The sequence below is a fragment of the Stenotrophomonas sp. YJH_SMC_106-19 genome (genome assembly GCF_059368375.1).
The window spans coordinates 1205421-1432300 of record NZ_JCAFRQ010000001.1; the positions used below are offsets into that span (position 1 = coordinate 1205421).

Here is a 226880-nt window from a genome sequence, read left to right on the forward strand (position 1 = left end):
GCGCGTTCCAGCAGGCGCGAGTGCAGGTAGAACACGTCGCCCGGGTAGGCTTCACGGCCCGGCGGGCGCTTCAGCAGCAGCGAGATCTGGCGGTAGGCAACGGCCTGCTTGGACAGATCGTCGTACACGATCAGCGCGTCTTCGCCGCGGTCCATGAAGTACTCGCCCATGGTGCAGCCCGAGTAGGCGCTGATGTACTGCATCGCAGCCGATTCGGACGCGGTGGCGGCCACGACGATGGTGTGGGCCAGGGCGCCGTTCTCTTCCAGCTTGCGCACGATGTTGGCGATGGTCGATGCCTTCTGGCCGATCGCAACGTACACGCACTTGATGCCGGTGCCCTTCTGGTTGATCACCGCGTCGATCGCCATGGCGGTCTTGCCGGTCTGGCGGTCACCGATGATCAGCTCGCGCTGGCCACGGCCGATCGGGATCATCGAGTCGACCGACTTGTAACCGGTCTGCACCGGCTGGTCGACCGACTTGCGCCAGATCACGCCCGGAGCAACACGCTCCACCGGAGCGGTCACGTCGGTGCCCAGCGGGCCCTTGCCGTCGATCGGCTCGCCGAGCGCGTTGACGACGCGGCCCAGCAGTTCCGGACCGACCGGCACTTCCAGGATGCGGCCGGTGGTCTTGGCGACGTCGCCTTCGCGCAGGTGCTCGTAGTCACCCAGGACCACGGCGCCGACCGAGTCGCGCTCCAGGTTCAGGGCCAGGGCGAAGGTGTTGTTCGGCAGTTCGATCATTTCGCCCTGCATCACGTCGGCCAGACCGAAGATGCGCACGATGCCGTCGGACACGCTGGTCACGGTGCCTTCGTTGCGCGATTCCGCGGCCAGCTTGACCTTCTCGATGCGGTTCTTGATCAGTTCGCTGATTTCGGAGGGGTTGAGCGTGGTTGCCATCGTCAAGTCCTAGTGCCGGCAGCGGGGCCGGACGTTAAATGAATTCAGTTAGCGAGCGCGGTCTGCAGGCGGGCCAGCTTGCCCTTCAGCGAACCATCGATGACCACGTCGCCGGCGTCGATCACGGCGCCGCCGATCAGCGAGGCATCGACCGCGGTGGTCACATCGACCTCGCGGTTGAAGCGCTTGCGCAGCGCGACCTTGATCGCGTCCAGCTCGCCGGCCGACAGTTCGGCGGCCGAGGTCACGGTGGCCTTGACCACGTGCTCGGCTTCGGCGCGCAGGGCGTCGAACATGCCGGAGATCTCCGGCAGCAGCGGCAGACGATGCGATTCGGCCAGGATGGCCAGGAAGCGCGAGAAGCTTTCGCCGTGGGTCGCCGGCGCCAGCAGGGCGACAGCGTCGTCACGACCGAGCTCCGGGTTGGCGAGCAGGGCCGCCACGCGCGGGTCGGCGGCGACGTGGGCGGAGAACGCCAGGGCGTCCGACCACGGCGCGAACGCGCCTTCGTCGCGCGCGGTCGCGAACGCGGCGCGGGCGTACGGGCGGGCAAGCGTGAGGGCCTGGCTCATCCTTAGATCTCCGAGGCCAGCTCGTCGAGCAGCGCCTTGTGGGCGTTGGCGTCGATTTCGCGCTTGAGCAGCTTTTCGGCACCGGTCACGGCCAGCGCGGACACCTGCTTGCGCAGATCTTCACGGGCACGGTTGGCGGCGGCGTCGATCTCAGCCTGGGCCAGTTCCTTCTGACGGGTGGCTTCGGTGATCGCTTCGGTACGGGCTGCGTCGACGATCTGGTTGGCGCGCGCGTGGGCCTGGTCGATGATCTCGTTGGCCTTGGTGCGGGCTTCCTTCAGCGCTTCGTTGACCTTCTCCTGCGCCTGGGCCAGATCTTTCTGGCTGCGGTCGGCAGCAGCGAGGCCTTCAGCAATCTTCTGCTGGCGCTCTTCGATCGCGTTCATCAGCGGCGGCCAGATCTTGGTCGCGATGATCCAGATCAGACCAGCGAAGGCGAGCGCCTGCGCAAGAAGGGTGAAATTGATATTCATGGTTAGCTCGATCGCTGGTTTCGGGGTGGACGCGCCGCCGGGGCGGCGCATCCGGCCTTCATCCGAAACCGGGTGCATCAGCACCCGGTCGTCTCAAACCGCTGTATCAGCCGGCCAGAGCCTTGGTGACGGCACCGGCGAAGGCGGCCGACAGCGGGTTGGCGAAGGCCAGCAGCAGGCCGACGGCGACCGAGATGATGAACGCGGCGTCGATCAGGCCGGCGGTGATGAACATGCGGACCTGCAGGACCGGGATCAGTTCCGGCTGGCGGGCGGCCGACTCCAGGAACTTACCAGCCATGATGGCCAGACCCAGACCGGCGCCCAGCGCGGCCAGGCCGATCATGATGCCGACGGCGAGGGCGGTGGAGCTCTGAATCTGCGCGAAGTTGGTCAGGACGGCGAAGTACATGGTTATCTCCAGGAACTTAAGTTGCTAAGGGTGATGAAACGGATGAAGGTTGAAACGCGTTGAAGCTTGAAACTCAGTGAGCGTCTTCCGACAGGCTCAGGTACACGATCGACAGCATCATGAAGATGAAGGCCTGCAGCGGGATCACCAGCAGGTGGAACAGCATCCAGCCGAGGCCGAACGCACCACCGGCAATGGCGCCGAAGAAACCGGCACCACCCAGCACCCAGATCAGCAGGAACACGATTTCGCCGCCGAACATGTTGCCGAACAGTCGCATCGCCAGGGAGATCGGCTTGCTCAGCCACTCGACGATGTTGAGGATCAGGTTGAACGGCATCATCCACTTGCCGAACGGAGCCGTCAGGAACTCCTTGATGAAGCCGCCCAGTCCCTTGGACTTCAGCGCGAAGAACAGCATCAGGAAGAACACGCTGATGGCCATGCCCAGGGTGGCATTGACGTCGGCGGTCGGCACCGGCTTCCAGTAATGGATGCCCGCCAGCTCCAGCGGCTTGGCGATGAAGTCGGCCGGGATCATCTTGATGAGGTTCATCATCAGGATCCAGAAGAAGATCGTGATGGCGATCGGCGTGACCAGCTTGCTCTTGCCGTGGTAGGTGTCCTTGGCCTGGCGGTCGACGAACTCCAGGCAGATCTCCACGAAGGCCTGCCACTTGCCCGGCACGCCAGCCGTGGCCTTGCGGGTGCCCAGCCAGAAGGCGACCACGATCACCAGGCCCATCAGGACCGCGGTGAGGAAGGTATCGACGTGGATATGCCAGAACATCCCGTCGCCGTTGCCGACCGGTGCGGTCAGGTTCTGCAGGTGATGCTGGATGTAGCTGGTAGGGGTTAGAGCCTCGCCCGCCATGTGTCCGGAACCTTAGTTAATTGAATTCTGTCAACGCCTGGCCATCGCCAGGACCTGGAACATCAAGCCGACGGCGATACCGGCCAACAGCGCCAATGCAGGCAGCTTGAAGACCAGGAACCCCACCAGCAGGACGCCGAAAACGACTACCCACTTCGCCACGATCGCAATGATCAGCCGTGCCATTGCCGACCCCGCAGCCAGGGCACCCCCGCCCAGCGCCATCCGTGCCGCGACCCAGCCACCGGCCGAGATCGCCACGCCGGATGCCAGGGCACCGAGCGCGTACTTCGGCCCTACCAGCAGGAAGGCCAGGGCCAGGACAGCCACTGCGGCCAGCGGGTAGACCGCGGCGCGCAGCATCAGTCGCCGACCCGCTTCAACGGAGTTCAGCACAGGACGTCCCGCGTGGTTGCAAGTGGAGGGCTGAGGCGGCTACAGCAGGGGGGCCTCATCGAGCCGCCAAATTATAGCAATGGGACAATTTGCGAGACAACCGCTGCCTGTTCATCCCGGAAGGGCGCAAGTTGCGGTAACGGTTACATTTTTGCGCGCCACCCAAGGGACAATGACGTCCACATGATGCTGCGGTGCAGCGTATTGAACTTTGGTCGCACGCCTGGGAACTTTCCGCGACCTTGCCGGTCCGACCTTCCGACCTGCCTGCAGCAACCTCGTCGACGCTTCGCCCCGCAGGTCCACGATGGCCCCGAAGCCCGGCTCCGGGGCCATCCTTTTTCATGGTCGTGACAGCGCTGAACCGTGCACACGCCATCGACCATACGTTCACGCATGGTGGACGAGCGCGTCCTGCACAGTGGGCTTCATTCTGATGAACCACTGCAAGGACTCTTCGATGCGCTCCGTCCCCACCCTGCTCGCCCTCTCCCTGCTTGCCGCCGGCGCATCGTTCGCCAGCGCCGCCCATGCCGCCGAAGGCGATGACCGTTTCGCCCTGCGCCTGGGTGCGATGAACATCGATTCGGACAACACGCTGCGCGGCAACACCACTGTCGCCGGCCAGGACGTCGGTTTCTCGGAAGATTTCAAGCTCGGCGGCAAGGAATGGGAACCGCGGGTAGACGGCATGTTCCGCCTCAGCGACCGCCAGCGCTTCCTGTTCAACTACTTCAAGTACGACAAGGACCGGCGCGAGACGCTGGGCCAGGACATCTCCTTCGGCGGCGTCAACGTGCCGGCTGACAGCTTCGTCAAGGCCGAGCTGAAGTACCAGGTGGCCAGCCTGGTCTACGACTACTCCGTTGTCGACACCGACACCTTCGATCTGGGCCTGCAGCTGGGTGCGGAGTACGCCAAGGTCAGCACCAAGGGCTATGCGGACCTGGGCACCGTGTATGAAGGCCAGTTCCTGGACGAGAAGACCGACGGTGTGGCACCGGTGGTCGGTGCACGCCTGAGCTTCACCCCGTCCGAGAAGTGGATGATCACCCTGCAGGGTCAGTACCTCAACACCCGCTGGGGCAGCTTCGACGACTACAAGGGTGACCTGAGCCGCGCCAATGCCATCGTCGATTACCGCCTGACCAAGAACTTCGGCCTGTTCGCCGGCTACGACTGGTTCAAGCTGGATGCGGACAAGAAGGGCAGCGACGGCACCATCGGTCTGAAGCAGGAATTCAAGGGCCCGGTGGCCGGCGTCAGCTTCGTGTTCTGATTCCTGCCCCTTCCATCGCACTCTCTCCTGGCGCGGCCTCCGGAACATCGGGGGCCGCGTTTTTTTGTGCTGCTTTGTCCTGCCGGGGTAAAAGCGGCATGGTCGAAGCGCTGGAGGGAGAGGGGGCTGCATGCGAATGTCCCCCGGCGCCGACCTGCGGCCGTCACCTCCTCCTTTACTTCGCACGCAGCCCCCTCTCCCTCCGCGTGTCAGGCCTCCACGCGTCTGATGAAGTGGCGCTGTGGCTGGACCGTCCGCAAGTCGAGCCGCTGCGTGAGTGGCAGGCGTTTGGACAAAGTAAAGGAGGAGGCGACCGCCGCAGGCGGACGGCGGGGGACATTTATCCAAGCGCCTGCCGCTCACGCAGAGGCCCGGACGCTCGCGATCGCACATGCCGCAATCGCAGGATCGCGGGCGCGCAGGAGGAAAAGGAGGCTGCGTGCGAATGTCCCCGGCGCCGGCCTGTGGCCGTCACCTCCTCCTTTACTTCGCACGCAGCCCCCTCTCCCTCCGCGTGCCAGGCCTCCACGCGTCTGTTGAACTGGCTCTGCTGGAGCGTCCGCACGCCGAGCCGCTGCGTGGGTGGCAGGCGTTTGGACACAGTAAAGGAGGAGGCGACCGCCGCAGGCTGGCGACGGGGGACATGTGTCCAAATGCCTGCCACCCGCGCAGCGGCCCGGAAGCTCGCGACCACAGTCACCGAAGCCACAGAAGCCACCAACAAAAAACCCGGCTTTCGCCGGGCTTTCCGTTTCACCGGGCATGGCCCGGCGCAAGCGCCTTACTTCTTCTTCGGCATGTACAGATCGGTGATCGTGCCGTCGTAGATTTCCGAAGCCATCGCCACCGATTCACTCAGCGTCGGATGGGCATGGATGGTGTGGCCGATGTCTTCAGCTTCCGCGCCCATCTCGATCGCCAGACCGATCTCGGCCAGCAGGTCACCGGCATGCACACCGACGATCGCGCCACCGATGATGCGGTGGGTCTCTTCGTCGAAGATCAGCTTGGTGAAGCCCTCGGTGCGACCGATGCCGATCGCGCGGCCACTGGCCGCCCACGGGAACTTGGCCACGCCGACCTTCAGGCCCTTGGCCTTGGCCTCGGTCTCGGTCACGCCCACCCAGGCGATCTCCGGATTGGTGTAGGCCACCGACGGAATCACGCGGGCCACCCACTCCTTCTTGTGGCCGGCCGCCACCTCAGCCGCCAGCTTGCCCTCGTGCGTGGCCTTGTGGGCCAGCATCGGGTTGCCGACGATGTCACCAATGGCGAAGATGTGCGGCACGTTGGTACGCATCTGCCGGTCAACCGGGATGAAGCCACGCTCGGTGACCTGCACGCCAGCCTTCTCGGCATCGATCTTCTTGCCATTCGGCGAACGACCCACGGCGACCAGCACGCGGTCGAAGGTCCCCTGCGCCAGCGCCGGCGACTGCCCTTCCTCGGCCGCCTCGAAGGTCACGGTGATGCCCTTGACATCGGCGGTGACGCCCGACGCCTTGGTCTTCAGGTGAACGTCGATGCCCTGCTTCTTCAGGCGGTCAGCCAGCGGCTTGACCAGGTCCTTGTCGGCGCCCGGCATCAGCTGGTCCATGAATTCGACCACGGTAACCTTGCTGCCCAGCGCACCGTACACGGTCGCCATTTCCAGGCCGATGATGCCGCCACCGACAACCAGCAGCGAACCCGGCACTTCGGCCAGCTCCAGCGCGTCGGTGGAATCCATCACACGCTTGTCGCCCCACGGGAAGTTAGGCAGCTTCACCGCCTGCGAACCGGCGGCGATGATGCACTTCTGGAAGCGCAGCAGCTGCGTGCTGCCGTCAGCGGCGGTGATCTCCAGCTCGTTGGCCGACAGGAACCGACCGACACCCTGCACGTTGCGCACCTTGCGCTGCTTGGCCATGCCAGCCAGACCCTTGGTCAGCTGGTTGACGACCTTTTCCTTGTACTGGCGCAGCTTGTCCAGCGTGATCGTCGGCTTGCCGAACTCCACGCCGAAATCGCCGGCATGGGCGACTTCATCGATGACCGCCGCCGCATGCAGCAGTGCCTTGGACGGAATGCAGCCGACGTTGAGGCAGACGCCGCCGAGGCTGGCGTAGCGCTCGACCAGTACCGTATCCAGGCCGACATCGGCTGCGCGGAACGCGGCGGTGTAGCCGCCCGGGCCGGAGCCCAGCACGACCATCTCGCATTCGATGTCGGCCGGCTTGCCGCTGGCCAGTGCCGGCTTCGGTGCGGCCGGTTCGGCCGGGGCACGATGCGACGGGGTCACCGGCGGCTTGCTGGCCGGGGCGGCGGCCGCAGGCGCAGGTGCGGCTGCCTTGGCCGGGGCCTCGGCGGCTCCTTCGGTGTCCAGCAGGACCACCACGGCCCCCTCGGACAGCGTATCGCCGAGCTTGACCTTCAGTTCCTTGACCACACCGGCGGCCGAGGACGGCACTTCCAGCGTGGCCTTGTCCGATTCCAGGGTCACCAGGCCCTGGTCCTTCTTCACCGTATCGCCGACGGCGACCAACACTTCGATCACCGGCACATCGCTGTAATCGCCGATGTCGGGAACCTTGACTTCAATCGTGGCCATGGTGGTTTTCCTCATGCCCGGCCGGGGTGGCCGGCGGGCTGTCACTGCGTTTCGTCAGGCGGCCGCGCCAAGGGCGACGGCCACACGGTGGGGGCGAAGCGGGTGCCTTACAGCAGCACGCGACGCATGTCGGCCAGTACCTGCGACAGGTACGTGGTGAAGCGTGCGGCCAGGGCGCCATCGATGACGCGGTGGTCGTAGCTCAGCGACAGCGGCAGCAGCAGCTTCGGTGCGAATTCCTTGCCATTCCAGACCGGCTGGATGGAGGACTTGGACACGCCCAGGATGGCCACTTCCGGCGCATTGACGATCGGGGTGAACGCGGTGCCACCGATCCCGCCCAGCGAGCTGATCGAGAAGCAGCCGCCACTCATGTCGGCCGGGCCCAGCTTGCCGTCGCGCGCCTTCTTGGCCAGCTCGCCGGTTTCCTGCGCGATCTGCACCACGCCCTTCTTGTCGACGTCGCGGATCACCGGCACGACCAGGCCGTTCGGCGTATCGGCGGCGAACCCGATGTTGAAGTACTTCTTCAGGGTCAGGTTCTCGCCGCTGGCGTCCAGCGAGGCGTTGAACTCCGGGAACTTCTTCAGCGCTGCGGCGCTGGCCTTGATCAGGAAGGCGAGCATGGTCAGCTTGATGCCGGCCTTCTCGTTCTCCTTGTTCAGTGCCACGCGCAGTGCTTCCAGATCGGTGATGTCGGCCTGGTCGAACTGGGTGACGTGCGGAATCATCGCCCAGTTGCGGGCCAGGTTCGCGCCGGAGATCTTCTTGATGCGCGACAGCGGCTGCACTTCGGTCTCGCCGAACTTGCTGAAATCGACCTTCGGCCACGGCAGCAGGTTCAGCCCACCGCCTGCGGCGGCAGCGGTGCCGCCCGCGGCCGGAACGCCACCACTGAGCGCGGCCTTGACGAATTTCTGCACGTCACCCTTGGTGATGCGCCCGCCCTTCTCGGTACCGCTGATCTGCAGCAGGTCCACGCCCAGCTCGCGGGCGAACACGCGCACCGCCGGGGTGGCATACGGCACCTTGGCCGGCAGCACGCCATCGGCGTTGAACTGTACGGGCGGGCTGGACGGAGCGCCGGCCGACGCGATCTCACGAGCCGCCAGCTTGTCCGGCTGGGCGGGCACAGCGACCGGCTCGACCTTGGTGGCGGTCTCGGCAGCGGCCGGGGCCGCCGCAGCCGCTTCGCGGGTCGGCGCCGGCGCAGCAGCACCCTCGGCTTCGATGATGGCCACCACATTGCCCTGCGACAGGGTGTCCCCCACCTTGACCTTCAGTTCCTTGACCACACCGGCCACCGAGGACGGCACTTCCATGGTCGCCTTGTCGCTTTCCAGCGTGACCAGGCCCTGATCCTTCTTGACGGTGTCGCCCACGGCGACCAGCACTTCGATGACCGGGATGTCGGTGTAATCGCCGATGTCCGGCACCCGGGCTTCAACCGCACCGCCACCGGCAGCCGGGGCGGCCGGCGCGGCAGCCGCCGGGGCCGGGGCGCTCTGGGTGGCAGCCGCCGGGGCAGCGGCCTTGGCCGGGGCCGGGGCCGGGGCCGGAGCGGCCGGAGCGGCCGGCGCTGCGGCCTCGTCTGCCGCCACTTCGATCAGCGCCACGACCTTGCCCTCGGACAGGGTGTCACCCACCTTGACCTTGATCTCCTTGACCACACCGGCCACCGAAGACGGCACTTCCATGGTCGCCTTGTCGCTTTCCAGCGTCACCAGGCCCTGGTCCTTCCTGACCGTATCGCCAACGGCGACAAGCACCTCGATTACCGGGATATCGCTGTAGTCACCGATATCGGGGACAAGTGCTTCCTTGATTTCGGCCATGGGGATAACTCCGGCAATCTGGTGTAGGGAAACGTCTATTGTGCGGCCAGCGGGGGCCAGCGCCAACCGTTACAGGTGTTTTCAGTACGCACGCAGCCGGGACACGCTGTTGCCCATGGGGCGCAGGCACCTCCAGTGGGTAGCGTATTGTCCGCACGATGTCCGCTTCATGTCGCCAGTGCATCGGCCACCGGCTGCCAGGCCTGACGCAGGCGCTGCAGCGACCAGGCCGCATTGGCCGGGCTGGTCGAGGGCAGCGCCAGCACACGCGGTGGCGCCCCCAGGACAGGCAGCACCCAGCGCTGGAATGCCTGCATCGACGCAGCACCATTGCAGCCGATCAGCTGCAGCTCAGGCAGCAGGGCGATCAGTTCCGGCAGCGCGTTGGCCACTTCCGTGCCACGCACGATGTCCGCATCCAGGCTGCCCCGGCGCTCGCATCGGCCGATCACATCCCACACCCCGACACCGGCGGCGTTCAGCGCGCGCATGCGTTGCGGATAGGGCAAACCAGCGTCAAAGCCGCAGATATCGGACATGAGCGGCCAGAAACGATTGCGTGGATGCGCGTAGTACTGGCCAGCGTGCAGCGACGCAGCACCCGGCATCGAACCAAGCAGCAACACGCGCGATCGCGTGTTCACCTGCGCGAGCAGGCCGGTGCAGAGCGTTGGCGCGCTCACGGTTTGTGCAACTGCATGAACATTCCTCCAGAGCAAAAACCCCATGAAAACAGGCTTTTCGAACTCATCGCTGAACAGAGCGAACTATTTTTTAACGCGCGTCGGATTCGATTCATGTTGAGGCGACTACGGTGTGCTCGCCCCGCAACCGGGGGCCCAAAAACAAGAAACATTAGGAGATACCCCCATGCGCTCCATCCGTATCCTGAGTCTCGCCCTGCTGACCTCCGCCGCCTTCGCGCCGGCCGCTTTCGCCCAGGACAGCAGCACCACCGACACCGCCTCGGGCAAGCATTTTGCCGTGGTTGGCGGCGTCACGCTGCTGCAGCCGAAGAATGATCCGATCACCGGCGTCAAGAAGCTCGATGGCGGCCCGGCGCCGACCGTCAGCTTCAGCTACTACGTCAACGACAACTGGGCCGTTGAGCTGTGGGGCGCTGCCGACAAGTTCGATCACCGCGTCAAGGGTCCGGGCAACACCCGCCTGGGCAGCGTCGAGCAGCAGCCGGTCGCGCTGAGCGGCCAGTACCACTTCGGCCAGGCCGACAACGTGTTCCGCCCGTTCGTGGGCGTGGGCTACTTCCAGTCGGCCTTCAGCAACGAATCGCTGGCTGACGGCAGCAGCTCCGACATCCGCCTGAAGGATGCCAAGGGCGTGATCGGCACCGTCGGCGTCGACATGAACATCAACTCCACCTGGTTCGCCCGTGCTGATGCCCGCTACATGCGCGCCCGCCCGGACGTGAAGGTTGGTGGCGAGAAGATCGGCGAAGCCAAGCTGGATCCGTGGACTGTCGGCGTGGGTATCGGCGCCCGCTTCTAAGCACCGTCTGCTTCACTGTCTGTACGCGACGGGCCCTTCGGGGCCCGTCGTCGTTTTCGTCACCCGCGTTCTGTGTAGAGTCGGGCCGTGCTCGACTGCTTTTCTCCGGACGTCGAGCAGGGCTTGACTCTGCAAAGGACGGAAGGCCGGTGATCGTGATGGACAACATCGACCTGCTGGTGATCGGAGGTGGCATCAACGGCGCCGGCATCGCGCGCGATGCCGCAGGCCGCGGCCTGCGCGTGCTGCTCTGCGAGCAGCACGATCTTGCGTCACATACCTCCAGCGCCAGCAGCAAGCTGGTCCATGGTGGGCTGCGCTACCTGGAACAGGGCGAGTTCGGCCTGGTGCGCAAGGCGCTCGGCGAACGCGATGTGCTCCGCAGGCAGGCGCCCTGCCTGGTCCGGCCGCTGCGCTTCGTGCTGCCCTGGGAACCCCACCTGCGGCCACGCTGGATGCTGCGGCTCGGCCTGTGGCTGTATGACCACCTCGGCCATCGCGGCGCAGCGTTTCCGGCTTCGCGCGCACTGCACCTGCCACACGACCCGTTGGGCACGTGGCTGTCGCCATCGTTGCACCAGGCCTTCAGCTATGCCGACGCGCAGGTGGACGATGCACGCTTGGTCCTGCTCAACGCGCTGGATGCCGCGCAACGCGGTGCCCGTGTGCAGGTCCGCACCCGCTGCGTCGAACTGCACGGCGAGCAGGGCCACTGGCGGGCGGTACTGGTCGATGCAGCGGGACAGCATCAGACGGTGCATGCACATGCCGTGGCCAACGCGGCCGGTCCCTGGGCCGGAGGCCTGCTGCAACGCATGCAGGCGCGCAGCGGCACACCGGCCCTGCGCCTGGTGCAGGGCAGCCACATCGTGCTGCGCCGGCCCTGGCCCGATGACAGCGCCTGCCTGCTGCAGCAGCCCGACGGACGGGTCGTATTCCTGCTGCCCTTCACCCACGACCACCTGCTGGTGGGTACCACCGACACCGACTATCAGGGCGATCCGGCGCGCTGCCACGTGCTGCCTTCGGAAGTGACATACCTGTGCGAGGCGGCCAACCGCTATCTGCGCCAGCCGATCACGGCGACGGAGGTGGTCTGGCAGTTTGCCGGCGTGCGCCCGCTGCTGGCCGACCCGGATCCGCGCGCGGCACGACTCAGCCGCGACTATCGCCTGCAGTTGCAGGTGCAGGGCGCGCCCGCCGTGCACGTGCTGGGGGGGAAGCTGACCACCTACCGCGTTCTGGCCGAAGAAGCGCTGGATCTGCTGCGGCCCCACCTGCCGCAGATGGGGCCGGCATGGACGGCAGCCGGGACGCCGCTGCCGGGCAGCGACTGGGGCGATGCCGTGCAGGCACGCTCTCACCTGCGGAGACTCGCACCGTGGTTGCCTGAGGACACCACGCGGCGCTGGGCCGAGGCCTATGGCAGCCGCAGCACCGAGCTGCTGCACGGGGTGCAGGGCATGGACGATCTCGGCGAACACTTCGGCGGCGGGCTGCACGCCCATGAGGTCGTGTTCCTGCGCGATCACGAATGGGCGCATACCGCCGAGGACATACTGTGGCGGCGGAGCAAGCTGGGACTGCGGCTGGACACCGCACAGGTGGCACGCCTGCAGGACTGGTTGGAGGAACAGCAGCACCAGGCCATGCCCGGCCGATCGCGGTGACACCCGGCATGGCCCGTCGCTGCCGATGCAGTAGGATTTCCCCATCGCTACCGGAGACGCCGCATGACGCCCCGCTACGTGCTGGCCATCGATCAGGGCACCACCAGTTCGCGCGCGATCCTGTTCGATCACGCCGGCGACATCGTCGGCAGCGCGCAACGTGAGTTCGCCCAGATTTTCCCGCAGCCCGGTTGGGTGGAACATGACCCGCGCGAGATCCTCACCAGCGTCTACGCCACGCTGACCGAGCTGCTCAGCCGCGAACAGATCGACCCGCGCCACATCGCCGCACTGGGCATCACCAACCAGCGCGAGACCACCGTGGTCTGGGAACGCGCCACGGGCCAGCCGATCCACAACGCCATCGTCTGGCAGTCCCGGCAAAGCCAGGCCATCTGCGAGCGGTTGCGCTCGCAGGGGCACGAAGCGCTGATCCGTGAACGCACCGGCCTGCTGATCGATGCCTACTTCTCGGCCACCAAGGTGCGCTGGATCCTCGATCACGTGGAAGGCGCACAACAGCGCGCCGAGCGTGGCGAACTGCTGTTCGGCACCATCGACAGCTGGCTGGTCTGGAATCTCAGTGGCGGCCAGGCACACGTGACGGACTACAGCAACGCCGCACGCACGCTGCTGTTCAACATCCACACCCTGGACTGGGACGACGAGCTGCTCGCGCTGCTGGACATTCCGCGCGCCATGCTGCCGCAGGTGCGTGACTCCAGCGCGGTGTACGCGCACACCCGGCCGCAGTTCTTCTTCGACCACCCGATTCCGATCGCCGGTATCGCTGGCGACCAGCAGGCCGCGCTGTTCGGCCAGGCCTGCTTCCAGCCGGGCATGGTGAAGAACACCTACGGCACCGGCTGCTTCATGCTGATGCACACCGGAACGCAGGCCGTGCGTTCGCACAATGGCCTGCTGACCACCATCGCCTGGGGCCTGGACGGGCGCGTGGAGTATGCACTGGAGGGGTCGATCTTCATCGCCGGCTCGGTGGTGCAGTGGCTGCGCGACGGCCTGCGCATGATCGATCGGGCCAGCGACAGCCAGGCGCTGGCCGCGAAGGTCGGCGACAGCGCTGGCGTCTATCTGGTGCCGGCGTTCGTGGGCCTGGGTGCGCCTTACTGGCGCAGCGACGTGCGTGGAGCGATGTTCGGCCTGACCCGGGGCACCAGCAGGTCGCACTTCGTGCGTGCAGCATTGGAAGCAATGGCTTACCAGACCCGCGATGTACTCGATGCCATGCAGTCCGATGCTGGCATCGGCCTGAGCGAGCTGCGCGCCGACGGCGGCGCGATCGGCAACGACTTCCTTGCCAGCTTCCAGGCCGACATTCTCGGCGTTCCGCTGCTGCGGCCACGGCTGACCGAGACCACGGCGCTGGGCGCGGCCTACCTGGCCGGGCTGGCGGTGGGATTCTGGGAAAGCCGTGAACAGATCGCCGCGCAATGGGGACTGGACCGCCGTTTCGAGCCGCAGATGCCGGCATCACGGCGCGAGACGCTGTATGCCGGGTGGCAGCAGGCGGTCGCCGCCACCCTGGCCTTCCACGTCGATTGAGGGCGGCAGCGCCGGGCCATGCCCGGCGAATCAATCCCCAATCCGCCGGGCATGGCCCGGCGCTACCCCAACATCAGAACGCCGGCAGCACGGCACCCTTGTACTTGGTCTCGATGAACGTCTTCACCTGTGCGCTGGTGAGCGCCTTGGCCAGCTTCTGCACGCGCGCATCATCCTTGTTGTCGGGCCGGGCCACCAGGAAGTTCACGTACGGCGAGTCCTTGCTTTCGATCGCCAGCGCATCCCGGGTCGGGTTCAGACCCGCATCCAATGCATAGTTGGTGTTGATCAGGGCCAGGTCCACCTGATCCAGTACGCGGGGCAGCATCGCCGAATCCAGCTCGCGGAACTTCAGCTGCTTCGGATTGGAGACGATGTCGCGCTGGGTTGCCAGCGCATTGGTCGGATCCTTCAGCTCGATCACACCGGCCTTGTGCAGCAGGATCAGCGCCCGGCTGTTGTTGCTCGGATCATTCGGGATGACCACATCCGCGCCTTCGCGCAGTTCGGCCAGCGACTTGATCTTGCGCGAGTATGCGCCGAACGGCTCGATGTGCACGCCGATCACCGTCACCAGATCGGTCTTGCGGTCGCGGTTGTAGGCGTCCAGGTACGGCTCGGTCTGGAAGTAGTTCACGTCCACCTGCTTCTGCACCAGCTGGTCGTTGGGCTGCACGTAGTCGTTGAACACGCGCACGTCCAGTTCCACGCCTTCCTGTTTGAGGATCGGCTTGACCACCTCGAGGATTTCGGCGTGCGGCACGGCCGTGGCGGCCACCACCAGCTTCTGCGAAGGCTCGCCGGACTTGCCGCAGGCGGTCAGGGCCAGCGCAGCGGCGAGCAGGGGCAGCAACAGGGTCTTCTTCATGGGCGGAATGATTCTCGGGGGGAGGTCAGGATCTATCGTAGTTGCTCAGGGCCAGCTCGAGCAGTGCCTTGGCCTGCTCGCGCAGCATCGTCGGTTCGACGATCTCGGCATCCGAGCCGTAATGCAGCACATCCATCAGCAGTTCGCGTGACACGCTGTAAGGCACTTTCAGTTCATAGCGGCCGTCGGCCAGGAAACGGCCCTGCTGCTTGGAATGCCAGTGCTCATCGGCGACCCAGCGCGCAGCCTTGGCGCTGAACAGGATGGTGGCCCAGCCCTTCGGCGCACCGGAGAAAATGCCGTAGCTGGCACCCAGCTGCTCGTCCAGTTCGCTGTCGGCCACGTCACGGGCCGTGTGGTCGATCACCCGCGCCTTGTGGATCCGGTCCACCGCGAAGCTGCGGAGGGCCTCGCGGTCGTGGTCCCACGCATCGAGGTACCAGTTGTCGCGGTAGTGGGTCAGGCGCTGCGGCGAAACAGTGCGCTTGGTCGGTTCGTCGGTGGAACGGGCGCGGTACTCGAAGCCCAGCTGGCGCCGCTCGAGCACGGCCGAAGCCACGCTGCGGAAGCTGCCTTCGTCGAATTTGCGGCCGCGATGCGGAATGACCCGCACCCGGTCCACCGGCCAGCTGGAGACCCCCGCCTGCGCGGCCAGCAGGCTTTCGATGCGCTGCTGCAGCGGTGCCAGCACCGAAGACAGCACGCCCCCGCCGGTACGGGCCAGCAGGTGCTGCGATGCCAGCAGGGCATGCAGCTCCTCCGAGCTGAGCCAGAGGCCGGGCAGTTCGAAGCGGTCGCTTTCGTCGGCGTGGTAGCGGAAGCCGGCCTCACCATCGCCCTCGATCGGCGCCATCAGCGCGTCGCGCAGGAACGCCAGGTCGCGGTAGACGGTGGCACGGGAACAACCGAGCTTGTCCTGCAGGGTCGCCACCGTCACCGGATAGCGCGCGGACTTGAGCAGACGATGCAGGGCGGTGATGCGTTCGTATCGGTCCATGCCCCCGATTATGTCCGAGTCGCGGGTCTTGTGTGGGGGGTTTGGGCTATCGTGGGCGCCCCGCCCTCTGCGAAAGCCCTCCCATGCGCCGGTTGCCCGCCCTGCCCCTGCTGGCCTGCCTGCTGCTGGCTGCCTGTGGTCGCCCCCCAGCGCCGTCCGGCGGCGACGCGGTCGTTCCGCAGGCCGACCCGGCGCAGGCGGTACTGGCCGCCAGCCAACGGTTCGCCGCCCTGCGCAGCTTCCACGCGGAACTGGAAGTGCTGGGTACGCCACAGCCGGTCCGCAGTGCGATGGACTTCGTGGCCCCGGACCGATTCCGGGTACAGACGGCGGCCGGTGCACAGACCATCATCGGTGACACGATGTTCCTGCAGGCCGACGGGGCCATCCGCCAGGTGCCGACGCCGCCCGGTCTGCTCGAGCAATGGCGGACGCCGCTGCCGGCCGACGTCGCGCCCGCGGCGCTGCAGGCCGAGGATCTGGGCAGCCAGACGCTGGACGGGGTCCAGACCCGCCGCTACCGGCTGCGTGGCGCCGGCCCCGGCGAGCGCCTGGAGTACTGGGTGGATGGGCAGGGCCTGCCACGCCAGATCGTGCGCAGCGGCAGCAGCAACGGCAAGGTGTTCCAGCTGCGCCTGCGCTATTCGCGCTTCAACGACCCCTCCCTCCGCATCGAGCTGCCCTGAATGGGGAGCGGTGACAACGCCTGCTGAAGCGGCCAGCGCCATGGGGCGGACGGCCATCACGCTTCCAGTATCATCACGGGTTGTTAACCGCTTCGGAGAAGCCTCGATGTCCCTGCGCGTGTCCCTGCTGATTCCCCTGCTGCTCTGCGCCCCGCTGGCATACGCGCAGGATGCATCCGAACTGGCGGCGATGTCCTCGCCCTGGAGCGGCAGCGGCGGCGAGCTCGGCTTCGCCTCGGCACGCGGCAACAGCAGCACCGAGAGCTTCAACGGCCGCCTGCGCCTGCGCTACACCGACGGTGACTGGGTGCACAGCATGGACCTGTTCGGCCTGCGTTCCAGCTCCAAGGTGACCGAGACCAACGACGACGGCACCACCACCCGCCGCAACAACACCACCGCCAACCGCTACACCGGCAGCGCCGGCAGCGCGCTGCAGCTGGGCGAGCACCGCCAGCTGACCGCCACGGTGCGTACCGAGCGCGATGACTTCGCCACCTACGACCGCCAGAGCTCGTTCGGTCTGGGTTACGGCACCCGTCTGTGGAGTACCGAGCGCTTCTATTTCGATGCCCAGGTCGGCCCCGGTGTGCGCCGCACCCACAGCACCGAGGATGATCGCACCCGTACCGGGCTGATCGGTCGTGGCCTGTTCGACATGAAGTACTCGCTTACCGAGAACACCGATCTGGTCAACACGCTGCTGGTCGAATCGGGGTCGTACAACACCTTCGGCCAGAACGATTTCGGCCTGTCGGTGAGCATGAATGAACACCTGGCCTTGAAGGCCGGCTGGCAGGCCCGCTACAACAGCGACGTCGCGGTGGACAAGCGCAAGACCGATACGCTGACCACCATGAACGTGGTCTACAAGTTCAAATAAGCGAAACGGGCGCCTGGCGCCCGTTCTCTTTTCTGTTCCGCAGCGCCTGGCCGAGGAAATCGGCCGGGTCAGGCGTTCAGCAGCTCACCCGCCCCGCCATCGAGCAGCCTCTGCGCCACGCGCTGGCCCAGCGCGTCCGGGTCGCTGGCCGGGCCCACGCCTTCGGCGCGCACCGCACGGCCATCGCTGGCGCTGCCGACCAGCCCCTGCAGGTGCAGGTCCTGCCCCTGCCACTGCGCGATCGCCGCCACCGGCACATGGCAGCTGCCATGCAGCGCGCGGTTCATTGCCCGCTCCGCTTCCACGCAGGCGCGCGTCGCGGCGTCATCGAGCACAGCGAACAGGGCCATCAGCGGCGCATTGCTGCCATCGCACTCCACGGCCACCGCGCCCTGCGCCGGCGCCGGCAGCCAGTGCGGCGGCTGCAGGCGCAGCACGATCCGATCGCCCAGTCCCAGGCGCTCCAGCCCGGCGACGGCCAGCACGATGGCGTCGTAGCCCCCGTTGTCGAGCTTGGCCAGGCGCGTATTGACGTTGCCACGCAGGTCCAGCAGTTCCAGGTCCGGGCGCAGCGCACGCAGCTGGGCCTGGCGGCGCAGCGAGGACGTGCCGACGCGCGCGCCGATGGGCAACGCATCAAGCGAGGCATAGAGGTTGGAGACGAAGCCGTCGGCCGGGTCATGACGGGGCAGCATGGCCGGCAGCACGAACGGCGCATCCAGTTCCATCGGCACATCCTTCAGCGAATGCACGGCGCAGTCGGCGTCGCCGCGCAGGATGGCCAGCTCCAGTTCCTTCAGGAACAGGCCCTTGCCACCGATGGCGGCCAGCGAGCGGTCGAGCACTTCATCGCCGCGCGTGCTCATCGGAACCAGCTCCACGTGCAGGCCGGGATGGGCCTGGCGGAGGCGGTCGGCGACGTGTTCGCTCTGCCAGAGGGCGAGCGGGCTCTTGCGGGTGGCGATGCGGACGGTTTCCATCCGGTCATTATCGCGCCTTCGGCGCGGATACGGCCAACGGCGGAGCCCCTCGTGGCTGGCTGGGGACAAGGCTGAAGCAACAGCCGTGCTTGGCCGGGCGGGATGGGCTGCGCAGGGGCCGCTGCAAGCACGTCCATGTAAGCTCGGTCGCCGCATCCATGCGGCTCACGCCCCTGCGCAACCCACCCCGCCCGGCCTCTGACAGTTTCCGTGTGCGCCAGCCACGGAAGATCAAAAGAAAGAAGCAGAAGCAACAGCCAGCGGCTCTCGGGGTCAGATCCCTTTTCCTGCGGAAAAGGGATCTGACCCCTCTCTCCCACCCGATAACACGTTGCCGTCCGTCACCGGGAAATTCGCGAGGGTGAGTCGGACACTCACAGATGCCGCAGTTCCTGCTTCAGCGTCGCCACACAGCGGCGGCTGACCTCCAGCGGCTGCTTGCCATGCCGGAGCACCGCCTGCACCTGCCCGCCCACGCCACGACGCAGTTCCACCAGTTCGTGCCGCGCCACCAGACAGTTGCGGTGGATGCGCACGAAGCGGCTGGCGAATTCCTCCTCCAGCGACTTCAGCGACTCCTCGATCAGGTCCTCACCACGCGCGTGGTGCACCACCACGTACTTTTCCTCGGCCTGCAGGTAATGGATGTCATCCAGTGGAATCAGCCGCAGGCTGCCCCGCAGCCGGGCGCACAGCATGCTGCGTGCCTGTTGCCCCGCGTCGTGCTGTGGCTGCCCCCCGCGCCCGGCCAGAAAGGTCCGTGCGCGCGCGATGGCCGCTGCCAGCCGCTCGGCACGCACCGGCTTCATCAGGTAGTCGATGGCCGCCGCTTCGAATGCCGACAAGGCATGCGCGTCGTAGGCCGTACAGAACACCACCGCCGGGCGTGGCTCGAAGCTGGCCAGGTGACGGGCCGCTTCCAGCCCATCCAGTCCGGGCATCGCAATGTCCAGCAGCACCAGGTCCGGCTGCAGTTCCGCGCAGGCGTGCAGGGCCTGCTCGCCGTTACCGGCCTCGGCCACCACGTCCACCCCCTCCTGCGCGGCCAGCAGGCTGCGCAGGCGCTCGCGCGCCAGCGGTTCGTCATCGGCGATGACTACCCTCACGATCGTTCCCTCACTGGATCGGCACCGTCACCTGGCAGGCATAGTAGCCCTCGCTCCAGCCGGCCGTCATCCGTGCGGCACTGCCGAAGCGCCACGCCAGGCGATGGCCGATGCTGTGCTGGGCATGCCCGGCGCCGCGTGCCAGGGCCAGCCCCGGCATCTGTGGATCGGGAGCGGGATTGCGTACGCGGATGTGCAGCTCGTTGCCTTCGCGCGCCACGTGCAGCTCGACGGTGCCACCTTCCGGCAACCGCGAAATGCCATGCAGCACCGCATTTTCCACCAGGGGCTGCAACACCAGCCGCGGCAGCGGCTGCTCCCACGGCAGTGGCTCGTCACGCTGCCAATGCACCTGCAGGCGCTCTCCCAGGCGCAGCGACTCGATCGACAGGTAACGCTCGGCCAGCTCGCATTCGGCCTGCAGGGTGGAGTCTCCATCGCCCGCCCCCAGCGCCGCGCGGAACAGATCGGACAGGTCCAGCACGGCGCGTTCGGCCACCGCCGGATCACGATGCAGCAGACTGGCGATCAGATTCATGCTGTTGAACAGGAAATGCGGACGGATCCGGGCCTGCAGTGCATCGGCCTGTGCACGTGCGTTGGCCTGCACCTGCGCGGCCCAGCGGTCGCTCACGTAGAAGTAGCGCAGGGCCAGCGCGCTGATCAGTGCGCTGGTGGCCGCACTGCCAAGGGTGAAGCGCCAGAAGCTGATGCCACGGGCGAAGCTGTCGCCCAGCACGGCATACAGCGCGTGGATAATGCCCGCGCAGACCACGGCGATCAGCGCCGCCAGTGCGATCGCCGCAGCGGCGCCCAGCAGCGGTGGCAGCCTCGACAGCGCCTGCCGCAGCATGCACAGGCTGGCGGTCACCGCCAGCGCCAGCCAGAGTGCGAAACCGCTGGCCGAAAGCAGCTCGCCCACCGTCCAGTGACGGCTGCCATCGGGGGCCAGGGCCAGCAGCACCACCACCAGCTCGGCCAGGCCGAGCATCGCCGCCAGCCGCCGCAGGCGGCACAGTTCCGGCATCCAGGGAGGCGTGCTGGCCGGTGACATGGGTCAGGCGACGCCCAGGCGTTCCTGCAGCCAGTCACCCAGGGCATCGATCTCCTCGGCACAGACCTGGTGCGCCATCGGGTAGCTGTGCCACTGCACCTGCAGGCCCAGCGCGCGCAGCGCCTGCGCGCTGTGTGCGGCTACCGCCTGCGGAATGACCGGGTCGCCGCTGCCGTGGGCCATGAACACCGGCACGTCCACTGCGGTAGCCACGCGCTCGGCGCTGTCCGCGTCGGGCAGGTAGGTGGACAGCGCGATCAGCCCGGCCAGCGGCGCCGTGCGCGACAGCGCGGCGGTAAGAATGATCGCGCCCCCCTGCGAGAAGCCGGCCAGGAAGATCTGCTCCGGCGTGATGCCCCGCTCGATCTCGCGGGCGATCAGGGCCTCTACCTGGGCCACCGATTCGCGCACGCCGGCCATGTCGGCGCGGGAACGGAAATCCATGCCGACGATGTCGTACCAGCCGCGCATCGGCACGCCGTTGTTGATCGTGATCGGCCGCACCGGGGCGTGCGGGAACACGAAGCGCAGCGCCGGCCAGTGCGGACGCACCAGCTCCGGAACGATCGGGGCGAAGTCATGGCCATCGGCGCCGAGGCCGTGCAGCCAGATCACCGACCACTGCGGCGAGGCGCCGGTTTCCTGTTCCACCGTTTGCAGCATGTTGCGGCTCCTTCAGATGCGAGCCGCATTATGCCGCCGGTGTGGGGCGATCAGTACAGCGGTGGCTGTTCGGCCGCTTCCCGGCGCAGCTGCGCGGCGCGTACCAGCACCGGCGGCGGAATGTTCTCCTCGGGGATGTCGAGCAGGCCCAGCCGGTGCAGGAACGCACCGGGACCGCGCGACGAGGTCAGTGCGACCACCGGGATGGCCAGCACCATGCCGATCACCACCGGCGCCATCCATGCCGCCAGCGACGGCGAGACCAGCCAGGCCAGCACGCCCATGAAGGCGCCGAACAGGCCCAGGCCGCCGTAACCGCGCACCAGCGCCATCCAGGAAATGCCACCGTCGTCGCGCTGCTGGGCGTCCCACCCCGAGTCGCGTCCGGACAGCACTTCGGCCACGCCGCGGGACTGCACATACATGACCACCGGCGCCATCAGTGCCGCCAGCACGGTCTCCACCAGCATCGACACGAAGGCACGGAACGCACCGCCGCAGCCACGACGATCCACCGGGTCCAGCAGCATCGCCAGGTAGCCCAGCACCTTGGGCATCAGCAGTACCGCCATGGTGGCGGCGAACAGGCGCACCACCTGCTGCTCGTCCTGCGCGCGCCAGTACACGCCGGGCGCCAGGTGCAGCACGGCATTGAAGTCGATGCCTTCCTGGAACAGCGGGATGGCGATGCCGATCAGCATCAGCATCGCCCACATGGGCGCAGTGAAGTAGTGGCCGATGCCGATCAGCATGTGCATGCGGCTGATCCAGTGCAGGCCGCGGCTGCCGACCACCTTGCCGTGCTGCAGGTTGCCCTGGCACCAGCGGCGGTCGCGCACCAGCAGGTCGGTCAGGGTCGGCGGGCCTTCCTCATAGCTGCCCCCCAGGTACGGCACCATGTGCGCGGCCCAGCCGCCACGCCGCATCAGCGCGGCTTCGACGAAGTCGTGGCTGAGCACGTGGCCGCCGAACGGCTTGCGCCCAGGCAGCGATGGCAGGCCGGCATGGTCGGCGAAGGCACGGGTGCGGATGATGGCGTTGTGGCCCCAGTAGTTGCTTTCAGCGCCGTGCCACCAGGCCACGCCCCGGGCGATCACCGGCCCGTAGACGCGGCCGCCGAACTGCTGCATGCGGGCGAACAGGGTGCGTCCGCCGATCACCGACGGCAGGGTCTGGATCAGGCCGACGTCAGCGTTGTGTTCCATGCCGGCCACCAGGCGCACGATGCTGTCGCCGGTCATCAGGCTGTCGGCGTCCAGGATCAGCATCTGCGGGTAGGCCCCGCCGAAGCGGCGCACCCAGTCGGCGATGTTGCCCGCCTTGCGGCCGCTGTTGTCGCCACGACGGCGGTAGAACAGCCGCACGCGGCCGTCGGGCACCTGCTCGCGGAGCTCGGCGAAGACCTGCTCTTCGGCCCGCGCGATATCGTCACGGCGGGTGTCACTGAGCACGAAGAAGTCGAAACGCTCCAGCTGGCCGGTGGCCGCCACCGATTCGTAGATCGCACGCAGGCCGGCCAGCAGCCGGCGCGGATCCTCGTTGTAGGTCGGCATCAGCAGCGCCGTGCGGCTGTGCACGGTGGGCAGCGGCTTGTCCGGATCAATGCCCAGGCGATAGCCACGGTCGAACACGGCGGTGAGGAAGCCTGCCACCGCGCTGGCGAACGACAGCGCGATCCAGGCGAACAGGCCCACGAACAGCACCAGCAGGCAGGCTTCGAGCACGCTGATGCCGTTGACCGACAACACCCGCCACATCATCCGGGTGGCCGCTGCGGTCATCACCAGCGTGCCGCCCAGGATGTACAGCCGACGCAGGCCGATCAGGCGTGGCGAGGTGCGGTGCCGGCGCACCCTGAGCTGCCCTTCGCGCAGGGTCTGCTCGGGCATCGGCAAGGGCACTTCGGCAGGCAGCAGCGCCCAGCCGGCGTCAGGCCCGGGCGATTCCGCCTCCGCATGGATGGTCTGCACCCCCATCGGCGCCTACTCCGCGCAGTCGGCATGGCCGGCCGTCCCGGCCAGGCTGCATGCACGAAGGTTCCCGGCGCGCCTTCCCGGCGCCCGCACTTGTCCTGGCTGCGTCGGCCTGAGGCCGCGCAGTCGCTGTCTGTCACTACCGGAACCCACACGATCTCCAACGGGGCGGAATCGAAAATGCGGCCCAGTCTAGGCCGCTACATGTAAGCCGGGTGCGAAGGCCTACGCCGGGATTTCTCCCCATTCAGCAAACAGCAGGCGAGGCTGCCGACGGCCTGCCGGATCGACCACGATTGGATCGAGCAAAACGGGCGGCGGCACATCCCTCGGCGATCGCGCTGGCGACGGGGCCAACGCGATCGATCGTACTTCAGCAGCGCGCGTTACTCGTCCTGCAGGACGACGCCGGCCGCGTCCTGCAGGGCAGCGGTGCGCGCACGGTCCATCGCCACCGCCAGTTGCTGGCGGGCGAGCAGTTGTTGGGCCTGCACCACTTCGGGTGTGGGCAGAAGCACCGGTCCCGGTGCGTTTTCCGGTGTAGCGGGTGTGGTCATGCAACCTCCGTGGACATCCCCGCTGCCGCGCGGGTCCAACCGGGCGGCAGCGGAACTGCGCACCCTATCCTAAAAACAAGGCGGATGGGTGACGTGCAAGCCGGTGAGGCCTGCGCCTGCAAAGGGCATGTGTCACGTTCCAGGCACGCAGCGCTGGATCCTGAATAGGCATTTCCGGTAGCATGAAAACGTTTTCTCACAGGGAAGTTCCTCCCATGAATACCGTCGACCTCACCCACTTCAGCCCCAAGTGGCAATTCCGCTTCAACTTCTACCGCCAGCACGGCGCGCCCAAGGAGCCCGGCTTCAAGCAGGCCTGGCGGGCCCTGTCCTTCGGCGACCGCCTGAAGATCAACCTGAACATCTTTGCCCTGTTCTTCGGCCCCATCTACCTGCTGATCCTGGGCATGTGGCGCAAGGCGCTGGTGGTGATCGGCATCGCCATCGCCCTGGCGGCCATCACGATGTTCCTGCCCGACATCGTCGGCCGCGCGGTGTTCATCGCCTTCAATGTCCTGGTCGCCTCCAGCACCAACTACAGCTATTACCTGGAAAAGGTGGAAGGCCGGACCGGCTGGAACCCGTTTGAAGGAATGTTCTGAGCCACTCAGACCTGCGCACGGACGCGCGGCAAGGATGCAACCGACGCCCGGCCCCCGCCGGGCGTCTTCGTTTCCGGCATCAGGCCGCGCGCAGCGTGGCCGTCGTGCCCGTGCCCGCTTCCGACTGCAGCCGGAAGCGGGACACCGCCACCGCAAGCTGCTCGGCCTGCTCTTCCATCGCGCGCGCGGCAGCACTGGCCTCTTCCACCAGCGCCGCATTCTGCTGGGTGGTTTCATCCATCTGCACCACGGTCTGGTTGACCTGCTCGATGCCGGCCGACTGCTCGCGTGAGGCGGCCGAGATCTCGGCCATGATCTCGTTGACCCGCCCGACCTGGCCGACGATCTCCTGCATGGTGTTGCCTGCGCGGTGCACCAGCTGCGCACCGCTGCCGACCTGGGCCACCGATGCGTCGATCAGTCCCTTGATTTCCTTCGCCGCTGCGGCCGAGCGCTGGGCCAGCGCGCGCACTTCGCTGGCCACCACGGCGAAGCCGCGTCCCTGCTCGCCCGCACGCGCGGCCTCAACGGCGGCGTTAAGGGCCAGGATGTTGGTCTGGAAGGCGATGCCGTCGATCACCGAGATGATCTCGGCGATGCGCTGCGATGAGGTTTCGATCTGCTGCATGGTCTGTACCACCTGGCCGACCACCTTTCCGCCTTCGCTGGCCACGTCCGCCGCCGATGCGGCCAACGTGTTCGCCTGCAGGGCATGATCGGCATTCTGGCGCACGGTGGAGGTCAACTCCTCCATCGACGCTGCCGTTTCTTCCAGGTTGGCCGCCTGCAGTTCGGTGCGACGCGACAGATCGCTGTTGCCCGCGGCGATCTCGCCGGCCGCCAGGCGGATGCTCGCCGCTGACTGCTGGATCTGGCCGACGATATGGGTCAGCTGTTGCGCGGTGCTGTTGGCATCGTCGCGCATCACCGCGAACACACCATGGAAGTCGCCCTGCATGCGTGCACTGAGATCGCCGGCGGCGATGGCGCGCAGCAGCGTGGAAAGCGCCGCGAGGTTGTGGTCGCTGGCCTGCATCATCGCGTTCAGCGTGGTCACCATGCGGCGGAAATCGTGCTCGAACCGCTCACTGTCACCACGCACGGCAAAGTCGCCGGCGGCAGCAGCGGCGGCCAGCTGCTGGATCTGCTCGTTGATCGCCGCCAGGTTGCTCTTGGTGGTGGCCATGGCGGCGGTGAACACCGCCTTCTCGCCCGGCAGCGGCTCCATGTCCACGCTCAGATCGCCCACCGCGTAGCGCTGCATCACGTCCACCAGCCGCTGGGTGACCGCATTGCTGGACGCCACCAGCTGATTGCTGTCGGCCACCATGCGACCGTACTCCCCCGGGAAGGCCGCCGCGTCCATCCGGTAACTGAGCTCGCCCGCATCATGGCGGCGTGCCATCTCCGCCTGCGCCGCCATCACCGCCTGCAGCTGTCCCCGCATGCCCTGCATCGCCTCGAGCAGGCGCCCGACCTCATCGTTGCCGCGCGCCGGCAGCGCGGTGTCCAGCTTGCCCGCCGCCACGTCACCTGCAATGCGTACCGCCTGCGCCAGCGGCCGGATCGCCAGGTGACGCAGCAGCAGGTAGACACCGGCGCTCAATGTCAGCGCGGCCAGCACGCCGACCAGCAGCGTCAGCCACAGCAGCTGGCGAGCCTCGGCCACGATAATGGCATGCGGCACCACCACACCCAGCGCGAAGCGCTGCGGGGCATCGCCAACCCGCAGTGGCACGTACAGGCGCACATTGCCGGCGCCATCCGGCTCGAACGCTTCGACGGTCCTGTCGGCCGCGATTCCGGCCAGCATGTCGCGGGTGAAGGCATCGGTGCGCGGCTTGCCGATCTCGGCGGCGTCGGCCGAAGCCAGGACTACGCCCTTGGGCGAAAGCAGTTCAACGCGGCCTGCTCCCATCGGCGCAAGCGTCGCCAGATGCTTCTGCAGCGCCGCCAGCGAGAAATCGACGGTGAACACGCCGAGGAACGTGCCGTTCTCCACGATGGGCGTGCTCAGGGTGCTCATCAGCACCTTCTGGCCGGCGATCTCATAGGCATAGGGCTCGCTCACCTTGGGCAGCTTGTCGCGACTCGGCCCCATGTACCAGTCACCGGACCCGCTGGCGGTTTCGGTGTAGTCGGTCATCACCGACTGCTGCGGCTTGCCGTCCTGCCAGGCCCAGTAGCTCATGTAGCGACCGGTGGCGTCATGTGCCTCGCTGTTGACGAACTCCGCGTCCTTGCCATCGAAGGCATCGGCCTCCCACATGGTGCTCTTGCCCAGCCACTCCGGGTGCGCGCGCAGCTGTTCGCCGAGCACGGCCGCCAGGCTGGCACGATCAGGCTGGTCGCCCCGCGCGCGCTGGGCCAGGACGGCCTCGACCATGGCATCGTTGCTGGCGAAGGCGGTGCCCAGATCGGCCGCAACCTGGCGCGCTTCGGCATGCGCCTCGCTGGCCATGGTCTGCCGCGACGCGTTGATCAGGCTGGCACTGGCCTGGCGGTAGATCAGAAAGGCGGTCAGGCCGAAGCACAACAGCGCTATGGCAGCGGTGCCCAGCATCAGCTTGTGGGCGATGCTGCCCGGACGACGGGCAGCGGCGGAGCGGGAAGACGGCATGGGAGGGTCCGCAAGGCAGGTCAGGACATCCGGCACCGCGTTGGCGCCGCGCTGGTGCGCGATCCCTCGCGCGGCGACCTGTCTGAGCCGGGCGATGCCCGGCACCGCAAGGGCGCACCGGGTTAGCGGCCGTTCCGCGGCGGGGTTGAGCCGTTGCCCTGCGTCAAGCTGAATGCACTCAGTTTGGGATGGCTCATACGTGCGGCGAACCTACTCGACCACCCGGTCCTTCAACCACTGCGTGCGTGGCAGCACTTCGATGCTGCCTGCCGCGTACTGCTGCAGTACATCGTCCGGACCGTAGCGCGGCTGCCAGCCCAGCACCGCAACCGCACGGCTGCCGTCGTACACGCGGTCGATGCTCAGCGGCAGTGGCCAGCCGCGGCGCTCGAACTCGGCCAGCAGCTGCGGTGCGCGCCGCGCCAGCACCCGGCGTGGCTGGGTGGCCAGTTCCAGGCAGTCCTCGCGCCGGAAGGGGGTCGGCGCGCAGGCGATGTAGCGCTGGAACGGTGCGCCCCCGTTGTGCAGCAGCGCGGCATGCGCGCTGGCCACATCGCGTGCATCCAGGCCCCGGTGCAGGCGGAACATCGCCATGCGCTCGGGAGGCTCGGGGAAGCAGCGGCCCATGCGCAGCACGCGCACGGCGAACGCCTCCGATGCCGCGGCTTCGGCCAGCGCCTCGGCCTGCAGCTTGGTGCGGTGGTAGATGGTCCTGGGCAGGGGTTCAGTGTCTTCGTCGATCCAGCGACAACCGCCTGCCACCACGGCATGGCCATACAGGGCGGTGGTGCTGGTCAACACAAAGCGTCCGACGCCGGCGTCACGCGCCAGCCGCAGCAGCTGCGCGGTCGCCTCCACGTTGATCTGCTGGAACACCGTGTCCGGCACCAGCCCGACATGCGGTGCATGCAGCGCAGCGGTGTGGATCACCGCATCCACGCCGCGCACGGCACGCTCCAGTGCCTTCGTGTTGGTGACATCGGCAATGATGCGTGTGGTGGCGAACGGGCTGCGATCCAGCCCGATGACTTCATGGGTGGCCGCCAACGCGCCGAAGATCGCGCGCCCGATCCGCCCGGAACTTCCGGTCAACAGAATCTTCATTGAGTCCATTCACTCAACAGCGCCCGGGAGCTACCGGGATGAACCGATTCTAGGCGTGGCCTGTGTCCAGAGCGATAGCGGCGCTGCGCAAGTGCAGCGTCAACGACAGGCAGGCAGAACGTGAAGACCACGCGCCATCTGCGGACGTACCGTTAGCCTGCCGTCGGCAAGCATGAGGCTCCGCCACGCCGAGAGAGATCCCCTATGGCCAGCAGCAACCGCGGGTTCGCGTCGATGGACCAGCGCATGCAGCGCGCGATCGCCGCCAAGGGTGGGCGCGCCGCCCATGCCTCCGGCAACGCCCATGAATTCAGTCCCGCCGAGGCGCGCATTGCCGGCCGCAAAGGAGGCGAAGCCATCAGCCGCGATCGCCAGCATATGGCCGCGATCGGTCGCGAAGGCGGGCATGCACGCCACGCCCGCGCACAACAGCAGCGCCAGCAGTCCGATCAAGGTCCACAGGGCCGCGACGAACCGGGTCAGCAGGACTGAGCGACGCGCCTCAGCCGTGGCTGAGGAGGTTCAGCAGGCGTCCGAACGGGTCCCGTACGTAGAACCGGCGCACGCCCCATGGCTCCTCGACGGGGCCATACACGACGTCGATGCCGGCGCTGCGGATCCGTTGCAGGACGTCATCCAGATCGTCCACCTCGATCGACAGGTCCGGCACCGGCGTACCCGATCCGCCCTCGCTGGCGAAACTGAGCTGCGCAGGTGCAGTGTCCTGCCCGGCGCAGGTGACGATCCAGCCATGATCCATCACCACCGGCATGCCGAGGATGCCACCGTAGAACGCGGCGGCGCGCGCCGGATCGGGCGTGGCGATGTTGGCGACGATGCGTCTGACAGCCATGACGTTCCTGTTCAATGAGGGGCAAAAACGAAACTGCGCGACCGGCCGGCACACCGTCAATCTTCAGGGACGCGTGCACAGACTGATGCGGCAGGGTGCGAAAAGTGTGGCTTCCGTCACGAAACATTAACGCGTTAACAAAATTCCCGTCACATCGCTGGGGGTGAAACGCATTCAGGACAGTTAGCGGCTGGGTAGACCGTCAATCAAGGAAGTTTGCCTGATGAATCACCCGCTGCATGGCCGTTCGTCCCGCTCCCGTTCCCCCTTGCAACGCCCGCTGGCACTCGCGGTGGCCAGCTCCCTGCTACTGGCAGCCGCCCTGCCGGCGATGGCCTCCGATTCACTCGATGCCTGGCAGCAGCAGCGCCAGCTGCAGGCGGCGTGGGCCCAGCCGGGCCATGCACAGACGGACGCAACCGTTGGTCCTTCGGCGCAGGCCACGTCCACCCCGGTCCTGGGCAACGCGGGCGATGCCGCCAGTTGGCACAGCGACGAGTTCAATGCCGACTGGGGCCTTGCCGCGATGGGGGCCGACCATGCCTATGCCCGCGGCCTGACCGGCCAGGGCGTACGCCTGGCGCTGTTCGATTCCGGCTCGGCGCTGGCCCACCCGGAATTCGCCGGCCGCAACACCACCAGCATCACCATCGGCCCGGACTGCGCGACGGCGGGGATCGTCGCCGGCGAAGGGGCCTGCTCGCAGACCCGCGGCGAACAACCCGGCTACAACTATTACGGCCTCGGTGCCGGGGTGCCGGCGGCGCTCGCCGGTCGCCTGATCGCGGCCGGCCTGCCCTACGGCTTCAGCTACGCCGATCATGGCACCCACGTGCTGGGCACCATCGGCGCCAACCGCGACGGCACCGGCATGCATGGCGTGGCCTTCGGTGCCGACCTGACGGCAGCGCGCGTGTTCGGTGACACCTACTATGAGTGGCGCCTGGATCCGGATGGTTTCTATCGCCCCCGCGCGGTGTACCGCACCGACCCGGACGACGACGCCGTAATGGACATGTATGCGCAGGTCCAGGCGCAGGGCGTGCGCGCCATCAACCACAGCTGGGGCATCTCGACCCGCAACATGAGTGCCGCGGCGCTCGACCGCCAGTACGCCGCGATTGGCGCGGATTACGACGTCTACGGCAGCATCTACGCAGGCAGCGACGCTGCCCCCGGGTCGACCCTGATCCAGGTGTGGTCGGCCGGCAACGGCAGCGGGGCCGTCGCGGGCATCACTGCGGCCCTGCCCCGCTGGAAGCCGGAGATCGAACCCTACTGGCTGGCCGTGGCCAACGTGCGCCAGCCGGTCGCCGACGATGGCGAAACCGACTATGTGCTCGACGACAGCTCCAGCATCTGCGGTGCCGCCGCCAACTGGTGCATCTCCGCCCCGGGCACTGACATCGCCAGCACCATCGTCTCCGGTGAGATCCAGGGACGCATCGAGGAAACCAGCGAGTACCTGCGGCTGATCATCGACAGCGAGAACACCGAGTACACCTACGGCCTGAAGACGGGCACCTCGATGGCGGCGCCGCACATCACCGGCGCCCTCGGGCTGCTGTTTGAGCGCTTCCCCTACCTGGACAGCGCACAGGTCCGCGACGTGCTGCTGACGACCGCCCGCGATCTGGGCGATCCGGGCATCGATGAGATCTACGGCTGGGGCATGGTCGACCTGCGCAAGGCCATCGAAGGCTTCGGCTCGCTGCGCGTGGACACCGATGTGGTGATGAACCAGAAGGCCGGTGGCCTGAAGGTCTGGGAAGGCGAGGCCTGGGATGACTGGACCAACGACATCGGTGGCCCCGGCAAGCTGACCAAGTCCGGCATCGGCTGGCTGCGCCTGAGCGGCGACAACAGCTTCAACGGTGCGGTGGTGAACGATGGCGTCCTGGAATTGAATGGCGCCAACACGCTCACCTCGGCAGTGGAGGTGAAGGGCGGCCAGTTCCTGCTCAATGGCTCGCTGGTCTCCACCGCCCTGAACACCACCGGCGGCGTCAGCACGGTCAGCGCCGGCGGCGTGCTGGACCACAGCAACCTGGTGGTCGATGGCGGCGTGATCTCCTTCAACGGTACGCAGACCGGCGGTAATACCACCGTAGGCGCCAATGGCCTGCTGAAGGGTGTCGGCACCCTGGGCACCACCCGGGTCGACGGCATCATCGCGCCGGGCAATTCGATCGGCACGCTGACCGTCAACGGTGACTATGTGCAGGGCGCTACCGGTGTGTTCGCGTCTGAACTGGCGCCGGGAGGCCGCAGCGACCAGCTGCACGTCACCGGCACCGCCACGCTGGACGGCACACTGGTCGCGCTGCCCGAACCGGGCGTGTACTACCTGGGTGAGCAGTTCAACATCCTGCGCGCCGACGGTGGCATCAACGGTCAGTTCGCCCGTACCGACTTCAGTGCATTCTCGCCGTTCCTGCAGTTCAGCCTGGCCTACAGCGCCAATGGTGCACGCATCGACGTGGCCCGGGGTGCGCTGCTGGCCACCGCGGCCACCACGCGCAACCAGCGCGCCGTCGCTGGCGTAGCCGATGGCCTGGCGATCAACCAGGGCCTGCCCCGGCCGCTGACCCAGCTGTTCCCCGCCCAGGTCGGCGCCGCGCTGGACGGCCTGAGCGGCGAGCTGCATGCCGCCACGCCGCTGGTGCTGGTCGAGAGCAGCCGCTACGTGCGCGATGCAGCCTTGTCGCGGCGTTCGGGCAATGCGTCGCCGGGCAGCACCGGCGACGCGACCGGTGCGTGGGTACAGGCGATCGGCGGCAACGGCAAGCTCGATGGCGATGTCGAAACCGCGCGCACCGACGCCAACAGCAACGGCCTGCTGGTCGGTATCGACCGCGAGTTCGATGGCTGGCAGGCCGGCGTGCTGGCCGGCACCGGCCGTACCGACGTCAAGCAACGCGACCGCCGCGCCAAGTCGAAGATCGACAACACCCACGTCGGTGCCTACGCCAGCCACAGCTGGGGCGGCTTCGGTCTGCGCGGTGGCGTGGCCTGGAGCAAGCACGAGGCAGAGAGCACCCGCGAGCTGGCGTTCGCAGGATTCAGCGACACGCTCACCGGCCGCTATGACGCGCGTACCCGCCAGGCTTTCCTCGAAGCCGGCTACCGTTTCGGCTCTGATGAAGGCGGCCTGGAGCCCTACCTGCAGGTTGCCCGCGTCGAAGTGGACCTGAAGCGCATCAACGAGCGGGGCGGCGCCGCCGCACTGCAGGGCGAAGTGGAAGACACCCGTACTACCGTGGCGACCGCTGGGCTGCGCTTCGACAAGGGTCTGAAGGCATCCTTCCAGCAGGACAGCTGGCTGCACCTGCGTGGCGCGGTGGGTTATCGCCGGGCCTCCGGCGACCGCAGCCAGGTGGCCAACCTCGCCTTCGCCAACGGTGGCGGCGCGTTCGCCGTCAGCGGAGCGCCGATCGCCGACAGCGCTGTCGTGGCCGAGCTGGGGCTGTCCGCGTGGCTGACCCCGCGGCAGTCGCTGGAGCTGGGCTACAGCGGCCAGTTCGGCAGCGAGAGCCGTGACCATGGCGCCACGGCGCGCTGGTCCGTGCGCTTCTGATCCACGTTCAACTTACCTGCTGAAGAGCATTGGGGCGGCCTGGGGCCGCCCCTTTTTTTCTCCGGAGAATGCAGCCCGCGCGATCAGGCTGCCTTCATCGCGTGCTTCCGCGCACGCATCACGTTGTGGCATTCCTGCACTTCCGGCAGCAGCTGGGTCACTTCCTGGCGTACCGCCGGCGGCAGGCCCTCATCCTTCAGCGCGTCCTTGAAAGCTGCCAGCAGGCGGTCTTCCGATTCTTCCAGCTCGGCCACGTAGCCATAGTTGGTGTCGCCGAACGCTGCGCGCACCTTGCCGTAGAACTGCTGCATCGAGCCGACCAGGGTGCCGTGGTCTGCGGGCTTGCCACCGGTGGCCGCAACCGCGCCACTGAGTGCCGACACGATGCGGCCCTTGACGCCGGCAATGCGTGTGAACAGTGCCGCCAGCTCGGCATCCTTCACCTTCGTGGCCGCCTCTTCGTAGAACGACTTGCCGTCGCGTGCGATCTCGATCAGGTCGTTGAGACGATGTTCGATGGTGGACTGGGTGCTCATGTTCTGCTCCTGAAGTTCAGATTCGTTGGGAACCGACAACGGTGTGCGTTGCCTGCATCACTACCTTGGACAAAGGAATGTAGCCCCGGGGTGAGCGTCGTTTGATGCATGCATCACGTCGCTCAACGCGGCCTGACCGCCGCTACCAAGGCACGAAAAGGATGATCCCGGTAATCACCAGCACGGCGGCCAGCACTCCCAGCAGCACCTTCCCTTGTCGCCAGCTCGGCGTCGGTTTTCCTGGCGTGTTCATCGTGTTTTCTCCTGTCGATGCGGACGCTGGCAGCCTGATGCATACGCCAGCGTCGGCACGTGCACGCCATGTGCATCGCGCGTGCACATGTGAGGGCCCTGCATGGACCATGCCGGTGGACAGCGATATCGCGCTCACCGCATGTACGCCGGGCATCAACGCCGGGCCCGCTACGGTCAACATTCCTTCCCGACTGGAGCCGCACATGGCCATCAAGACTGCCGAAGACCTGTTCATCCACGAACTTTCGGACATCTACAGCGCCGAGAAGCAGCTGACCAAAGCCCTGCCCCGCCTTGCCCGTGCGGCCGAGAATCCGGATCTCGCCGCCGCCTTCGAAACCCATCTGGAGGAAACCCAGGGCCAGATCGAGCGGATCGACCAGGTGGTCGAGACGCTGGGCATCCGTCTCAAGCGCATCAAGTGTGCAGCGATGGAAGGGCTGGTGGAGGAAGGCAAGGAAGTCATCGACAGCATCGACAAGGGACCGGTGCGTGATGCCGCACTGATCGGTGGCGCCCAGAAAGTCGAGCACTACGAGATTGCGTCGTACGGCACCATCGCCGCGCTGGCCAAGCAGCTGGGCTACAAGGACGCGCTCCCCCTGCTGCTGGAAACACTGGCCGAAGAAAAGTCGACCGACGAGAAGTTGACCCTGCTGGCCAAGGGGGGTGGCAACGCCAAGGCAGCACAGGCCGCCTGAGTTCCACTGCGATACGCCGCCAGGGACGGCGGCGGCAACAGGAGATCCCGATGCATCCGGATATCATCGGCTGGATGGCGACCCTTGTGCTGGTCGCCACCTTGCTCAGGCAGATGGTCAAGCAGTGGCGTTCGCCACATCCCGAGACACTGTCACGATGGTTGTTCGCCGGCCAGATGGTGGCCTCGGCGCTGTTCACCCTCTACAGCCTGATGCTGGGCAGCAGCGTCTTCGTGGTGACCAATCTGCTTCTGTTGGCGACGGCTCTGCTTGGGCAGGTGTTGGCGCGGCATCGCCAGAGGCAGGCCCCCCTCCCTCCCCCCTGTTGATCACCGCTGGCGGATACCGGCCGGCCCGGGATCGCCGAACAGGACCTGATCGCGGGGACAGAAAAAGCTGCGTCGCCGGGTTCTGCCCAGATACTGCTTGCTGACGGGGCCGCCACATCGCGGACAGCTGCGTTTGGCATGCACCTGCCAGTGCCTCTTGAGCTCGTGGCGACGCTTCCATTCCAGGAACTCGTAGCTGTAGGTCCTGGCTTCGCGGATCAGTGATCCCAGCCTGCGCGGCGGCAGGTCACCCACACGCGTGGCCGGGTGTACGCCGATCCGGAACAGCACTTCGTTCTTGATGATGTTGCCAACGCCGGCAAAAACGTTCTGGTCCAGCAGTGCGTCGCACACCAGGACGTCAGCCATCGCTTTCAGGCGGCGGCGCGCGAGCCGGGGTTCCCACGCATCGCTCATCACATCGGTGCGCCAGTCGTAGGCTTCTTCCAACGGGCCGTCGATGAGTTTGACCGAACAGGCATAGAGGTTCAGTTCGCCGGCATCGAACCTCAGCGATACGCGCGGAGGCGAAGGCTTGCGCTCATCGATACGCCAGCTGCCGAACAGCATCAGATGGATCCGCAAGGTATGCGTGCCGAACTCCAGCAGGAAGTGCTTCCCCCAACTACGCACGGATCGCACGCGCTGCCCTGCAAGCATGGACAGGTCAATCCGGCTGTTGCCCCCGACATGTCGCAGTATCTGGCCGGTGAACATCTCGGCGGCCTCGCGCAGCAGCACGATGGAAGGGCCTTCAGGCATGGCCGTGTTCTCCGAGCAGTGCCTGCAGTCGCAGTGCATTGCTGACCGCATGGCCCTGCGCCGTGTTGTCCAGGATCATCCAGGCGCAATGGCCGGCACGCGCGCGGTCCCTGAGCAGCCCGGTCAGCCGTGCCAGTGTGGTCTCGTCATAAGCGCTGCGATAGATATCCGGCTGGCCGTGCCATCGCCAATAGCTCCAGCCGCGGGCCCCGCCCGGCTCGCCCGCCTGCGCGACCCGCGCCGGGTCCGCCGCCACGCGCGCGATGTCATGGACCGCCAGCAGCGCATCCACCTCGGCACTGAACCAGGACGGATGTCGAGGCTCGCACGCCACCTGCCTGCGCGTGCGCCGACGCAGATCGTGCAGAAACGGTTCGACGTGCTGCGGCTCGTACGCCAGGCTGGGAGGCAACTGCAACAGCAGCGCACCCAACCGGCTGCCGAGTTCTTCCACCGCAGCCAGGAACGGGTCGAGCAGCGGGCCGGCACCGCGCAGCCGCTGCTCGTGCGAGATGGAACGCGGCATCTTCACCGTGAAGCGGAAATCGTCCGAAACGGAAGCGGCCCAGCGCCGATAGGTCTGGGGCAGGTGCGGGCGATAGAACGAGGAGTTGATCTCGACCAGAGAAAGGCGCGTGGCGTAGCGCTGCAGCAGACTATCACCTCCACCGAAACTGGAGCGATCCGCCGCCGACAGGGACCATCCTGCGCAACCGATGCGTATCCGCGTTCCGGCAGGGTGCGGTTCCACCCCAGCGCTCATGACCCGCTCCCACCAGCAGGCGCAGCCTGCATCATCGGTCCGCCCTGATCGGCTCGCAGGAGAGGCGCCGTCAACAGCTGCAGCCTGTCCAGCGCGCTGGTCGGAATTCCGCTGGCCGTGCTGCGCACGAACCCGGTCCAGTCAGACAGGGCCACCCTGCCGAGTGCCGTGTGCTCCACCTGCAGCCAACCCATCCGCCAGTGCGAGAACTGGCGGCGACCGATACGACCGCGGTTGAGCTCGACCACACTGTGATGGCTGCTGCTGTCGAGGATGCGCCGCCACGCGGCGTCCACGCCCTGCTGTGGCCCCTCCAGATACTGAAGGAAGCGATGACCATCGAACAGAAGCACGCCGGTGATGTCCGCTGCTTCATTGAATGCCACCGCGTCGTTGACGAGACCGCGCAGCCGTTCCGCGCTCAATGAGGCAACGGCTTCGCTCGCATAGGCAATGGCACGCAGAGGCATGGGGCACCGGTGATTGCAGGGGTCTCTACCTTAGTCCTTGCTACCGAAGGTGCGGTGATTCCGGCGTGCAAGCCGCGTTCAAGTGCGGGGCCGGCTGTGCGCTCGTGGTGATGGCATGAGGAATACGGCAAGCGCGGACGACATCGTGTTGCCGCATGAAGCACCGCCGGCTAGCGGCGGATGTGGATGATGGTCGGTGCCGTCAATACGACGGCTCAACACTGGAGACATTCCATGGCCAACCAGAATCAGAACCAGGGCAACAGCAACCGAGGCTTCGCTTCGATGGACGAGGACAAGCAGCGCGACATCGCTGCTAAGGGCGGACGCGCTGCGCATGAGTCGGGCAACGCACACGAGTTCAGCCCGGAGGAAGCCCGTGAAGCCGGCCGCAAGGGCGGCGAATCCGTAAGCCAGGATCGTCAGCACATGGCCGACATCGGTCGCGAGGGCGGGCAGGCGAGCCGCGGCGGCGGAAACCGGGGCGACGGTCAGCAACAGCAACAGCAGCAACGCGGCGGCAATAACCGTGGCGGCCAGCAGCGCTGATCGGTCGTGACCGGATGCAACAGCGGATGGGCGGGCAACGTTCCCGCCCATCTTCACATCAACGGCGCGGCTCCAGTCCCGTCCGGGCCGGACCTTCCAGCAATGCGCCGGTCGCGCTGAAGCGGCTTCCGTGACAAGGGCAGTCCCAGCTGCGCTCCAGCCCATTCCACTGCACCAGGCACTTCAGATGCGGGCATACCGCTGACATCACATGCACATCGCCCGCGTCGTCGCGATGCACGGCCAGATGATCGCCGCCCACCTGGACGACCACGCCCTCGCCTGGCGCGATGTTCGCCGTGCGCATGTGTGTCGCCCGCATCCGGTCCGCGATCATATGCTTGGCGACGGTCGCGTTGCAGCGGGCCCATCCGGCAATCGAACGCAGCGGTGTGAACCGCATGGGACTGAACAATCGCGCCGCATCGGTCTGCACACCCTGGATGCCCTCGCAGATGGCATGCGCCGCCACACCTGCCCAGGTCAGGCCGTCAGCACCGTAACCGGAGGCTATCCAGACGTTGTCATGGGCACTGTTGCCGATGAAGGGCAGCCGGTCTGCCGGCCGGAACTGCTGCGCCGACCAGCTCACGGATGGGCCTGACACAGCGAAATGGTGCTGCAGATCCGCCTCGAGGGCTGCGCAGGGATCTGTGGCGGGGGTCTCTCCGACGCGGTGCGATTCACCCACCATCACCAGCCAGGGCGCGCCGTCCGGCCCGGTTGCACGCCGCAGGGAGCGGTGCCGGTCCGCAATCCAGTGAATACCGGCGGCGGGCGGCCCGGAGACGGGCGCGGCCACCGCGTATTCGCGATAGCACTCCATCTCTGCCTGTACGAGATTGAAGCCCGCAGGTGAGTGGGTAGCGAGTACGAAATGGTCGGCGCGGATCGAGCCATGCCGTGTGCTGGCGATACCCGCCTCGGGATCGAGCGCGGTCAACGCGGTGTGCTCATGGATCCGGACGCGGCCTGACAATCGCATGGCAAGTCCAGTGCAGAACGCAGCCGGGTCGAACTGCGCCTGCCCCTCGAGCGTGAAGGCGTGGCCCAGCGTGAACGGAAGTCCGTGCTGCCGATGCCGGCACGGCAGGCCGGCGCAGGTGTACGCCTGCAGCTCCCTCTCGAACTGCAGTGTCGCCTGCCGGTCCCGGCCCTGGACTCCGTACTGCATCGGGACCCGGTCGAAACCGCAACGCAGGTCGTATCGTCTGACCAGCAGTTCGATCGCACGGATCGCCTGGGCGCGCCACCGCACCACGCGGGACACGACATCGCCTCCCCAGCGCGCGACCAGATCCGCCATGTTCGAAACCGGTGCATACAGATTACCCGTCGACAGACCCGTATTACGCGAAGCAATGCGTCCCGCGTCCACCACCACGACGTCCAACCCGCAATCGGCAAGCCTGGCTGCAGTCAGCAGGCCCGTCATCCCCGCGCCCACCACCAGCACCTGCGTGCGCAGGTCGCCCTGTGCCGGCGGACAGGGATGGCTCTGCATCATCTCCAGCCACAGGCTGGTGCGTGGGCGCGGGTCGTTCATGGTCACTCGTCTCCCTCCGGAGAACCGTTTATGGCGATCAGGGGGTGAAGCGGCGGCGGCCTCGCTGTGTACGTTCTGTCGGCCATGTATCCGTTACAGGGTGCCGCGCCCATCGCTGCATCATGGCTCGCGCGCCGGAAGATCCAGCGCACCCGAGCCGGGACCGGCACCCAGCTCGGCACCGGTCGCCGGCCTCGCCTCTGGATCAGACATCGTGCGCACCGTCATCGCCTGCACGGCAGCCTGTTCACGTGTGTCCAGTTCCACCGAGGCGCTGCCGTCGCCGCCATCCAGGGCCATCTGCGCATCGCGGTCGTCGACGCGCTCCCAGAGCTCGCCGCTGTTCCAGCTCCCCTGCAATCCCTCCGATCCTTCGCCCTGCGACAGGTCCACGTACAGATCCGTGTAGGCCGGGTCACCGGGCAGCTTGCCGGGCGGGAAGTTGGGCTGGATGCTGTGCAGCGCCTTCTCGAATGACTTCATATGTGCCACCTCGCGGGTCATCAGGAAGCGCAGTGCGTCCTTGATGCCGGGATCGTCGGTGACGTTGATCAGGCGCTCATAGACCAGTTTGGCGCGGGCCTCGGCGGCAATGTTGGAGCGCAGGTCGGCACTGGGGTCACCGATCGTATCGATGTAGGCGGCAGTCCACGGCACCCCGCTGGAGTTCACCAGCGCAGGACCGGCACCGTAGAGGATCTGCTCTGTGTGGCTGGTGCTGTTCTGCCCCAGCAGCCGCATGTCCTCGGCCTCTGCCAACGCCTCGGACTGTATCGCCTTGGGCCCGCGGTTCAACAGCGCGATGATGGTGCCGATGATTTCCAGGTGGCTGATCTCTTCCGTGGCAATGTCCATCAGCAGATCCTTGCGCCCGGGATCACACTCCGCCAGTCCCTGGGTGAAGTAGCGCATGGCCGCCGCCAGTTCGCCCTGCGGCCCGCCGAACTGCTCCAGCATCAGCGTGGCCAGCTGCGGGTTCGACGCACGCACGCGTACGGTGTACATCAATTTTTTGTGATGGAAAAACATGGCAATCTCCAGTAGCGGGCACGCCCTGTCCTAGCGCTTGGCTTCAGCACCGGGGGTTTCATCACGGTTGAGGAAGGCACCGACCAGGCCGTCCTGGTGATCTTCCAGCCAGCGCGCCATGGCAACCTCCTCCTGCAGGATCTGCCCGCACACGGCAGCGATGTCGGCAGCGCCGGCACGCTCGGCGGCGATGATCAGGGCGCGGTACGTGGCGATCTCGGTATTCTCGAAACCAAAGGACAGACCCAGACCCTTCACGACCTCATCCTCCATCAGGCTGTTTCCGGCCGCGTGGATGGCGGCCGTCAGGCTGGCGAACACGCCCTTGGCCGTGGGCACGCTGCCACCAAGTGATTCAATGCACTGGCGCAGCGATGCAGCCTGCTGCTGGGTCTCCTGCACGTGCTGGGCGATACGCGCAGCCAGCGCGGGATAGTTCTCGATACGCGAGGCCATGGCCTTCATCATGGTCTCGGCTTCCTGCTCCATTGCGTAGGCGTCCTGCAACCACTTCAGCAGGCGCTCGCTGCGAGCCGTAGTCTTCTCGGACATCACGACACTCCGGTGCGGGGCAACATGCCACCGCGGATCATGCTGAAGGCGTGTCGATCAGCTGCACGTGGTCATGCGTGAGCGGTTTCCAATGGCGCGTCAACATGACGCCGATGCCGCGCTAACACCCTTGCGTCGTGCTGCCCATTGCCGCCGATGCGCGCTCAGGCCTGCAGCACGGATGAGGGAGCCGCAGGCGGCATCGTGTACGTGCGCGCGGCACCGGCCGAGCGAACCTCCGCGGCAGACAGCACCTGCATGACCCGATGCTCCGCCCGACGCTGCGCGGCCTCCACGCCCACCACGTAGACGAAGCGGCCATCGAACTTGGCCTGTGCGCCGTCGAGGCCGTCTGCCAACAGCAGTGCCCGCTTCAGCGACTTCATCCAGGCGCGGGACGGCACCCTGTCAAGTTCGACGACGACTGCCATCCCACCGCAGGCGAGCGGCATGCTTTCCACGCGCAGCACCTGGGGCGCAGACAGGGATCCGGATGCGTTCATTGTGCGACTCCTCGTGCGGGGACGGCGGCAGTATCCACAGTGATCGCCAAGGCATCGTCAACGTTGCCGGCCCATCCGTGCACGCTGCCTGCACGGCACGCGCGGCTTCGCGTCGACACCACATCATCTCCGCATCGCCTTGATGGCCTGCGGCGGACACTGTCGTCCCCACGGCTCTATAGACCTACCTCATGCCTCGCACGACCGGCCAGCCTCCCTGCAATCTGCTACTGGTGGAGGACCAGTTCGATCTGGCGGCACTGATGGAACAGGCACTTGAGGACAGTGGCGACCACGTCACCCATGCCTACAGCGTGTTTGATGCCCTCGGCCTGCTGGACCGTCAACGGTTCGATGGCGCGGTACTGGATGTGGAACTGCGCGATGGCGTGGTGTTTCCGGTAGCCGACCGCCTGGCCGAACTGAAGATTCCCTACCTGTTCGTCTCCGCGGTGTACGACCAGCTGGTACCTGCACGCCACCGGCGTGCCCCCTTCGTCGCCAAGCCGTTCCACATCGAGGGCCTGCAACGCGCTGTCCGTCAGACGCTCTGCAGCGATACGGCGGCGGGCGGCCAGCGCTGAACCAGATCGTGCAGCAGCGAAACGCGCTCCGCCGAGGGCGGCTCAGGCCGCGCGGGCGTAGGGCTCGACCACGGCAAGCAGCCGCTCCATCGCCGTTGCATCCTCGTGACCGTCGGCAGCGCGCAGGATGAAGCTGGTCCAGTCCGCCCGGGCGATGTCCCGCAGGATGTCCGACTCTGTATGCAGGCATCGCATTGGCCAGAACGGCAACCGGCGCTGACCGACTCGACCGTGGGCCAACTCGATGATGCCACCATGGCTGCTGGCACCCGTCACCCGTGAGTAGGCCACCTCCAGTCCATCCGGTGGGCCTTCCATGTACTGCAGGAACCGCTGCCCATCAAACAGCAGCACACCGGTTACACCCGCGCCTCGATTGAAACGCGCGGCGTCGGCCATCAGGGATTCCAGCTTCCCTGCCATGAAACCCTCACTGGCTTCACTGATGTAGACGATGGCTCTGTTCGGCACGCTCCGGCTCCTGCTCCCACAAACATCGAGCCTATCGTGCTTCCCGTTCAGCGCCTGTGTACACGTACCGTGACCCGGTCACACTCCGCTGCATTCATACTCGTGTCGGCGGCCGCAACGCGGTCATCGCGAAAGAGACCGGTCTGCGCGCAGGCAGTGCAGCAGTTCCCACAGCCATGACAGCGCAACCACCATCGCCGGCAGCAGCGTGAGCACCCAGTCCTGCGCCGGCGCCAGGCGCCATTGCAGTGCCCACGCCGGTTCAGCGTGATAGGCCACCCAGAGCACGAACAGCCACGGCGCCACGTCCAGCACGCTGTGCACATGCTGCTCGGCCGGACTGATGCGTCGCCGGCCATCCGCGCTGGCGGTATCGAGATACCCCGCGATCGCATGGGCGGCCGCCAGCACGGCAAGCAACACCGCCAGCGCCCGCGTATCGGCCAGCAGCAACCAGGCCAGCACACCAGTCCCCACAAGCGCCAGCTGCACCCCATGCAGCGTGCTCTCGCGCAGGCCCGAGGTGTGGGGCAGATCGGTGCGGCGATGAAAATGGAAGTCCAGCGTGCCTGCGGCAAGCCACAGCACGTACAGGACTATCATGGCCGAGGCGCTCATGCTGCCCTCACGGCGTAAGCACGATTTTGCGGCAGTCATCGTCCTTGGCATCGAACATCGCGTAGCCCTGTGCGGCGTCGGCCAGCCGCATGCGGTGGGAGATGATGTCGCCCGGGTCGAGGCGGCCCTCCATGATGGCATCCAGCAGTTCCGGCATCAGGCCCTGCACATGCGTCTGTCCCATCTTGAAGGTCAGGCCCTTGTCAAAAGCATCGCCGAGCAGGAAGCCGTGGATGAAACCGGCATAGACGCCGGGAATGCTGATCACGCCGCCCCGTCGCGCGGCCGCGATGCACTGCCGGATCGCCACGCCACTGCTGCCTTCCAGCTTGACGGTGGTCAGCGCTGTTTCCAGTGCACTGCCTTCGGCCTCGAATCCGACGGCCTCGATGCAGGCATCCACGCCCCGGCCACTGGTCTGGCTGAGGATGTAATCGGCAGGATCCGGAATATCCCTGAAATCGATCGGAATGACGCCGTAGGCATCCCGTGCATAGTCCAGCCGGTAGGACAGATGGTCGACCATGAAGATGGTTTCCGCACCCAGCAGGCGGCAGCATGCTGCGCTCATCAGGCCGACTGGACCCGCCCCGAAGATGGCCACGGTCGAGCCCGGCCTGATGCCCGCGTTGAGTGCAGCCTGGTAGCCGGTGGGCAGGATGTCGGACAGGAACAGGACCTGCTCGTCCGCCACACCGTCCGGAATCCGCAGCGGGCCGATGTTGGCCTTGGGCACGCGGACAAATTCAGCCTGCCCCCCGGCCACGCCCCCGTACAGGTGGCTGTAGCCGAACAGCGCTGCAGGAGGCAGCAGGCCTTTCTGGTTGAGCGCCGCCCCCTTGCCGGGATTGGTGGTCTCGCAGGCGGCATACTCGGCCAGGCGGCAATGGAAGCACTCACCGCAGGCGATCACGAACGGGATCACCACGCGGTCACCGGCGCGCACCTGGGTAACGGCGCTGCCGACCTCTTCCACGATGCCCATGAATTCATGGCCGAGCACATCGCCATCATGCAGGTCCGGGATCTTTCCGCGATACAGGTGCAGGTCCGAGCCACAGATGGCTGTCGCGGTCACGCGCAGGATGAGATCGTCATCCTGCGCCAGCACCGGATCGGGAACTGTCTCGACACGCACATCCCTGCGGCCGTGATAGGTCAGTGCCTGCATCGTGCTTCTCCAAGGGAACGGACCTGCAGGATCGCAGCCCGCCCCCTGCGGGCAGAGTGACCGCACGGTGTGCGGGATGTTCATTCGACTGCGCCATTGCGTTAACCCTCACGCGTGCACGCTGAAGCCTCCATCCACCGTCCACGGGAAGACTGCCATGAGCAACAAGCTGCCGTTCAACCCCACCGTCGATGTCGATGACCAGGCCAAGGCACATACACCCGACAAGCGCCGCAACGACAACGCCAGATGGAAGGAGCACGACATGCCCGACGATGGCGATGGCCCCAAGGCGCGCCCGGATGACTATGAACGGCTCGATCCGGACCCCACCGGAAAGCGCCATCGCTGAGTCCGCCTCACGGACCGCATGCGCGGGATTCACGGATGTTTCTTGACCGGCCACGCAAGCTCACCGCATCCCCATAGGATCTGCATGGCGAGGTGCTGCATGTGGAAGCGGAACGGTCTGTCACTGGTTCTGCTGGCTCTGACCCTGCTGTTCATTGCCGGCCAGGCACTGTCAGGACTGCAGGTGCACAACGAGGAGCTGGTCCATCACGGCCGCGCGCCGCTGGATCTGTGGCATTACCTGGCCAGCGGCCACTTCATCAGTGCCACCTTCGAGAACTGGGAAAGCGAGTTCCTGCAGATGGGCATGTACGTGCTGCTCACCGTCAGCCTGCGCCAGCGCGGCTCTGCGGAATCGCGCCCACTTGACCCTGCACAGGAACACGCACGGATCGAGCCCGGCCCGACACCCTGGCCGGTGCTGCGTGGCGGTATATGGAAGACGCTCTATGGACATTCACTGGCGATCGCTTTCGGACTGCTCTTCCTGGTCAGCTTCAGTCTGCATGCCGTCGGCAGCTGGAAGGCGGAACAGGTTGAACAGCAGTTGCAGGGGCTTCCCCCACCGTCCTTCCTGCAGCATCTGACCAGCAGCACGTTCTGGTTCGAGTCCATGCAGAACTGGCAGAGCGAATTCCTGGCGGTACTGGCGCTGGTCGTGCTGACCATCTTCCTGCGGCAGAAGGATTCCCCGCAGTCCAAGCCCGTGCAGGCGCCGCATGCGCAGACCGGAGACTGAGCCATGCCACGCCGGAATGCCACGACCGCACTGCTGGTCATCGACATGTTCAGCCGCTTCGATTTTCCCGACGCTGGCGCGCTGGCGCCCCTGGCGGAGCGGGCCGCGACCCGCATCCGCAGGGTGCGTGACCATTGCGATGCCCGCCGCTGGCCGGTGATCCATGCCAACGACAACTTCTCCGACTGGCAACGGGATTTCCGTCAGCAGGTGGAGCAGTGCAGACGGGACGGTGGCAGTGCCGCGCGCATCGCGGACATGTTGGCGCCGGCCCCTCACCACTATTTCGTGCTCAAACCGAAGCACTCGGCGTTCCTCGCCACGCCCCTGCCGATCCTGCTGGCCAAACTGGGGGTCCGCCACCTGTGGCTCACCGGCATGGCGACCGATTCCTGCGTACTGGCGACCGCGCTGGATGCCAACGCGCGGGAGTTCAAAGTAACCGTGGTGGCTGATGCCACCGCGGCGCTGCCAGCACGCAGGAGAGTGGCACTGCAGACGCTGGAGCGTTCAGGCGCCGCACGGATCGAGACGGTTGCCGGGCTGCTGTCCTCGCCGCGGCGAGCGCAGCGCTGAGCAACGGTCGATTTCCGTTCCTGCCGTTCGTCGACACAGGGAAGGCAGGCCTCCCGCCGGCCGGAGCACCTCCGATGACCCCGATCCTCACTGCCTTCGCCACCTCGCCCGATCGCGGCCAGGGCCTGGCCCGCGACATGCGCGTGCGCTGGGCACTGGAAGAACTGGGCGTGGCCTATGACGTCCAGCTGCTGTCCTTTGCCGAGATGAAGCAGCCGGCCCATCTGGCGCGCCACCCCTTCGGGCAGATCCCCACCTACCAGGAAGGCGAGCGGGTGCTGTTCGAATCCGGCGCGATCCTGCTGCACCTGGCCGAGCGCCATCGCGGCCTGCTGCCGGCCGGGGACAGCGCCCGCATGCGCGCGATCATGTGGATGTTCGCTGCGCTGAACACCGTCGAGCCGCCCATCGTCGAGCGATCCATGGCATGGCTGCTGGAACGCGAGCAGCCCTGGTATGCGCAGCGGCAGGTGATGCTGGACGAGCGCGTGCACGCACGTCTGTCCCAGCTGTCGGCATGGTTGGGCGACAGGACCTGGCTGGAGGACGAATTCAGCGTTGGCGACCTGATGATGGTGGCGGTGCTGCTGCGTCTTCAAAGCAGCGGCATGATCGGCGGGTATCCGACGCTGGCCGCCTACCTGGCGCGGGCCACGGAACGCCCTGCCTACCAGCGCGCATTCGCCGCCCAGCGGGCGGTCTTCCAGAGCCGGTAGCCCTGCATCGGGCGGGACCCCGATGCGCCGACACGGTTGACGCCTCACCTGGCTGCGCCTACAGTCTGCGCCGCAGCCCCGGAACGGCGCTGCCGCAGGCGTTATCGTCATCCAACGCGCCCACAGCCGGGAGGGCCTCAGCAGAGGAAACCCGGGCGACAGGCGCCACGGTACTGCCCTGCCCTTCGCTCCTGCGGGAGTGGATGCATCACGCCGTGGCCTTTCCCAAGACCCTCTGGAAAGGCACTCCCATGAACCTCACCGGCAACACCATCCTCATCACCGGCGGCAGCCGCGGCATCGGCCGTGCATTGGCCGAGGCGCTCCACGACCGCGGCAACCAGGTCATCATCACCGGCCGCGACCGGGCACTGCTGCAGGCGATCGGCGAGCAGCGCCCGGGCCTCGTCGCCCTGCCGCTGGAGCTGGGCGATCCTGCATCACTGGCGGACCTGGCCGAGATCGTCCATGCCCGCTTCCCCAGCCTCAACGTGCTCATCGCCAACGCGGGCATCTCCCGCCCGGAAAACCTGGCCAGCGGCCACTGGGACGACTTCGATGCCGAAGCCATCATCGACACCAACATCCTGGGGCTGCTCCGCACCGTGGCCACGTTCCTGCCGTTGCTGACACAACAACGCAGCGCCACCTTGATGGCCACCGGTTCTGCGCTCGCCTTCCTGCCACTGGCCAGCTTCCCGACCTACTGCGCCAGCAAGGCGTTCCTGCATTCGTGGCTGGTATCGCTGCGTCATCAGCTTCGCCATCTGCCGGTGGAGGTGCTGGAACTGTCGCCCCCGTATGTGCAGACCGGACTGACGGGTGAGGCGCAGGCGACCGACCCGCGCGCGATGCCCGTGCAGGAGTACGTGCAGCAGGTTCTGCTGAAGCTCGAGCGCGGGGACCACCCGCGGGGAGAGCTGCTGCTGGAGCCGGACCAGGCACGACGCTGGGCCGAACGCGATGGCACCTACGACACGCTCTTCGCACTGATGAATCCAGCCTAGCGCAGGCACGGAATGCAATGTAGGCCGCCGCCGGCAGACGCCGGCGGTGGCTTCAGCGCGCGCTGCGCCGGCAGGCCGCCTGCACCAGCATCAACTGCGCGACCAGGATCAGCATCGCGCATCCCGACAGCAACCACGGGTCGATGTACCACTGCGCGTTGAAGCTGAAGCTGCCTGAGGAAATGCGCTTCCAGCCGTTGAAGTGCTGCATCGCCGCCACCACGAACGCGAAGCCTCCCGCGGAGAAGGAGAGCCAGGGCACGACGATGCCGCCGGGCCGCGCGAACAGGGTCAGCACCCCCAGCACGCCGATGACCGTGCGCTGCACACGGCAATAGGGACAGACGTAGGCCAGCCCGCTCCACTCCACCGACCACGCCAGCAGGCTCACCAGCACAGCCACGGCGCCTGCGATGTACAGGGTCTTCGCTGGAATCGTCATGCCGCCATCGTCTGCCATCCTGTGCCTCCTTCGTCGCCGGACCCGCGCAGGGTAGCGTGAAACGCGCCGTATGACCCCACCCCGCAGCCCTGTGCCCGCAATGCTCTCAACGCGGGCTTCACCGGCTCTGGAGTCCGATCGGCCCATCTCCTGTGCCCTCGCGCACGGCCACCCTGCCTGTCTCCGCCTGAGGATATCGACGTGAACCACTCATCGCCTCCCCTTGCCATCCTCGTTGCACGCGTACTGCTGATGCTGCTGTTCCTGGTCTCCGGCCTTGGCAAACTCGGCAACCTGGCCGGCACACAGAGCTACATGGAGACGATGGGCGTGCCCGGCATCCTGCTGTGGCCGACCATCGCATTCGAGATCATTACCGGCCTGTGCATCCTGCTGGGCTTCCAGACCCGTCTGGTCGCCGCGGTCCTGGCCGCCTTCAGCCTGGTGACCGCCTTCATCTTCCATCACCAGTTCAACGATCCCACCCAGCAGATCATGTTCCTGAAGAACATGGGCATCGCCGGTGGCTTCATTCTGCTGGCCTGCACCGGCGCCGGCCGCTACAGCATCGATGGTCGCCGGCGTCGCGGATGAGGGCACCCTCGTCCATCTGAGGCTGACGGGGGTGGCAGCGTGTCGTTTTTCACCGCTCCCCCGCCTTCGCGATCTGCGCCGGCGCCCGACACCGCGCCGGTTGCGGGCCCCTGCCTTGCCTGCATCGGCGGGCCTGTGATTACGTGGTGCTCCAGATCGGCAACGCGCAAGGTCCTGCATGAGCGACACGGTGGATACCTTCTGCCCCTGGATCATCGGCCGTCCCTGCCTGCCGGTCGGCGAATGGGCGGACTGGTCACAGGTGATGGTGGCAGAGGTGATCGGCTTCGCTGCCATCTATGTGCCCTGGCAGATGTCCCGCGCGCAGACCCAGCGCCGCATCACCACCTCGCTGACACTGTGCGGCATCACCCTCTTCCAGTTCCTGCAGGCGGCGAAGCTGGCCACGGATCGATCCGGCGACACACAGCTGTATCGCTACCACCGCACCTGCGGCATGGACATGCTCAACTCGCTGCGTCAGATTCCAACGCACGAGCTGATCGACTGGGATGTGATCCACACTCGTATCCATCTGGAGATGCGCTGCGTGCAGCTGATCGAGTACGCCGACAACTGGCATATCGAGCAGGAGGGCTTCGCGCGCCTGCCCGACAGTACGCTGGAGGAGCTGGCGCACCGCATCGGCCTGCTCCATGCAAGCCTGGATGAGGTGCGCGGCCTGCTGTTGCGCAGGCGGATGTTCTGGCCATGGCTCTCGCGCCGGGTCGTTGCCTTCGAGCGGCTGCCGACAGCGCCCGGGCCGGTCAGCCGGAGCGCATCAGCGATCCAGTAAGGGTGGCCGACGCCAAGCCCGTTCATCACACGGTGGGGACCGTACCCCCATCGATCCGATACTCCGTCCCTGCGATCGACGCGGAGCGCGGGGAGGCCAGGAAAGCGATCAGGTCGGCCACCTCCTGTGGCTTGGCAGGTCGACCCACCGGAATCCCGCCCAGCCAATCCATCACGATCTTCCTGCCACCTTCGTAATCCGTTCCGGCCTCTGCGGCCATCCTCGCCGCGAACGCCACGGACGCCTCGGTCTCGATCCAGCCCGGCGCAACGCTCAGTACGCGCACGCCCTTGGGCGTCACCTCTCTGGCAAGCGACTTGCTGTACGTGGTGAGAGCGCTCTTTGCCGCAGCGTACGCAGTAGTGGACTCCGGCAGCGGCAGCACGCGCTGGATGGAGCTGACATGGATCACCACGCCCGAACCCTGGTGCAGCATCGTGGGCAGCAGTGCACGGTCCAGGCGCACCGCGGACATGAGATTCAGGTTCAGCTCGGCGAACCAGTGCGCATCGCTAATGGCAGCGAAGCCACCACCGGGCGTGTTCGAGCCTCCGAGCACATTGATCACGATGTCCACACCTCCCCACTGCCGGAGGACGGCCTGCGCAAGGTGATCCGTGCCTTCTGCGGTCGACAGGTCGGCAGCGACGTAGGTGACGCCCTCGCGCGGCTGGGCGGGAACCGTACGCGCGGACGTCGTCACGCGCGCTCCGGCCTCCGTCAGGGTTTTCACAACGGCAGCCCCCAGTCCCAGCGTTCCTCCTGTGACCACTGCCCTCAGGTCCTTCAGTTGGAGGTCGAAGTTCATGCCGTGATCTCCAGCGATGCGATCCGGCCGCGCTCCAGTCGAAAGCGGTACGTCAGAACCGTCGGGCTGCCGGGAAAGTCACCGGTGACGTCGGCCTGCACCCTGTGGATGTCGCCCTGCCGCTCGATGGCAAACGGCACACTCGTCGCGTGGTACCGGGCCGTTGCCTCGGCCATGAACGCCTTGATGGCGTCGATGCCCACGTAGGTATGTCCGTCGTCCTTCATCACCGCGTGTGCCGTGAAGCACTGCGTCAAGGCGTCCGGGTTCTGCTCTGCCGCGAAGTACGCCGCAATGGGCTCGGGAAGGGTCAAGGCGCTCACGTTTCTGTCTCCTCGGGTGGATGGCCCGTAGGATGCGCACCCAGGCTAATTTATTGAATATCCTAGAATCCGGATGGGCTCTTTAGAAACGAGTACATAATGCGCGGATCCGACTTTGCTGAACTCAGGGCCTTTGTTGCCATCGTGGAGCGTCAGAGTTTTGCGCGAGCCGCAGAGCATCTTGGCCTGTCGCCTTCGGCGCTGAGCCAGACGATCCGCCAGCTCGAAGGTCGCATCGGCGCCCGCCTTCTGAATCGCACCACGCGCAGCGTCGCACCCTCGGCAACGGGCGAACTGCTCTACAGGCGCATCGCCCCGCTGTTCCGGGAGATGGCTGCTGCAGTGGCGGATGCCGGTGAGGCGACGGGGCGGATGAGCGGTACGCTGCGCATCAACACGCTGGGCATCGCGGCAAGGACGGTCATCGCCCCACGGCTTGCGCGCTTCCATCGCGCGCATCCTGATGTCGTGCTCGACATCGTGGTCGACGATGCGCTGGCCGATATCGTCCGGGGCCGCTTTGATGCAGGCATCCGCGTCGGCGGCCAGCTCGAAAAGGACATGGTTGCCGTCCGCCTCACTCCCGACATGAAGATGATGGCGGTGGCATCCCCCGACTACCTCTCACGTCGAGGCACCCCCACCTCGCCGGCCGAGCTGCACGAACACGCGTGCATCAACTGGCGACTCGAGATGGATGGCAGGCACTATCGCTGGGAGTTCGAGAAGCAGGGGCATCGGCTCGATGTAGCCGTCGATGGCCCTGTCATCACCAATCACGCTGACGTCGGCATTGCTGCTGCGCTGGGTGGGCTCGGCATTGCCTATCACTTCGAGCAGGACGGCGTAGGCGAACTGCTGGCCCAGGGGCGGCTGGTCCGGGTCCTGTCGGACTGGTCGATCTCGCGCCCCGGGCTGTTCCTCTACTACCCGAGCCGGCAGCATCGACCCGCCCTGCTGGGCGCCTTCATCGACTGTCTTCTGGATCAAGGGCCATTCGATGAAGGGAAGCAGACGGAGGTGTTCCTGAAAGCATAAGTTGACCGCCCTAGGGAAGCAAAAGGTGTCCGCCGGTGGGTACGCGCTACCTCGAAGAATAATGAATCGACCGGATACGAAGCCGGCCCTTTCAGCTCAAGGCAGAGGAAAGAATGAATGCCACTCCGGCACTGGCTAACATACAGGCGCAGAGACAGAGGACACCAAAGCTCCAGGCTTGGAGCTGCAACTATTGAGCGCGCTCCAGCACCCAGTCGACAAAGCCTCCACTGATGACCATATCAACAATCTTCCTCAGCCCGAGCACGTCGACATTCTCCTGATCGGACCTTATCTCTTCGCCGGTGTGATACACGAAGAACATTCTGTCGTACTGCCCCATTTTCTCGTTATCTTTCAAGTAGCGATTGAAAACCCCAACGCTAGTGGCGCACTTGATTTGTACCCAGGCGGTTTCGCCGGTGACAGGCATTTGGAGATCAAGATCCTTGGTCTTCTCAGTACTCCCGACTCGCCCCAAACGCCTCCACCCCGCCGCAAGAAACATCATGTCCACCAGCGTTTCGAAGTCCTTGGGATCGAGTCGCTGGACGACCTTCCCAAGTGAATCCCGCAGATCTTCCTGTGCCGTCCGAACTCGTTGGATCTGCGGATCTATCGCTCCATTTATCCTCTGGATGAGGCGAGCCGCATCATTGTCGCTCAGATCGAACGAAGTACCTCGGAATGACGCGGCGGCGGTGATCGATCCTGGCAGGCTTCTCTTCGATAACTGAACACCCAGCTGGTCGCGGTCACTCCATCCCCCGGCGATCTTGCGAGAGGTACTCGTCGACTTAGGATTGGAGGGCATGTAAATCTCGGGCACACCTTCCGCGACGAAGCCCCAATAGAGGCGGTCATGAGCAAAAGTTACCCATAAGATCTCGCCTTGGTCCTCGAAATATGTACGAGTCTCATTGGTAAACCGCGTAGCAACGCCTTTTGCTTTCGAAAGTGCCCAGTCCTTCGCCAGATCCGACCATCGCGCCTCGCGACACATCCTGTACGTTTCGGGACTTCCGGTATCGAAGTCGATGAGCAACAGTCCCTTCTCTATCGCCTCATCTTCCCAGCAACCTTTGGGTCCGAGCTTCACGTAGCGGACGCGGGTACCTAGAGCGATAGGCAGGATGACGCTCGATTTCATGGCCGAACCTCCCAAGGGGTTGCGCATTCTGCCGCCCCCGCCTTCTGTTGGCTATGGGCCCGACAGGCACCAGGCCCTCCAACAGTCCAGCCAGTGGCGCGTATATGCCCGCGGGACTCGAGCATCTAGATCCCCCCAGCCCCGTGAAACCGTGGTCCCGATCAACCCGCCCTCAACTAGTGCCGCGTGATGTACGACAGGAGCGGAGTCGGCTCCCAAGGGACGCTGACCACCTCTTGATTCGAAGAACTAGTAGACGCAGCGTGTAGCGTGACTCCTTATACAGAGCCCGCCCAAGCCTCCCATCTGAGAGTCCATGGCAATACAGCAGCCGCGCTCACGTCCGGATCGCCGATGGGAGCGCCACTCTGGGTATCGCGCTTTAACTGTGGGTAGCCCTAGTGGACGCACGCAATGATTCGGACTTTATGCATGGTCCGCTTCCTCCCTATTGATGCGCTTACTGCCTCGCGCCGAGCGACCGCACAAGCCGAGACAGATACATGTAAAGTAGGCCGTAGTAGAGCCAACAGGGGGGCTAAGGAATGCTCGTATCTCGCTATTTCAAGTTGGGGCGAAATCAGGCAACACTCGATTTTCTCGATGTCCACATCGATAAAGACATTCCCGTCTTCGTGGACCCAGCTGCCCTGCGTTCATTGCAAACAGAGTGGGGACACCACTGTATTTCTCTTCTTCAGAGCTACTTTGAGTCCGTCCTCACGGCAATCCGCAAGGAAAATCACGATCGAGCTAAGCAACTTCTTGCTTGCCTCAACGAGAGGAACGAGTTCCACATAGGATACTCAAAGGACAGGTCCCGTGGCAGCGCTCTAGGCGCGGTATCCGCGGAGAAGATCTGGGAGTCTTTAGTGAAGAGCAAGGCAGCAGTGACTGGCGTGCTCCACGACCTTGAAGACACGATCCTGTTTGTGGACGGCATAGGTCCCGATATGCTCTCAGATGCCGTTTGCAACATCATTCGTGGCCCGCTGATCCAGTACACGCAGCAAGCTTGCAATTACTACGGCATTCCGCTCACGCCGGGGGTCGATTCAGGACCGGTATGGAACACACGCGACGAAAAATGGGAAAGTGACCTGATTGAGCTGCCAATGACAAAACACGGATCACTCATCCTGATCCCGAAGATCATCGCGCGCGTAAAACAGACCTATGGCCACCAAGAGTACTACCGCCACTTCTTGATGCCTGTTCTTCAGCAGCACCACAAAGATATCAATTCGTCATTTGTGCACGTTCTGAAAGGCAAAAATAACAAGGGCACTAAGAAGGTTTACAAGACCGATCTTTATGACCTATACGGCGCCGACAAACTGGCCTCTGCCCAACTGACCGGCGAGCACCCTCAAGCTTTGACGAAGTACAGGGAGACAAAGAGCGCAGCGCCATCGCGGCCTCTTGATCATAGCGCGCTTGCGGCGATTGAGAATGCGCCTACGCCAAACTTCGACGCACTACTGGAAGATGTCACATCACTTGCCCCCGGCCACAAAGAAGCCTCGGCCTATGAGAATGCGATCGAGAAGCTCCTCTCTGCACTGCTCTACCCCGCGCTGGCGTTCCCGGTGAAGCAGGACAAAATTCATGAGGGCAGAAAGCGCATCGACATTACCTACGTAAACGATGCTAAAGATGGGTTCTTCAGTTGGGTTGCTAGAAATCATCCCGCCTCCCATGTCTTCGTCGAATGTAAGAACTATGGCAAAGAGATTGGGAACCCAGAGGTCGACCAACTGGCCGGCCGATTCTCGCCTTCCAGGGGAAAGCTCGGCATCCTTGTAGTCCGGTCTGTCGAAGACAAAGCCCTGCTGCTGAAGCGATGCAAGGACACAGCCAACGACCAGCGCGGCTTCATTCTCGTACTGGACGACATCGATCTAACCAAGTTGATTAAGCAACGGCAGGCACTCATGTACGGATATGGTGAGACGTTGTTGTATCAACAATTCAAGGCACTCATCTCATAGCCTCCCACCACGGCACACACCACTGCGAGCAGCCCACAACGCGCTGGTCGTACAGATACCGCACGATGCACAGATACAGCTTGCCCTGCTGGGGCTTGATCTCGGTGATATCGGTCAAGCTATCCGGGCGACCAGTGGCGAGGACTTCTGGCGCATCGAGACAGTGGCGTGACATGGATGCCCGATAGTGGGACGAAAGCTGCGAACCCATTTTGGCGTCGCGGCGTTTGGTCGATCACTAGATTCTCTAGCAGTCTCCTCCGTGCCCGGTGCAATCGATCACCATCAGCGGCTTCAAGCCAGAGATCTACGGCACGAACTGGCTGGCGAACAAAGCGACACACACCATTTCAGGATCGGCAGACTTCATCACGCCCCCTTGGGCTGGAACGTGGCGGTTAGTTTTCGCACCTCCGACGCATCGGTGCGAAATGCCGCCGGGACGCGCACCCACTATTTTCCTCGCATAATATCGACCTGCTCTTGAATGTACTGATCAAGGCGGGCTTCTTGGTCGGACAATGCATCCCGCAGTGCCTGCGTCTGCCGAATGAAGTTACAGTACTTATCTAGCGCAGCATGCTCGTCCTTTTCTTCCGAGAGCGAGCGAAGACGCCTCTTCCACCCTGGGATTGGATCTACCGTGGATGGCCCCCTGAAGTTACCTTCAAGCCACGTCGCCAATGCTGGCCCCTGAACCAGTCTCCCGGTGTAACCATTTTTCCTTGCGTACTCCACTCCCTCTTCGGAGAAGGCAAGCGGCCATACCTGCGCATCAATGACAACCTGACGACGCGAGTATTCCCCCCTGCGGGGAGAGTTGGTTGCAACAAATTTGATCTGTTCGTCCGCTTCGTCGATGGTCCGGGACATATCCCGCACTAAGTCCGCGATCATATTGCACTTCATATTTACCGCCACAACCCGAATTCGCTTCCAAGCTGCCTCAAAGAGCTCGGCGGCGTCGAATAGCATCCGAAGACCATCGGTGTGCCCAAGGTACTTTGCGGCCCGGTGGGATATGGTTTGTTGGGAACCGTAACTCCAGCTGGATGGCTTGTATGCCACCAGAAGATCACAGCAGGTTACCAAGTAGAAGTTGGCGAGCGAGTGCAATATTCCTTCGTGCCGCAGCCCAGCATGGTAAGAGCTATTCCGGAAGGAGTGAAGCCAGTTTATTGAACGACTCCACGGTGCAGTGATGAGTCCTGTTTGTAGCGCGAGGGTCACCTTCGCATCAAAGTCTTGACCCAAAGCTGCCTCAAGAACTCGATCATTGACTCTGCTCTCAGTGTCATCGAACCACCGGCTTCCAAAGAGCTTCTTATGCTTGGCATACTGATGGAGAGCCAGCTCCACAACGTTGTCCACAAGCATGATGGCGAAGCGGTCGAAGTTCCTGTCCTTCAATGCAAGCTGATCAAGAGCAAGATCCAGCTGGTCAATGTGATCACAGAGTTCGCGAATCATCCCCAATGTCCCCTATCGCGTCGCGCAGTCACTAACGTAGCCGACGCTTTATGATTTCGATGATGGATCCCATCTTCCGCGCACCTGCCCCCAAGGTAGGAAGGAAAGCTGCCTCCAACAGTGAGCCCCCATCCCATAGGTGTTATACCAAAGGCAATTCCCCGACTTTAGCGGTCGCCAAAATTGGATCCATGCTGCCAGTGCAAGGTTCCGTGCTAAGCCCTTCGCGCCAGGCAGATGTAGGAGGGGTGATCCGCCCCTGTTCTCACAGGACAGTTGGAGGGGCGCATCCGCAATGTATGCAAGTCAGCCCCACTACGGCCGACCTTTCGTCGACACGATGTTGTCTACCAGATGATTCGGCTGCCAAGGGATGGGCCTGCCCCGAACTAATGGGATAGCCACCTCATGGTTGTTTCACCATCATAAGTTGGCCAAAGCGGACACCTTATGCTAGGAGGAACAGGAGGTGCGGTTGCGCTGAGAATGTGGTGGGCCCACCAGGATTCGAACCTGGAACCAAAGGATTATGAGTCCTCTGCTCTAACCGTTGAGCTATAGGCCCGCGCAACGGGAAAGTGTAGTTGAGTCTGGCCTTCTCTCGCCACCGACCGGCCGCAGAAGTGTGCCTCAGCCGAAACGATTGCCCATGGCCCGGACCCGAGCCGCATTCTGTCCGGCCACTTCCAGCAGCACCTTGGAGCGCAGCAGGCCAGACGCTGCAACCCGCTCCCAGAAATCTACCGCGAGCGGAGCCGCCCATTGCAGGTGATCCAACTGGCCTGCGCGCCGTGGTGCGACCGGGGGAAGCGGCGTTGTCGCCCGCAGAACGCCCGTTCGCGAGGGGGCCAGGGACATCGGCAGCATGTCGTAGGCAGGGGCAAGCGGCAACGCCCCCCGATCCAGCAGATGGAAGCCGACGTTGCCCTGATGCATATCGGTATTGCCAATCAATTGCCCAAAGGCGTGCAGCCGCGACAGGGCGGTTGCGGTCTCCTGATGGATCCACCGCTGCGCCAGCAACTGCTCACCCGCCTGCCCCCAATCCATGGTTACGTCACCCACATACGCCGAGGACAGGGCCAACAGCGACACGAATCCACGCCGTCCCAGTGTGCCCGGCGAGCGGTCAAACCGCTTCACCTCCAGGAAGGTGTGGCTGTCGGTCTGTATGAGCGACGATTCTGCTGCAGATACACCCGCCTCGCGCAGAACCTCAAGCGCCAGATGCTCGCAGACCAACAGGTCTGCCCACCGCTCGGCAGCCTCCCCCGCGCCCGGCAGGGCGAACTTCACCAGCGCGGCATAGCGGCCGCCATCGTGCTCGACCGTCGCGGTGAACTTGGGCTGTTCGCCGCCGGGCGAGGAGCCGACATCTTCGCCTTCCAGCGCAGCAGTTGCCCATTCGGGATAGCGCTGCTGCCGATCCTCGCTGCGCACGCGGTCCGGCGGTGTGTCCATCGTCGCAAGAGCAGACGAAACCGCGTCCCCGCCCAGCAGCAGATTGCCGACATCGGTACCACCTGCGCGCACCAGCGCCTGAAGGGTGTCGCCAAGCTGCCAGCGGTTGATGTCCTCAGGGAGGCCAAGCTCACGTCCGCGTCGGTGGGCGAACGTTCTTCCCAGGAATCCCTGTGGCCTCAGGTCATCCAGATACCAGGGCAGGCCCGGGAAGTGACCCATGATGTCGCCCTCGGGCGGGCGGACAAGATTCGGACGATCCCCTTGCGTCTGAACGTAGAAGGTGTCGCCGCGCAGTGCCACGACCTGCCCCAGCTCTTCCAGACGACCATCTTCGCGCATGCGGAAGAGAGGCCATTCGCTGCCGGCGGGGGTGTCCTGGCGCTGGGCGTAGGCAGTGGCCCGGGTGCGGCCCAGCCGCACCACCGCGCCTCCCGCGTCGGCGACCAGCCGCCCCAGGGTCGGGCGAGTGATCCCAAGGCCCGCCAGAAGATCGGCCGCCGGCACCACCTGCCCGGGGGGCAGGCGCTCCAGCAGGTCGTTGACCAGGTGAGTGCGGGGACGGGCCATGCACCAATATCGTTACGAGTTAATTTACGTATTCTTGCCACATGGTGAGGCGATGCGCAAGGCTCCGGTCAACGCAATCCATTGATTACCATAGGGCCACGCCGTTTCACCACCTGAATTAAATTACGAATTAATTTACGAAAAAAGAAAACCCCGCCGAAGCGGGGTTTTCCAGTTCACGACACAACCGCTGGAATCAATCGATATCCAGGAAGCTGCGCAGCTGTTCCGAGCGGCTCGGGTGACGCAGCTTGCGCAGCGCCTTTGCTTCGATCTGGCGGATGCGCTCGCGGGTCACGTCGAACTGCTTGCCGACCTCTTCGAGCGTGTGGTCGGTGTTCATGTCGATGCCGAAGCGCATGCGCAGCACCTTGGCTTCCCTCGGGGTGAGGCCGGCCAGCACGTCACGCACGGTTTCAGACAGATTGATGTTGGTGGTGTTCTCGATCGGGGACTCCACATTGGTGTCCTCGATGAAGTCGCCCAGATGGGAATCCTCGTCGTCGCCGATCGGGGTTTCCATCGAGATCGGCTCCTTGGCGATCTTCATCACCTTGCGGATCTTGTCTTCCGGCATGTCCATTTCCTTGGCCAGCTCCTCCGGCGTGGCCTCGCGGCCGTACTGCTGGAGCATCTGGCGGGAAATGCGGTTCAACTTGTTGATCGTCTCGATCATGTGCACCGGAATACGGATGGTGCGCGCCTGGTCGGCGATCGAGCGGGTGATGGCCTGGCGGATCCACCAGGTCGCATACGTGGAGAACTTGTAGCCGCGGCGGTACTCGAACTTGTCCACGGCCTTCATCAGGCCGATGTTGCCTTCCTGGATCAGGTCGAGGAACTGCAGGCCACGGTTGGTGTACTTCTTGGCGATCGAGATCACCAGGCGCAGGTTGGCCTCGACCATCTCCTTCTTGGCCTTGCGCGCCTTGGCTTCACCGTAGGCCATGGCACGGCTGATTTCCTTCAGCTCTTCCAGGTCCAGCTGGGTCAGCTTTTCGATGTCGATCGTGGCCTGCTGTTCGGCAATGATCTGGTCCTTCACCTCACGCAGCGCCGACGACCACTTCTGCTTGCGCTTCAGTGCGTCTTCCACCCACTCCAGGTTGGTCTGGTTGCCTTCCCAGGAGCGGATGAAATCCTTGCGCGGCATGCGCGCGGTGACGGTGGCCAGGTTCAGCACGCGGCGCTCATGGCTCTTGATCTCGGCCATGGTGTCGCGCAGCTGCTTGGTCAGCACGTCGGTCAGCGGCAGCGGCAGCTTCAGGGTGACGAACACGGCCGACATCTCTTCGCGCAGGCGCGGCAGGTTCTTCTTGTCGCCCTTGCCGGCGGCCTTCTTGAAGGCATTGAAGGCATCGCTCAGCGCCTGCATGCGCGCGGCGACTTCCTCCGGGTCCGGACCGGTCGGTGCGGCTTCCTCATCGGCGCCGTCGACATCATCGTCCTCGTCCTCGTCGGCTTCGGCGTCGGCATCGTCGCTGTCATCGGCGGCGGCCGCCGGCGGAGCCGGCTCTTCGTCGGTCAGGTCGTTGAAGCCGACGATCACTTCGGCCAGGCGCTTCTTGCCTTCCTTGTGGGCTTCGTAATCGGACAGCAGCGATTCGACCGACACCGGGAACTGGCCCAGTGCGGCCTGCACCTGGCCCAGGCCTTCTTCGATGCGCTTGGCGATGGCGATTTCGCCTTCGCGGGTCAGCAGCTCGACGGTACCCATTTCGCGCATGTACATGCGCACCGGGTCGGTGGTACGGCCACCTTCGGTGTCGAGCGCGCTCAGCGCGGCAGCGGCTTCTTCGGCCGCGGTGTCGTCGACTTCGCGGTTGCCGGTGTTGCCGTCGTTGAGGAGGAGAGTCTCCACATCCGGCGCAACTTCATGGACATCAATGCCCATGCCGTTGATCATGCCGATGATGTCTTCGATCTGTTCCGGATCGACCATGTCGTCCGGCAGATGGTCATTGACTTCGGCGTAGGTCAGGTAGCCCTGTTCCAGGCCCTTGCTGATCAGTTGCTTGATTTCGGATTGGGCAGGACGTTCGTTGGCCATGTAGTGCTCGCGCCACCGGCTGGGTAGGAAATAGGGAACGTAGCATTATACCAGCCCGGGGCCCCGCCTGCCGGGCGGTGGTCCCGGCGGCTTCAGGGCCTGAGAAGGAAGGTCACGGGACCATCATTGACCAGGCTGACGATCATATGGGCACCAAAGCGGCCCGTTTCCACCCCTGGCGCGTGATTTTCACGGCAGATGTCGACAAATCGATTGAACCCGCGTTCAGCCTCGGCCGGCGGCGCCGCAGTGGTGAAGCTGGGGCGCATGCCCGACCGGGTGTCGGCCGCCAGGGTGAACTGGCTGACCAGCAGCAGGCCGCCGCCGGTATCGCGCAGCGAGCGGTTCATCTTCCCGGCTTCATCGGCAAACACCCGGTAGCCCAGCAGGCGCTCGGCCATGCGCTGCAGCTGCGGCTCGGTGTCGCCCGGCTCCATCCCCACCAAGGCCAGCAGGCCAGGGCCGATCTGGCCGACGGCCTCGCCATCGACGTGGACGGCGGCCTGGCTGACGCGTTGGATCAGGACGAGCATCTGTGGGTTTCCGGTCAGGGGGCCGGCCACGATAGCAGCGCCCTTGGCTAAACTTGCGTGGATGAACCCGCAACGCAAAGCCCGGCTGGCCTATCGCGCCACCACCCTGTTCACGCGCCTGCCCTGGCCGCTGCTGCGCGGCGTCGCGCAGGCCCTGGCCTGGGCCTGGATCCGTCTCAACGCCCGTGAGAGTCGCGTCACCCGCCGCAACCTGGAGCTGGCCTACCCGGATCTGGACCCCGTCGCGCGCGAGCGCCTGCATCGTGATCTGCTGCGCTCCACCGCCCTGCAGGCCATCGAGACCCTGCGCCTGTGGAGCCGCCCGCCGGCCGAGAACCTGCGCCTGCACCTGAAGCAGCGTCACGGTGAAGCGCTGTATGCCGCGGCGCTGGCCAGCGGCAGGGGCGTGATCGTGGCCGCGCCGCACTTCGGCAACTGGGAGCTGCTGAACCAGTGGCTGGCCTCGCGCGGACAGATCGCCATCGTCTACAAGCCGCCGGAGGATGAAGCCAGCGACGCGTTCCTGCAGCTGGTGCGGGGTGGCCAGAACGTGCAGCAGGTGCGCGCCGAGGGCCCGGCGGTGCGCCAGTTGTTCAAGGTACTCAAGGATGGTGGCGCCACCGGCATCCTGCCGGACCAGCAGCCGAAGGCCGGTGACGGCGTGTTCGTTCCGTTCTTCGGTGTGCCGGCGCTGACCATGACCCTGGTCAACCGCCTGGCCGAACGCACCGGCGCCATCGTCCTGTATGGCTGGTGCGAGCGCATTGGGCCGGACATGGAATTCGCCCTGCACGTCGAGCCGGCCGACCCCGCAGTGGCCGACCCGGACCCGCAGACTGCGGCCACCGCCCTCAACGCCGGGATCGAACGCATCGCCCGCCGCGATCCGGCGCAGTACCAGTGGACCTACAAGCGCTATACGCTGCGGCCACCGGGCAGCGGCGAGGATGATCCCTACGCGACCGAGGAACACCCGCACTGAGTCCCACCGTGCCGCCCTGCGACCGGCGGCCGCAGCACGTTGAATACGACGCCGGCGCCCCCATAGAGACTGCGATGTCCGCCTCCCCCGGTCCTGCCATGCCTGCTGCCTCCTCCCTGTTCGGCGACCCGGCCGCGATCCGCTGCGAGCGCGCGGTCGCGGAACTGCGCGCCGGTCGCCCGGTCCTGCTTCACGACGGCCAGGGCCAACGCCTGGCCGTGATCGCGCTGGACAGCGCCACCGCCAGCAGCTTTGCCGCCTTTGCCAGCGCAGCGCGCGAGCGTCATTACCTGTTCCTGACGGCGACCCGCGCCCGCGTGCTGGGGGTGGAGGCACCTGACGGTGTGCGCCTGCCGCTGGCCGGTATCGCCTTCGACGCCCTGCCGACGCTGGGCTACCTGCGCGAGCCCGGGCCGATGCCGGCTCACTGGACCGCAGGCGATGCCTTCGATGCCGGCGCGGTTGAACTGGCCCGCCTGGGCCTGCTGCTGCCGGCCATGGTCGCGGTGCGCTTGGATGTGGATGATGCGACCTTCGACGGCGCCGCCGACGTCGCCCTGTGCGACCTGGCCGAAGGTGCGGCGCACGCCGCCCACGACTATGAGCTGGTCGCCCGTTCGCCGGTACCGCTGCGCGATGTCGGCATGACCACCTTCGCGGTGTTCCGCGGCGGCGTTGCACAACGCGACCAGGTGGCGATCATCGTCGGCGACCCGGACCTGTCTGCCGTGGTGCCGGTACGCGTGCACTCCTCGTGCCTGACCGGCGACCTGTTCGGTTCGCTCAAGTGCGACTGCGGGGACCAGCTGCGACGCGGTCTGCGCAAACTGAAGGAACTGGGCGGCGGCGTGCTGCTGTATCTGGACCAGGAAGGCCGGGGAACGGGCATCGCTGCAAAGATGCGCGCCTATGGCTACCAGCACGACGGGCTGGACACGATCGACGCCGATGCACAACTGGGCTTCGGCGCCGATGAGCGACGCTATGGCAGCGCCGTGGCGATGCTGCGCGGCCTGGGCATCAGCCGCGTGGCCCTGCTCAGCAACAATCCGACCAAGGCACAGCGCCTGCGCAATGCCGGCATCGAAGTGCTGGACTGCATCCCGGTCACTGGCGAGATCACGGCCGAGAACGAACACTACCTGCGCACCAAGGCCGACCGTGCCGGCCATCTGCTCGATGTCGATGCACTGATCCAGGCGGCGCAGTAGCGCGCCCGACCTGCTACCGTCTGCGCGGTGCGGCTGCGGCCGCCCCGCCTGCCCTGCCGCCCGACGGAGCCCGTGTGACCGACCAGCCTCTTCCTGCTGTGCCCATCAACGACTGGCAGCCGCTGCCGGCCCGCGCCGCACGCCTGGCTGCGCTGGAAGGCGCATTCGGTGGACTGTTCGTGCCAGGCGCACCGCTGGCGGCCGCGTGGTGGTTCTTCGATCTGCCTGCCGGGCTGTGGGGTGCAGCGTCGGGCCTGCTGGTCGGCGCCCTGTTCGGCGCGTGGCTGGGCCATCGCCGCCTGACCCGCACACGCTGGCGCCTGGACGCACAGGGCCTGGGCCTGCGCAGGGACCTGATGTGGCAGACCGAAACGCAGGTACCGGTCTCGCGCGTGCAGCACCTGGATCTGCGCCGTGGTCCGCTGGAGCGGCGTGCCGGCCTGGCGACGCTGATCGTGCACACCGCAGGCACCCGCCTCAGTGCCGTGACTGTCAGCGGCCTGGATGATGCCGACGCCGAACGCCTGCGCGACACCCTGGCCCACCAGCTCGATCAGGACGCCGACGCCCTGTGAGCCAGCCACCGCCCCTGCCGCCCCCGCTGCCACGCGGCGGCGACGAACAGCGCCTGCACCCCTGGTCATGGCTGTTCGTGCTGCTGATGCAGCTGCGGCACTACTTCCTGCCGCTGGTCGCGCTGCTGGTGTTCGGCCAGCGCGGCGACCGCGACCCGCTGTGGGCGCAGCTGATGCCGCTGCTGGCCATCGCCGCGCTGGTGGTGGTCTCGGTGCTGCAGTACCTGAGCTACCGCTACCGCATCGGCAGTGATGCGATCACCGTGCGCAGCGGGCTGCTTGCGCGCAACCGCCGGGAAATTCCCTTCGCCCGCATCCACAACGTGGAAGTGCGGCAGAACCCGTTGCACCGGCTGTTCGGCGTGGCCGAGCTGCGCCTGGAGTCGGCCGGCGGCGTGCGCCCGGAGGCAGAGATGCGGGTGCTGCGGTTGGACCAGGCACTGGCACTGGAGCAGTTGGTGAAGCAGCGCGGAAAGGCGCCTGGCAACGCACCGGCTGCCACCGCCGACCCGACCGATGAAGTGCTGCTGCGCATGTCCACTGCCGAAGTGATCCGGCTTGGCCTGCTGTCCAACCGCGGCTGGGTGCTGTTCGCCGCCGCCATCGGTGCGCTGCTGCAGGTGATCCCGCGCCGTTCGCTGGACGGCGTGATCTCCAGCGGAGGACGCGAGGCGTTCGGCTACGCCAGCCAGCTGCACGAGGGCCTTGCCGGCCTGCTGATCCTGGCCGCGCTGGTGCTGGTCGCAGGCTGGCTGCTGATGCGCCTGCTGTCGGTGGTGCTGGCCCTGCTGCGCTATGCCGGCTTCACCCTGACCGAGCAGGAACACCGGCTGACGGTCGCGGCAGGCCTGCTCAGCCGCACGCGCAGCAGCGTGGCGCGCCGGCGCATCCAGGCCTGGACCCTGCGTGAAGGCACCCTGCAACGCTGGTTCGGGCGGCGCCAGCTGCAGATTGACAGCGCTGCCGGCGGCCCCACCCGCGAGGAAGATCGGGCGCTGCGCGAACTCGCGCCGCTGGCACCGGCCGCCGACTGCGATCATCTGGTGCAGCGCCTGCTGCCTCAGCTGCAGTGGCCGCCCGCGCACTGGCAGCCGGTGCCGCAGCGCGGCTGGTGGCGGTTATGCCTGGGCAGCGTACTGCTGGTGCCGTTGCTGGCCGCCGCGATGTACTGGCGCTGGGGAACACCCGGCCTGCTGGTGCTGGGCTGGCTGCCGGTCGCGCTGTGGGTCGCCCATCGGCAGATGGCGCGCATGGGCTGGCATCTGGATGATCGCTACGTCGCGGTGCGCGGCGGATGGTGGAGGCGCTGGTGGCGCTGGGCGGAACTGGACAAGCTGCAGGGCCTGCGCCTGCAGCGCTCACCGCTGGACAGGCTGCTGGGCACGGCCAGCCTGCAGCTGGACACCGCAGGCGCGCATGGTGATGTGGCCCTGGCGCTGCATTACCTGCCGCACGCACAGGCACGGGCACTGATGGCGCAGCTGGCCGCCGCGCTGCCGCGCCGCAAGCTGCGCTGGTGATCCGTTGCCGCCCTTCCACGCCTGGCGTGGATCTACTATAGAGCCGAGCCCATGCTCGGCTTGCCACAGCCGAGCGTGGGCTCGGCTCTACATCCCCCGATCACCGCTGTGATGGCCCCCAGTAGCCCAGATCCCTGCGGATCTGCAGGTCACGCATCCAGCTGCCGAAGGGTTTGCGGCGCAGCGGGCCCATCTCGCCGGATAGGAAATCCTCGGTTGCGGCAATCACCCGCTCACTGGAGCGGCCGTCACGGTACGGATGGATCGCGTCGGCATAGCGCACGATCTCCGCCTGCAGGGCGGCATCCGGGTGCAGCGCGCGCTGCAGCATGACGGGCAACTGCGCCGGCACGTCGAAATCGATCATGTGCGGTTTCGGGACGCGGTTGCGGAAGGTCACCACCGGCTTGTGCTGGACGATGAACTCCGAAACGATCGAAGACGTATCGGACACCAGCACATCAGCGGCGCGCTGTGCGGCCATGACCTGCTCCGGTTCGATGAAGCGGGCATTGGCGCCGGCCAGCGCACGGTAACGCTCGAACAGCTCCGGCGGGCACTTCGGGTGCAGGGTCAGCAGCCAGTAGCGTTCCCCGGCCGCGATGTCGGCGGCGATCTGCGCATGCAGGTGCGGGGCGGCGCTGAGCCGCTCGGTGAAGGTCGAGCCGAACAGGATCACCGGACGACCGCCCGCCGCTGCGCGCAGCGCGGCGCTTTCGCCACCATCGTCGCGGAACAGCGGGTCCAGCTTCGGCCAGCCGGTCTCGGCCACCGCGAAGTGACCCTGCAGGGCGGCGATGTCGCGGAACGGCGCGGTGGTGGCCGGGCCCTGGGTGCAGTACAGGTCGAACATCCCGCGTACCCGGAAATGGCCACGTGCGCTGTCGCGCTTCTCCACGTTGAAGCCATGGAACAGCTGCACCTTGGCACCGGACAGGAACGTCGGCACCCAGTTGGCCGCGCTGTACACCGCGCGCGGGCGCATCGCCAGGGCCTGCTTCAGGCCGATCACGGGCACGCCCGGCAACTGGCTGCCGGCGGCGCCACCTTCGAACCAGGCAGCCACCTCCTGCCCGGACGCGTGCAAGGCCTGCGCCAACGGGGCGAGAATAGGCAGCGCATAGCGCTCCGTCGCAAACAACAGGTACCCGGCCATCATGTCCTCCACGACCGCTCCCATCGAACGGCCTCGCATCTCGGCGTGCATTATCGCGTTCAACGAGGCCGGCCGCATCGGCGACTGCCTGGCCTCGCTGGCCTTCTGCGACGAGATCATCGTGGTGGACTCGTATTCCAGCGACGCCACCGTGGCCATCGCCGAGGCCGCCGGTGCCCGCGTGCTGCAGCGGCCGTTCGATGGCTTCCGCAGCCAGAAGGCGTTCTGCGTCGAGCAGGCAGCATATGACTGGGTGGTGTGCCTGGATGCCGACGAGCGCATCAGCCCGGAACTGCGCGCCTCCATCGAACAGGCCCGCGAGGGGGGATTCAGCGGCCACGCGGGCTACCGCTTCGCCCGCCTTTCAGAGTATTTCGGCCGCTTCCTGCGCCACGGCAACGCCTATCCGGACCGAGTGATGCGCCTGTTCGACCGCCGCCGCGGCGGCTGGCGCGGCACCCGTGAGATCCACGAGGCCGCCAGCGTCGATGGCAGCGTCGGCACCCTGCGCGGCGACCTCATCCACTACCCCTACCGCTCGCTGCAGCAGCAACTGGCCAAGACCGAGAAGTACGCGCGGATGATGGCCGAGCACGAGTTCGCACGCGGCAAGCGCGCCACCCTGGGCAAGCTGGTGCTGGCACCGGCCTGGCGCTTCTGGCGGGGATTCATTTTCCGCGGCGGTTTCCGCGATGGTTGGCACGGCCTGGTCTATGCCTACGTGCGTGCCAACTACGTGCGGCAGAAGACCATCATGCTGTGGATGCTCGGCAACGGTCAGGCGGTGGCCGACCCGCCGCAGCCCTGATCCGCCGGGCATGGCCCGGCGCTACCGCTCCCGCGCACCTGCATCCGCCGGGCATGGCCGGCGCGACCGCTCCCGTGCACCTGCGTGCGCCGGGCATGGCGGTGCAGGGGTAGCGCCGGGCCATGCCCGGCGGCGGGGTGTCAACCCGCGTTGGCCCCGCGGTGGCGGGCACCTTCCAGGATCGACAACCCGGCCAGCAGGCCGACGATGGTGACGTAGAAGCTGGCCGTCATCTGGTGCGCGAACATCGACTGGGTCAGCCCGCACAGCACGTACGTGGTCACGATCATGATCCCGGCCGCGGCAGGCCCGCGGAACGTACTGCGCCCGCTGCGCCGATGCAGGCGCACGAACACCCACAGCGGAACGCCATACACCGCCAGCAGCAGCAGCAGGCCGGGCATGCCCTGGGTGGCGGCCCATTCGGCCACGTCGTTATGGGCATGGCCAAGGTGGCAGCGCTGTTCGTCCGGGTTCTCGCGGCAGACCGGCACACGCTGCATCGCGTCATCGAAGTGGCCGATTCCGACACCGACCAGCGGGTGGTCCAGGAAGGTATCCCAGGCAACCTGCAGACGCTCCACGCGGGCACCGGCGGAAGAGTCGCTGTCGCCCTGCTCCATGCGCTGCACGTCGCTGTGCAGCTCGCTCAGCCGCACCTGGTGACGCAGCTCGGGCACCGACAGCAGCAGGGTGGCGCCAATCGCCAGCATGCCTGCCAGCACCGACAGGCGGGCGGTGCCGGTCCGCCAGCGCAGGCTCAGCGCCAGCACCACCAGCAGAGCCAGCAACGCCGCGAACACGCCACGGCTGCCGGTCAACACGATGGTTCCACAGCCGGCCGCCATGCCGACGATCACCAGCGACCAGCGTCGCGAAGGTCGGCAGAACACCAGCAGCACCATCAGCACCATCACGATGTCGGCCAGCACGATGGCGTTGGTGAACAGCTCCGCACGCGGAGCCCCCTGCAGTACCTGCCACAGCGACATCGCGAAGGTGACCAGCAGCCCGGCCAGCGCGCCACGCCAGAGCCAGCGCAGGTCCGGGCGCAACGCGCAGACCCACAGGGCGATCCAGGGGATCACCACGAAGCGCGAGCGGTTGTCGACATCGCGCAGCCCCTGCTCGAACAACAGCACCGACAGCAGGCCCAGTGCCAGCACCGCGAGCATCAGCCAGGTCAGCACCTTCACCGGCTGCCCGCCCATGTGCCGGGCGCGCCACAACAGTTCCGGCGCCAGCAGCGTGCTGGCCAGCAGCAACAGGCCATACGGAAGCAGGTTGATCGGCACGGTCAGCACCAGCGCCGGAAGGCAGAACAGACCGATCTGCGCCAGCCAGTGCGCCGTGCGCTGCCGACCGCCGACGGGGGCACCCGGCAGGTCGCCGGCCGCGGGGTTCAGGTTGTCCGGTGGAGCTGGCACGTCGGAAGTTTCGCTGCGGGTGTGCGGGAAGAACGGGGGCGGCCACAACGGCCACTCCCAGTGTGCTGTTTTACTGCCTTTGTCGCCTGTTGGGCAGTCTGGACAAGCGTGGACACAGGTCGTTATCCCCGTTCCTGCAAACGCCGTTCACGTTCGCGCTCGCGATCGCTGGCCCGGCAGGGCGCGACCACCGCCTCCGCCGGCACCAGCCACCAGCGTCGACGATTGGCCACGCCCGCCGGTTCGGCCCGGTCGCGGTCCACGCACGGCAACAGGGCGTCCTCCTGCACCAGCAGCCAGCGCCGCGCCGGCACCAGCCGCTGCCAGCGCGTCGCCGCCTGCAGTTGTTCATCCCAGGGTGTGTTGAAGCCGAACGTGGCCGCCGGTCGATCGGCCATCAGCAGGTTCTGTTCCTTCCAGGCCACCAGGCCCAACTCGGCCTGCGGGCCGATGCGCTCCCCCACATGGCGCATCAGGCCCCGCGCCGAACCCGAATCGTTCAACAGCGGGTAGCCCACCAGGCTGTACAGCACCCACACCGTGGCCAGGGTCGACACCATGGCCAGATGACGCCGGCCACGGCCAGACAGCAACAGGCTGGCCACACCGCAGGCGCCCATCGCCAGCGCCGCCCAGGCCAACGCATCCATCACGCCCGGTGCCAGACCACGTTCGTGCTCCAGCCTCGACTCAAATCCCGGCTCGCCCAGCAATGCCAGTGCGCCTGCCAGCAGCGTGCCGAGCGCCAGGGCCAGCGTGAACAGCCCCAGCAGTGCCTGCACGTCGCGACGACGCAGAAGGCCGGGCAGCAGCGGCGCCAGGGCCAGGCAGAACATCGGCAGCGCAGGGAGAATGTACACATCGCGCTTGCCCTCGGGAATCGAGAAGAACAGCACGATCAGCAACCACCACCCCAGCAGAAGCAGGTAGCGCGCGTCGCGTCGCTGCAGCCGGCGGCGCCAGGCCGGAATCGCCCACGGCAGTGCCAGGAACGCGGGAAGCCACATCGACGGCATGATCGCCAGGAAGTACCACCACGGCTGGTGATGGTCCCAGGACTGGGCATAACGCCCTGCGGTCTGCTGGAACAGGATGTCGTCCATGTAGGCGCGGTACTCGTCCAGCCCGGTCGCCAGCGCCGCCAGCACCATCGGCAGCAGCCACAGCGCCACGGCCAGCAGGAACGCCAGCGGCGCCAGCCAGAAGCGCAGGTCGCGCGCATGCAGGCGCACACCGTTCCACCGCAGCGCCGAGCCGATCACGGCCGGAACGAGCATCAGCAGGGCGATCACACCCACGCCCTTGGTGATGACGCCGATCCCGGCGAAGAACCAGCCCAGCCACCACCAGCGCCATGCCGGGCCCAGCAGCAGGTGGCGCAGCAGCCCGTAGTTGGCCAGGGTGATGAACAGCACCACCAGCGGATCGATCTGTGCCTTCTTCGCCTGGAAGGTGAACTGCAGTGCGAACAGCAGTGCCCAGCCTGCGTACAGGCCGACGCGTCGCGTCCACAGCCGACCGCCGAGATCGACCACGCACCACAACGTGCCCAGCGCGGCGATCAGCGAGGGCAGCAGGAACGCCAGCCGCCAATCGCCGATCAGGTGATAGAGCGTGGCCTGCCACCACATCAGCATCGGCGGCTTGTCCGAGTACAGCTCCAGGCCGCGATGCGGGAACAACCAGTGACCGCTGTCCACCATCTGCTTGGCGACGAGCGCGAAGCGCGGCTCATCCGACGGCCAGGGATCGCGCAGGCCGAGTCCAGCCCCCAGCACCAGCAGGGCCATCACCACGAACAACCACGTCTCTCGCGACGCGCGGGTTTTCAGCATGAGGACTTGAACGGCAGCGGATTCACACCGCTTTTAGCAGACGCGCGTAGAAGAATCCGTCAGCATCGCTGTCACCGGGCAGTCGTTGGCGTGCAATGCCTTCGCAATCCAGCCCGAACGCCTCGTCCAACGGCTGCGCCACCGCATCCGGGTGCCACTTCAGGAACGCGCGGATCTGCTCGATGTTCTCCGCACGCAGGATCGAGCACGTGGCATACAGCAGGACGCCACCGGGGCGCAGCATCGACCAGCATGCCTCCAGCAGCCGGGCCTGAACGCCGACCAGCGCATCGATGTCCTCGGCGCGGCGGTGGAACATCACATCCGGCTGGCGGCGGATCACGCCCGTGGCCGAACAGGGCGCATCGAGCAGGATCGCATCGAACGGCGTGCCGTCCCACCACGCGCCAGGATCGCTGGCGTCTGCCGCCAGGGTCTGTGCGCCCTCACCGACACCCGTGCGCGCGTACGTGTCACGGGCACGCGCCAGGCGACGGGCGTCGATGTCCAGCGCCAGCAGGCGCAGGCTGGGATCACGCTCCAGCAGGTGCGCCGACTTGCCGCCCGGTGCGGCGCAGGCATCCAGTACCCGCGCCCCGGCGGCCGGCGCCAGCGCATCGGCCGCGCACTGCGCCGACAGATCCTGCACCGAGAGCGCGCCCTCGGCGAAGCCGGGCAGCTGGTTGACAGCGACCGGCGTCGCCAGCCGCAACGCGTCCGCACTGAGCGGACTCGGCTCGGCGACGATACCGGCCTCGGCCAGCACGGCCAGGACTTTCTTGCGGCCACCGTGCTGGCGGTTGGCGCGCAGCCACAGCGGCGCAGGCTGCAGGCTGGCGCTGAAGATCGCCTCGGCCTGCGCCGGCCAGTCGCGCTCGATGGCCTCGGCCAGCCAGGCCGGAAATGCATCGCGGGCCGGCTGTTCCGGGAATCCCTCACGCTGGGCGCGGCGCAGGATGGCATTGACCAGGCCCGCCTGGCGCTCACGGCCCAGCGCACGCGCTGCGTCGACGGTGGCCGACAGGGCCGCGTGCGCCGGCAGTTCCAGTACGTCCAGCTGGGCGAAGCCGACCATCAGCAGCGTGCGCAGGTCTGCATCGCGCGCCGAGAGCGGCTTCTGCATCCACGCCTGCAATGCCGCGTCATAGGTACTGCGACGGCGCAGCACGGCAAAACACAGCGCTTCCAGCAACGCCCGATCACGGCTGTCGGCCAGCTTCGGCAGGGCCCACGCCAGTTCCGCCTTCAGCGAACGGCCACGGGTGAACACCTGGGCCAGCACGCGTGCGGCCAGCATGCGGGTGGCTGCACCCGGCGCCGCCCTGGCGATGGAGAAGTCATTCTGTTTCGTCACCGCTTACGCTCCCACGCGCAGGTCGCGACGGGCGTTGAGGTAATCGGCGGCAGTGATCGCCTTGCCACCTTCGCGCTGCAGCACGCGCAGGCGCAGCGCGCCCTGGCCGCAGGCAATGTCGATGCCTTCGCGGCCGGCAGCAAGTACCGTTCCCGGTGCCTGGCCGTGCTCCATCGCCTGCGCCACGGCGCCATGGATGCGCACGCGCTCGCCGGCCAGCGTTGCTTCGGCGACAGGCCACGGGTTGAACGCGCGTACGGTCCGCGCCAGCACCGCTGCATCCTGCGTCCAGTCCAGCTTCGCCTCGGCCTTGTCCAGCTTGTGTGCGTAGGTCACGCCCTGCTCCGGCTGCGGCCGCGCGATCGGCTTGATGCCGGCGCGCAGCAGTCCCAGGCCATCGGACAACACCTGCGCACCCAGCTCGGCCAGCTTGTCGTGCAGCTGGCCACCGGTATCGGTGGCCGCGATCGGCAGCGCCTGGTGCAGCAGCACCGGGCCGGTATCCAGTCCGGCTTCCATCTGCATCAGGCACACGCCCGTGGTCTCGTCACCGGCCTGGATCGCGCGCTGGATCGGCGCCGCACCGCGCCAGCGCGGCAGCAGCGAAGCGTGCACGTTCCAGCACCCGTAGGTCGGGATGGCCAGCACGGCCTTGGGCAGGATCAGGCCGTAGGCCACCACCACCATCAGGTCCGGCTTCAGGTCACGCAGCTGCTGCTGGGCCGCTTCGTCCTTCAGCGATTCGGGCTGGTACACCGGAATGCCGCGGGCCACCGCCTCAAGCTTCACCGGCGAGGGGGCCAGGCCGCGACCACGGCCTGACGGACGGTCAGGCTGGGTGTAGACGGCCACGACCTCGTGGTGGCGCGCCGCTGCGCGCAGCGATGACACCGCGAATTCCGGCGTACCGGCAAAGACAATCCTCATGGCTACCCCACTTGCAGGATGGATTCGTGCAGGAAAGAAAACGGCGCCGTCGGCCGGCGCCGTACAGCCCACGCGCTGCGCGCGGGCACGGGCCACCCCTGCGGGCGGCCCGGAGCGGCGATCACGCCACGTGCTTGCGCTGCTTGGCCAGCTTCTTGCGGACCATCTCGCGCTTGAGCGGCGACAGATAATCGATGAACAGCTTGCCGTCCAGGTGATCCATCTCGTGCTGGATGCAGGTGGCCAGCACTTCGCCAGCCTCCATCTGCTGTTCCTGGCCATTGCGGTCAAGGAACTTCACGGTGATGGTGTCGGCACGGGTCACGTCGGCGAAGATGCCCGGCACCGACAGGCACCCTTCCTGGTACACCCGGCCCCCATCCTTGGCGACGATCTCCGGGTTGATGAACACCAGCGGCTGGTTCTTCTCTTCGCTGACATCGATGACCATGAAGCGCTTGTGCACGTCCACCTGGGTAGCGGCCAGGCCGATGCCCGGCGCGTCGTACATGGTCTGGAACATGTTGTCGACCAGTTCCTGGAAGGCCGGCGTGGTCACTTCGGCGGCGTCGATCAACGCGGCCTTGGTACGCAGGCGCGGATCGGGGAACTCAAGAATCGGGAGGAGGGCCATGGCAGTTTCCGGATAGGGGGCCGGCACGCCGGCATACGTCGCAGATTCTAGCTGCAACGCTTGCCTTGCGCCCCGGTTTCTGGACTATAGTGCGCGGACCTGTTGGGGAATCAGGGCTTCACACCTATGTTGCTTCGTTTTCGTACGGTCGTCGCCGCGGCGATGCTGACCGTGGCTGCCTATGCTACCGCCGTGGAAGTGAATGGCGGGCACCCGGATACCTATGTGGTCCGAAAAGGGGACACGCTGTGGGATATCGCCGCGCGTTTCCTGCAGAAGCCCTGGCTGTGGCCGGAGATCTGGCAGGCCAACCCGCAGATCGCCAATCCGCACCTGATCTATCCGGGTGACGTGCTGAGCCTGGCCTACCTGGACCGTGTGACGGCCCAGCCCGGGCCCCGCCAGGAGGCCCCGATCGATGCCATTCCGCTGGCCCAGGTCGAGCCGTTCCTGAAGCAGCTGAGCGTGGTCGACCGCATCGACCACCTGCCCTACGTGGCGGGCCTGGAAGAAGACCGCCTGCGCGCCAGCAGTGGCGAAGCCGTGTACGTGCGCCTGGCCGATGCCCAGGTCGGGCAGCGCTGGGCCGTGGTCCGCCCGACCGTGCGCTATGGCGTGCCCAAGCCCACCGAGGACCTGACCGCCAATGGCGAGGTCACCCCCGGCAGCGGCAACCTGTGGCGGGCCTACAACGCGCCGACGCGACGTGCGCACCAGATGCTGGGCTACGAGCTGATGCAGGTCGGCACGGGCACCATCACCCAGGTTGCCGGCGGCAAGGTCGAGGCGTCCACCCTGGTGCTGGACAAGAACAGCGGCGGGCGTGAAGTCCGCGCCGGCGACCGGCTGGTGCCGGTCGAGGCAAGGCCCTACGACCTGCAGTTCGTCCCGCATGTGCCGGCGGCGGGCGTCGAGGGCGTGGACGTGCGCGTGCTCGCGGTGACCGACATGTTCAGCGTTGGCGGGCCACGCGATGTGATCGCCATTTCGGCGGGCCGCGCGCAGGGCGTGGACAACGGCACCGTATTCTCGCTGTGGCGGCCGGGCCGCCACGTCGCGCACCGGATGAAGTACCCGGGGTCCTCGCGCATGGATGATTCGCTCAGTACCGGCGCCGGCCGGGTCTCGCTGCCCGACGAGTACGCCGCGCATGCGATGGTGTTCCGCACCTTCGACAACGTCAGCTATGCGCTGGTGATGCAGGGCGTGAAGCCTGTACGGGTGGGCTACAGCGCGCTGCATCCGGACACGAAGTAGGGTTGCCGGGAACATCCCTGACAGCCGCACGCGAAGGCGCCCTAGGGCGCCTTTGTTGTCTGCAGTCGATAGTGGGGGGATGACCAAGCAGGCAGATGAGGCGCTGGTGCGCCTGGTGATGGCGGGAGGCGCGCTGGCGCCGCGGCGGGCACTGCTGCAGGTCGCGGGCAGCGCCGAAGCGGCCCTTGCGCTGGGCGTGGCCGGCTGGCGCGCCCATGGCTGCACCCCGGAGCAGTGCGCGGCACTGGAACGCCCCGATGCGCAGCGGTCGAAAGCCGCCCTGCACTGGCTGCAGGACGACAACCATCACCTGCTGGCCGTTACCGACCCTGCTTTCCCGCCCCTGCTGCCGGAGGTCCCCAACCCGCCGCTGGCGCTGTTCGTGGCCGGCGACCCCGGCCAGGCCTGGCGCCCGGCGGTGGCGGTGGTTGGGAGCCGCTCACCCACCCCGGCCGGTCGTGCACTGGCGGCGCGTTTTGCCGGCAGCTTCGCCGAAGCCGGACTGGCGGTCGCCAGCGGGCTGGCAGCCGGCATCGATGCGGCCGCCCATCTGGCCGTGCTGGACGCCGGCGGCAGTACCGTTGCCGTCATCGGAACGGGCCCCGACCGTGCCTATCCGGACCACCATGCGCCACTGCAGGCCCGGATCGGCGCCGAGGGCGCCGTGCTCAGCGAGTACCTGCCCGGCACGGCTGCCCGTCCCAGCCACTTCCCGGCGCGCAACCGGCTGGTGGCCGGGCTGGCCCTGGCCACCGTGGTGATCGAGGCGGCGCACCGGTCCGGCGCCCTGATCACCGCGCGCCTGGCCGCCGAGGCCGGTCGCGAGGTATGCGCCGTGCCCGGCTCGGTGCTCAATCCGCGGGCAGCCGGCTGCCACCGCCTGATCCGCGAGGGAGCCGCCCTGGTGGAACGGCCCGAGGACGTGCTGGAGCTGCTGGCCCCGGCCCTGCGCCAGCAGCTGCCGGCCTTGCAATCGCGGCTGGCCACCCCCACTGAACAGGCAGTGCCAGCCGACCTGCCGGCACGCTGGGTCGGCGACCCTGACTACCAGCGGTTGTGGCAGGCCCTGGACCTTGACCCAATCAGTATGGATTCACTGATCACGCGCTGTGGATTGACGGCGCCGCAGGTGTCCTCCATGCTGCTGGCCATGGAACTTGCGGGAATCGTGGTCTGCGTACACGGCCGCTACTGTCGAACTCCCTAGTTTCTTCACCTCCACAGCGTCGCGCGACGCAGGCCGAGGGGCAATGAAAGAGAGCATCCTGGATGTACTGCTGTACCTGTTTGAACACTATTTCAGCGAAGATGCGGACCTGATCCGTGACCGCGATTCGCTCCAGAACGGCCTGATCCAGGCCGGATTCAGCCCTACCGAGATCAACAAGGCATTCGACTGGCTCGATGCCCTGGCGGCACAGCGTCCGAGTGTGGCCCAGGCGCGGGTCGATGGCCCGGTGCGCATCTATCACGGGCCCGAGCTGGACAAGCTGGACGTGGAATGCCGCGGTTTCCTGCTCTACCTGGAGCAGCACGGCATCCTCGATGCCGACCAGCGCGAGCTGGTGCTGGACCGGGCGATGGCGTTGGACCAGGACGAACTGGACCTGGACGATCTGAAATGGGTCGTGCTGATGGTGCTGTTCAACCAGCCCGGCGCCGAGGCGGCTTACGCCTGGATGGAAACGCAGATGTTCATGGACGAGCCAGAACCCCTGCACTGACCGTACACTTGGGGCATAGCGCATTCAGGAGCGTGCCCCGTGAGCGAGTGGTTCCATGCAGAAGGCAACCGGCAGCAAGGCCCGCTGCCGGCAGAACAGCTTGTCGAGCTGTTCCGCAACAATCAGATCAGCCTGGACACCCTGGTGTGGCGCGATGGCCTGCCGCAATGGCAGCCATTGCGCAGCGTGGTGGATGAGCTCGGCCTGATCGTGCCGGCCGTCGATGCCGCCCGCGACGACCCCGGGCTGCAGCCCCCTGCCCCGCAGCCTCCGGTACTGCCGGCGGCAACCCCCTATGCCCACAGTGCGCCCGCGGCCGCGTTGCCGCCACCAAAGAAGGGCCTGTCCGGCTGCGCCCTGACCGCCATCATCGGCGGGGCACTGCTGCTGGTGGTGGTACCCATCGTGGCGATCCTGGCGGCCATCGCGCTGCCTGCCTACAACGACTACACGCTGCGCTCCAAGGTCGCCACGTCGCTGACCGCACTGCAACCGCTGAAGGACCAGGTGCAGCATTTCGCCGACGAGGAAGGACGCTGCCCGGGGGCCAACGATGCCGGTTTCCCGGCGCCGGGGGACTTCTCCGCCGCAGGCCTGTCAGCGGTCCACATCGGCCGCTTCAACAACGGTCGTTGCGGTATCGAAGCCACGCTGGCCGCGCCCGGCAAGACCATCGATGGCGATCTGCTGTGGCTGGAATACGACCGCGACAGCGGCCGCTGGGAATGCAGCGGCGAAAGCAACGACAAGTATCTGCCGCAGCAGTGCCGCGGCTGAGCCATCGGCACTACACCCCAAGCAAGGACGACCCAGGAGGGACACACAATGACTGAGTGGTATTTCGCCGAAGGACAGCAACGCCAGGGACCGCTGCCGGTCGAGGACATCCGCCAGCGCTTCCAGCGCGGCCAGCTGACACTGGACACGCTGGTCTGGCGAGAGGGCATGGCGCAATGGGCCGCGCTGCGGCAGGTGGTCGACGAGCTCGGCCTGCAGACCCTGGCCAGCGCCACCACGGCCGCTGACAGTGGCGGCTTCGACCTGCGCAGCGACTACCAGGCCATCGACAACGGCACGGCGCCGCTGCCCGGCACCGGCGCGCTCAGCAGTTCGCCCTACAGCGCGCCGGGCACCGCAGCCATGGCCGGCCACGCACAGCCGGTGATGGGCGGCGAAGTGGTGTACGCAGGCTTCTGGAAGCGCGTGGCTGCCTATGTGATCGACTACTTCGTGCTGCTCATCCCAGGCACGATCATCGGCGTCATTTCCGCCCTGGCACTGGGTGCGGGCATGGGGGCCGCCGGCAGCGGCGAGTCGGCCATCGAGATCATGGGCCAGCTGGTCAGCGGCCTGCTCAACCTGGTGATCTCCATGGTGTACTACACCTGGTTCCACGCCTCGCGCGGCGGTGCCACCCTGGGCAAGATGGCCGTCGGCATCAAGGTCGTGCGCAGCAACGGTGACCGGCTGACCGTGGGACGTGCCTTCGGACGCTACTGGGCCGCCGTGCTGAGCGGCCTGATCCTGTGCATCGGCTACCTGATGGCCGCGTTCACCGAGCGCAAGCAGGGCCTGCACGACATGATGTGCGACACCCTGGTGGTGGACCGCTGGGCCTTCACCGACCAGCCGCAGCTGCAACGCCGCGAGCTGGGCGTGGTCACCATCGCCGTCCTGGTCATCACCGCCCTGCTGGCCCTGGCCGGCCTGGTCCTGATGGTGGCGGCCATCGGATTCATCGCCAAGATGGCCTCCTGACCGGCCATCCTCACGCCTGGGCGCTTGACATGGAGCGTCCGGGCGTGATTCCTCTAATAAGGAAACCTGAACGCCCGGCACCCAACCGGGCGTTCAGTTTATGGATTTGCCCGTGGCCGCTTCACTAATGCGGCCGTTTGCTCCACCCTAGCGGCCCCTCCCCTGCGGCTCGCCCCACAGACACTGCTGCCATGCCCAAGCACCTGCTCATCGTCGAATCGCCGGCCAAGGCCAAGACGATCAACAAATACCTCGGCAAGGACTACACCGTCCTGGCCTCGTATGGGCACGTGCGCGATCTGATCCCGAAGGAAGGCGCGGTCGATCCGGACAACGGGTTCGCCATGCACTACGACGTGATCGACAAGAACGAAAAGCACGTCGATGCGATCGCCAAGGCGGCCAAGGGCGCCGATGACATCCTGCTGGCGACCGACCCGGACCGCGAAGGCGAGGCGATCAGCTGGCACATCGCCGAGATCCTGAAGGAGCGCGGGCTGGTCAAGGACAAGCCGATGCAGCGCGTGGTGTTCACCGAGATCACCCCGCGCGCCATCAAGGAAGCAATCAACCAGCCGCGGGCCATCGCCAGCGATCTGGTGGACGCCCAGCAGGCACGCCGTGCGCTGGATTACCTGGTCGGTTTCAACCTGTCGCCGGTGCTGTGGCGCAAGGTACAGCGCGGCCTGTCCGCCGGCCGCGTGCAGAGCCCGGCACTGCGCATGATCGTCGAGCGCGAGGAAGAGATCGAAGCCTTCATCGCGCGCGAATACTGGTCCATCGCCGCCGAATGCGCGCACCCGTCGCAACACTTCAATGCCAAGCTGGTGAAGCTGGACGGACAGAAGTTCGAACAGTTCACCATCACCGACGGCGATACCGCCGAGGCCGCCCGCCTGCGCATCCAGCAGGCGGCGCAGGGCTCGCTGCACGTCACCGACGTGGCCAGCAAGGAGCGCAAGCGCCGCCCGGCGCCGCCGTTCACCACCTCCACCCTGCAGCAGGAAGCCTCGCGCAAGCTCGGCTTCACCACCCGCAAGACCATGCAGGTGGCGCAGAAGCTGTACGAAGGCGTGGCAATCGGCGATGAGGGCACGGTCGGCCTGATCTCCTACATGCGTACCGACTCGGTCAACCTGTCTCAGGATGCGCTGGCGGAAATCCGCGACGTGATCGCCCGCGATTACGGCATCGCTTCGCTGCCGGACCAGCCCAACACCTACCAGACCAAGTCCAAGAACGCCCAGGAAGCGCACGAAGCGGTGCGACCGACCTCGGCGCTGCGCACGCCGGCGCAGGTGTCGCGGTTCCTGACCGACGACGAGCGCAGGCTGTACGAACTGATCTGGAAGCGCGCGGTAGCGTGCCAGATGATTCCGGCCACGCTCAACACCGTCAGCGTCGACCTGTCGGCCGGCAGCGAACACGTCTTCCGTGCCAGTGGCACCACCGTGGTCGTGCCCGGCTTCCTGGCCGTGTACGAGGAAGGCAAGGACAGCAAGAGCGCCGAAGACGAGGACGAAGGCCGCAAGCTGCCGGCGATGAAGCCCGGCGACCGCGTGCCGCTGGAACGCATCCTGGCCGAGCAGCACTTCACCCAGCCGCCGCCCCGCTTCACCGAGGCGGCACTGGTCAAAGCGCTGGAAGAGTACGGGATCGGTCGTCCCTCGACCTACGCCTCGATCATCCAGACCCTGCTGTTCCGCAAGTACGTGGAGATGGAAGGTCGCAGCTTCCGTCCGTCCGACGTCGGTCGTGCAGTGTCCAAGTTCCTGTCCAGCCACTTCACCCAGTACGTGGACTACGACTTCACCGCCAGGCTTGAAGACGAGCTGGACGCCGTCTCGCGCGGCGAGGAAGAGTGGATCCCGCTGATGTCACGCTTCTGGGAGCCGTTCAAGGAGCTGGTCGAGGACAAGAAGGAATCGGTTGATCGTGCCGAAGCCAGTGGTGCGCGCGAGCTTGGCACCGACCCGAAGACCGGCAAGCCGGTCAGCGTGCGCCTGGGTCGCTTCGGGCCGTACGCCGCCATCGGCAGCACCGCCGAAGATGCCGAGGAGAAGCCGAAGTTCGCTTCGCTGCGCCCGGGCCAGTCGATGCACACCATCACCCTGGAAGACGCGCTGGAGCTGTTCCTGATGCCGCGCGCGCTGGGTGAGGACAAGGGCGAACCGGTCAGCGTCGGCATTGGTCGCTTCGGCCCGTTCGCCAAGCGTGGCAGCACCTATGCCTCGCTGAAGAAGGAAGACGACCCGTACACCATCGACCTGGCCCGCGCCGTCTTCCTGATCGAAGAGAAGGAAGAGATCGCGCGCAACCGGATCATCAAGGAATTCGAAGGCAGTGACATCCAGGTGCTGAATGGCCGCTTCGGCCCGTACATCAGCGACGGCAGGATGAACGGCAAGATTCCCAAGGACCGCGAGCCCGCCTCGCTGACGCTGGCCGAAGTGCAGCAGCTGATGGAAGAAACCGGCAAGCCGGTGCGCAAGGGCTTCGGCGCGAAAAAGGCCGCTGCCAAGAAGGCACCGGCGAAGAAGGCAGCGGTGAAGAAGGAAGCCGCGCCGAAGAAGGCACCGGCCAAGAAGGCGGCCGCGAAAAAGGCGCCGGCAAAGAAGGCCGCCGCCAAGAAGGCACCGGCGAAGAAAGCGGCCAAGAAGGTCGTCAAGAAAGCCTGATGCGGGACAGCGCCCGGCCATGGGTCGGGCGCAGGCAGTGCAGTACCCGGTCCGCCGCCGCCTCGATGGCGCCGGTCCACCCCATCTGCACGCGGTGGGAGGATAATGAAGGCCCATGCCGGGCCCGTCGCCACCATGAAAGAACTCACCCTGGATTCTGCCGTCACCCTGCTGCGCTCCGGCGGCGTGATCGCCTATCCCACCGAAGCGGTCTGGGGCCTGGGATGCGACCCGTCGCACGAAGCGGCGGTGCACACGGTGCTGCGGCTGAAGCAGCGGCCGATCGAGAAGGGCATGATCCTGGTGGCCGCCGAGCTGGCGCAGCTGGAAGGCTGGGTACGCCTGCAGGCGTTGCCCGACGAGCGTCAGCGTGCAGTGCTGGCCAGCTGGCCCGGTGCCAACACCTGGATTCTTCCTGCCGGATCACGCGCGCCAGGCTGGATCACCGGCGAACACAGCGGCATCGCGGTGCGCATCAGCGCCCACCCGCTGGTGGCGGCACTGTGCCACGCGTGGGGCGGGCCGCTGGTCTCCACCAGCGCCAACCTGGCCGGCGAGCCGCCGGCACGCAGCCGCGAGGAACTGGATCCGCGCCTGCTGCGCCTGCTGGACGGTATCCTGGACGGCCCGACCGGCGGCCTGGCCCAGCCGACGCCGATCCGCGATGCGCTCAGCGGCAACGTCCTGCGATCCTGAGCCGCCCTGTGGACGCGCGGATTGCGCCGCTCCGCCGGATCCCGCACGCTGCCTCCATGAGCCCGCTGCGCGCCGCCCTCTGCCTGAGCCTGCTGCTGCCATTGACCGCCACCGCCGGCGACGATGTGCGTGTCTACCGCTGTGTCGGCAGCAACGGCACCGTGGCACTGCAGGACACGCCGTGCAGCAGCGGCCGCCAGGAAGTGCGCGACCTGCAGCGGCCGCGTGATCCGGCGCCGCAGGTGGTGCGCAGCGACGCCGCGCCCGCAACCAGCACGCCGCCGGCCGTGATCGAGCGCGAGGTCCGGCACGTCTACGTACAGCCTCCGCAACCGATGTACGAATGCGTTACCGCCGACGGCGAGCGTTACACCAGCGACAGCAACGAAGGCAATCCACGCTGGGTCCCGCTGTGGACCACGGTCTGGTCGCCGCGCGGCCATTTCGGGCCAGGCCATCCCGGGCCCCGTCCGGCCACGGGCGCATCGGCCGGAGGTCCACCGATCTACCGGCCACCTGCGGTCGGCGTCGGTGTGCAGGTGCCGGCAGGCAACATCCTGGTCCGCGACGCCTGCCATGCGTTGCCGCCGCAGGAAGTCTGTTCGCGCCTGCGCGATCGCCGCTGGGAGCTGGACCGCCGCTACAACAGCGCGCTGCAGAGCGAGCGCACCGCGATCAGCAACGAACAGCGCGGTATCGATGCGCGCCTGTCGCGCGACTGCGGGCGTTGAGCCCCTGCCCGTGTAGGCTGCACGCATGAGAAGAGCACTCTGGCTGGTTCTGGCGCTGCTGCCCGCAAACGCGTTCGCCGAGGACATGGTGATCTACCGCTGCACATTCAGCAGCAGCGACGTTCCTACCCTGCAGCGCACGCCCTGCCCCGAAGGCAGCACGCAGCAGATCCAGCGGGTACCGGAGCCATCAGCGACTCCGGCACCGCGCGTGGAGCCGCCCGCCGGCCAGGAAATGGAGCTCGCCCCGTCGTCAGCGCCGCCGCCGGCAGCGGCGGACACGCCGCGCGGGCTCGACCAGGCGCGCACCATCATGGAAGCGGGCATGGTTGAACCCGCTGGCGGCGGCGACGCCATTCTGGACAGCGCAGCGCTGCCGCTGCGGACGGACCCGGCAAGCCGCAGCGACACCGCGCCACGGGCACCGCTGCCGCCGATCTTCCAGTGCAGCAGCGAGGAAGGAAGCCGCTACCTGCACGAGTACGAGGCGGCGCCACCGCACTGCGTGCTGCTCGACGTACAGGGTCTTGGCGGTGTCACCCCGGCCAATGCCGCCAGCTGCGAAGTGGTACGCGACCGCTGCGAGGAGGTTCCCGAGATCCAGCGCTGCGGCAGCTGGCAGCAGCGCCTGCGCGACGCCCGGGGGCGCGAGCGCTTCGCCGCGCCGGAGAACCTCGACGCCGCGCGCAGCGAGCGCGAGCGTCTGCAGGCCGTGCTCGAGGCCAGCGACTGCCCGGTACCGGGGTGAGGACCTGCCGGCGTGGCGCGGGCCCAACGCGGTGACGGTCAGAACCCGTAGCGCAGGAAACCGCCGTCCACGGCGATGCATTCGCCGGTGACATAACTCGCCGCCGGCAGGCACAGGAAGCCCACGGCCGCGGCGACTTCCTCCGGCTCACCGATGCGGCGCATCGGCGTGCGATCGATGACTTCCTCGTAGTAGTCAGGGTCGGACAACGGCCCGGAGGTGCGGCGCGTGCGGATGTACCACGGCGCCACCGCGTTCACGCGGATGCCGTCCTCGGCCCATTCCACGGCCAGGTTGCGGGTCATCTGATGCATCGCCGCCTTGCTCATGCCGTACACCACGCCACTGCGCACATGGGTCAGGCCGGAGACGCTGCCGACGTTGACGATGGCCGACGAGGCGTGACGTGCCAGCAGCGGATGCGCATAGCGCGACAGTTCAAACGCCGAGAACAGATTGGTCTCGAAGATGCCGCGCCACTCGTCCTCGGTATAGTCGATGGCGGCGCGGGTGATGTTGCCACCCGCATTGTTGACCAGCACGTGCAGGCCATCGGCATGGTCCTCGACCCAGTCAAGGATCTGCCGGCGATCCTCGTCGTCGGAGACGTCGGCGGCAAGCGCGCGCACCTGCTGGTCGGGATAGGCGTCGGCCAGCTCGTCGCGCGCGGTTTCCAGCGCGTCGATGTCGCGCCCGACAATCATCAGGTCGGCACCGAAGCCGGCCAGTTCACGCGCGATGGCCAGGCCGATGCCGGCGCTGGCGCCGGTGATCAGTGCGGTCTGCCCGTCCAGTCGCCACCGTTGCTGGGTCATGTGTCCTCCCGGGCTGCGCCCGCTGTGTTCCGATGCAGAAAGGATACGCGCTCACGGCACGCCCCTGCCGGCGGTGCCACACTGGCCGCACGCCCGTCGTGGAGAGCCACCATGCGCATCCTGATCCTGTCCGTACTGCTGTCGGCGACTGTATTGCTGGCCGGCTGCCAACGCCCACCGGCACCGGACCCGGAACGGCCGCCGGAACCCCAAGCCCTGGCCCGTGCAGCGCAGCAACCGATCGATCGCGCGCGCGCCGTGCAGAAGACCGTCGATGATGGCGCCGAGCGCGAGCGCAGCGCGGAAGCCGACGCAGCGCGCTGATCGCCGCGATGGCGCTGTCAGCGGAGCGCCGCCAAACGAAAACGCCCGGCCAAGGGCCGGGCGTTTTCCGTCGATCCACGCTACGCGTGGCTGGCTGTGCTCAGAACCCGCAGAAGCAGTACGCCAGGGTCTTTACCGGAGCGCCGTTACCCTTCTCGCGCGCGGCGTTCTCGACGAAGCGCAGCTGGGTATCCACTTCCGGCATCGTGCGCGCCAGCATCATCCGCGCCACGCCCGAATCGGACAGCATCCAGGCACCAGTACGGCTGCCGGCAAACCCACTGACGAACTGCGCGAACGGGGTCGCGGCCTTTTCGATGTAACGCACGCGGAACTTGTCTTCGCCGCCCAGCTTGGCGCGGCTGGCGGCGTCGGCCACGGCGTCTTTCAGGCCACCGAAGGCATCGACCAGACCACGTTCCTTTGCCTGCGCGCCACTCCAGACACGGCCACGGGCCACCTCATCAATGGCCTCGACCGGCTTCTTGCGTGCTTCGGCGACACGTCCGGTGAAGTCGGCGTAGCCCTTGTTGATGACCGTCTGGATGACCTGGCCCACCGCCGGATCCATCGGACGGGTGACGTCGAACGCACCGGCGAAGCGCGTGGTGCCGACACCATCGGTATGCACGCCGATCTTGTCCAGCGCGCGGCTGAAGTTCGGGATCATGCCGAAGATGCCGATCGAACCGGTGATGGTCGAGGGATCGGCGTAGATGCGATCGGCATTCATGCTGATCCAGTAACCACCGGACGCGGCCAGGTCACCCATTGACACCACCACCGGCTTGCCGGCGGCCTGCAGGGCCACCACTTCACGGCGGATCTGCTCGGAGGCGAACACTTCGCCACCCGGCGAATTCACGCGCAGCACCACGGCCTTGACCTGCTCGTCGTCGCGGGCAGCGCGCAGCAGCGCCGACGTGGACTCACCACCGATGCGGCCGGCCGGCAGGTCACCGCCACTGATCTCGCCGGCGGCAACCACCACGGCCACCTGCGGGCGTGCATCCACCGGACTGCGGCGGGCGTCGAGCAGGGCCATGTAGCGACCGAAATCGACATTGCGGAAGCCGCCCTCAGCGTCTTCATCGGCCACGCCGCGTTCGATCATCAGGTCTTCGAACTCCTCGCGGGTCTTCAGCGCGGTCACCAGCTTCTGCTGCAGGGCGAACTTGGCCAGATCGCCACCGGCAGCCGCCACGCCTTCGGGCAGCGTATCGATGCCGGCGGCCAGTTGCGCCGGATCCAGCCGGCGCGCCTTGGCGATGTCGCCCAGATAGCGCTGCCACACGTCGTTCATCCAGTACAGGTCGGCTTCCTTGGCCGCCGGCGAAGCAGCATCAAGCACATAGGGCTCGGCCGCGGACTTGTACTCGCCCACCTTGAACAGGTGCACGTCCACGCCCAGCTTGTCCTGCAGGCCGGAGCGGAAGTACTGGCGGTAGCGGCCCAGACCCTCGAGCACCACCGATCCCATCGGATCCAGGTAGACCTCGTCGGCCTGCGCAGCCAGCAGGTACTGCGACTGGCCCATGCTTTCGCTGTAGGCCACCAGCTGCTTGCCGGACGCGCGCAGGCTCTGCAGCGCGGCGGCGACTTCACGCAGCGAGGCGAAGCCGGAGGGCTGCAGCTTGTCCAGTTCCAGCACCACGCGCTCGATCTTCTTGTCCTCGCGCGCCGACTCGATCACCCGGACCAGGTCACGCAGCTGGACCTCTTCGGCGCTGTTGTCGCCCACGGCCTTGGCCAGCGCGCGGCTGACCGGATCGGCGCTGAACTGCTCGACCAGGCGCCCTTCCGGTGCGATCACCAGGGTCGTGCGGTCCTGCAGCGATTTGCTGGCGCCGGCGCCCATGCCGGCAGCGATGACGAACACCACCAGCAGCAGGAACAGCAGGCCGAAGAACACCAGGTTGAGGATCAACCGGCGGGTGAAATTCATGACGTCCCACAGCCCGATGAAGAAACTGGCGACGGGATTGCGACGCGCCTGGGGCAGCGGGGGCACGGGTTGATTCATGGAGCGCTCCGGATGGCTTCTTGCCGTGGTAACAGCATAGCCGGTGCCGTGTGAGGCGGCATCGGACACAAGTCAGGGGATCGCCCGTCACGGGGTGACGGGCGGAGGGTCAGGACAGCGCGGACTGGCCGATGCGCTGGCTGCTGCGACGCAGGCGCCAGCCCATCAGGATGGCAGCGGCAGTGAGGCCGACGATCAGGCCGATCCACATGCCCTGCGGGCCCATGCCCAGCCCCAGGCCGAGCCCGGCGCCGAGCGGCATGCCCAGGCCCCAGTAGGCGAACATGGCGATGAACATCGGCACGCGGGTGTCTTTCAGGCCGCGCAGAGCACCGGCCGACAGCACCTGGATGCCGTCCGGGAACTGGAAGGTGGCCGCGTACAGCAGCAGCGTGGAGGCCAGGCCGGCCACCGCCAGATCGTTGGTGTACACCCCGACGATGGCATCGTGGCCGAACAGCAGCACCAGCGCGGACAACGTCTGTGTACCCATGATGATCGCGTAGCCGGCCCAGGCTGCACGACGCACACCGAAGCCATCACCCCGCCCCACTGCATGACCCACGCGCACCGTGGTGGCCTCGGCCACGCCCATCGGGATCATGAAGCACAGCTGCGCCACGTTGATCGCGATCTGGTGGGCTGCCGCCTCGTTGGCGCCGAGGCGGCCGATCAGCAGCGCGGTGACGATGAACAACCCACCTTCCATCAGCACGGTGATGCCGATCGGCAGACCGGTGCGCAGCAGGTCCCAGATCGCCTTCCAGCGCGGCCACTCGAAGTGCGAGAACAGCTGCAGATGGGCGAATCGCCGGGTACGCCACAGATAGAGGGCAAATGCGCTTGCCTGCAACCACATCATCACCGCCGAGGCGATGCCCAGGCCCTCGGCACCCAGCTCCGGGAAGCCCAGCTTGCCGTTGGCCAGCACGTAGCCCATCGGCGCCAGCACCACCAGGCCGCCGAAGCCGATCAACATGGTCGGCAGCGTCCAGTGCATGCCCTCGCTGAGATAGCGCATGCAGAAGTACAGCGTCAGCGCCGGCCCGCCCCAGCGCACCGCATGCAGGAACGCTGTTGCGCCGGGCACGATGTCCGGCGCGATGCCGAAGGCGGGCAGCAGCGGCGGCACCACCGTGAGGAAGGTGAACATGATCAGGCCCAGGCCCAGCGCCAGCCACAACGCCTGCCGGAACAGCGGACCGATCTCGCGCTCGCGGCCGGCGCCGTGCAGCTGTGATACCGAGGCGGTCAGCGAGATCAGCGTGCCGATCGGAATCAGCATCGGCAGCCAGAGCAGGGCCGTGCCGATGGTCACGGCCGCCAGGGTTGAGGTGGCGTGATGACCGGCAATCACGTTGTCGACGAAGGAGATCAGGCCGGTGGAGACATGCCCGAGCACGAGCGGCAGGGCGAGCAGACCGGTGGCGCCGACTTCCTTGCTGAAGCGCGGCGTGGAGGTTGCGTTGGACATGGGATGCAGAACGCGAACTGCGGTTGCGCGCGAAGGGCACAGGCACCGGGTTGCGGGCCGTCATCTTACGCGCGCGGTGCGTTCATTCCCATGACATGGCGTGAACGCTGGGTTTGACCGCGCGCTTACTGGCCGGCCTGGCGCTTGAGCCAGGCGTCTCGTTCCGCAGCAGGTACGGCGAGGAACGCGCTGCGCACCGCATCGCGTTCCTGCGGCGGCGTGCGCTGGGCCACCAGCGCCAACTGCGCCAGCTGTGCCGGGCTGAGCTGGTGCAGCACGGCCAGTGCACTGTCGCGCTGCTGCGGTGGCAGGAAGCCGAACAGCCCATGCAGCTTGGGAAACTCCACACCCAATTGCGGCCCCAGCCGCCAGCCATCGCGGAACGCCTGGTCCTGTGCCTGGAATTGCGCGCGCAGGCGCTCCTGCTGTGCGGCCGGCAGTGCGGCGAACCGCGTGGCCGCCTGACGGATGCGTTCGCGCTCGCTTTCCGGCAGCGCGCGCCAAGCGGCGTAGTCGGCGCGGCGCTGCCGCTGCTGCTGCGCGTCGAGCTGGACGAACGCGGTGGGTGCCGCCGATGGCGGGACCGCGGGCGTGGCCGCCGGCGCGGGTGGCAGTGGAACATTCAGGGTCTGGGGCGTTGCGGACAGCGACAACGGGATGGCCAGCAGCAGGCTGGTGATCACGGACTTATTCATCGGCGGCGGCGGTTTCCAGCACTGCGCTGGCCGGCTCTGGCCGGCTCGGCTTGGTCTGCGACTCGTCCACCGGCAGCGGACCACCGGCGGCCGTCCAGGCATACAGATCGGCCTCGGCCAGCAACGGATAATCGCGGTCGGCCAGCATTGCTGCGTCATCGCTGGCCGGGGCGCTGTCCGCCTGCGGCGTGGCAGCGACCGTGCTCGGCGGCAGCGCCTCGACCGTGACCGGGCCGGCCTCGGCAACCACCCCCTCCGGCAGCGGCGCATCGCTCACCAGCGACCGACCGCTCCAATGGCGCCAGCCCAGAGCGGCTGCCAGCAGTACTGCCACCGTCAGCAGCAGGATCGCCGGCCCGCGCCAGCGCGGTCGGGCATCGGGGCGCCGGCGCCGGGGGCTGGCAGCGCTCCGTTCATCGCGCTGCGGTGCCCTCCAGCTGGACGTCGGCGCCTGCGGATTGCTGCTGGTGGCAGCTGCCGGCTGCTGCAGCTGCTGCAGGCGCTGCGCCGGCAGGTCGCGGATGCGCTGCTGCACCTGTTCGGCCAGGCCGCGCCAGGCAACGGCATCCGGCTGACCCTGGGCATCACGCGGGCAGGCATCGGCCAGCAGCTGCTGGTAGCCGGCCTCATCACGATCGAGTACCCGCGTGGCGATGTTCTCATCCAGGCTGCCGCCCACCCGCAGCAGCAGGGCCAGCCGTGGCAGCGGTGCCATGCCGCCCAGTGCGGCGAGTGCCGGCGGCCACTGACCCGGGGCCGGCTCGCGCAGTGCCTGCCGCTGCCCCAGCAGGGTCCAGAAGCGGGTCGGCCACTGTGCCATCGGCAGATCGCTGGCAACGGCCGAGAAGGCGCGCATCACCGCCACCAGGGTCTGCTCGGCCCGGGCCGGGTCGCCGCATTGCAGCTCCGCCACCACCAGGGCGCGGCGCTCTACGCCACGCAGAAACGCCGACAGCGCACCGGCCGCGGTCGAGGAAACAGGGGCGGGCACAGCGGTCATCGGTCACTCCAGAGGTCTGCCGGCATGATAGCGGCAGGCCATCGGCGCCCGGCAGGACTTGCGTCCGTGGGCACTTCATGCTGCAGGTTGTGCACAGCACCACGCTGGCGCCCGGCAAAACCGCGACATCTCGCTGAATTCACTCTGTTTCAGCAATGTTTCACACATAAAGTATTGATTTTAATGCATTTTAAAGTATGGCGATTTTTTGACCAACCCAAGGGCGAGGCCGTCGCCATCGGCGTCCTACGCAGCCGTTGACCGGTAACGCACAGTGTTATCCACAGAACGTGTGGATAACACTGAATCTCCAATGTACACCGATATTTAGGTGACATTTATGATTCGGCGACGTCCCCCGTGTGGGCCTTCCGGGCGGCATGCGGGTGCACACGGCCCGTTACACTGCCCCGATGCTCGACCCGATTCCGACCCTGCAGGTCGCCCTGCCCGTCCCCCTGCCCCGCCTGTTCGACTATCTGTCGCCGCAGGGCGATGCCCCGGACGTAGCGGTCGGCTGCCGGGTGAAGGTGCCGTTCGGCAACCGCGAACTCATCGGCGTGGTGGCCGGCCACGGCCAGGCCGACGACGGCCAGGGCCTGCGTCAGGCGCTCGCGTGGTGCGACCCCGCGCCCCTGCTGCAGGGCGAACTGTGGCAGAGCCTGCAATGGCTGGCCCGATACACCCACGCGCCGCTGGGCGAAGTGCTGAGCACGGCCCTGCCGGGGCCGCTGCGGCACGGCGAAGCCCTGCCCGACACCCATCATTGGGGCTGGCAGCTGACCGCCGCAGGCCACGCGCAGCGCGGCACGCTGCGCGCAGGCAGCCGCCCGCGGCAGTTGGCGGAACTGCTGGCCGACGCCGTCGTGGACGAGGACGTGCTGGGGGCGCGCATGGAGGACTGGCGCAGCGCGGCGCGCAGTCTCGGCAAGCGCGCACTGGCCGAGCGCGTTGCACTGAGCGTAGCGCCACAGCACGCGCAACCGCTGCCCGGCCCGACCCTCAATCCGGACCAGGCCGAAGCCGTTGCCGCGATCAACGCCGCGGAGGGGTTCCAGCCCTTCCTGCTCGATGGGGTGACCGGCAGCGGCAAGACCGAGGTCTACCTGCAGGCGATCATCCACTGCCTGGCCCAAGGCCGGCAGGCGCTGGTGCTGGTGCCCGAAATCGGACTGACGCCGCAGACCCTGGCGCGTTTCCGCGGCCGCCTGGGCATCGCCGTGCATGCGCTGCATTCGGGATTGAACGACAACGAGCGCGCGCGCGTCTGGGCAGCCGCCTCGCGCGGCGAAGCGCGGGTGATCGTCGGCACCCGCTCGGCGGTGTTCACGCCGCTGCCGCAGGCCGGCCTGCTGATCGTGGACGAGGAACATGACGGCAGCTACAAGCAGCAGGACGGCATCCGCTACCACGCGCGCGATTTCGCCCTGGTGCGTGCCAAGGCGCTGGGGGTTCCGGTGCTGCTGGGCAGCGCGACACCGTCGCTGGAAACCCTGCACAACGCCTATGCCGGTCGTTACCTGCACCTGCGCCTGAAGCAGCGCGCCGGCGACGCGCGGCCGCCACGCGTGCGCATCCTGGATGTGCGCAAGCGTCCCCTGCAGGACGGTCTCTCGGCCGAAGTGCTGGCCGGCATCGGCGAGCACCTGCAGCGCGGCCAGCAGGTGCTGGTGTTCAAGAACCGGCGTGGTTACGCACCGGTACTGCTGTGCCATGACTGCGGCTGGACGGCGCCGTGCCAGCGCTGTGATGCGCCGATGACCGTGCATGGCGGCGGCCGTCGCCTGCAGTGCCATCACTGCGGTGCGCGGCAACCGGCGCCACTGGCCTGCCCCGCCTGCGGCAGCCTGGCCCTGCAGCCACAGGGAATCGGCACCGAGCGGCTGGAGGAGCACCTCACCGCCGCCTTCGCCGAGTACCCGGTGGTGCGCATCGACCGCGGCACCACCGCCCGCCGCGATGCGCTGGAACAGCAGCTGGCCAAGCTGGGGGACCAGGCCGGCATCCTGGTCGGCACGCAGATCCTGGCCAAGGGCCACGATCTGCCCAGACTCACGCTGGTGGTGGTGGTCGGCATCGACGAGGGCCTGTTCTCGGCCGATTTCCGCGCCAGCGAGAAACTTGCGCAGCAGTTGATCCAGGTCGCCGGCCGCGCCGGGCGCGCCCGCGATTCGGGCGAGGTGTGGCTGCAGACCCACCATCCGGGTCATCCCCTGCTGGAGACGCTGGTCAACGGCGGCTACCACCCATTCGCGCAGGCCGAACTGAACCAGCGGCAGGCCGCCGGCTTCCCGCCATTCGCGCATCTGGCACTGATGCGTGCCGAAGCGCAGCAGGTGGAGCACGCCAACGCGTTCCTGCTGGCTGCACGGCGACTGCTGGGCGAACAGGCGCTGGTGGAGGCGTACGGACCGATGCCGGCACCGATGCCGCGCCGGGCCGGCTACCAGCGCACGCAGCTGCTGCTCTCATCGGCACAGCGCCCGCCTCTGCACGGCGTGCTGGCGCAGCTGGTACCGCAGCTGTATGCCTTGCCGGAAGCCCGCAAGGTGCGCTGGTCGCTGGATGTGGATCCGACGGATCTGTATTGAATGCAAGCGGAATCCGCCGGGCATGGCCCGGCGCTACCGTTACCGCGCGCGATTCCCGCTTACGTCAGCGGTGACATCACGCCGCGCTGGTAAGCGGGTCGCTCACGCAGCCGGGCGTACCACTCGGCCAGGTGGGGCAGGTCCGGACGCTGGATCGGCAGTTCATACCAGGCGTACACCAGTGAACCCAACGGGATGTCGCCCATCGCGAATGTCGCGCCCGACAGCCACGGCTGCGTGGCCAGCGTCGCGTCGGCCATCGCCAGGTAATCGGCGGCGCGGACGATGGCAGCATTGATCCGCGATTCATCGCGGTCTGCCGGCGCGGTGCGCATGATGCCCCAGATCAGATCGCTGTACAGCGGCGCCATCCGCGAAGTGCTCCAGTCCATCCATTTCTCGGCCTGTGCACGTTCCATCGGATCCTCGGCGTACAGTGTCCCCAGCGCGTAGCGCGCGCTCAGGTAGCGCACGATGGCGTTGGACTCCCACAGCGGCAGGCCCTGGTCCTCGATCACCGGCACCAGGCTGTTGGGGTTCATCGCCAGGTATTCCGGCGTCTGTGTGCCACCGTGGCTGCCGCCCACTTCGATGGACTCGTAGGGCAGGCCGATCTCTTCGGCACACCACAGCACCTTGCGGACGTTGCTGGAATTGCGACGGCCCCAGATCTTCAACATGCGGGTATTCCTTGCGGGCAATGCGAGCGGCAACGATACGCCTGATCGGTGTACATGTGGGCGTGCGGAATGATGCGCGGGGGCGTCGGCCGGGCATGGCCCGGCGCTACCGGTTCTTCTTCGGCAGCGCGCGCACGTAGGACGACTTGCCATCCTTCTTCAGTTCGAACAGACCGATCGCCGCCAGCAGATCACTCAGCTTTCCATAGCCATAGTTGCGCGAATCGAACGAGGCCTGGTTGGCGATCTGGCTGCCCACCGGCCCCAGGTGCGACCAGCCGTCCTCGCCTTCCGCGGCGGACACGGCGCGGCGCAGCATCTTCACCAGACGTGTATCGCTGCGCATTTCCGCGCCGCTCTTGCGCGGGCGCACTTCGTCGCCGCTGCCCGTTTCACCGGTGGCCGGCTCGATGGCACCCGGCTCTGCCGTGCCCTGTTCCACTTCCGGCACGCTGGCATGGGCCTGGCCCAGTGCTTCCAGATAGGTGAATTTGGAACAGGCATTGACGAAGGGTTCCGGCGTCTTCTTTTCGCCGAAGCCATACACCTTCACCCCGTCGGTCAACAGGCGCATCACCATTGGAGTGAAATCAGCATCGCTGGAGACGATGGCGAAGCCGTCGAGGTTGCGCGCGTACAGCAGGTCCATCGCATCGATCACCATGGCCATGTCCGAGGCGTTCTTGCCCTTGCTGTAGGCGAACTGCTGGATGGGCCGGATCGCGTACTCGTGCAGCACCGCCTCCCAGCCTTTCAGCCGTGGGCTCTTCCAGTTGCCGTAGGCACGGCGGACATTGGCCACGCCGTAGCGGGCCACCTCCGCCAGCACTTCGTCGATCTTCGATGCGGGCGCGTTGTCGGCGTCGATCAACAGGGCGATGCGCTTTTCCGGTTCGCTCATGGGCCTCTCGCTGGCGGTTGCCTGAATCCGAGTATCGCCGATCCGCGCGCACGCTGACGTGACAGGCCGCCGCCGTGCGAAGATGCCGGACGGTTCCCCATGCCCCCTGGAGTGAGTCGATGAGTCGTGAGCGCGTTCCCCACCTGGTCGTTGTCGGCGGCGGTTTTGCCGGCCTCTGGGCCACCCGTGCGCTGGCACGCGAACGCATCCGCATCACCCTGGTCGACCGCCGCAACCATCACCTGTTCCAGCCGCTGCTGTACCAGGTGGCGACCGCAGGCCTGTCAGCGCCGGACATTGCCGCACCGCTGCGCCACATCCTCGGCCACCAGCGCAACGTGGAAGTGCGGCTCGGTGAGGTCGTGGCCATCGACAGGCAGCTCCGCCAGGTGCGGCTGGCCGACGGCAGCACGCTGGACTACGACAGCCTGCTGCTGGCTACCGGCGCCACTCACGCCTACTTCGGCAACGACCAGTGGGCCGATGATGCGCCCGGCCTGAAGACCCTCGACGATGCCATTGCCCTGCGCCGCAAGCTGCTGCTGGCGTTCGAGCGCGCCGAAGCCGAACCGGACCCGGCCAGGAAGGCGGCGTGGCTCAGCTTTGCCGTCGTCGGCGGCGGCCCGACCGGCGTCGAACTGGCGGGCACCCTGGCCGAGATTGCACGCCATACGCTGCGCAATGAATTCCGCCACATCGATCCGGCCAGCGCCAAGGTGCGCCTGGTGGAAGCCGGTCCACGCGTGCTGTCCTCGTTCCCGGAAGTGCTCTCGCTGAAGGCGCGCCGGCAGCTGGAAAAGCTGGGTGTGGAAGTGCTGACCGGAACGCCGGTGAGCAACATCGACAGCCAGGGCTTCACGCTGGGTGACCAGTTCGTGCCGGCGCGCACCGTGGTGTGGGCGGCCGGCGTGGCCGCCTCGCCGCTGGCGCGCACGCTGGACGTGCCACTGGACCGTGCCGGGCGCGTGCAGGTGCAGCCGGACCTGACCCTGCCCGGGCATCCGGAACTGTTCGTGGCCGGCGATCTGGCCGCGGTGAACCAGGCCAACGGCAAGCCCGTGCCCGGCGTAGCGCCCGCCGCCAAGCAGATGGGCAAGTACGTGGCCGAGGTCATCCGTGCACGCCTGCACGGCAGGCCGGAGCCCGGGCCCTTCAAGTACGCGGACTACGGCAACCTGGCCACCATCGGCCGCATGGCCGCCATCGTGCACCTGGGGCGCCTGCAGCTGTCGGGCGTGCTGGCCTGGTGGTTCTGGCTGGCCGCGCACGTGTTCTTCCTGATCGGCTTCCGCAACCGCATCGTGGTGCTGCTGAACTGGGCGGTGGCGTATTGGAGCTACCAGCGCAGCGCACGCATCATCTTCGGCGATGACCAGGATGACCGCCGGCCGAAACGGTAGTGCAGGTCTGCAACGGGGTCAGATCCCTTTCCTGCGGAAAGGGATCTGACCCCACATGGTGTGAACCTACTGCTGCATCAGGCCCATTTCGTCAGCACTCACCTGCATATACATGAACGCAGCGGCCTCGTCGGACATTGACTGCCCCGGCGGAAAGCTGTCGAGCCACGCGGTGATACGCGCATGACGGTCTTTCAATGCATCGCCCATCGCTTGCTTCTCCGCGTCAGTGGCACGTTCCTGCATCTCGCTGCGCAGCAGGTCATCGCCGATGCCCCATTTTTCGGCGAGCGGAATCAGATCGACCAGTTCGGCCGGCACCAGATCGCGGCGTAAACGGGGCGTATTCGGAGCGGTCAGGCCACGCTGCGAGGCCAGCTCGGCGGCGGTACCGATCTGCCCGTGCTGAAGCGGCGACGGCGGTGCCGGTGTCTGCGTGCAGGCCTGCAGGGCCAAGCAGAGGGTCAACAGCAGCATCCAACGGACCTTCATCGGATCGATCCCTGTGTCGATGGTCGCAGCGATAATCGCATGGTCAGAGTTCCTGTCGTCGCATGTTGTGAATGTCCTGAACCTAGTGATGGCGGAGGGCCGGAGCCGAGCACGGCCCGTCTCTAAAGAATTCCCTCGGTCGGCGCCTGCAACCACGCCAGCTTGCGCTCGCGCGGCAGCTGTTTGAGCTGCCACTCGGCGCGCGAGGCGGCGGAGCGGTCCGGGTACTCGCGCACGGCCAGGATGCGCAGCGGCGGACGGGCCCGGGTGTAGCGCGCCCCCGTACCGGCGCGATGGGCGGCGAAACGCGCGTCCACGTCGGTGCTGATGCCAGCGTAGTAGCTGCCATCGCGGCATTCGAGCAGGTACAGGAACCACGGGCGGTGGGACGGGGCCATGCCGGGATTATGCCGTGCTGCACCGCAGCGGATATACTGCGCGCGAATGCAGGAGAGAGGCGCCGCGCTGGCGCCCGCCGAAGGCGCAGGCTCCCATGATCGCTCAGGCCGGTGGGCTGGAATCCCACCAACCATGCATTCGACTCGCCGAGCTGGAGAGAGGTCACCGGGCATGCCCGGTACGATCCGCCGAAGGGGCACGCGGCCTACGCCGCTGAACTCTCAGGCAAAAGGACAGCGGGAGCGGCACCGGTCATCGTCATCCCGTCATTGCGCAGGCAATGGCGGCGTCCGCGCATGGCCGGCCCCACCGCGTCCGGAGCCTGTTCCATGTTGCTGTCCATCATCTACCTGATCGCCATTTCCGCCGAAGCCATGACCGGCGCACTGTCCGCGGGACGCCGCCGCATGGATCTGTTCGGCGTGGTCATGATCGCCTGCGTTACCGCGCTCGGCGGTGGTTCACTGCGCGACATCCTGCTTGGCCATTATCCGCTGGGCTGGGTCAAACATCCCGAGTACCTCGGCTTCACCGTGTGCGCGGCGCTGATCGCCACCTGGGTCGCACGCTGGATGCACCACTTCCGCCGCACCTTCCTGGTGCTCGACGGCCTGGGCCTGATCGCCTTCACCCTGATCGGTTGCTCGATCGCACGCGAGGCCGGTCATGCCACACCGATCGTGCTGATCGCAGGCATGCTGACCGGTGCGTTCGGCGGCGTGCTGCGCGACATTCTGTGCAACGAAGTGCCCCTGATCTTCCAGAAGGAGCTGTACGCGATCATCGCGCTGCTGACCGGCGCCGCCTATCTGCTGCTGCTGCACTGGAACGTGCCCGATGCCACGGCCATCCTGTGCTGCCTGGCGGGCGGCTTCGCCCTGCGCCTGCTGGCGATCCACTACCGCTGGGAAATGCCGAAGTTCGTGTATCACGACGAAGTGCATTGAACGATGGCGTGTTCGCCGGGCGTGGCCCGGCGCTCCCCTTCGTGCCCTGCACCACCCCGGCGATGGACCTGGCGCTGTCGCTCATGCGCAGCGCCAGGCGCATCGCCGGTGCGGACGGGCCGGTCTCCAACTCCGACCGGCCCTGATCGCGGCCGCACCCCCGCAGGCGCTGGCCGCCATCCACACACATGCCGCGCTCAGGCGGCTTCTGACACCGTCACTTCGCGACGGGCGCGCACGGCCGCAGCCAGTCGCTCCAGCACCGTCACGGTGGTGTCCCAGTCGATGCAGCCATCGGTGATGCTCTGCCCGTAGACCAGCGGCTGGCCTTGCACCAGTTCCTGCCGGCCTCCCACCAGATGGCTCTCGATCATCACGCCCACGATGCGCTGTTCGCCGTCCTCCAGCTGAACGGCGATGTCTTCGATCACCTTCGGCTGGTTTTCCGGCTTTTTCAGGCTGTTGGCATGGCTGGCATCGATCATCAGCCGCGTCGGCAGCCTGGCCTTGGCCAGTGCCTGGCAGGCGTCGGCCACGCTGGCCGCGTCGTAGTTCGGCTGCTTGCCGCCGCGCAGGATCACATGGCAATCCGGGTTGCCGGTGGTCGAAACGATGGCGGTGCCGCCCTGCTTGGTCACCGACAGGAAGTGATGCGGGTTGGAGGCCGCGCCGACCGCATCGGCCGCGATCTTGACGTTGCCATCGGTGCCGTTCTTGAAGCCCACCGGGCACGACAGGCCGGAGGCCAGTTCGCGGTGCACCTGGCTTTCGGTGGTGCGTGCGCCGATCGCGCCCCATGCCACCAGGTCGGCGATGTACTGCGGCGAGATCACGTCGAGGAATTCAACGCCGGCCGGCAGGCCCAGCTTGTTGATGTCGCGCAGCAGGCCGCGGGCAATGCGCAGGCCCTTGTCGATCCGGAAGCTGCCGTCCAGGTCCGGGTCATTGATCAGGCCCTTCCAGCCCACCGTGGTGCGCGGCTTCTCGAAGTACACGCGCATGACGATCTCGAGCTCGCCGGCCAGCGCGTCGCGCAGCGGCTTCAAGCGCTGTGCGTACTCGATGGCCGCATTCGGATCGTGGATCGAACACGGGCCGACCACGACCGCCAGGCGATCATCGCGGCCATGCAGGATCTGGTGCAGGGCCGCGCGCGAAGCACTGACGGTGTCGGAGGCTTCATCGTCACACGGCAGCATCGCCAGCAGCTGGGCAGGCGGTGTGAGCGGTTCGATGGTGCGGATGCGCAGGTCGTCGGTATGGGGGGGCATGGGGGAGGTCTCCGGTACGTAGGGGGTCCCCAGCGAGGCGGCATGAAAAAAGCCGCCAGGTTCGCTGGCGGCTTTCGGGAATGCGTCTGAAGCTTTCTTCAGGGTGAGCGCAGTCCTTCCTCCGCCAGTGGCTTCGGAAAGTAATACCAGTAAAAGCGGGTAGCGGCTGCGTTCATGGGGTGTATTGATAGCACAGCTTCTGCGCAGCACAAAATGTTTCATCCGCAACTGGGGAAGCGGTTCAGCAGCACGACGATCTAGCGGCTGCCATGCACTTCCACGTCCAGCAGCAGGCCCTCGTGGATATCGGCCCAGCGCTCCAGCACCTGATCCAGCTCCCGCCTCGCCTCCTCCAACTGCTCGGGGTTGAGCAGGGACCGCGCCGTGTAGAGATCGGAGACCAGCCGCCGCAGTGTCGATTCCGGTATCGCCACCGAGGGCCCGTCCACATCCGGCAACTGCAACGCCGGGGTGTCGCCGGGAGGGCCGAACAGCGTGACCTGGAGCGTGCTCTGCATGATCGACTTCCCTGCGGGTGGACGTGGGCAATGCACTGTTTACCGCGTCCGGATGACCGGCGCATGTGCCGATGTGCGGATCGATCGTGTCGCGACTGGACCGATGGTGCCACCGCGTTGAGATCTTCCTTCCAAGCTTCCCACCCTTCGGCCCGGAAGGGGCGTGCAGGCGATCGATGCGCGGTTATACGGGCAATGGCATATGCGATACATGTGCTCAAGATGGTTTGCCACCGGAAAAGGGTGGCCGGGTCGGCAAAGCCCGAGGAGATGTTGTTTACGCTTGTCAGCCGGCGTCGCCTTGGGCGGCGCCGGCTGGCAATCCGTCCGCGTTCCATGGCGGGCGGTGCGTGGGGGCGCTTGCGCCCGCCGGTATCAGCATCTCCCGGTCTTTGCCGCCACGTACCGTCCGCCACCTCTTCCGGTGGCGGTGTCGTCTGTCCTGTACGGAGCACACGCCATGAACACACCACACGTTCCCTTCCCCGGTGCCCACCCCGATCCGGCCAATGCCGATCAGGCGCCGTTCGATCCCAACAGTCTGGTCGCCCACCTGCAACGCATCGGCAGCGGTGCGGCCGCCGATGGCCAACCCTGGCCCGAGCGCCATCCAGCGAACGGCCGACGCATGATGCTGGCCGATGCCGATGGCGCACTGGCCGGCCTGCGCATCGTGCAGGAGGTGCTGCTGGCCGCCGAACGCTGCCGCCAGAATGCCGCGCCCGAACATCACGTGAGCGACCGGGTGATGGAAGGGTTGATGCTGGCATCCCTGGGGCTGGCCACGCATGCGGCCGAACGCCTGCAGCCCCACTAGCCGCGTCCGCGCAATGTGACCGGGCCCGATGGCCCGGTCATGGGCCGGCACCCGCCGGATCACAGTGAACGCAGTGCGCGCCTGCGGATGTAGGCGTTGGCAGGGCTGTCGCGCTCGCGTTGCCAGCGTGTGCACAGGTCACGCAGCCACTGCGGCTGGGTCTTCCCGGCATCGTTGAGCCAGTTGCCGACGGAATCCTGCACATAGCGTTCGGGATCATCAGCCAGTGCCTCCAGCAGCGAATGCGCGTGTTCGGGATGCTGCTTGAAAAGAGCGATGTGCGCCGCCCAGACGCCACGGGGACGCAGTGCTTCACAGGCAAACCGGCGCAGATGCGCGGACGGTTCCTGCGTCCACGGCTGCAGGCATTCAAGCGCCAGCAGTGGCCCGGCAACGATGTCGGTGCGCAGCGCCAGCCACGCCCATTCGCGCACGCCGAAATGCGGATCATCGGCCAACGGGCGCATCTTCTCCAGCTTCACCGGCAGGGAGGCGGTGGCATCGCCACCGATCAGGTAGCAGGCCCAGCCGCGCACGGTGTCGGATGCATGCGACTGCCACTGTGCAGGATCACCCTGCCTGGCCTCACGCAACAGCGTTGCCGCCAGAACCATGCGCTGGGTAATGCCTTTGCTGGCGGCATCGCGCATGCATTGAATGGCAGTCTCCGGCAGCACCGCAACGGTCTGCAGCAACACCGCGAAGTCCACGGCCAGACATTCCGCCAGATGCGTGCTGGCGGCTGCCCCGGTATCCAGCTGATGCTTTCGCGCCGGGCTGATCGCTGCGCTCACTGCAGGTCCTTCCGTCTGCCGCCGGTGTGCTGCCACACCTTGGCCAGCAGCTGTGAGAGCTGCACCTGCTCGGCAGTGTCCAGGCCGTTGAACAGGCCCGCGATCCACTGCGTGTGCTGATTGAAGAGGTCTTCGGCCAGGCGCTTGCCCTGCGCGGTCAGCACGATCTGCAGGCGACGACCATCGTCCGCATCGCTGCGCCGCTGCAGCAGACCTTCGCACTGCAGGCCATCGAGCAGGCCGCTGATGGTGGCGCGGGTGACGCCGGCGCGCTCGGCCAGCGCATGCGGCGACAGTGTGCCGCCGGCACCGTGCAGCAGGAACAGCACGATGAAGCGGCCCTCACTGAGCCCGTGCGGTGCCAGCCGGCTGGCGCAGTCGCGATCGATCGCCGAGGACAGCGACAGCAGCTGGAAGCACAGATGCAGGAGGGCGACATTGGCGTGGCCACGTCGCCGGGCCTCATCCAGAAGGGCGCCATGTTTTGCCTCAAGCACGGTGATTTCCAATATGTTTAGGTGCCTAATCATATTCATGACGGGATGGAGCGCAACACCTACGGGGCCTGCCGCCGGGCCCGGCCGGGCGCACTCCTCGCGCAGGGGGCTGCAAGCAGCCGAAGCTGCGGTAGCATCGCGCCACGTCCCGCCAGGAGTTCCACGCATGCGCCGTGCCGTCCTGCTGTTGCTGACGCTGTTCCCCGCCGCCGTAATGGCCGCTCCCCCTCCCGTGCCCTCCCCGGCCCGGATCGATGCCGAAGCCAAGCGCCTGATGCAGGTCGCCCACGTCCGCGGGATGGCAGTGGCCGTCGTCGACGGTGGCAAGGTCGTGCACGTCGCCGCCTATGGCGAGCGCAACGCTGCCGGCGAACCGCTACAGACCGACACGGTGATGTATGCGGCATCGCTGACCAAGATGGCCTTCGGCCACCTGATCGCGCAGCTTGCACAGGACAAGGTGATCGATCTGGATGCCAGCATCGCCAGCGCGCTGGACAGACCGCTACCGGACTATCCGGCCGAGCCGAAGAAGTACGCCGATTACACCGTGCTGGCCGGCGACGAACGTTGGCGCCGGCTGACCCCGCGCCTGCTGCTCAACCATGCCAGCGGCTTTGCCAACTTTGCATTCCTGGAGCCGGACGGAAGACTGAAATTCCACTTCGATCCGGGCAGCCGCTATGGCTATTCCGGCGAAGGCCTGATCCTGCTGCAGTTCGTGCTGGAGCGCGGGCTGGGCCTGGACGTGGGTACGCTCATGCAGCAGCGCGTATTCGACCGCTTCGGCATGCCCCGCACCAGCATGATGTGGCGCGAGGATTTCGCCACGAATCTGGCCGACGGCTGGACCGCCGAAGGCACGACGGAACCGCACGATGAACGCAGCCGCGTGCGTGCCGCCGGTTCGATGGACACGACCATCGCCGACATGGGCAATTTCGCGGCCGGCTATGTCAGTGGCCAGGGGCTGTCGGCATCGATGCGCCGGGAGCTGGTGCGGCCGCAGCTGCCGATCACCACCGCCAGCCAGTTCCCGACGCTGCAGCCGGAACTGCCGGTGGCGCAGCGGCGCAGAAACCTGGCTGCGGGACTGGGCGTGGTGACATTCACCGGTCCACAGGGCGCAGGCTTCTACAAGGGCGGACATGACGATGCGGTGGGCAACACGCTGGTGTGCGTCGAACAAGGCCAACGCTGCGTAGTGTTCCTGGGCAACGATGTGCGCGCCGAAGCGACCTTTCCGGCACTGGTGCGCTTCGTGCTGGGCGAGACGGGGGTGCCGTGGGATTGGGAATACGGCAACAAGAGCTTTGTCAGATGACGACAAAGATCCCCACCTCGCGGCGGGGGCCACTACTCCGGAATGTGGTAATTGCGGGCTTGATCGAACGCGTCGTACCCAGCAGCGACAGCTGGATCTTCATACGCTGCAACCTGGTCTTCACCTGTGCGTACTCCATCCAATCCGCGGAGCCCATCGATACGTTGGGACCACACATGACGATCGAGTTGCGGGCCAATATAGGGCCGCAGGTATCCGTCAAGATGCCCTTGGTCCGGCGACTCGATTTCCGCAGTCAATGCGGCGAGATAAGAATCTTTCCGGGTAGCAGTCCAGTTCACTGAAAACCCGGCGCGATGACAGAGCTCTGCGTGCACCAGTAGCATCGCGCGCCCATTGCCATCGAGAAAGGGATGGGCGTATGCGAACAATCCCATGATGAGACCCGGTGCATCAGCGATCCGCCCCTTCTCCTGCGCCAGATGTAGCGCATGCACCACTGCCCGCTGGGACTCGAATGGATGACAGAAGTGAACGTGCCCCTTGGTTACGTGCTTGTCTGGCGCGACCGTTGCGCGGTCCATTCCCGCCCACGGGTACAGGCCTTCGAACAGAATCTGATGGACCCTGAGGAAGGCGGCATAGTCGATATGCGCAGCTTGCTCGAGATACTTCAAGGCCTTGGGCAGCTGAGCGCGAAACAATTGATGCTCCGCGATCTTGATCAACTCAAGGTCTTTCTCGCCTGCATGATTTCGCAGGTATCCCACCGCCTCATAGTCACCGAACGGATCAAACACCTTTGAGCCTGTGATGCGCCATCACCAGCTTTACCATTTCCTGACCGGAGAGCTTGTCCTCGCGGGTCAATGCGACCAGCAGATCATCGGTGTCATCACTCTGCACGGTGTCGCCCGCCAGTGATGTCACTGCACTGGCCCAGCTATCCATGTAACGCGCCGCGTACTGTACGCCTTCACGTTTGGCGAGCCGACGCGCCAATTTGGTAATCGCCGTAACAACGTTGCCGCGCGCCGATCCATGCTCTTTCGTTGCCAGAAGACCAGCGCGTCCGAGCCGCGCCACAGTGCCCGGATGCGCATAGATACCGCGCTCAAGACGCTCAAGCTGGTGGCTCTCAACCAAGGCCCGCAAGGCTTCAGTGACCTGCGTACGTCCACCCAGATCATTGAACTCGGAACGCAAGAAAACCCCCGGCCTAGCAGGGTCAATCTGGCGCAGGATCCGGCCCTTGATATCCATGTAACCATGCTAGCACATCCGAATTAAGGCGCCATGTATCAATAACTTAAGCATCATCCAGGCGTCCGGCCTGCCCCCAGCCGCCCACAAAAAAAACCCCGCCTTGCGGCGGGGTTTTTCACTTCATCGGGAACAGCGGACCTTAGAAGTCCATGCCGCCCATGCCACCCATGCCGCCCATGCCACCGGCGCCGCCCAGGGCCGGCTCGTCCTTCTTCGGAGCTTCGGCAACCATGGCTTCGGTGGTGATCATCAGGCCAGCGATCGAGGCCGCGTTCTGCAGCGCCGAACGGGTCACCTTGGTCGGGTCCAGGATGCCGAACTGCAGCATGTCGCCGAACTCACCGGTGGCGGCGTTGTAGCCGAAGCTGCCGCTGCCTTCCTTGACCTTGTTGACGATGACGGACGGCTCTTCGCCGGCGTTGGCGACGATCTCGCGCAGCGGGGCTTCCATCGCGCGCAGGGCGATCTGGATGCCGTGGTTCTGGTCTTCGTTGGCGCCCTTCAGGCCGGCCAACGCGGTGACCGCACGGACCAGTGCAACGCCGCCGCCCGGAACCACGCCTTCTTCAACGGCTGCACGGGTAGCGTGCAGGGCGTCGTCGACGCGATCCTTCTTTTCCTTCATTTCGATTTCGGTGGACGCACCCACCTTGATCACGGCAACGCCGCCAGCCAGCTTGGCCACGCGTTCCTGCAGCTTCTCGCGGTCGTAATCCGAGGAGGTGTCCTGGATCTGGGTCTTGATCTGCGCAACGCGCGATTCGACCGCAGCCTTGTCGCCCACGCCGTCGATGATGGTGGTGTTCTCCTTGGAGACCTGCACCTTCTTGGCGCGGCCCAGGTCCTTGATGGTGGCCTTCTCCAGCGACAGGCCCACTTCTTCGGAGATCACGGTGCCGCCGGTCAGCACGGCCATGTCTTCCAGCATCGCCTTGCGACGATCGCCGAAGCCCGGGGCCTTCACGGCCACGACCTTGACGATGCCACGGATGGTGTTGACCACCAGGGTCGCCAGCGCTTCGCCTTCGACTTCCTCGGCCACGATCAGCAGCGGCTTGCCGGCCTTGGCGACGCCTTCCAGCACCGGCAGCAGGTCACGGACGTTGGAGATCTTCTTGTCGTGCAGCAGGATGAACGGGTCATCCAGGTCAGCGGTCTGCGACTGCTGGTTGTTGATGAAGTACGGGGACAGGTAGCCGCGGTCGAACTGCATGCCCTTGACCACGTCCAGCTCGTTGTCCAGGCCCGAGCCTTCTTCAACGGTGATCACGCCTTCCTTGCCGACTTCCTTCATCGCGTCAGCGATGATCTGGCCGATCGACTCGTCCGAGTTGGCCGAGATGGTGCCGACCTGGGCGATCGCCTTGTCGTCAGCGGTCGGCTTGGAGATGTTCTTCAGCTCGGTGACGGCAGCCACGACGGCCTTGTCGATACCGCGCTTGAGGTCCATCGGGTTCATGCCGGCAGCAACGGCCTTGGCGCCTTCGCGGATCAGGGCCTGGGCCAGCACGGTGGCGGTGGTGGTGCCGTCGCCGGCGTCGTCGTTGGTGCGCGAAGCAACTTCCTTCACCATCTGCGCGCCCATGTTCTCGAACTTGTCAGCCAGTTCGATTTCCTTGGCGACGGAGACGCCGTCCTTGGTGATGGTCGGGGCGCCGAAGCTCTTCTCGAGCACGACATTGCGGCCCTTCGGGCCGAGGGTGGCCTTGACGGCATTGGCGAGAACGTTGACGCCGCGCACCATGCGCGAACGGGCGTCTTCACCGAAACGGATATCCTTGGCAGCCATTGCAATTACCTCATTGGTCGCGCCGGGCCGTGCCCGGCGGCTGGGATGTGGGGATCAGGTTGAAACAGGTCGCGGCGGGGCTCAGCCGATGACGGCGAGCACGTCGTCTTCGCGCAGGACCTTGTACTCGACGCCTTCGCTCTTGTACGAGCTGCCGGCGTACTGGCCGTAGATGACCTTGTCACCGACCTTCAGCGACGGCGCGCGCACGCTGCCGTTGTCCAGCGGCTTGCCGGGGCCGACGGCCACGACTTCACCCTTGGTGGACTTTTCCTTGGCCGAGTCGGGGATGACGATGCCACCGGCGGAGATTTCGTCGGCTTCGATCGGCTTGACCACAACGCGGTCGTGCAGCGGCTTGATGCTCATAGGAGACCTCTTAAGTGATTGATTGGTCTAAAAAAGTCCGGCGATGTTAGCACTCGCACCAGGCGAGTGCCAGAACCGCACGTGAAGAAACCCGACAAGGTCGGGAGCACGGCAGAGATGGAGCCCCCCGGGAGGCTTTCAAGGGGCGTCGCGAAAAAAGTTTCCGCGCCGGACGCTGCGGCAGTGCGGTGGGGTGGCCCCGAATTAGGTGACCAACGTCGCACTGTCAGATATCTGACGTTCATTTACGACAAAGTGTCACTGGATCGGCCTTAGGCTCGGCCGCGCATTCCCAATCACAAGGAGTCGTCGATGCGATTGCTGTCCCCGCTCGCCACCGCCTGCGTGCTGGCCCTGGCCACCGCGCCGGCCCAGGCCGAGGTCTTCATCAACGAACTGCATTACGACGACAGCACCGCAGCCGGTGACGTCGGCGAGGCGATCGAGGTCGTGGCCACCGCCGGCGAGGATCTGTCCGGCTATCGGCTGTATCTCTACAACGGCAGCACGCCGTCGGCCGCTTCGGTGTACGCCAACACGGCCGTCCCTGCCGGCAGCGCCGCCGGGTGCGGCAGCGCCACCCTGGCCGTGGTCAGCTATCCGACCAACGGCATCCAGAACGGCCCCAACGACGGCATCGCGCTGGTCGACGCCAGCGGCAAGGTGGTCCAGTTCCTCAGCTATGAGGGCACGATCACTGCCTCCGGCGGTCCTGCCGCAGGCATGACCAGCCAGAACATTCCGGTGGCCGAGACCAACAGCACGGCCCCTGGCACCTCACTGCAGCTGACGGGCAGCGGCAGCCAGTACGCCCACTTCACTTGGGCCGAATCGGCGACGCACACCTTCGGCAGCTGCAACAACGGCCAGACCTTCAGCGGTGGGGGTACGCCCGGTCCCAATACGCCGCCATCGGTGTCCACCACCACCCCCGCCCAGGGCAGCAGCACGTTCCCGGCCGCGGCCGATCTGGAAGTGGTGTTCAGCGAGACGGTGAACCTGGCCAGCGGCGCCTTCGCGCTGAGCTGCGGCGCCTCCGGCAGCGTACCGCTGACCCACCCGGCCAGCGGCAGGAGCGTGAAGCTGTCCACCAACACCGCGCTGGTGGCCGGTGAGGCCTGCCGCTTCGACATCCGCGCCGCGCGCATCACCGACCTGCAGGGCGCGCATCCGGCTGCCGACAGCCGCATCGCCTTCACCGTGGCCAGCGCCACGGGCAACCCCGATCCGGGCAATCCCGGCGTACCGGCGGGCTACTACTCCAGGGTCAACACCTCCAGCCCGAGCCAGCTGCGCTGCTCGCTGCACGCGACCATCAAGGGCCACACCGCCTATCCGTACAGCGGGTCGGGCACCAGCACCTGGACCATCCTGGAGATCGCCGACGAGGATCCGAACAATCCCAACCGCATCCTCGACGCCTATCGCAACCGCAGCTACGCCAAGGTCAGCGATCGCGCTGGCACGGGCAGCGGCCTGACCTACAACCGCGAGCACACCTGGCCGAACTCGCTGGGCTTTGCCAGCACCACCGGCGACAAGGGCCTGCCCTACGCGCCCTACACCGACACCCACATGCTGTACCTGACCGATGCGCAGTGGAATGCCGACCGCGGCAACAAGCCGTTCGGCAAGTGCGATGCCAACTGTGGCGAGCGCGCCACCGAGGCCAACAACGGCCATGGCGGCGGCAGCGGCGGCTACCCGGGCAATTCCAACTGGGTGCGCACGCCGGACGGCAACACCGGCACCTTCGAGGTGTGGGGCCATCGCAAGGGCGACATGGCGCGCGCGGTGATGTACATGGCGATCCGCTACGAGGGCGGCAAGGATGCAGCCACCGGCCAGTCCGAGCCGGACCTGGAGCTGACCGACGACCGCAGCCGGATCGTCAGGACCAGCAGTTCGCCGGCCTACATGGGCCTGCTCTCGACCCTGATCGACTGGCATCTGTCCGATCCGCCGGACGACGCCGAGCGCGCGCGCAACGACGTGATCTACAGCTTCCAGGGCAACCGCAACCCGTTCATCGACCACCCCGAGTGGGCGACGCCGGCGTTGTTCACCTCGGCCAAGCCGGCGACCTGCCAGCTGGCCAACTGACCGCGCAACGCAGCGGTCCATCGCCGCCGCCGGACCTTGATCCGGCGGCGGCCCTATACTCGACGGTCATGCCGACCGTCGATCCCGTCCTGCTGCTGTTGACCACCTGCCCGGACCGGGCCAGTGCCGAGCGCATCGCGCATGCGCTGGTCGGCGAGCGCCTGGCCGCCTGCGTGACGCGCCTGGAAGGGGCGCAGTCGACCTACCGCTGGCAGGGCGAGGTCACTACCGATGCCGAGCTGCAGCTGCTGGTGAAGACTACGGCCAGCCGCGTGGAGGCAGCGATGGCACGGATCGTCGAACTGCATCCGTATGAACTCCCCGAGTGCATCGCGGTCGAAGCCCGGGCCGGACTGCCGGCCTATCTGGATTGGATCCGGGCGCAGACCCGGGAGGACACCGCTTGATGAATCTGTTTGCCCGTGCCGCCGCGCTGTGCGCCCTGCTCTCGCTGGCCCTGCCTGCATTCGCCCTGGACGAGAAAGATCTGCTGCCGGTGGACCAGGCGTTCGCGCTCACCGCCAGTGCGCCGGAGCGGAACCAGATCCAGCTGCAGTTCAAGATCGCGCCGGGGTACTACCTCTATCGCCACCGCACCAGCGTCAAGGCCGACCCGGCCTTCAATGCCGGTGCGCTGCAGATGCCCAGCGGCACCAAGCACCACGACGATTTCTTCGGCGAGGTCGAGACCTACCGCGAACGCCTGCAGGTTTCGCTGCCGGGCGCCCCGACGGATGCGGCCGGCACCCTCAGCCTGGAAGTGCGCTACCAGGGCTGCGCCGATGCCGGTGTCTGCTACCCGCCGCAGAAGCGCGTGGTCCAGGTGACACTGCCCGGTGGTGGCGGTGGCGCCGCAGCCGCCCTGCCAACCGCGCGGGTCACCGGCGTGAACGCGTTCAACACTCCGCTTGCCGGGGCCGGCAGCGGTGGTGGCCTGCGCCTGCCCGGCAGCAGCAACAGCCAGGCGCTTCCGCTGCCCTCCGAACAAGCCTTCGGCTTCGACGCGATCGCCAGCGATGGCAACACCCTGCTGCTGCGCTTCAGTCCCGCGCCGGGCTACTACCTGTATCGCGATCGCACTTCACTGAAGCTGGAAGGCAGTGCCGGTGTGCTGGCTGATACGCCGCGCTGGCCCGCCGCGCAGTCGCATCGCGACGAGCACTTCGGCGATGTGTCGGTGTACTTCAACCAGGTCGAAGTGCCGCTGCCGCTGCGCCGCACGGTGACCGACGCGGTGGACAGCACACTGGTGGTGACCTTCCAGGGTTGCCAGACCGATGGCATCTGCTACCCGCCGATGACCCGCCGGGTGAAGCTGTCGATCCCCGCGGGAAAGATCAGCGCCCACGCCGGCCAGCCTGCGCCACGCAGCGAAATGATCCGACCGCTGCCGGCGGGCAGCGCCGCACCGCGCGAGGCGGCCAACGGCACCCCGTTGCGCCTGCTGCCGACCGTGCCGAACAGCGAACCGGCGCGTACCGATGTGGACGGCGCGCAGGCAGGGTTCGCCGCCGATGCGCGGGGCGACAACGCGCTGCGTACCCGCCCGCCGGCCACCACCCCGGATCCGGACCGTTCGTTCCTGTGGGTGCTGCTGCTGGCACTGGCCGGTGGTCTCGTACTGAACCTGATGCCCTGCGTGCTGCCGATCCTGTCGCTGAAAGTGCTGGGCCTGGCACAGAGCGGTGAGAGCGCCGAGCGCGCCCGCAGCCACGCCATGTGGTACACGCTGGGCGTACTGGTCGCCTTCGCGGTGATCGGCGCGCTGATGGTCGGCCTGCGCATGCTTGGCAATGCGGTGGGCATCGGTTTCCAGCTGCAGCACCCAGGCGTGGTCGCGGCACTGGCCTACATCATGTTTGCGGTTGGCCTGAGCCTGTCCGGCGTGTTCACCCTCGGCGGTGGCCTGGGCAACCTCGGCCAGTCACTCGCCCGTCGCAGCGGTCCGGCCGGCGATTTCTTCACCGGTGCGCTGGCCTGCGTGGTCGGCAGCGCGTGCGTCGGTCCGTTCATGGGAGGCGCGGTCGCCTATGCCTTCGTTGCCACGCCCGTACAGGCGATGGCCGTGTTCCTGTTCCTGGGCCTGGGCCTGGCCCTGCCGTTCCTGCTGATCGGCTTCGTGCCGGCGCTCGCGCGGCGCCTGCCCAAGCCCGGCCCGTGGATGGAAACGCTCAAGCACGTGCTGGCGTTCCCGATGTATGCCACCGCACTGTGGCTGCTGTGGGTGCTGGGCAAGCAGCGTGGCGTGGACGGCATGGCGCTGGCGCTGGGCGGACTGCTGCTGCTGGCCCTGGGCCTGTGGTTGTTCGAGCGCAGCCGCTGGCGCAGCCAGCGCGCCGCCGGCCTGCTGGGCGTGCTGCTGGCAATCGCCGCGCTGGTACCGCTGTGGGGCGTGACCCAGCTGAAGCCACCGGCACGTGCGGCACAGGCCACCAGCGAGAACGTCGTGGAGTATTCGCCGCAGCTGCTCGACCGCCTGCGTGCCGACAACCGCGTGGTGTTCGTCAACATGACCGCCGACTGGTGCGTGAGCTGCAAGGCGAACGAGCGCGCCGTGCTGTCGCGACCGGAGTTCAGGGAGCTGCTCAGGCGCACCAACGCGGTGTACATGCGCGGCGACTACACCAACGTGGACCCGCAGATCACCGCTTTCCTCGATGAGCACAAGGCCGTGGGCGTTCCGCTTTACGTGGTGTATGGGCCGGGCGCACCGCCGACGGTGCTGCCGACCCTGCTTACCCAGGCCGTGGTCGAAGAAGCGCTGCTGCGCACCGCACGATGAGGTGGCAACGGCCAGCGCTGCTGTGGACCGCGGTGCTGGCTGCCGGCCTGGGCCTGTGGGCCGGCCATCGGCTGACGCCGGTGCCGGCGGCGGACGCTGGCGATCCAGACGCGCAGCCACCTGCAGCACCGCTGCCCGTGCTGCAGGCAGGCGATGCCCTGCCCGCACTGGTGCTGCCGGACCTGCAGGGACAGCCGCTCGATCTGCGCCAGCGTTTTGCCGGCCGGCCGCTGCTCATCAATGTCTGGGCCAGCTGGTGCGGGCCCTGCGTCGAGGAAATGCCGGAACTGTCGCGCTTCGCGCAGGCGCAGCAACCTGACGGCGTGCAGGTGCTGGGGCTGGCGCTGGATACACCCGAAGATGTGCAGCGCTTCCTGCAGCGGGTGCCGGTGGACTACCCGATCGTGCTGGAGACGCCCGGTCCGCGCGATGCCAGCGTGCAGCTGGGCAATGCCCAGGGGCTGCTACCTTACAGCGTGCTGGTGGATGCACAGGGCCGCATCGTGAAGCAGAAGCTGGGGCCGTTTGCCGCCGGCGAAGTGCAGACGTGGGCCCGGCTGTAAGCTGGCCGCGGCCGGCATCCACGCGTCCTGATCCCGGTCAGACCAGTGAGCGCGCCCAGAGCTGGGACACCTGTGGCTGGCCGAACAGCTGCTCGTGCTGCTCGGTCATCAGTTCGAAGCCGGCCCGTTCGTACAGGCCGCGGGCGTCGATGAGCGCGGCATTGGTCCACAGCACCATGCGCTTGTAGCCCACCGCGCGCGCGAAGCTCATCGCCTCGTCCACCAGTCGCTGCCCGATGCCCCGCCTGCGCGCGCTGGCATCGACATGCAGCAGCCGCAGCTTGGCATTGTGCGCGTCGTGCCGGACCACGAACACCGACCCCACCGGGGTGCCGTCCAGTTCAGCGATCCAGCAGCGCTCGGTCTGCGGGTCGTGTTCGCGCAGGTAGCGGGTGACGATGTCGGCCACCAGCGCTTCAAACTCCGCGTTCCATCCGAATTCGCGTGCATACAGCGCGCCGTGCTTCTGGATCACCCAGCCCATGTCGCCGGGGCGGGGATCGCGCAGCACGCAATCCGACGATGCACCTCCCAGCAGTGCCTGGATGTGCGCCATCGCCTCAAGAAGGCGCTGGCATCCTGCTTCGCTGATATCTCCCAGCATGGCAGCGACGCTTTCGCTGGACGCTGCATCCAGCTGTGCGAAGGCGGCGCGGCCCGACTCGGTCAACACCAGCCGGTTCGCGCGCGCATCCATCACCGACGGTTCGCGTTGAACCAGACCGCGCGCCTGCAGCCCGCTCAGCAGCCGGCTGAGGTAGCCCGCGTTGAGGTCCAGCCGATGGCCCAGCTGCGCAGCCGTGATGCCCTGGCCCGCCGCCAGTTCGAACAGCACCCGCGCCTCGGTGAGGGTGAAGTCGCTGTGCAGCAAACGCTCCTCGAGCACCGCGATCCTGCGGGTGTAGAAGCGGTTGAAGGCGCGGACCTGTGCGACGGGATCGGAAGTGAGCGCAGACACGGGGACGTTCCTGATGGTTGCCTTGGGCACATAGTACATGCCTTGAGCAACCATATAACGCTGTTTTGCGATCCATTCCGCGTCTTGGCGCCTTAAAACGAAAGATTCGTTGCAGTACGGTTTACGTTCTGTTAATTCTGCGTTTAGCGACCAGGGCCCTGGCTGCAAGGAGAACCAACAGGATGAACGACTGACCGACAAACCACTCAAATCGACTGCAGGGTGCATGCATGAAACACGGAATTCGCAGAAGTGTTCAGGCTCCAGACGCAATCACGCCATTGGCATCCGCAGTAATGGTGGCCCTCGCCACCGCGCTGCTGTCCACCAGCCCCGTTGCACGGGCGCAGGACAGCGGCACATCGACGACGCCCGACGCGGCCACCACCCTGGATACCGTTTCGGTACTGGGCAGCCGCACCAAACCGCGCACGGTGTCCTCGTCGGCGGTGCCGATCGACATCATCAGCGGTGAAGAGTTCCGCAACCAGGGCGCGACCGACGCCCTCGACCAGCTCAAAGTGCTCGTGCCTTCCTTCAACGTCAGCACGATTCCCATCGACGATGCGGCCAGCCTGGTGCGTCCGGCCAACCTGCGTGGCCTGCCGCCGGACAACACCCTGCTGCTGGTCAACGGCAAGCGTTTCCACCGCTCGGCGGTGATCACGTTCCTCGGCCACGGACTGTCCGACGGCGCACAGGGACCGGACCTGTCCGTGTTCCCCTCGCTGGCGCTGGAACAGGTGGACGTGCTGCGCGACGGCGCAGCGGCACAATACGGCTCGGACGCCATTGCCGGCGTGCTCAACTTCAGCCTGAAGAAGCTGCGCGAAGGCGGCACCGCCGAGGTGTTCGCCGGCCAGTACTACGAGGGCGACGGCCTCACCACCCAGTACTCGGCGCAGATCGGCCTGCCGCTCACCGAGCACGGCTTCGCCACCCTTACAGCCGAATGGCGCAACGCCGACGACACCTCGCGCAGTGTGCAGCGCGACGATGCCGCCGCGGTCGCAGCGGCAGGCTACCCCGGGGTGAAAGATCCTGCGCAGATCTGGGGATCGCCGAAGGTGGACGACGACCTCAAGCTGGTCGCCAACCTCGGTTACGACACCGAGAACGTGGAGTTCTACCTGTTCGGCAATTACGCCAAGCGTGAAGTGGATGGCGGGTTCTACTACCGCGACCCCACCGCACGTTCGGGCGTCTACTCCAACGATGGCGGCCAGACATTGCTGGTGGGCAACCTGACCGGCGTGGGCGCATGCCCCACCATCGCCCTGCGCGATGGCGCCGGCAACCTCCTGCCGTACGGCACCGTGAGCGGCGCGGTGGCTGCCCTACCCGCCAACTGCTTTACCTTCCTGTCCAGCCTGCCCGGCGGCTTCACCCCACGCTTCGGCGGCAAACTGGAAGACGCCTCGGTGTTCGCCGGCGCCAAAGGCACCTGGGGTGAGTGGTACTGGGACGTGAGCGGCTCCTGGGGGCGCAACGACATCGAGTTCACCATCTACAACACCGTCAACGCCTCGCTCGGTCCCGACCAGCCGGCCGGGCTGTTCTTCCGCCCGGGTGGCAATACCCAGACCGAAAAGAACCTCAACGTGGACGTCAGCCGGGACATCCCGGTCAGCTTCAGCAGCCAGCCGCTGCGCCTGGCGATGGGTGCCGAATGGCGCGAGGAGAGCTTCAGGATCAGCCCCGGTGACGGCCCGTCCACAGCCATCGGGCCGCTGACCGAACAGGGCTTCGCGCTGGGCTCCAACGGATTCAACGGCTTCAGCACGCGCACCGCCGGCACCTTTGATCGTCGCAACTGGGCCGCCTACGCCGACCTGGAAGCACAGCTCACCGAGCGGCTGCTGCTGGCCGGTGCGCTGCGCTACGAGGACTACGATTCGTTCGGCAGCACCACCACCGGCAAGCTCACCGCGCGCTTCGACTTCAACGAGCACTTCGCTCTGCGCGGCGCCTACAACACCGGCTTCCGTGCACCAACGCCCGGCCAGGCCAACATCAGCCAGATCAGCACGGTGTTCGGCGGTACCGCACTGGAAGACATCGCCACCCTGCCGCCGACCAATCCGATTGCCCAGCTCAAGGGCGCGCAGCCGCTTACTCCGGAAGAGTCCAGGAATGTGTCATTGGGTGCGGTGTGGACCGAAGGTGACTGGCTGGTCACCCTGGACGGCTATCAGATCAAGGTGGAAGACCGCATTGCCCTGAGCACCAGCTTTGCAGTCACTCCGGAGGAGCGTGCGGCGCTGGTGGCCGGCGGCAATGCGGAAGCCGCGTCCATCTCGCAGGTGACCTACTTCGGCAACGCCTTCGATACCACCACCACCGGCGTGGACCTGGTGACCAGCTTCAAGAGCAACCACTTCGGCGGGGTCACCACCTACTCGCTGGCGGCCAACTGGAACCGCACGAAGGTGGACCGCTACGACACCGACTTCATCGACGAAGCGCGCGTGTACAAGCTGGAGAAATCGCTGCCCAGGACCAAGGGCTACTTCAGCATCAATCACCAGCGGCAGATCTTCCACGCCAATCTCCGGTTCAACTATTACAGCAGCTGGTACGAGGATCACCTGGACAGCGGCGTGATCTCCGCCGAGGACGGCGGCCTGCCGATCTACGGGGGCAGCGCGTTGATCGTGGATGCGGAGGTGGGCTGGAAGTTCGATTCGGGCCTGTACGTCAGCGTGGGCGCGCAGAACCTGTTCGACCGTGTGCCGGCCAGCAACCCCTGGGGGGGCGTGGCCGGTGCGCAGTATCCGGTGCATTCGCCCTACGGATTCAACGGCGGGTTCTATTACACGCGGGTGGGCTGGAAGTTCTGACGCAGGTGCAAGTGCGCGCAACGGTGGCCATGGAAGGCCCCGTCGCTGGCGCCACCCCACCGGCTTGACCGCAGGCAGGGCGCCCCCGAGAATTACGCGACTAATTCTCATTTGCTGTTGCGCAGGATGCGGGCGGCAGCCCTCCTGGCTTTCATCCCCCGATGTTCAAGAACGTCCTGTTCCAACTGCACTGGCTGCTGGGCATCACGGCCGGCACCGTTCTGGCCATCATGGGCCTGAGCGGCGCAGCCCTGTCTTTTGAAGATGAACTGCTGCGCGCCGCCAACCCCGGCTTCGCCGCCATCGCCGAACATCACGCCGAAGGCCAGCAGCCGCTCCCCCTGAGCGAGCTGGTGCCGATGCTGCAGGCCGACAGCAAACGGCCGTTGCAGCGGCTGCGCGTGGATGCCAGCGGCCAGCGCCCATCGGTGGCCCGTTTCGCCGGCGGCAAAGCGCACTGGGTGTACTTCGACCCATACAGCGGCGAGCGCTTCAGCGCCCTGCGCGGGCAGGCCTTCTTCGACTTCGTCGAAGACCTGCACCGCCACCTCGCCGCGGGCGAGCGCGGAAAATGGATCACCGGCAGCTGCGCGATCGCCCTGCTGTTCTTCACGCTGTCCGGGCTCTACCTGCGCTGGCCCCGCCGCTGGTGGCACTGGCGAAGCTGGCTGGCCGTGGAATGGAAGCGCAGCGGCCGCGGCTTCCTGTGGAGCCTGCATTCGGTGGCCGGCACCTGGGTGCTGCTTATCTACCTGATGAGTGCCCTGACCGGCCTGTGGTGGTCGTTCGACTGGTATCGCAGCGCGGCCAATGCCCTGCTCGGCGTGGCGCCACCGGCCAAGCAGGTGATCGATGCCGGCGCCGTGCTCGACCTGCGCCGCGTGGAAGCGACGCTGTACGCGCAGGCCGGGGTGCGCACCGGTTACATCGACCTGCGGCTGCCCGAGAAGCCCGGCCAGGCACTGAATGTGCGGACCATGGCGGGCGATCCAGCATTGCGCGGCGGCCATCATGACCGCGCGCACGATCTGCTGCAGCTCGACCCTGCCAGCGGTGCGATTCTGGACGCGCGTCCCTACGCGCGCCAGGGCGCTGGCGGTCAGCTGGCTACCAGCGTGTTCGCGCTGCACTCGGGCAGCTACTTCGGGATTCCCGGGCGCATCATCGTGATGCTCAGCAGCCTGGGCATGAGCCTGTTCTTCATCACCGGCGGGCTGCTCTATCTCGACCGTCGCCGCAGCCAGCGCGCCGCACGTGCGCTGCGCCAGCCGCTGCCGGCGGCCGCAGCCAACGGCGCCGCATGGCTGATGGTGCATGCCAGCCAGAGCGGCCTGGCCGAGCAGCTGGCATGGCGCGCGGCAGCGCAGCTGCAGGCCAGCGGACAGGCGGTGCAGGTATTGCCGCTGGCAAGGATCGACGCGCACCGCCTTCAGGCGGCGAGCCACGCGCTGTTCGTGCTCAGTACCTTTGGTGACGGCGAACCGCCGGATTCGGCACGACGTGCCTCGCGCCAGCTACTGGGCCGATCCCTGGACCTGGCCACACTGCAGTTCGGCATGCTCGCGCTGGGCGACCGCCAGTACCCGCACTACTGCGCCTTCGGCCGCCAGTTCGATGCGTGGCTGCTGGGCAACGGTGCCCGCGCGATGTTCGACCGCATCGATGTGGACGCTGCATCGGTCACGGCACTGCGCCAGTGGCAGCAGCAGCTCGGCCTGTTGACCGGCATTGCTGCCGACGACAGCGTGCTGCCGGCGGCCACCCGCATGCACGACTGGCAGCTGCTGGATCGCCAGCAGCTGAACCCGGGCAGCGTCGGTGGTCCGATCTGGCGGATCCGGCTGGCCGCACCGGATGACGTGCAGTGGCAGGCCGGCGACATCCTGCATATCGCGCCGCGGCACAGCGCCGCGCATGCCCGTGCGGTACTGCTGGCGCATGGACTGGACCCGCTGCAACCGCTGCTGATCGAAGGCGACACGCAGACCCTGCAGTGCCTGGCCAGCGAACGCGAACTGCCGGACGCGGCCAGTGCGCTGCAGGTGCAGGATGCCGGACGCTGGCTGACGGCCCTGCCCGTACTGCCGGGCCGCGAGTATTCGATCGCCTCGTGCCCGGCCGATCGCGTGGTGGAACTGGTCGTGCGCCTGGTGCACGACAACAACGGGCGCCCGGGGCTGGGTTCGGGCTGGCTGTCGCTGCATGCGCCGGCAGGCGCGCACATCGCCGCGCGCGTGCACCGCAACCCCGGCTTCCATCGCGTGCCGGGCGCACCCATGGTGCTGATCGGCAACGGCACCGGCATCGCCGGCCTGCGCGGCCTGCTGCGCGAGGCGGCACACGCAGGCGAGCACGGCCACTGGCTGCTGTTCGGCGAGCGCCAGCGCGCTCATGACTTCCTGTTCGCCGATGAGGTGAGCGCATGGCAGGCGCAGGGCCATCTGATCCGGGTCGACCTGGCGTTCTCGCGCGACGCAGCGGGCGGTTACGTCCAGGACCGCCTGCGGTCGGCCTGCGATGAACTGCGGGAATGGATGCAGCGTGGCGCCGTGATCCATGTCTGCGGCTCGCTGCAGGGCATGGCCGAGGGCGTGGATCAGGTACTGCGGGGCGCGCTCGGTGACGAGGTGGTGGAAACGCTGCTCGAGAGCGGCCGCTACCGGCGCGACGTGTATTGAGCCGCGCCGCCGGGCTGGACCCGGCGGCGGACGCGATCATGCCGCCGCGCGGGCCTGACGGTCCGGCTGCAGGCGGAACGCGGACACGGCTTCGGCCAGCGCGCGCACCTGCGCCTGCATCTGCGCGGTCGACGAGCCGGCGTCTTCCACCAGGCTGGCATTGCGCTGGGTACTGGCTTCCATCTGCACGATGGCGTGGTTCACCTGGGCGATGCCTGCGTGCTGATCCTGCGAGGCGCTGCGGATGCCGGCGAGCAGGTCCGCCAGCTGCTGCACGCTGCCGACGATCTCGTCCATGGTGGTGCCCGCCTGCGCGGCCTGCACGCTGCCCTGGCCGACGCGTGCCACGGAATCCTCGATCAGCGCCTTGATCTGCCTGGCTGCCTCGGCACTGCGCTGCGCGAGCAGACGCACTTCCGCCGCCACCACCGCGAAACTGCGGCCCTGCTCTCCGGCACGCGCAGCCTCCACGGCGGCGTTGAGCGCAAGGATGTTGGTCTGGAATGCGATGCCGTCGATCAACTGGGTGATGTCCCCGATGCGGTGAGATGCTTCACTGATGCCCTGCATGGTCTCCACCACCTGACCGACGGCCACCCCACCCCGCTGTGCAACCGCTGCAGCCCCCTGCACCAGCGCATCGGCACGTCCGGCGGCGTCGGCGTTGCGGCCGACGGTGTCGGTCAGCTCATGCATCGAGGCTGCGGTCTCTTCCAGATTGGTCGCCTGCTGCTCGGTACGCTGCGAGAGGTCGTGATGGCCGGCAACGATTTCACCGACACCGCTGTCCAGGCTGGCGGCGGCGCGCTGGATGCGGGTCACGATGCGGCCGAGCTGTGCGACGGTTGCATTGGCGTCGTCGCGCATGCGTGCGAACACGCCCTGCAGCTCACCTTCCATGCGCACGCTGAGATCCCCACGGGCCAACGCCGCCAGCAATGCCTGCAGGTCCCCCAGGTTGGTTTCAAAGGTGGACAGCAGGCGGTTGATGCTGGTGGACAGCGTATGCACGAAACCGTGCTTGCCCTGCAGCGAAATGCGCCCGTGCAGGTCACCCTGCGCGGCAGCGTCGACCAGTGCCGCCACCTCGGTCTCCAGCAGCGTTTCCAGCGCACGGCTGCGCCACTCCAGCGCCACGCCCAGGAACTGGTCGTCATCGACGATGGCATTGGCGATCAACTGATAGCGCACACCGGCATGACTGATTTCCCGCTCCTGGCGGTGGCGCGCGTCGACCAGGCTGGCCAGGGCCGGATGCAGGTCCCGCGCGTCAGTGCCGACCGGCGCGTCGGCTTGCAGGCCCAGCACGTGCCGCAACGCAGGATTGGCGTAGGCCACCTGGCCTTCGGCATCGACCACCATCAGCCCGGTCTGCGCGCAGTCCAGGGCCTGGCGTACGCGCGTGTTGCCACGGGCCATCGCACGCTCGGTCTCGATGCGCGCACGCAGCCGCTGCTGCATGTCCACCAGGCGCTGTGCCAGCTGGCCGATCTCGTCGTTGGCGTTGTGCACGCGCAACGTGGTATCGAGCCGGTCATCGGCGATGTCGCTGGCGAACCGCAGGGTGTCCTGGATCGGCCTGCGCACCGCGCGCAGCACCAGCAGCAGGCTGGTGATCAGCACGCCGGCCACCAGCAGCAGGGTGAGGGCGAACAGCACGCTCATGGTGCGTGCACCGGCCTGCTGCCGCGCCTGCGCCAGGGCCAGCGCCTTCACCTGTGCCTGCTGGAAGGCGGCGAGCGCGGGCGCCACGCCGGCGGCCGTCTCCAGCAGCGATTGCGTCTCCACGTCAAGGCCGACGCGGGCAGCGGTATAGCCGAGCAGTGCCGACTGATAGGTGTCCATGCCGGTGCGGAGGGCCTCCTGCACGTCGGGCGGCAACCCCGCCAGCGCCAGATCGAACGGCAGCTTCTCTTCGCTGGCGCGGTCGGCATGAGTCGAATCGCCATCGAGCAGCAGCAGCGCTTCCTGGCGCCGCATCTTCTGCAGGTGCAGCGCCAGTGCCGGCCGGTCCAGGCCATCCACCTGCTGCTGCAGGGCATCGGCGGCCTGCTGCAGCTGTGCAGCCAGGCCGGCATCACCACGCCCCATCTCGTCCACACGTTCGAACAGCGCAGCCACTCCCTGCGAGAATCCCTCGGCGGCCTCGGTGAGCGCCTGCAATGCCTTGCGGCGACCGGCATCCATCGGCATCGCCCTGAGCGCCTTCAGATCGACCTGCAGTGCCTGCTGGGCCGCCTGCAGCTGGCTGCGGTCAGCATCGTCGAAACTGCGTGCATACTGGGTCTGCAGGCGACGCGCCTCCGCCACCCGTGTCGCCAGGCGTGCGGCCAGATCGCTGCCACGCTGGTAACTGGCCTGGCTGCGTGCGGCCTGACTGCTGGCATGGCCGGTCCAGGCATGGACGGCGGCGATCGCCACCAGGCCCGCGCCGCAGACCAGCAGGGTGGCCTTGAGTTTGTTGGCCACGCTGAGCCGATGCGGCTGCAGCCAGACCAGCAGGCGTGGAAGCGCCGAGCGCATCGCGATGAGACGGGTGCGCAGGGACCGAAGGGGGACGACGGCCGACATCACAGACTCCAGGCGGAAGGACGCACCTGTATCGGCCTGACCGGCGACAACTTTAGGCACATTGCCGACGCTGTGGCACGCACCGTGCCGGTTGCGCTCTTTGTACCGGCCCCAGGCGACGGAGACGTGACACGGCGCCCGCGCTTGACCTCAACCCCGGTTGCGGTTGCACAGTGGGATTCTTCCCACCTGCCGCCCTCGCCATGACCCCGCTCGACATCCCCCGTTATCTTCAGCGTCTGCAACTGGATGCTCCGCCGTCGCTGGACCTTGCCGGACTGACCCTGCTGGTGCAGCGCCACAACGCCCTGCTCCCTTTTGAAACCCTCAGCAGCCTGCTGCGCGACGCGGTGCCGATCGATCTGGACAGCGTGCAGCACAAGCTTCTCGACCAGCAGCGCGGCGGTTACTGCTTTGAACTCAACGGCGGCCTGCTGGCGCTCCTGCAGGCAGTGGGCTTCGACGCACAGCCGCTGAGCGCGCGCGTGCTGCTGGCAGCACAGGACGATGCCCCGACGGCGCGTACCCACCTGCTGCTGCGCGTGCACGTGGAGGGAGAGGACTGGCTCGTCGATGCCGGCTTCGGTGGCCTGACGCCGACGGTGCCGCTGCGGCTGTACGAAACGGCGCCGCAGGCCACGCCGCACGAGTCTTTCCAGCTTCAGCAGCTGGCGGGTGAAGACGACTTCGTGCTTTCCGCCCAGGCGGGCGACGCATGGCGCGCGATGTACCGCTTCGACCTGCGGCCGCCAGCGCCGATCGACAACGTGGTGGCCAACTGGTACGTGTGCACGCACCCGGATTCGGGTTTCCCCGGCCAGCTGCGCGCGTCACTGGCCGGCCCGGACTGGCGGCGCACCATCGGCAGTGGCAACTACACCGAGTACCGCCCCGGGCAGGCGCCGCTCAAGCGTCCGCTGCGCGATGCCGCCGACGTGCGCGACGTCCTGCAGTCGGCATTCGGCCTGCGCGTGCCGGACGATGCGCGGCTCGATCCGGCGATCACCGATTGGCTGCAGCGCTCGCACGCCGCATCACGGTAGCACCGCGCGGCACGGTGCCCGGGTTACGGCGTCACCGGCGCCTGCAGCGCAATGCGGTTGCCCTCGCTGTCGCAGATCTCGGCCACCCGCCAGTGGCCGGCACCATGCAGTTGCAGGTAGAAGGCAATGGCGTGAGCAGATCGCTGGCCGGAATCTCGGCATGCGCGATGGGGTTCATCGTCGCAGGATAGCGCCGCCCTGACATTCCGTGCGCATCGTTGCGGGCATGCTGGCCTGCCCACCCTTCGCGGAGCGCTGCATGACCCTGGCCGATCACCGAAGTGCACTGGCGCCACTGGGCCATCTGCGCGTCGCCATCAATCTGGGGAATCCGGTCCTTGCGCAGGGCGACACACGATCGCCGCGCGGCCCCTCGGTGGAGCTGGCCACCGCGCTGGCGCAGCGGATGGGCGTGCAGGCGCGATTCACCTGTCACGATGCGGCCGCATCGGTGGTCGCGGCGGCAGCCGACGACGCATGGGACCTGGCCTTTCTCGCCATCGATCCGGCACGTGCCGGCCGCATCGCCTTCAGTGCACCGTATGTGGAGATCGAAGGAACCTACCTGGTGCGCGAGGACAGTCCGGCGCGGCAGGTGGCCGATCTGGATCGCGATGGGCTGCGTATCGCCGTTGGCCGCGGTGCCGCCTACGATCTGTTCCTGAGCCGGGAACTGCGGCACGCCACGATCGAGCGTGCCGACACGTCGGCGACGGCCATCGATCTGTTTGACGCACGGCGCCTGGATGCCGCCGCTGGCGTGCGCCAGCCACTGCAGGCCTGGGCACTGCAGCATCCGGGACACCGCGTGCTCGCCGACCGCTTCACTGCGATCCAGCAGGCCGTGGCCGCACCTGCGGCGCGCCCCGCTGCCGCCCTGCGGGCCCTGTTCGACGAGGTCGAGGCGATCAAGGCAGGGCCCTTGCTCGAGGACGCTTTCGCACGTTCCGGACAGGCGGTCACCCTGGTGCGATGACGCAGCAGTGGCCCGCAGCACGCGACAGGTGGCTGCGTGCGCCGGGCCGGATCAGCCCTGCGTCTCCATGTGCCGCGCATGCTCGCTGGCCTGCGCATGCAACCACTCACGGAAGGCGAGGAATCCACGGTGGCGCGCCGAGCGCTGCGGATACACCAGCCAGTGCGGCCAGGCGGTTTTCAGCCGCTGCTCCGACAGCGCGACCAGCTGGCCCGAATCCAGCAGCAGGCGCGCGCGCGTCAGCCGGCCCAAGGCCACACCGACGCCATCGAGCGCTGCACGGTGATGCGCTTCCGAATCGTCGAGCACCGCCACGAACCGCGAAGGGGGGCTCTGCCCGATCAGGGCAAACCACGCGGCCCATGCGCCATCCGGATCGCCCAGCAGCGGCCACTGCGCCAGTGGAGCACGGTCGATGCCGCCCATCCGCGCGATCAGCGCCGGGCTGGCCATCGGCACCAGCCACTCATCGAACAGCCGCTCGACCACCAGCCCGGCCCATTGCCCGCCGCCTACGCGCAAGGCTGCGTCGAACTGCAGCTGCCGATCGAAATCGACAAGGCGCTCGCTGGACTGCAGGTTGATCTCGATCTGCGGGTGTGCGGCGACGAAATGACCCAGCCGTGGCACCAGCCATGCGGAGGCCATCGACGGTACGGCGCTGATCGTCAGCACATGTTCGGCGCGCGCGGCGTAGCGCTGGAACACCTCGTTGATTGCATCCAGGTGCGGCCCGACCCGATCGAGCAGGCGCTGGCCCTCCAGGGTCAGTGCGACCCCGCGCGCCTGGCGGACCAGCAGCGGCTGGCCGAGGCGTTCTTCGAGCTGCCGCATCTGGTGGCTGAGCGCGCTGACGGTCAGGTTCATCGACGCCGCGGCGCGTGACAGGTTGCCCAGGCGCGCGGCAGCCACGAAACCCTGCAGGGCATGGAGGGGTGGGCGGGACATGAGGCTTGAATCCTGTTCAAGTCAAGCTTGCGGAAATGTCGCTTTTTGCGTCCTCATGCTGCCCGTATCGTTCAATCCACTCAAGTGGAGCGACGATCATGAACATCTTCAGCAGTCTGTTGTTCCTGCACGGTCACATCGCAAGCGCCGAGCTGGCCCGCCAGTTGGCCACGCCGGTGGCCAGCACGACCGGGGTACCGGGAAAGCCGTACCGGACCACACACCTCGACCGTCCAGCTGCGGCAAAGGTGCCTTGCCCCACCTGCCCCGCCCCGCGCTGAGCGCGACAGCGGCGGGCTCACAGGGGCCGGGCCGCTAGTGCCCGTACCAGGCCTGCACATGGGGCGGCAGCGATGGCAGCGGGTCGATGTCCAGCGCGCGATAGCCATCGAGGGTATCGCGCAGCACCGCCGGTCCGGGGCTGCCCGGCATGCGCAGGCTTTCCTCTTCCGGCAGCTGGAGGGCGGCCCAGTCATGCAGGCGATCCAGCCGCTGGACCATGGCGGCGCGCAGCCAGGGGCGCAGCGGGAAGGTCCGATATCCGCGCCCATCCAGCGCACGCACAGCATCGGACAGGGCCTGGTTCGCGCCACGCACCCATTCGGTGCGTCCGCCGGCCTTGTCCTGCACGGTCATCGGTGCCGGCGCGCGATGTGCACGAAAGGGGGAACGCAACTCCAGCTCCAGGTCACGCGCATCGCGCTCGGTTTCCGCCTCCACCAGCGCCCCGGCGCACAGATCGAAGAACTCGAACCAGCGCCGATGCAGTGCGCTGATGCGGCCGAGCGGGTCACGCGTAAAGCCGATCTTGGCGTAATCCTCCCAGGCGCAGGGAAAGACGTAGGCGAAGACACGACCATCGATGCGGATCTGCGGTTCCATCGGCGCAGGCTGCATCGCCCCGGACGCGATGGCAACCGGGCCGGACCGTGCACTGTTCTGCTCAAGGCCGCTGCAGTACGTCCTGCACTGCGGCAGCCACGTCGGTGTTGTCGATGTAGCTGCCATCATTCCACCGCACATGCTGGCGGTAACCGGCGTCGATGCCGCGCACTCGGGCGGTGAGCCGCTCGGCGCCCGCGCCCTTGGCCCACAGCGGTACCAGTGCGTTGGAGTGATTGCCGGTGGGGCGGAAGCTCATCCCCGGCATCCGCCCGCGCCCGTTGTTGCGCACCGGCTCGAACGCCACCTGCTGCGCGTCGGGGCCCATCGGCATGCTGTTGTCGTGGTCGGTGGTGACGATCAGCAGATTGCGCTGCCATCCGCCGTTGCGCTCGATCCACGCCACCACCGCCGATACCGCATCGTTGAACTCGACCGTCTCTTCGATCAGGCGGCCGTACTGCGGCTGGTCGCCGCACTGGCCGTAATGCCATTCGGTGCCGCACGCACTGGTATGCGCGGCCCAGTCGGTGGCCCCACCTTCCACCATCAGGAACAGGCCCTTGGACGAGCGCTGCTGCAGGAACTGCAGGGCGCCGCGGGTCATGGTCGCCAGGTCCGGCACGCTGTCGATCTTCCTCACGCCGGAGGGAGTGGTCTCATCCCTGCCCAGGACCTGCAGCTGACGCGCCTGCTGCAGGGTGCTGGCCACACGCGGTACGCCGATCAACGGGCGGTCGGCTGGCAACCTCCCCTGTGCAAGCGCAGCGAACGCTTCCTTGCTGCGGATCAACCGCCACGGTCCGGCAGGATTGCCAGCGATGGGGGTACCTGCTTCCAGCTGCTGCCAGTCCTGCTGCGACACCCACTCCCAGGGGTTCGCGCAACCCTCGGCCTTCACTGCGCCCGCATCGTCATCGCAGGCGCGGCCATCGACGCTGTAGCCGGGGCCGCCGGTTCCCATGACCAGGTCCATGTGGCCCTGGGCCAGCATCTGGTGGGCGATGGCATGGTAGTTGTTGCGCGACGCGTTCTGCGCGGCGAACGCGGCCGGTGTCGCGTGCGAGAACGGCACCGAGGTGACCACACCGGTTGCCATGCCCAGGCGCTTGGCGCGCAGGGTGTTGAACTCGACCGCGACGCCGTCGTTGTTGACGTTGATGGCGTTGTTGTACGTCTTGATGCCCGACGACAACGCCGTGCCCGCCGCGGCGCTGTCGGTCGCCACCGCGGCCAGGTACTGATAACCGGCGAACGGAAGATCCGCTGCCGGTACCGGGGTGGCATCCCATGCTTTCGCGGCGTCGTAGCCGAGCGTCTGCGCCGAATCGTGCGTGGGCTGGCTGCTGGCGTTGAGCGGGAACGTGGCCACCGCAAGGCGCTGCGGGAAGTGCGCGTACGGGGCGCCTTCGCGGCTGCCATACTGCCAGTACGCGGCGGCATCCCAGGTTCCCCAGCCCGCGCCGTCGTTGATCATCACGATCACGTTGTGCGGGTAGCCGCCGGTCGCCACCGGCGCCTGCGCACGCGGTGCCGGCTGGCAGCCGGCGAGGGCTGCCAGCGCGGCCAGAATCGAAGGGTAGAGCCAACGGCGCGGCGTGTGTGCGGTCATCGTGCATCCTGTGGGGTCGGGCAGGCGGCCCGGAATGCGCGACGTTATATCATTGCAATATTGCAGATTCACGCATCCTGGCAGCGGTATCCTGTGAACGTCTCCCCTGCCGCGCCACCATGCCGTCTCCACGTTCCCCGGTCTCGTCGATCACTCTGGATGCCGGCAGCTTCGCGGTCATCCACCAGGAGAACGCCGACCTGCAGCGTCCGCCTGCTTCACTGACCAAACTGATGACCGCGTACGCAGCCTACGAACAGGTCGCATCCGGCGCCGCCGCTTGGGAGATGCCGGTGACCGTTGCCGCCGAGGACGTGCACGCGGTTGCTGACGATGAAACGCGCATGGGCCTGGTGCCCGGCGAAACGGTCACACTGGGCCGGCTGCTGCAGGGCATGCTGGTGGTATCGGGCAACGACGCGGCCCTTGTGCTTGCCCGCCATCTGCACGGCTCGCAGGCGGCGTACCTGCAGCACATGAACGCGCTGGCGCGGCGTCTCGGCCTGGGCAGTACCTGGTTCGCGTCGGTGTCCGGCATCACCACGCCGCGGCACGTATCCAGCGCACGCGACATGGCGGTGCTGGCGGGCCGCCTGCTGGCAGATCATCCGCAGGTGCTGGCCATCACCGCACAGCCAGCGTTCGCACACGGGACGTTCAGCCGCAGCAACCAGAACGCACTGCTCGCCGATGAAGGTGTGGACGGCCTGAAGACCGGCTATACCCGCGCGGCCGGGTTCTGCCTGGCGGCTACGGCGCGCCGCCCCATCGCCGGACACGCGCAGCCGGTGCGATTGATCACCGTGGTGCTTGGCTCGGAAGACCGCGAAGCACGCGATGCGCGGGTGCGCAGGCATCTTGCCAGTGGATTCGCCGCGTTGGCCGGTGACACCGTCGCAGAAGCCTGACCTGCGCGGGCAGTCAGTCCCGTACAACGGTGGATACGATCACCCGCTGCAGTTCGCGTTCCGCGTCGGCTTTGCCGATAGCGCCATTGGCCACCGCTTCGGACAGCGCTTCGGCAGCGCCGAGGATCGCCCAGCGCCCCTCCACCGGTACCTGACCGTCACCGGCGAACGGGCCCAGCCAGTCCGCGCAGTTGTCGATGAACTCCTGCTGGTAGCAGTGCCGCACCTCGCGCAGCTCCGGCGCGCCGACCAGCGCTGCGAGGATGCTCTGCACGTCGCTGCCCTGGCTCAGCACGCAGTCGATGTAACCGGACGCGATGGCCGCTGCGCGCGCGGTCAGTTCTGCCGGCGCCGCGGCGATACGGTCATTGAAAATGAGCGTCTGCCGCTGGTCGTAGTCATGGTAGAGCGCCGCCAGCAGGCCGTTGCGCGTCACGAAGTGATCGTAGGCCACCGGCTTGGTCACGCCCGCCGCTTCGGCCAGGCGCCCCAGGGTCAAGGCATCGGTGCCTTCGGCGCCTACCAGCGCCCATGCGACATCCAGCAGCTGGCGGGCCCGCTGCTCGCGGGTCAGTCGGCGACGCGTGGGGGTGTCGGTGGCAGGCATCGGCGGAACACGGCTGTCAGCTCGTTGGATGTCCGATTTTACGGCCGATCTCCATCGCGGTCTGCAGATGCGCCGCGGCCGCCCCGGTGTCCGCCTCCAGCAGCAGGGTGGAGGACAGCACGCGCGCGCCGCAGTAATCGAAGATGCCCATGTCGATCTGCGTGTTCATGGCCGCGCCATAGCCACGGCGTTCAATCATCGCGGCATCGGCACCCCCGATACCGACCAGATGCACCTGCAGCCGCTGCAGCCGCTTCTCCACTTTTCCATCGGCACCCTCGGCGTAGGCCCAGCCCTGGGTGAAAACGCGATCGATCCAGCCCTTCAGCAGCGCCGGGAACGACCACCAGTAGAGCGGGTAGACCAGCACCAGCGTGTCGGTCGCATCCAGCCGTGCGTGCTCGGCCGCCACATCGGCCGGTGGCGGCGCGATGCCGCGGAACAGGGCCTGGTCCTGCCCGTTGAAGCGCGGGTCGAAGCCTTCGGCCATCAGATCGGCCATGGCGGTGGTATTGCTCTCATCGGCATCGGCGATGGCCTGCGCGATGCGAGCGGCTACCGCGTGGGTCAGCGAGGCAGGATCGGGATGGGCAACAACAATCAGGCTGTGCATGGGCAACTCCTTTGGAGATTAGTTACTAATGGTAACTAGCGCACCCAGCCCGATCAGCACTGCCAGCAGGACACTGTTTCTGGCGTCCTGTATCGCCTCAAGTCAAATGCAAATGATTCGTGATACGATTGTTAAGGAGATCTGAAACCCCACACGGACGTCCCAGCCATCGCCAGTGGACCCCTCACCCGGAGTACCGCGCGATGTTGCATGCCAGTCTGAAGTCCCGTCGTTCCGTTGCCACGCTGGCCGTGGCCATCGGCCTTGCCCTCGCCTCCCAGGCCCACGCCGAGGCGTCAGCCGATGCCGCCGCCAAGCAGATGGACACCGTGGTGGTCACCGCCACCGGCGCCCAGCAATGGATCCGGGATGCCCCCGCCAGCATCAGCGTGATCACCCGCGAGGACATCGAGCGCAAGCCGGTCAGCAGCATCGGCCAGCTGTTGAGCACCGTGCCCGGCGTGACCGGCGGTTACGCGCTGTCCGGTGCGCAGTCGAAGATCCGGCTGCGCGGCCTGCCCGAGCAGTACACACTGATCCTGATCGATGGCCGCCGCCAGGGCAGCTCGGCCGGCGTGAACTATCGTGATGACCTGGGCCCGCAGGATCTGAACTGGCTGTCGCCGGACATGATCGAACGCATCGAAGTGGTGCGCGGCCCGATGTCCTCGCTGTACGGATCGGACGCGATGGGGGGTGTGATCAACATCATCACCCGCAAGATCGCCGACCACTGGGGCGGCTCGGCCACCTTCAACTACAGCAAGCCCGATTCGGACACCCGCGGCAACACCACGCAGATGGGAGCGCTGTTCAGTGGCCCGCTGACCGACAACCTGGGCGTGCGCATCGGCGCCAACGTCACTGACCGCGAATCTGACAGCGGCGCGCGGCAGACACCGGGCAACAAGGCAGAGAACGCCAACGTGCTGTTCAACTGGCGCATCAGCGACAGCCACGTCGTGGGCGTGGAGGCCTCGCGCGGAACGCAGCGCAACAGCGGGGCCGGCCAGGTCAACAGCTGGGGACTGTCCAAGCTGGTGCAGACCGGCTACGTGATCCGCCATGACGGCACCTACAGCGACGCCACCACGTCGAAGACCACGCTGGTGCAGAACGAATACGAAGACAAGGGCAGCGACGTCGGCAACCGTTCGAAGGAAACGGTGTTCGATACCGCCTTCAACACCGGCTTCCACTGGGGCGTCGAGCACAGCCTGAATGTGGGCGGGCAGTGGAAACGCGAGGAGTTGGAGAACAGCGACACCATCGGTACCGTTCCGGTCACCTGGACGGGCAGCGGCCGCATCAGCCCGACCAGCGAGGCCGACTCCTGGGCGCTCTTCGCCGAGGACCACCTCACCCTGCACGAGCGCTTCGTGCTGACCCTGGGCCTGCGCTGGGACAACACGGAAAACTACGATGACAACCTGAGCCCGCGCATCTACGGCGTCTGGCACCCGGCCGATGCATGGACCGTGCGCGGCGGCATTTCCAAGGGCTTCCGTGCCCCCAACCTGAAGCAGGGAACGGCCGGCGCTGCGACCCAGTCCGGCGGCAACGGCTGCCGTGCCCTGACCGCCGAAGGCTGGAGCAGCCGTTCGGTGAATGCCGACGGCACGCGCGGCTGCTACATGGCCGGCAACCCGAACCTGGAACCGGAGACCAGCACCAACTACGAGCTGGGCGTGGGCTTCGACCGCGAGGGCTGGTCGGCCTCGGCCACCTACTTCCTGACCAACTTCGACGACAAGATCGAACAGGTGCCGCTGAGCCAGATCCCCGGCCAGACCACCAGCTTCGTCAACGGCTACTGGTGGACGGTGGCACAGAACATCCAGAAGGCACGCACCCGCGGTGTGGAAGCCAGCGTGACCGTGCCGCTGCACGAACGCCTGAACTGGACCACCCACGCCACGCGCATGCTGGAATCGAAGAACCGCACCACCGGCGCCACCCTGCTGGTAGTACCGGAGCTGACCGCCAACACCTCGCTGGAATGGCAGGTGACCGATGCCTGGTCGTTGAATGCCAGTGCGCAGCACATCGGCAAGCAACTGGTATCGGCCACCAGCGCCACCTTCGCCAAGGCGTACACCACCTGGGATCTGGTGACCGGCTTCGACGTGAACGAGAACCTGACCCTGCGTGCCGGCGTCCTGAACGTAGGCGACGTGTCCACCATCGACGAAGGCAACAACTACGACGGCGGCGCGCGCACCTTCTTCGTGGGCGCCACCGCACGGTTCTGATGCAGCACTGGCTCGGATCCCTTCGCGCAGCGAAGGGATCCTGCCGTGCATCCGCGGCCCTGCCTCAGCGGAACAGCGCGTTCAGCGCCGCACCCGATGCTGCCGCCTGCAGGCCATCAAAGCGGCCTTCCTGCTGGATGGGATCGGTGGCCCGCATCAATCCCCCCCACGCCGCACGGGCCAACGCCCCGCCCAGGCTGACCCGGCGTACCCCCATCGCAGCAATGTCCTGCAGCGTCAGTGACGTCGGTCCGCCCACCAGCAGGTTCACCGGCTTGCCGCCGGCCGCGGCCACCACCGCCTGGATCTGTTCGGCCGTGGTGATGCCCGGTGCGTACAACACATCGGCACCTGCGGCCGCGTAGGCACGCAGGCGCTGCAGCGTGTCTTCCAGATCCGGTACGCCCACGAAGAAGTTTTCCGCCCGGCCCACCAGCAGCACATCGGCCGCGGCGCGATCGATGGCCGCACGCGCCGCACGCAGGCGTTGCACGGCCTCCTCCAGCGGGCGCAGCGGCGCGTCGGCCAGACCGCTGGCATCTTCAATCGACAGAGCGGCGATGCCCGTATCCAGGGCCGCCGTCACGGCCTCAGCCACGTCCTGTGGCGTGGCGCCGAAGCCATCGCCGAAGTCTGCGTTCACCGGCAGGTCGGTGGCGGCCACCATCAGCCGCAGGTGGTCAAGCGTCGCCTGCAGCGATACCGCACCATCGGGGCGACCTTCGCTCCATGCACACCCCGCGCTGGTGGTGGCCAATGCCAGGAAGCCCTGCCGCTGCAGGTAGCGCGCGCTGCCGATGTCCCACGGATTGGGCAATACGAAGCAGCCCTGCGCATGCAACTGCCGGAACGTGGCACGTCTGCGGGCAGTGCTGGCATCTGCGCTGTTCATGGCGGGTATCCGTGCGGTGAGCTGACCACCCTATCCGGGCCGCGCACAGGACTCAACGCACCTGCGGCGCAGCATCAGGTGATGCCACCGGATCATTGGACGCGGCCCCCGCATCCGTCCGACGGTGACGGTCCGCCGTCCACGGAAACAACCATGCCGCGCTCCCCGCATTCTTCTGACGCCATTGCTGGCGACGACACAGATGCACACCAGGCCGCGCCGTTCTCACCCAGCCGGCGCCGCCTGATCGCATCGGCCGGCCTGGCCGCAGGTGGCCTGGCCGGCGCCACGAGTCCGGCCGCCGCAACACCGGCCCGAGAGGTGGCGAACACGACCGCACCGGGGCGTCCCGGATTCCAAGCGATCGTCCCGCCGCCGGCGCAGGGCCGCAGTCCCTGGGGACAGGACACCGCCAGCGAACCGACCCCACGACCGCGCAGCACACGCCCGGGCGAATCGCCATTGCCGACCCTCCCACGCCCCTACACCGACATCAAGAGTTACCACGCCCACATCTATTTCGACGAGGACACCTCGGCCAAGGCCGCACTGATCCGGCGCTGGGTGGCGGAACGCTTCCCGGTGGAACTGGGCAACTGGAATCCGGAGCCACGCGGCCCCCATGTCACCCCGTCCTTCTACTTCGGCTTCACCAACGATCTCCTGCCGGTCGTGGTGCCATGGCTGCAGCTCAACAGCCTGGGCCTGACGATCCTCATCCACCCCAACACCGGCGATGGGCGCGCCGACCACCTGCATTACGCGCTGTGGGTGAACCGCGCGCAGCCGGTGAACGCCTACGACTGGCCCGCGCCCCGGCCGGGCGAACAGGAGCCGCTGGAACAGGTGTTCCCCAACGTCGTGCCGACGCGGCCGCTGGAAACCTGAGCAGACCCGTCCGGCCTGGCCGGACAGGAGCGGTCGGCCGCCATCGTCGGCGTACGTGCGGGTATCAGCAGCCGTCGCCACGTTCAGCGCGCCTTGAGGCGCTGCCCGGCATACGGGCACAAGCGCTTCCAGCGATTTCAAACAATCGATTGAAACGCGGCAAACTTCGCCGAACTGGACAGCATCGGCCGCTTCCGCCAGACTGCCGCCCTTTCCAGTCGATCGGATCCCATGGCGAAGCTGCTGGTCCTGCACGGCCCCAACCTCAACCTGCTCGGTACCCGCGAGCCGGAGGTCTACGGCCACACCACCCTGGCCGACATCGACCAGGCGCTGGCCCGCCAGGCCGACGCCGCCGGGCACGTGCTGGAGAGCCTGCAGTCCAACGCCGAACACGCGCTGGTGGACCGCGTACAGGCCGCCCGCACCGACGGCACGGCGTTCATCCTGATCAACCCGGCCGCGTTCACCCACACCTCGGTCGCCCTGCGCGATGCGCTGGCGGCCGTGGCCGTGCCGTTCATCGAAATCCACCTGTCCAACCCGCACGCCCGCGAACCGTTCCGCCAGCACAGCTATTTCAGCGACAAGGCGGTCGGCGTGGTGTGCGGCTTCGGCGCCGACAGCTACCGCTACGCGATGGACGCGGCGCTGCTGCGGTTGTCCGCCACCTGATTGTCGACCCGGGCGCCCACGGCGCTCTCCTCACCTAGATAGAAACCCAAGAGGCCCTCATGGATCTGCGCAAAATCAAGAAGCTGATCGACCTGCTGGAAGAGTCGAACCTGGCCGAAATCGAAATCAAGGAAGGCGAAGAGTCCGTGCGCCTGTCGCGCGCGCCGGTCGCCGGCTATGCCGCCCCGGTCGCCGCTCCGGTGTATGCCGCCCCTGCCGCGCCGGCGCCGCAGGCAATGCCGATGCAGTCGCCGACCGAAGCCTCCACCGGCGGCACCGCCAAGCCGGGCCCGGCGCTGCCGGAAGGCCACGTGCTGCGTTCGCCGATGGTCGGCACCTTCTATGCCTCGTCCGCTCCGGACAAGCCGGCCTTCGTCACCGTGGGCCAGCAGGTCAAGGAAGGCGAAACCCTGGCCATCATCGAAGCGATGAAGATGTTCAACCCGATCGAAGCCGACGCGTCCGGCACCATCGTCGCCATCCTCGGCGAGAACGGCCAGCCGGTGGAGTTCGACCAGCCGCTGTTCGTGATCGGCTGAGGGGCACGCCATGCTCGACAAAGTCGTCATCGCCAACCGAGGGGAGATCGCGCTGCGCATCCTGCGCGCGTGCCACACCCTGGGCATCCGCACGGTGGCCGTGCACTCCACGGTCGACCGCAACCTCAAGCATGTGGCCATGGCCGACGAGTCGGTCTGCATCGGCCCGGCGCCGTCGCCGCAGAGCTACCTCAACATCCCCGCCCTGATCGCCGCGGCGGAAGTCACCGATGCCCAGGCCATCCATCCGGGCTACGGCTTCCTGTCGGAGAACGCCGATTTCGCCGAGCGCGTGGAGGAATCCGGCTTCATCTTCATCGGCCCCAAGGCCGACACCATCCGCATGATGGGTGACAAGGTCGAAGCCATCCGCGCCATGAAGGCCGCCGGTGTGCCGTGCGTGCCCGGCTCGGGCGGCCCGCTGGGCGAGGACATCGTCGCCAACACCAAGATCGCCCGTGAGATCGGCTACCCGGTCATCATCAAGGCAGCGGGCGGCGGCGGCGGTCGCGGCATGCGCGTGGTGCACGCCGAAGCCTCGTTGAAGACCTCGATCGAAACCACCAAGAGCGAAGCGAAGGCGGCGTTCGGCAATGGCGAGGTCTACATGGAGAAGTTCCTGGAGAACCCGCGCCACGTGGAGATCCAGGTGCTGGCCGACGGCCAGGGCAATGCCATCCACCTCGGCGAGCGCGACTGCTCGATGCAGCGCCGTCACCAGAAGGTGGTCGAGGAAGCACCGGCACCGGGCATCACCGCCGAGCAGCGCGAGCAGATCGGCAAGGTCTGCGTGGAGGCCTGCATCCGCATCGGCTACCGCGGCGCCGGCACGTTCGAGTTCCTGTACGAGGACGGCCGCTTCTACTTCATCGAAATGAACACCCGCATCCAGGTGGAACATCCGGTCACCGAAATGGTCACCGGCATCGACCTGGTGGCCGAGCAGCTGAAGATCGCCGCCGGCCAGAAGCTGTCGATCAAGCAGAGCGACGTGGTGCTCACCGGCCATGCCATCGAGTGCCGCATCAACGCCGAAGATGCTGAAACCTTCGTGCCGAGCCCGGGCACCATCACCGGCTTCCATCCGCCGGGCGGCCCCGGCGTGCGCGTGGACACCCACATCTACAGTGGTTACCGCGTGCCATCGAACTATGACTCGATGATCGGCAAGCTGATCGTGCACGGCCCGGACCGCGAAACCGCGATCGCCCGCATGCGGGTGGCGCTGAGCGAAATGGTGGTCGACGGTATCAAGACCAACATCGCCCTGCAGCAGCGGATCATGCGCGACAAGGGCTTCCAGGCCGGTGGCCAGAACATCCACTACCTGGAAAAGCGTCTGGCCGAGCGCAAGAACAAACCGATCGCGCTGACCTGATCGGCACAGGTGCTGGACACGAAAAGGGCGGGGATATCCCCGCCCTTTTCGTGCATTCTGCAGCGCCTTCCCCCGCGCCCGGCGTACCGGGAAAAGCAGCCGCGCGTGAGGGCCCGGCGCTGCAGGATCGGTGTCAGTGCCTGTCGGCCGCGGTTGCCGGAATCTGCGAGTTCGGCAGCGGGCGCACGCCATTGGGCGAGGTCGGATCGACAATCACCATGGTCTCGGTCGAGCCATCGGGCCAGACCACCTGGAAGGTGCTGCCCGCCGGCAGCGATGCGAACGGCACGCCGCTCTGCGCGCGATAGACCGCAGCGACCTGGCTGGCGCCGGCGCGGCGCAGGTCTTCCTGTGCCTTCACCGTGGTCAGCTCCACCTTCGACAGATGCCGGTAGCGATCCTCGTAGGTATCGATCATCAACAGGCCCACCGCGCCGGCCGAATAGGCCACGAACAGTGCCACCCAGAACCAGAACTTGGCCCCGTGAAGGAATCGACGGTAGTTCATGGCCTGCTCCCCCTTCCAATCAATCGCTTGATCCATTCGTTCATCTTCCCAGCACCTTGCCGCGAAACCGCAGCGTCATACACGAAATCCCGGAAATCCTGCGTCTCATCCTGCGAACAGATCCCTCCATTCGCACAAAAACTGTTGACCAGCACGCTGTCGGCCCCACACGGTAGACCGAGTTCGCAGGCCGCAAGCCGCCACGCCATTTCGCTGAGCTGCTCGCCGGCCACCAGCCCGTCCAGTGCACTGTCACCGGCGGCGCGCACGCCCATTCCCGGAGCGAGGGCCATGAATGCCTCCGGATCGCGCGACAGGCGCACGCGCTCGACCAGACCACGGCGGTAGTCCGCGCTGTCGTGCAGCGGCTCACCTTCAGCGAACAGCGCAGCTTCGGCCGCCAGATTGCCCTGCGCGGCCGCCTTGCGACGCTCCGCCAGCACCAGCGCCGCGCCCAGTTTGTCGCCGGGCACGAACCCGCCGCAGCGCTGGGCCACGCGCTCGCGCGCATCGACCATGGCCGGTGCGGCACTCAGGCCCAGCCCCGCCAGCACGTTGTTGTCCAAGCGATACCCCCCGGGATCGACCGCGTACTGCGCGCAGTAGTCATACACCCGGCTGAGCATCCAGCGCGCTTCGTGGTTGCCACCGTCGGCCTGCGCACGCAACCGCTGCGCATAGGCGAACAGATCGGTGGCGCCCTCGATGTCGGCCCGGATGTCCAGCGGCAGGCCGGACGGCAGTGCGCCGCCCCGCTCGAAGGCCGCCAGACGCCGCGCCAGCGCCTCGGGCATGACCGGCATCGTCGTCCCATCCTCGTTGCCCGCCACCTGGGCCGTCGGCAGCCCGGAGGCCGCGACCGGAGACGATACCAAGCCCACGTGCCCGCTGGCCCGATACCCGGCCACGCCCAGCACGGCCACCGCCGGCAGCACGAGCAACCAGGTTTTCAGGGTCGGAGCGAGTGCCATCGGCAACGGAAAGCGTCGGGGGCGCACAGGAAAGCGCGCAGTTTAGCAAGGCCCGGCAGGCCTGTCTGAACGGGGGCCGTTCATCTCAGAGCATACGGAGACGCCCCGATGGTCTAGCATGGCCCCCTTTCCCGCGATTGCCCCCGATCCCATGCCGTTCCTGGAACTGACCCTGCGTTGCACCGAAGCCACCCAGCCCCGCTATGAGAATGCGCTGGAGGACGTCGGGGCGTTGGCCGTGACCCTGCTCGATGCCGAGGCCGACACCAGCAACGAGCAGGCGATCCTGGAACCGGGCGTGGGCGAGACGCCGCTGTGGGACAGCCTGGTGCTGACGGCGCTGTTCCCGGCTGACAGCAACGCGCTGTTGCTGCTGGCGGCGCTGGAAGCGTTCGACCCGGAACTGGACTGGAGCGGTGGCAGCTTCCGCGCCGTCGAGGACGAGGACTGGGAGCGTGCCTGGCTGGACCAGTTCCAGCCGATGGACTTCGGCAGCCGCACCTGGATCGTGCCGTGGAACCATGAGCTGCCGGAGGCGGCGCAGGCCGCCGACGCGGCCGTCGTCCGGCTGGACCCGGGCCTGGCCTTCGGCTCCGGTACTCATCCCACCACCGCGCTGTGCCTGCGCTGGCTGGACCAGCTGGCCGTGGACGGCCAGCTGCAGGGCCAGCGCGTGCTCGATTTCGGGTGCGGCTCGGGCATCCTCGCCTTGGCTGCGCTGAAGCTGGGCGCCGCCGAGGCGATCGGCGTGGACAATGATCCGCAGGCCCTGGTCGCGACCGCCGACAATGCCGAGCGCAATGGCGAGCAGGGCCGCATGCGGGTCTATCTGCCACAGGACGAGCCGGTGGCAACCTATCCCATCGTGGTCGCCAACATCCTCGCCTCGGCACTGGATGCCCTGGCCGAGCTGCTGGCCGCGCGCGTGGCCGGCGGTGGCCGCATCGCACTGTCGGGCATCCTGCATGGACAGGAGCACGAACTGCTGCAGCGTTACAGTGTCTGGTTCGACGACCTGCAGGCGACCCGCGATGGCGACTGGATGCGCATCACCGGCGTGCGCCGCGCCTGATCGTGTTTGAATGAGCGCTCGACCCGAACCCGCACCGTGAGCATGTCCGAGCCGACCCCCGCACGACGTCCACTGGCCACCTTCCTGCGCCCCGCGCCGGAAGGCGGAACGGCACCTGCCGTCGAGGCGCACGTCGATACGCCTGCACAGGCCGGTCCGGCGCCCGAACCCACTGCGGCGGAGATCGAACATGCGCCGGCAGCGGCGGTGATCACTGCGCAACCCGTTCCGCAGCACACCGATGATGTGCCCCCGCATGCCGCGGCGGTGGCGTCACCATCGAACCATGACGCACCCGGTTTCCTCGCCCGTGCACCTTCACGCTCGCGCCCGGCGCCGCGCTGGCACTGGCTGCTGGTGGCGGGGCTGGCGGCGCTGCTGATCCTGCAGAGCGTGCTCGCCGACCGCGCGCGGCTGGCCGCCGATGCCGGCCACCGCACATGGCTGGTGGCGCTGTGCAGCGTGCTGCGCTGCAGCCTGCCCGCCTGGCACGAACCCACCGCCTTCACCATGACCAGTCGCGACATCCGCCCGCTGCCTGGTCAGGCCGGCGTACTGCAGGTCCAGGCCAGCATCCGCAATGACGCGCGATGGCCACAGGCCTGGCCCGACCTGCGGCTTTCGCTGTCCGATGCGGACGGACGGGTCATCGGCAGTGACGTTTTCAGCCCCACGCAGTACCTCGGCGAGAACCCGGGTACCGCCGTGCTGGAACCGGGTCAGAGCGCACACATCGCGTTCCGCGTGCAGGAGCCTGCGGCGTCCACTGTCGCATTCACCTTCGAGTTCCTGTGATCGGGACGAAGGCGACCAGCCATGGCAGGTCGGGCACGCTCGCGCTAGACTGACCGCCACCACCTCATCCGGCCGCGCGCTCCGCGTGCACGGGCCAACCAGATCGGGAACCCCCTTGAACGCTGTCCTTTCTCGTCCTGACAACAGTCGTGGCGCTCCCCGGCCACCGCTGCGCGAACACGTCGCCCAGTCCGTGCGCCGGTACCTGCGCGACCTTGATGGCTGCGATGCAGACGACGTCTACGAGATCGTGCTGCGCGAGATGGAGATTCCGCTGTTCGTGGAAGTGCTCAACCACTGCGAAGGCAACCAGAGCCGGGCCGCGGCGATGCTGGGCATCCACCGTGCCACGCTGCGCAAGAAGCTGAAGGAATACGGCATCAGCGCCTGAGCGCGGATGGCGACGTCGTGGAAGCGGGGTCACCCGCCGCCGCCCGCCTTCCAGTAATACCGCACCACGTGGAAGAACACCGGTGCGGCGAAGCACACCGAATCCAGCCGGTCGAGCATGCCGCCATGGCCCTCGATCATGTGGCCCCAGTCCTTGATGCCACGGTCGCGCTTGATCGCCGACATCACCAGGCCCCCCCAGAACCCCATCAGGTTGATCAACAGCGACAGGCCGAACGCCTGCAGCGGCGTGAACGGCGTGATCCACCACAGCGCAGCGCCCACCACGCTGGCACTCAGCACGCCACCGATGAAGCCCTCCACTGTCTTCGACGGCGACAGCCTGGGCGCGATCAGGCGCCTGCCCAGCAGCTTGCCCCAGATGTACTGCAGCACGTCCGAGGACTGCACCACGATCACCAGGAACGCCAGCAGCAGCACGTTGCGCGCGGGCTCATGCCCGGGCACACGCAGGTTCAGCAGCAGGGGCACGTGCGAAATGCAGAACACGCAGATCATCAGCCCCCACTGCACCTTGGCCGTGCGCTCCAGGTAATGCGTGGTGTCACCGCCGATGGTGGCCAGGATCGGCAGGAACAGGAACGCATAGACCGGAATCAGCAGCGTGTACATGCCATACCAGTCGATCCACACCAGGTAGTACTGCCAGGGCAGCACGATGTAGAACGCCGCCAGCAGCGCGTAGTAGTCACCTGACCGGGTGGGTGCCAGGGTGATGAACTCGCGCAGGGCAAACAGCGAGATGATCGCGAACAGCACGATCACCCCGGCCCGGCCGAACAGCAGCGCCAGGCCGACCACGATCGCCATCACCCACCAGGCGCGGATGCGCGAGACCAGGTTGGCGATGACCGCGCTGGGCCGTCCACGCTGCCGCCAGCGCAGGGTCTCGGCCACCAGCGTCGCCAGCACCAGCACCGCGCCGACCCCGGCGAACAGCAGCCCGGTCTGCTGGCCCACGCTGCGCGCGGCGAGGTCACCCGATACGGCGATCAACCCGCTCATGCGCGTCCTCCGTCCGGCGCCAGATCCAGCAGCGCCTGGCGGCTGCGCTGGAGAAACGCCGTCTTGTCCTCGTCGGCCTGCAGCCGCAGCGGAGTACCGAAGGTGGCCGTGCACAGCAACGGCAATGGCAGGAACCGTCCCTTGGGCATCACCCGCTTCAGGTTGTCGATCCACACCGGGACGAATTCCAGTTCCGGACGCTGCCGCGCGAGATGGTAGATGCCACTCTTGAACGGCAGCAACGGCTCATCGCCGACGTTGCGCGTGCCTTCCGGGAACAGGATCAGTGAGCACTCCGCATCCACCGCCTCGCGCAGCGCCTGCAGCGGATCCTGCTGGCGGCGCGCCGCTTCGCGCTCGACCAGCACGCCGTTGAACACCGCATCGATCAGGTAGCGCCGCAGGGCGTCGCGCTGCCAGTATTCGGCGGCCGCCACCGGACGCACCTGCCGCCGCAGTGCCGGCGGCATCGACGACCAGATCAGCACGAAATCCCCGTGGCTGGCGTGGTTGCCGTAGTAGACACGGCGCTCGCTGGAGGGCGCGCAGCCGACCCACAGCGCCCGCGCGCCGGTGAGCACATGGATGGCGCCACTGCAGGCGCGGGCGATCAGTTCAGCAAACATCGATGTCTCCCCTCAGGTCTGCGGCCACAGCACGGCCAGCAGCAGCGCGGCGAACTGCAGCAGCGCTGCCGCGTACTGGCGCAGCAGCAGGCCCCGCATGCCCGCCCAGCGCACATCCCATCCGCGCGTAGGCGCCTGTGCGTCGCGGCGGCGCAGGCCGGCGACATGCAGGGCGGCGTCCACCCGTTCGGCCGCCGCCTCACCGTGCAGATTCTCCTGCAGCAGCAGCTGCAGGAGGCTGGCGTCCAGCTGTACGCGCACCGCGTAGTACGCCTGCACCATCCCCGCCGCCACGCTCAGCAGCAACAGGCCGGCCGCGAACATCGCCAGTCCCGGCTCGATGCCCAGCAGCAGCAACGCCACCAGCAGCAGTCCCAGTGACAGCGCAGCGGGCAGCCGGCCCTGGCGCAGCAGCAGGCGCATCATCGGCAGGTCGACAGCGAGGCTCATGCGGGGCTCTCCGAGGTGATGGCGGCCTGGATGGCGCGCAGGTGGTCGTCATGCAGAACGATGGAGGGCCGCGCGGCACGTATCCGTGCAACCGCCTCGGCTGCGTCCCGTGCCCGGCCGCTGCACAGCAGCCAGGTCGCTACGCTGGCCGCACTGCGCGAATAGCCCAGGGCACAGCACACCAGTACTGGCCCCTGCATGCGCAGGCGTTCGATGGCGGCAGCGGCCTCGCGCAGCTGCGCCGGCGAGGGCACCACCATGTCCAGCATCGGAACGCTGGCATACGCAGCACCTGGCGCCCGGCACGACAGCTCTGCGCAGGTATCGACCACGCCGTGCAGTGGCGACGCCAAGGCCGCCCGTGGAATCCGTCCCAACCACACGCCATCGGCCACCGCCGAGGGCTGCGGTGCCCGCCATGTCCATAGCCGCGAATTGATCCAGGCGGCGCCCAGGTAAGGCGCGAGCAGCCAGCGCGCGGCCATGGTCAGGCGCCCGTCGTCGCGCTTCTGGAACATGGCCGTGCCCAGTCCGGCGTACGCCAGCGCCACCAGCAGCAGCGAGATCGCCGGCCACAGCAGCCACAGCGCAGTGCCTCGCAGCGCCAGCGCCGGCACCAGCAGCACGGCGGCACCCAGAAGGTAGAGCAGCGCCAGCCGCCACCGCGCGGGATCCTCCGCGGACTGCCAGGCACGCAACGGCGGTGTTCCCTGGTCCGGCCACAGCCACACGCACAGCCAGCCCACCAGCAGGCCGGTGGGAATGTCGATGAAGTGATGCTGGAACGTGGTCAGCACCGAAATGCCGATCAGCAATGCCCACGCATGCAGCACCAGCCGCCAGACGCCCTGCAGGTAGTGGGCGAACTTCACCCACAGCACGATCAGCAGCACGATGTGCAATGACGGCGCCTGGTTGAAAGGCTTGTCGAACCCCAGCAGCACTTCGAACAACCAGCCATAGGCACCGCCCGTCTCCGGCCGCTCGAAGCTGAAGCGCAGCGGCCACAGCAGAAAGCAGGCCACTGCGATCACCTGTGCACTGAGCAGCCGCAGCGCATGGCGGTCCAGCTCCAGGCGCTGCCGGCACAGGAAGAACGACACCGCGTAGAACAGGTCGATCGACCAGTACGGCACGATCGTCCAGGGTACGAACGGAATGCGCGTCTCCCAGTCGAACACGACAACCGGAACCATGTCGTGGCGGCCGGCCATCCAGTTGGCAAAGCCATAACTGGCGAAGAAGAACGGGCCCAGCAGCGCCAGCCACAGCAGCGCGCGGCGCCACGGACGCGGTGCCTCGGCAACGATCGGCGTTGCGGTGATGGCCATCAGGCGACCCGACGTGCCAGCGATACGGTGAAGATGCCGAACGCATCGATGCGCTGGGTCACCTTCTCGAAGCCCGACAGCCGCACCAGCTCGTCCATCTCCTGCTGGGTGCGCCGTCGCATGACCCAGGCAGCGCCTCCGCGATGGCTGGTGAGTGCACGGGCGATGAATTCCAGCTGCGGGTGCCAGGGCTGGCCGGTATAGGCCAGGTAGCCCCCCTCCGGCACCACCGCGGCAATACCCTGCAGCGAACGCAGCACGGCATCGTTGTCGGGGAACAGCTCGTACAGGCCTGAGACCACTGCCAGCGTCGGCGTGGGTTCCACCGTCGCCAGCAACACCGGATCGAACGCGTCTCCCTGCTCGAAGCGGGCGATGTCGGCGGCTCCCAGCCGTTCGATCAAGGCCTGGCCCTGGGTCACGTTGAGCGGGCTGAAATCACGCAGCACGATGCGGTCAGCGCGCTGTTCGCCCTGGCCCAGGGCTTCCAGCACATAGCGGCCATGGCCGGCGGCCACGTCCAGCACCTGCACCGGCAGATCCTGGCCGCGCAGGCGCGTGGCGGCATCTCGCAGCAGTTCCTGCAGGTGCTGGCCACGCACGCGGATACCACGCCAGCCGATCGCATCGAGGTAGTTGCGGTCGATCATCCGCCCCACCGGTCCCTTGCCGCGCGCTTCGTCGCGGTAGATGTAGTCCAGCGTGCTGCCGGAATCGAAACCGGTCTGCAGGCCCAGCGCGATGCCTTCGGACAGGGTGCCGCCCAGGCGCAGGCCCGCGCGCACCCCGCGCCAGCGCAGGTCGGCCAGGCTGTTGCGTTCCGGTGGCCAGGCCAGGATCTCCGATTCCTCGAACGTCGGCCCATGCCGGTGCGCGTCGCGCCGCGACAGCGTGCGCAGCGGTTCGGCGAAACGCGCCTGGATGAAGTCGCGGATGCGCGCCAGTGCCGGTGCACGATCGCGCTCGCCCAGCGTGTCGTGGAAGAAACCCGGCAGGTACACGCGCTCCTTGATCGGACTGGACAGGCGCTCATAGAAGCGGTCCTGCGGACCACGGTGCACCACGAAGTCGGAGCCGGACACCAGCAGTTGCACCGGCACGCTGATCGCCTGCGCGTCGGCCACGATGCGGTCGGCGGCTTCATACAGGCCCAGCAGCACGCGTACCGAGATCGGCCGGGTGATCAGTGGATCGGTGCGGTAACTCTCCACCCGTGCCGGATCATGCGTCAGCCACTGCGGCTTGACGTAGCTGTTGACGAAGAAATTGCCGCGCAGCTTCTGCATCAGGGCCAGGCCTGGACGTGCGAACGGCACATACAGCTTCACCTTGAATGCCGGTGACGCCAGCACCAGCGCGCGCAGGCGGGGGGCATAGTCGTGTACCCAGGTCGCAGCGATGACCGCGCCCACGCTCTGCGCGACCACGACGATGTCCTCGACCGCGATGCCGTGCTCGCTGCCGATGTGGGCGATGAAGCTGTCCAGGTCGCGCACCAGCGCAGGGAAGCCCGGTGCGTCGCCACGCTCGCCCGGCGAACGCCCATTGCCGCGCGCGTCCCAGGCGAAGAAGGCGATCTCCGGCAGGTCCAGCTCGTCGACCAGATGGGCGACCCGCCCTGAATGCTCGTGGCCACGATGCAGCAGCACGATGGCCCGGACCGTGCGCCCCGGTGGTGTGCCTGCGGCCGCAACCGGCCAGTGCCGGTAGAACAGCGGTACTTGGTCGAAGCTGTGGAATTCCCGTTCCTGCACCTGACGCATGCCTTCTCCTGGTGGGCTGTTGACTTATCGCTGCGCTGTGGCCGCTTCCTTCAGTCCCCGCCGGACGCGGTTGACCGCCGTTACCCCGCACAGCAGCGCCATCGCTGCGGCCACGCCGCCGACCGTCAGGGCACCGGCCCAGCCGAACGCCAGCAGCAGGCCCAGCAGGCCGATGACGAAGGCACGGTCGCTCTTGCCCATCGGGCCGTCATAGCGGCGGCTGGCACCGACCATCAGGCCCAGCACGCCGGCGTACTCGCTCAGTGCTGCGCCCCAGGCCAGCAACCACAGCGCTTCCGGGCGAACGCCCGGCACGCTGAGCAGACTCAGGTACAGCGCCGCATCGGCCACCACATCGCACAGCTCGTTCAGATAGGCGCCCAGCCGCGACTGCTGGCCGAACTCGCGGGCCAGCATGCCGTCCACGGCATTGAGGGCCATGCGCAGCAGCATCCACAGCGGCAGGGCCAGATACAGCAGCGGTTGCTGTGGCGCACAGCACCAGACCACGACGGCGACCAGCAGCGAGACCACGGCAGCGGCCACGGTCACCGCATTGGCGGTGATCCCCGCGCGATGCAGGCCGCCTACGGCCGGACGCAGCAGGTCCTGGAAACGTCCTTTCAATGCATAGATCGACACGATCCGAACCCGCAGCTCCCTGGCAGTTCCGGCACAGCCTACCCGATTGGGAGCGCACCTCCGTCGAAATGTCCGCGGCGCGGCGCCGGCCAGGGCATACCGAAGGCGGCCGCAGGGCCGTTGGGGCCGGTCAATTTTGCCGCCGCCGCCCGCCGTCGGCCCCCACCGCCTACAATATCGGCCCCGCTCCGCTGCCGATTGCCCTGTCCCATGACTGCTGATCTGTTGCCCGTCCGTCGGGCCCTCCTCTCCGTTTCCGACAAGACCGGCCTGGTCGAGCTGGCCACCGCTCTGGCCGCCCGCGGCGTCGAGCTGCTGTCCACCGGCGGCACCGCCAAGGCGATCCGTGATGCGGGCCTGGCGGTGAAGGACGTCGCCGAGGTCACCGGTTTCCCGGAAATGATGGACGGGCGGGTCAAGACCCTGCACCCGATGGTGCACGGCGGCCTGCTGGGCCGCTCGGGCCTGGATGACGCCGTGATGGCCGAACACGGCATCGGCGCCATCGACCTGCTGGTACTGAACCTGTACCCGTTCGAATCGGTCACCGCCAAGGCCGACTGCACCCTGGCCGACGCGGTGGAGAACATCGACATCGGCGGCCCGGCCATGCTGCGCTCGGCGGCCAAGAACTTCGCCCGCGTGGCCGTGGCCACCGACCCGTCACAGTACGCCGAGCTGCTGGGCGCCCTGGACACCCATGATGGCCAGCTGCCGGCGGCCACCCGCTTCGCCTTCTCGGTCGCCGCGTTCAACCGCGTCGCCCAGTACGATGCGGCGATCAGCAACTACCTGTCGGCGGTCACCGCCACCGACGCCGCCGTGCCGGTGCGTGCCGAGTACCCGGCGCAGATGAACTCCACCTTCGTCAAGGTGATGGACCTGCGCTACGGCGAGAACCCCCACCAGAGCGGCGCGTTCTACCGCGACCTGTACCCGGTGCCGGGCACCCTGGCCACCTTCCAGCAGCTGCAGGGCAAGGAACTGAGCTACAACAACCTGGCCGATGCCGATGCCGCCTGGGAATGCGTGCGCCAGTTCGATGCGCCGGCCTGTGTCATCGTCAAGCACGCCAACCCGTGCGGCGTGGCGGTGGGTGCCGGCAACGGCGATGCCTACGAGCTGGCCTACGCCACCGACCCGACCAGTGCCTTCGGCGGCATCATCGCCTTCAACAAGCCGCTGGACGCCGCCACCGCACAGGTCATCCTGGACCGTCAGTTCGTGGAAGTGCTGATCGCACCGGACTACGAGCCGGCGGCGCTGGAATACGCGCAGAAGAAGGCCAACGTGCGCGTGCTGCGCATTCCGCATGGCGACGGCCTGAACAACTTCGACAGCAAGCGTGTCGGCTCGGGCGTGCTGCTGCAGTCCTCGGACAACCGCGGCATGACCCGTGACGAACTGAAAGTGGTCAGCAGGCTGGCACCGACCGACAAGCAGTTCACCGACCTGCTGTTCGCCTGGAAGGTGGCCAAGTTCGTGAAGTCCAACGCGATTGTGTACGCCAAGGACAACCGCACCATCGGCGTGGGTGCCGGCCAGATGAGCCGCGTGTATTCGGCGCGCATCGCCGGCATCAAGGCGGCCGACGCGAACCTGGTGGTTGAAGGCTCGGTGATGGCTTCCGATGCGTTCTTCCCGTTCCGCGACGGCATCGATGCCGCCGCCGCCGCCGGCATCAAGGCGGTCATCCAGCCGGGCGGCTCGATGCGCGACGCCGAGGTGATCGCCGCCGCCGACGAGCATGGCCTGGCCATGGTGTTCACCGGCGTGCGCCACTTCCGCCACTGATCCGCATCACCAAGCCGGGCCCTGCCCGGCTTTTCTTTTCTGCTTACGAGAACCCTGTCCCATGAAGATCCTCGTCATCGGCTCCGGCGGCCGCGAACACGCCCTGGCATGGAAGCTGGCCCAGTCCTCCCGCGTCGATGAGGTACTCGTGGCACCCGGCAACGCCGGCACCGCCACCGAAGACAAGTGCCGCAACGTGGCGGTGAAGGTCACCGACATCGATGGTCTGCTGGCCCTGGCCCAGGCCGAAGGTGTTGAACTCACCGTGGTCGGCCCGGAAGTGCCGCTCGTGGCAGGCGTGGTCGATCGGTTCCGTGCCGCCGGCCTGCGCATCTTCGGGCCAACCGCCGCCGCTGCCCAGCTGGAAGGCAGCAAAGCCTACGCCAAGGACTTCCTGGCCCGGCACAACATCCCGACCGCGTTCTACGCCGTGCACACCGACGTGGAGGCGGCACTGGCCTACATCCGCGAGAAGGGTGCGCCGATCGTGGTGAAGGCCGATGGCCTGGCCGCCGGCAAGGGGGTGATCGTTGCAATGACCCTGGCCGAGGCCGAGGATGCGGTGCGCGACATGCTCTCCGGCAACGCATTCGGTGACGCCGGCGCACGCGTGGTGATCGAGGAATTCCTCGACGGCGAGGAAGCCAGCTTCATTTCGATGGTCGATGGCGTGCATGCGCTGCCGATGGCCACCTCGCAGGATCACAAGCGAGTCGGCGACAGTGATACCGGGCCGAACACCGGCGGCATGGGCGCGTACTCACCGGCCCCGGTGGTCACGCCGGAGGTGCACGCGCGGGTGATGCGCGAGGTGGTGAACCCGACCGTGCAGGGCATGATCGCCGACGGCATTCCGTTCACCGGCTTCCTTTACGCCGGCCTGATGATCGATGCCAGCGGCGCACCAAAGGTGATCGAGTTCAACGTGCGCTTCGGTGACCCGGAAACCCAGCCGGTGATGCTGCGCCTGCAGTCGGATCTGGTCGAGCTGGTGGAAGCCGCCATTGATGGCCGCCTGGACCAGGTGCAGGCACAGTGGGATGCGCGCCCATCGCTGGGTGTGGTGCTGGCCGCGAAACCCTACCCGGAATCGCCAGTCACCGGCGATGTGATTTCCGGCCTGGATGAGGTGCCGGCCAGCGCCAAGGTCTTCCATGCAGGTACTGCACTGGACGCGCAGGGTCGGGTGGTCAGTGCCGGCGGCCGCGTGCTGTGTGTGGCGGCGCTGGGTGACAGCGTGCGTGATGCGCAGGCCAATGCCTACGCCGGTGTGGCCAAGGTCAGCTGGGCCAACGAATTCCACCGCAACGACATCGGCTGGCGCGCGATCGCGCGTGAGGGCGCGTAAAGGGCAGCGGCCTGTTGCTTGGCAGACCCAACAAAAAACCCGGCAATGCCGGGTTTTCTGTTGGATACCTGTGACGTCACATCACGCGGTGAACAGCGCCTTCATCTTCTTCAGGGCATTCGCCTCGACCTGGCGGATGCGTTCGGCCGACACGCCGTACTCGTCTGCCAGTTCCTGCAGCGTCACCTTGCTGTCCGCATCCAGCCAACGGCGGCGGATGATGTCACGCGAACGCGCATCCAGTTCGGCCATGCCTTCGCGCAGCAGCTGCAGCTGGTTGTCCTCGCTGTCGGCACGCTCGTAGGCCATCGACGGATCTTCATCGTTGGCCACCAGGTATGCGGCCGGCGACGGCGGCGCATGATCATCATCCTCGTCGCTGGGCGCATCGAAACCGATATCGCGACCGGACAGGCGCGACTCCATTTCCATGACCTCGCGCTCGGACACGTTCAGATCCTTGGCCACCGCGCTGACTTCCGCGGCGTTCATCCAGCCCAGGCGCGTCTTCGACTTGCGCAGGTTGAAGAACAGCTTGCGCTGCGCCTTGGTGGTGGCGACCTTGACGATGCGCCAGTTCTTCAGGATGAACTCGTGCATCTCGGCACGGATCCAGTGCACGGCGAAGGACACCAGGCGCACGCCCATGTCCGGGTCGAAGCGCTTGACCGCCTTCATCAGGCCGATGTTGCCTTCCTGGATCAGGTCGCCCAGGGCGAGGCCATAGCCGTTGTAGCCGCGGGCCACGTGCACCACGAAGCGCAGGTGCGAATGCACCAGCTCACGGGCAGCGTCCAGATCGTTGCCGTCGCGGAAGCGACGGGCCAGGTCCTGTTCGTCATCGACCGACAGCACCGGGATCTGGTGCACGGCACCGATGTAGGCGTCCAGCGAACCGAGCGCACTGGGAATCGGGAGATTGTTTGCCACAAGGGCAGTAGAGGTGTTCTGGCTCATAGGCACCCATCTTAGCAGTCCGGGATTTGGACTGCTAAAGGAGGAAAAAGTTCCAGCATCCTATTGATGCAACACTGGTCCCAAACAGAGCCCTACCGTAGCGCGATTTGATGACAGTGGCGAGCGTGCTTTTCGGGATTCACAATCCCTTGGAATTCAACCAATTACCTGCTGAAAACCGGCCGATTCCGGTCAAGCGGAGCTGAACGGGCCGTTCCGGAGGCCCATTCAGGCCAGGAAACGTTGCCCGGTGTTCAGGCCCGGCCGCCTGTGGCGGTCAAAGCGCCGCGCGCGGCGGCAGCGACCAGTCGATCGGCGCCTGCCCGCGACGCTGCAGGTAGTCGTTGGCCATCGAGAAATGCCGGCAGCCGAGGAAGCCACGATGGGCCGACAGCGGCGAGGGATGCGGGGCTTTCAGCACACGGTGGCGCCGGGTATCGATGACCTTGCCCTTCTGCTGCGCGTAGGCCCCCCAGAGCATGAACACCAGGCCTTCGCGTTCGCGGTTGAGCACATCCACCACGTGGTCGGTGAAGCCTTCCCAGCCGCGGCCCTGGTGGGCGCCGGCCCTGCCCTCCTCCACCGTCAGCACGGCATTGAGCAGCAGCACGCCGCGCTGCGCCCACGGCACCAGGCAGCCGTGATCGGGACGGGGGATGCCGAGGTCGCCCTCGATCTCCTTGTAGATGTTCAGCAGCGATGGCGGCACCGGAACGCCGGCGGGCACCGAGAAGCTCAGTCCGTGCGCCTGGCCGCGCCCATGGTACGGGTCCTGGCCCAGGATCACCACTTTCACCTGTTCGAACGGCGTGGCGTCGAACGCCGCGAAGATCTGCGGCCCCGGCGGGAACACCGCCGCGCCGGCCGCCTTGCGCTGGCGCAGGAAGGTGGAGAGTTCGCGCATCTGCGGCTGCAACAGGTAATCGCCGACCTGCTGCTTCCAGCTCGGTTCCAGCTGGATCGTCGGGGTGTCCACTACGTCATCGGTCATCGCAACAGGGGTCCATCGTTCAAGCGGGCCAGGCGCAGCTGGAACAGCACCTTGGTCACCAGCAGGCGCTCCTCGATCGGCTTCAGCACCAGATCATTGGCACCGGCCTGCAGCAACCCGGTCTGGTTGTGTGGATTGCCGTCGCCGGTCATCACCAGCACCGGCAGTCGGCGTTTGCCGTAGCCGAAATCCACGCGCACGCGCTGCACCACGTCGCGTCCGCTCAATTCGCCCTTCAGGGTGACGTCGGTCAACACCAGGTCGATGCGGTGGCGGCTGCGGCCCAGCGATTCGGCCGTGAGCAGGGTGAAGGCCTCTTCGGCACTGACCACGTGCAGCACGTTGAGCTGTTGGCGTTCGAGCATGCGCTTGGTCGCCTCCGCCACCACCCGGCTGTCCTCGATGTAGAGGATGGTCGCCCCGGGAATGGTCTGCGGCTGCACATAGCCACGGATGAAGGTCGCCAGCGCCTCATGGCCCAGCGCCTTGTCGAAATAGTCGGTGACGTACTCGGTGAAGCGCCGCTGCTCCAGATGCTGCTGCGCATCGCCGGAGACCACGATCACCGGCACGTACGCCTGGCCGGCAGCTTCGCGGACCGTCCGCGCCAGCGCCAGGCCGTCGCCGTCACGCAGGGTCAGCGAGGTGGTGACCAGGTCTACCGGCCCCTGGGCCAGCGCCTGCTGGGCATCCTCGATGCTGTCGCAGCCGATCACCTCCACGCCCGGCAGATCACGCTGCAGCACGTCGGCGATCAGCTTGCGCACCAGTTTGGAACCGTCGACCACCATCACCCGCGTAGCGGGCCCTTCAAGGTGCTTCAGCGCTTGCGGTTGCATGCCGGTCTCAGGTGTCGGTCGGGCGGGTCTGGCGGAGGAAGTGGCCGGTGACCAGCCACGCGCCCAGCCAGCCCAGCAGCAGCGTGCCCAGCAGGACCAGGCTGCCATGCAGCAGGTCCAGGCCGTGCAGCTCGAACGGGCTGCCGTAGCTGCGTGACAGGTCAGCCAGCGGCGCGCGCAGGGCGGCGCCGGCAACACCGATCAGGGCCAGCGCCACCGCGCCGGCGCCCAGCCCATACCAGGCGCCCAGATACAGGAAGGGCCGGCGGATGAAGCCATCGCTGGCGCCGAGCAGCTGCAGCACGCCGATTTCCTCGCGCCGTGCCTGGATGTCGAGGCGCACGGTGTTGCCGACCACCAACGCAGCGCCGACGCCGAGCAGCACCGAAAGCACCTGTACCAGCCGTGCGCCGAACGCCAGCCACGCATCCAGCCGCTGCCGCCACAGCGCATCGTGCTGCACCAGATCGGCCTCGGGCAGGCTTTCCAGCGCACGCGCCAGACGCGCATCGTCCTTGCCCTGCCCCGGGGTGATGACCAGCAGCGAAGGCAGCGGATTGTCATTCAGCGCGTCGATCGCCTCGCCAAGGCCGGCATCGCGCAGCTCCTGCAGCCCTTGCTCGGGCGTGCGCACGGTCACCTCGCCGACGTCATCGCGGTCGCGCAGCTGGCCGGCCAGGCGCAACGCACCCGGGCCATCCACCGTGCCCTTGAGGAAGACATTGATGTCGCGCGACTGCTGCACGCTGCCGGCGAAATGCTTGAGGTTGTCCAGCGCGATCGACAGGCCCAGTGGCAGTGCCAGCGCCAGCGCCATGACCATCACCGTCAGCAGGGTCGCCCACGGCTTGCGGCAGGCGCGGCCCAGGCTGAACACCACGCTGTGCACGTGGTGCTGGAACCACACGCCGAGACGCGAGGGTGCGGCGGCTTCGCTGTTTTCGTTCTTCGCCATGCGTTACTCCGCCAGATCCTGCGGCGAGATGTCGTCCACCAGCCGGCCGTGGTCGAGAATCAGCACGCGCTTGCGCATGCGACGCAGCAGGGGAAGGTCGTGGCTGACCACCAGCACACTGGTGCCGCGCGCGGGCAGCTCGGCAAACAGGGCCATGATCTCCGCCGCCAGGGTCGGGTCCAGGTTGCCGGTCGGCTCGTCGGCAACCAGCAGCTTGGGTTCACCCACGATGGCGCGGGCGATGCCCACGCGCTGCTGTTCGCCGGCCGACAGCTGCGACGGCAGCGCCTTCTCGCGATGGCCCAGGCCCATCCGTTCCAGCACGGAACGCACGCGCTTGCCGATGTCGCCACGGCGCGTACCGCGCAGGATCAGCGGCAGTGCCACGTTCTCGGCGATGGTCCGGTCCATCAGCAGGCGATGGTCCTGGTACACCGCACCGACCGCGCGCCGATGGCGCGGGACGTCGCCGCCGCGCACCTTCAGCAGGTTGCGCTCGTCGAAGACCACCGCGCCGCGGCTGGGCCGCTCGTCGAGGTGGATCAACTTGAGCAGGGTGCTCTTGCCCGCCCCGGAATGGCCGGTGACGAACAGCATCTCGCCCGGCGCGACCTCGAAGCTGACGTCGATCAGTGCTTCGTGGCCACCGGCGTACTGTTTGCTGACATTGTCGAAGCGCAGGACACTCATGCCCCGATTATGCAGGACCGGCGCGAAGTATCGATAGCGCCGGGACACGCCCGGGTGGAATCGTTGATCTGCCGCTGCGCGCGCCGGGCATGGCCCGGCGCTACCGCTGACCGGGTGCGCCGATCAGCCGCCCGACAGCATCCGGCGGATCTTGCGGCCGATGCGGGTCAGGAACGAGTCGGCGGCGTCGGTGCTGCGCACCGGCTTGGCCACCACGTGAACCGGCGTCACCGGCGAGGCACCGTTGCCGGCGCTGCCGTTGGCGACCATCGCCTCGCCACCCTCGACCGGACGGCCATGGCGACGACGACGGCGCTTGCGCGGCTTGCGCTCGCCGTCCGCCGCGAGCTCCGGAGCACCTTCGGCACGCGGCGGACGCGGCGGACGCGGGGCCTGGGCCGGGGTGCCGGACGCGGCACCTTCCACCGGCGCGGTCGCGCCCTGCTCGCCTTCCACCCGCGGCTTGCGCGGACCACGCGAGCGGCGTTCGCCGCTGCGCTCGCCATCGCGACGCTCGCCACGGCCGGCACCGGAGCGACCACCGCTGCGGCCACCGCCACGACGCTCTTCCTCGGCGGCGCGGGCTTCGCGCGCCTCGCGGAAGATCTGGCCGACGCTCTCGTTCTCGTCACCGTCCTCGCCAGCGACCGTGGCCGGGCGTTCCGGACGCGGCAGTGCGGTCATCAGTTCCTTGGTGACCGGCTCGGACGGAATCTTCTGTTCGATGTAGGCCTCGATGTCCGGCAGGCTCATCGCATAACGCTCGCAGGCAAAGCTGATCGCGTCACCCTCTTCGCCCAGGCGTGCGGTACGGCCGATGCGGTGCACATAGTCTTCGGCGTCGAACGGCAGGTCGTAGTTGTAGACGTACTTGATGCCGTCGATATGCAGGCCGCGGGCAGCCACGTCGGTGGCGACCAGGATTTCCAGCTGGCCCTTCTGGAAGCGGTTGAGCAGGCTCTCGCGCTTCTTCTGCGGCACGTCGCCGGACAGGACGCCGACCCGGTACCCGGCCTTTTCCAGCGAACGCGCCACGCGCTCGACGAAGACCTTGGTGTTGACGAAGACCATGGTGCGGGCGCCTTCGCTGCGCGAGAGCAGGCCCAGCAGCAACGGGATCTTCTCGTCGTCGGCCGGGAAGTAGATCTTCTGGCGCACGCGCGCGGCGGTCACTGTTTCAGCTTCGACCACCAGCTTCTGCGGCTCGTTCATGTGCTCGTAGGCCAGCTCCAGCACGCGATGGCTGAGGGTGGCGCTGAACAGCAGGGTCTGCCGGGTGGTGCGCTCGGGCATGCGGCGCAGCAGGAAGCGGATGTCCTTGATGAAGCCCAGGTCGAACATGCGGTCGGCTTCGTCCAGCACGCAGATCTCGCAGGCGTGCAGCGAAACCACCTTGTGCTGCTTGACGTAATCGATCAGGCGGCCGGGGGTGGCGATGATCACATCCACGCCCTGCTGCAGGATCTCGCGCTGCTTGTCGTAATCCACGCCACCGTAGACGAGGGCGAAACGCAGGCCCAGGTCGGAACCGAACTTCACGGCGTCCTTGTGGATCTGGATCGCCAGCTCGCGGGTGGGCGCCAGGATCAGCGCGCGCGGGTCTTCCGCCTTGCGGTCGGCCAGCGCCGGGCGGCTCAGCAGGCGGTTGACCACGGCAACCAGGAACGCCAGCGTCTTGCCGGTGCCGGTCTGGGCCTGGCCGGCGACATCACCACCGGCCAGCGCGACCGGCAGTGTCAGCGCCTGGATCGGGGTGCAGCGGGTGAATCCGGCTCCTTCAAGGCCAGCCTGCAGGGCCGGATGCAGCTCAAAGGAGGAAAAGGTCAAATCGGTCAGCGGTTTGTCGCTCATGAGTCCGTCTTGGTATGGCCACCGGCCAGCGGGCGGGCGGCACTGCATCGTCTGGGGGCACCGTCGCAAACTGCGGCCCCTGCGGCGGGTCGGCGGACCGGGGACCACCGGGTCCGCGCGCCGCTCAATGCCCCAGTTTAACGCACTCCGGCGGCCAAACCGGAATGAACCGTCTCACACAACCGCGAGACAGGCCCGTGCGGGACGCCTCTTCACCCAGCCACACCGCGCTTGAACAGCCCTGCCGGGGGCGCTGGAGTCCGCGGCTGCCGGCCCCCACTTCAGGAAGACAGTGAAATCCGACACATACCGCGCTTCGAAGCGATCACGATACGCTGGGTTCCAGCCGGCCACTGTCCATGCCCCGCGATAGGGGTACACTGCCGGCCGTGAGCGTCCAGGCATCCCGCCGAACGCACCGCGGCAGGACGCCGCGAGGCAACGACGAGGGTCGCGCCACCGGGCAAGGCCCAGTTCACCCACCTCCGGCCTGGCCGGGTGCAATCCAAGACGAGAAACCAAGATGAGCGACAAGGTTGTACACGTCGGCGATGCCGACTTTGATAGCGCCGTGCTGAATTCCAAGGAACCGGTGCTGGTCGATTTCTGGGCCGAGTGGTGTGGCCCGTGCAAGATGATCGCCCCCGCGCTGGACGAGCTGGCCGATGCCTACCAGGGCCGCGCCAAGATCGCCAAGGTCAACGTCGACAACAATCGTGCGCTGGCCGCCAAGTACCACGTGCGTTCGATCCCGTACCTGGTCGTGTTCAAGGATGGCGAGAAGGTCGGCGAGCAGATCGGTGCGGTGGGCAAGGCCCAGCTGGCCGGCCTGCTGGACAAGGCCCTGGCCTGACCCTGTAACGACTCCGGCAGCCGCCCGGTGCGGCTGCCGGCAGGCGCGGACCGCGCCTGCATGAATGCTGTTCCCGGCGACCCTTGCACGGCGCCGCGGGCCGATGATAGTGTCGGCACATCCGGCCGCGTTCGCGTGCCGCACCTTCTGGACGCAGTTTCTTCCAGACCCATCCCCAACGTTCGCCGCCCCAGCCGGGCGCTCGCACCTTCAAGCGAGGAATAACGCTCTTGTCCGATAACACTCCCGAAACCGGCAGCGCAGAAGCGCCCGCCGAAAAGCGCGTGCGCAAGGCCCGCGTGACCAAGGCTGCCGCACCGGCCGCCGCCGAAACCAGCGCGCCCCCCGCGCAGCCGACCCTGCCGCTGGCCGCCGCGCCCGAAGCACCGGCGCCGGCCGCAGCCGCTCCCGCGCCGAGCGCGCCCGCCGCCGAGGCCCCTGCCAGCAGTGGCGGCGGTGAAGGCGGTGAGGGTCGCGAATCCGGCCAGCCGCGGCAGCAGAACCCTCAGGGTGGCGGCCAGCATCCGCACAACCAGAATGGCCAGCAGGGCCAGGGCCAGGGCAACCGCCGTGACCGTTTCCGCAACCGCCGCGACCGCGACCGCAACAACCGCTTCCGCGATGACGGCATGCCCAACGAGGGCGGCGAGCAGCAGGCCTTCGTGCCGCGCGTGCAGCCGACGGTGCCGGAAGGCTTCCCGGTCTATTCGCTGAGCGATCTCAAGCGCATGCCGGCACAGAAGCTGCTGGAAATCGCCGAACAGCTGCAGATCTCCGAGGGCGTGGCGCGTGCCCGCAAGCAGGATGTGATCTTCGCCCTGCTGAAGGTGCTGACCCGCCACGGCGACGGCGTTGCCGCCGATGGCGTGCTGGAGATCCTGCCGGACGGCTTCGGCTTCCTGCGCGCGGCCGAAGCCAGCTACCTGGCCGGCCCGGACGACACCTACATTTCGCCCAGCCAGATCCGCCGTTTCAACCTGCGTACCGGCGACCACCTGTCCGGCCGCATCCGCTTCCCGAAGGACGGCGAGCGCTACTTCGCGCTGTCGATCGTGGACACCATCAACGGTGAGCCGCTGGAAGCGTCGAAGAACAAGGTGCTGTTCGAGAACCTGACCCCGCTGTTCCCGCGTCGCCGCTTCACCCTGGAGCGCGGCAACGGTTCGTCGGAAGACATCACCGGCCGCATCCTCGACCTGATGGCCCCGCAGGGCAAGGGTCAGCGCTCGCTGATCGTCTCCCAGCCGAAAGCGGGCAAGACGATGATGATGCAGCAGGTCGCCACCGCGATCACCACCAATCATCCGGACGTGCACCTGATCGTGCTGCTGATCGACGAGCGCCCGGAAGAAGTGACCGAAATGCAGCGCACCGTGCGCGGCGAGGTCATCAGCTCGACCTTCGACGAGCCGGCCGCACGCCACGTGCAGGTCGCCGAAATGGTGATCGAACGGGCCAAGCGCCTGGTCGAGCACAAGAAGGACGTGGTGATCCTGCTGGACTCGATCACCCGCCTGGCACGCGCCTACAACAACGTCGTGCCGAGCTCGGGCAAGGTGCTGACCGGTGGTGTGGACGCCAACGCCCTGCACCGCCCGAAGCGCTTCTTCGGTGCCGCGCGCAACGTTGAAGAAGGCGGCAGCCTGACCATCATCGCCACCGCGCTGGTCGACACCGGCTCGAAGATGGACGAGGTGATCTACGAAGAGTTCAAGGGCACCGGCAACAGCGAAGTGCACCTGAGCCGCCGCATCGCCGAGAAGCGCGTGTTCCCGGCCATCGACATCAACCGCTCCGGCACCCGCCGCGAAGACCTGCTGATCGAGCCGGAACTGCTGCAGAAGATCTGGATCCTGCGCAAGCTGCTGCATCCGATGGATGAAATGGCCGCGATGGAATTCCTGCTGGACAAGATGAAGAACACCAAGTCCAACGACGAGTTCTTCGGTTCCATGAAGCGATAAGAAAAAAGCCCCGCACTGCGGGGCTTTTTTTGTCATACGATAGTTCCCCGATAGGCATTGGGCACCGCCCACGTGGGCACCGCGTTTGCCGTGGTATCCTGAAGACTAGCGGGCTGGTGCTAAGCGAATCTCAATTCGCCAGGGGTGTTCGATTCCCCCCCGTCTTTACTTCATCTTGATGTGCTTAGCATCCGCAGCAATCGAGCTAAGCTCCTCAGACAGGCCGGTTGCGCCGACAAAGTTCGCGCTGCGAAGCTTCGCCCCGTCGAACTTCGTCCTTGTGCAGTTTGCACCTCGAAAGATCGCGCTGCTCAGATCTGCGTTTGAGAAATCTGCACCAGTCAAATCTGCCCCAGAGAAATCGCAGCCTTTGAAGCGGGCCCCCACCAGTTTCGCGCGCACGAGCTTCGCGCCACGGAAAGTAGTCCGCTTTGCTCTGACGTCAAGGAAAACGGCCCCATCAAAGTCACATCCGGTGAAGGCGCAATCTCTGAGACTGGATTTTGAAATGACTACGCCCTGTGCACTGGAGTCGACAAGATCCAATCCCTCAAGGCTTACATCATTGATACGAGCGGTTGCGATCGTGACCTTTTTCACCCCCAGCGAGGACAGGCGGCGTAGTTCTCCGTAGATCCGATATCCGGCATCACTCCCCCTGTAGTGTCTGAGATCCTCAAGATCACGAAGAACTTGCTTCTTTAGATCGGACCGTTCGCTTCTCCGCTGGAACAGATAGGCGACCAAACCGATGACCAGCAGGTCCAGAATCATTCCATGTGCTTCGACCAACACATTCTCGAAGAAATCTTTCGAGTAAAGCCCCCATGTTGTGTTTGGAAAGACGTGACCCGAGACCCACGACCAGCGACCGGTCACTGCGATGATCACCGTGCCGCTCAGAACCAATGCAAGGATCGGAATCCTGAGCTCGTACAACCAGTACTTCATTCGCGCCAGAATCATGCTATCTGCACACATTTGATGTGAAGCGTGATGATACAAGCACCCACATACGCGCTCGTCGGAGATTTGTCTAAACAGCCATAGCTTGCCTTCTATCCAGCAGGCAGGGTTACGGGCAGGCCACCGCGCCTTCGGCGGTAGCCGTGTTGGCCGTCAACCTGACCCGGGTGAATGCCGCGGCGAACGGCGCGTCGGCGCTGACCACGAACGGGGCTTCCACCGCGCCCAGGTCCACGCCGCGCTTTGCAAAGCAGGCCAATGGCACGGTCACCGTCTGCTTCTGCCCGGGCGCCAGCGCGACCAGCTGCGGGGCGATGTCCACCCCGCCCTCACAGCCGCTGCCACACTGCATGGTCACCTTCACCGGCGATGCCGGGCGCTTCACCAGCTGCACGTCGAACTGCAGCGCGCCGTTGCTGCGCGCCAGTGCGCCGAGATTGCGGCGCGAGGTGCTGCGTGCGATCAGCTGCGCCGGGGCCCGCCAGGTCACCTCCTTGGCGTCCTGCTGGGTGTTCACCTGCACGGTGCGCACCTGCACCACCGGCTTGGCGGTGGGCCAGCGCAGCGTAGCGTTCAGATCATTGCCAAGCGGTTGGGTCGCTCCCGCGGCGGCAACGTGCAGGGCGAATGGCGGCGTGTCGGCGCGGTTGAAGATCGGCAGCACGGTGACTTCGCCGCAGCTGTCCGGGTCAGCTTCCTCGAGCCTGGCGACCTTGCCGCCCTTGGCGTAGCTGAGGCCATAGCCAAGCGCGAACAGCGCCGGCTTCTTCGCGTCGGGCTGGTCGATCGGTGCCGGGCACGGAACGCCCGGCCACGGGAAGCTGAGGCGTCCACGGAAGTCGTGTGCCGGCTTGCCGCCCTTGCCCGCCACCAGCACATCCGTCACGCCCTTGCCTTCGGTGCCCGGCAGCCAGGCGGCGACGAAGGCGCTGGACAGATTGAGCAGGTCGTTGACATACATCGGGCGACCGGACAGGTAGACGGTCACCACCGGCTTGCCGGTTGCAGCTGCGGCCTTCAGCGCGGCCAGGTCTTGCGGGTAGGCCCGGCTGTGGCTGACGGTATCCGAAGCGAGAATATCGCCGTTGGTCTCCGCATAGGGCGTCTCACCGATCACCGCCAGCACCACATCGAAAGCCTTCGGATCGACGCCTTGGCCATCGGCGCTGAAGCTGACCTTGTCCGCACCCAGTTCGGCGCGCAGCGCGCCCAGCACGGAATCGGCGTTGGGAAAATCGGAATTCCTGTTCTCGGTGCCCTGCCAGGTCAGCGACCAGCCACCGGACTGGTCGCCGATGCTGTCGGCGCTCTTGCCGACCACCAGCACCCGTGCATCGCGGCGCAGCGGCAGCACCTTGCCTTCATTCTTCAGCAGCACCAGCGATTCGCGCACGGCACGCCGGGCCAGGTCACGGTGCTGCACGGCACTGGCATCGCCGGCGTAGCGGCTGTCGGACGGCTTGTGGTCGAACAGGCCCGCGCGCAGCTTCACCCGCAGGATGCGGGCCACCGCATCGTCGATGCGCGCCAGCGGAATCTCACCGCTCTTGACCTGCGCGGTGGTGTTGGCGATGAACGCTTTCCAGTCGTCGGGCACCATCACCATGTCGATGCCGGCATTGATGGCCTGCGCACAGCTGTCGTTGCGGCAGCCCGGCACCTGCGCGATGCCGTTCCAGTCGGAGACGACGAAGCCATCAAAACCCATCTTGCCCTTCAACGCATCGGTCAGCAGCGCCTTGCTGCCGTGCATCTTTCCGTAGTCCACGCCTGCGGCGCGGTCGTTCCAGCTGTTGAACGAGGCCATCACCGTCTGTGCACCCTCGGCAAGCGCACCATAGTAGCCCTGCGCGTGGACGTTGATCATGGTGTTCTTGTCGACCAGCGCCTCACCCTGGTCGCGGCCGTTGTCGGTGGCACCATCGCCCAGGTAGTGCTTGGCGGTGGTGACCACGTTACCGTCGTCCTTGAAGGTGCCCTGTGCTCCCTTCACGTAGGCGTGGGCGTAGCTGCGGATCACCGCCGGGTCGGACGAATAGCTCTCATAGGTGCGGCCCCAGCGAGGGTCATGGGCCACGGCCAGGGTGGGTGCGAACACCCAGCCGATGCCGGTGGCGCGCACCGAGCGCGCGGTCGCCTCGCCGATGCGTTCGATCAGTTCGGCATCGCCGGCCGCGCCCAGGCCGATGTTGTGCGGGAACAGGGTCGCACCCAGCACGTTGTTGTGGCCGTGCACCGCATCGGTGCCCCAGATGACCGGCACCGGCGTCTTCGCATCGGTTGCCAGCGATGCAGCGTGGTAGGCATCGGCCAGCTGCAGCCAGTCCTGCACGCTGGCGTGCTTGTCCATGCCCGGCCAGGAGCCACCGCCATTGAGGACCGAGCCGATGTAGTAGCGGCGCACCTCGTCCGGCGTGATGGTCTTGATCTCGGCCTGGGTCATCTGCCCGATCTTCTGCGCCAGCGTCATCTGCGCAAGGATCTCCTGCACGCGCCTTTCGATATCCGCATCAGCAGCGATCACGCTGTGGACGCGCGGCCAGTCCTGCAGGCGTTCGCCCGTGGACGGCGCGGCACCCGCCGATGCGGCCAGGGCGGCCAGCAGACAGCCGGAAAGAAGGGTCTGGGTGGGGCGCTTCACTGGGTACTACCTCCGTGGATGACGTTCCTGGCGTGCGGGACTGCAGCGGCACGTCGGTATGGGCGATCGGACGCCCGTCCTGACAGCGCTGTCATATAAGCCTGCCTGCATCGTGTCAATGAGCGATCACACATCCTGTGGCGGCAATCGCGTAACGGCGGGCTTTGCGGCCGACGCAGCACACGGCCCGCGGCGGTGGGTGTTGCGACGCGACAAGAATTCAGGACGTGCCAGTCCCCCTCGCGTCGTGGCACCATCCGCCTGCTCCGGCAACACCGACATCGCAGGTACGCACTACCATCGGCGCGTAGCCGCCTTCCAGGAGGATCCACCGCATCATGCGCAGTCGAATCGAGGATGTCGCCGCCGTTGCCGGGGTATCGATCAAGACGGTGTCCCGCGTGCTCAACCGCGAGCCCAACGTGCGCGAGCAGACCCGCGAACGGGTGCTGGCGGCCGTGGCGCGCCTGGGCTACAAGCCCAATCTCTCCGCGCGCAGCCTGGCCGGACAGCGCTCGTACGCGCTGGCACTGGTCTACAACAATCCTTCGCGCAACTACCTGATGGAAATCCAGAACGGCATGCTCGAGGCCTGCCACGCACAGCACTACAACCTGATCCTCGGCCCGGTGGGCACTGGCCGGCGTACCCTGCCCGACATGACCGCGCTGTTCGAGAACTCGCGTCCGGATGGCGTGGTGCTGATCCCGCCGCTGACCGACGACGAAGTAGTGCTGTCGTACCTGGAAGAGCATGACATTCCCTTCGCCTGCATCGCCCCGCGACACCCGGAGGGACGCATCGGCGTGCGCATGGATGAAACCACTGCGGTGGTCGAGCTGATCGGCCACCTGGTCGCGCAGGGCCACCGCCGCATTGCCCACATCAAGGGGCCGCGCGCGCATGGTGCCTGCCAGTGGCGCTACGCCGGTTACCGCCAGGCCCTGCGGCAGGCAGGTATCGCCTACGATCCGGCGCTGGTGGTCAACGGCCAGTTCTCGTTCGAGTCCGGCGTGGACGCAGCCAACCTGCTGCTCGACATGGATGAGCCTCCCACGGCAATCTTCGCCGCCAACGACGACATGGCCGCGGCCGTGTATCGCGTCGCGGGCGAACGCGGCCTTCGCGTGCCGCGCGACCTTTCGGTGTGCGGGTTCGACGACACCCCGATCGCAGGGCACATCTACCCTGCACTCACCACCGTGCGCCAACCGACCTCGCACATGGGGCGGCTGGCCACCGAACAGCTGATCGAGCACATCCGTGCCGAAGCCGCTGGCCGCATGATCACGGTCGAGCACGCGGTACTCGAACGCGAGTCGACCGCCGCACCACGGCGACGTTGAGCCAGCGGCGAACCTGCGGCTCACGCGGCAGGCAGCCGCGAACCCTTCCATGCATAGAAGGCAATGTAGAGATAACACAGCGCCGGCAGCAGGAACGACAGCTGCAGGCCATGATTGTCGGCAAGCCAGCCCATGGCCAGCGGAATGACCGCACCGCCGACGATCGCCATCACCAACAGGCTTGAAGCCTGTCCGGTGAGAGCTCCAAGGCGGGTGATCGCCAGCGCGAAGATGGTCGGAAACATGATGGAGTTGAACAGTCCGATGCTCACCACCGCCCACTTGGCCAGGCCACCCGTGGTGGAGACGGTGATGCCGAGCAGCAGCACCACCGCGAGCGCGAAAAGACCGAGCAGCCAGCGCGCATCCAACCTCGCCAGCATCGCCGCGCCAAGCAGGCGCCCGACCAGCGCACCGCCCCAATAGAGCGAGACATAACCGGTGGCCTCCTGCTCGGTCATGCCCTGGCCGATGCCCGGCGAGGACAGGAAGTTGACCAGCACGCTGCCGATGGAAACTTCCGCGCCCACGTAGCAGAAGATGGCCAGCACACCCAGTCGCACATGGCGGTGGCGCAGGACGTCCCACGGCCGGCTTCGCGCGCCGGTGCGTTCCTCCACGCCGGGAATGGTGGGAAGACGGAACATCCAGATCGCTGCCGCCAGCAGGAACAGGACCACTGCCAGGCCGAAGTACGGCAGCTGCACCGATTGCGCTTCGGCTGCACGGTAGGCCAGTGCTTCGGCCTGCGGCAACAGCGCCAGCTGCTCCTCGCTGCGCGGCTGCGCCGACAGGATCAGCAGGCCACCGAACAACGGTGCCAGCGTGGTGCCCAGCGAGTTCATCGATTGCGCCAGGGTCAACCGGCTGGAGCTGGTGCGCTCCTCGCCCAGCAATGCCACGTAGGGGTTGGCTGCCACCTGCAGCACGGTGATGCCGGTGGCCAGCACGAACAACGCCGCCAGGAACAGCCCATAGACATGGGCGGCCGCAGCCGGCCAGAACAGCAGGGAGCCGACGCCTGCAATGGCCAGCCCGGCGACGATGCCGCGCTTGTATCCCACCGCAGCCACCAGCCGGCCCGCAGGCAGCGACATCAGGAAGTAGGCGCCGAAGAAGGTGAACTGGATGAGCATCGCCTGCACCCAGCTCAGCGCGAACGCCGCTTTCAGGTGCGGAATGAGGATGTCGTTGAGGCAGGTCAGGAAGCCCCACATGAAGAAGATGGCGGTGACCACCGCCAGTGCGCGGGTGGTGCCCTGCACGTGATGTCCTCGAACGGTCGTTACTGTGTCCATTGCTTGTCCTTCCAGTCAGTGATCGAAGCCATCCTGCGGTCATGCGTGACATTTGCAGCCATTGTGATTGTCCAGCGCTGTCAATCCGACGAATGACCTGACACCTGCGGGCTGAAAGCTGATCCGCGCAGTTTTGTTCTGCACCGCACAACACTTTCCTGCCCTCGTGTTGGCAGCGCTGTCATCCCTGAAAAACCGCTGCAGATGCCGTCGCACAAGGCGTTGTTTCCGAAGCGACGAGGTTCTGGCAACGATTTCACAGCGCGCCTTGCGACCGCCGACGCGGCGCACTTCATGGCAGTTTGTTGACAACGCTGTCAAGCGTCGCTCCAATCCGGGCCACATGCAGTAGTCCGTGATTGAACGAAGCAGGATCGCCATTACCGAATTCCCTGGGGAGGGAGCTTCCATGAAGACGTACAAGGCAGTACCTCGCAAGACGATGCTCACGTCCGCGCTGCTGGCTGCGCTGGCCGCCCCGGCATGGGCACAGGACGCACCCGCCACCAACGAACCAGTCGATCCGACCACGCTCGATGCGGTGCAGGTCACCGGTATCCGCGGCAGCCTGACCTCATCGATGAACCTCAAGCGCGACAGCCAGGGCGTGGTTGACGGCATCGTCGCCGAGGACATCGGCAAGTTCCCGGACACCAACCTGGCCGAATCATTGCAGCGCATCAGCGGTGTTTCCATCGACCGCACCTCCAGCGGCGAAGGGTCCAAGGTGACCGTGCGCGGCATTGGTCCGGACTACAACCTGGTGCTGCTGAACGGGCGGCAGATGCCGGCGTCGAATCTGGGCAACGGCGGCGGCGGCCTGTCCGGCTCGCGCTCGTTCGACTTCGCCAACCTCGCTTCCGAGTCGATCTCTGCGGTGGAGGTATACAAGACCAGCCGCGCCGACAATCCTGCCGGTGGCATCGGTGCCACCATCAACATCAAGACGCTGCGGCCGCTGGAGTCCGAACCGGTGATCAGCCTTGGTCTGAAGGCGGTCAACGATTCGTCCAACGACAACCTGCCGCGGACCCTGCGCGGCTCCAACGTCACTGGCGAGCTCTCGGGCATCTTCAGCCAGCGCTACGCCGACGATCGCTTCGGCGTGACGTTCAGCGCCAGCCACCAGGAACGTGATTCCGGCTTCAACCAGGCCACCGTGGCCGAGGGCTGGGCCACGTTCAAGGGCAACGAGAGCGCGGACTGGCGGGCACTGCCGCTGCCGGGCCAGGGGTATTCCGACCGCATCACCAACCGCCCCGGCCCCGACGATGTCTACGCACGTCCGCAGAACACCGCCTACAACGTCAATGGCGTGCAGCGGCAGCGCACCAACGCGCAGGCGACGTTCCAGTGGAAGCCGGCCGACAATGTCACCACCACGCTGGACTACACCTATGTCGAGAACAAGGTGCAGCAGCAGCGCAGCGAGCTGTCGGTCTGGTTCAACTATGGTCCGGGCGACAGCATCTGGACCAACGGCCCGGTGTCCGCGCCGATCATCTACAGCGAGGACATGACCAATTCGGACGTGTCGATGGGCGGCGCCAAACTGGCCACCAAGACCGACATGCACTCGCTGGGCTTCAACGTCGACTGGGAAGTGAACGACGCGCTGGACCTGTCCTTCGATGTGCACAACGCCGAGTCGGAATCGCGGCCGGACAGTCCCTATGGCTCGGCGGGCGTGCTCGGCGTGGCCGCCTTCGTGCGTGGCACCACCACCGTCGACTACAGCGGCGACCTGCCGATCATCAACATCGCACTGCCGCCGGGCGGCGTGCAGGCCTCCGACGCACTGGTCACCGGCTCGGTGTTCCAGAACAGCTACAACAAGTCCAAGGTGCAGCAGTACCAGGGCCGCGGCACGTTCCGCTTCGCCGACTATTCGGCGCTGGACTTCGGCGTGGGCCACACCCAGGTGGAGAACCGCTCTGCCTCAGCCATCATGCAGCGCAACAGCTGGGGCGGTCTGGGCTCTCCGGCCGACTACGCCGATGACATCTGGTACGCCGACAACATGGGCAAGTACTTCAAGGCATTCTCCGGCCACAACGATCCGCGCCTGACCGGCCAGTTCCTGGTGTTCGACTTCGACCGCCTGATCGATCGCGCGGCCCAGGTCGGCACCGATTCCGATCCGGCCTGCCCGAGCTGCTACTACGCACCGACGGAGTACTCCGAGGACATCCGCACCACCGAGAAGTCGAAGAGTGCCTACCTGCAGTACCGCACCACGTTGGATTGGTCGATGCCACTGCACGTGGCCGTCGGCGCGCGCTACGAGCAGACCGAGGTGGAGTCGAATGCGCTGGTGCGCGTACCGACCGGCATCAGCTGGAGTTCGGCCAACGAGTTCAACATCGACTACGCCGCCGATCGCGGCTTCGTCGGTGGCAAGGGCAAGTACGACTACGTGCTGCCGAACGTTGATCTGAAACTGGACCTGGCCGAGACGCTGGCGCTGCGCGGCAGCTACAGCCGCACCCTGGGCCGGCCGAGCTGGACGCAGATCCAGAGCGGTCAGTCGCTGGCCGACATCGTGCGCACCCAGGGCGGCACCGGCACCCGCGGCAATCCGGGTCTGGAGCCGCTGATCTCGGACAACTTCGATCTGTCGCTGGAGTGGTACTACGGCGAGGCCAGCTATGCCTCCGTGGGCTTCTTCCGCAAGAACATCAAGAACTTCATCAGCGACACCATCGTGCGCGAGAACGCCGGCACCCTGCATACGCCGGTCGGTGGCGCGTACTGGAACGAGGCACTGGCATCGGGCTGCGGCACCACCGACATGCCCTGCATCCGCGACTACATCTTCACCAACCATGCCGGGGATCCCGGCGTAACCTATACCGGGCGCAATTCGGCCGGGCAGATGACCGGCACCATCGTCGGCCAGCCCAACGACCCGGTGGCCGGTTTCGACATCACGGTACCGGCCAACCAGCACTCGGATCACCTCGACGGCTGGGAAGTGGCGGTGCAGCACCTGTTCGGCCAGTCCGGCTTCGGCGTGGCCGCGAACTACACCAAGGTGAAGTCGGGGCTGACGTTCAACAACCTCAGCCTGGGCGACCAGTACCCGATGATCGGCCTGAGCGATTCGGCCAACGTGGTCGCGTTCTACGACAAGAACGCCTGGCAGATCCGCGCGGCCTACAACTGGCGCGACAAGTTCCTCAACGGCATCGGTGGCCAGGGCCCGAACCCGAACTACACTGCCGCGTACGGTCAGCTCGATCTCAACATCAGCTACGCGGTCAGCGAACAGCTGACGCTGAGCCTGGAAGCAATCAACCTGACCGACGAGACCATGCGCACCTATTCGCGGCACACCAACATGCTGCGTTATGCCACCCAGACCGGTCCGCGCTACATGTTCGGCGTCCGCTACAAGTTCTGACCGGCGGCGGAGGGCTCGTGGAGCCGGGTTCATGCCCGGCCCACGCCGCACGGGTGCATGATGCGCGGACCCAAGGCCGCCGGGCACGGGCCCGGCTCTCCATCACGACCAGGATGTCCACGCATGCTGCCCCACCCCCGACCCATCGATGACGTGCGGGACCTGGACCCGGATGAGCTGCCGGCCCGGCTGCACACCTGGACCACGCCGAAGGTGATCCGCGGGCTGGTCGCGCACTGGCCCCTGGTCGCGGCCGCGCGCCGCTCGCCTGCGGAGGCGGTTGCGCACCTGGCCGCGTTCGACCACGGGCAGATGCCGGTGACCGCGACCACGGCAGCACCCGACGCCGGCGGCCGGCTGTTCTACAACGCGGACATGAGCGGCTTCAACTTCCGCCGCGAGCAGGTACCGTTGAAAGTGGTGCTGGCCACGCTGCTGAAGTACGCCACCGATCCGGCGCCGCCATCGATCTACGTGGCATCGACGACGCTGGACAGCTTTCTGCCCGGCTTCACCCGGGCCAATCCGCTGCAGCTGGGCGTGGACGAACCTCTCAGCAGCATCTGGATCGGCAACCGCTCGCGCATTGCCGCCCATCAGGACGTACCGGACAACCTGGCATGCGTGGCGGCCGGGCGCCGCCGGGTGACGCTGTTCCCACCGGACCAGATCGACAACCTGTACATCGGCCCGCTCGATTTCACTCCCGCAGGGCAGGCGATCAGCCTGGTCGATTTCCACGCACCGGACCTTGATCGCTTTCCGCGCTTCCCGCAGGCGCTGCAGCAGGCGCTGGTGGCCGAACTTGAACCGGGCGATGCGGTCTTCATCCCTTCACTGTGGTGGCACCACATGGAAGGTCTGGAAACATTCAATGTGCTGGTCAACACCTGGTGGCGGCCGGTGCCGGCCTGGATGGACTCGCCGATGAATGCCCTGATGCTGTCGATCCTGGCCCTGCGCGGATTGCCTGCGGCACAGCGCGCGCAGTGGCGCGCGATGTTCGACCACTATGTGTTCGCCGACAGCGAGGCGGCGACCGCACACATCCCGATGCAGGCGCAGGGTGTGCTGGGAACGCTCGACGCAGCGGCGGCCGCGCACGTGCGCCAGACCCTGCTGCGCCGCCTGCAGCGCTGAGGCCGCCGGTCGCGCCGGGCTTCACCCGCGCCGACGCCGTTTCTGGCGATAATGCTGCCTGCATTCCGCCTGCGCCTGCCCGCATTGCGGTCCCCCCCGCCCCATCCTGCTCCGCATGCGCCTGATTTCGCCCCGCCTCAACCTGGGCAAGCTGATCCTGGCCCTCGCCCTGCTCAGCGCCGTCATCGCCCTGGCCAATACACTGCTGGCCAGCTACCGCGTGCAACGCGACCAGCTGGTCGGCAACACGCTGGAGGCCAACCGCGTCTATGCCAGCAAGCTGGCCGAGACGACCCAGAACTTCCTGCTGTCCGCCCAGCAGCAGTTGGCCTACAGCGCGACCCGGCTGGGCGAGGCGGACATGGATCCGCGCCAGGCGCAGGGCGAAGCCAGCCGCCTGCAGCTGCAGTCGAGCAGCTTCAACTCCTCGCTGGTCGTGGATGCCGATGGCCTGGTGATCGCCACCTCGCCCCAGACGCTGCAGCTCCAGGGCGAGATCCTGCACAGCGCGGGCAACAATGCGGCACTGGCCTCCCGTCAGCCGATGATCAGCGATCCCTACCAGTCGGCCACCGGCAAGCTGCTGGTCTCACTGTCGCATCCGATTTTCGACGGCCAGGGCCGGTACCGCGGCTATATCAGCGGCACCCTGTACCTGCGCCAGCGCAGCGCGCTGCATACGCTGCTGGGTACGCATTACTATCGCGACGGCTCGTATCTGTATGTGGTCGACCGCCATGGCCGCCTGCTGTACCACGTCGAAGGCGAGCGGGTGGGCGACTATGTGGTCGGCAATCCGGCGGTGACGGCGGTGATCCACGGTGAGCGGGGAGCGCAGCAGGTACGCAACAACCGCGGTGTATCGATGCTGGCCGGCTATGCCCCGGTCGCTGTCACCGGCTGGGGCATCGTCGCCCAGCGGCCCACCGAAGCCACCCTGCAGCCACTGTCGCGGCTGATGTCGGCGGTGATCTGGAACGCGATCCCGCTGGGTGTGTTGTCACTGGTGATCACCTGGTGGTTCGCCCGGCGCATTTCGCTGCCGCTGTGGCAGCTGGCGCGCAACGTGCAGGCCGGCGAGGACACCGGCAACGCGATCAGCCATGTCAACGGCATCCGCGCTTGGTACTTCGAGGTTGCCCAGCTCAAGCATGCGGTGCTGCACAGTTTCAACGCACTGCAGGACCGGATCGGCACGCTCAACCGCGCCAGCCGCACCGATCCGATGACCGGTCTGTTGAATCGTCGCGGGCTGCAGCATGCGCTGGATGCGCTGCAGGCGCAGGGCATTCCCTTCGCGATCCTGGCGCTGGACATTGATCGCTTCAAATCGATCAACGACGGCCATGGGCATGACGTCGGTGATGCCGTCATCGTCCATATCGCCGAGCAGATGCGCCGCCACTCGCGCGAGAGCGATCTGTTGTGCCGCGCTGGCGGCGAGGAGTTCCTGCTGCTGTTGCCGGGTATCGGTACCGAGCCTGCGCGCCAGGCCGCCGAGCGCCTGCGCCAGCACATCGCCGATCACCCCTTCGCACCGGTCGGCACGATCACGGTGTCGCTGGGCGTGGCCCATTTCCCCAGCTTCCATGCCGATGCCGAGCAGGCCCTGCGCCTGGCCGACAAGGCCCTGTACCTGGCCAAGGAACAGGGGCGCAACCGGGTAATCGTCTACCCCCACGCAGACTGAAGCGCAGGCGCGCGGGGCTACGCCAGCCGGTGGCTGGCGGCATAGGGCGGCGTGTCCGGATAGTCGCCACTGGCGAAGCGGGCCTGCAGGGCCTGCCACCAGCCGGGATCGAACAGGTGCCGATAGTGCTCACGCACGGCCGCCAGTTCGCCGGCCGGCAATCCCATGAAGGGGCCGAAGCGTTCGGGGAACACATCGCGCGGGCCAACGTGGAACCAGGGCTCGTCGGCCATCGCCTCTTCCGGCGAGCTCGGCTGCGGCCAGGCACGGAACACACAGTCGCTGACCAGGCACAGTTCGTCGTAATCGTAGAACACCGCGCGGCCGTGACGTGAAACACCGAAATTCTTCGGCAGCATGTCACCCGGGAAAATGTTGTTGCGTGCCATGTCGGTGATCGCCTGCGCGTAGTCGAGCACCGCAGCGCGCACCGGCTCTGCGCCCTGCTCGCGCAGGTACAGGTTCAACGGGCGGAAACGGCGCTGCACGTAGCACAGCGCCACTTCCACTTCGTCGCCATCGACGCGGATGCTCTGCGCGCACTGGCCCAGCAGTTCGTCAAGCAGCGCCGGCGCAAAGCGGTCGCGCGGGAAGCGCAGGTGCCGATAGGGTTGCGCGTCCAGCAGGCGGCCGACACGGTCCAGGTTGAACACCAGCGCGTACTTCTCTTCCACCTGCTGCCGTGACATCGCCTTCGGCCAGGCGAAACGATCGCGGATGAGTTTGAACACCAGCGGATAGCTGGGCAGGGTGAACACGGCCATGACCATGCCGGGGGTGCCTTCGGCGTGGACCAGGCGCTCGTGTGGATGTTCATTGAAATGGCGGAAGAAGGTGCGGTAGCGCTCGGTCTTGCCCTGCTTGGCACGGCCCAGCACGGTGTAGATTTCGTCGATCGGCTTGCCCGGCAGCAGGCTGCGCAGGAACACCACGGCGTCGCCGACGGTGGCCAGGTCGGCCTGGAAATAGCTACGCGACACACCGAACAGGTGGGCGACATCGCGGCGACGGGTCAGCACTGCATCGGCACGCAGGCCCTGTTCGTCGTTGACCAGCGCGATCACGCAGGGCGAGAAGCGATGCTCGCCGAAGACGCGCCCTACCAGATAGGCGCGACGCTCGCGGTAGAACACGGTATCCAGCAGTTCGATGCTGCGTACCGGCGTATCGCCCCAGTGCGCAAGATCATCCTGCAGGCGCACGGCGATGGCGGCGGCACAGCGCAGCTGGTGCGCATAGGGAACATCGAAGCGATAGTCAGCCAACACCCGCTGCAGCGCCTCCACCGGGCGCGTCGGTGAGACCGCATAGGTGTGGCGGGCGACCGGATGGGTGATCGCATCGGACGGCTCGACATCGAAGGCGATGAACTCCACCGCCGGGTCCACGCCGCGAGTGGCGAACAACCGCCGCGACAGCGTGTTGTAGAACGTCTTGTACAGCTCGGCGTCGATCAGCCCCTGCAGCAGGGCGCTGTAGGCGCCGTGCACCTGCAGCCACAGCGAGCGCTCGCCGATCGCCTCACCGGCAAGCCGGCGCAGTGCGTCCATCTGCTCGGCGATGCACAGGTCGTACAGGGCGATGCGCTCGACGGCGTCCTGGCGGGCACCGTTCCAGTCGCGCTGCTCGAAGCGCTGCCGCGCGCGGGCGGTGATCGCCGCGAAGCGGGCATGGTACTGCTCGAATCCATCGCGGATGGCGCCTGCGATGCGCGGCGCCAGCTCGGTAGCGATGTCAGGCGTGGACATGCAGGGCTCACCGGGGAAGATGGCTCAACCATACGCCGGCGTGGGGTGGAATGGGTAGAGCCGGGTCCTGCCCGGCTCCAACAGGCATCGGCTCAGATGGCCAGCTCGGCCTCCACTTCCTGCACCTTGCGCCGGGCCAATGCCAGATTGGATTTGCTACGGTCCAGCACGATGTAGAAGAACAGGCCCTTCTTCCTGGCCACCGGGCGCATGATGTGGTACGCCCTGCCCAGCGAGATCAGGATGTCCTCGATGCTGTCGTTGAGGTTGAGCGACGCTGCGGTTTTCATCTTCGCGCGGATCACTTCAGTGTTGCCGGCTGCCGCCACTTCCATGTCCATCCCCGCACCGGCTTCGCCCAACAGCATGCCGCTTTCATAGTCGACCAGCGCCACGGCCTGCGCGCCATCGATACCCATCAGTGCATTCAACGATTCATTCAATCCAGACACGTTGCACCCCTTGTCGGTGTAGGTTCGAGCCCCTCGTTCCCCTGCGGCCGGGCTCACGGTCCGCCGAGTTCGGCCAGGATCGCCTGGCCACATTCCCTGCTCTGCCACAGCACCTGGCCGATCACGCTGCGCTGGTCGCAGGCTGCCATCAGCAGCAGCGGCACACGCCCTTCACCGTGAATGGCCAGCATCAGCACCTTGCCGCCCGCGGCTTCCAGCATCAGCGTCTGCAGGTCTCCCAGGACCAGCTCGCGCCCTACTGCTGCCGCCAACCCCAGCATTGCGCTGGTCATCGCGGCCAGGCGTTCACCACGCCCTTCGGCGCCGGCGCTGACCAGCGCGAAGCCATCGACACTGGCCAGCACCACGGTGCGCACCCCTTCCACCCGTTGCTGCAGGTCCTGCAGCAACGGCTGCAGGCGTTCGCGCTGGCGCGCATCGGGCAGCAGTGCGGCCTGTCCGTCAGCCATGCGCGGTCACCAGCGCGTACGCTTCGATCTCGCTCATCAGCACATCCATCAGCAACAGCCCCTGTTCGCGGTCGCGCGCATCCAGCGGCAGCAGCGGCAGCGGTTGGCCGTCGATCTGCGCATGTGCTGCCCAGTGTTCCATCGCGGCCGCCGGTGCCTGGTCCAGATGGGTCACCGCCACCACCAGTGCCAGCGCCGGTCCGAACGGCCGCAGCACCTGCAGGTAGCCGTCCAGTTCGGCAGCCACGCCGGCACGTCGGCCATCCAGCAGCAGCACCGCGCCGCGCGCGCCCTGCAGCAGGATCGGCCACAGGAAATCAAAACGTTGCTGACCCGGCGTACCGTACAGGCGGAGACGCTCGCCATTGGGCAGATCGATGTCGGCGTAGTCGAGCGCCACCGTGGTCGATGCCTTGTCGGCGCCAAGCCGATCGCTGTTGGCGACGTCGGTGTCCACCACCGTGCCGGCGGCGATGCTGCGCACCAGCGTCGACTTGCCGCTGCCCATGCCACCCAGCACGACCACCTTGTGCTCACGCATTGCGTTCGCTCCCGCGCAGGTGGCGCCACAGCCGGGCCAATAGCCCGCTGTCGTTGCCCGTGCCGCGCATGACCGTCACCGTCGCCGCAGGCGCCGGTTGCAGCTGCGCATAGCCACACAGATAAGCGGCGTGCACGAAATCGCGTACTGCAGCCTGCGGAAGGTCGAGCAGCACGGCACACTCGTCCACCGTACAGGCGCGCTTGAGCAGCAGCGAGCACAGGCGGAAGCCATCGTGATCGTGGCCCAGTACGCGGAAGTCAGGCCAGCGCAGCAGTTTCACCGAGGCGACGCGCAGGCGCTCGTCCAGGGCCTGCCAATGCGGGCTGCGCTGCGCCCACTGCCACAGCAACGGGCGCAATGGCTGCCGGGTGCGATCTGCCGCCTGGGCCTGCAGCTGCGCTGCTGTCAGCGCATCGAGCCAGAGCTGTTCGAACCCCCGCGCAAGGCGTTCGACCAATGCCACGACGGGCTCGTGCAGTGCGATGGCCTGGTCCTGCTCCAGGTCCAGCAGCAGCAGGGGCGCAGCGGCATCCCCCAGCAGCGCGTATCCCTGCCGCAGTGGCAAGCGCTCGCGCAGCAGGCGGGTGATCGCGTGTGCACCATCGGCCAGGCGGATCGGCGCGGGCACGTGTGGAATTACGGGTTCCGGTGGGCGCTGCATGCCACGCAGTGCGCGGCCGATGGCGCCGTCATCGAGCACACGCTGCTGGCCATCGCCGTCGCGCAGCTGGCCACCGGGATCTTCGATCCAGCACTGCAGGCGGGGCCGCTGCTGGCGCATGCGCAGGGCCGCGTTGCGCAATGCGGGCGTATCGCGGATGACCAGCAGATCACAGTCGTCCAGATCCTGGCTGCGGCGGATCTGGCCGTCAGGCAGGGCCGAAGCGATGCGCAGGCGCCTGAGCAGGGCCTGCTCTCCCTGGATATCGGTTCCCACTACCAGCACGCGTGCCATCCGTGTTCCCCGTGCGACCGCCTCCCCGGCGATCTCGCGTCGCCAAGGCTAGGTCATCGCCCGCGGCATCCGTCGTGATCGACCGCTCAGATTGACAGTGCCCGCGCCTACGCACGCATCGGTTCTGCGACGGCCATCGCGGGCAAGTTTCATGCCGTGTTGACGACATTCCGACAGCTGACGGAAGTCACGTTTTCATCGCTTGGGGTCAGATCCCTTTTGCATGGCAAAAGGGGATCTGACCCCGGAGCCAAAAAGAAACCCGCGCCGAAGCGCGGGTTCCGGGGTCACGACCGAACGGCGATGGATCAACCGCGCAGCCGCTCCAGCGCGGCGTTGAAGGTCGCGCTCGGGCGCATCGCCTTGCTGGCCTTTTCCACGTCCGGACGGTAGTAGCCGCCGATGTCCACGGCCTTGCCCTGCACTGCGATCAGCTCTTCGACGATCTTCTGCTCGTTGTCGGTCAGGGCCTTGGCCAGCGGGGCGAAGCGTGCCTTCAGTGTGGCATCCTCGTCCTGCGCGGCCAGGGCCTGCGCCCAGTACAGCGCGATGTAGAAGTGGCTGCCACGGTTGTCGATGCCACCGAGCTTGCGCGAAGGCGACTTGTCGTTGTCCAGGAACTGGCCGTTGGCTTCGTCCAGCGCCTTGGCCAGCACACGGGCTGCTGCATTGTCGTAGCGGTTGCCCAGATGCTCCAGCGACGCTGCCAGCGCCAGGAACTCACCGAGCGAATCCCAACGCAGGTAATCCTCTTCGACGAACTGCTGTACATGCTTGGGAGCCGAGCCGCCGGCACCGGTTTCGAACAGGCCACCACCGGCCATCAACGGCACGATCGACAGCATCTTGGCGCTGGTGCCCAGCTCCATGATCGGGAACAGGTCGGTCAGGTAGTCACGCAGCACGTTGCCGGTCACCGAGATGGTGTCTTCGCCCTTGCGGATGCGGGCCAGCGAGAACGCGGTGGCTTCCACCGGCGGCAGGATGCGGATGTCCAGGCCGGCGGTGTCGTGGTTCTTCAGGTACTGCTCGACCTTGGCAATGACCTGCGCGTCATGGGCGCGGGCAGCGTCCAGCCAGAACACGGCGGGGGTGCTGCTGAGGCGCGCGCGCTCGACCGCCAGCTTGACCCAGTCCTGGATCGGGGCGTCCTTGGTCTGGCACATGCGCCAGATGTCACCGGCCTCCACCGCGTGCTCGAACACCACGCTGCCCGCGTCATCGGTGACCTTGACCACGCCGTCGGCGGCGATCTGGAAGGTCTTGTCGTGCGAGCCGTACTCTTCGGCCTTCTGCGCCATCAGGCCGACGTTCGGCACCGAGCCCATGGTGGCCGGGTCGAAGGCGCCGTGCGCCTTGCAGTCGTCGATGACGGCCTGGTAGACGCCGGCATAGCAGCGGTCCGGGATGACCGCCTTGGTGTCCTGCAGCTTGCCTTCGGCATTCCACATCTTGCCGGAGTCGCGGATCATCGCCGGCATCGAGGCGTCGACGATCACGTCGCTCGGCACGTGCAGGTTGGTGATGCCCTTGTCCGAGTTGACCATCGCCAGGCCCGGGCGCTGCGCGTACTCGGCCTTCAGGTCGGCTTCGATGGCGGCGCGGGTGGCCTCCGGCAGCGACGGCAGGCGCGCGACCAGGTCTCCGATGCCGTTGTTGGCATCGAAACCGGCCTGCCGGATGGCGTCGGCGTGCTTGGCCAGCACGTCCTTGTAGAACTCTTCCACGACCACGCCGAACATGATCGGGTCGGAGACCTTCATCATGGTCGCCTTCAGGTGCAGCGAGAACAGCACGCCCTGGCTCTTGGCATCGGCGATCTGCGCGTCGATGAAGGCAGCCAGCGCCTTGCGGCTCATCACGGCGGCATCAACGATCTCACCGGCCTTGACCGCGGTCTTTTCCTTCAGCACGACGGTGCTGCCGTCATTGCCATGGAAGGTGATCTTCAGGGTGCCGGCGTTGGCGAGGGTTGCCGACTTTTCGCTGCCATAGAAGTCGCCCGCGTCCATGTGCGAGACGTGCGACTTCGAATCGGCGGACCAGGCGCCCATGCGATGCGGATGCTTGCGGGCATAGTTCTTCACCGACAGCGGCGCGCGACGGTCGGAGTTGCCTTCGCGCAGCACCGGATTCACCGCGCTGCCCTTGACCTTGTCGTAGCGCGCCTTGTAGTCGCGCTGCTGGTCGTCGGCCGGCGTTTCCGGGTAATCCGGCAACGGATAGCCCTGGTCCTGCAGCTCCTTGATGGCCGCCTTCAGCTGCGGCACCGAGGCGGAGATGTTGGGCAGCTTGATGATGTTGGCGTCCGGCGTGGTCGCCAGCTGGCCCAGCTCGGCCAGGTCGTCACTGACCTTCTGCTCCTCACCCAGCAGTTCCGGGAACTGCGAAAGAATGCGCCCGGACAGCGAGATGTCGCGGGTTTCCACCACGATGCCAGCGGTGGCGGTGTAGGCATCGACGATCGGCAGCAGCGACTGGGTGGCCAGGAACGGGGCTTCGTCGGTCAGCGTGTAGAGAATCTTGGACATGGGGGACTTGGACTCTGTAGCAGTGCTCAGGGAAAGCCCGGCGGCAGCGCCGGACCACGTGCAACCGTGTCTCGCGCGGGGCCTGGCCCCACGCTTTCCCCCGTCGCCGTCAGGGTGGGCGCGCGGCGGGGAAACCCCTGCATTGTCGCGTTTTCAGCCGCGCGGGGCAAAGCCGCGCCATACGCGCCGGTACTGCAACGCAGTGATTCACCCGGCTGGGGGTGTCACGCAAAAAAAAGACGCAGCCTCGCGGCTGCGTCCATCGTGAGCCCTGCCGGGAGAGAGTCGGCAGGACTTACTTGACCTCGAACTCCTGCGGCGTTCCGGCCGCCTTACCATCAACCATGACTTCGGCGCGGTACTTGCCGGCCGGCCAGCCATTGGCATTCTTGAAGGTGATGTTGGTGGTCTCGGCACCGCTGGTGTTCAGCGTGGCATTCTGCTCGCCGGCGACCTGACCGTCCTGGAAGGTCAGCTTGGCGCCGACGTTGACGTTGTTGGCAGCACCGTCTGTGCGGACCGACACGATCACATCGTCCTTCGGCGCGAACAGTGCTGCCGGAGCGACGGACTTGTCCGCTGCCGCCGTCTTGCCGACGGAGACGGAGGAGACGGCTACTGCCGCCTCAGACATCGGCGGCGGCGCGCCGGTCATCGGTGCCGGGGCCGTTTCGGCCGGGGCGGTGGCAGCGGGCGCTGCATTGCTGTCGGTCGACTCTTCCTTCTTCTTGCAACCCACCAGGGCGACGCTGCCCAACAGGGCGGTCAGCAGGGCGGTCTGGAGCGGCGTGGTCTTGATCATTCGGTGTTCCTCCCAGGATTGTCGGATGGCGTGCGGGCGCGGCCGGCTTACTTCGGTGGCAGTTTCAGGGTCTGGCCAGGGAAAATCTTGTCCGGGTCATCGAGCACGTCCCGGTTGGCTTCGAAGATCTTCTTCCAGGCATTGGCGTCGCCAAGATGCGCCTTGGCGATCTTCGACAGCGAGTCCCCCTTCTGCACGGTATAGGTGCCGCCGCTGACCACCTCGGCGGTACTGTCCACCGAGCCGCTGACGCCGGAGAAGTCCGCCTTCGGTGCCTGCTGGGCGGTACTGTCGACGCTGGCGCTGACGCCGGAGAAATCAGCTTTCTTCTCGGTACTCATCCACAACTCCCGTCTGCATGACTACGTGGTTCGCACGGTGCCATGGCGGTTGTTAAATGGGGATGGTGCAGATGTGAAGCCGCCCCCCGGGGTGGCTGAACAATCGGGAGATGGACACCCCCTGCCCGCTGCTCCACCGGTAGCGCCGGGCCATGCCCGGCGCTACCGTAACCGCCTGCGGCGGTTACTGGCGCAGCTCGCGGTAGGTCGCGGCCGGGGCCGCGATGCCGGGGCTGGCGCGCCATGGATTGATGTCGAGGCCGCCGCGACGCGTGTAGCGCGCTTCCACTTCCAGCCACTGCGGCCGGCAGCGCGCGGAGACCTCGCTGAAGATCCGCTCCACGCACTGCTCGTGGAATTCCGCGTGCTCGCGGTAGCTCACCAGATAGCGCAGCAGGCCGGCCCGGTCGATCTTCGGCCCCCGATAGCGCAGGCTGACCGTGGCCCAGTCCGGCTGGCCGGTAACCGGGCAGTTGGATTTCAGCAGCGCGGAGACCAACGTCTCCTCCACGGGCTGCGCAGCGTCGGCCGAGAGGAAGTCCGCCTGCGGGGGGCCGTAGCAGTCGATCTCCAGGTCCAGGCCGTCGATGGATTCGCCCAGCGGTACCGGGCGCAGTTCGGGCAGGCCGAACGCCACCTGCACGGGTGCGCCGGCACAGGCTGACAGATCGTCGACAAGACGCGCATGCAGTGCCTCGGCACTGTCGATGCGGGTGCTGTTGAGGGAATTCAGGTACAGCTTGAACGACTTCGATTCGATCAGGCACGGCGAGGTGCAGGGCACCTGCACGGTGGCAACGGCCACCTGCGGCTTGCCACGCGGGTCGAGCCAGCTCAGCTCGAACGCATGCCAGCGATCATGGCCGACGAACGGCAGCGCGGTGTCATCGAGGCCGATCTCGGCGCGGGCGGCGCGGCGGGGGATGGGAAACAGCAGGCCGGGATCGTACTGCGACGGGTAACTGACCTCGCGACCGAGGCTGGAATCCTGGGGGGTGTTCATGGTGCGCATTGTATCGCGACGGGGCCGGGCCTCCGGCCGGGCCGGCCAACGGCGGAGCCCCTCCGTGGTGGTTTTGTCGGTTGGTCGTGGAAGGCGGTCTATCGGCTTGGCCGGGTGGGTAGGCGGGTCGGGGGACGCCGTAAACCCGTCCTTGGGGGCTTGGCCGCGGCATCCATGCCGCGGACACCCCCGCCCCGCCTACCCACCCGGCCCCTGACAGTTCCCTGCACGCAGCCACCACCACGGGAAAGATCAGAAAAATCAAAATCAAAAGCCAATCCTTCAGACATTCCCGATGTCTGCCTGTGTCGACCAAGGTCGACACCTACCAACAGCCGCGTGAACCTGTCGGGGCCGGGGCGGTGTGGGCCTGCAGGACCGTTGGCGCCATGGATGGCGCCATCGAGCCCCCATGGACGGGTTTACGGCGTGTCCTGCAGGCCCACACCGCCCCGCCCAACCAACAGAAATCCAGCACCGCTTTTGCCGTTGACGTTGCCGTTGACGTTGCCGTTGACGTTGCCGTTGCTTCAGGGGTGCAGGGCTGCAAGCCCTGCCGGAAACCCTCACCCTGCCGGAGTGCCGGCACCGTGCAGGTAATCCAGGCTCACCTGCAGCAACGCACGCAGTCCCACGTCCAGCGCCTTCTCATCCAGCAGGAACTTCGGCGAATGATTGGCCGGTGCCGTCGCCGGATCGATGCCCACGCTGGTGGAGCCGACGAAGAAGAACATGCCCGGCACCTCCTTGGCATACAGCGAGAAGTCCTCCGCGCCCATCTGCAGGGGCGGTTCGTACACGTTGTCCTTGCCCACCACCGCCTGCAGGCTCGGCAGCATGCGCGCCGTCAGCGCCGGATCGTTGACCGTGGCCGGGTTGCCTTCTGATTCGTAGATGTCGGTGACCGCCTTTGCCCCGTGCGCGGCCGCAGTGTGCTCTGCGACGTTGCGCAGGTCGGCGAAGATCTGCTGGCGCATGCCCTCGTCGAACGTGCGGATGGTGCCGACCATCTCCACCTCGTCCGGAATGATGTTGTAGCGGATGCCGCCGTTGATCGCACCGAAGGTGAGCACCGCCGGCTGCTTGGACAGATTCACGCGACGGCTGACGATGGTCTGCGCGGTACCGACCAGATCGGCCGTGGCAACGATCGGGTCGACACCGTTCCACGGCGCGGAGCCATGCGTCTGGCGACCGATCACCTTGATGCCGAAGCGGTCCGAGGCGGCCATCAGCGGACCGCCACGCACGGCGATCTGACCGGCCTGCACGCTGGAGAACACATGCAGGCCGAACACGGCTTCCGGCTTAAAGTCGGCGAACAGGCCCTCCTTCAGCATCAGCGCGGCACCGCCTTCTTCCGGCGGCGGCGCGCCCTCCTCTGCCGGCTGGAAGATCAGCATGACCTGGCCCGGCAGGTCCTTCTTCATTGCCACCAGCGCCTCGGCCACACCCAGCAGGGTGGCGGTATGGGCATCATGGCCGCAGGCATGCATCACGCCCACCGTCTGCCCGCGGTACTGATCGGTCGCCTTCGAGGCGAACGGCAGGCCGGTCTGTTCGGTCACCGGCAGCGCGTCCATGTCGGCGCGCAGGGCGATCTTCGGACCCGGCCTGCCGCCTTCGATGATCGCCACCACGCCATGATGGGCAATGCCGGTCTTCGGCTTCAGGCCCATTGCGCGCAGGTGCTTGGCGACCTCGGCCGAGGTCCGTACTTCGCGGTTGGACAGCTCCGGATGCTGGTGGAAATCACGGCGCCACTCCACCACTTTGGCCTGCAGCCGCTGTGCGGCCGCGGTCACCTCGGGACGCTGCCCGTCCTGGGCATGGGCAAGGGCCGGCAGGGCCAGGATCAGGGCGGACAGCAGCAACGAACGGCGCATCTCGGTACTCCACGGCAGGGTTCTGCACCTGAATGTAGGGCAACGCTGCCTTTACGGGAACCTCCGCGGCCGGTCCCGGTCCTAGCGCCCGTCCCATCCGTCATGCAGGAAACGTGATGTGGCACAGGTATGCTTTGCGCATTGCCCACCGGGCCCCGCCCGTCCAGCCCTCTTGGAGTCCTTGAATGTCACGTGTTTGGAAGATCGTGCTGCTGGTCGTGGCGGTACTGGTGCTGGCCGTGGTGGGCCTGCGCGTGCTGGGCGGTGGCAAGGACAAGGCCGGCAGGCCCGGCGTCGCCGCCGGCCAAGGTGGCGATGACGCCGATGCCGCACCGGTACCGGTGACCGTGGTCGACGCCGTGCGCCAGGACGTGCCCGTCTACGCCAGTGCGCTCGGTACGGTCACCGCGATGAATACCGTCACGGTCAGCCCTCAGGTCGGCGGCCAGCTGATGAGCCTGAACTTCCGCGAAGGCCAGGAAGTGAAGCAGGGCGACGTGCTGGCGGTGATCGACCCACGTACCGCCCAGGCCAGCTATGACCAGGCCGCTGCCGCCAAGCGCCAGAACGAGGCGCTGCTGGCGACCGCGCGCTCCAACTACCAGCGCTCCAATGCCCCCGAGTACCGCCAGTACGTCGCCAAGACCGATCTGGATACACAACGCAACCAAGTGGCACAGTACGAAAGCGCAGTGGCCGCCAACGAGGCGAGCATGCGCTCGGCGCAGGTGCAGCTGCAGTACACCAAGGTCACTGCGCCGATCTCCGGCATCGCCGGCATCCGTGCAGTCGATGCCGGCAACGTGGTCAACGCGGGCACCGCCCTGGTCACCCTGACCCAGATCCACCCGATCCACGTGCTGTTCAACCTGCCCGAACGCCAGCTCGGCGATGTGCGCCAGGCACAGGCGGCCGGCAGCGTTCCGGTGGCTGCGCTGGACCGTGCCGATTCGCACGTGCTGTCCGGCGACGGCAAGCTCGATGTGGTCGACAACCTGATCAGCGCCGACAGCGGCACCTTCAAGGCACGCGCGGTGTTCGACAATGCGGACAACGGCCTGTGGCCGGGCCAGTTCGTCAATGTGCGCATGCAGCTGCGCACCATCGGCGGCGGCGTGGTGATTCCGACCCAGGCCGTGCTGCGTGGCCCGGACGGCGAGTATGTCTACGTCGTGCAGGGCGACAACACGGTGAAGATGCAGACCGTGCGCAGCGGCGTGGAAGTGGGCGACAGCCACGTGCAGATCGCCGAGGGCCTGAAGGGCGGCGAGCGGGTGGTCAGTGAAGGCCAGTTCCGCCTGAAGCCCGGCAGCAAGGTCACGGCCCTGAAGCCCGGTGAGACCCCGGCTGCACCCACCGAGGCCGAATTGAAGGCCGCCGAACAGAAGAGTGGCGGCGCAGGCCGCCGCGGTGGTGGCCCGCGCTGAGCGCAGGCCACCGATTCCTTTCGCGCCGGCATCGACGCCGGCGCTGCCATTGAAGCGCCAGCAAGGATCAGTCCGTGGGTTTTTCGACGATCTTCATCCGCCGCCCGATCGCCACCTCGCTGCTGATGGCGGGCCTGTTGCTGCTGGGCATTCTCGGTTATCGCAAGCTGCCGGTGTCGGCACTGCCGGAAATCGATGCGCCCAGCCTGGTGGTCACCACCCAGTACCCGGGTGCCAATGCCACCACGATGGCCTCGCTGGTCACCACCCCGCTGGAGCGGCAGTTCGGCCAGATCTCCGGCCTGGACCTGATGACGTCCGATTCGTCGGCCGGGCTGTCGACGATCATCCTGCAGTTCTCGATGGACCGCGACATCGATATCGCCGCGCAGGACGTGCAGGCGGCGATCCGCCAGGCCACCCTGCCCTCGTCGCTGCCCTACCAGCCGGTCTACAACCGGGTGAACCCCGCCGATGCGGCCATCGTCACCCTGAAGCTCACCTCGGACACGCGCCCGCTGCGGGAGGTCAACAACTACGCCGATTCGATCCTGGCCCAGCGCCTGTCGCAGGTGCAGGGCGTGGGCCTGGTGTCGATCGCCGGCAATGTCCGCCCGGCGGTGCGCATCCAGGTCAATCCGGCGCAGCTGTCGAACATGGGCCTGACCCTGGAAGAACTGCGCAGCGCGCTCACCCAGGCCAACGTCAATGCGCCGAAGGGCTCGCTGAACGGCAAGACGCAGTCCTACAGCATCGGCACCAATGACCAGCTGTCCAGTGCCGCCGAATACCGCGACACCATCATCAGCTACAAGAACGGCCGCCCGGTGCGGCTGTCGGACGTGGCCGCGGTGGTGGACGGCGTGGAGAACGACCAGCTGGCCGCATGGGCCGACGGCAAGCCGGCTGTCCTTCTCGAAGTGCGCCGCCAGCCGGGCGCCAACATCGTGCAGACCGTCGAGCGCATCCGCGCGATCCTGCCGCAGTTGCAGGGCGTGCTGCCGGCCGACGTGCATCTGGAGATCTTCAACGACCGTACCGAGACCATCCGCGCCTCCGTGCACGAAGTGCAGTTCACCCTGGTACTGACCATCGGCCTGGTCGTGGCGGTGATCTTCGTGTTCCTGCGCCGCCTGTGGGCCACGATCATTCCTTCGGTGGCGGTACCGTTGTCGCTGGCCGGCACGTTCGCGGTGATGGCGTTCACCGGCATGTCGCTGGACAACCTTTCGCTGATGGCACTGGTGGTCGCCACCGGCTTCGTTGTCGACGATGCCATCGTCATGATCGAGAACATCGTCCGTTACATCGAGCAGGGCAAGAGCGGCAAGGAAGCGGCCGAGATCGGTGCGCGCCAGATCGGCTTCACCGTGCTGTCGCTGACGGTATCGCTGGTGGCAGTGTTCCTGCCGCTGCTGCTGATGCCCGGCGTCACCGGCCGCCTGTTCCATGAGTTCGCCTGGGTGCTGAGCATCGCGGTCGTGCTGTCGATGCTGATCTCGCTGACGCTCACCCCGATGATGTGCGCCTACCTGCTCAAGCCCGACGCGCTGCCGGAAGGCGAGGACGCGCATGAACGGGCGCACGCGGCCGGCAAGCAGACCGTGTGGAGCCGCACCGTCGGCCTGTATGAGCGCAGCCTGGACTGGGTGCTGGACCACCAGCGCCTGACCCTGGCCGTGGCCGGCGGCGCCCTTGTGCTGACCGTTCTGCTGTACGTGCTGATTCCCAAGGGCCTGCTGCCCGAGCAGGACACCGGCCTGATCACCGGCGTGGTGCAGGCCGACCAGAACATCGCGTTCCCGCAGATGGAGCAGCGCACCAGGCAGGTGGCCGAAGCGCTGCGCAAGGATCCGGATGTGACTGGCGTGTCGGCTTTCATCGGCGCTGGCAGCATGAACCCCACGCTCAACCAGGGCCAGTTGTCGATCGTGCTGAAGGAGCGCAGCCAGCGTGATGGGCTGGACCGGATCCTGCCGCGCCTGCAGGAGGCCGTCGCCGGGATTCCCGGCGTAGCGTTGTATCTGAAGCCGGTGCAGGACGTCACCCTCGACACCCGCGTGGCCGCGACCGAGTACCAGTACTCCCTGTCGGACGTGGACGCGACCACCGTCGCCACCCAGGCCACACGCCTGACCGAGGCCCTGCGCCAGCGGCCGGAGCTGGCCGACGTGGACAACAACCTGTCCAACCAGGGCCGTGCCCTGCAGCTGACCATCGATCGTGACAAGGCCAGCGTGCTGGGCGTGCCGATGCAGACCATCGACGACACGCTCTACGATGCGTTCGGCCAGCGCCAGATCTCGACCATCTTCACCGAGCTCAACCAGTACCGCGTGGTGCTGGAAGTGGCACCGGAGTTCCGCACCAGCACCGCGCTGATGGAGCAGCTGGCGGTGGCCTCCAACGGCGCTGGCGCGCTGACCGGCACCAACGCCACCAGCTTCGGCCAGGTCACCTCCTCCAACTCCTCCACGGCCACCGGCATCGGCGCGCAGAACACCGGCATCACGGTCGGTGCCGGCAACATCATTCCGTTGTCGGCGCTGGCCGAAGGCCAGGTGACCAGCGCGCCGCTGGTGGTCAGCCACCAGCAGCAGCTGCCGGCCGTGACCGTCTCGTTCAACGTCGCGCCGGGCTATTCGCTGTCCGAAGCGGTACGCGCGATCCAGGAGACCAAGGACAGTCTGGACATGCCGGCGCACCTGCATGCCGAGTTCATCGGCAAGGCCGCCGAGTTCACCGGCAGCCAGACCGATGTGGTGTGGCTGCTGCTGGCCTCGCTGGTGGTCATCTACATCGTGCTGGGCGTGCTGTACGAGAGCTACATCCATCCGATCACGATCATCTCGACCCTGCCGCCGGCAGGCGTCGGCGCGCTGCTGGCGCTGATGCTGTGTGGCCTGAGCCTGTCGGTGGACGGCATTGTCGGCATCGTGCTGCTGATCGGCATCGTCAAGAAGAACGGCATCATGATGGTGGACTTCGCGATCGAAGCACGCCGCGCCGGTGCCAACGCGCATGAAGCGATCCGCCGCGCCTGCCTGCTGCGCTTCCGCCCGATCATGATGACCACGGCTGCGGCCATGCTCGGCGCGCTGCCACTCGCGCTGGGTACCGGCATCGGCTCGGAACTGCGCCGTCCGCTGGGCATCGCCATCGTCGGCGGCCTGCTGCTCTCGCAGCTGGTGACGCTGTACACCACGCCGGTGATCTACCTGTACATGGAGCGCTTCTCCGAGTGGCTGGCGCGCCGCCGCGAGCAACGCGCACTGCGCGAGGGCACGCTGCAGGAGCCGCAGGCATGACCCCTGCCCCGCTGCTGCGGGGGGCCGCGCGATGAACCTGTCCGGCCCCTTCATCCGCCGCCCGATCGGTACCGCCCTGCTGGCCATCGGCCTGTTCATGGTGGGCCTGATCTGCTACCTGAGGCTGGGTGTATCGGCACTGCCGAACATCCAGATTCCGGTGATCTTCGTGCACGCCAGCCAGGCCGGTGCCGACGCGGCGACGATGGCCTCCACGGTCACCGCACCACTGGAGCGTCATCTGGGCCAGCTGCCGGGCATCGACCGCATGCGCTCGTCGAGCTCGGAAGGCAGCTCGCTGGTGTTCATGATCTTCCAGAGCGACCGTGACATCGATTCGGCGGCGCTGGACGTGCAGACCGCGATCAATTCCGCGCAGGCCGATCTGCCCTCGGGCATGGGCTCGCCGATGTACCAGAAGGCGAATCCGAACGACGACCCGGTGATCGCCATCGCACTGACCTCGCAGACGCAGTCGGCCGATGAGCTGTACAACGTGGCCGACTCGCTGCTGGCCCAGCGCATCCGCCAGATCAGCGGCGTGGCCTCGGTGGACATCGCCGGCGCGTCGACGCCGGCAGTGCGCGTGGACGTCAACCTGCGGCTGATGAACGCGCTGGGCCTGACCGCCGACGACCTGCGCAACGCGGTGCGCGCGGCCAATGTGACCTCGCCGACCGGCTTCCTCAGCGATGGCAACTCCACCACCGCGATCATCACCAATGATTCGGTGGCCCGCGCTGCGGACTTCGCCAACCTGGTGGTGAAGACCGAAGGCGACGGCCGGGTGATCCGCCTGAAGGACGTCGCCAACGTCTACGACGGCCAGCAGGACGCCTACCAGGCGGCATGGTTCGACCACAAGCCCGCGGTGGTCATGTATGTGTTCACCCGCGCCGGCGCCAACATCGTGGAGACCGTCGACCGGGTGAAGGCGCAGATCCCGACGCTGCGTGACTACCTGCAGCCGGGAACCACGATGACGCCATACTTCGACCGCACGCCGACGATCCGCTCGTCGCTGCACGAAGTGCAGATCACCTTGCTGATCAGCCTGGCGATGGTGGTGCTGACCATGGCGCTGTTCCTGCGCCGGCTCGCCCCGACCCTGATCGCGGCCGTGACGGTGCCGCTGTCGCTGGCCGGCGCCGCACTGGTGATGTATGCGCTGGGCTTCACCCTGAACAACCTGAGCCTGCTGGCGCTGGTGATCGCGATCGGCTTCGTGGTGGACGATGCGATCGTGGTGATCGAGAACATCATGCGCCACCTCGACGAAGGCATGCCGCGCCTGCAGGCAGCGTTCACCGGCGCACGCGAGATCGGCTTCACCATCGTCTCGATCACCGCCTCGCTGGTTGCGGTGTTCATCCCGCTGCTGTTCGCCAGCGGCATGATGGGCGCGTTCTTCCGTGAGTTCACCGTCACCCTGGTGGCGGCGATCGTGGTCTCGATGATCGTCTCGCTGACGCTGACGCCGGCGCTGTGCAGCCGGTTCCTCAGTGCGCACGACCATCGCGCGGCACCCTCGCGCCTGGGCCGCTGGCTGGACGCCGGCCACGAACGCATGCTGCGCATCTACACGGTGTTCCTCGATTTCTCCCTGCGCCACGCGTTGCTGCTCTCGCTCACGCCGCTGATCCTGATCGGCGTGACCGTCTTCCTGTTCGGCGCGGTGAAGAAGGGCGCCTTCCCGCCACAGGACACCGGGCTCATCTGGGGCCGTGCCAACTCCAGCGCGACCGTGTCCTTCGAGGACATGGTCAACCGCCAACGCCGCATCACCGACATGCTGATGGCCGACCCGGCGGTGAAGACCGTCGGCGTACGCCTGGGCAGTGGCCGCCAGGGTTCCAGCGCGCAGTTCAATGTCGAACTGAAGTCACGCAAGGAAGGCCGCCGCGAGACCACCGCGCATGCACTGGCGCGACTGAGCGCCAAGGCCGACCGCTATCCCGACCTGCAGCTGCGGCTGCGCGCCATCCAGGATCTGCCCAGCAACGACGGCGGCGGCTCCAGCCAGGGCGCGCAGTACCGCATCTCGCTGCAGGGCAACGATCTGGCGGCGCTGCAGGAGTGGTTGCCGAAGCTGCAGGCGGAACTGAAGAAGAATCCCAAGCTGCGCGATGTCGGCACCGACGTGGACAACGCCGGCCTGCGCCAGAACATCGTGATCGACCGCGCCAAGGCCGCGCGACTGGGCGTCTCGGTCGGTGCCATCGACGGTGCGCTGTACGGTGCATTCGGCCAGCGCCAGATCTCGACGATCTACTCGGACATCAACCAGTACAGCGTCGTGGTCAATGCCCTGCCTTCGCAGACGGCGACCCCCACCGCACTGGACGAGGTCCATGTGCGCGCAGGCAATGGCGAGATGGTGCCGATCACTGCGGTGGCCACCCAGGTACCGGGGCTGGCGCCTTCGCAGATCACGCATGAGAACCAGTACACGACGATGGACCTGAGCTACAACCTCGCCCCCGGCGTCAGCATGGGCGAGGCAAAGGCGATCATCGATGCGACCGTGGCCGGCATGCGCATGCCGGGCGACATCCGCCTGGCCGACGATGCGGGCTTTGGCTTCAATTCCGATCCCAGCGACATGCTGATCCTGGTATTGGCGGCGATCCTGACCGTGTACCTGGTGCTGGGCATGCTGTACGAAAGCCTGATCCATCCGGTGACGATCCTGTCCACGCTGCCGGCGGCAGGCGTAGGCGCGCTGCTGGCCCTGTTCGGTACCAACACCGAGCTGTCGGTCATCTCGATGATCGCGCTGGTGCTGCTGATCGGCATCGTCAAGAAGAACGCGATCATGATGATCGACTTCGCGCTGGTGGCGCAGCGCGAGCACGGACTGACCCCGCGCGAGGCCGCACGCGAGGCCAGCATCGTCCGCTTCCGGCCGATCATGATGACCACGATGGTGGCCATCCTGGCTGCGGTTCCGCTGGCAATCGGCCTGGGCGAAGGGTCGGAGCTGCGCCGGCCGCTGGGCATCGCGATGATCGGGGGCCTGCTGTTCTCGCAGAGTCTGACCCTGCTCAGCACGCCGGCCCTTTACGTGATCTTCTCCTGCCTGGCCGAGCGTTGGCGGGCGCGGCGCGCGCGCAGGCGCGAGGCGAAACTGCTCAAGCGCGCGCAGCGCGCCTAGCCTCGGTAGCGCCGGGCCACGCCCGGCGCGCCGCTACCACCCGGGCGACGCTCACGGTTTGACGCGCTGTAACGAAAAGAGAAGAATTCGCAACCAGCCATGGTCCTGCGCCCCTGCGGCGCCCCGCTCCCAGTTCACGGACAGCCTGCGTGATCCCAGCCACTGCCTCTTCCCCCAACCATGGGTGGATGGCCTGTGGCCGTCCGCCGAGGAATCCGATCGATGCCTTCGTTCCGCACCCCGCGCCTGGCCCTGCTGGCCGCCGCCCTGTCCACCGCCTGCGCAGCCCATGCGCAAGCCCCGGCTGATGCCCGCAGCGCCACCGACCTGGACGCCATCAAGGTGGTCGGCGAACGCACCCACACCGAGGCCGGCGCGCTGGGTGACCGTGCCCTGCGCGATACCCCGTTCGCCATTACTGCGGTCGGCCGCGAACAGCTCGAGCAGCGCCAGGTCGTATCGCTGGGCGAAGCCTTCCTGTTCGATCCATCGGTCACCACCCAGGTAAGCGCCTACGCCAGCGGCTGGAGCTCGCCCATCCGCAACCGCGGCATCGATCTGAACTACGACAGCTACCGCGTGAACGGTCTGCAGGTGTCCTCGTGGGGCACCGAATGGCCGCTGGAAGTGATGGAACAGGTGGACCTGCTGAAGGGCCCCGGCGGCTTCCTGTACGGCTTCGGCGCGCCCGGCGGCATCGTCAACTACATCACCAAGAAGCCGACCGATACCCCTGCCTTCTCGGCGCAGCTGGGCTGGCGCGAACAGGCCATCATCAGTGGTGGAGTCGATGCTGGCGGCCGCTTCGGCAACGAAGATATGTTCGGCTATCGCTTCAACGCGTATCAGGAGAAGGGCGAAACCTTCAACGGCGGCCATGTCGACCGCAAGGTCGGCGCGCTGTCGCTGGACGCGCGCCTGAGCGATGCGCTCACCTGGACCTTCGACGGCGTGTTCCAGTCCCGCGACCTGAGCGAAGAGTCGCCGCAGTACTACTTCATCGGCATGACCTCGCTGCCGCGGCCGATTGCCGGCGACGTCGACAACAGCGTGCCGGGTACCTACTACGACACCCGTTCCAGCCTGTTGTCCACGGCGTTCACCTGGCAGATCAACGGCGACTGGAAGGCCAGCCTGAGCTACGGCGTCACCACTTCCTGGAACGACGTCAACAAGATCTTCGCCTACATCGACGATCCGAACGGCGACTACAACGTGAACGTGTATGAGCTGGGCGGCAAGAGCCAATGGAAGCTGGCGCAGGCGCTGGTGCAGGGCGGCTTCCGCACCGGTCCGCTGCAGCACCAGCTGGTGGCCGGCGTCAGCCACCAGACCGGGCTGGGCTGGGACCGCCCCTACGAATGGAACACCATTGGTCGCGCCAACCTGTACCAGCGTTCGGCCATCCGCCACGACGCGGTGGGTTCGCGGGTGATGACCCGCGGCGATGAAACCGTGCAGCAGGCCGTGTTCGCCAGCGATACCGTGGACTTCGGCGGGGGCTGGTCGGTGCTGGCCGGCTGGCGCTACAACGACTTCGAGACCAAGGGCCGTTACCATACCTACCCGGTCACCCCGACCTATGCGGTGATGTTCAAGCCCAGCGAAGCCGTGACCCTGTACGCCAGCTACATTGAATCGCTGGAAGCCGGCAGCCGCGTGGGCAACCCCTACATCAACGCCGGTGATGTGCTGGGTCCGACCATCAGCAAGCAGTACGAAGTCGGCGCCAAGGTGGAAGCCTCGCGCTGGAATGCGAACGTGGCCGCATTCCGCCTGGAACGCGGTGCCAACATCGACCAGCCCACCGACGCCGGCCTGCGCCTGGTGCAGGATGGCATCACCCTGTACGAAGGCGTGGAAGCCAGCGCCGACCTGCACCTGACCGATGCGCTGACCGTGGGTGGCGGCGTGACCTGGCTGGACCCGACCTACGACAGGCTGTCGCCCGACAATGCCGCGCAGGAAGGCAACCGCACCGTCGGCGCCGCGCGCTGGAGCGGTGTGCTGCATGCCAGCTACCAGCTGCCGTGGGTCGATGGACTGGAAACCTATGCTGCCGTGCGCTACTACGGCGATGTCTGGTACGACGCCGACAATACCCTGAAGCTGCCCGACTACACCCTGGTCAATGCCGGTGTGGGCTACCGCCTGATGGCGTCGGGGCACCCGGTCACCCTGCGCGCCAGCGTGGAGAACCTGGCCAATCGCAGGTACTGGTCGAACGCGGGCGTCGGCCTGCCGCGCACCTTCGCGGTGAGCGTGCGCTGGGAGATGTAACCCGGCTTGTGCGGGTGCGGACCGTGGGTCCGCACATTGAACACCGCACCCACGCGCACACCGCCATAATGGAGGCAATCCGCCGCCCGAGCCTGCATGTCCGCGTCCCATTCCCGCCTCAGCCGCCTGTGGGCACACGAGAAAGCCAGCTATGGCCTGCGCGTGTTCATCGCCCTGTCGGCTGCGATGGCCGTGTGCTGGCAGCTGGACGCGCTCCCCGCGCTGCCCGGGGCGTTCCTTGGCATCATCGCCAGCGCGATCGCCGAAACCGACGACAACTGGTGGGGCCGCACCAAGGCGGTGCTGCTGTCGCTGCTGTGCTTCTGCATCGCCGCCGCCTCGGTGATCGCGCTGTTCCCGTGGCCGTGGCTGTTCATCGGCGCACTGGCGCTGTCCACCTTCGGCCTGACCCTGCTGGGCGCTCTGGGCGAACGCTACGCCTCCATCGCCCAGGCCACGGTCACCCTGGCCATCTACACCATGATCGGGCTGGAACAGCATGGCGGCGCCGGAGATCTGCCACGTGCGTTGCATGCGGTCAGCCACCTGCTGGCCGGTGCAGTCTGGTATGGCCTGCTGTCCATCGTCTGGACCGCGCTGTTCGCCAACCGCCCGGTGCGCGAACGCGTGGCCCGTCTTTACCAGGAACTGGGCCGCTACCTGCAGCTGAAAGCCGCCTTGTTCGAGCCGGTGCGTGAGGCCGACCTGCAGCGCCGCCAGCTGGACCTGGCCGAACAGAACCGGCGTGTGGTGGGAGCCCTGAACGAAGCAAAGACGGCGATCCTTGCGCGCTTCGGCCGTTCCGGCCGGCCCGGGGTCAACTCCGGCCTGTACCTGCGCCTGTACTACATGGCGCAGGATTTCCACGAGCGCGCCAGCTCCTCGCACTATCCCTATGGCGCACTGGTGGATGCGTTCTTCCACAGCGACGTGCTGTACCGCTGCCAGCGCCTGCTCGATCTGCAGGGGCAGGCCTGCGCGCGTCTGGGCGAAGCCATCCGCCTGCGCCGCCCGTTCGTGTATGGCGAGAGCAACCAGCAGGCCGGACGCGACCTCGCCGACGCGCTGGCCTACCTGCGCGACCAGCAGCGCCCGCAATGGCAGCGCCTGCTCGGTTCGCTGGATCTGCTGGTGCACAACCTGCGCAGCATCGAGCGCCGGCTGCTCGACGCCGAACGCTCCGAGGCCAGCCTGGACAATGTCGACACGCGCCTGCGTGACAGCAACCCGCACACCCTGCGCGAGATGGGGGTACGGCTGCGCCAGCAGCTCACGCCCGGCTCGGTGCTGTTCCGCCATGGCCTGCGCATGGCGCTGGCGCTGATCGCCGGCTTCCTGGCGATCCGCCTGTTCAATGCCCAGAACGGTTCATGGGTGCTGTTGACCATCGTCTTCGTGTGCCGGCCGAACTTCGGCGCCACGCGCCAGCGCTTGGCACAGCGCATCGTCGGCACCCTGGCCGGCCTGGTATTGACCTGGGCCCTGCTGCAGCTGTTCCCACAGCTGCACGTGCAGCTGCTGATCGCCTTGCTGTCGGCGCTGCTGTTCTTCTTCACCCGCACCGATCGCTACCTGGTGGCCTCGGCCGCGATCACGGTGATGGCGCTGACCTGCTTCAACCTGATCGGCGATGGCTTCGTGCTGATCGTGCCGCGCATGGTGGATACGATCCTGGGCTGTGCGATCGCTGCCGCGGCCGCCTTCCTGATCCTGCCGGACTGGCAGGGACGTCAGCTGCATCGGGTCCTGTCACGGGTACTGGATACCGCCGCGCGTTACCTGGATGCGGTGCTGGGCCAGTACCGCAGTGGCATGCACGATGACCTGGCCTACCGCATCGCCCGCCGCGACATGCACAATGCCGACGCGGCGCTGTCCACTGCACTGTCGAACATGCTGCGCGAGCCCGGCCATGTACGCCGCAACCTGGATGCCGGCTTCCACTTCCTCGCGTTGTCCAACACCCTGCTCGGTCATCTGTCGGCACTGGGTGCCCACCGCGACCAGGTCGACAGCTACGCCGGCGACCCGCTGGCACTGGCCGCCGGCGACCGGGTGCGCAAGGCGCTGCAGCAGCTGGCCGGCGCGCTGGCCGCACGGCAGGCGGTTGCGGAGGATGACAATGATGCCGACCGCGCAGTCGCTGCGGAGCTGGAGCAGATCGAGGACGTGATGCCACCGAAGCTGCAGTTGATCCGCACCCAGATGGCGCTGGTGCTGCGCCTGCTGCCGAAGCTGCGTGCCGCCGCCAACGAGGCCGTACGCAGCCTGACCTGACCGCCGCCCGGCAGCACTGGATCCGGGCCCGGCCGGCGGGCAGGAATGCTAGGCTGCGCCGGTCAAGGAGATTCCATGTCCGGTCACAACCAGTTCGCCCTGCTGCGCCAGCGCCGCTTCCTGCCGTTCTTCATCGTGCAGGCGCTGGGCGCTTTCAACGACAACGTATACCGGCAGGCCATCATCGGCCTGCTGTTCTACCTGGGCGTGTCCGAAGAGCAGCGTTCGCTGTACACCACGCTGGCGCCAGCGATCTTCATTCTTCCCTATTTCCTGTTCTCGGCATTGGCCGGGCAGATCGCCGACAAACTGGAGAAGTCGCGGCTGATCGTGATCACCACCACGATGGAGATCGTGATCATGTCGCTGGCAGCGATCGGCTTCCTCACCGAGAACCTGCCGTTCCTGCTGGTGGCGCTGTTCTGCACGGGCATGCAGTCGACCCTGTTCGGTCCGGTGAAATACTCGGTGCTGCCCTCGGTACTCAAACCCGAGGAGCTGACCGGTGGCAACGGGCTGGTGGAGATGGGCACATCGATCTCGATCCTGTCAGGGATGATCATCGGCGGCGCCGTGTTCCTGCTGGCCGGCAGCCACGGGCCCGTGTTCGCGGCATCGCTGGTCATCGCTTTGGCGGTCTGCGGCAATATCGCGGCGCGATTGATTCCCAGGGTCGATGCCGGCGACCCGGGGCTGAAGATCAACTGGAACCCATTGCCGGAGTCGCTGGTGGTGCTGCGCATGGCACGCCAGCAGAAGGCGGTGCGCAACGCGATCCTGGGCGTGTCCTGGTTCTGGTTCATCGGCACCGTGCTGACCTCGCAGCTGCCGAATTATGCGCTGGCCAACCTGGGCGGCGAACCCAAGCTGTACCTGCTGGCACTGGCGCTGTTTTCCATCGGCACCGGCGTTGGCTCGCTGCTGTGCGAGAGGCTGTCGGCGCGCACAGTGGAGATCGGCCTGGTGCCGCTGGGCGCGTTCGGCATGACCGCGTTCCTGCTCGATCTCTACTTCGCCCGCAGCGGCGAGGCCACCGTGCAGGGGCTGAGCATCACCCAGTTCCTGCAGCAGCCCGGCAGCGTGCGCATCGTCATCGACCTTGTCGGAATCGGCCTGTTCACCGGCATCTTCGTCGTTCCGCTGTTCGCCCTGATCCAGAGCCGCACGCCGAAGGCGCAGATGTCACGCGTGTTCGCCGCGTTGAACATCCAGAACTCCGGTTTCATCGTGTCCGCCGCACTGCTGTCGCTGGCCGCGCGCGAACTGCTGCACTGGAGCATCCCGCAGCTGTTCCTGGCGCTGGCGATCGCCAATGCCGTGGTGGCGATCTACATCTTCACCATCGTCCCCGAATTCCTGATGCGCTTCCTGAGCTGGGTGATGGTGCGCACCCTGTACCGGCTGCGCCCGCATGGCATCGAAGCCAATGTGCCGGATGAAGGCGCAGCACTGATCGTCTGCAATCATGTCAGCTACATGGATGCACTGATCCTGTCGGCGACGATTCCGCGCCCCGTACGCTTCGTCATGTACTACAGGATCTTCAACATCCCGGTGATGCGCTGGATCTTCCGCACCGCCAAGGCCATCCCGATTGCCGGGGCTCGCGAGGACGAGGCCTTGATGCAGCGCGCGTTCGAGGAGATCGATGCGGCGCTGGCCGAGGGTGAGCTGGTCTGCATCTTCCCGGAGGGAGCACTCACCCGCGATGGGCAGATGGCGCCGTTCAAGTCCGGCGTCGAGAAGATCCTCGAACGCCGGCCCGTGCCGGTGGTGCCGATGGCCCTGCGCGGGATGTGGTCGAGCATGTGGAGCCGGCGCGACAGCCGGCTTGGCCGCATGCGGGTTCCGCGCCGCTTCCGCGCCACCGTCGAGGTGGTGGCGGCGCCTGCCATCGATGGTCGCAGCACCGACGCGCCGGCACTGGAAGCCCAGGTCCGCGCCCTTCGCGGCGATCACGCCTGACGGAATCCCTCCGTTCGCGCATAGCCGGGCCATCCCCCACATACGCCAGCGTCAAGCGCCGTGCCCGTCATTGCCGGGCTGAAAACGCATACATGCGACGCAGGTTGCGGTAGATTACGCACCCACAGGGGGGAGGTCCGGCACGTTCACTACGGTCGGCCACCAAGGAATGGAGTCTCACGTTGAATCAACCGCCACCACTCGGCCGTCCGGTCTACATCCCCAACCATCTGGTGTGGGCGATCCTGACGACGCTGTTCTGCTGCCTGCCGTTGGGCGTGGTGTCGATCGTGTATGCCGCCCAGGTCGATGGCCGCCGCGCGGCCGGCGATCTGGCGGGAGCCTATAGCGCGTCACGCAAGGCGGGCTGGTGGGCGGCGGCTTCGGCCGCGGCCCTGCCGGTCCTGTTGCTGTTGTGGTTCGGGCTCTTCGGCGGCCTGGCCGCACTGGGCGCTCTTTCCGACCATTGATCCACCACCACCCATCAAGGAGCTTGAATCATGAACACCGCTACTCCGCAGGTCCCGAACAACCTGGTCTGGGCGATCCTGAGCACCCTGCTCTGCTGCCTGCCGGTCGGCATCGTGTCGATCGTCTATGCGGCACAGGTCAACGGCAAGCTGGCCGCTGGCGATATCGCCGGTGCACAGGACTCGTCCGCCAAGGCCAAGAAGTGGGCCATCTGGTCGGCCATTGCCTGGGTCATCATGGTCGTGCTGTACGTGCTGTTCTTCGTCGTGCTCGGTGGCATCGGCGCGATGAGCAACGGCAGCTACTGAGGCCTGCGGACGGATCCGGCGGCGTCCGCGCCGGATCCGTCTTCGCCTGATCGTGTCCGCTCTTCCTTCCCGGCTCGCCCGCTGGGCACCCTTGCTGGCCTCCACCGGCCTGGCCGCAGGCGCGGCCGTGGTGCTGCGCAACGTCAATCCCTACGTGGCCGGCAATCCCCTGCCGGGCTGCCCGCTGTACGCACTCACCGGCCTGTATTGCCCCGGCTGCGGCAGCACGCGCTGCCTTTACTCGCTGGTCCATTTCGATCTGGCCGGCGCGATGGCGATGAACCCGCTGCTGGTCATCAGCCTGCCCCTGCTGCTGCTGATGCTGCTGAACATCGCCGGCATCCGCCCGCGTGTGCTTGATCCGCTGATGCGGATTCTGGCCAATCCCATGTTCTGGCTGTGGCTGCTGCCCGGTTACGCACTGCTGCGCAACCTGCCGTGGGCACCGTTCACCGCACTGGCGCCGGTCTAGATTCCCACTTCGCGTCCAGGCGCGTCGCGACGCGTGCTGCGGTCAGGCCGCACGCGCCTGGCCAGCGGCTATGTCACCCAGCCGGCGATCACCAGCACGGCCAGCACCGCCAGCCACAGCAGCAGCATCCGCCACACCAGACTCATGGCATCGCGCAGGTCGGGCAGACGTTGCCAGACCGGCAGCAGGCCCGCCTCGGTGTAGTCATGCGCGTCCTCGCGCAGCTCGGCATTGACGCTGGCCCGCGCCACCGCACCCAGGAATCCGATGCCTCCGACCAGGCGCTCGCCATGCGCTTGCCGCCATGCCTTCCACGCCGTGTCGAAGTTGCCGACCAGTGCCATCGAGAACGCCATCAACTGTGCCACCGGCCATTCGATCCAGCCCAGCAGGCGCTGGGCCGCTGCCAGCGGTTCCACCGGTACGCGTGCACGCATCGGGCTTTCGGACATCAGCGCCAGCAGGCGATAGCCCAGCGCGCCCACCGGGCCCAGCAGCAGGAACCAGAACAGCACCGCAAACCAGCGGCGCAGCGCATTGAGTACGGTCGCCTCCACCAACGAGGGTACATCCTCGCGCAGGCTGCCACCGGCCGCCTGCAGATGGCGCACGGCCGCCTGCCGGGTCGGTGCGTCATCGGCATCGATGATCGCTTCGATGTCACGGTCCAGGTCGCGCGGCCCCCAGCACCAGGCCAGAACCGCCACGCCCAGCAGCAACGAGGGCAGCCCGAACAGCACGCCCCGCAGCAGCCAGGCCAGCAGCGCCATCAACACCAGCGGCGGCAGCAGCGCCAGCACCACGCCCATGGGGCCCTGCCAGGCCTTGCCGCCGTGCGCATCCAGCCAGCCCAGCCAGCGCCGGAAGCTGTCAAAGCGGCGCAGCGAGGCGGCAGCGGCCGGGGCGACATGGCCCAGGGCCAGTGCAACCAGCACGGCAGCCAGAGTGGTGAACATGGCAGGTCTCCCTACGAAACAAGGCGCTCGGCGTCGCTACCTTACCCGTCGCGACGCCGCCATCAGCGGTCTGCCGCACTGTAACCCGGGCCGTGTTCAGGTGGCGGCAATGGTCGCCGCCGTTCTGACAGGCCGGTGCGGTCTTCAACCCCGCTGTTGGCGATACCAGTGCTCGATCAGCCCCCGCGAAATCGAGATCGGCGGCGACAGGCGGATGCCCTGGCCATCATCTTCGACATCACGTGCCAGCGCCGCGCCCACCTCGTCGGCACTGAACCAGCGCGCATCCTCCAGTTCGCCATCCACGGTCGGCACATCGTCCTGCGCCTGCGCGCGGAACCCCACCATCAGCGCGCCCGGGAACGGCCAGGGCTGTGAACCGAGATACTGGCAGGCAGTGATGCGCACCCGGCTCTCCTCGTGCACTTCCCGCACCACGGTCTGTTCGAAGGTCTCGCCCGGCTCGACGAAACCCGCCAGTACCGAATAGCGGCGCGGCGCCCAGTTGGACTGCCGCCCCAGCAGCAACCGGCCCTGGTTTTCCACCGCGACGATCACCGCCGGGTCCACCCGGGGATAGTGTTCGGTCGCGCACTGCCCGCAGCGGCCAACGAAGCCACCGCGGGCAAAGGCCACCGCCCCCCCGCAGACGCCGCAGAAGCGCGTGCGCGAATGCCAGTAGGACATGCCGCGCGCGTAGCTGAAAGCGGTCGCATCGGCCACCGGCCACAGCAGTGCCGCCTGGCGCAGGTCGAGCCGGCCAGGCGCAGTGACGGCAACCGCGGACGCTTCCACCGAGAACCAGGCCTGCTCACCCCGCAGACCCAGGAAGATCGCGGCACCGGGGCCGCCCCCGATGTCGGCGCCGGTCAGCGCCAGTGGCTGGTCATCAGCACCGGTGAAGGCACTGCCGTCCTGGTCAAGCACGAGAACCCGCGCATCCGGCCACAGGCGTGCCAGCACATCGGCATCTTCGCGCAGGGCATCGGCGCGCTCCAGCGGTTCGCCAATGAAGGCGAAACCGGACAGCGGCGAAAGAATATTGGACATCCAGCAAGCCTGCCGCCATTCGATGCGGGTGGCAAGGTCGGCGCTGTGCGCATTCTGCTGTGAGGTGTGGAGACCGCTCGACAGACCTGGCGCGGAGCGCAGGCCCCGCGCCCTGCAATCACATGCTGAAGCTGCTGCCGCAACCGCAGGTGGTCTTCGCGTTCGGATTGCGGATCACGAACTGCGCGCCGGTCAGGCTCTCGGTGTAATCCACTTCAGCCCCCATCAGGTACTGCAGGCTGAGCGGGTCGACCAGCAGGGTCACCCCGCTGGTCTGTACCGCCAGATCGTCCTCGGCACGGTTCTCGTCGAACTCGAAACCGTACTGGAAGCCCGAACAGCCGCCACCCTCGATATACACACGCAGCGCCAGATCGGGGTTGCCCTCTTCCTGGATCAACGACTTGACCTTGGAGGCCGCTGCTTCGGTGAAGTTCAGCGGCCGCTCCAGCGACTGGTAATCGGGCGCGGCCGCCGTGGGGGCGCCGGGCAGGGAGACTAGCGTGCTCATGGCATCAGCATGGGGGCACCGGCGGTGGCTTTCAAGCCATCGCTTCGGCCAGCTTGCGTCGCGCCGCGGTGTCGCCCTTGCCACTGGCGGGATCGCCGCTTTCAGGTGCAGGCAGGGCCGCCAGCGGTGCGCTGGCATGGATCAGGCGTCCATTCAGCTGGGCCCCGGCGTTCATCTCCACCACCTCGTAGTGGACATTGCCGTTGACCCGCGCGCTCGGGGTCAGTTCGACCTTTTCGGTGGCGTGGACATCCCCCTCCAGGCGGCCGCTGATGACCACCACCTGGGCACGGATCTCCCCTTCGATCACGCCATGCTCGGCGAGCGTCAGGGTCGCGGTGCTGGCGCCTTCGGCGGCGATCACCTTGCCATGGATGCGACCTTCCACGTACAGGCCACCACTGAACTCCACATCACCGCGGATCACCACCTGGTTGCCGATCAGGGCATCCACCACCAGCTGGCCGTCACGGTTGGATTTGCTGTTTCCGAACATCTGCCTACTCCCCTTTGCTGGCCGGCGCGCCGGCCTGTTTCCAGTCGAATACCTGGGTGGCGCCCCCCGCACCACTCCCCAATGTCACCCGCACGCGTTGCGGAGTGAAGTCAGCCGGCAGCATCACGCTGCCGGTGAGCTGCTGGAAGTACCGGAACGAGTAGTCCTGTCCCGGCACCTTGCTGCGCTGGTGCAGATCATCCCAGCTGATCGTGGCCAGCTTGCCGTTCTTCACACCTTCCACGGTGAAACGCATCTGCCCCTGGCTGATGGCCCCGCGGTTGAGGTTCTGGGTCAGCACGGCGGTGTACTGCCAGGTGCCGGCCGATTCCGGGCTGAACTCGATCGAGTGGGTGTTCAGGCCCTTGCGCTGGCTGGTCGAGCCGACCAGGCGCTCATAGAAGGCGACGTCCGCGCGCAACCCGGCGATCTCTTCGTCGCGCTCGGCGAGCGAGGACTGCACTTCGTTGTTGGCGGCGCGGCTGATGCGGTCGGAGGCTTCCAGCGTGGCCTGCTTCTGGCGCAGTTCGGTCAGCTGCGCCTGCAGGCTCTCGGCACGCTTCTCGGCCGCCTGCAACCGTTGTCCCTGCTCGCCACGCGGCGCCCCCATCCAGCAGCCTCCGATCGTGGCCAGCACCAGGCTGAGCAGCCAGATGCCTCCAATCACCCACAGGCGACGGCGGTCCGCGGGCGGATGTGACGCGCCGGGCAGGCGGACCTGCACGCGCATGGGAGGACGGTTGGTCATGGGTAGATCCCGTGGCATCGCGGGCGCGACACCGGCACGGCCCGTGTGGCAAACGACGGGCTAGTGTATGACAGGATCGGCAGGATTCCTGCGCTGGAGGCGACCGAGGTCTGTGGCGTTCAGGCACGCCATCGTCGATAGTGTGGCCCCTCGCACAGTTCCGCCGTCGGAGCATCGCCATGACCGAAGCCCACCTGTTCGTGATCGGCATCCTGCTGGCCTGGCTGGCCGGCATCCGTGTCTACCTCACCGTCTTCGGTGTCGGCCTGGCCGGCCTGCTCGGCTGGGTCGACCTGCCGCCCGCCCTGCAGGCGACCGAGTCGTGGTGGGTGCTGGGTACCTCAGCGGCGCTGGCCGTGACCGAGTTCTTTGCCGACAAGATTCCCGGCGTGGATTCGGTCTGGGACCTGGTGCAGACCCTTGCCCGGGTCCCCGCCGGAGCCTTCCTCGCCGCCGCCACCCTGTCGCCGGATGGGCAGCTGGGTACCGGTGCGCTCGCTGCCGGCGCCGGCGTTGCCCTGGCCAGCCATGGCCTGAAGGCGGGCACCCGTGCCCTGCTCAACACCTCGCCGGAGCCGGCCAGCAACTGGGTCGCCTCGATCGCCGAAGACACCGTGGTGGTTGGCGGCCTGGCATTGGCCCTGGCACACCCCTGGATCGCGCTGGTCGTAGTGCTGGCATGCAGCCTGGCCGGCGCATTGCTGGTCTGGCTGGCATGGCGCGCTCTGTGGCGCGGCGTGCGTTGGCTTGCCCGTGCCGGCAACGGCACTGACCGGCAACAGCCACGCACCAGATGAACGCCGGGCGTGTCGCATAATGGCTGCGATCATCAGGAGCCCCCATGGCCGCAATTGAATCCCCCGCAGGCGTCCGCCCGGGTCGCGCTGAAACGCCACCGGCCGATCATTGGCAACGCTGGGCCACTGCGGTGGTGGACGCGGGTGCCTCCCCATCGGTTCCGTCCAGCGTCGCTGACAGTGGGCCTGCCTCCGGCGGCGCTCCGCCGCCGCTGCCGGGCGTCACCTCACAGCCCGAGGCGGGCAACCACGACCCGGCACCGGCGCCGGCGGATTCACCCTACCGCGTGCTGATCGTCGAGGACGACCGTGCGCAGGCCCTGTTCGCGCAGAGCGTGCTGCACGGCGCCGGCATGCAGGCCATCGTGCTCAGCGATGCCGAAGGCGTCCAGCAATCGATCAAGGACCATCGCCCTGACCTGATCCTGATGGACCTGCACCTGCCCGGCCTGGACGGCATGCGGCTGACGGCGATGATTCGCCAGCAGCCTGGCCTGCAGTTGCTGCCCATCGTGTTCCTCAGCGGCGATCCCGATCCGGAGCGCCAGTTCGAAGTGCTCGACAGCGGTGCCGACGACTACCTGAGCAAGCCGATCCGGCCGCGGCACCTGATCGCGGCGGTCGCCAACCGCATCCGCCGTGCCCGCGCGCAGGCGGCAACCTTGCCCGGCGCCTCCGGCACGCCGGCCACCAGCAATCCTGAAACCGGCCTGCCGACGCGCCATCATGTGCTGCAGCAGCTCAATGCCGCCCTGGCCCACCATGATCGTGGAGGCCTGTTCTTCATCGAGGTGGCCAGCGCGCTGGGCCTGCGCGAGCGCTATGGCTACGCTGCGTTCGAACGGCTGATGGTGCAGGCCGGACAGCGCTTGGCCGAGGCCGGCCATCCGCACCTGCTGGCGCGCCTGAACGACAACAGTTTCCTGCTGCTGGCGCGTGATGCCGATGAGGACAGGCTGGAGAGCGTGGCCGCCACCCTGCGCGAGCAGCTCTCCGCGAGGGCCTTCGTGATCCGCGATGACGAATCGGTGCACCTGCGTGGCGTGGTCGGCTATGCACCGCTGTCGCCCGGCTTCGAGGATGCCGCCAGTGCGCTGGAAGCCGTCGAGCGCACGACCCTGCAGGCGCGCCTGCTCAGTGCCGGCGTGGCCGGCCACGTGCATCGGCAGGCCATCAGCGAACAGGAGCATCTGGCCCTGCTGGAAGGCCAGCTGGAACTGGCTTACCAACCCATCGTCGCCGTCGCCGGTGGAGGCAGCGCGCAGTACCAGGTCCTGCTGCGGCTGCGCCAGGCCGACGGCACCGTGCTGACCGCCGGCCAGGTGATTCCGGCCGCCGAAGCCGCCGGCCGCATCGCCGACCTCGACCAGCAGGTGCTCGATCATGCGCTGGGCCTGCTGGATCTGTACCGGCATGCCACCCAGCCGCTCAATCTGTTCGTCTCGCAGTCGCTGCGTACCCTGCAGCGCGACGCCTTCGCCGACTGGCTGCTGGAGTCGCTGCAGCAGCGTGATCTGCCAGGCAGCGCGCTGGTCATCGACGTGCGCCTGCCCGATGCGCTGATCCACACCGTGCCGCTGCAGCAGTTCTGTCAGCGCATGGCGCAGGCCGGCGTGCGCTTCTGCCTGAGCCAGTTCGAGCCCGGCAACGATGCCGACGCGCTGCTGGGCCAGCTGCCGCTTTCGTTCGTACGCATGGCTGCGCGCTTCTCCAGCAGCCACGCCAATCCAGGCACGCGCGAAGAACTGCGCAGGGCGATCGAGCGGGCGCACGGCGCCGGTCTGCAGATCATCGGGCAGCAGATCGAAGATCCGCAGGCAGCGGCCGCGATGTGGGTGGGAGGGGTCGACTACATCCAGGGCAACATGGTGCAGTCCGCCGGCAGCGACCTGAACTTCGACTTCCACAACGCGGTGCTCTGACATGCCGCTGTGGGCGGTGCTGCTGGTGGCCCTGGCCGTGGCGGCCATCGCGCTGCTGCTGGCGGGGCTGCGCCTGCGCACGCGCAGCCAGGCGCTGGCCGCACTGCAACGGGATCGTGCCGCGCTGGCCAGCGAGCGCGACCAGCTGCGCCGCACCACCGAGCGCCAGGGCCAGCTCGAACAGCAGTTGCTGCAGGCCAAGCAGGCGGCCGAGGCGGCGGTGCTGGCCAAGGGCGAGTTCCTGGCCACGATGAGCCACGAGATCCGCACGCCGCTCAACGGCATCCTGCCGATGCTGGAGCTGATCGCGCGTGGCCCGCTGGGCGAGGATCAGCGGCAGATGCTGGCCACCGCATCGGCCAGCTCGCAGCAACTGCTGCGTATCGTCGACGACATCCTCGATTACTCGCGGTTGGAAGCACAGGCACTGGAGCTGGAGATCACCAGCTTCAATCTGCGCGAGCTGCTCGACGCCGTGGTGCAGCTGATGCAGCGCGCTGCCGACGCCAAGGGACTGGCACTGGTGCTGCAACTGGATCCGACGGTCCGCCTTCCCGTGCGCGGCGATCCGGTGCGCCTGCGGCAGGTGCTGAGCAACCTTCTGGCCAATGCCATCAAGTTCACGGCACGCGGCCAGGTGCAGCTGCGCGTGCAACGGCTGGGCGAAGGTCCGGCCCAGCACCAGTTGCGCTTCGAAGTGATCGACACCGGCATCGGCATCGACGAGGCCCAGCAGGCACGCCTGTTCCAGTCCTTCAGCCAGGCCGATGCGTCGACCACCCGCATCTATGGTGGCACCGGCCTGGGCCTGGCCATCTGCAAACGCATCATCGACCTGATGCACGGCCACATCGGCGTCCAGTCGACCCCCGGCCAGGGCGCCCGCTTCTGGTTCGAGATTCCGTTGTTGAAGGTTCCCGGCGACCTGCCGGCGATGGCACGCGCACCGGCCACCCTGCTGCTGTTCAGTGCCGACAGCCACCTGCAGGCGCGCATCGAACGCATTGCCGCCCATCACGAGCTGCAGGTGCAGGTCATCGACGGGATGGACGCGCTGGCCGAGCGGCTGCGAGCCGTGCCCCGCCCCGGGCACGCTGCGCCGGCCTGGCTGCTGATCGATGCGCCTGCGCGCCGCAGCGGCGGAACCCGTCTGCGGCAGGCGCTGGCTGCGCGCGGTGCGGACGACACGCTGCAGGTGCTGTGGCTGCAGGAGGAGCCGCTGCCCGCGCAGGAGCGCCATCGCCAGTTGCCGGTCGCCTTCGAGGATGCCGCCCTGCACGCCCTGCTTGCCACGCCCAACGCCAGCGCGCGCCCGTCCGCCTGGCTGGCTGCCGCCGAAGAGGGCCAGGCACCGGCTGCCCTGCCAGCGCTCGGTCTACGCGTGCTGCTGGTGGAGGACAACACGGTCAACCGCATGGTGGCCGAACACCTGCTGCGGGTGTTCCAGTGCGAGGTCCGCAACGCCGCCGATGGCGAGCAGGCACTGGTCGCGCTGCGCGAAGGCGGTGTGGACGTAGTGCTGATGGACTGCCAGATGCCGGTGCTGGACGGTTACGCCGCGACGCGCCAGTGGCGCGAGGAAGAGATCGCAGCCGGAAGCCGGCGCCTGCCGATTATCGCCATGACCGCCAATGCCATGGCCGGTGATCGCGAACGCTGCCTGCGAGCAGGCATGGACGATTACCTGTCCAAACCGATCGCGCGCGACACGCTGCACGCGCTGCTGCTGCGCTGGGGCCCAAAAGCCCTCCCCACGCCGGCAGTTCCGGCGGCGGCAGCGAAGGCCGGTCCAGAACCTGTCGTCCACCCGGTTCTGGACCGGAACGTGCTGGACGAGCTGCAGGCGGTCATCGGTGATGCCGCCACGCAGATCGTATCGGTGTACCTGGAAGACGCACCTGCGATGGTGCAGGCGCTGCAGCAGGCGGCGCAGGACCACGATGGCCAGCGCCTGCAGGCAGTCGCGCACAGCCTGAAGTCCTCCAGCGCGAATGTCGGCGCGATGTCGCTGTCGGCGGTCGCACAGCGGATCGAGCACGAGGCCCGCGCCGGCAGTCTGCAGCGCCCCGCCGTTGCGGTTGCGCTGCTGGTGGCCGAATTCGCCCGGGCACGGGTGGCGCTGGGCGGGTACCTGGCACAGCATCGCGCCGGCCAGGCGGGCTGACTCACTCTTCGAGCTTGCTCAGCAGGTACTTCGGTTCGCCGATGCGCTCGATCAGGTCCAGCTGCGTTTCCAGCCAGTCGATATGCTCTTCCTCCGAATCGAGGATCTTCACGAACAGCTGGCGGCTCACATAGTCGCCGACCGAATCGGCATAGGCCACCGCCTCGCGCAGGGTGACCACGCCATCACGCTCGAGCGAGAGGTCACACTGCAGGATCTCGGTCGGGTTCTCGCCGATGCGCAGCTTGCCCAGCGCCTGGAAGTTCGGCAGTCCTTCAAGGAACAGGATGCGGTCGGCGAGCATGTCGGCATGCTTCATCTCGTCGATCGATTCCTTGTACTCATGCTCGGCGAGTTCCTTGATCCCCCAGTTCTTCAGCATCTTGGCGTGCAGGAAATACTGGTTGATCGCGGTCAGCTCGTTGTAGAGGACCTTGTTGAGGAATTCGATGACCTTGGTGTCGCCCTTCATGGGGATACTCCTGCACGCTGAAAACGCAGGCACTTTACCGCCTTGCGTGCGGTCGTGAAGGAACGCGAATCGTGCGCATTGGCCTGTGCGGCCGCACGTGAAGGATGCGCAGGCGCGGTATCAACGCACCGCGGAAAAGACAGTCAGGCGACCTGGGCCAGACCGAGTACCGGCAACGGCAGATCGTGGGTGGCACGTGCCTTGGCCAGCAGCTCGCCGGCCATGTCCAGACAGGACCCGCAGGTCGCGCCGCATCCGGTGCGCATGGTCAGCTCGGCCACCGACGTCACGCCATGGCTGGCGGCTTCGCGGATCTGGTGGTCGGTGACTCCGTTGCAGATGCAGACGTACACAGGCGGGAACCGGGCTGACAGGCCAGAAGCGGCCTGGTCGCTATTCCAATGGAAACGAGAATGGTTGTCAATCAGAGACCTGAACCATTCTCGATACCGTTCAGGCGGTCAGCTCGTCGGTCCTTCCTGCGCCTTTTTTGGCCAGTAGCCCCTGCTGCGCGGCCGCTTGCGCGGACGGTCGTGGCCCGCGGTGTTGCCGGGCATCCACGCTTCCGCTGCGCTCTTCGGCATGGCAGTGACGCCCTGCCCCGCCACCCCGCGCGCCAACGGCGCCAGGTGTCGCAGCGCGCGCGCGTAGACGCCGCGCTTGAACATCACCACATGCTCCACCGGATACCAGAAATCCACCCAGCGCCAGTGATCGAACTCCGGCGAATCGGTATGGTCCAGGCACACATGGGATTCGTCACCGGTCAGGCGCAGCAGGAACCAGACCTGCTTCTGGCCGATGCAGACCTGCCGTTCATTGCGGCGGACAGCCCGCGCCGGCAGCTTGTAGCGCAGCCAGCCGGGCGTTGCCCCCAGCACTTCCACGTGCTCAGGCAGCAGGCCGGTCTCTTCCTGCAGTTCGCGATACATGGCCTCGACGGGCGTCTCGTCGGTGTTCATCCCACCCTGCGGGAACTGCCAGCCATCCCGGCGCACGCGTCGTGCCCAGAACACCTGCCCGTCCTGCCGCATCAGCACGATGCCGACGTTCGGTCGATAGCCGTCCGGATCGATCACGATGCGGACTCCTAAAAAAATCTACTGGTCAGGACTATCCCACGCCACCTGTCAGGCGACAAGCGCGGCACAAATGTGTTGACAGTCCCACGGCGTATCCGCAGAATAGCGGGCTCACCAAGGCTATGTAGCTCAGCCGGTTAGAGCACAGCACTCATAATGCTGGGGTCGGTGGTTCGAGTCCACCCATAGCCACCATGCTGAAGTTGTTTTTCAGCGTGAAAAGTGAGAAAATAGTTACACGATACATTGCCCCGTCGCCAAGCGGTAAGGCACCTGACTCTGACTCAGGCATTCGGTGGTTCGAATCCATCCGGGGCAGCCAAATTAAACGCAGAAGGCCAGATCGAAAGATCTGGCCTTCTGCGTTTAATTTGGTCGCGCATTCCACCTTATCCCCGCGCCTGTCGGCGCACCCCCTTGAACATCAAGGGGGCTCCCCTCCAGAGAGAACCCCGGGGTCGGATCCTTCTCGCAGGCAAAGGCCCTGACCCCACCCTCTCCAATGCACAACCCCGAAACGGCAAAAGCCCGGCCAAAGCCGGGCTTTTGCTTTTTCCAACCAGCGGGCTCCCGGAGGAGCCCAGCCAGGCGCAGTGGATCAGCGCTTGGAGAACTGGGTGGCGCGACGGGCCTTGTGCAGACCGACCTTCTTACGCTCGACTTCACGGGCGTCACGGGTCATGAAGCCAGCCTTGCGCAGCTCGGACTTCAGGGTTTCGTCATACTCGACCAGCGCACGGGCGATGCCCAGACGGATCGCACCGGCCTGGCCGGTGGTGCCGCCGCCGGTGGCGGTGACCAGGATGTCGAAGCTTTCGGTGTTCTTGGTCAGCTCGAGCGGCTGGCGCACGATCATGCGCGCGGTCTCACGACCGAAGAACTCGTCCAGCGGACGGCCATTGACGGTGATGTTGCCCGAACCCTTGCGCAGGAACACGCGAGCGGTGGAGGACTTGCGGCGGCCAGTGCCGTAGTTTTGAGTGATAGCCATGATTAGATATCCAGAACCTGCGGCTGCTGTGCGGCGTGCGGATGCTCAGTGCCGGCGTAGACCTTGAGCTTGCGGTACATCTGGCGACCCAGCGGGCCCTTCGGCAGCATGCCCTTCACGGCGATCTCGATCACGCGCTCCGGGTGGCGCTCCAGCGCCTGGGCCAGGGACTCGGTCTTCAGGTTGCCGATGTAACCGGTGAAACGGTGATACATCTTGTCCTGCAGCTTCTTGCCGGTGACGGCAATCTTTTCTGCATTGATGACGACCAGGTAGTCGCCGGTATCAACGTGCGGGGTGTAGACCGGCTTGTGCTTGCCACGCAGACGGCGGGCCAGCTCGGTGGCGAGACGGCCCAGGGTCTTGCCCTCGGCGTCGACGAGGTACCAGTCGCGCTGGACGGTCTCGTTCTTGGCAGTGAAAGTGCTCATGAAGAACTCTAGGTTAGGTCGGGCTCATTGCGGCGAAGGACTCGCCGGAACTCTGCCACGCGTTGTGAAAGGTGAAGCGCAAGAGGCGGGATTGTACGCAGGTCCAGGCCCCGGCGCAAGCCGCCCCCTGTCCCGGGTTGGCAGGGGCGCGGGCGCGGGCGAGAATCGGCGGGTCTCCCGCCCCACCGTATCGCCATGACCGTGCTCCGCCAGACCACCCCGCTGGACCACCTGCTGACCGAAGCCCAGCGCGCCCTGGACACGGTGTTCGGCAACCCGCCGGCCAGCCGCCCCTATCCGGCGGTGGACACCGACGAGCCGGGCATGGACGCCCGCCAGCGCCGCCATGCGGCCGGGCTGATGCGGATCAACCACGTCGGCGAGGTCTGCGCGCAGGGCCTGTATTTCGGCCAGGCCGCCGTGGCCCGCGACCCGGCCACCCGCGAGCATCTGCTGGAGGCAGCGCAGGAGGAAACCGACCACCTGGCGTGGTGTGCCACCCGCCTGGCCGAACTGGACAGCCGGCCGAGCCTGTTCAACCCGCTCTGGTACGCAGGCAGTTACACCATCGGCACCCTGGCCGGGCTGCGCGGTGATGGCTGGAACCTGGGTTTTGTGGTCGAGACCGAACGCCAGGTCGAGGCCCACCTGGATGAGCATCTGGTCGATCTCCCGGCCGCCGACCTGCGCAGCCGCGCGGTCATCGAAGTGATGAAGCAGGACGAGGCCCGGCATGCGGACCATGCCGAGCAGGCCGGCGCCCGCCGCCTGCCCTTCCCGATTCCGGGGGCGATGGCGCTGGCCTCGAAGGTGATGAAGACCATCGCGTACCGCCTCTGAACGGCCGCCGCGCATGGCCCGGCGCTGCCGGCTACGCGGCATCGGACGCCTCGGCGCCGGCTCAGTTCGGCGACACCAGCTTCAGGCCGATCACACCGGCGACGATCAGGCCCACGCAGGCCAGGCGGGCCGGTGAAGCACTGTCGTTGAACAGGTAGATGCCCAGCACTGCCACGCCCATGGCCCCGATGCCGGTCCAGATGGCATAGGCCGTGCCGACCGGAATGCTCTTCATGGCCTGGCTCATCAGGTACAGGCTGATCAGCGCGGAAACGACCGTGGCGGCCGTGGGCAGTGGCTTGCTGAAGCCTTCGGAGTACTTCATTCCAAGCGCGAAGCCGATCTCGAACAGGCCGGCCAGCAGCAGGTAGATCCAGGGCATGGGTGGGGTCCTTACCTAGTGGTTGAAAAACGAAAACGGCCCGGTGTCTTCACACCGGGCCGTAGGTCGGTACATCGCCGTGGAACTATGAATTGCGCAGCACGCAGGTTCCACGGGGCGGGTCGTCCCGCCTGGGTGACGATGCCTGCCGGCATCGCACAGGGGTGTTACTCGGACAGGTTGCGACCGTGGAACAGCTCTTCGATCTCGCGCTTGAGCAGCGCCTCGATCTTCATGCGTTCCTTGAACGACAGGTTCCTGGCCTTTTCCTCGAACAGGTACTGATCCAGGTCGAAGTCCTTCAGGTGCATCTTCGTGTGGAAGATGTTCTCCTGGTAGACGTTGACGTCGAACATCTCGTAACGCGACTTGATGTTCTTGGCCAGGAAGTTCTGGATCGAATTGATCTTGTGATCGATGAAGTGCTTCTTGCCCTTCACATCGCGGGTGAAGCCACGGACGCGGTAGTCCATGATCACGATGTCCGATTCCAGGCTCTCGATCAGGTAGTTCAGGGCCTTCAGCGGCGAAATGACGCCACAGGTGGCCACGTCGATGTCCGCGCGGAACGTCGCGATGCCTTCCTGCGGATGGGTTTCCGGGTAGGTATGGACGGTGATGTGGCTCTTGTCCATGTGCGCGACCACGGCGTCGGAGATCAGCTCCTTGCCCGCCAGCTTCTTGTCGATCACCGGCTCTTCGGAGATCAGGATGGTCACCGAGGCACCCTGCGGATCGTAGTCCTGGCGGGCCACGTTCAGGATGTTGGCGCCGATGATCTCGGCGACATCGGTCAAGATTTGAGTCAGCCTGTCGGCGTTGTACTCTTCATCGATGTATTCAATGTAACGCTGACGCTCCTCTTCGGTGCGCGCGTAACACACGTCATAGATGTTGAAGCTCAGCGCCTTGGTGAGGTTGTTGAAACCCTGCAACCTCAGGCGAGGCAACGGCTTGACCACGGCGGTCGATTCCTGTGTAAGAAGAGAAAGGGTGAATTATGGGGCAAACCGCCCCCGGGGGGAACGTGAAGACGCAAGAGTTCTGGCACACTGTTTGCCCTTAACAATTGCGCTGGTTAAGCTCCGCTATCGACCCCGTGAATCCGTTCATGCGCAGAGGGAGCGCCCCTATCGTGTCAACCGTGCGCCTAGCTAGCAGTCCACTGGCCCTGGATATCGCAACAATCGATCGTTTCCTGGCGCACAGCCACAGGCGGCGATATCCCACCCGGACCGACGTCTTCCGACCAGGAGACCCGGCGGGAACCCTGTATTACGTCATCAGCGGCTCGGTTTCGATCATGGCCGAGGAAGATGACGATCGTGAGCTGGTGCTGGGCTACTTCGGTGCCGGCGAGTTCGTCGGCGAGATGGGCCTGTTCGTGGAATCGGACCGCCGAGAAGTGATCCTGCGGACCCGCACCGCCTGCGAGCTGGCCGAGATCAGCTACGAGCGCCTGCATCAGCTGTTCCTTGGCCCGCTGTCGGCCGACGCCCCGCGCCTGCTGTACGCGCTGGGCCAGCAGATCTCCAAGCGTCTGCTCGACACCAGCCGCAAGGCCAGCCGCCTGGCGTTCCTGGACGTCACCGACCGCATCGTTCGCACCCTGCACGATCTGGCCCAGGAGCCGGAGGCGATGAGCCACCCGCAGGGCAGCCAGCTGCGCGTTTCGCGGCAGGAGCTGGCGCGCCTGGTCGGCTGCTCGCGTGAGATGGCCGGCCGCGTGCTGAAGAAGCTGCAGACCGACGGGCTGCTGCATGCCCGCGGCAAGACCGTGGTGCTTTACGGCACCCGTTGAACGTTGAGCACCCGGTGGGTGCGGACCTTGGTCCGCACTCCTTCGCGCGCTAGGCTCGGTGCATGGAACTGAGCAGCGAATTCTGGTGGTTCATCCTCATCGGCCTCGGTGCGCAGCTGGTCGATGGAGCGCTGGGCATGGCCTTCGGCCTGGTCTCCTCATCGGTGATGCTGAGCATGGGATTGCCGCCGGCGCAGGTCAGCGCCAGCATCCACACCGCCGAAGTGTTCACCACCGGCGCCTCCGGTGTGTCGCATCTTGCGGCTGGCAATGTCGATAAACGCCTGTTCGTGCGCTTGGCGCTGCCCGGCGCGATCGGGGGTGCGATCGGTGCCTATGTACTCGCCCAACTGCCCGGCGATTTCATCCGCCCGTTGATCTACCTGTACCTGCTGGTGCTTGCCATCGTCATTCTGGCCCGTGCTGCCGGGCGCTGGATGCCCAGCGGCGAGATCCGCCGCGTGCCGGTTCTGGGCTTCTTCGCCGGCCTTCTGGACGCCAGCGGCGGCGGTGGCTGGGGCCCGATCGCCACGTCCACCCTGCTGGCGCGTGGTGGCCAGGCCCGTACCACCATCGGCACGGTCAACGCAGCCGAATTCGTGGTCACCCTGACCGTCTCGGCCACCTTCCTGCTGTCGATGGGGGTGCAGCACCTGCAGATCGTCGCCGGGCTGCTGATCGGCGGCATGATGGCCGCGCCGGTGGCCGCGATCCTGGTCAAGCGGGTCAAGGAACGCTGGGTACTGGTCGCGGTTGGCGTGCTGGTACTGGGCATCAGCCTGTTCCAGATCGGCCACGCGGTGACCGGGTACCTGGCGCGCTGACCGCGCTCCGCGCTCGCCGGGCATGGCCCGGCGGGTCCGGTGGATCAGGCCTTGTCGCCGCCGCGGTCGACGCAGCCCCAGTTGAGGATGCGGGTGCCCGCCGGCAGTACGCTGCGGAAGAACGCCACCTTGCCCGGCTTCGGGTTGACCACCACCGGCGCCTTCGCCGCCAGCAGCAGCGGCAGATCCGCAGTGCTGTCGGAGTAGGCAATGTCGATGTCGCCGTAGCCACGTTCACGCAGCATGCGCATCTTCTCTTCGTTGTGGCAGTGACGGGTCGGCCCCACCCCTCCCAGGCGCGGCCCGACCTCCGTGCCGATGACCGGCACGTCCTGGTGCGCAACGAAGGCCAGGATCGCGCGGGCCAGTTCGGGCGGGGCGCCCGTGGCCACCACCACGCGATCCCCCTTTGCACGGTGCGCGGCGAACACCTCCAGCGCCTGCGGCAGCAGCTTGGCGCGCATCTGCGCCTCGTTCCTGATCACGTAGGCGTCGATCACCCGGTTGAACTCGCGCGCACGATGCAGGCCGAAGCTGCCGATCCACACGTAGATCGAAATGCCGGCACGGCGGGTCGGCAGCATCGCCACCATCGGCCCGGCGATCGGGGTGACCAGCAGCGCCGCGAGCATGCGCAACGGGTTGCGCTTGATCAGCGAGGCGAACAGGTGCGTGCCCGAATCACCGTCGTACAGGGTGTGATCGAAGTCGAAGACCACCAGCGGCGCATCCGCGCGTGGCGTCGGGTAATGCGTTTTCATGCCGCGAAGAATAGCTGACGCAGGCCCTCGCCCGGCTCTTCCACGCGCATGAAGGCCTCGCCGACCAGGAACGCGTGGATGCCGGCATCACGCATCAGCGCCACGTCCTGGGGCCCGAGGATGCCGCTCTCGGTCACCAGCAGGCGGTCGCGCGGCACGGCCAGGCGCATGTCCAGGGTGGTCTGCAGCGAGACCTCGAAGGTGCGCAGGTTGCGGTTGTTGATGCCGATCATCGGCGCCGGCACCTGCAGCGCACGCTCCAGCTCGTCGATGTCGTGCACTTCCACCAGCACGTCCATGCCCAGCGACAGTGCCAGTTCCGACAGCGTGGCCAGCTGGGTATCGTCCAGCGCCGCCACGATCAGCAGGATGCAGTCAGCGCCCAGCACGCGCGCCTCGTACACCTGGTAGGCATCGATCACGAAGTCCTTGCGCAGCACCGGCAGCGTGCAGGCCTCGCGGGCCTGCTGCAGGTAGGCGTCGGCGCCCTGGAAGAAATCCACGTCGGTCAGCACCGACAGGCAGCTGGCACCACCGAACTCGTAGCTGACCGCGATGTCGGCCGGGCGGAAATCCGGGCGGATCACGCCTTTGGAGGGGCTGGCCTTCTTCACTTCGGCGATCACCGCGGGGTCGCCGTTGGCCACGGCGGCCTGCAGCGCACGCACGAAACCACGCACCGGCGGGGCGCCGGCCAGGGCGGCCTGCAGCTCCTCGAGCGGGCGCTGGGCGCGGCGCTGGGCTACTTCTTCGGCCTTGCGGGCCAGGATCGTCTGCAGGATGTCGCTCATCGTCTTCGGTTCGGTGCGGGGGCGGTGAGGACGGCCATTATCGGCCATCGACGGGGTCAGGCTGAACCACGCGCTCAGGCAACCAGCGCGCGGGTGGTCTCAACATACTGCTGCAGGCGCTGGCGGGCGCTGCCATTGGCGATGGCGGCGCGGGCACGGGCCAGGCCGTCACCGATGTCACTGGCCACGCCGGCCACGTACAGCGCGGCGCCGGCATTGAGCGCGACGATGTCCAGCGCCGGGCCGGGCTCGTTGTCCAGCACCGCGCGCAGCAGGGCAATGGACTGCTCCGGGCCATCCACGCGCAGGTTGCGGCTGGCCGACATGGCGATGCCGAAGTCCTCCGGGTGGATCTCGTACTCGCGCACCTTGCCGTCGCGCAATTCGCCGACCAGGGTGCCGGCGCCCAGCGAGATCTCGTCCATGTTGTCGCGGCCCCAGACCACCATGGCGCGCTCGGTGCCCAGCTCGCGCAGCACGCGCGCCTGGATGCCCACCAGATCGGGGTGGAACACGCCCATCAGCACCGACGGTGCGCTGGCCGGATTGGTGAGCGGGCCGAGGATGTTGAAGATGGTGCGCACGCCCATCTCGCGGCGCACCGGCGCCACCACCTTCATCGACGGGTGGTGGATCGGCGCGAACATGAAACCGATCCCGGTCCGCTCGATGGCCGCGGCCACCTGCTCCGGCTGCAGCTCGATCACCGCGCCCAGCGCCTCTAGCGCGTCGGCGCTGCCGGACTTGGACGACACGCTGCGGTTGCCATGCTTGGCCACGCGCGCGCCGGCAGCCGCCGCGACGAACATCGCGCAGGTGGAGATGTTGAAGGTATGCGAACCATCGCCCCCCGTGCCGACGATATCGACCAGGTTGGAGGTATCGGCCACCGGCACCGGCCGGGCGAATTCACGCATCACGGTGGCCGCCGCGGCGATTTCGTCCACGGTCTCCTTCTTCACGCGCAGGCCGGTGAGGATGGCTGCCGTCATCATCGGCGAAACATCGCCACGCATGATCTGCCGCATCAGGTCGACCATCTCGTCGAAGAAGATCTCGCGGTGCTCGATGGTGCGGTGCAGGGCTTCCTGGGGGGAGAAGGTCATACGGAGGTCTCCTTGCTGAATCACAGACGAGCGATTTCGAGAATTTCCTGTCCCATCAGGACACATCCTCCACCGGAGCGGTAGTACTCCAGACGCATGCGATAACTTCCCCTGTAGACATAGCCCCACACCTCCAGCACGTCGAAGCGTTGTTTGGAATCGGCGGGATTGACGATGGACGGCAGAGGTAGCGCCGGCCCCTCCACCTCTGCGCGCTCATCTCCATCGGTATGGAAGGCCAGCAACCGCTTGGCCTGCGCTACCGCCTGTGAGGAGCACTGCGTGCTGGAGGGCGTGGTCGCGGCCCAAGCAACGTTCGCCAGCAGGCCCAGGCCAGCCAGCAGAAGCACTCTGATGATCTTCTTCATCTCGCTCTCTCTAGGAAGTTCTTCAGCAGGGCGTGGCCGTGTTCGGTGAGGATGGATTCGGGGTGGAACTGCACGCCTTCCACCGGGAAGTGGCGATGGCGCAGGCCCATGATCTCTTCGATCGAGCCGTCGTCGTTCTCCGTCCAAGCGGTCACTTCCAGCACATCGGGCAGGCTGTTCTTGTCCACCACCAGCGAGTGGTAACGGGTGGCCTGGTAGCGATCCGGCAGGCCGGCGAAGACGCCCTTGCCTTCATGGCGGATCGGCGAAGTCTTGCCGTGCATGATGTTGCCCGCGCGGATCACCGTGCCGCCATAGACCTGGCCGATGCCCTGGTGGCCCAGGCAGACACCGAGAATCGGCGTGGTCGGGCCCAGGCGTTCGATCAGCTGCAGCGACACACCCGCTTCGTTGGGCGTGCACGGGCCGGGCGAGATGACGATGCGCTCGGGCTTCTGCGCGGCGATCTCATCCACGCTCATTGCATCGTTGCGCACCACCTTCACCTCGGCACCCAGCGTCTGCAGGTACTGCACGAGGTTGTAGGTGAAGCTGTCGTAGTTGTCGATCATCCACAACATGGTCGGGTTCCGTCGCTTATCGGGAGTGGGCGTACACGTGGGTGCCGCACAGGGAGAGGGCCAGGTACAGCGGAAGGTGCCGCAGCGCAGGCCACGGCGCAGGGTGCCTTACAGGCCCTTGGCGGCCTGGGCGACGGCGCGGAACAGCGCGCGGCCCTTGTTCATCGTCTCGTCCCATTCCTTGTCCGGGTCCGAGTCGTAGACGATGCCGGCGCCGGCCTGCACGTACAGGCGGCCGTCCTTGATCACCGCGGTGCGGATCGCGATCGCGGTATCGGCATCGCCGTGCCAACCGATGTAGCCGATGCTGCCGGCGTACACATTGCGCTTGATCGGCTCCAGTTCGCGGATCACTTCCAGCGCGCGGATCTTCGGTGCGCCGCTGACGGTGCCGGCCGGGAAGGTGGCGCGCAGCACGTCGGCATAGCTCAAGCCCGGCTGCAGCTGCCCGGTCACCTCGCTGACGATGTGCATGACGTGGCTGTAGCGTTCAATCACGAACTGCTCGCCCACTTCCACCGTGCCGGCCTTTGATACGCGACCGGCATCGTTGCGGCCGAGATCGATCAGCATCAGGTGCTCGGCACGTTCTTTCGGATCGGCCAGCAGCTCGGCTTCCAGTGCCAGGTCCTGCTCGACGGTGGCGCCGCGCGGACGCGTGCCGGCGATCGGGCGTACAGTGACTTCGCCGTCCTGCAGGCGCACCAGGATTTCCGGCGAGGAGCCAACCACCTGCAGGTCGCCGACATCCAGGAAATACATGTACGGCGACGGGTTCAATGCGCGCAGCGCGCGGTACACGTCCACCGGGCGTGCCTTGAACGGCACGCTCAGGCGCTGGCTGAGCACCACCTGGAAGATGTCGCCGGCGCGGATGTATTCCTTGCTGCGCTGGACCGCATCGACGAAGCCATCGCGGGTGAAACCGGAGACGAAATCGGATTCATCCAGCACATCGCTGTTGAGCGGTGCGGGATAGCCGGCACCCGGTGCACGCAGCTTTGCGGTGAGCGCATCCAGGCGCGCCTGCGCCTGCTCGAACGCGCCGTGGACGCGCGGGTCCGCGTGCACGATCAGGTACAGGCGGCCCTTGAGATTGTCGAATACCGCCAGCTCGTTGGAGTGCAGCAGCAGGATGTCCGGCGTGCCCAGTTCATCGCGGCCGGCCGGCGGTGCCAGGCGCGGCTCGATATAGCCGATGCACTCGAAACCGAACCAGCCGACCAGGCCACCGGTGAAGCCCGGCAGGCCCTCCAGCTTCGGCACCGAGTGGGCGCTGCGCAGCGCCTCGACTTCGGCAAACGGGTCGGCCACCTCGCGGGTTTCCACCACCTGGCCGTCTTCGCGCACGGTCAGCGTATGGCCATGGAAGGCATACACGCGGCGCGCCGGCAGGCCAATGATCGAGTAACGACCAAAGCGTTCGCCGCCTTCGACGGATTCAAACAGGTAGGTATTGGGGCCGTCGGCGAGCTTCAGATAGACCGAAAGCGGCGTGTCCAGGTCGGACAGCACTTCGCGGACAACGGGAATATGGGTGTGGCCTTCAGCGGCCTGCAGCTGAAACTGAGCGTGCGAGTTCAAGACGACTTTCCTTCCGGGACACAGCGTTATGGGGGCGGACGACGGCAACGGGCCACCATCGCCACCAACGGCGTGCGGAAGAAAGGGTATGCGGGGTCGTCAGGCTGGACACCCCTTGACTGTATCGCAGCTTGGACGGGAGTGGAACCCCGCAGCGCCAGGCGTGGCAGCCACCTTACGTGGCCAGCAGCGGGCAATCGGCCGGCAGATGCATGCGCACCCGGCCAGCCACGCAGTCGATGCGGAACCGCCGCGCCTGCACCGGCTCACCGTCCAGGTTCAGGGTCAGCGGCTGCGCCGACTCGAGCTGCAGCCAGGGCAGCCGGACGCGGGTGGCCACCCGTTCCAGCGCCGCTTCCTTGCCACCGGTCAGCATCTGCCCCAGCGTCGACGCCACCTCCCCCTCCAGTTCGGGTACGACGGTGACATCCAGCAGGCCGTCATCGATCAGTGCCTGTGGGCACAGCTGCTGGCCACCACCGGCCTGCCGGCCGTTGCCGATCCCCAGCGCGATGAAGCCGCCTTCCCAGGCGAACTCCGGACCGTGCAGACGCGCGGTAATCGGCTCGATCCGCCCCAGCTTGGCGATGCCGGTGATCACGTAGGCCAGGCCACCGAGCATCTTCTTCAGGCCGGCATCGGTTTCCACGGTGACCTGCGTGCCGAAACCGCCACTGGCCAGGTTGGCGCACCACCAGGACGTACCATCGGCATCCACGCGCAGCAGATCGATGGCATGTGCCGTGGTCTGCCCGATCAGTGCGAGCGCGGCCTCCGGCTCGGTCGGAAGGTTCGCCGAGGTGGCGAAGTCATTGGCCGTGCCCATCGGGACCAATGCCAGCGAAGGCAGGGCATCGGCGGATTCATCGCGGTGGGCCAGCGTTTCGGCCACCGCACTGAGCGTGCCGTCGCCGCCTGCCGCCACGATCACGTCTACCCCGTGGTCGATGGCCTCGGCCACGTAACGCTCGGCGTCACCTTCCTCCCAGGTCACCCGTACCTCCAGCTGCACGCCCCGCTCCCGCCAATGGCGCACCGCGTCGCGCAGCTCGTCATTGCCTGCGGACTTGCCGTTGAGGATCAGGCGCCAGCGCGGTGCGGTCATGCGGGGATTCCGGTGTGGGGTGGCACAGGCTAGCAACGCACCGTTTGCCGGCAGTGAATGTCACATGCGTGTCATTCAGCTCCCGGAGAATGGAAGGCCATAGCAGGGACGACGGATGGAGGCAGGATCAGCCTCCCACGCATGCAGCAAGGCCACGCCAACGATGGGCGTGGCCTTTTTTTTGAAGTCGCACCCGGGCGCGATCGTCAGCCGTTGGCGAAATCGTGCAGCGCCTGGCCCTGCAGCCGGTATACGGTCCACTCATCCTGCGGTTTCGCGCCCGCTGCGGTGTAGAACTCGATGGCCGGCGTGTTCCAGTCCAGCACCGACCATTCGAAGCGACCGCAGCCTTCGGCGACCGCCTGCCGCGCGATGTATTTCAGCAGCGCCTTGCCAGCGCCCGCGCCCCGCTGCTGCGGGCTGACATACAGGTCTTCCAGGTAGATGCCCTTGCGGCCCAGCCAGGTGGAGTAGTTGTAGAAATACACCGCATAGCCGATGGCCTCGCCATCGGCTTCACAGATCAGCGCGCGGGCAGTTGCGTCGGGACCGAACAGGCTTTCGGCGATGCCGATCTCGTCGGTCTGCACCGAATGCTCGGCCCGCTCATAGATGGCCAGCTCACGGATGAAGCGCAGGATCAGGCCCGCGTCGGCGGCAGTGGCCGGGCGGATGTTCAACACGGCCACCGTGCTCATGCCTCAGCCCCGCGCCGCAGCGACGTTGGCGCGCATCTGCGCGATCACATCCTGGTAAGGGGTCTTGGCATTGAAGATGGCCGAGCCGGCGACGAAGGTGTCGGCGCCCGCAGCCGCGATCTCGCCGATGTTGTCGGCCTTCACGCCACCGTCGATTTCCAGGCGGATGTCCTTGCCGCTGGCATCGATCTTCCGGCGGACCACGCGCAGCTTGTCCAGCGCCGAAGGAATGAAGGCCTGGCCGCCGAATCCCGGGTTGACCGACATCAGCAGCACCAGGTCCAGGTCATCCAGCACCCAGTCGAGGATGTCCACCGGCGTGGCCGGGTTCAGCACGATGCCCGGCTTGCAGCCCAGCGAACGGATCAGCTGGATCGTGCGGTGCACGTGGCGGCTGGCCTCCGGATGGAAGCTGATGTAGGTGGCACCGGCTTCGGCGAAGTCCGGGATGATGCGGTCCACCGGCTCGACCATCAGGTGCACGTCGATCGGCGCGGTCACGCCGTGCTTGCGCAGTGCCTGGCAGACCATCGGGCCGATGGTCAGGTTGGGTACGTAATGGTTGTCCATCACGTCGAAGTGGACCCAGTCCGCACCGGCGGCCAGGACGTTGTCGACTTCCTCGCCGAGGCGGGCGAAATCGGCGGACAGGATGGAGGGGGCGATGAGGCAGTGGGACATGGCCGGGCCTTGCAACGAGGGGAAAGGGGTCAGCGCTTGCGCAGGGTCTTGATGCGGTCGTAGGCGGCGTTGATGCGCCGCGACTTCTGCTCGGCCTGCTGCTGCAGCTCGGGGGCGGCGCCGCCAAGCTTGTCCGGGTGGTACTGCGAGATCAGCTTGCGGTAGGCGCGCTCGACCTCGGCATCGGTGGCCTCGGAGGTCAGCCCCAGCTCCCGGTACGGGTTCTCCTTGTTCAGGCGGAACCAATCCGAATCAAAGGCATGGCCGATCAGCAGGCCGACCACCGCGCCGAACAGCGGATTGGGCCGGAACAGCAGGGCGCCGGCGATGAATCCGAGCAGTTTTCCGTACCAGCGCATGGCGCTCCGGGGTCGACCGACGAAATGGACGCTCATTTTACGTCACAGCGGGCCCGGACGGCTTTACACTAGGCCGCCCGCTGGTCAGCGGGCCCGCCGGGTCCGTTGGGCAGCCGTATCGACAACGCCCCAGGAGTGCCCGTGCCAACCACGCTGTTGCAATCCGATCTCCCCGGCCTGCCCTTGCGCCACCGCGGCAAGGTGCGTGATGTGTTCGATATCCCGCGCGAGCGGCTGCCTGCAGGGACCCCGCCGGGCGACTACCTGCTGATGGTCGCCACCGATCGCCTGTCGGCGTTCGACGTGGTGCTGCCCGACCCGATCCCCGGCAAGGGCGAAATGCTCTGCCAGGTCTCCAATTTCTGGTTCGCCAAGACCGCGCACCTGATGCCCAATCACCTGACCGGCATCGACGTGGCCAGCGTGCTGCCTGAAGGCGTGGACCCGGCGCTGTACGCCCGGCGCGCCGTGGTCACCCGCAAGCTGAAGCCGGTGCCGGTGGAAGCGATCGCCCGCGGCTACCTGATCGGCAGCGGCTGGAAGGACTACCAGCGCACCGGCAAGGTCAGCGGCATCGACCTGCCCGATGGGCTGCGCCAGGCCGAGCAGCTGCCCGAACCGATCTTTACCCCCTCGACCAAGGCCGCGGTGGGCGACCATGACGAGAACATCGATTTCGATGCGATGGTGCGGCAGGTCGGCGCCGAACTGGCCGAGCGCGTGCGCGATGCCACCCTGCGCATCTACAAGTTCGCCGCCGATTACGCCCGCGAGCGCGGCATCATCCTGGCCGACACCAAGTTCGAGTTCGGCACCGATGCCGACGGCCGCCTGTACATCATGGACGAGATGCTGACGCCGGATTCATCGCGTTACTGGCCGGCCGACGAGTACGAAGTGGGCACCAGCCCGCCCAGCTACGACAAGCAGTTCGTGCGCGATTACCTGGAGACGCTGGACTGGGGCAAGACCGCCCCGGGCCCGAACATCCCGGCGGAGATCATCGAGCGCACCCGCGCCAAGTACGCCGAGGCGCTGCAGCGCCTGGCCGGGATCAGCGTCGACTGATCCCCTGCGCCCCCCGGTCGCAGCGACCGGGGGCGTCGTGCCCGGCAGCGCCCAGGGTGGCGCTGTGCGAAGGCGCCCGGGAGTATGCTGTCGGCCTCACCGGAGGAAGCGAAGAAGCATGCAGACCACCACCGAGCTCGCGCGGCCGATCGACCGCTACTTCGCCAGCTACTCCGACGATCACCGCAATACGATCAACCAGCGCATCCACGTGGTCGCGGTACCGGCCATCCTGTGGTCGGCCGTGGCCCTGCTGTGGTGCCTGCCCCCCCTGATCACCTGGTTCCAGTACGGCATCTGGTCGGCGTTCGCGATGTTCAGTGCCTGGTGCTTCTACAACAAGCTGTCGCGTCCGCTGGGCATCGGCATGCTCATCCAGTTCTTCGTGTTCGGCTGCCTGTGCCGCCTGCTGGAGGCCGAGATCGGCCTGCACAACCTGTTCTGGCTGGCGGTGACGGTGTTCGTCGTGGCCTGGATCGCGCAGTTCATCGGGCACAAGTTCGAGGGCCGCAAGCCCAGCTTCCTGACCGACCTGACTTACCTGCTGATCGGCCCGGCCTGGGTGATGGCCAAGCTCTATCGCAGGCTCGACTGGCGTTACTGACACGCCTCCGGGCGAGCGTCACCCTCGCTTCCTGAACGGGCGGGTTTCCTCACCTGCGGTCCACTGCCGGCCTGCCAGCCTGCACGCTCAGCCCTTTGCCTGAGCGCCTGTCGCAGCGGCAGCCCCTGTGCGACAGGGCCTGCGGTCGCCGTGCGCGGGCGTAGGGTGCGGCCCCTGGCCGGCACCGCGGAGTAGATGCTGCACTGCAAAAAAAATGAATCAGCGAACGTTACAGGCAATTGATCGCCGTTCGATGGCTTTCGGCGACATTTCGCAGCCTGTTATCCTCACTGACCTGCTCGTGAATCATGGATTCCCTGCATGCTCCCCAGCCTGCCTCTGCTTCTGGCCCTGCCGTTCCTGATGGCAGCGGCTGTTGCGGCCTTCCCCCGTAGTTCGCGCTCGACTGCTGCCTGGCTGGCGGCGCTGGCGCCGTTGGGCGGCTTGGCCATTCTCGGCTGGCTCACCCCGGCGGTGCTCGACGGCCAGATCGTCCGCACCCTGCTGCCCTGGCTGCCGCAGATCGGCCTGGACTTCCATCTGCGGCTGGACGGCCTGGCCTGGATGTTTGCCGGCCTGGTGCTGGGCATCGGCGCGCTGGTGGTGCTGTACGCGCGGTACTACCTCAGTGCGCAGGACAACGCCCACCGCTTCTACTGCTACCTGCTGCTGTTCATGGGCGCCATGCTCGGCATGGTGCTGTCGGGCAACCTGCTGTTGCTGATGATCTTCTGGGAAATGACCAGCATCAGCTCGTTCCTGCTGATCGGCTTCTGGTCGCATCGCCAGGACGCGCGCGAGGGCGCACGCATGGCGCTGGTGATCACCGGCGGCGGCGGGCTGGCCCTGCTCGGTGGCGTGCTGCTGATCGGGCGCATCGTCGGCAGCTTCGACCTGGATGTGGTGCTGGCGGCCGGTGAACAGATCCGCGCCAGCGCGCTGTATCCCTATGCCCTGTTCCTGGTGCTGGCCGGCATCTTCACCAAGAGCGCGCAGTTCCCGTTCCATTTCTGGTTGCCGCATGCGATGGCGGCGCCGACACCGGTCTCGGCCTACCTGCACTCGGCCACCATGGTCAAAGCAGGCGTGTTCCTGCTGGCGCGCCTGCATCCGGCACTGGCCGGCAGCGACCTGTTCTTCTATACGGTGAGCGGCATCGGCGCGCTGACCCTGCTGATCGGCGCCTGGAACGCGATCTTCCAGCACGACCTGAAAGGGCTGCTGGCGTATTCGACGATCTCCCACCTGGGCCTGATCACCCTGCTGTTCGGCCTGTCCACGCCGATGGCGGTGGTCGCCGGCGTGTTCCACATCCTCAACCACGCCACCTTCAAGGCCTCGCTGTTCATGGCCGCCGGCATCATCGACCATGAGACCGGCACCCGCGACATGCGCAAGCTGGGCGGACTGCGGAAACTGATGCCCTTCACCAGCGCACTGGCGATCATCGCCTCGCTGGCCATGGCCGGCATTCCGCTGCTCAACGGCTTCCTGTCCAAGGAAATGCTGTTCGCCGAGGCGATCAGCGCCGGCGGCACCGAGACCATGCGCATGGCGGTGTCGATCGCGGCGTTGCTGGCCGGCGTGTTCGGCGTGGCCTACAGCCTGCGCTTCGTGCACGACACCTTCTTCGGCCCCGGCCCGCACGGGCTGGACCGCGTTCCCCATGAACCGCCGCGCTGGATGAAGGTACCGGTGGAACTGCTGGTGGTGGTCTGCGTGGCAGTCGGCATCGCGCCCGCGCTGACGGTGGCGCCGGTCCTGCATGCTGCTGCCGCCTCCATCCTCGGCAGCGCCATGCCCGAGTACAGCCTGTCGGTATGGCATGGCTTCAACCTGCCGCTGGCGATGAGCGCGATCGGCGTGGTGGGCGGTATCGCCCTGTACTTCGGCCTGCGCAAGCTGATCAACCTGCATGCCGTGACCAATACCACCACCGGCCGCAACGTGTTCCATGCGCAGCTGGATGCGGTTTCCGCACTGGCCATGCGCCTGACCAACGGCATTGCCAACGGCAGCCTGCAGCGGATGCTGCTGGGCCTGGTGCTGGTCGCGATCGTGGTGGCCGCCGCGCCGTTCATGGCGAATCCCGCATCCCCGAACTGGACCGCGCCGCAGCCGATTCCACTGCTGGGCTGGGCGTTGTGGCTGGTGATGATGGGCTGCGCGATCGCCACGCTGCGTGTGTACAAGCAGCGCCTGCTGGCGGTGCTGCTGGTGGGCGGCGTCGGCCTGATGGTGGCGCTGACCTTCGTGTTCCTGTCGGCACCGGATCTGGCACTGACCCAGCTGCTGGTGGAGATGGTGACCCTGGTCCTGATGCTGCTGGGGATGAACTATCTGCCCGCGCAGTCCGGACCGGAGCGGCCGCGCTGGCGCAAGCGCCGCGACGCGCTGATCGCGGTCATCGCCGGTTCCGGTCTCGGCGCGCTGGCCTATACCGCGATGACCCTGCCGCCGAACACCATGGCCGGTGAGCTGGTGGCGCGTGCCCTGCCCGAAGCGTATGGCCAGAACGTGGTCAACGTGATCCTGGTCGACTTCCGCGGCTTTGATACCTTCGGCGAGATCACGGTGTTCGGCATCGCCGCGCTGGTGGTGCACGCGCTGCTGCGCCGCACGCGGATGGCCCCGGAGCAGATCATGCCCGGGCCGCCGATCAAGCTGCCGGTACCGGCCGACCTGGCGCAGATCATGTTCCCGCTGACGCTGACGGTCTCCATCTTCCTGTTCCTGCGCGGTCACAACGCCCCGGGCGGCGGGTTCATCGCCGGCCTGGTACTGGCGGTGCCGCTGCTGATCCAGTACGTGATCCAGGGTACGGCATCGGTGGAGTCGCGCTTCGGCTTCGACTACATCCGGTGCATCGGCACCGGCCTGCTGATCGCCCTGCTCAGTGGCAGTGCTTCGATGCTGTTCGGCGTGCCGTTCCTGACCAGCGGGCACCTCGACCTGCACCTGCCGCTGATCGGCGACGTGCCGCTGGCCAGCGCGATCGGCTTCGACATCGGCGTGTACCTGGTGGTGTTCGGTGGCGCCATGCTGATGCTGTCGATGATGGGCACGGTCAAGCCCTCTCGAACCCGCACCGCCCGCAAGGGCGAGATCGATCTGCAACGCCGTTCGGCCCGCACCGGGGAGATGCACTGATGGAACTGGCCCTGGCCACCGCGATCGGCGTGCTGACCGCCATCGGCGTGTACCTGCTGCTGCGGGCGCGCAGCTTCGACGTGATCCTTGGCATGACCTTCCTGTCCTACGCCACCAACCTGCTGATCTTTGCCGGTGGGCGCCTGGTGCAGGGCAAGGCCCCGGTGCTGCAGGAAGGCGTGGAGAGCCACCTGGGCAACTACACCGACCCGTTGCCGCAGGCGCTGGTACTGACGGCCATCGTGATCGCCTTCGCGATGACTGCAGTGAGCATCGTGCTGGCCATGCGCAGCCGCAGCGACAACCACAGCGACCACGTGGACGCGCACGAGCCCGATGACGATGCGCCGCCGCGCCAGGGCGAGGACCGCGCATGAACCATCTGGTGATCCTGCCGATCCTGGTTCCCCTGCTCGGCGCCGCACTGTCACTGTTCGTCGAGCATCGCCGCTATGGTCCGAAGGTACAGCGGACTGTGGCCTGGACGGCACTGGCGGCCCTGGCCGTGGTGGTCGGGCTGCTGTTCGCCGATACGGCAGGCGGTGACATCCGCGTCTACCTGCTGGGTGACTGGCCCTCGCGCCTGGGCATCGCGCTGGTGGCCGACCGGCTGTCGGCGTGGATGCTGCTGACCACCCTGCTGCTGACCATCCCCTGCCTGCTGCATGCCTGCTCGGGCTGGGACCGGCGCGCGCCGCACTTCCATGCGCTGTTCCAGTTCCAGCTGGTCGGCCTCAACGGTGCGTTCCTCACCGGCGACATCTTCAACCTGTTCGTGTTCTTCGAGGTGATGCTGATCGCTTCCTACGGCCTGCTGCTGAGCGGCGGCCGTGGCCTGCGCATGCGCATCGGCCTGCACTACGTGGTGTTCAATGTCACCGCATCGACGCTGTTCCTGATCGCACTCGGCCTGCTGTACGCCTCGCTCGGCTCGTTGAACATGGCGGAGCTGTCGCAGCGCATCGCCGAGGTTCCGCCGGCACAGCTGACCCTGGTGAAGGCCACGATGGGCCTGCTGCTGCTGGTGTTCTGCGCCAAGGCCGCCCTGATGCCGCTGTACCTTTGGCTGCCCGAATCGTACGCGCGCGCACCTGCTGCGGTCGCTGCGCTGTTTGCGATCATGACCAAGGTCGGCCTGTACGCCGTGCTGCGCGTGCAGATGCTGTGGTTCGGCGAGGACGCCGGCGCGATGGCCGGATACGGACGCGACTGGCTGCTGTGGGCCGGCGTGGCCACGCTGGTACTGGGCGGCCTGGGCGCGCTGGCCGCCGCGCGCCTGCGCGTGCTGATCTCCTACCTGGTGATCGTCTCGGCCGCGACCCTGTTCATTGCCTTCTCGGTGGGCACGCCGAAGGTGCTCTCCGCCGGTCTGTACTATCTGCCACACAGCAGTTTCGTCGCGGCCGCGCTGTTCCTGGTGGCCGACCTGATCCGACGCCGACGCGGCGGTGCCAGCGACCGCAAGGAAGTGATCGCACCGATGCCGGGCAAGGAAACGCCGGCGGTACTGTTCCTGATCGGCGCCGTGTCGGTCGCCGGACTTCCGCCGCTGTCGGGCTTCCTGGCCAAGGCCGCCCTGCTGGCCGGGATGCCGGCGCAGTACACCGGCGCGGTATGGACGGCCGTGCTGGTCAGCAGCCTGCTGGTCATCATGGGCCTGACCCGAGGGGGCATCCGCCTGTTCTGGCGCGTGCCGCTGCCCGAGCCGGACGCGCCGCCGCCCCGCAAGGCCAAGCTGCGCAGGGTCGAGCTGTTCGCTGCCTGCATCCTGCTGGCCTACGGCATCGGCATGACCCTGGCCGCCGCCCCGCTGATGCGCCATACCGACGCCACCGCCGCCCAGCTGCTGCAGCCGGGCGAGTACGTGCAGCAGTTGCGCGCGACCACACCGGAGATCCGCCAGCCATGACCGCGCAACGCCCCCTGTTCCGCCGCCTGGTACCGTCCCCCGCACTGAGCATGATGGTGGTGGCGTTCTGGCTGCTGATGTCCGACAGCTTCAACCTTGGCCAGATCCTGCTGGGCCTTGTGCTGGGCGTGGTCGTGCCGCTGTTCGCCGCGCGCCTGGATCGCGAGTTCGCCCGCATCGGTACGTTGCGCCCGGTACCGAAGCTGCTGTGCGTCACCCTGTGGGACATCCTGATGTCCAACATCCGGGTGGCCCTGCAGGTGCTCGGCCCGGAGAAGAACATCCATCCCGGCTTCATCTGGCTGCCGCTGGACATCGCCAACATCCACGGCATCGCCGCGCTGACCAGCATGATCACCCTGACCCCGGGTACGGTGTCGGCGGCACTCAGCGACGACCGCAGGTTCCTGCTGGTGCACGTGCTGCACCTGGAGGATCCACAGGTGCTGATCGACACGATCAAGCAACGTTACGAAGCCCCGTTGATGGAGATCTTCCCATGACCGGTTTTGAAGTCATCCAGACCACCCTGGTGGTATGCATGCACGTGGTCGGACTGGCCATGCTGCTGGCGACCTGGCGCCTGCTGCGCGGCCCGAGCGTGCCCGACCGCATCCTCGCCCTGGACACACTTTCAGTGACTGCCATCGCCGAACTGATGCTGTTCGGCATGTACCTCAACTCGCCGATCTACTTCGAGGCCGCACTGGTGATCGCCATGCTCGGCTTCGGCAGCACCGTGGTGCTGAGCAAGTTCGTGCTGCGCCGGGACATCGTCGAATGATCACCGCGATCCAGATCGGCCTGTCGGTCCTGCTGCTGTTCGGCTGCTTCTTCATCCTGGTCGGTGCGCTGGGCCTGGTGAAGCTGTCGACCTTCTTCAAGCGGCTGCATGCGCCGACCAAGGCCAGCACGCTGGGCGTGGGCTGCGTGCTGGTGTGTTCGGTCTGCTACCACATCTTCCTCGGCCAGGATCCGCAGCCGCGCGAGCTACTGATCACCGTCTTCCTGTTCATCACCGCGCCGATCAGCGCGCACATGATGGCCAAGGCCGCGTTGTCGCTGCTGATGGAAACCCGTCCTACCCTGCCAGGCAACGAACGGGCTGCCGAAGAGCAGCTGCCGCCGCCGGAGCCGGCGCGGAAAGAAGAGCAGAGCCCGACACGCTGATCACACGACTCCCCGCATCCACTCAGGGCGGGGATCTGCTGCCGAGCCGTGCATGGGCTCGGCGCTACAGTGCCGGTGCACCCACCAGCAGCAGTTCCAATACGAACCAGCCGACGAACGCCACCAGCAGGATCACGCCTTCGCCACGGCTGATCTTCAGGTCGCCACGCAGCATCGGATACAGCACCAGGGCAAAAGCCAGCAGCGCGGGCAGTTCCAGGCGCACGAACGATGCCGGCAGGGCCAGCGGCTGCAGCGCCGCCATCGCGCCGATCACCAGCAGCAGATTGACCGCGCTGGAGCCGAGCACGTGGCCCAGCACCATGTCGCCATGGCCACGCCGCGCGGCGGCGATGGCGGTGGCCACCTCCGGCAAGGCCGTGCCGATCGCAAGCGGCAGCAGGCCGACCAGCAGCGGCGTCCATCCAAGTGCGACGCCGAAGTCGGCCGCCGCGCCAACGACCAGCCGCGCCCCCCAGTAAAGGGCCACCACAGCCACCAGCACACGCAGCATATTCAACGGCAGGCTGGTGCGGCTCAGCGCCGATCGTGCGATGGCCGCCTGCACATCGGCGGTCTCACTGCGGCCACGGCGCATCAGCACGGCCTGCATGACGACGAAGCCGGCCAGCAGCACGACACCTTCCCAGCGCGCGAGGCGGCCATCCAGCCCGAACAGGATCAACAGAACGCCGGCCCCCAGCAGCGACCACCAGAGCACGGCCTGCAGGCGCGCGCGCAGCAGCAACGGGGCCGCGATCGCCGCGATCGCCAGGGTCAGGCCCAGGTTGGCGATGCTGCTGCCCACCGCGTTGCCCAGCGCCAGTTCCGGCTGGCCCACGGCCAGCGCGCGGGCGTTGACCACCAGCTCCGGCATCGACGTCGCCACGCCGAGCAGCAGCAGACCCGCCGTGAACGGGCGGGCACCGAAGCGCTGGGCCAGGCCGGAAACGGCCTTGACGATGGAGTCTCCGCCGAGCCCCAGCAGCAGCAGGCCAAGCAGAAACCAGGCGATGGCAATGGCGATCATCGAGCACTCCCCCAGCGGTCGTCGCGCGATTCTACGCTTGGCCCGGCCGCGAGGCTGGGCGCTGCATCAAGGATCAGCCACAACCTTCGGTGTAATCGACCTGCGGGGTCTGGCCGACCCGCCACGCGCTGACCCGGCCGTCGGGCCCCAGGGCGAAATCGATCACCGCCGCACCTTCCTGCGCCGGACGCACGCGCAGGTGCTGGGCCTTGTCGTCGTACTTGTCGGGACCGACATCGGCACGCTCCGGATACAGCACCTGCAACTCGCCCAGGGTCATGCCGACCCTGCCGCCGCCCGGCGCGGTGATGGCGGCGCTGCGCACGTCATAGCGGACCAGCTTGCGGCCTTCGATCATCAGGCGTGGGTCATCGGCCTGCTGCGGACGCAGGAAATAGCAGTCCTCGTTGCCGTCGTCGGCCGGCAATGGCCTGCCTGCCGCATCGCTGCCCAGCCCCTGCAGCGGCGCGCCGAAGCCGCTGCGCACCTCGGCGATGCCCGCACCCAGCGCCACCCCGCCGAAACCGTCCAGGCGCGCGGGGCTGTCGGCGCGGGCATCGTTGGCCGGCCGTGACGCCAGGTCCGGATCGGCCGATTGCGCCGGGCCGGTGGCACTGGCGGTC

Annotated in this window: 212 protein-coding genes, 3 tRNA genes and 2 riboswitches (2 of these 217 cut by a window edge); of the genes, 93 read left to right on the forward strand and 122 right to left on the reverse strand. The window is 66.9% G+C overall.

Features of this window, described 5'->3' with window-relative positions; translation table 11 throughout:
* From atpA to AC5P5M_RS05360, 6 genes are all read right to left on the reverse strand, one after another.
* Nucleotides 1–908, reverse strand: partial view of a F0F1 ATP synthase subunit alpha gene (atpA, locus tag AC5P5M_RS05335; protein WP_053518735.1) — the 5' portion only. It extends 640 nt beyond the left edge of the window; only the first 908 of its 1548 coding nucleotides appear in the window; the start codon lies at nt 906–908; its stop codon lies beyond the left edge, outside the window.
* A gap of 44 nt (nt 909–952) precedes the next feature.
* Complete coding sequence (locus AC5P5M_RS05340; RefSeq protein WP_053518737.1) at nt 953–1480, reverse strand: F0F1 ATP synthase subunit delta; 528 nt, start codon at nt 1478–1480, stop codon at nt 953–955.
* Between the two features lie 2 nt (nt 1481–1482).
* Nucleotides 1483–1953, reverse strand: a complete 471-nt coding sequence (locus AC5P5M_RS05345) for a F0F1 ATP synthase subunit B (protein WP_053518738.1) — start codon at nt 1951–1953, stop codon at nt 1483–1485.
* A gap of 106 nt (nt 1954–2059) precedes the next feature.
* A complete protein-coding gene (atpE, locus tag AC5P5M_RS05350) occupies nt 2060–2365 on the reverse strand; it encodes a F0F1 ATP synthase subunit C (protein WP_005411133.1) in 306 nt (101 codons plus the stop codon).
* 73 nt (nt 2366–2438) lie between these two features.
* Nucleotides 2439–3239: a F0F1 ATP synthase subunit A gene (gene atpB, locus AC5P5M_RS05355; RefSeq protein ID WP_053518739.1), complete on the reverse strand. Its 801-nt coding sequence runs from the start codon at nt 3237–3239 to the stop codon at nt 2439–2441.
* A 30-nt stretch (nt 3240–3269) separates the two neighbouring features.
* A complete protein-coding gene (locus AC5P5M_RS05360) occupies nt 3270–3635 on the reverse strand; it encodes a hypothetical protein (protein WP_180876808.1) in 366 nt (121 codons plus the stop codon).
* Nucleotides 3636–4095: 460 nt separating this feature from the next.
* On the opposite strand from AC5P5M_RS05360, the gene AC5P5M_RS05365 reads away from it, so the two are divergent.
* Nucleotides 4096–4914 carry a hypothetical protein gene (locus tag AC5P5M_RS05365; RefSeq protein ID WP_053518741.1) on the forward strand — a complete coding sequence of 273 codons (819 nt, stop codon included), beginning with the start codon at nt 4096–4098 and terminating at the stop codon, nt 4912–4914.
* A gap of 781 nt (nt 4915–5695) precedes the next feature.
* Here AC5P5M_RS05365 and lpdA read toward each other — a convergent pair.
* The 3 genes from lpdA to AC5P5M_RS05380 form a co-directional block, all read right to left on the reverse strand.
* Nucleotides 5696–7504, reverse strand: a complete 1809-nt coding sequence (lpdA, locus tag AC5P5M_RS05370; RefSeq protein WP_495205629.1) for a dihydrolipoyl dehydrogenase — start codon at nt 7502–7504, stop codon at nt 5696–5698.
* Nucleotides 7505–7611: 107 nt separating this feature from the next.
* The gene (aceF, locus tag AC5P5M_RS05375; RefSeq protein WP_495205630.1) at nt 7612–9339 is read right to left on the reverse strand and encodes a dihydrolipoyllysine-residue acetyltransferase; all 1728 of its coding nucleotides are present in this window, start codon (nt 9337–9339) and stop codon (nt 7612–7614) included.
* Between the two features lie 167 nt (nt 9340–9506).
* Nucleotides 9507–10022, reverse strand: coding sequence for a DNA-deoxyinosine glycosylase (locus AC5P5M_RS05380; RefSeq protein WP_495205631.1), 516 nt, complete (start codon nt 10020–10022; stop codon nt 9507–9509).
* A 187-nt stretch (nt 10023–10209) separates the two neighbouring features.
* On the opposite strand from AC5P5M_RS05380, the gene AC5P5M_RS05385 reads away from it, so the two are divergent.
* The 3 genes from AC5P5M_RS05385 (at nt 10210) to glpK (ending at nt 14078) form a co-directional block, all read left to right on the forward strand.
* Complete coding sequence (locus AC5P5M_RS05385; RefSeq protein WP_053520322.1) at nt 10210–10845, forward strand: OmpW/AlkL family protein; 636 nt, start codon at nt 10210–10212, stop codon at nt 10843–10845.
* A gap of 158 nt (nt 10846–11003) precedes the next feature.
* A complete protein-coding gene (glpD, locus tag AC5P5M_RS05390) occupies nt 11004–12515 on the forward strand; it encodes a glycerol-3-phosphate dehydrogenase (protein ID WP_495205632.1) in 1512 nt (503 codons plus the stop codon).
* A gap of 63 nt (nt 12516–12578) precedes the next feature.
* Nucleotides 12579–14078 carry a glycerol kinase GlpK gene (glpK, locus tag AC5P5M_RS05395; RefSeq protein WP_277381102.1) on the forward strand — a complete coding sequence of 500 codons (1500 nt, stop codon included), beginning with the start codon at nt 12579–12581 and terminating at the stop codon, nt 14076–14078.
* A 73-nt stretch (nt 14079–14151) separates the two neighbouring features.
* Here the strand turns inward: glpK and AC5P5M_RS05400 are convergent, their stop codons facing one another.
* Together AC5P5M_RS05400 and AC5P5M_RS05405 are read right to left on the reverse strand one after the other, a co-directional pair.
* A complete protein-coding gene (locus AC5P5M_RS05400; protein ID WP_053520324.1) occupies nt 14152–14946 on the reverse strand; it encodes a MetQ/NlpA family ABC transporter substrate-binding protein in 795 nt (264 codons plus the stop codon).
* A 25-nt stretch (nt 14947–14971) separates the two neighbouring features.
* Complete coding sequence (locus AC5P5M_RS05405; RefSeq protein WP_053520325.1) at nt 14972–15943, reverse strand: helix-turn-helix transcriptional regulator; 972 nt, start codon at nt 15941–15943, stop codon at nt 14972–14974.
* Nucleotides 15944–16026: 83 nt separating this feature from the next.
* On the opposite strand from AC5P5M_RS05405, the gene AC5P5M_RS05410 reads away from it, so the two are divergent.
* Entirely contained in the window at nt 16027–16629 is a 603-nt protein-coding gene (locus tag AC5P5M_RS05410; RefSeq protein WP_065175203.1) for a LolA family protein, read from the forward strand.
* A 106-nt stretch (nt 16630–16735) separates the two neighbouring features.
* On the forward strand, nt 16736–17512 hold the full coding sequence (locus AC5P5M_RS05415; RefSeq protein ID WP_065175204.1) for a DUF481 domain-containing protein: 777 nt from the start codon (nt 16736–16738) through the stop codon (nt 17510–17512).
* A 68-nt stretch (nt 17513–17580) separates the two neighbouring features.
* On the opposite strand, the gene hemC is transcribed toward AC5P5M_RS05415, so the two are convergent.
* The 6 genes from hemC to AC5P5M_RS05445 form a co-directional block, all read right to left on the reverse strand.
* Nucleotides 17581–18492: a hydroxymethylbilane synthase gene (gene hemC, locus AC5P5M_RS05420; protein WP_065181615.1), complete on the reverse strand. Its 912-nt coding sequence runs from the start codon at nt 18490–18492 to the stop codon at nt 17581–17583.
* 374 nt (nt 18493–18866) lie between these two features.
* Complete coding sequence (locus AC5P5M_RS05425) at nt 18867–19598, reverse strand: LytR/AlgR family response regulator transcription factor (RefSeq protein ID WP_053517196.1); 732 nt, start codon at nt 19596–19598, stop codon at nt 18867–18869.
* 10 nt (nt 19599–19608) lie between these two features.
* The gene (locus AC5P5M_RS05430) at nt 19609–20652 is read right to left on the reverse strand and encodes a sensor histidine kinase (protein ID WP_053517194.1); all 1044 of its coding nucleotides are present in this window, start codon (nt 20650–20652) and stop codon (nt 19609–19611) included.
* A gap of 3 nt (nt 20653–20655) precedes the next feature.
* Nucleotides 20656–21315 (reverse strand): alpha/beta hydrolase, encoded by a 660-nt coding sequence (locus AC5P5M_RS05435; protein ID WP_065174484.1) that lies wholly within the window; start codon nt 21313–21315, stop codon nt 20656–20658.
* Nucleotides 21316–21365: 50 nt separating this feature from the next.
* Complete coding sequence (gene mdoH / locus AC5P5M_RS05440) at nt 21366–23291, reverse strand: glucans biosynthesis glucosyltransferase MdoH (protein WP_053517189.1); 1926 nt, start codon at nt 23289–23291, stop codon at nt 21366–21368.
* Nucleotides 23292–23674: 383 nt separating this feature from the next.
* The gene (locus tag AC5P5M_RS05445) at nt 23675–23845 is read right to left on the reverse strand and encodes a hypothetical protein (RefSeq protein ID WP_164972337.1); all 171 of its coding nucleotides are present in this window, start codon (nt 23843–23845) and stop codon (nt 23675–23677) included.
* 215 nt (nt 23846–24060) lie between these two features.
* On the opposite strand from AC5P5M_RS05445, the gene AC5P5M_RS05450 reads away from it, so the two are divergent.
* Nucleotides 24061–24447 (forward strand): DUF2628 domain-containing protein, encoded by a 387-nt coding sequence (locus tag AC5P5M_RS05450; RefSeq protein ID WP_128987754.1) that lies wholly within the window; start codon nt 24061–24063, stop codon nt 24445–24447.
* A gap of 79 nt (nt 24448–24526) precedes the next feature.
* Here AC5P5M_RS05450 and AC5P5M_RS05455 read toward each other — a convergent pair whose 3' ends face one another.
* Nucleotides 24527–27067 carry a methyl-accepting chemotaxis protein gene (locus AC5P5M_RS05455; protein ID WP_495205633.1) on the reverse strand — a complete coding sequence of 847 codons (2541 nt, stop codon included), beginning with the start codon at nt 27065–27067 and terminating at the stop codon, nt 24527–24529.
* Nucleotides 27068–27277: 210 nt separating this feature from the next.
* Nucleotides 27278–28171 (reverse strand): NAD-dependent epimerase/dehydratase family protein, encoded by an 894-nt coding sequence (locus AC5P5M_RS05460; RefSeq protein WP_053517184.1) that lies wholly within the window; start codon nt 28169–28171, stop codon nt 27278–27280.
* Between the two features lie 204 nt (nt 28172–28375).
* Here AC5P5M_RS05460 and AC5P5M_RS05465 point away from each other — a divergent pair, with 204 nt between their 5' ends.
* The gene (locus tag AC5P5M_RS05465) at nt 28376–28663 is read left to right on the forward strand and encodes a hypothetical protein (RefSeq protein ID WP_053517182.1); all 288 of its coding nucleotides are present in this window, start codon (nt 28376–28378) and stop codon (nt 28661–28663) included.
* A 10-nt stretch (nt 28664–28673) separates the two neighbouring features.
* On the opposite strand, the gene AC5P5M_RS05470 is transcribed toward AC5P5M_RS05465, so the two are convergent.
* A complete protein-coding gene (locus tag AC5P5M_RS05470; RefSeq protein WP_053517180.1) occupies nt 28674–29024 on the reverse strand; it encodes a VOC family protein in 351 nt (116 codons plus the stop codon).
* Nucleotides 29025–29247: 223 nt separating this feature from the next.
* Between AC5P5M_RS05470 and AC5P5M_RS05475 the strand changes: the two genes are divergently transcribed.
* Nucleotides 29248–32601 carry an autotransporter domain-containing protein gene (locus AC5P5M_RS05475; RefSeq protein WP_495205634.1) on the forward strand — a complete coding sequence of 1118 codons (3354 nt, stop codon included), beginning with the start codon at nt 29248–29250 and terminating at the stop codon, nt 32599–32601.
* 83 nt (nt 32602–32684) lie between these two features.
* On the opposite strand, the gene AC5P5M_RS05480 is transcribed toward AC5P5M_RS05475, so the two are convergent.
* Nucleotides 32685–33137 carry a PA2169 family four-helix-bundle protein gene (locus AC5P5M_RS05480; protein WP_495205635.1) on the reverse strand — a complete coding sequence of 151 codons (453 nt, stop codon included), beginning with the start codon at nt 33135–33137 and terminating at the stop codon, nt 32685–32687.
* Between the two features lie 458 nt (nt 33138–33595).
* Here AC5P5M_RS05480 and AC5P5M_RS05485 point away from each other — a divergent pair, with 458 nt between their 5' ends.
* Both AC5P5M_RS05485 and AC5P5M_RS05490 read left to right on the forward strand, forming a co-directional pair.
* Nucleotides 33596–34093 carry a YciE/YciF ferroxidase family protein gene (locus tag AC5P5M_RS05485; RefSeq protein ID WP_065181611.1) on the forward strand — a complete coding sequence of 166 codons (498 nt, stop codon included), beginning with the start codon at nt 33596–33598 and terminating at the stop codon, nt 34091–34093.
* Nucleotides 34094–34143: 50 nt separating this feature from the next.
* Nucleotides 34144–34422 (forward strand): hypothetical protein, encoded by a 279-nt coding sequence (locus tag AC5P5M_RS05490; protein WP_053517173.1) that lies wholly within the window; start codon nt 34144–34146, stop codon nt 34420–34422.
* Here the strand turns inward: AC5P5M_RS05490 and AC5P5M_RS05495 are convergent, their stop codons facing one another.
* Genes AC5P5M_RS05495 through AC5P5M_RS05505 form a run of 3 tightly spaced genes read right to left on the reverse strand, consistent with a single transcriptional unit; the run spans nt 34423 to nt 36417 of the window.
* A complete protein-coding gene (locus AC5P5M_RS05495; RefSeq protein WP_495205636.1) occupies nt 34423–35184 on the reverse strand; it encodes a DNA-formamidopyrimidine glycosylase family protein in 762 nt (253 codons plus the stop codon).
* The gene (locus tag AC5P5M_RS05500; protein ID WP_495205637.1) at nt 35177–35947 is read right to left on the reverse strand and encodes a DUF72 domain-containing protein; all 771 of its coding nucleotides are present in this window, start codon (nt 35945–35947) and stop codon (nt 35177–35179) included. Before AC5P5M_RS05500 ends, AC5P5M_RS05495 begins: the two co-directional genes overlap by 8 nt.
* Nucleotides 35944–36417 carry a BLUF domain-containing protein gene (locus AC5P5M_RS05505; RefSeq protein WP_053517167.1) on the reverse strand — a complete coding sequence of 158 codons (474 nt, stop codon included), beginning with the start codon at nt 36415–36417 and terminating at the stop codon, nt 35944–35946. Before AC5P5M_RS05505 ends, AC5P5M_RS05500 begins: the two co-directional genes overlap by 4 nt.
* Nucleotides 36418–36651: 234 nt before the next feature.
* On the opposite strand from AC5P5M_RS05505, the gene AC5P5M_RS05510 reads away from it, so the two are divergent.
* Entirely contained in the window at nt 36652–36966 is a 315-nt protein-coding gene (locus AC5P5M_RS05510) for a KGG domain-containing protein (RefSeq protein WP_053517166.1), read from the forward strand.
* Nucleotides 36967–37024: 58 nt separating this feature from the next.
* On the opposite strand, the gene AC5P5M_RS05515 is transcribed toward AC5P5M_RS05510, so the two are convergent.
* From AC5P5M_RS05515 to AC5P5M_RS05530, 4 genes are all read right to left on the reverse strand, one after another.
* A complete protein-coding gene (locus AC5P5M_RS05515) occupies nt 37025–38512 on the reverse strand; it encodes an FAD-dependent oxidoreductase (protein ID WP_283219197.1) in 1488 nt (495 codons plus the stop codon).
* A gap of 120 nt (nt 38513–38632) precedes the next feature.
* On the reverse strand, nt 38633–39541 hold the full coding sequence (locus AC5P5M_RS05520; protein ID WP_053517164.1) for a manganese catalase family protein: 909 nt from the start codon (nt 39539–39541) through the stop codon (nt 38633–38635).
* A 30-nt stretch (nt 39542–39571) separates the two neighbouring features.
* A complete protein-coding gene (locus AC5P5M_RS05525) occupies nt 39572–40093 on the reverse strand; it encodes a ferritin-like domain-containing protein (RefSeq protein ID WP_053517162.1) in 522 nt (173 codons plus the stop codon).
* 164 nt (nt 40094–40257) lie between these two features.
* Nucleotides 40258–40596, reverse strand: a complete 339-nt coding sequence (locus tag AC5P5M_RS05530; protein WP_258012848.1) for a hypothetical protein — start codon at nt 40594–40596, stop codon at nt 40258–40260.
* A 191-nt stretch (nt 40597–40787) separates the two neighbouring features.
* Here AC5P5M_RS05530 and AC5P5M_RS05535 point away from each other — a divergent pair, with 191 nt between their 5' ends.
* Nucleotides 40788–41180 (forward strand): response regulator, encoded by a 393-nt coding sequence (locus tag AC5P5M_RS05535; RefSeq protein WP_053517160.1) that lies wholly within the window; start codon nt 40788–40790, stop codon nt 41178–41180.
* Nucleotides 41181–41222: 42 nt separating this feature from the next.
* Here the strand turns inward: AC5P5M_RS05535 and AC5P5M_RS05540 are convergent, their stop codons facing one another.
* From AC5P5M_RS05540 to AC5P5M_RS05550, 3 genes are all read right to left on the reverse strand, one after another.
* A complete protein-coding gene (locus tag AC5P5M_RS05540; RefSeq protein ID WP_476340316.1) occupies nt 41223–41651 on the reverse strand; it encodes a BLUF domain-containing protein in 429 nt (142 codons plus the stop codon).
* A gap of 123 nt (nt 41652–41774) precedes the next feature.
* Nucleotides 41775–42254, reverse strand: a complete 480-nt coding sequence (locus AC5P5M_RS05545; protein ID WP_476340315.1) for a hypothetical protein — start codon at nt 42252–42254, stop codon at nt 41775–41777.
* A gap of 22 nt (nt 42255–42276) precedes the next feature.
* Nucleotides 42277–43440: a zinc-dependent alcohol dehydrogenase gene (locus AC5P5M_RS05550; RefSeq protein ID WP_065174470.1), complete on the reverse strand. Its 1164-nt coding sequence runs from the start codon at nt 43438–43440 to the stop codon at nt 42277–42279.
* A 157-nt stretch (nt 43441–43597) separates the two neighbouring features.
* On the opposite strand from AC5P5M_RS05550, the gene AC5P5M_RS05555 reads away from it, so the two are divergent.
* The 5 genes from AC5P5M_RS05555 to AC5P5M_RS05575 all read left to right on the forward strand — a co-directional run bounded on the left by AC5P5M_RS05555 (nt 43598) and on the right by AC5P5M_RS05575 (nt 46829).
* Nucleotides 43598–43792, forward strand: coding sequence for a hypothetical protein (locus tag AC5P5M_RS05555; RefSeq protein ID WP_053517152.1), 195 nt, complete (start codon nt 43598–43600; stop codon nt 43790–43792).
* Nucleotides 43793–43891: 99 nt separating this feature from the next.
* Nucleotides 43892–44530: a DUF6766 family protein gene (locus AC5P5M_RS05560; RefSeq protein ID WP_164151277.1), complete on the forward strand. Its 639-nt coding sequence runs from the start codon at nt 43892–43894 to the stop codon at nt 44528–44530.
* 3 nt (nt 44531–44533) lie between these two features.
* Nucleotides 44534–45106 (forward strand): cysteine hydrolase family protein, encoded by a 573-nt coding sequence (locus tag AC5P5M_RS05565; RefSeq protein ID WP_128987748.1) that lies wholly within the window; start codon nt 44534–44536, stop codon nt 45104–45106.
* Between the two features lie 74 nt (nt 45107–45180).
* Nucleotides 45181–45822, forward strand: coding sequence for a glutathione S-transferase family protein (locus AC5P5M_RS05570; protein WP_065181604.1), 642 nt, complete (start codon nt 45181–45183; stop codon nt 45820–45822).
* 251 nt (nt 45823–46073) lie between these two features.
* Nucleotides 46074–46829 carry an SDR family oxidoreductase gene (locus AC5P5M_RS05575; protein ID WP_111186237.1) on the forward strand — a complete coding sequence of 252 codons (756 nt, stop codon included), beginning with the start codon at nt 46074–46076 and terminating at the stop codon, nt 46827–46829.
* 52 nt (nt 46830–46881) lie between these two features.
* Here the strand turns inward: AC5P5M_RS05575 and AC5P5M_RS05580 are convergent, their stop codons facing one another.
* Entirely contained in the window at nt 46882–47289 is a 408-nt protein-coding gene (locus tag AC5P5M_RS05580; RefSeq protein WP_065174466.1) for a hypothetical protein, read from the reverse strand.
* A gap of 183 nt (nt 47290–47472) precedes the next feature.
* Here AC5P5M_RS05580 and AC5P5M_RS05585 point away from each other — a divergent pair, with 183 nt between their 5' ends.
* Together AC5P5M_RS05585 and AC5P5M_RS05590 are read left to right on the forward strand one after the other, a co-directional pair.
* Nucleotides 47473–47865: a DoxX family protein gene (locus AC5P5M_RS05585; RefSeq protein ID WP_065174465.1), complete on the forward strand. Its 393-nt coding sequence runs from the start codon at nt 47473–47475 to the stop codon at nt 47863–47865.
* 178 nt (nt 47866–48043) lie between these two features.
* Nucleotides 48044–48661, forward strand: coding sequence for a hypothetical protein (locus tag AC5P5M_RS05590; protein WP_495205638.1), 618 nt, complete (start codon nt 48044–48046; stop codon nt 48659–48661).
* A 25-nt stretch (nt 48662–48686) separates the two neighbouring features.
* Here AC5P5M_RS05590 and AC5P5M_RS05595 read toward each other — a convergent pair whose 3' ends face one another.
* Both AC5P5M_RS05595 and AC5P5M_RS05600 read right to left on the reverse strand, forming a co-directional pair.
* Nucleotides 48687–49469 carry an SDR family oxidoreductase gene (locus AC5P5M_RS05595; RefSeq protein ID WP_495205639.1) on the reverse strand — a complete coding sequence of 261 codons (783 nt, stop codon included), beginning with the start codon at nt 49467–49469 and terminating at the stop codon, nt 48687–48689.
* Nucleotides 49466–49792 (reverse strand): nuclear transport factor 2 family protein, encoded by a 327-nt coding sequence (locus AC5P5M_RS05600; protein ID WP_495205640.1) that lies wholly within the window; start codon nt 49790–49792, stop codon nt 49466–49468. The genes AC5P5M_RS05595 and AC5P5M_RS05600 overlap by 4 nt, the downstream gene beginning before the upstream one ends.
* Nucleotides 49793–49891: 99 nt before the next feature.
* Here AC5P5M_RS05600 and AC5P5M_RS05605 point away from each other — a divergent pair, with 99 nt between their 5' ends.
* Nucleotides 49892–50830: a LysR family transcriptional regulator gene (locus AC5P5M_RS05605; RefSeq protein ID WP_495205641.1), complete on the forward strand. Its 939-nt coding sequence runs from the start codon at nt 49892–49894 to the stop codon at nt 50828–50830.
* 190 nt (nt 50831–51020) lie between these two features.
* On the opposite strand, the gene AC5P5M_RS05610 is transcribed toward AC5P5M_RS05605, so the two are convergent.
* The gene (locus AC5P5M_RS05610; RefSeq protein WP_197572334.1) at nt 51021–51980 is read right to left on the reverse strand and encodes a hypothetical protein; all 960 of its coding nucleotides are present in this window, start codon (nt 51978–51980) and stop codon (nt 51021–51023) included.
* 545 nt (nt 51981–52525) lie between these two features.
* On the opposite strand from AC5P5M_RS05610, the gene AC5P5M_RS05615 reads away from it, so the two are divergent.
* Nucleotides 52526–53971, forward strand: a complete 1446-nt coding sequence (locus AC5P5M_RS05615; protein ID WP_460134016.1) for a DUF8370 family protein — start codon at nt 52526–52528, stop codon at nt 53969–53971.
* A 453-nt stretch (nt 53972–54424) separates the two neighbouring features.
* Here AC5P5M_RS05615 and AC5P5M_RS05620 read toward each other — a convergent pair whose 3' ends face one another.
* From AC5P5M_RS05620 to dtd, 5 genes are all read right to left on the reverse strand, one after another.
* Nucleotides 54425–55441 (reverse strand): hypothetical protein, encoded by a 1017-nt coding sequence (locus AC5P5M_RS05620; protein WP_401736514.1) that lies wholly within the window; start codon nt 55439–55441, stop codon nt 54425–54427.
* 489 nt (nt 55442–55930) lie between these two features.
* Nucleotides 55931–56006 (reverse strand) — tRNA-Ile (locus AC5P5M_RS05625).
* 65 nt (nt 56007–56071) lie between these two features.
* Complete coding sequence (gene yjjJ, locus AC5P5M_RS05630) at nt 56072–57472, reverse strand: type II toxin-antitoxin system HipA family toxin YjjJ (protein ID WP_081284367.1); 1401 nt, start codon at nt 57470–57472, stop codon at nt 56072–56074.
* Nucleotides 57473–57668: 196 nt separating this feature from the next.
* A complete protein-coding gene (rpoD, locus tag AC5P5M_RS05635) occupies nt 57669–59522 on the reverse strand; it encodes an RNA polymerase sigma factor RpoD (RefSeq protein ID WP_053517130.1) in 1854 nt (617 codons plus the stop codon).
* Between the two features lie 92 nt (nt 59523–59614).
* Nucleotides 59615–60055 (reverse strand): D-aminoacyl-tRNA deacylase, encoded by a 441-nt coding sequence (dtd, locus tag AC5P5M_RS05640; protein WP_053517128.1) that lies wholly within the window; start codon nt 60053–60055, stop codon nt 59615–59617.
* 61 nt (nt 60056–60116) lie between these two features.
* Here dtd and AC5P5M_RS05645 point away from each other — a divergent pair, with 61 nt between their 5' ends.
* The 4 genes from AC5P5M_RS05645 to AC5P5M_RS05660 all read left to right on the forward strand — a co-directional run bounded on the left by AC5P5M_RS05645 (nt 60117) and on the right by AC5P5M_RS05660 (nt 64343).
* The gene (locus AC5P5M_RS05645; RefSeq protein ID WP_495205642.1) at nt 60117–61037 is read left to right on the forward strand and encodes a lauroyl acyltransferase; all 921 of its coding nucleotides are present in this window, start codon (nt 60117–60119) and stop codon (nt 61035–61037) included.
* Between the two features lie 74 nt (nt 61038–61111).
* Nucleotides 61112–62248: a GTP cyclohydrolase II RibA gene (gene ribA / locus AC5P5M_RS05650; protein ID WP_065174455.1), complete on the forward strand. Its 1137-nt coding sequence runs from the start codon at nt 61112–61114 to the stop codon at nt 62246–62248.
* 74 nt (nt 62249–62322) lie between these two features.
* The gene (locus AC5P5M_RS05655) at nt 62323–62823 is read left to right on the forward strand and encodes a PH domain-containing protein (RefSeq protein WP_053517123.1); all 501 of its coding nucleotides are present in this window, start codon (nt 62323–62325) and stop codon (nt 62821–62823) included.
* A complete protein-coding gene (locus AC5P5M_RS05660; RefSeq protein WP_164151322.1) occupies nt 62820–64343 on the forward strand; it encodes a PH domain-containing protein in 1524 nt (507 codons plus the stop codon). Before AC5P5M_RS05655 ends, AC5P5M_RS05660 begins: the two co-directional genes overlap by 4 nt.
* 100 nt (nt 64344–64443) lie before the next feature.
* Here AC5P5M_RS05660 and AC5P5M_RS05665 read toward each other — a convergent pair whose 3' ends face one another.
* Nucleotides 64444–65502, reverse strand: coding sequence for a CDP-glycerol glycerophosphotransferase family protein (locus AC5P5M_RS05665; protein ID WP_164151324.1), 1059 nt, complete (start codon nt 65500–65502; stop codon nt 64444–64446).
* On the opposite strand from AC5P5M_RS05665, the gene AC5P5M_RS05670 reads away from it, so the two are divergent.
* On the forward strand, nt 65501–66307 hold the full coding sequence (locus AC5P5M_RS05670; RefSeq protein ID WP_164151326.1) for a glycosyltransferase family 2 protein: 807 nt from the start codon (nt 65501–65503) through the stop codon (nt 66305–66307). The genes AC5P5M_RS05665 and AC5P5M_RS05670 overlap by 2 nt on opposite strands.
* A 140-nt stretch (nt 66308–66447) precedes the next feature.
* Here AC5P5M_RS05670 and AC5P5M_RS05675 read toward each other — a convergent pair whose 3' ends face one another.
* From AC5P5M_RS05675 to def, 5 genes are all read right to left on the reverse strand, one after another.
* Nucleotides 66448–67713 carry an O-antigen ligase family protein gene (locus AC5P5M_RS05675; RefSeq protein WP_495205718.1) on the reverse strand — a complete coding sequence of 422 codons (1266 nt, stop codon included), beginning with the start codon at nt 67711–67713 and terminating at the stop codon, nt 66448–66450.
* A 143-nt stretch (nt 67714–67856) separates the two neighbouring features.
* Nucleotides 67857–69569 carry a glycosyltransferase family 39 protein gene (locus AC5P5M_RS05680; protein WP_495205643.1) on the reverse strand — a complete coding sequence of 571 codons (1713 nt, stop codon included), beginning with the start codon at nt 69567–69569 and terminating at the stop codon, nt 67857–67859.
* Between the two features lie 22 nt (nt 69570–69591).
* Nucleotides 69592–70923: a 16S rRNA (cytosine(967)-C(5))-methyltransferase RsmB gene (rsmB, locus tag AC5P5M_RS05685; RefSeq protein ID WP_495205644.1), complete on the reverse strand. Its 1332-nt coding sequence runs from the start codon at nt 70921–70923 to the stop codon at nt 69592–69594.
* 3 nt (nt 70924–70926) lie between these two features.
* The gene (gene fmt / locus AC5P5M_RS05690; RefSeq protein WP_065174450.1) at nt 70927–71850 is read right to left on the reverse strand and encodes a methionyl-tRNA formyltransferase; all 924 of its coding nucleotides are present in this window, start codon (nt 71848–71850) and stop codon (nt 70927–70929) included.
* 121 nt (nt 71851–71971) lie between these two features.
* Nucleotides 71972–72484, reverse strand: coding sequence for a peptide deformylase (gene def / locus AC5P5M_RS05695; RefSeq protein WP_053517114.1), 513 nt, complete (start codon nt 72482–72484; stop codon nt 71972–71974).
* Nucleotides 72485–72610: 126 nt separating this feature from the next.
* On the opposite strand from def, the gene AC5P5M_RS05700 reads away from it, so the two are divergent.
* The 9 genes from AC5P5M_RS05700 (at nt 72611) to AC5P5M_RS05740 (ending at nt 82076) form a co-directional block, all read left to right on the forward strand.
* A complete protein-coding gene (locus AC5P5M_RS05700) occupies nt 72611–73741 on the forward strand; it encodes a LysM peptidoglycan-binding domain-containing protein (RefSeq protein ID WP_053517112.1) in 1131 nt (376 codons plus the stop codon).
* A 79-nt stretch (nt 73742–73820) separates the two neighbouring features.
* Nucleotides 73821–74948, forward strand: a complete 1128-nt coding sequence (dprA, locus tag AC5P5M_RS05705; protein WP_495205645.1) for a DNA-processing protein DprA — start codon at nt 73821–73823, stop codon at nt 74946–74948.
* Nucleotides 74949–74991: 43 nt separating this feature from the next.
* Nucleotides 74992–75465, forward strand: coding sequence for a DUF494 family protein (locus tag AC5P5M_RS05710; protein ID WP_053517108.1), 474 nt, complete (start codon nt 74992–74994; stop codon nt 75463–75465).
* A gap of 39 nt (nt 75466–75504) precedes the next feature.
* Nucleotides 75505–76242: a pilin gene (locus AC5P5M_RS05715; RefSeq protein WP_495205646.1), complete on the forward strand. Its 738-nt coding sequence runs from the start codon at nt 75505–75507 to the stop codon at nt 76240–76242.
* A 48-nt stretch (nt 76243–76290) separates the two neighbouring features.
* Complete coding sequence (locus AC5P5M_RS05720) at nt 76291–77223, forward strand: RDD family protein (RefSeq protein WP_053517104.1); 933 nt, start codon at nt 76291–76293, stop codon at nt 77221–77223.
* A 191-nt stretch (nt 77224–77414) separates the two neighbouring features.
* Nucleotides 77415–79901: a DNA topoisomerase I gene (locus tag AC5P5M_RS05725; RefSeq protein WP_312556211.1), complete on the forward strand. Its 2487-nt coding sequence runs from the start codon at nt 77415–77417 to the stop codon at nt 79899–79901.
* Between the two features lie 105 nt (nt 79902–80006).
* Nucleotides 80007–80597 (forward strand): L-threonylcarbamoyladenylate synthase type 1 TsaC, encoded by a 591-nt coding sequence (gene tsaC / locus AC5P5M_RS05730; protein WP_080375246.1) that lies wholly within the window; start codon nt 80007–80009, stop codon nt 80595–80597.
* A 56-nt stretch (nt 80598–80653) separates the two neighbouring features.
* A complete protein-coding gene (locus tag AC5P5M_RS05735) occupies nt 80654–81328 on the forward strand; it encodes a DUF4124 domain-containing protein (RefSeq protein ID WP_495205647.1) in 675 nt (224 codons plus the stop codon).
* Between the two features lie 25 nt (nt 81329–81353).
* Nucleotides 81354–82076 carry a hypothetical protein gene (locus AC5P5M_RS05740; RefSeq protein ID WP_253119243.1) on the forward strand — a complete coding sequence of 241 codons (723 nt, stop codon included), beginning with the start codon at nt 81354–81356 and terminating at the stop codon, nt 82074–82076.
* A gap of 38 nt (nt 82077–82114) precedes the next feature.
* Here AC5P5M_RS05740 and AC5P5M_RS05745 read toward each other — a convergent pair whose 3' ends face one another.
* Nucleotides 82115–82891, reverse strand: a complete 777-nt coding sequence (locus AC5P5M_RS05745) for an SDR family oxidoreductase (protein ID WP_065181584.1) — start codon at nt 82889–82891, stop codon at nt 82115–82117.
* A 111-nt stretch (nt 82892–83002) separates the two neighbouring features.
* Between AC5P5M_RS05745 and AC5P5M_RS05750 the strand changes: the two genes are divergently transcribed.
* A complete protein-coding gene (locus AC5P5M_RS05750; protein ID WP_053515748.1) occupies nt 83003–83215 on the forward strand; it encodes a hypothetical protein in 213 nt (70 codons plus the stop codon).
* Nucleotides 83216–83315: 100 nt separating this feature from the next.
* On the opposite strand, the gene sppA is transcribed toward AC5P5M_RS05750, so the two are convergent.
* The 4 genes from sppA to AC5P5M_RS05770 all read right to left on the reverse strand — a co-directional run bounded on the left by sppA (nt 83316) and on the right by AC5P5M_RS05770 (nt 88407).
* Nucleotides 83316–85238, reverse strand: a complete 1923-nt coding sequence (sppA, locus tag AC5P5M_RS05755; RefSeq protein ID WP_053515746.1) for a signal peptide peptidase SppA — start codon at nt 85236–85238, stop codon at nt 83316–83318.
* 109 nt (nt 85239–85347) lie between these two features.
* The gene (locus AC5P5M_RS05760; protein ID WP_053515745.1) at nt 85348–86712 is read right to left on the reverse strand and encodes an MATE family efflux transporter; all 1365 of its coding nucleotides are present in this window, start codon (nt 86710–86712) and stop codon (nt 85348–85350) included.
* Between the two features lie 125 nt (nt 86713–86837).
* On the reverse strand, nt 86838–87407 hold the full coding sequence (locus AC5P5M_RS05765) for a DUF3106 domain-containing protein (RefSeq protein WP_495205648.1): 570 nt from the start codon (nt 87405–87407) through the stop codon (nt 86838–86840).
* Nucleotides 87400–88407: a hypothetical protein gene (locus AC5P5M_RS05770; RefSeq protein ID WP_128987728.1), complete on the reverse strand. Its 1008-nt coding sequence runs from the start codon at nt 88405–88407 to the stop codon at nt 87400–87402. The genes AC5P5M_RS05765 and AC5P5M_RS05770 overlap by 8 nt, the downstream gene beginning before the upstream one ends.
* Before the next feature lie 413 nt (nt 88408–88820).
* Here AC5P5M_RS05770 and AC5P5M_RS05775 point away from each other — a divergent pair, with 413 nt between their 5' ends.
* On the forward strand, nt 88821–90998 hold the full coding sequence (locus tag AC5P5M_RS05775) for a primosomal protein N' (protein ID WP_283219206.1): 2178 nt from the start codon (nt 88821–88823) through the stop codon (nt 90996–90998).
* Nucleotides 90999–91057: 59 nt separating this feature from the next.
* Here the strand turns inward: AC5P5M_RS05775 and AC5P5M_RS05780 are convergent, their stop codons facing one another.
* Complete coding sequence (locus tag AC5P5M_RS05780) at nt 91058–91678, reverse strand: glutathione S-transferase family protein (RefSeq protein WP_065174440.1); 621 nt, start codon at nt 91676–91678, stop codon at nt 91058–91060.
* A 106-nt stretch (nt 91679–91784) separates the two neighbouring features.
* Nucleotides 91785–92579 carry an NYN domain-containing protein gene (locus AC5P5M_RS05785; RefSeq protein ID WP_065174439.1) on the reverse strand — a complete coding sequence of 265 codons (795 nt, stop codon included), beginning with the start codon at nt 92577–92579 and terminating at the stop codon, nt 91785–91787.
* A gap of 119 nt (nt 92580–92698) precedes the next feature.
* Between AC5P5M_RS05785 and AC5P5M_RS05790 the strand changes: the two genes are divergently transcribed.
* Entirely contained in the window at nt 92699–93979 is a 1281-nt protein-coding gene (locus AC5P5M_RS05790) for an NAD(P)/FAD-dependent oxidoreductase (protein WP_065174438.1), read from the forward strand.
* 66 nt (nt 93980–94045) lie between these two features.
* Here the strand turns inward: AC5P5M_RS05790 and AC5P5M_RS05795 are convergent, their stop codons facing one another.
* On the reverse strand, nt 94046–94456 hold the full coding sequence (locus AC5P5M_RS05795) for a hypothetical protein (RefSeq protein WP_263175968.1): 411 nt from the start codon (nt 94454–94456) through the stop codon (nt 94046–94048).
* 137 nt (nt 94457–94593) lie between these two features.
* Nucleotides 94594–94869 carry a GIY-YIG nuclease family protein gene (locus AC5P5M_RS05800; RefSeq protein WP_253119252.1) on the reverse strand — a complete coding sequence of 92 codons (276 nt, stop codon included), beginning with the start codon at nt 94867–94869 and terminating at the stop codon, nt 94594–94596.
* Between the two features lie 39 nt (nt 94870–94908).
* A riboswitch (glycine riboswitch) is annotated at nt 94909–94998 on the forward strand.
* Nucleotides 94999–95011: 13 nt separating this feature from the next.
* Nucleotides 95012–95117: riboswitch (glycine riboswitch) on the forward strand.
* Between the two features lie 82 nt (nt 95118–95199).
* On the opposite strand from AC5P5M_RS05800, the gene AC5P5M_RS05805 reads away from it, so the two are divergent.
* Nucleotides 95200–95817 carry a trimeric intracellular cation channel family protein gene (locus tag AC5P5M_RS05805; protein ID WP_193395970.1) on the forward strand — a complete coding sequence of 206 codons (618 nt, stop codon included), beginning with the start codon at nt 95200–95202 and terminating at the stop codon, nt 95815–95817.
* Nucleotides 95818–96014: 197 nt separating this feature from the next.
* On the opposite strand, the gene AC5P5M_RS05810 is transcribed toward AC5P5M_RS05805, so the two are convergent.
* Nucleotides 96015–97088 carry a 3-deoxy-7-phosphoheptulonate synthase gene (locus AC5P5M_RS05810; protein WP_495205649.1) on the reverse strand — a complete coding sequence of 358 codons (1074 nt, stop codon included), beginning with the start codon at nt 97086–97088 and terminating at the stop codon, nt 96015–96017.
* 257 nt (nt 97089–97345) lie between these two features.
* Nucleotides 97346–97606 carry a hypothetical protein gene (locus tag AC5P5M_RS05815; protein ID WP_053515725.1) on the reverse strand — a complete coding sequence of 87 codons (261 nt, stop codon included), beginning with the start codon at nt 97604–97606 and terminating at the stop codon, nt 97346–97348.
* Between the two features lie 460 nt (nt 97607–98066).
* On the opposite strand from AC5P5M_RS05815, the gene AC5P5M_RS05820 reads away from it, so the two are divergent.
* On the forward strand, nt 98067–98423 hold the full coding sequence (locus tag AC5P5M_RS05820) for a hypothetical protein (protein ID WP_279941967.1): 357 nt from the start codon (nt 98067–98069) through the stop codon (nt 98421–98423).
* 59 nt (nt 98424–98482) lie between these two features.
* Here AC5P5M_RS05820 and AC5P5M_RS05825 read toward each other — a convergent pair whose 3' ends face one another.
* Together AC5P5M_RS05825 and AC5P5M_RS05830 are read right to left on the reverse strand one after the other, a co-directional pair.
* Nucleotides 98483–99217: a DNA alkylation repair protein gene (locus AC5P5M_RS05825; protein ID WP_253119259.1), complete on the reverse strand. Its 735-nt coding sequence runs from the start codon at nt 99215–99217 to the stop codon at nt 98483–98485.
* Complete coding sequence (locus tag AC5P5M_RS05830; RefSeq protein ID WP_495205650.1) at nt 99214–99714, reverse strand: MarR family winged helix-turn-helix transcriptional regulator; 501 nt, start codon at nt 99712–99714, stop codon at nt 99214–99216. The genes AC5P5M_RS05825 and AC5P5M_RS05830 overlap by 4 nt, the downstream gene beginning before the upstream one ends.
* A 166-nt stretch (nt 99715–99880) precedes the next feature.
* Between AC5P5M_RS05830 and AC5P5M_RS05835 the strand changes: the two genes are divergently transcribed.
* Entirely contained in the window at nt 99881–101038 is a 1158-nt protein-coding gene (locus tag AC5P5M_RS05835; protein ID WP_495205651.1) for a serine hydrolase domain-containing protein, read from the forward strand.
* A gap of 32 nt (nt 101039–101070) precedes the next feature.
* Here AC5P5M_RS05835 and AC5P5M_RS05840 read toward each other — a convergent pair whose 3' ends face one another.
* The 4 genes from AC5P5M_RS05840 to AC5P5M_RS05855 form a co-directional block, all read right to left on the reverse strand.
* Nucleotides 101071–101799 carry a Fic family protein gene (locus AC5P5M_RS05840; RefSeq protein WP_459062368.1) on the reverse strand — a complete coding sequence of 243 codons (729 nt, stop codon included), beginning with the start codon at nt 101797–101799 and terminating at the stop codon, nt 101071–101073.
* A complete protein-coding gene (locus AC5P5M_RS05845; RefSeq protein WP_128987720.1) occupies nt 101792–102262 on the reverse strand; it encodes a hypothetical protein in 471 nt (156 codons plus the stop codon). The genes AC5P5M_RS05840 and AC5P5M_RS05845 overlap by 8 nt, the downstream gene beginning before the upstream one ends.
* Before the next feature lie 142 nt (nt 102263–102404).
* Nucleotides 102405–104054: a chaperonin GroEL gene (gene groL / locus AC5P5M_RS05850; RefSeq protein WP_053515717.1), complete on the reverse strand. Its 1650-nt coding sequence runs from the start codon at nt 104052–104054 to the stop codon at nt 102405–102407.
* 81 nt (nt 104055–104135) lie between these two features.
* Complete coding sequence (locus tag AC5P5M_RS05855; RefSeq protein ID WP_006396661.1) at nt 104136–104423, reverse strand: co-chaperone GroES; 288 nt, start codon at nt 104421–104423, stop codon at nt 104136–104138.
* Between the two features lie 312 nt (nt 104424–104735).
* On the opposite strand from AC5P5M_RS05855, the gene AC5P5M_RS05860 reads away from it, so the two are divergent.
* From AC5P5M_RS05860 to AC5P5M_RS05875, 4 genes are all read left to right on the forward strand, one after another.
* Entirely contained in the window at nt 104736–106526 is a 1791-nt protein-coding gene (locus AC5P5M_RS05860) for an endonuclease (protein WP_445394071.1), read from the forward strand.
* 68 nt (nt 106527–106594) lie between these two features.
* Nucleotides 106595–106933: a divalent-cation tolerance protein CutA gene (gene cutA, locus AC5P5M_RS05865; protein ID WP_053515713.1), complete on the forward strand. Its 339-nt coding sequence runs from the start codon at nt 106595–106597 to the stop codon at nt 106931–106933.
* Nucleotides 106930–109308: a protein-disulfide reductase DsbD family protein gene (locus AC5P5M_RS05870; protein WP_495205652.1), complete on the forward strand. Its 2379-nt coding sequence runs from the start codon at nt 106930–106932 to the stop codon at nt 109306–109308. The genes cutA and AC5P5M_RS05870 overlap by 4 nt, the downstream gene beginning before the upstream one ends.
* Complete coding sequence (locus AC5P5M_RS05875; RefSeq protein ID WP_164151365.1) at nt 109305–109871, forward strand: TlpA disulfide reductase family protein; 567 nt, start codon at nt 109305–109307, stop codon at nt 109869–109871. The genes AC5P5M_RS05870 and AC5P5M_RS05875 overlap by 4 nt, the downstream gene beginning before the upstream one ends.
* A gap of 37 nt (nt 109872–109908) precedes the next feature.
* Here the strand turns inward: AC5P5M_RS05875 and AC5P5M_RS05880 are convergent, their stop codons facing one another.
* Nucleotides 109909–110829 (reverse strand): bifunctional helix-turn-helix transcriptional regulator/GNAT family N-acetyltransferase, encoded by a 921-nt coding sequence (locus tag AC5P5M_RS05880; protein WP_262101404.1) that lies wholly within the window; start codon nt 110827–110829, stop codon nt 109909–109911.
* Between the two features lie 296 nt (nt 110830–111125).
* Here AC5P5M_RS05880 and AC5P5M_RS05885 point away from each other — a divergent pair, with 296 nt between their 5' ends.
* Both AC5P5M_RS05885 and AC5P5M_RS05890 read left to right on the forward strand, forming a co-directional pair.
* Nucleotides 111126–113669: a TonB-dependent receptor plug domain-containing protein gene (locus AC5P5M_RS05885; protein ID WP_164151368.1), complete on the forward strand. Its 2544-nt coding sequence runs from the start codon at nt 111126–111128 to the stop codon at nt 113667–113669.
* A 161-nt stretch (nt 113670–113830) separates the two neighbouring features.
* Nucleotides 113831–116347, forward strand: a complete 2517-nt coding sequence (locus AC5P5M_RS05890; RefSeq protein WP_495205653.1) for a PepSY domain-containing protein — start codon at nt 113831–113833, stop codon at nt 116345–116347.
* Between the two features lie 36 nt (nt 116348–116383).
* Here the strand turns inward: AC5P5M_RS05890 and AC5P5M_RS05895 are convergent, their stop codons facing one another.
* The gene (locus AC5P5M_RS05895) at nt 116384–118918 is read right to left on the reverse strand and encodes a methyl-accepting chemotaxis protein (RefSeq protein WP_495205654.1); all 2535 of its coding nucleotides are present in this window, start codon (nt 118916–118918) and stop codon (nt 116384–116386) included.
* A gap of 203 nt (nt 118919–119121) precedes the next feature.
* Between AC5P5M_RS05895 and AC5P5M_RS05900 the strand changes: the two genes are divergently transcribed.
* Entirely contained in the window at nt 119122–119961 is an 840-nt protein-coding gene (locus AC5P5M_RS05900) for an arylamine N-acetyltransferase family protein (RefSeq protein ID WP_495205655.1), read from the forward strand.
* Nucleotides 119962–120220: 259 nt separating this feature from the next.
* Complete coding sequence (locus tag AC5P5M_RS05905) at nt 120221–120937, forward strand: transporter substrate-binding domain-containing protein (RefSeq protein ID WP_495205656.1); 717 nt, start codon at nt 120221–120223, stop codon at nt 120935–120937.
* 51 nt (nt 120938–120988) lie between these two features.
* Here the strand turns inward: AC5P5M_RS05905 and AC5P5M_RS05910 are convergent, their stop codons facing one another.
* Nucleotides 120989–121885: a LysR substrate-binding domain-containing protein gene (locus AC5P5M_RS05910; RefSeq protein ID WP_065174425.1), complete on the reverse strand. Its 897-nt coding sequence runs from the start codon at nt 121883–121885 to the stop codon at nt 120989–120991.
* A gap of 98 nt (nt 121886–121983) precedes the next feature.
* Between AC5P5M_RS05910 and AC5P5M_RS05915 the strand changes: the two genes are divergently transcribed.
* Entirely contained in the window at nt 121984–122166 is a 183-nt protein-coding gene (locus AC5P5M_RS05915; RefSeq protein ID WP_459062376.1) for a hypothetical protein, read from the forward strand.
* Between the two features lie 34 nt (nt 122167–122200).
* Here AC5P5M_RS05915 and AC5P5M_RS05920 read toward each other — a convergent pair whose 3' ends face one another.
* Entirely contained in the window at nt 122201–122767 is a 567-nt protein-coding gene (locus AC5P5M_RS05920) for a GIY-YIG nuclease family protein (RefSeq protein WP_111186278.1), read from the reverse strand.
* A gap of 61 nt (nt 122768–122828) precedes the next feature.
* Nucleotides 122829–124379 (reverse strand): alkaline phosphatase, encoded by a 1551-nt coding sequence (locus tag AC5P5M_RS05925; RefSeq protein WP_495205657.1) that lies wholly within the window; start codon nt 124377–124379, stop codon nt 122829–122831.
* A 119-nt stretch (nt 124380–124498) separates the two neighbouring features.
* Between AC5P5M_RS05925 and AC5P5M_RS05930 the strand changes: the two genes are divergently transcribed.
* On the forward strand, nt 124499–125287 hold the full coding sequence (locus AC5P5M_RS05930) for a D-alanyl-D-alanine carboxypeptidase family protein (RefSeq protein ID WP_180875467.1): 789 nt from the start codon (nt 124499–124501) through the stop codon (nt 125285–125287).
* A 13-nt stretch (nt 125288–125300) separates the two neighbouring features.
* Here the strand turns inward: AC5P5M_RS05930 and AC5P5M_RS05935 are convergent, their stop codons facing one another.
* Entirely contained in the window at nt 125301–125894 is a 594-nt protein-coding gene (locus tag AC5P5M_RS05935; protein WP_053515691.1) for a TetR/AcrR family transcriptional regulator, read from the reverse strand.
* A 16-nt stretch (nt 125895–125910) separates the two neighbouring features.
* Complete coding sequence (locus AC5P5M_RS05940; protein ID WP_053515689.1) at nt 125911–126507, reverse strand: NAD(P)H-dependent oxidoreductase; 597 nt, start codon at nt 126505–126507, stop codon at nt 125911–125913.
* Nucleotides 126508–126710: 203 nt separating this feature from the next.
* Between AC5P5M_RS05940 and AC5P5M_RS05945 the strand changes: the two genes are divergently transcribed.
* The gene (locus AC5P5M_RS05945) at nt 126711–128759 is read left to right on the forward strand and encodes a TonB-dependent receptor domain-containing protein (RefSeq protein WP_495205658.1); all 2049 of its coding nucleotides are present in this window, start codon (nt 126711–126713) and stop codon (nt 128757–128759) included.
* Nucleotides 128760–128823: 64 nt separating this feature from the next.
* Here the strand turns inward: AC5P5M_RS05945 and AC5P5M_RS05950 are convergent, their stop codons facing one another.
* Complete coding sequence (locus tag AC5P5M_RS05950; protein WP_253119277.1) at nt 128824–129651, reverse strand: isocitrate lyase/PEP mutase family protein; 828 nt, start codon at nt 129649–129651, stop codon at nt 128824–128826.
* 153 nt (nt 129652–129804) lie between these two features.
* Here AC5P5M_RS05950 and AC5P5M_RS05955 point away from each other — a divergent pair, with 153 nt between their 5' ends.
* The 4 genes from AC5P5M_RS05955 to accC all read left to right on the forward strand — a co-directional run bounded on the left by AC5P5M_RS05955 (nt 129805) and on the right by accC (nt 133131).
* Entirely contained in the window at nt 129805–130539 is a 735-nt protein-coding gene (locus tag AC5P5M_RS05955) for a DOPA 4,5-dioxygenase family protein (RefSeq protein WP_111186283.1), read from the forward strand.
* A 231-nt stretch (nt 130540–130770) separates the two neighbouring features.
* Nucleotides 130771–131214 carry a type II 3-dehydroquinate dehydratase gene (aroQ, locus tag AC5P5M_RS05960; RefSeq protein WP_053515684.1) on the forward strand — a complete coding sequence of 148 codons (444 nt, stop codon included), beginning with the start codon at nt 130771–130773 and terminating at the stop codon, nt 131212–131214.
* A gap of 59 nt (nt 131215–131273) precedes the next feature.
* Nucleotides 131274–131753 (forward strand): acetyl-CoA carboxylase biotin carboxyl carrier protein, encoded by a 480-nt coding sequence (gene accB, locus AC5P5M_RS05965; protein WP_053515682.1) that lies wholly within the window; start codon nt 131274–131276, stop codon nt 131751–131753.
* Nucleotides 131754–131763: 10 nt separating this feature from the next.
* Complete coding sequence (gene accC / locus AC5P5M_RS05970; RefSeq protein WP_014648613.1) at nt 131764–133131, forward strand: acetyl-CoA carboxylase biotin carboxylase subunit; 1368 nt, start codon at nt 131764–131766, stop codon at nt 133129–133131.
* Nucleotides 133132–133264: 133 nt separating this feature from the next.
* On the opposite strand, the gene AC5P5M_RS05975 is transcribed toward accC, so the two are convergent.
* Together AC5P5M_RS05975 and AC5P5M_RS05980 are read right to left on the reverse strand one after the other, a co-directional pair.
* Entirely contained in the window at nt 133265–133639 is a 375-nt protein-coding gene (locus AC5P5M_RS05975) for a hypothetical protein (protein WP_065174417.1), read from the reverse strand.
* Nucleotides 133636–134610 carry a hypothetical protein gene (locus AC5P5M_RS05980; protein WP_495205659.1) on the reverse strand — a complete coding sequence of 325 codons (975 nt, stop codon included), beginning with the start codon at nt 134608–134610 and terminating at the stop codon, nt 133636–133638. Before AC5P5M_RS05980 ends, AC5P5M_RS05975 begins: the two co-directional genes overlap by 4 nt.
* Nucleotides 134611–134761: 151 nt before the next feature.
* On the opposite strand from AC5P5M_RS05980, the gene prmA reads away from it, so the two are divergent.
* The 3 genes from prmA (at nt 134762) to fis (ending at nt 136868) form a co-directional block, all read left to right on the forward strand.
* Entirely contained in the window at nt 134762–135682 is a 921-nt protein-coding gene (gene prmA / locus AC5P5M_RS05985) for a 50S ribosomal protein L11 methyltransferase (RefSeq protein ID WP_495205719.1), read from the forward strand.
* Nucleotides 135683–135724: 42 nt separating this feature from the next.
* Entirely contained in the window at nt 135725–136477 is a 753-nt protein-coding gene (locus tag AC5P5M_RS05990) for a DUF3426 domain-containing protein (protein ID WP_111186285.1), read from the forward strand.
* Nucleotides 136478–136592: 115 nt separating this feature from the next.
* A complete protein-coding gene (gene fis, locus AC5P5M_RS05995; RefSeq protein ID WP_005419706.1) occupies nt 136593–136868 on the forward strand; it encodes a DNA-binding transcriptional regulator Fis in 276 nt (91 codons plus the stop codon).
* 29 nt (nt 136869–136897) lie between these two features.
* On the opposite strand, the gene AC5P5M_RS06000 is transcribed toward fis, so the two are convergent.
* Genes AC5P5M_RS06000 through AC5P5M_RS06025 form a run of 6 tightly spaced genes read right to left on the reverse strand, consistent with a single transcriptional unit; the run spans nt 136898 to nt 142705 of the window.
* Nucleotides 136898–137893: a phosphatidate cytidylyltransferase gene (locus tag AC5P5M_RS06000; protein WP_053515673.1), complete on the reverse strand. Its 996-nt coding sequence runs from the start codon at nt 137891–137893 to the stop codon at nt 136898–136900.
* Entirely contained in the window at nt 137890–138519 is a 630-nt protein-coding gene (locus tag AC5P5M_RS06005) for a lysophospholipid acyltransferase family protein (RefSeq protein WP_065181557.1), read from the reverse strand. The genes AC5P5M_RS06000 and AC5P5M_RS06005 overlap by 4 nt, the downstream gene beginning before the upstream one ends.
* Nucleotides 138520–138531: 12 nt before the next feature.
* Nucleotides 138532–138969 carry a hypothetical protein gene (locus AC5P5M_RS06010; RefSeq protein ID WP_340044409.1) on the reverse strand — a complete coding sequence of 146 codons (438 nt, stop codon included), beginning with the start codon at nt 138967–138969 and terminating at the stop codon, nt 138532–138534.
* On the reverse strand, nt 138966–140300 hold the full coding sequence (locus AC5P5M_RS06015; protein ID WP_495205660.1) for a phosphatase PAP2/dual specificity phosphatase family protein: 1335 nt from the start codon (nt 140298–140300) through the stop codon (nt 138966–138968). The genes AC5P5M_RS06010 and AC5P5M_RS06015 overlap by 4 nt, the downstream gene beginning before the upstream one ends.
* Nucleotides 140300–142063 (reverse strand): bifunctional alpha/beta hydrolase/class I SAM-dependent methyltransferase, encoded by a 1764-nt coding sequence (locus AC5P5M_RS06020; protein ID WP_495205661.1) that lies wholly within the window; start codon nt 142061–142063, stop codon nt 140300–140302. The genes AC5P5M_RS06015 and AC5P5M_RS06020 overlap by 1 nt, the downstream gene beginning before the upstream one ends.
* Nucleotides 142064–142087: 24 nt before the next feature.
* Nucleotides 142088–142705, reverse strand: a complete 618-nt coding sequence (locus tag AC5P5M_RS06025) for a CDP-alcohol phosphatidyltransferase family protein (protein WP_053515665.1) — start codon at nt 142703–142705, stop codon at nt 142088–142090.
* A 210-nt stretch (nt 142706–142915) separates the two neighbouring features.
* Between AC5P5M_RS06025 and purH the strand changes: the two genes are divergently transcribed.
* Nucleotides 142916–144499 (forward strand): bifunctional phosphoribosylaminoimidazolecarboxamide formyltransferase/IMP cyclohydrolase, encoded by a 1584-nt coding sequence (gene purH / locus AC5P5M_RS06030; protein ID WP_164151391.1) that lies wholly within the window; start codon nt 142916–142918, stop codon nt 144497–144499.
* Between the two features lie 61 nt (nt 144500–144560).
* Nucleotides 144561–145847, forward strand: a complete 1287-nt coding sequence (gene purD / locus AC5P5M_RS06035; protein WP_414487699.1) for a phosphoribosylamine--glycine ligase — start codon at nt 144561–144563, stop codon at nt 145845–145847.
* Between the two features lie 81 nt (nt 145848–145928).
* Here purD and rpoH read toward each other — a convergent pair whose 3' ends face one another.
* From rpoH to rhlB, 6 genes are all read right to left on the reverse strand, one after another.
* Nucleotides 145929–146804, reverse strand: coding sequence for an RNA polymerase sigma factor RpoH (gene rpoH / locus AC5P5M_RS06040; protein ID WP_053515659.1), 876 nt, complete (start codon nt 146802–146804; stop codon nt 145929–145931).
* A gap of 277 nt (nt 146805–147081) precedes the next feature.
* A complete protein-coding gene (gene ung / locus AC5P5M_RS06045; protein ID WP_053515657.1) occupies nt 147082–147795 on the reverse strand; it encodes a uracil-DNA glycosylase in 714 nt (237 codons plus the stop codon).
* Entirely contained in the window at nt 147792–148634 is an 843-nt protein-coding gene (locus tag AC5P5M_RS06050; RefSeq protein ID WP_053515655.1) for a response regulator, read from the reverse strand. Before AC5P5M_RS06050 ends, ung begins: the two co-directional genes overlap by 4 nt.
* Nucleotides 148635–148641: 7 nt before the next feature.
* Complete coding sequence (ftsX, locus tag AC5P5M_RS06055; protein WP_164151395.1) at nt 148642–149589, reverse strand: permease-like cell division protein FtsX; 948 nt, start codon at nt 149587–149589, stop codon at nt 148642–148644.
* A 3-nt stretch (nt 149590–149592) separates the two neighbouring features.
* Nucleotides 149593–150279 carry a cell division ATP-binding protein FtsE gene (ftsE, locus tag AC5P5M_RS06060; RefSeq protein WP_053515652.1) on the reverse strand — a complete coding sequence of 229 codons (687 nt, stop codon included), beginning with the start codon at nt 150277–150279 and terminating at the stop codon, nt 149593–149595.
* Nucleotides 150280–150402: 123 nt separating this feature from the next.
* Nucleotides 150403–152130, reverse strand: coding sequence for an ATP-dependent RNA helicase RhlB (rhlB, locus tag AC5P5M_RS06065; protein ID WP_164151397.1), 1728 nt, complete (start codon nt 152128–152130; stop codon nt 150403–150405).
* Nucleotides 152131–152653: 523 nt separating this feature from the next.
* Here rhlB and trxA point away from each other — a divergent pair.
* Nucleotides 152654–152983 carry a thioredoxin gene (trxA, locus tag AC5P5M_RS06070; RefSeq protein WP_025878607.1) on the forward strand — a complete coding sequence of 110 codons (330 nt, stop codon included), beginning with the start codon at nt 152654–152656 and terminating at the stop codon, nt 152981–152983.
* A 230-nt stretch (nt 152984–153213) separates the two neighbouring features.
* Complete coding sequence (gene rho, locus AC5P5M_RS06075; protein ID WP_065174406.1) at nt 153214–154947, forward strand: transcription termination factor Rho; 1734 nt, start codon at nt 153214–153216, stop codon at nt 154945–154947.
* Nucleotides 154948–155112: 165 nt separating this feature from the next.
* Here rho and AC5P5M_RS06080 read toward each other — a convergent pair whose 3' ends face one another.
* Together AC5P5M_RS06080 and AC5P5M_RS06085 are read right to left on the reverse strand one after the other, a co-directional pair.
* Nucleotides 155113–155898, reverse strand: coding sequence for a pentapeptide repeat-containing protein (locus AC5P5M_RS06080; protein ID WP_164151398.1), 786 nt, complete (start codon nt 155896–155898; stop codon nt 155113–155115).
* Between the two features lie 124 nt (nt 155899–156022).
* Nucleotides 156023–158554, reverse strand: a complete 2532-nt coding sequence (locus tag AC5P5M_RS06085; protein ID WP_495205662.1) for a glycoside hydrolase family 3 protein — start codon at nt 158552–158554, stop codon at nt 156023–156025.
* 338 nt (nt 158555–158892) lie between these two features.
* Between AC5P5M_RS06085 and AC5P5M_RS06090 the strand changes: the two genes are divergently transcribed.
* Nucleotides 158893–159900, forward strand: coding sequence for a LacI family DNA-binding transcriptional regulator (locus tag AC5P5M_RS06090; RefSeq protein WP_053515642.1), 1008 nt, complete (start codon nt 158893–158895; stop codon nt 159898–159900).
* 20 nt (nt 159901–159920) lie between these two features.
* Here the strand turns inward: AC5P5M_RS06090 and AC5P5M_RS06095 are convergent, their stop codons facing one another.
* Nucleotides 159921–161198, reverse strand: coding sequence for a sugar MFS transporter (locus AC5P5M_RS06095; RefSeq protein WP_164151402.1), 1278 nt, complete (start codon nt 161196–161198; stop codon nt 159921–159923).
* Between the two features lie 409 nt (nt 161199–161607).
* Here AC5P5M_RS06095 and AC5P5M_RS06100 point away from each other — a divergent pair, with 409 nt between their 5' ends.
* The 3 genes from AC5P5M_RS06100 to AC5P5M_RS06110 all read left to right on the forward strand — a co-directional run bounded on the left by AC5P5M_RS06100 (nt 161608) and on the right by AC5P5M_RS06110 (nt 167431).
* Nucleotides 161608–164601, forward strand: coding sequence for a TonB-dependent receptor (locus tag AC5P5M_RS06100; protein WP_053515639.1), 2994 nt, complete (start codon nt 161608–161610; stop codon nt 164599–164601).
* A 123-nt stretch (nt 164602–164724) separates the two neighbouring features.
* Nucleotides 164725–165741, forward strand: a complete 1017-nt coding sequence (locus AC5P5M_RS06105) for a cupin-like domain-containing protein (RefSeq protein ID WP_065174396.1) — start codon at nt 164725–164727, stop codon at nt 165739–165741.
* A gap of 115 nt (nt 165742–165856) precedes the next feature.
* Nucleotides 165857–167431 (forward strand): sensor domain-containing diguanylate cyclase, encoded by a 1575-nt coding sequence (locus tag AC5P5M_RS06110; protein ID WP_065174395.1) that lies wholly within the window; start codon nt 165857–165859, stop codon nt 167429–167431.
* Nucleotides 167432–167448: 17 nt separating this feature from the next.
* Here AC5P5M_RS06110 and aceK read toward each other — a convergent pair whose 3' ends face one another.
* The 10 genes from aceK to AC5P5M_RS06160 all read right to left on the reverse strand — a co-directional run bounded on the left by aceK (nt 167449) and on the right by AC5P5M_RS06160 (nt 178163).
* The gene (gene aceK, locus AC5P5M_RS06115) at nt 167449–169179 is read right to left on the reverse strand and encodes a bifunctional isocitrate dehydrogenase kinase/phosphatase (RefSeq protein WP_164151408.1); all 1731 of its coding nucleotides are present in this window, start codon (nt 169177–169179) and stop codon (nt 167449–167451) included.
* A 92-nt stretch (nt 169180–169271) separates the two neighbouring features.
* Nucleotides 169272–169631: a hypothetical protein gene (locus AC5P5M_RS06120; protein ID WP_074900004.1), complete on the reverse strand. Its 360-nt coding sequence runs from the start codon at nt 169629–169631 to the stop codon at nt 169272–169274.
* Nucleotides 169632–169684: 53 nt separating this feature from the next.
* On the reverse strand, nt 169685–170101 hold the full coding sequence (locus tag AC5P5M_RS06125; protein WP_164151410.1) for a roadblock/LC7 domain-containing protein: 417 nt from the start codon (nt 170099–170101) through the stop codon (nt 169685–169687).
* Nucleotides 170094–170642, reverse strand: a complete 549-nt coding sequence (locus tag AC5P5M_RS06130) for a GTP-binding protein (RefSeq protein WP_065174394.1) — start codon at nt 170640–170642, stop codon at nt 170094–170096. Before AC5P5M_RS06130 ends, AC5P5M_RS06125 begins: the two co-directional genes overlap by 8 nt.
* Nucleotides 170635–171600: a hypothetical protein gene (locus AC5P5M_RS06135; RefSeq protein WP_053515628.1), complete on the reverse strand. Its 966-nt coding sequence runs from the start codon at nt 171598–171600 to the stop codon at nt 170635–170637. Before AC5P5M_RS06135 ends, AC5P5M_RS06130 begins: the two co-directional genes overlap by 8 nt.
* Before the next feature lie 308 nt (nt 171601–171908).
* Entirely contained in the window at nt 171909–174131 is a 2223-nt protein-coding gene (locus tag AC5P5M_RS06140; RefSeq protein WP_495205663.1) for an NADP-dependent isocitrate dehydrogenase, read from the reverse strand.
* Nucleotides 174132–174426: 295 nt separating this feature from the next.
* Entirely contained in the window at nt 174427–174933 is a 507-nt protein-coding gene (locus AC5P5M_RS06145) for a hypothetical protein (protein WP_053515624.1), read from the reverse strand.
* Nucleotides 174934–174980: 47 nt separating this feature from the next.
* Nucleotides 174981–175274 (reverse strand): LysM peptidoglycan-binding domain-containing protein, encoded by a 294-nt coding sequence (locus AC5P5M_RS06150; RefSeq protein ID WP_053515622.1) that lies wholly within the window; start codon nt 175272–175274, stop codon nt 174981–174983.
* A 184-nt stretch (nt 175275–175458) separates the two neighbouring features.
* Complete coding sequence (gene queF / locus AC5P5M_RS06155; protein WP_065181541.1) at nt 175459–176277, reverse strand: NADPH-dependent 7-cyano-7-deazaguanine reductase QueF; 819 nt, start codon at nt 176275–176277, stop codon at nt 175459–175461.
* A gap of 566 nt (nt 176278–176843) precedes the next feature.
* Complete coding sequence (locus AC5P5M_RS06160) at nt 176844–178163, reverse strand: M20 family metallopeptidase (protein WP_128988411.1); 1320 nt, start codon at nt 178161–178163, stop codon at nt 176844–176846.
* A gap of 185 nt (nt 178164–178348) precedes the next feature.
* Here AC5P5M_RS06160 and AC5P5M_RS06165 point away from each other — a divergent pair, with 185 nt between their 5' ends.
* From AC5P5M_RS06165 to AC5P5M_RS06205, 9 genes are all read left to right on the forward strand, one after another.
* Nucleotides 178349–179590: an efflux RND transporter periplasmic adaptor subunit gene (locus AC5P5M_RS06165; RefSeq protein WP_053515617.1), complete on the forward strand. Its 1242-nt coding sequence runs from the start codon at nt 178349–178351 to the stop codon at nt 179588–179590.
* Between the two features lie 74 nt (nt 179591–179664).
* The gene (locus AC5P5M_RS06170; RefSeq protein WP_277381142.1) at nt 179665–182898 is read left to right on the forward strand and encodes an efflux RND transporter permease subunit; all 3234 of its coding nucleotides are present in this window, start codon (nt 179665–179667) and stop codon (nt 182896–182898) included.
* A 31-nt stretch (nt 182899–182929) separates the two neighbouring features.
* On the forward strand, nt 182930–186052 hold the full coding sequence (locus AC5P5M_RS06175; protein ID WP_065174390.1) for an efflux RND transporter permease subunit: 3123 nt from the start codon (nt 182930–182932) through the stop codon (nt 186050–186052).
* A gap of 222 nt (nt 186053–186274) precedes the next feature.
* Nucleotides 186275–188332, forward strand: coding sequence for a TonB-dependent siderophore receptor (locus AC5P5M_RS06180; RefSeq protein ID WP_495205664.1), 2058 nt, complete (start codon nt 186275–186277; stop codon nt 188330–188332).
* 96 nt (nt 188333–188428) lie between these two features.
* The gene (gene yccS / locus AC5P5M_RS06185) at nt 188429–190609 is read left to right on the forward strand and encodes a YccS family putative transporter (protein WP_065174388.1); all 2181 of its coding nucleotides are present in this window, start codon (nt 188429–188431) and stop codon (nt 190607–190609) included.
* Nucleotides 190610–190684: 75 nt separating this feature from the next.
* Complete coding sequence (locus tag AC5P5M_RS06190) at nt 190685–192574, forward strand: MFS transporter (protein ID WP_065174387.1); 1890 nt, start codon at nt 190685–190687, stop codon at nt 192572–192574.
* Between the two features lie 182 nt (nt 192575–192756).
* Entirely contained in the window at nt 192757–193044 is a 288-nt protein-coding gene (locus tag AC5P5M_RS06195) for a CD225/dispanin family protein (protein ID WP_053515606.1), read from the forward strand.
* A gap of 30 nt (nt 193045–193074) precedes the next feature.
* Nucleotides 193075–193353, forward strand: coding sequence for a CD225/dispanin family protein (locus tag AC5P5M_RS06200; protein WP_065174386.1), 279 nt, complete (start codon nt 193075–193077; stop codon nt 193351–193353).
* A gap of 52 nt (nt 193354–193405) precedes the next feature.
* Nucleotides 193406–193825, forward strand: coding sequence for a DUF2752 domain-containing protein (locus AC5P5M_RS06205; protein WP_053515602.1), 420 nt, complete (start codon nt 193406–193408; stop codon nt 193823–193825).
* Nucleotides 193826–193893: 68 nt separating this feature from the next.
* On the opposite strand, the gene ampE is transcribed toward AC5P5M_RS06205, so the two are convergent.
* The 5 genes from ampE to AC5P5M_RS06230 all read right to left on the reverse strand — a co-directional run bounded on the left by ampE (nt 193894) and on the right by AC5P5M_RS06230 (nt 197586).
* Nucleotides 193894–194781: a regulatory signaling modulator protein AmpE gene (ampE, locus tag AC5P5M_RS06210; RefSeq protein ID WP_414488306.1), complete on the reverse strand. Its 888-nt coding sequence runs from the start codon at nt 194779–194781 to the stop codon at nt 193894–193896.
* A gap of 144 nt (nt 194782–194925) precedes the next feature.
* On the reverse strand, nt 194926–195831 hold the full coding sequence (nudC, locus tag AC5P5M_RS06215; RefSeq protein ID WP_065174519.1) for an NAD(+) diphosphatase: 906 nt from the start codon (nt 195829–195831) through the stop codon (nt 194926–194928).
* Nucleotides 195832–195949: 118 nt separating this feature from the next.
* Nucleotides 195950–196342: an iron-sulfur cluster insertion protein ErpA gene (gene erpA / locus AC5P5M_RS06220; RefSeq protein WP_053515598.1), complete on the reverse strand. Its 393-nt coding sequence runs from the start codon at nt 196340–196342 to the stop codon at nt 195950–195952.
* 31 nt (nt 196343–196373) lie between these two features.
* Nucleotides 196374–196838, reverse strand: a complete 465-nt coding sequence (locus AC5P5M_RS06225) for a bactofilin family protein (RefSeq protein WP_053515596.1) — start codon at nt 196836–196838, stop codon at nt 196374–196376.
* A 4-nt stretch (nt 196839–196842) separates the two neighbouring features.
* Complete coding sequence (locus AC5P5M_RS06230; RefSeq protein ID WP_053515594.1) at nt 196843–197586, reverse strand: DUF6776 family protein; 744 nt, start codon at nt 197584–197586, stop codon at nt 196843–196845.
* Nucleotides 197587–197765: 179 nt separating this feature from the next.
* Between AC5P5M_RS06230 and AC5P5M_RS06235 the strand changes: the two genes are divergently transcribed.
* The 3 genes from AC5P5M_RS06235 to AC5P5M_RS06245 are packed head-to-tail and all read left to right on the forward strand — an operon-like array spanning nt 197766 to nt 202469.
* Nucleotides 197766–198383, forward strand: coding sequence for a DUF4126 domain-containing protein (locus AC5P5M_RS06235; RefSeq protein WP_065174382.1), 618 nt, complete (start codon nt 197766–197768; stop codon nt 198381–198383).
* Between the two features lie 44 nt (nt 198384–198427).
* Nucleotides 198428–200305: an EAL domain-containing protein gene (locus AC5P5M_RS06240; protein WP_065174381.1), complete on the forward strand. Its 1878-nt coding sequence runs from the start codon at nt 198428–198430 to the stop codon at nt 200303–200305.
* 1 nt (nt 200306) lies between these two features.
* Nucleotides 200307–202469: a sensor histidine kinase family protein gene (locus AC5P5M_RS06245; RefSeq protein ID WP_495205665.1), complete on the forward strand. Its 2163-nt coding sequence runs from the start codon at nt 200307–200309 to the stop codon at nt 202467–202469.
* A gap of 1 nt (nt 202470) precedes the next feature.
* Here the strand turns inward: AC5P5M_RS06245 and bfr are convergent, their stop codons facing one another.
* From bfr to AC5P5M_RS06260, 3 genes are all read right to left on the reverse strand, one after another.
* The gene (gene bfr / locus AC5P5M_RS06250; RefSeq protein ID WP_005414691.1) at nt 202471–202941 is read right to left on the reverse strand and encodes a bacterioferritin; all 471 of its coding nucleotides are present in this window, start codon (nt 202939–202941) and stop codon (nt 202471–202473) included.
* A gap of 143 nt (nt 202942–203084) precedes the next feature.
* The gene (locus AC5P5M_RS06255; protein WP_032951724.1) at nt 203085–203294 is read right to left on the reverse strand and encodes a (2Fe-2S)-binding protein; all 210 of its coding nucleotides are present in this window, start codon (nt 203292–203294) and stop codon (nt 203085–203087) included.
* Nucleotides 203295–203402: 108 nt separating this feature from the next.
* Nucleotides 203403–204020: an RNA pyrophosphohydrolase gene (locus AC5P5M_RS06260; protein ID WP_053515586.1), complete on the reverse strand. Its 618-nt coding sequence runs from the start codon at nt 204018–204020 to the stop codon at nt 203403–203405.
* Between the two features lie 121 nt (nt 204021–204141).
* On the opposite strand from AC5P5M_RS06260, the gene AC5P5M_RS06265 reads away from it, so the two are divergent.
* Together AC5P5M_RS06265 and AC5P5M_RS06270 are read left to right on the forward strand one after the other, a co-directional pair.
* Nucleotides 204142–204218: transfer RNA gene (locus tag AC5P5M_RS06265), tRNA-Met, on the forward strand.
* Nucleotides 204219–204270: 52 nt separating this feature from the next.
* Nucleotides 204271–204345, forward strand: a tRNA-Gln gene (locus AC5P5M_RS06270).
* A 276-nt stretch (nt 204346–204621) separates the two neighbouring features.
* Here AC5P5M_RS06270 and rpsI read toward each other — a convergent pair.
* Together rpsI and rplM are read right to left on the reverse strand one after the other, a co-directional pair.
* Nucleotides 204622–205014: a 30S ribosomal protein S9 gene (rpsI, locus tag AC5P5M_RS06275; RefSeq protein ID WP_053515585.1), complete on the reverse strand. Its 393-nt coding sequence runs from the start codon at nt 205012–205014 to the stop codon at nt 204622–204624.
* A 2-nt stretch (nt 205015–205016) separates the two neighbouring features.
* Nucleotides 205017–205445: a 50S ribosomal protein L13 gene (gene rplM, locus AC5P5M_RS06280; RefSeq protein WP_005414692.1), complete on the reverse strand. Its 429-nt coding sequence runs from the start codon at nt 205443–205445 to the stop codon at nt 205017–205019.
* Nucleotides 205446–205640: 195 nt separating this feature from the next.
* Between rplM and coq7 the strand changes: the two genes are divergently transcribed.
* The gene (gene coq7, locus AC5P5M_RS06285; protein WP_053515583.1) at nt 205641–206285 is read left to right on the forward strand and encodes a 2-polyprenyl-3-methyl-6-methoxy-1,4-benzoquinone monooxygenase; all 645 of its coding nucleotides are present in this window, start codon (nt 205641–205643) and stop codon (nt 206283–206285) included.
* A 61-nt stretch (nt 206286–206346) separates the two neighbouring features.
* Here the strand turns inward: coq7 and AC5P5M_RS06290 are convergent, their stop codons facing one another.
* Both AC5P5M_RS06290 and speD read right to left on the reverse strand, forming a co-directional pair.
* A complete protein-coding gene (locus AC5P5M_RS06290; protein WP_005411314.1) occupies nt 206347–206667 on the reverse strand; it encodes a DMT family transporter in 321 nt (106 codons plus the stop codon).
* Nucleotides 206668–206834: 167 nt separating this feature from the next.
* Nucleotides 206835–207629: an adenosylmethionine decarboxylase gene (speD, locus tag AC5P5M_RS06295; RefSeq protein ID WP_019661504.1), complete on the reverse strand. Its 795-nt coding sequence runs from the start codon at nt 207627–207629 to the stop codon at nt 206835–206837.
* Nucleotides 207630–207778: 149 nt separating this feature from the next.
* On the opposite strand from speD, the gene crp reads away from it, so the two are divergent.
* Together crp and AC5P5M_RS06305 are read left to right on the forward strand one after the other, a co-directional pair.
* Nucleotides 207779–208468, forward strand: a complete 690-nt coding sequence (gene crp, locus AC5P5M_RS06300; protein WP_010482649.1) for a cAMP-activated global transcriptional regulator CRP — start codon at nt 207779–207781, stop codon at nt 208466–208468.
* Nucleotides 208469–208530: 62 nt separating this feature from the next.
* Nucleotides 208531–209292 (forward strand): sulfite exporter TauE/SafE family protein, encoded by a 762-nt coding sequence (locus AC5P5M_RS06305; protein ID WP_065174379.1) that lies wholly within the window; start codon nt 208531–208533, stop codon nt 209290–209292.
* 44 nt (nt 209293–209336) lie between these two features.
* On the opposite strand, the gene AC5P5M_RS06310 is transcribed toward AC5P5M_RS06305, so the two are convergent.
* The 10 genes from AC5P5M_RS06310 to AC5P5M_RS06355 form a co-directional block, all read right to left on the reverse strand.
* Nucleotides 209337–210053, reverse strand: coding sequence for a haloacid dehalogenase-like hydrolase (locus AC5P5M_RS06310; protein ID WP_053515578.1), 717 nt, complete (start codon nt 210051–210053; stop codon nt 209337–209339).
* Nucleotides 210050–210844 carry an indole-3-glycerol phosphate synthase TrpC gene (gene trpC, locus AC5P5M_RS06315; RefSeq protein ID WP_065174378.1) on the reverse strand — a complete coding sequence of 265 codons (795 nt, stop codon included), beginning with the start codon at nt 210842–210844 and terminating at the stop codon, nt 210050–210052. Before trpC ends, AC5P5M_RS06310 begins: the two co-directional genes overlap by 4 nt.
* Before the next feature lie 74 nt (nt 210845–210918).
* Nucleotides 210919–211950, reverse strand: a complete 1032-nt coding sequence (gene trpD, locus AC5P5M_RS06320; RefSeq protein ID WP_495205666.1) for an anthranilate phosphoribosyltransferase — start codon at nt 211948–211950, stop codon at nt 210919–210921.
* A gap of 20 nt (nt 211951–211970) precedes the next feature.
* On the reverse strand, nt 211971–212318 hold the full coding sequence (locus AC5P5M_RS06325) for a hypothetical protein (protein WP_495205667.1): 348 nt from the start codon (nt 212316–212318) through the stop codon (nt 211971–211973).
* The gene (locus AC5P5M_RS06330) at nt 212315–212899 is read right to left on the reverse strand and encodes an anthranilate synthase component II (protein ID WP_495205668.1); all 585 of its coding nucleotides are present in this window, start codon (nt 212897–212899) and stop codon (nt 212315–212317) included. The genes AC5P5M_RS06325 and AC5P5M_RS06330 overlap by 4 nt, the downstream gene beginning before the upstream one ends.
* A 108-nt stretch (nt 212900–213007) precedes the next feature.
* Nucleotides 213008–214483 (reverse strand): anthranilate synthase component I, encoded by a 1476-nt coding sequence (gene trpE / locus AC5P5M_RS06335; RefSeq protein ID WP_065174375.1) that lies wholly within the window; start codon nt 214481–214483, stop codon nt 213008–213010.
* 175 nt (nt 214484–214658) lie between these two features.
* The gene (gene yegS, locus AC5P5M_RS06340) at nt 214659–215588 is read right to left on the reverse strand and encodes a lipid kinase YegS (protein WP_495205669.1); all 930 of its coding nucleotides are present in this window, start codon (nt 215586–215588) and stop codon (nt 214659–214661) included.
* A 206-nt stretch (nt 215589–215794) separates the two neighbouring features.
* Nucleotides 215795–216277 carry a GNAT family N-acetyltransferase gene (locus AC5P5M_RS06345; RefSeq protein WP_065174518.1) on the reverse strand — a complete coding sequence of 161 codons (483 nt, stop codon included), beginning with the start codon at nt 216275–216277 and terminating at the stop codon, nt 215795–215797.
* A gap of 12 nt (nt 216278–216289) precedes the next feature.
* Entirely contained in the window at nt 216290–216967 is a 678-nt protein-coding gene (gene rpe / locus AC5P5M_RS06350) for a ribulose-phosphate 3-epimerase (protein WP_053515561.1), read from the reverse strand.
* Between the two features lie 29 nt (nt 216968–216996).
* A complete protein-coding gene (locus AC5P5M_RS06355; protein ID WP_005411327.1) occupies nt 216997–217326 on the reverse strand; it encodes a J domain-containing protein in 330 nt (109 codons plus the stop codon).
* Nucleotides 217327–217467: 141 nt separating this feature from the next.
* On the opposite strand from AC5P5M_RS06355, the gene AC5P5M_RS06360 reads away from it, so the two are divergent.
* The 8 genes from AC5P5M_RS06360 (at nt 217468) to AC5P5M_RS06395 (ending at nt 225227) form a co-directional block, all read left to right on the forward strand.
* Entirely contained in the window at nt 217468–218394 is a 927-nt protein-coding gene (locus tag AC5P5M_RS06360; RefSeq protein ID WP_053515559.1) for a phosphoribosylaminoimidazolesuccinocarboxamide synthase, read from the forward strand.
* Between the two features lie 118 nt (nt 218395–218512).
* The gene (locus AC5P5M_RS06365; RefSeq protein ID WP_053515557.1) at nt 218513–218998 is read left to right on the forward strand and encodes an Mpo1 family 2-hydroxy fatty acid dioxygenase; all 486 of its coding nucleotides are present in this window, start codon (nt 218513–218515) and stop codon (nt 218996–218998) included.
* A 321-nt stretch (nt 218999–219319) separates the two neighbouring features.
* Nucleotides 219320–222148 (forward strand): monovalent cation/H+ antiporter subunit A, encoded by a 2829-nt coding sequence (locus tag AC5P5M_RS06370; protein ID WP_495205670.1) that lies wholly within the window; start codon nt 219320–219322, stop codon nt 222146–222148.
* Nucleotides 222148–222525: a Na+/H+ antiporter subunit C gene (locus AC5P5M_RS06375; protein WP_053515553.1), complete on the forward strand. Its 378-nt coding sequence runs from the start codon at nt 222148–222150 to the stop codon at nt 222523–222525. Before AC5P5M_RS06370 ends, AC5P5M_RS06375 begins: the two co-directional genes overlap by 1 nt.
* The gene (locus tag AC5P5M_RS06380) at nt 222522–224057 is read left to right on the forward strand and encodes a monovalent cation/H+ antiporter subunit D (protein ID WP_495205671.1); all 1536 of its coding nucleotides are present in this window, start codon (nt 222522–222524) and stop codon (nt 224055–224057) included. The genes AC5P5M_RS06375 and AC5P5M_RS06380 overlap by 4 nt, the downstream gene beginning before the upstream one ends.
* Nucleotides 224054–224560, forward strand: a complete 507-nt coding sequence (locus AC5P5M_RS06385) for a Na+/H+ antiporter subunit E (RefSeq protein ID WP_495205672.1) — start codon at nt 224054–224056, stop codon at nt 224558–224560. The genes AC5P5M_RS06380 and AC5P5M_RS06385 overlap by 4 nt, the downstream gene beginning before the upstream one ends.
* On the forward strand, nt 224557–224841 hold the full coding sequence (locus AC5P5M_RS06390) for a K+/H+ antiporter subunit F (RefSeq protein WP_053515548.1): 285 nt from the start codon (nt 224557–224559) through the stop codon (nt 224839–224841). Before AC5P5M_RS06385 ends, AC5P5M_RS06390 begins: the two co-directional genes overlap by 4 nt.
* Nucleotides 224838–225227 (forward strand): Na+/H+ antiporter subunit G, encoded by a 390-nt coding sequence (locus AC5P5M_RS06395; protein WP_053515546.1) that lies wholly within the window; start codon nt 224838–224840, stop codon nt 225225–225227. The genes AC5P5M_RS06390 and AC5P5M_RS06395 overlap by 4 nt, the downstream gene beginning before the upstream one ends.
* A gap of 64 nt (nt 225228–225291) precedes the next feature.
* Here the strand turns inward: AC5P5M_RS06395 and AC5P5M_RS06400 are convergent, their stop codons facing one another.
* Together AC5P5M_RS06400 and AC5P5M_RS06405 are read right to left on the reverse strand one after the other, a co-directional pair.
* Complete coding sequence (locus AC5P5M_RS06400) at nt 225292–226257, reverse strand: sodium:calcium antiporter (protein ID WP_164151953.1); 966 nt, start codon at nt 226255–226257, stop codon at nt 225292–225294.
* Nucleotides 226258–226330: 73 nt separating this feature from the next.
* Nucleotides 226331–226880, reverse strand: the 3' portion of a protein-coding gene (locus tag AC5P5M_RS06405) for a hypothetical protein (protein WP_053515542.1). It continues 107 nt past the right edge of the window; the window shows 550 of its 657 coding nt (coding positions 108–657); its start codon lies off the right edge, out of view; it ends in the stop codon at nt 226331–226333.

Coding starts and splice junctions, on each gene's coding strand:
- AC5P5M_RS05340 (WP_053518737.1), bottom strand. CDS start 1,480: ATGAGCCAGGCCCTCACGCTTGCCCGCCCGTACGCCCGCGCCGCGTTC.
- AC5P5M_RS05345 (WP_053518738.1), bottom strand. CDS start 1,953: ATGAATATCAATTTCACCCTTCTTGCGCAGGCGCTCGCCTTCGCTGGT.
- atpE (WP_005411133.1), bottom strand. CDS start 2,365: ATGTACTTCGCCGTCCTGACCAACTTCGCGCAGATTCAGAGCTCCACC.
- atpB (WP_053518739.1), bottom strand. CDS start 3,239: ATGGCGGGCGAGGCTCTAACCCCTACCAGCTACATCCAGCATCACCTG.
- AC5P5M_RS05365 (WP_053518741.1), top strand. CDS start 4,096: ATGCGCTCCGTCCCCACCCTGCTCGCCCTCTCCCTGCTTGCCGCCGGC.
- lpdA (WP_495205629.1), bottom strand. CDS start 7,504: ATGGCCACGATTGAAGTCAAGGTTCCCGACATCGGCGATTACAGCGAT.
- aceF (WP_495205630.1), bottom strand. CDS start 9,339: ATGGCCGAAATCAAGGAAGCACTTGTCCCCGATATCGGTGACTACAGC.
- AC5P5M_RS05385 (WP_053520322.1), top strand. CDS start 10,210: ATGCGCTCCATCCGTATCCTGAGTCTCGCCCTGCTGACCTCCGCCGCC.
- glpD (WP_495205632.1), top strand. CDS start 11,004: ATGGACAACATCGACCTGCTGGTGATCGGAGGTGGCATCAACGGCGCC.
- glpK (WP_277381102.1), top strand. CDS start 12,579: ATGACGCCCCGCTACGTGCTGGCCATCGATCAGGGCACCACCAGTTCG.
- AC5P5M_RS05400 (WP_053520324.1), bottom strand. CDS start 14,946: ATGAAGAAGACCCTGTTGCTGCCCCTGCTCGCCGCTGCGCTGGCCCTG.
- AC5P5M_RS05405 (WP_053520325.1), bottom strand. CDS start 15,943: ATGGACCGATACGAACGCATCACCGCCCTGCATCGTCTGCTCAAGTCC.
- AC5P5M_RS05410 (WP_065175203.1), top strand. CDS start 16,027: ATGCGCCGGTTGCCCGCCCTGCCCCTGCTGGCCTGCCTGCTGCTGGCT.
- AC5P5M_RS05415 (WP_065175204.1), top strand. CDS start 16,736: ATGTCCCTGCGCGTGTCCCTGCTGATTCCCCTGCTGCTCTGCGCCCCG.
- hemC (WP_065181615.1), bottom strand. CDS start 18,492: ATGGAAACCGTCCGCATCGCCACCCGCAAGAGCCCGCTCGCCCTCTGG.
- AC5P5M_RS05430 (WP_053517194.1), bottom strand. CDS start 20,652: ATGTCACCGGCCAGCACGCCTCCCTGGATGCCGGAACTGTGCCGCCTG.
- AC5P5M_RS05435 (WP_065174484.1), bottom strand. CDS start 21,315: ATGCTGCAAACGGTGGAACAGGAAACCGGCGCCTCGCCGCAGTGGTCG.
- mdoH (WP_053517189.1), bottom strand. CDS start 23,291: ATGGGGGTGCAGACCATCCATGCGGAGGCGGAATCGCCCGGGCCTGAC.
- AC5P5M_RS05445 (WP_164972337.1), bottom strand. CDS start 23,845: ATGACCACACCCGCTACACCGGAAAACGCACCGGGACCGGTGCTTCTG.
- AC5P5M_RS05450 (WP_128987754.1), top strand. CDS start 24,061: ATGAATACCGTCGACCTCACCCACTTCAGCCCCAAGTGGCAATTCCGC.
- AC5P5M_RS05455 (WP_495205633.1), bottom strand. CDS start 27,067: ATGCCGTCTTCCCGCTCCGCCGCTGCCCGTCGTCCGGGCAGCATCGCC.
- AC5P5M_RS05460 (WP_053517184.1), bottom strand. CDS start 28,171: ATGAAGATTCTGTTGACCGGAAGTTCCGGGCGGATCGGGCGCGCGATC.
- AC5P5M_RS05465 (WP_053517182.1), top strand. CDS start 28,376: ATGGCCAGCAGCAACCGCGGGTTCGCGTCGATGGACCAGCGCATGCAG.
- AC5P5M_RS05470 (WP_053517180.1), bottom strand. CDS start 29,024: ATGGCTGTCAGACGCATCGTCGCCAACATCGCCACGCCCGATCCGGCG.
- AC5P5M_RS05475 (WP_495205634.1), top strand. CDS start 29,248: ATGAATCACCCGCTGCATGGCCGTTCGTCCCGCTCCCGTTCCCCCTTG.
- AC5P5M_RS05480 (WP_495205635.1), bottom strand. CDS start 33,137: ATGAGCACCCAGTCCACCATCGAACATCGTCTCAACGACCTGATCGAG.
- AC5P5M_RS05485 (WP_065181611.1), top strand. CDS start 33,596: ATGGCCATCAAGACTGCCGAAGACCTGTTCATCCACGAACTTTCGGAC.
- AC5P5M_RS05490 (WP_053517173.1), top strand. CDS start 34,144: ATGCATCCGGATATCATCGGCTGGATGGCGACCCTTGTGCTGGTCGCC.
- AC5P5M_RS05495 (WP_495205636.1), bottom strand. CDS start 35,184: ATGCCTGAAGGCCCTTCCATCGTGCTGCTGCGCGAGGCCGCCGAGATG.
- AC5P5M_RS05500 (WP_495205637.1), bottom strand. CDS start 35,947: ATGAGCGCTGGGGTGGAACCGCACCCTGCCGGAACGCGGATACGCATC.
- AC5P5M_RS05505 (WP_053517167.1), bottom strand. CDS start 36,417: ATGCCTCTGCGTGCCATTGCCTATGCGAGCGAAGCCGTTGCCTCATTG.
- AC5P5M_RS05510 (WP_053517166.1), top strand. CDS start 36,652: ATGGCCAACCAGAATCAGAACCAGGGCAACAGCAACCGAGGCTTCGCT.
- AC5P5M_RS05515 (WP_283219197.1), bottom strand. CDS start 38,512: ATGAACGACCCGCGCCCACGCACCAGCCTGTGGCTGGAGATGATGCAG.
- AC5P5M_RS05520 (WP_053517164.1), bottom strand. CDS start 39,541: ATGTTTTTCCATCACAAAAAATTGATGTACACCGTACGCGTGCGTGCG.
- AC5P5M_RS05525 (WP_053517162.1), bottom strand. CDS start 40,093: ATGTCCGAGAAGACTACGGCTCGCAGCGAGCGCCTGCTGAAGTGGTTG.
- AC5P5M_RS05530 (WP_258012848.1), bottom strand. CDS start 40,596: ATGAACGCATCCGGATCCCTGTCTGCGCCCCAGGTGCTGCGCGTGGAA.
- AC5P5M_RS05535 (WP_053517160.1), top strand. CDS start 40,788: ATGCCTCGCACGACCGGCCAGCCTCCCTGCAATCTGCTACTGGTGGAG.
- AC5P5M_RS05545 (WP_476340315.1), bottom strand. CDS start 42,254: ATGATAGTCCTGTACGTGCTGTGGCTTGCCGCAGGCACGCTGGACTTC.
- AC5P5M_RS05550 (WP_065174470.1), bottom strand. CDS start 43,440: ATGCAGGCACTGACCTATCACGGCCGCAGGGATGTGCGTGTCGAGACA.
- AC5P5M_RS05555 (WP_053517152.1), top strand. CDS start 43,598: ATGAGCAACAAGCTGCCGTTCAACCCCACCGTCGATGTCGATGACCAG.
- AC5P5M_RS05560 (WP_164151277.1), top strand. CDS start 43,892: ATGTGGAAGCGGAACGGTCTGTCACTGGTTCTGCTGGCTCTGACCCTG.
- AC5P5M_RS05565 (WP_128987748.1), top strand. CDS start 44,534: ATGCCACGCCGGAATGCCACGACCGCACTGCTGGTCATCGACATGTTC.
- AC5P5M_RS05570 (WP_065181604.1), top strand. CDS start 45,181: ATGACCCCGATCCTCACTGCCTTCGCCACCTCGCCCGATCGCGGCCAG.
- AC5P5M_RS05575 (WP_111186237.1), top strand. CDS start 46,074: ATGAACCTCACCGGCAACACCATCCTCATCACCGGCGGCAGCCGCGGC.
- AC5P5M_RS05580 (WP_065174466.1), bottom strand. CDS start 47,289: ATGGCAGACGATGGCGGCATGACGATTCCAGCGAAGACCCTGTACATC.
- AC5P5M_RS05590 (WP_495205638.1), top strand. CDS start 48,044: ATGAGCGACACGGTGGATACCTTCTGCCCCTGGATCATCGGCCGTCCC.
- AC5P5M_RS05595 (WP_495205639.1), bottom strand. CDS start 49,469: ATGAACTTCGACCTCCAACTGAAGGACCTGAGGGCAGTGGTCACAGGA.
- AC5P5M_RS05605 (WP_495205641.1), top strand. CDS start 49,892: ATGCGCGGATCCGACTTTGCTGAACTCAGGGCCTTTGTTGCCATCGTG.
- AC5P5M_RS05610 (WP_197572334.1), bottom strand. CDS start 51,980: ATGAAATCGAGCGTCATCCTGCCTATCGCTCTAGGTACCCGCGTCCGC.
- AC5P5M_RS05615 (WP_460134016.1), top strand. CDS start 52,526: ATGCTCGTATCTCGCTATTTCAAGTTGGGGCGAAATCAGGCAACACTC.
- AC5P5M_RS05620 (WP_401736514.1), bottom strand. CDS start 55,441: ATGATTCGCGAACTCTGTGATCACATTGACCAGCTGGATCTTGCTCTT.
- yjjJ (WP_081284367.1), bottom strand. CDS start 57,472: ATGGCCCGTCCCCGCACTCACCTGGTCAACGACCTGCTGGAGCGCCTG.
- rpoD (WP_053517130.1), bottom strand. CDS start 59,522: ATGGCCAACGAACGTCCTGCCCAATCCGAAATCAAGCAACTGATCAGC.
- dtd (WP_053517128.1), bottom strand. CDS start 60,055: ATGCTCGTCCTGATCCAACGCGTCAGCCAGGCCGCCGTCCACGTCGAT.
- AC5P5M_RS05645 (WP_495205642.1), top strand. CDS start 60,117: ATGAACCCGCAACGCAAAGCCCGGCTGGCCTATCGCGCCACCACCCTG.
- ribA (WP_065174455.1), top strand. CDS start 61,112: ATGTCCGCCTCCCCCGGTCCTGCCATGCCTGCTGCCTCCTCCCTGTTC.
- AC5P5M_RS05670 (WP_164151326.1), top strand. CDS start 65,501: ATGTCCTCCACGACCGCTCCCATCGAACGGCCTCGCATCTCGGCGTGC.
- AC5P5M_RS05665 (WP_164151324.1), bottom strand. CDS start 65,502: ATGATGGCCGGGTACCTGTTGTTTGCGACGGAGCGCTATGCGCTGCCT.
- AC5P5M_RS05680 (WP_495205643.1), bottom strand. CDS start 69,569: ATGCTGAAAACCCGCGCGTCGCGAGAGACGTGGTTGTTCGTGGTGATG.
- fmt (WP_065174450.1), bottom strand. CDS start 71,850: ATGAGGATTGTCTTTGCCGGTACGCCGGAATTCGCGGTGTCATCGCTG.
- def (WP_053517114.1), bottom strand. CDS start 72,484: ATGGCCCTCCTCCCGATTCTTGAGTTCCCCGATCCGCGCCTGCGTACC.
- AC5P5M_RS05700 (WP_053517112.1), top strand. CDS start 72,611: ATGTTGCTTCGTTTTCGTACGGTCGTCGCCGCGGCGATGCTGACCGTG.
- dprA (WP_495205645.1), top strand. CDS start 73,821: ATGACCAAGCAGGCAGATGAGGCGCTGGTGCGCCTGGTGATGGCGGGA.
- AC5P5M_RS05710 (WP_053517108.1), top strand. CDS start 74,992: ATGAAAGAGAGCATCCTGGATGTACTGCTGTACCTGTTTGAACACTAT.
- AC5P5M_RS05720 (WP_053517104.1), top strand. CDS start 76,291: ATGACTGAGTGGTATTTCGCCGAAGGACAGCAACGCCAGGGACCGCTG.
- AC5P5M_RS05725 (WP_312556211.1), top strand. CDS start 77,415: ATGCCCAAGCACCTGCTCATCGTCGAATCGCCGGCCAAGGCCAAGACG.
- tsaC (WP_080375246.1), top strand. CDS start 80,007: ATGAAGGCCCATGCCGGGCCCGTCGCCACCATGAAAGAACTCACCCTG.
- AC5P5M_RS05735 (WP_495205647.1), top strand. CDS start 80,654: ATGAGCCCGCTGCGCGCCGCCCTCTGCCTGAGCCTGCTGCTGCCATTG.
- AC5P5M_RS05740 (WP_253119243.1), top strand. CDS start 81,354: ATGAGAAGAGCACTCTGGCTGGTTCTGGCGCTGCTGCCCGCAAACGCG.
- AC5P5M_RS05745 (WP_065181584.1), bottom strand. CDS start 82,891: ATGACCCAGCAACGGTGGCGACTGGACGGGCAGACCGCACTGATCACC.
- AC5P5M_RS05750 (WP_053515748.1), top strand. CDS start 83,003: ATGCGCATCCTGATCCTGTCCGTACTGCTGTCGGCGACTGTATTGCTG.
- sppA (WP_053515746.1), bottom strand. CDS start 85,238: ATGAATCAACCCGTGCCCCCGCTGCCCCAGGCGCGTCGCAATCCCGTC.
- AC5P5M_RS05760 (WP_053515745.1), bottom strand. CDS start 86,712: ATGTCCAACGCAACCTCCACGCCGCGCTTCAGCAAGGAAGTCGGCGCC.
- AC5P5M_RS05765 (WP_495205648.1), bottom strand. CDS start 87,407: ATGAATAAGTCCGTGATCACCAGCCTGCTGCTGGCCATCCCGTTGTCG.
- AC5P5M_RS05770 (WP_128987728.1), bottom strand. CDS start 88,407: ATGACCGCTGTGCCCGCCCCTGTTTCCTCGACCGCGGCCGGTGCGCTG.
- AC5P5M_RS05775 (WP_283219206.1), top strand. CDS start 88,821: ATGCTCGACCCGATTCCGACCCTGCAGGTCGCCCTGCCCGTCCCCCTG.
- AC5P5M_RS05780 (WP_065174440.1), bottom strand. CDS start 91,678: ATGTTGAAGATCTGGGGCCGTCGCAATTCCAGCAACGTCCGCAAGGTG.
- AC5P5M_RS05785 (WP_065174439.1), bottom strand. CDS start 92,579: ATGAGCGAACCGGAAAAGCGCATCGCCCTGTTGATCGACGCCGACAAC.
- AC5P5M_RS05790 (WP_065174438.1), top strand. CDS start 92,699: ATGAGTCGTGAGCGCGTTCCCCACCTGGTCGTTGTCGGCGGCGGTTTT.
- AC5P5M_RS05795 (WP_263175968.1), bottom strand. CDS start 94,456: ATGCTGCTGTTGACCCTCTGCTTGGCCCTGCAGGCCTGCACGCAGACA.
- AC5P5M_RS05800 (WP_253119252.1), bottom strand. CDS start 94,869: ATGGCCCCGTCCCACCGCCCGTGGTTCCTGTACCTGCTCGAATGCCGC.
- AC5P5M_RS05805 (WP_193395970.1), top strand. CDS start 95,200: ATGTTGCTGTCCATCATCTACCTGATCGCCATTTCCGCCGAAGCCATG.
- AC5P5M_RS05810 (WP_495205649.1), bottom strand. CDS start 97,088: ATGCCCCCCCATACCGACGACCTGCGCATCCGCACCATCGAACCGCTC.
- AC5P5M_RS05815 (WP_053515725.1), bottom strand. CDS start 97,606: ATGCAGAGCACGCTCCAGGTCACGCTGTTCGGCCCTCCCGGCGACACC.
- AC5P5M_RS05820 (WP_279941967.1), top strand. CDS start 98,067: ATGAACACACCACACGTTCCCTTCCCCGGTGCCCACCCCGATCCGGCC.
- AC5P5M_RS05835 (WP_495205651.1), top strand. CDS start 99,881: ATGCGCCGTGCCGTCCTGCTGTTGCTGACGCTGTTCCCCGCCGCCGTA.
- AC5P5M_RS05845 (WP_128987720.1), bottom strand. CDS start 102,262: ATGGATATCAAGGGCCGGATCCTGCGCCAGATTGACCCTGCTAGGCCG.
- groL (WP_053515717.1), bottom strand. CDS start 104,054: ATGGCTGCCAAGGATATCCGTTTCGGTGAAGACGCCCGTTCGCGCATG.
- AC5P5M_RS05855 (WP_006396661.1), bottom strand. CDS start 104,423: ATGAGCATCAAGCCGCTGCACGACCGCGTTGTGGTCAAGCCGATCGAA.
- AC5P5M_RS05860 (WP_445394071.1), top strand. CDS start 104,736: ATGCGATTGCTGTCCCCGCTCGCCACCGCCTGCGTGCTGGCCCTGGCC.
- cutA (WP_053515713.1), top strand. CDS start 106,595: ATGCCGACCGTCGATCCCGTCCTGCTGCTGTTGACCACCTGCCCGGAC.
- AC5P5M_RS05875 (WP_164151365.1), top strand. CDS start 109,305: ATGAGGTGGCAACGGCCAGCGCTGCTGTGGACCGCGGTGCTGGCTGCC.
- AC5P5M_RS05885 (WP_164151368.1), top strand. CDS start 111,126: ATGGTGGCCCTCGCCACCGCGCTGCTGTCCACCAGCCCCGTTGCACGG.
- AC5P5M_RS05890 (WP_495205653.1), top strand. CDS start 113,831: ATGTTCAAGAACGTCCTGTTCCAACTGCACTGGCTGCTGGGCATCACG.
- AC5P5M_RS05895 (WP_495205654.1), bottom strand. CDS start 118,918: ATGTCGGCCGTCGTCCCCCTTCGGTCCCTGCGCACCCGTCTCATCGCG.
- AC5P5M_RS05900 (WP_495205655.1), top strand. CDS start 119,122: ATGACCCCGCTCGACATCCCCCGTTATCTTCAGCGTCTGCAACTGGAT.
- AC5P5M_RS05905 (WP_495205656.1), top strand. CDS start 120,221: ATGACCCTGGCCGATCACCGAAGTGCACTGGCGCCACTGGGCCATCTG.
- AC5P5M_RS05910 (WP_065174425.1), bottom strand. CDS start 121,885: ATGTCCCGCCCACCCCTCCATGCCCTGCAGGGTTTCGTGGCTGCCGCG.
- AC5P5M_RS05915 (WP_459062376.1), top strand. CDS start 121,984: ATGAACATCTTCAGCAGTCTGTTGTTCCTGCACGGTCACATCGCAAGC.
- AC5P5M_RS05920 (WP_111186278.1), bottom strand. CDS start 122,767: ATGGAACCGCAGATCCGCATCGATGGTCGTGTCTTCGCCTACGTCTTT.
- AC5P5M_RS05925 (WP_495205657.1), bottom strand. CDS start 124,379: ATGACCGCACACACGCCGCGCCGTTGGCTCTACCCTTCGATTCTGGCC.
- AC5P5M_RS05930 (WP_180875467.1), top strand. CDS start 124,499: ATGCCGTCTCCACGTTCCCCGGTCTCGTCGATCACTCTGGATGCCGGC.
- AC5P5M_RS05935 (WP_053515691.1), bottom strand. CDS start 125,894: ATGCCTGCCACCGACACCCCCACGCGTCGCCGACTGACCCGCGAGCAG.
- AC5P5M_RS05940 (WP_053515689.1), bottom strand. CDS start 126,507: ATGCACAGCCTGATTGTTGTTGCCCATCCCGATCCTGCCTCGCTGACC.
- AC5P5M_RS05945 (WP_495205658.1), top strand. CDS start 126,711: ATGTTGCATGCCAGTCTGAAGTCCCGTCGTTCCGTTGCCACGCTGGCC.
- AC5P5M_RS05950 (WP_253119277.1), bottom strand. CDS start 129,651: ATGAACAGCGCAGATGCCAGCACTGCCCGCAGACGTGCCACGTTCCGG.
- AC5P5M_RS05955 (WP_111186283.1), top strand. CDS start 129,805: ATGCCGCGCTCCCCGCATTCTTCTGACGCCATTGCTGGCGACGACACA.
- aroQ (WP_053515684.1), top strand. CDS start 130,771: ATGGCGAAGCTGCTGGTCCTGCACGGCCCCAACCTCAACCTGCTCGGT.
- accB (WP_053515682.1), top strand. CDS start 131,274: ATGGATCTGCGCAAAATCAAGAAGCTGATCGACCTGCTGGAAGAGTCG.
- accC (WP_014648613.1), top strand. CDS start 131,764: ATGCTCGACAAAGTCGTCATCGCCAACCGAGGGGAGATCGCGCTGCGC.
- AC5P5M_RS05975 (WP_065174417.1), bottom strand. CDS start 133,639: ATGAACTACCGTCGATTCCTTCACGGGGCCAAGTTCTGGTTCTGGGTG.
- AC5P5M_RS05980 (WP_495205659.1), bottom strand. CDS start 134,610: ATGGCACTCGCTCCGACCCTGAAAACCTGGTTGCTCGTGCTGCCGGCG.
- prmA (WP_495205719.1), top strand. CDS start 134,762: ATGCCGTTCCTGGAACTGACCCTGCGTTGCACCGAAGCCACCCAGCCC.
- AC5P5M_RS05990 (WP_111186285.1), top strand. CDS start 135,725: ATGTCCGAGCCGACCCCCGCACGACGTCCACTGGCCACCTTCCTGCGC.
- AC5P5M_RS06000 (WP_053515673.1), bottom strand. CDS start 137,893: ATGAGCGGGTTGATCGCCGTATCGGGTGACCTCGCCGCGCGCAGCGTG.
- AC5P5M_RS06005 (WP_065181557.1), bottom strand. CDS start 138,519: ATGTTTGCTGAACTGATCGCCCGCGCCTGCAGTGGCGCCATCCATGTG.
- AC5P5M_RS06010 (WP_340044409.1), bottom strand. CDS start 138,969: ATGAGCCTCGCTGTCGACCTGCCGATGATGCGCCTGCTGCTGCGCCAG.
- AC5P5M_RS06015 (WP_495205660.1), bottom strand. CDS start 140,300: ATGGCCATCACCGCAACGCCGATCGTTGCCGAGGCACCGCGTCCGTGG.
- AC5P5M_RS06020 (WP_495205661.1), bottom strand. CDS start 142,063: ATGCGTCAGGTGCAGGAACGGGAATTCCACAGCTTCGACCAAGTACCG.
- purH (WP_164151391.1), top strand. CDS start 142,916: ATGACTGCTGATCTGTTGCCCGTCCGTCGGGCCCTCCTCTCCGTTTCC.
- purD (WP_414487699.1), top strand. CDS start 144,561: ATGAAGATCCTCGTCATCGGCTCCGGCGGCCGCGAACACGCCCTGGCA.
- rpoH (WP_053515659.1), bottom strand. CDS start 146,804: ATGAGCCAGAACACCTCTACTGCCCTTGTGGCAAACAATCTCCCGATT.
- ung (WP_053515657.1), bottom strand. CDS start 147,795: ATGACCGATGACGTAGTGGACACCCCGACGATCCAGCTGGAACCGAGC.
- AC5P5M_RS06050 (WP_053515655.1), bottom strand. CDS start 148,634: ATGCAACCGCAAGCGCTGAAGCACCTTGAAGGGCCCGCTACGCGGGTG.
- ftsX (WP_164151395.1), bottom strand. CDS start 149,589: ATGGCGAAGAACGAAAACAGCGAAGCCGCCGCACCCTCGCGTCTCGGC.
- ftsE (WP_053515652.1), bottom strand. CDS start 150,279: ATGAGTGTCCTGCGCTTCGACAATGTCAGCAAACAGTACGCCGGTGGC.
- rhlB (WP_164151397.1), bottom strand. CDS start 152,130: ATGAGCGACAAACCGCTGACCGATTTGACCTTTTCCTCCTTTGAGCTG.
- trxA (WP_025878607.1), top strand. CDS start 152,654: ATGAGCGACAAGGTTGTACACGTCGGCGATGCCGACTTTGATAGCGCC.
- AC5P5M_RS06080 (WP_164151398.1), bottom strand. CDS start 155,898: ATGAAGTACTGGTTGTACGAGCTCAGGATTCCGATCCTTGCATTGGTT.
- AC5P5M_RS06090 (WP_053515642.1), top strand. CDS start 158,893: ATGCGCAGTCGAATCGAGGATGTCGCCGCCGTTGCCGGGGTATCGATC.
- AC5P5M_RS06095 (WP_164151402.1), bottom strand. CDS start 161,198: ATGGACACAGTAACGACCGTTCGAGGACATCACGTGCAGGGCACCACC.
- AC5P5M_RS06100 (WP_053515639.1), top strand. CDS start 161,608: ATGAAGACGTACAAGGCAGTACCTCGCAAGACGATGCTCACGTCCGCG.
- AC5P5M_RS06105 (WP_065174396.1), top strand. CDS start 164,725: ATGCTGCCCCACCCCCGACCCATCGATGACGTGCGGGACCTGGACCCG.
- AC5P5M_RS06110 (WP_065174395.1), top strand. CDS start 165,857: ATGCGCCTGATTTCGCCCCGCCTCAACCTGGGCAAGCTGATCCTGGCC.
- aceK (WP_164151408.1), bottom strand. CDS start 169,179: ATGTCCACGCCTGACATCGCTACCGAGCTGGCGCCGCGCATCGCAGGC.
- AC5P5M_RS06125 (WP_164151410.1), bottom strand. CDS start 170,101: ATGGCTGACGGACAGGCCGCACTGCTGCCCGATGCGCGCCAGCGCGAA.
- AC5P5M_RS06130 (WP_065174394.1), bottom strand. CDS start 170,642: ATGCGTGAGCACAAGGTGGTCGTGCTGGGTGGCATGGGCAGCGGCAAG.
- AC5P5M_RS06135 (WP_053515628.1), bottom strand. CDS start 171,600: ATGGCACGCGTGCTGGTAGTGGGAACCGATATCCAGGGAGAGCAGGCC.
- AC5P5M_RS06140 (WP_495205663.1), bottom strand. CDS start 174,131: ATGTCCAAGATTCTCTACACGCTGACCGACGAAGCCCCGTTCCTGGCC.
- AC5P5M_RS06145 (WP_053515624.1), bottom strand. CDS start 174,933: ATGATCAAGACCACGCCGCTCCAGACCGCCCTGCTGACCGCCCTGTTG.
- AC5P5M_RS06150 (WP_053515622.1), bottom strand. CDS start 175,274: ATGAGTACCGAGAAGAAAGCTGATTTCTCCGGCGTCAGCGCCAGCGTC.
- queF (WP_065181541.1), bottom strand. CDS start 176,277: ATGAACACCCCCCAGGATTCCAGCCTCGGTCGCGAGGTCAGTTACCCG.
- AC5P5M_RS06160 (WP_128988411.1), bottom strand. CDS start 178,163: ATGCGCCGTTCGTTGCTGCTGTCCGCCCTGATCCTGGCCCTGCCGGCC.
- AC5P5M_RS06165 (WP_053515617.1), top strand. CDS start 178,349: ATGTCACGTGTTTGGAAGATCGTGCTGCTGGTCGTGGCGGTACTGGTG.
- AC5P5M_RS06175 (WP_065174390.1), top strand. CDS start 182,930: ATGAACCTGTCCGGCCCCTTCATCCGCCGCCCGATCGGTACCGCCCTG.
- AC5P5M_RS06180 (WP_495205664.1), top strand. CDS start 186,275: ATGCCTTCGTTCCGCACCCCGCGCCTGGCCCTGCTGGCCGCCGCCCTG.
- yccS (WP_065174388.1), top strand. CDS start 188,429: ATGTCCGCGTCCCATTCCCGCCTCAGCCGCCTGTGGGCACACGAGAAA.
- AC5P5M_RS06190 (WP_065174387.1), top strand. CDS start 190,685: ATGTCCGGTCACAACCAGTTCGCCCTGCTGCGCCAGCGCCGCTTCCTG.
- AC5P5M_RS06200 (WP_065174386.1), top strand. CDS start 193,075: ATGAACACCGCTACTCCGCAGGTCCCGAACAACCTGGTCTGGGCGATC.
- ampE (WP_414488306.1), bottom strand. CDS start 194,781: ATGTTCACCACTCTGGCTGCCGTGCTGGTTGCACTGGCCCTGGGCCAT.
- nudC (WP_065174519.1), bottom strand. CDS start 195,831: ATGTCCAATATTCTTTCGCCGCTGTCCGGTTTCGCCTTCATTGGCGAA.
- erpA (WP_053515598.1), bottom strand. CDS start 196,342: ATGAGCACGCTAGTCTCCCTGCCCGGCGCCCCCACGGCGGCCGCGCCC.
- AC5P5M_RS06225 (WP_053515596.1), bottom strand. CDS start 196,838: ATGTTCGGAAACAGCAAATCCAACCGTGACGGCCAGCTGGTGGTGGAT.
- AC5P5M_RS06230 (WP_053515594.1), bottom strand. CDS start 197,586: ATGACCAACCGTCCTCCCATGCGCGTGCAGGTCCGCCTGCCCGGCGCG.
- AC5P5M_RS06235 (WP_065174382.1), top strand. CDS start 197,766: ATGACCGAAGCCCACCTGTTCGTGATCGGCATCCTGCTGGCCTGGCTG.
- AC5P5M_RS06240 (WP_065174381.1), top strand. CDS start 198,428: ATGGCCGCAATTGAATCCCCCGCAGGCGTCCGCCCGGGTCGCGCTGAA.
- AC5P5M_RS06245 (WP_495205665.1), top strand. CDS start 200,307: ATGCCGCTGTGGGCGGTGCTGCTGGTGGCCCTGGCCGTGGCGGCCATC.
- bfr (WP_005414691.1), bottom strand. CDS start 202,941: ATGAAGGGCGACACCAAGGTCATCGAATTCCTCAACAAGGTCCTCTAC.
- rpsI (WP_053515585.1), bottom strand. CDS start 205,014: ATGGCTATCACTCAAAACTACGGCACTGGCCGCCGCAAGTCCTCCACC.
- rplM (WP_005414692.1), bottom strand. CDS start 205,445: ATGAGCACTTTCACTGCCAAGAACGAGACCGTCCAGCGCGACTGGTAC.
- coq7 (WP_053515583.1), top strand. CDS start 205,641: ATGACCGTGCTCCGCCAGACCACCCCGCTGGACCACCTGCTGACCGAA.
- AC5P5M_RS06290 (WP_005411314.1), bottom strand. CDS start 206,667: ATGCCCTGGATCTACCTGCTGCTGGCCGGCCTGTTCGAGATCGGCTTC.
- crp (WP_010482649.1), top strand. CDS start 207,779: ATGCGCAGAGGGAGCGCCCCTATCGTGTCAACCGTGCGCCTAGCTAGC.
- AC5P5M_RS06305 (WP_065174379.1), top strand. CDS start 208,531: ATGGAACTGAGCAGCGAATTCTGGTGGTTCATCCTCATCGGCCTCGGT.
- AC5P5M_RS06310 (WP_053515578.1), bottom strand. CDS start 210,053: ATGAAAACGCATTACCCGACGCCACGCGCGGATGCGCCGCTGGTGGTC.
- trpC (WP_065174378.1), bottom strand. CDS start 210,844: ATGAGCGACATCCTGCAGACGATCCTGGCCCGCAAGGCCGAAGAAGTA.
- trpD (WP_495205666.1), bottom strand. CDS start 211,950: ATGACCTTCTCCCCCCAGGAAGCCCTGCACCGCACCATCGAGCACCGC.
- AC5P5M_RS06325 (WP_495205667.1), bottom strand. CDS start 212,318: ATGAAGAAGATCATCAGAGTGCTTCTGCTGGCTGGCCTGGGCCTGCTG.
- AC5P5M_RS06330 (WP_495205668.1), bottom strand. CDS start 212,899: ATGTTGTGGATGATCGACAACTACGACAGCTTCACCTACAACCTCGTG.
- yegS (WP_495205669.1), bottom strand. CDS start 215,588: ATGACCGCACCGCGCTGGCGCCTGATCCTCAACGGCAAGTCCGCAGGC.
- rpe (WP_053515561.1), bottom strand. CDS start 216,967: ATGTCCCACTGCCTCATCGCCCCCTCCATCCTGTCCGCCGATTTCGCC.
- AC5P5M_RS06355 (WP_005411327.1), bottom strand. CDS start 217,326: ATGCGCTGGTACGGAAAACTGCTCGGATTCATCGCCGGCGCCCTGCTG.
- AC5P5M_RS06365 (WP_053515557.1), top strand. CDS start 218,513: ATGCAGACCACCACCGAGCTCGCGCGGCCGATCGACCGCTACTTCGCC.
- AC5P5M_RS06370 (WP_495205670.1), top strand. CDS start 219,320: ATGCTCCCCAGCCTGCCTCTGCTTCTGGCCCTGCCGTTCCTGATGGCA.
- AC5P5M_RS06375 (WP_053515553.1), top strand. CDS start 222,148: ATGGAACTGGCCCTGGCCACCGCGATCGGCGTGCTGACCGCCATCGGC.
- AC5P5M_RS06380 (WP_495205671.1), top strand. CDS start 222,522: ATGAACCATCTGGTGATCCTGCCGATCCTGGTTCCCCTGCTCGGCGCC.
- AC5P5M_RS06385 (WP_495205672.1), top strand. CDS start 224,054: ATGACCGCGCAACGCCCCCTGTTCCGCCGCCTGGTACCGTCCCCCGCA.
- AC5P5M_RS06390 (WP_053515548.1), top strand. CDS start 224,557: ATGACCGGTTTTGAAGTCATCCAGACCACCCTGGTGGTATGCATGCAC.
- AC5P5M_RS06395 (WP_053515546.1), top strand. CDS start 224,838: ATGATCACCGCGATCCAGATCGGCCTGTCGGTCCTGCTGCTGTTCGGC.
- AC5P5M_RS06400 (WP_164151953.1), bottom strand. CDS start 226,257: ATGATCGCCATTGCCATCGCCTGGTTTCTGCTTGGCCTGCTGCTGCTG.